General features: G+C 65.9%; 202 protein-coding genes and 1 riboswitch (2 of these 203 cut by a window edge). Of the genes, 95 read left to right on the forward strand and 107 right to left on the reverse strand.

What is annotated here, in order from left to right; translation table 11 throughout:
- The 12 genes from gshB to AC3ANW_RS20475 all read right to left on the reverse strand — a co-directional run.
- On the reverse strand, positions 1-881 hold the 5' portion of the coding sequence (gene gshB, locus AC3ANW_RS20420; RefSeq protein WP_488342654.1) for a glutathione synthase. It extends 70 nt beyond the left edge of the window; only the first 881 of its 951 coding nucleotides appear in the window; its start codon is at positions 879-881; its stop codon lies off the left edge, out of view.
- Positions 882-922: 41 nt separating this feature from the next.
- Positions 923-2,098 (reverse strand): benzoate/H(+) symporter BenE family transporter, encoded by a 1,176-nt coding sequence (locus AC3ANW_RS20425; RefSeq protein WP_488345473.1) that lies wholly within the window; start codon positions 2,096-2,098, stop codon positions 923-925.
- Between the two features lie 13 nt (positions 2,099-2,111).
- Positions 2,112-3,983, reverse strand: a complete 1,872-nt coding sequence (locus AC3ANW_RS20430; RefSeq protein ID WP_488342655.1) for a potassium transporter Kup — start codon at positions 3,981-3,983, stop codon at positions 2,112-2,114.
- 198 nt (positions 3,984-4,181) lie between these two features.
- Positions 4,182-5,474 carry a glutamate--cysteine ligase gene (gene gshA, locus AC3ANW_RS20435; RefSeq protein ID WP_488342656.1) on the reverse strand — a complete coding sequence of 431 codons (1,293 nt, stop codon included), beginning with the start codon at positions 5,472-5,474 and terminating at the stop codon, positions 4,182-4,184.
- 125 nt (positions 5,475-5,599) lie between these two features.
- Positions 5,600-6,880, reverse strand: a complete 1,281-nt coding sequence (locus AC3ANW_RS20440; RefSeq protein ID WP_488342657.1) for a glutamate-5-semialdehyde dehydrogenase — start codon at positions 6,878-6,880, stop codon at positions 5,600-5,602.
- A gap of 45 nt (positions 6,881-6,925) precedes the next feature.
- Complete coding sequence (holA, locus tag AC3ANW_RS20445; RefSeq protein WP_488342658.1) at positions 6,926-7,996, reverse strand: DNA polymerase III subunit delta; 1,071 nt, start codon at positions 7,994-7,996, stop codon at positions 6,926-6,928.
- Between the two features lie 5 nt (positions 7,997-8,001).
- Positions 8,002-8,511: an LPS-assembly lipoprotein LptE gene (locus AC3ANW_RS20450; RefSeq protein WP_488342659.1), complete on the reverse strand. Its 510-nt coding sequence runs from the start codon at positions 8,509-8,511 to the stop codon at positions 8,002-8,004.
- Between the two features lie 2 nt (positions 8,512-8,513).
- Positions 8,514-11,174, reverse strand: a complete 2,661-nt coding sequence (leuS, locus tag AC3ANW_RS20455; protein ID WP_488342660.1) for a leucine--tRNA ligase — start codon at positions 11,172-11,174, stop codon at positions 8,514-8,516.
- A gap of 67 nt (positions 11,175-11,241) precedes the next feature.
- Positions 11,242-11,676: an ExbD/TolR family protein gene (locus AC3ANW_RS20460; protein ID WP_488342661.1), complete on the reverse strand. Its 435-nt coding sequence runs from the start codon at positions 11,674-11,676 to the stop codon at positions 11,242-11,244.
- A gap of 13 nt (positions 11,677-11,689) precedes the next feature.
- On the reverse strand, positions 11,690-12,316 hold the full coding sequence (locus AC3ANW_RS20465; RefSeq protein WP_488342662.1) for a MotA/TolQ/ExbB proton channel family protein: 627 nt from the start codon (positions 12,314-12,316) through the stop codon (positions 11,690-11,692).
- 8 nt (positions 12,317-12,324) lie between these two features.
- On the reverse strand, positions 12,325-13,161 hold the full coding sequence (gene dapB / locus AC3ANW_RS20470; RefSeq protein WP_488342663.1) for a 4-hydroxy-tetrahydrodipicolinate reductase: 837 nt from the start codon (positions 13,159-13,161) through the stop codon (positions 12,325-12,327).
- Positions 13,162-13,246: 85 nt separating this feature from the next.
- Positions 13,247-13,807 (reverse strand): outer membrane protein assembly factor BamE, encoded by a 561-nt coding sequence (locus AC3ANW_RS20475; RefSeq protein ID WP_488342664.1) that lies wholly within the window; start codon positions 13,805-13,807, stop codon positions 13,247-13,249.
- Positions 13,808-13,901: 94 nt separating this feature from the next.
- Here AC3ANW_RS20475 and fur point away from each other — a divergent pair, with 94 nt between their 5' ends.
- The gene (gene fur / locus AC3ANW_RS20480) at positions 13,902-14,339 is read left to right on the forward strand and encodes a ferric iron uptake transcriptional regulator (RefSeq protein ID WP_488342665.1); all 438 of its coding nucleotides are present in this window, start codon (positions 13,902-13,904) and stop codon (positions 14,337-14,339) included.
- Positions 14,340-14,364: 25 nt separating this feature from the next.
- Here the strand turns inward: fur and hprK are convergent, their stop codons facing one another.
- The 3 genes from hprK to hpf all read right to left on the reverse strand — a co-directional run bounded on the left by hprK (position 14,365) and on the right by hpf (position 16,238).
- A complete protein-coding gene (gene hprK, locus AC3ANW_RS20485; RefSeq protein WP_488342666.1) occupies positions 14,365-15,318 on the reverse strand; it encodes an HPr(Ser) kinase/phosphatase in 954 nt (317 codons plus the stop codon).
- Positions 15,319-15,322: 4 nt separating this feature from the next.
- Complete coding sequence (locus AC3ANW_RS20490) at positions 15,323-15,790, reverse strand: PTS sugar transporter subunit IIA (protein ID WP_488342667.1); 468 nt, start codon at positions 15,788-15,790, stop codon at positions 15,323-15,325.
- A gap of 118 nt (positions 15,791-15,908) precedes the next feature.
- Positions 15,909-16,238 carry a ribosome hibernation-promoting factor, HPF/YfiA family gene (gene hpf, locus AC3ANW_RS20495; protein WP_488342668.1) on the reverse strand — a complete coding sequence of 110 codons (330 nt, stop codon included), beginning with the start codon at positions 16,236-16,238 and terminating at the stop codon, positions 15,909-15,911.
- Positions 16,239-16,694: 456 nt separating this feature from the next.
- On the opposite strand from hpf, the gene corA reads away from it, so the two are divergent.
- Positions 16,695-17,684 (forward strand): magnesium/cobalt transporter CorA, encoded by a 990-nt coding sequence (corA, locus tag AC3ANW_RS20500; protein WP_488342669.1) that lies wholly within the window; start codon positions 16,695-16,697, stop codon positions 17,682-17,684.
- Here the strand turns inward: corA and AC3ANW_RS20505 are convergent.
- The gene (locus tag AC3ANW_RS20505; RefSeq protein ID WP_488342670.1) at positions 17,641-18,441 is read right to left on the reverse strand and encodes a 5'-methylthioadenosine/adenosylhomocysteine nucleosidase; all 801 of its coding nucleotides are present in this window, start codon (positions 18,439-18,441) and stop codon (positions 17,641-17,643) included. The two genes, corA and AC3ANW_RS20505, sit on opposite strands and share 44 nt — an antisense overlap.
- 11 nt (positions 18,442-18,452) lie before the next feature.
- On the reverse strand, positions 18,453-20,135 hold the full coding sequence (locus AC3ANW_RS20510; protein WP_488342671.1) for a long-chain-fatty-acid--CoA ligase: 1,683 nt from the start codon (positions 20,133-20,135) through the stop codon (positions 18,453-18,455).
- Between the two features lie 83 nt (positions 20,136-20,218).
- Here AC3ANW_RS20510 and AC3ANW_RS20515 point away from each other — a divergent pair, with 83 nt between their 5' ends.
- Complete coding sequence (locus AC3ANW_RS20515) at positions 20,219-20,716, forward strand: NUDIX hydrolase (RefSeq protein WP_488342672.1); 498 nt, start codon at positions 20,219-20,221, stop codon at positions 20,714-20,716.
- A gap of 48 nt (positions 20,717-20,764) precedes the next feature.
- Here the strand turns inward: AC3ANW_RS20515 and secF are convergent, their stop codons facing one another.
- The 3 genes from secF to yajC all read right to left on the reverse strand — a co-directional run bounded on the left by secF (position 20,765) and on the right by yajC (position 24,073).
- Positions 20,765-21,718, reverse strand: coding sequence for a protein translocase subunit SecF (gene secF, locus AC3ANW_RS20520; protein ID WP_488342673.1), 954 nt, complete (start codon positions 21,716-21,718; stop codon positions 20,765-20,767).
- A 21-nt stretch (positions 21,719-21,739) separates the two neighbouring features.
- Positions 21,740-23,626: a protein translocase subunit SecD gene (secD, locus tag AC3ANW_RS20525; RefSeq protein WP_488342674.1), complete on the reverse strand. Its 1,887-nt coding sequence runs from the start codon at positions 23,624-23,626 to the stop codon at positions 21,740-21,742.
- A 111-nt stretch (positions 23,627-23,737) separates the two neighbouring features.
- Complete coding sequence (yajC, locus tag AC3ANW_RS20530; protein WP_488342675.1) at positions 23,738-24,073, reverse strand: preprotein translocase subunit YajC; 336 nt, start codon at positions 24,071-24,073, stop codon at positions 23,738-23,740.
- Between the two features lie 257 nt (positions 24,074-24,330).
- On the opposite strand from yajC, the gene AC3ANW_RS20535 reads away from it, so the two are divergent.
- A complete protein-coding gene (locus tag AC3ANW_RS20535) occupies positions 24,331-24,501 on the forward strand; it encodes a hypothetical protein (protein WP_488342676.1) in 171 nt (56 codons plus the stop codon).
- Positions 24,502-24,623: 122 nt separating this feature from the next.
- Positions 24,624-25,601 carry a Bug family tripartite tricarboxylate transporter substrate binding protein gene (locus tag AC3ANW_RS20540; RefSeq protein ID WP_488342677.1) on the forward strand — a complete coding sequence of 326 codons (978 nt, stop codon included), beginning with the start codon at positions 24,624-24,626 and terminating at the stop codon, positions 25,599-25,601.
- Between the two features lie 12 nt (positions 25,602-25,613).
- On the opposite strand, the gene AC3ANW_RS20545 is transcribed toward AC3ANW_RS20540, so the two are convergent.
- Entirely contained in the window at positions 25,614-27,128 is a 1,515-nt protein-coding gene (locus tag AC3ANW_RS20545) for a CoA-acylating methylmalonate-semialdehyde dehydrogenase (protein WP_488342678.1), read from the reverse strand.
- A gap of 108 nt (positions 27,129-27,236) precedes the next feature.
- Here AC3ANW_RS20545 and AC3ANW_RS20550 point away from each other — a divergent pair, with 108 nt between their 5' ends.
- Positions 27,237-28,172 (forward strand): LysR family transcriptional regulator, encoded by a 936-nt coding sequence (locus AC3ANW_RS20550; protein ID WP_488342679.1) that lies wholly within the window; start codon positions 27,237-27,239, stop codon positions 28,170-28,172.
- On the opposite strand, the gene uvrA is transcribed toward AC3ANW_RS20550, so the two are convergent.
- The gene (uvrA, locus tag AC3ANW_RS20555) at positions 28,169-31,156 is read right to left on the reverse strand and encodes an excinuclease ABC subunit UvrA (RefSeq protein ID WP_488345474.1); all 2,988 of its coding nucleotides are present in this window, start codon (positions 31,154-31,156) and stop codon (positions 28,169-28,171) included. The genes AC3ANW_RS20550 and uvrA overlap by 4 nt on opposite strands.
- A gap of 162 nt (positions 31,157-31,318) precedes the next feature.
- On the reverse strand, positions 31,319-32,659 hold the full coding sequence (locus tag AC3ANW_RS20560; RefSeq protein ID WP_488342680.1) for a diguanylate cyclase: 1,341 nt from the start codon (positions 32,657-32,659) through the stop codon (positions 31,319-31,321).
- A gap of 263 nt (positions 32,660-32,922) precedes the next feature.
- Here AC3ANW_RS20560 and AC3ANW_RS20565 point away from each other — a divergent pair, with 263 nt between their 5' ends.
- On the forward strand, positions 32,923-34,131 hold the full coding sequence (locus tag AC3ANW_RS20565) for an MFS transporter (protein ID WP_488345475.1): 1,209 nt from the start codon (positions 32,923-32,925) through the stop codon (positions 34,129-34,131).
- On the opposite strand, the gene AC3ANW_RS20570 is transcribed toward AC3ANW_RS20565, so the two are convergent.
- From AC3ANW_RS20570 to AC3ANW_RS20600, 7 genes are all read right to left on the reverse strand, one after another.
- A complete protein-coding gene (locus AC3ANW_RS20570; RefSeq protein ID WP_488342681.1) occupies positions 34,128-35,156 on the reverse strand; it encodes a D-2-hydroxyacid dehydrogenase in 1,029 nt (342 codons plus the stop codon). The genes AC3ANW_RS20565 and AC3ANW_RS20570 overlap by 4 nt on opposite strands.
- The gene (locus tag AC3ANW_RS20575) at positions 35,114-36,085 is read right to left on the reverse strand and encodes a Bug family tripartite tricarboxylate transporter substrate binding protein (RefSeq protein WP_488342682.1); all 972 of its coding nucleotides are present in this window, start codon (positions 36,083-36,085) and stop codon (positions 35,114-35,116) included. Before AC3ANW_RS20575 ends, AC3ANW_RS20570 begins: the two co-directional genes overlap by 43 nt.
- A gap of 28 nt (positions 36,086-36,113) precedes the next feature.
- Positions 36,114-36,893 carry a class II aldolase/adducin family protein gene (locus AC3ANW_RS20580; RefSeq protein ID WP_488342683.1) on the reverse strand — a complete coding sequence of 260 codons (780 nt, stop codon included), beginning with the start codon at positions 36,891-36,893 and terminating at the stop codon, positions 36,114-36,116.
- Between the two features lie 9 nt (positions 36,894-36,902).
- A complete protein-coding gene (locus tag AC3ANW_RS20585) occupies positions 36,903-37,865 on the reverse strand; it encodes a Bug family tripartite tricarboxylate transporter substrate binding protein (RefSeq protein ID WP_488342684.1) in 963 nt (320 codons plus the stop codon).
- A gap of 31 nt (positions 37,866-37,896) precedes the next feature.
- On the reverse strand, positions 37,897-39,099 hold the full coding sequence (gene tcuB / locus AC3ANW_RS20590; RefSeq protein WP_488342685.1) for a tricarballylate utilization 4Fe-4S protein TcuB: 1,203 nt from the start codon (positions 39,097-39,099) through the stop codon (positions 37,897-37,899).
- Positions 39,083-40,540, reverse strand: a complete 1,458-nt coding sequence (gene tcuA, locus AC3ANW_RS20595) for an FAD-dependent tricarballylate dehydrogenase TcuA (protein WP_488342686.1) — start codon at positions 40,538-40,540, stop codon at positions 39,083-39,085. The genes tcuB and tcuA overlap by 17 nt, the downstream gene beginning before the upstream one ends.
- A gap of 124 nt (positions 40,541-40,664) precedes the next feature.
- The gene (locus tag AC3ANW_RS20600; RefSeq protein ID WP_488342687.1) at positions 40,665-41,609 is read right to left on the reverse strand and encodes a LysR substrate-binding domain-containing protein; all 945 of its coding nucleotides are present in this window, start codon (positions 41,607-41,609) and stop codon (positions 40,665-40,667) included.
- A 74-nt stretch (positions 41,610-41,683) separates the two neighbouring features.
- Between AC3ANW_RS20600 and mnmA the strand changes: the two genes are divergently transcribed.
- Together mnmA and AC3ANW_RS20610 are read left to right on the forward strand one after the other, a co-directional pair.
- Positions 41,684-42,787 (forward strand): tRNA 2-thiouridine(34) synthase MnmA, encoded by a 1,104-nt coding sequence (gene mnmA, locus AC3ANW_RS20605; protein ID WP_488342688.1) that lies wholly within the window; start codon positions 41,684-41,686, stop codon positions 42,785-42,787.
- An 89-nt stretch (positions 42,788-42,876) separates the two neighbouring features.
- The gene (locus AC3ANW_RS20610; RefSeq protein ID WP_488342689.1) at positions 42,877-43,536 is read left to right on the forward strand and encodes a hypothetical protein; all 660 of its coding nucleotides are present in this window, start codon (positions 42,877-42,879) and stop codon (positions 43,534-43,536) included.
- Positions 43,537-43,560: 24 nt separating this feature from the next.
- Here AC3ANW_RS20610 and AC3ANW_RS20615 read toward each other — a convergent pair whose 3' ends face one another.
- The 5 genes from AC3ANW_RS20615 to ssb all read right to left on the reverse strand — a co-directional run bounded on the left by AC3ANW_RS20615 (position 43,561) and on the right by ssb (position 48,799).
- Positions 43,561-45,924, reverse strand: coding sequence for a putative bifunctional diguanylate cyclase/phosphodiesterase (locus AC3ANW_RS20615; protein WP_488342690.1), 2,364 nt, complete (start codon positions 45,922-45,924; stop codon positions 43,561-43,563).
- A gap of 7 nt (positions 45,925-45,931) precedes the next feature.
- Positions 45,932-46,570: a methylamine utilization protein gene (locus AC3ANW_RS20620; RefSeq protein ID WP_488342691.1), complete on the reverse strand. Its 639-nt coding sequence runs from the start codon at positions 46,568-46,570 to the stop codon at positions 45,932-45,934.
- On the reverse strand, positions 46,567-47,109 hold the full coding sequence (locus AC3ANW_RS20625; RefSeq protein ID WP_488342692.1) for a group I truncated hemoglobin: 543 nt from the start codon (positions 47,107-47,109) through the stop codon (positions 46,567-46,569). The genes AC3ANW_RS20620 and AC3ANW_RS20625 overlap by 4 nt, the downstream gene beginning before the upstream one ends.
- Positions 47,110-47,129: 20 nt before the next feature.
- On the reverse strand, positions 47,130-47,999 hold the full coding sequence (locus AC3ANW_RS20630) for a DUF3034 family protein (protein WP_488342693.1): 870 nt from the start codon (positions 47,997-47,999) through the stop codon (positions 47,130-47,132).
- Positions 48,000-48,235: 236 nt separating this feature from the next.
- Positions 48,236-48,799, reverse strand: a complete 564-nt coding sequence (gene ssb / locus AC3ANW_RS20635; RefSeq protein ID WP_488342694.1) for a single-stranded DNA-binding protein — start codon at positions 48,797-48,799, stop codon at positions 48,236-48,238.
- Between the two features lie 149 nt (positions 48,800-48,948).
- On the opposite strand from ssb, the gene AC3ANW_RS20640 reads away from it, so the two are divergent.
- The gene (locus AC3ANW_RS20640; protein WP_488342695.1) at positions 48,949-50,289 is read left to right on the forward strand and encodes a chloride channel protein; all 1,341 of its coding nucleotides are present in this window, start codon (positions 48,949-48,951) and stop codon (positions 50,287-50,289) included.
- Here the strand turns inward: AC3ANW_RS20640 and dprA are convergent.
- The gene (gene dprA, locus AC3ANW_RS20645; protein ID WP_488342696.1) at positions 50,286-51,410 is read right to left on the reverse strand and encodes a DNA-processing protein DprA; all 1,125 of its coding nucleotides are present in this window, start codon (positions 51,408-51,410) and stop codon (positions 50,286-50,288) included. The two genes, AC3ANW_RS20640 and dprA, sit on opposite strands and share 4 nt — an antisense overlap.
- A 14-nt stretch (positions 51,411-51,424) precedes the next feature.
- On the reverse strand, positions 51,425-52,642 hold the full coding sequence (locus tag AC3ANW_RS20650) for a LysM peptidoglycan-binding domain-containing protein (RefSeq protein WP_488342697.1): 1,218 nt from the start codon (positions 52,640-52,642) through the stop codon (positions 51,425-51,427).
- A 213-nt stretch (positions 52,643-52,855) separates the two neighbouring features.
- Here AC3ANW_RS20650 and def point away from each other — a divergent pair, with 213 nt between their 5' ends.
- From def to AC3ANW_RS20675, 5 genes are read left to right on the forward strand one after another with little or no spacing between them, the layout of a single operon-like run.
- Positions 52,856-53,365 carry a peptide deformylase gene (gene def / locus AC3ANW_RS20655; RefSeq protein WP_488342698.1) on the forward strand — a complete coding sequence of 170 codons (510 nt, stop codon included), beginning with the start codon at positions 52,856-52,858 and terminating at the stop codon, positions 53,363-53,365.
- A 16-nt stretch (positions 53,366-53,381) separates the two neighbouring features.
- On the forward strand, positions 53,382-53,906 hold the full coding sequence (locus AC3ANW_RS20660; RefSeq protein WP_488342699.1) for a hypothetical protein: 525 nt from the start codon (positions 53,382-53,384) through the stop codon (positions 53,904-53,906).
- Positions 53,907-53,918: 12 nt separating this feature from the next.
- On the forward strand, positions 53,919-54,878 hold the full coding sequence (fmt, locus tag AC3ANW_RS20665) for a methionyl-tRNA formyltransferase (protein WP_488342700.1): 960 nt from the start codon (positions 53,919-53,921) through the stop codon (positions 54,876-54,878).
- Positions 54,875-55,648: an AzlC family ABC transporter permease gene (locus AC3ANW_RS20670; protein ID WP_488342701.1), complete on the forward strand. Its 774-nt coding sequence runs from the start codon at positions 54,875-54,877 to the stop codon at positions 55,646-55,648. Before fmt ends, AC3ANW_RS20670 begins: the two co-directional genes overlap by 4 nt.
- A complete protein-coding gene (locus AC3ANW_RS20675; RefSeq protein ID WP_488342702.1) occupies positions 55,645-55,995 on the forward strand; it encodes an AzlD domain-containing protein in 351 nt (116 codons plus the stop codon). Before AC3ANW_RS20670 ends, AC3ANW_RS20675 begins: the two co-directional genes overlap by 4 nt.
- Positions 55,996-55,999: 4 nt before the next feature.
- Here the strand turns inward: AC3ANW_RS20675 and AC3ANW_RS20680 are convergent, their stop codons facing one another.
- Entirely contained in the window at positions 56,000-56,374 is a 375-nt protein-coding gene (locus tag AC3ANW_RS20680; protein ID WP_488342703.1) for a response regulator, read from the reverse strand.
- Positions 56,375-56,574: 200 nt separating this feature from the next.
- On the opposite strand from AC3ANW_RS20680, the gene AC3ANW_RS20685 reads away from it, so the two are divergent.
- From AC3ANW_RS20685 to AC3ANW_RS20700, 4 genes are all read left to right on the forward strand, one after another.
- On the forward strand, positions 56,575-57,768 hold the full coding sequence (locus AC3ANW_RS20685) for a phosphoglycerate kinase (RefSeq protein WP_488342704.1): 1,194 nt from the start codon (positions 56,575-56,577) through the stop codon (positions 57,766-57,768).
- A gap of 161 nt (positions 57,769-57,929) precedes the next feature.
- Positions 57,930-59,378, forward strand: a complete 1,449-nt coding sequence (gene pyk, locus AC3ANW_RS20690) for a pyruvate kinase (protein WP_488342705.1) — start codon at positions 57,930-57,932, stop codon at positions 59,376-59,378.
- 200 nt (positions 59,379-59,578) lie between these two features.
- Positions 59,579-60,289 (forward strand): DUF1120 domain-containing protein, encoded by a 711-nt coding sequence (locus AC3ANW_RS20695; RefSeq protein WP_488342706.1) that lies wholly within the window; start codon positions 59,579-59,581, stop codon positions 60,287-60,289.
- A gap of 528 nt (positions 60,290-60,817) precedes the next feature.
- Positions 60,818-61,534, forward strand: coding sequence for a DUF1120 domain-containing protein (locus AC3ANW_RS20700; protein WP_488342707.1), 717 nt, complete (start codon positions 60,818-60,820; stop codon positions 61,532-61,534).
- 42 nt (positions 61,535-61,576) lie between these two features.
- Here AC3ANW_RS20700 and AC3ANW_RS20705 read toward each other — a convergent pair whose 3' ends face one another.
- A complete protein-coding gene (locus AC3ANW_RS20705) occupies positions 61,577-61,861 on the reverse strand; it encodes a hypothetical protein (protein ID WP_488342708.1) in 285 nt (94 codons plus the stop codon).
- A gap of 39 nt (positions 61,862-61,900) precedes the next feature.
- On the opposite strand from AC3ANW_RS20705, the gene AC3ANW_RS20710 reads away from it, so the two are divergent.
- From AC3ANW_RS20710 to AC3ANW_RS20720, 3 genes are read left to right on the forward strand one after another with little or no spacing between them, the layout of a single operon-like run.
- On the forward strand, positions 61,901-62,644 hold the full coding sequence (locus AC3ANW_RS20710) for a fimbria/pilus chaperone family protein (protein ID WP_488342709.1): 744 nt from the start codon (positions 61,901-61,903) through the stop codon (positions 62,642-62,644).
- Between the two features lies 1 nt (position 62,645).
- Entirely contained in the window at positions 62,646-65,252 is a 2,607-nt protein-coding gene (locus AC3ANW_RS20715) for a fimbria/pilus outer membrane usher protein (RefSeq protein ID WP_488342710.1), read from the forward strand.
- An 8-nt stretch (positions 65,253-65,260) separates the two neighbouring features.
- Entirely contained in the window at positions 65,261-65,842 is a 582-nt protein-coding gene (locus tag AC3ANW_RS20720; RefSeq protein WP_488342711.1) for a hypothetical protein, read from the forward strand.
- Between the two features lie 12 nt (positions 65,843-65,854).
- Here the strand turns inward: AC3ANW_RS20720 and AC3ANW_RS20725 are convergent, their stop codons facing one another.
- The 3 genes from AC3ANW_RS20725 to mltA all read right to left on the reverse strand — a co-directional run bounded on the left by AC3ANW_RS20725 (position 65,855) and on the right by mltA (position 68,226).
- The gene (locus AC3ANW_RS20725; RefSeq protein WP_488342712.1) at positions 65,855-66,325 is read right to left on the reverse strand and encodes a LytTR family DNA-binding domain-containing protein; all 471 of its coding nucleotides are present in this window, start codon (positions 66,323-66,325) and stop codon (positions 65,855-65,857) included.
- A gap of 357 nt (positions 66,326-66,682) precedes the next feature.
- Positions 66,683-67,021: a hypothetical protein gene (locus AC3ANW_RS20730; protein ID WP_488342713.1), complete on the reverse strand. Its 339-nt coding sequence runs from the start codon at positions 67,019-67,021 to the stop codon at positions 66,683-66,685.
- Positions 67,018-68,226 (reverse strand): murein transglycosylase A, encoded by a 1,209-nt coding sequence (mltA, locus tag AC3ANW_RS20735; protein ID WP_488342714.1) that lies wholly within the window; start codon positions 68,224-68,226, stop codon positions 67,018-67,020. Before mltA ends, AC3ANW_RS20730 begins: the two co-directional genes overlap by 4 nt.
- Here mltA and AC3ANW_RS20740 point away from each other — a divergent pair.
- The 5 genes from AC3ANW_RS20740 to AC3ANW_RS20760 all read left to right on the forward strand — a co-directional run bounded on the left by AC3ANW_RS20740 (position 68,225) and on the right by AC3ANW_RS20760 (position 72,123).
- Positions 68,225-68,353, forward strand: coding sequence for a hypothetical protein (locus AC3ANW_RS20740; protein ID WP_488342715.1), 129 nt, complete (start codon positions 68,225-68,227; stop codon positions 68,351-68,353). The genes mltA and AC3ANW_RS20740 overlap by 2 nt on opposite strands.
- Before the next feature lie 97 nt (positions 68,354-68,450).
- Positions 68,451-69,107 carry a YiaD family glycine zipper/OmpA-like lipoprotein gene (locus tag AC3ANW_RS20745; RefSeq protein ID WP_488342716.1) on the forward strand — a complete coding sequence of 219 codons (657 nt, stop codon included), beginning with the start codon at positions 68,451-68,453 and terminating at the stop codon, positions 69,105-69,107.
- Between the two features lie 129 nt (positions 69,108-69,236).
- Positions 69,237-70,142 (forward strand): amino acid ABC transporter substrate-binding protein, encoded by a 906-nt coding sequence (locus tag AC3ANW_RS20750; RefSeq protein ID WP_488342717.1) that lies wholly within the window; start codon positions 69,237-69,239, stop codon positions 70,140-70,142.
- Entirely contained in the window at positions 70,139-70,861 is a 723-nt protein-coding gene (gene cuyB / locus AC3ANW_RS20755; protein ID WP_488342718.1) for a cysteate racemase, read from the forward strand. Before AC3ANW_RS20750 ends, cuyB begins: the two co-directional genes overlap by 4 nt.
- A complete protein-coding gene (locus AC3ANW_RS20760) occupies positions 70,861-72,123 on the forward strand; it encodes a D-amino acid dehydrogenase (RefSeq protein WP_488342719.1) in 1,263 nt (420 codons plus the stop codon). The genes cuyB and AC3ANW_RS20760 overlap by 1 nt, the downstream gene beginning before the upstream one ends.
- Positions 72,124-72,468: 345 nt before the next feature.
- Here AC3ANW_RS20760 and AC3ANW_RS20765 read toward each other — a convergent pair whose 3' ends face one another.
- Positions 72,469-73,392 carry a Bug family tripartite tricarboxylate transporter substrate binding protein gene (locus AC3ANW_RS20765; RefSeq protein WP_488342720.1) on the reverse strand — a complete coding sequence of 308 codons (924 nt, stop codon included), beginning with the start codon at positions 73,390-73,392 and terminating at the stop codon, positions 72,469-72,471.
- A 169-nt stretch (positions 73,393-73,561) separates the two neighbouring features.
- Between AC3ANW_RS20765 and AC3ANW_RS20770 the strand changes: the two genes are divergently transcribed.
- The 3 genes from AC3ANW_RS20770 to dinG are packed head-to-tail and all read left to right on the forward strand — an operon-like array spanning position 73,562 to position 76,946.
- A complete protein-coding gene (locus AC3ANW_RS20770; protein WP_488342721.1) occupies positions 73,562-73,744 on the forward strand; it encodes a hypothetical protein in 183 nt (60 codons plus the stop codon).
- 46 nt (positions 73,745-73,790) lie between these two features.
- Positions 73,791-74,690, forward strand: coding sequence for a LysR family transcriptional regulator (locus AC3ANW_RS20775; protein ID WP_488342722.1), 900 nt, complete (start codon positions 73,791-73,793; stop codon positions 74,688-74,690).
- A 12-nt stretch (positions 74,691-74,702) separates the two neighbouring features.
- Positions 74,703-76,946, forward strand: a complete 2,244-nt coding sequence (dinG, locus tag AC3ANW_RS20780; protein WP_488342723.1) for an ATP-dependent DNA helicase DinG — start codon at positions 74,703-74,705, stop codon at positions 76,944-76,946.
- Between the two features lie 12 nt (positions 76,947-76,958).
- Here dinG and AC3ANW_RS20785 read toward each other — a convergent pair whose 3' ends face one another.
- On the reverse strand, positions 76,959-78,050 hold the full coding sequence (locus tag AC3ANW_RS20785; protein ID WP_488342724.1) for a homocysteine S-methyltransferase family protein: 1,092 nt from the start codon (positions 78,048-78,050) through the stop codon (positions 76,959-76,961).
- 78 nt (positions 78,051-78,128) lie between these two features.
- On the opposite strand from AC3ANW_RS20785, the gene AC3ANW_RS20790 reads away from it, so the two are divergent.
- The 4 genes from AC3ANW_RS20790 (at position 78,129) to AC3ANW_RS20805 (ending at position 83,101) form a co-directional block, all read left to right on the forward strand.
- A complete protein-coding gene (locus tag AC3ANW_RS20790; protein WP_488342725.1) occupies positions 78,129-78,740 on the forward strand; it encodes a hypothetical protein in 612 nt (203 codons plus the stop codon).
- Between the two features lie 108 nt (positions 78,741-78,848).
- The gene (gene recQ / locus AC3ANW_RS20795) at positions 78,849-80,720 is read left to right on the forward strand and encodes a DNA helicase RecQ (RefSeq protein ID WP_488342726.1); all 1,872 of its coding nucleotides are present in this window, start codon (positions 78,849-78,851) and stop codon (positions 80,718-80,720) included.
- Positions 80,721-80,810: 90 nt separating this feature from the next.
- On the forward strand, positions 80,811-80,972 hold the full coding sequence (locus AC3ANW_RS20800; RefSeq protein ID WP_488342727.1) for a hypothetical protein: 162 nt from the start codon (positions 80,811-80,813) through the stop codon (positions 80,970-80,972).
- A 251-nt stretch (positions 80,973-81,223) separates the two neighbouring features.
- Positions 81,224-83,101, forward strand: a complete 1,878-nt coding sequence (locus tag AC3ANW_RS20805; RefSeq protein WP_488342728.1) for a phosphoenolpyruvate carboxykinase (GTP) — start codon at positions 81,224-81,226, stop codon at positions 83,099-83,101.
- A 90-nt stretch (positions 83,102-83,191) separates the two neighbouring features.
- On the opposite strand, the gene AC3ANW_RS20810 is transcribed toward AC3ANW_RS20805, so the two are convergent.
- A complete protein-coding gene (locus AC3ANW_RS20810; RefSeq protein WP_488342729.1) occupies positions 83,192-83,452 on the reverse strand; it encodes a hypothetical protein in 261 nt (86 codons plus the stop codon).
- 114 nt (positions 83,453-83,566) lie between these two features.
- Here AC3ANW_RS20810 and AC3ANW_RS20815 point away from each other — a divergent pair, with 114 nt between their 5' ends.
- The 3 genes from AC3ANW_RS20815 (at position 83,567) to AC3ANW_RS20825 (ending at position 85,953) form a co-directional block, all read left to right on the forward strand.
- Complete coding sequence (locus tag AC3ANW_RS20815) at positions 83,567-84,532, forward strand: LysR family transcriptional regulator (RefSeq protein ID WP_488342730.1); 966 nt, start codon at positions 83,567-83,569, stop codon at positions 84,530-84,532.
- A gap of 27 nt (positions 84,533-84,559) precedes the next feature.
- Positions 84,560-85,378 (forward strand): metallophosphoesterase, encoded by an 819-nt coding sequence (locus AC3ANW_RS20820; protein ID WP_488342731.1) that lies wholly within the window; start codon positions 84,560-84,562, stop codon positions 85,376-85,378.
- Positions 85,379-85,509: 131 nt separating this feature from the next.
- Positions 85,510-85,953: a flavin reductase family protein gene (locus AC3ANW_RS20825; protein WP_488345476.1), complete on the forward strand. Its 444-nt coding sequence runs from the start codon at positions 85,510-85,512 to the stop codon at positions 85,951-85,953.
- 7 nt (positions 85,954-85,960) lie between these two features.
- On the opposite strand, the gene AC3ANW_RS20830 is transcribed toward AC3ANW_RS20825, so the two are convergent.
- On the reverse strand, positions 85,961-86,575 hold the full coding sequence (locus AC3ANW_RS20830; RefSeq protein WP_488342732.1) for a cysteine dioxygenase family protein: 615 nt from the start codon (positions 86,573-86,575) through the stop codon (positions 85,961-85,963).
- Positions 86,576-86,702: 127 nt separating this feature from the next.
- On the opposite strand from AC3ANW_RS20830, the gene AC3ANW_RS20835 reads away from it, so the two are divergent.
- Positions 86,703-87,149: an acyl-CoA thioesterase gene (locus AC3ANW_RS20835; RefSeq protein WP_488342733.1), complete on the forward strand. Its 447-nt coding sequence runs from the start codon at positions 86,703-86,705 to the stop codon at positions 87,147-87,149.
- An 8-nt stretch (positions 87,150-87,157) separates the two neighbouring features.
- On the opposite strand, the gene AC3ANW_RS20840 is transcribed toward AC3ANW_RS20835, so the two are convergent.
- Genes AC3ANW_RS20840 through AC3ANW_RS20855 form a run of 4 tightly spaced genes read right to left on the reverse strand, consistent with a single transcriptional unit; the run spans position 87,158 to position 95,020 of the window.
- Positions 87,158-87,814: a response regulator transcription factor gene (locus tag AC3ANW_RS20840; protein WP_488342734.1), complete on the reverse strand. Its 657-nt coding sequence runs from the start codon at positions 87,812-87,814 to the stop codon at positions 87,158-87,160.
- Complete coding sequence (locus AC3ANW_RS20845; protein WP_488345477.1) at positions 87,798-89,876, reverse strand: two-component system sensor histidine kinase NtrB; 2,079 nt, start codon at positions 89,874-89,876, stop codon at positions 87,798-87,800. The genes AC3ANW_RS20840 and AC3ANW_RS20845 overlap by 17 nt, the downstream gene beginning before the upstream one ends.
- A gap of 37 nt (positions 89,877-89,913) precedes the next feature.
- A complete protein-coding gene (locus AC3ANW_RS20850; protein WP_488342735.1) occupies positions 89,914-90,735 on the reverse strand; it encodes a carbon-nitrogen hydrolase family protein in 822 nt (273 codons plus the stop codon).
- 43 nt (positions 90,736-90,778) lie between these two features.
- Positions 90,779-95,020: a YhdP family protein gene (locus tag AC3ANW_RS20855; RefSeq protein ID WP_488342736.1), complete on the reverse strand. Its 4,242-nt coding sequence runs from the start codon at positions 95,018-95,020 to the stop codon at positions 90,779-90,781.
- Positions 95,021-95,088: 68 nt separating this feature from the next.
- On the opposite strand from AC3ANW_RS20855, the gene glnE reads away from it, so the two are divergent.
- The 3 genes from glnE to AC3ANW_RS20870 all read left to right on the forward strand — a co-directional run bounded on the left by glnE (position 95,089) and on the right by AC3ANW_RS20870 (position 99,898).
- Complete coding sequence (gene glnE / locus AC3ANW_RS20860) at positions 95,089-97,881, forward strand: bifunctional [glutamate--ammonia ligase]-adenylyl-L-tyrosine phosphorylase/[glutamate--ammonia-ligase] adenylyltransferase (protein WP_488342737.1); 2,793 nt, start codon at positions 95,089-95,091, stop codon at positions 97,879-97,881.
- The gene (locus tag AC3ANW_RS20865) at positions 97,874-98,980 is read left to right on the forward strand and encodes a septal ring lytic transglycosylase RlpA family protein (RefSeq protein WP_488342738.1); all 1,107 of its coding nucleotides are present in this window, start codon (positions 97,874-97,876) and stop codon (positions 98,978-98,980) included. Before glnE ends, AC3ANW_RS20865 begins: the two co-directional genes overlap by 8 nt.
- Positions 98,981-99,124: 144 nt before the next feature.
- A complete protein-coding gene (locus tag AC3ANW_RS20870) occupies positions 99,125-99,898 on the forward strand; it encodes a ferredoxin--NADP reductase (protein WP_488342739.1) in 774 nt (257 codons plus the stop codon).
- A gap of 43 nt (positions 99,899-99,941) precedes the next feature.
- Here the strand turns inward: AC3ANW_RS20870 and AC3ANW_RS20875 are convergent, their stop codons facing one another.
- The 5 genes from AC3ANW_RS20875 to AC3ANW_RS20895 form a co-directional block, all read right to left on the reverse strand.
- The gene (locus AC3ANW_RS20875) at positions 99,942-100,880 is read right to left on the reverse strand and encodes a YihY/virulence factor BrkB family protein (protein WP_488342740.1); all 939 of its coding nucleotides are present in this window, start codon (positions 100,878-100,880) and stop codon (positions 99,942-99,944) included.
- A 58-nt stretch (positions 100,881-100,938) separates the two neighbouring features.
- The gene (locus AC3ANW_RS20880; protein ID WP_488342741.1) at positions 100,939-101,796 is read right to left on the reverse strand and encodes an outer membrane lipoprotein; all 858 of its coding nucleotides are present in this window, start codon (positions 101,794-101,796) and stop codon (positions 100,939-100,941) included.
- A gap of 370 nt (positions 101,797-102,166) precedes the next feature.
- A complete protein-coding gene (locus tag AC3ANW_RS20885) occupies positions 102,167-103,093 on the reverse strand; it encodes an HNH endonuclease family protein (RefSeq protein ID WP_488342742.1) in 927 nt (308 codons plus the stop codon).
- Positions 103,090-104,418, reverse strand: a complete 1,329-nt coding sequence (locus AC3ANW_RS20890) for an AAA family ATPase (RefSeq protein WP_488342743.1) — start codon at positions 104,416-104,418, stop codon at positions 103,090-103,092. Before AC3ANW_RS20890 ends, AC3ANW_RS20885 begins: the two co-directional genes overlap by 4 nt.
- 137 nt (positions 104,419-104,555) lie before the next feature.
- Positions 104,556-106,190: a sulfatase-like hydrolase/transferase gene (locus AC3ANW_RS20895; protein WP_488342744.1), complete on the reverse strand. Its 1,635-nt coding sequence runs from the start codon at positions 106,188-106,190 to the stop codon at positions 104,556-104,558.
- 57 nt (positions 106,191-106,247) lie between these two features.
- Between AC3ANW_RS20895 and AC3ANW_RS20900 the strand changes: the two genes are divergently transcribed.
- From AC3ANW_RS20900 to AC3ANW_RS20920, 5 genes are all read left to right on the forward strand, one after another.
- Positions 106,248-106,889 carry a glutathione S-transferase gene (locus AC3ANW_RS20900; RefSeq protein WP_488342745.1) on the forward strand — a complete coding sequence of 214 codons (642 nt, stop codon included), beginning with the start codon at positions 106,248-106,250 and terminating at the stop codon, positions 106,887-106,889.
- A gap of 25 nt (positions 106,890-106,914) precedes the next feature.
- Positions 106,915-107,739 carry an oxygen-dependent tRNA uridine(34) hydroxylase TrhO gene (gene trhO / locus AC3ANW_RS20905; protein ID WP_488342746.1) on the forward strand — a complete coding sequence of 275 codons (825 nt, stop codon included), beginning with the start codon at positions 106,915-106,917 and terminating at the stop codon, positions 107,737-107,739.
- A 12-nt stretch (positions 107,740-107,751) separates the two neighbouring features.
- A complete protein-coding gene (locus AC3ANW_RS20910; protein WP_488342747.1) occupies positions 107,752-108,687 on the forward strand; it encodes a pseudouridine synthase in 936 nt (311 codons plus the stop codon).
- Positions 108,688-108,751: 64 nt separating this feature from the next.
- Positions 108,752-109,753, forward strand: coding sequence for a Bug family tripartite tricarboxylate transporter substrate binding protein (locus tag AC3ANW_RS20915; protein ID WP_488342748.1), 1,002 nt, complete (start codon positions 108,752-108,754; stop codon positions 109,751-109,753).
- Positions 109,754-109,811: 58 nt separating this feature from the next.
- Positions 109,812-111,419, forward strand: coding sequence for a gamma-glutamyltransferase family protein (locus tag AC3ANW_RS20920; RefSeq protein ID WP_488342749.1), 1,608 nt, complete (start codon positions 109,812-109,814; stop codon positions 111,417-111,419).
- 25 nt (positions 111,420-111,444) lie between these two features.
- On the opposite strand, the gene AC3ANW_RS20925 is transcribed toward AC3ANW_RS20920, so the two are convergent.
- Positions 111,445-112,635: a hypothetical protein gene (locus AC3ANW_RS20925; protein WP_488342750.1), complete on the reverse strand. Its 1,191-nt coding sequence runs from the start codon at positions 112,633-112,635 to the stop codon at positions 111,445-111,447.
- 117 nt (positions 112,636-112,752) lie between these two features.
- Positions 112,753-113,889: an MFS transporter gene (locus AC3ANW_RS20930; RefSeq protein ID WP_488342751.1), complete on the reverse strand. Its 1,137-nt coding sequence runs from the start codon at positions 113,887-113,889 to the stop codon at positions 112,753-112,755.
- 77 nt (positions 113,890-113,966) lie between these two features.
- On the opposite strand from AC3ANW_RS20930, the gene AC3ANW_RS20935 reads away from it, so the two are divergent.
- Positions 113,967-114,893, forward strand: coding sequence for a LysR substrate-binding domain-containing protein (locus AC3ANW_RS20935; RefSeq protein WP_488342752.1), 927 nt, complete (start codon positions 113,967-113,969; stop codon positions 114,891-114,893).
- On the opposite strand, the gene AC3ANW_RS20940 is transcribed toward AC3ANW_RS20935, so the two are convergent.
- The 6 genes from AC3ANW_RS20940 to AC3ANW_RS20965 form a co-directional block, all read right to left on the reverse strand.
- Positions 114,890-115,219, reverse strand: coding sequence for a hypothetical protein (locus AC3ANW_RS20940; protein ID WP_488342753.1), 330 nt, complete (start codon positions 115,217-115,219; stop codon positions 114,890-114,892). The two genes, AC3ANW_RS20935 and AC3ANW_RS20940, sit on opposite strands and share 4 nt — an antisense overlap.
- 302 nt (positions 115,220-115,521) lie before the next feature.
- Positions 115,522-116,835: a type II toxin-antitoxin system HipA family toxin gene (locus AC3ANW_RS20945; protein ID WP_488342754.1), complete on the reverse strand. Its 1,314-nt coding sequence runs from the start codon at positions 116,833-116,835 to the stop codon at positions 115,522-115,524.
- Positions 116,832-117,140: a helix-turn-helix domain-containing protein gene (locus AC3ANW_RS20950; RefSeq protein ID WP_488342755.1), complete on the reverse strand. Its 309-nt coding sequence runs from the start codon at positions 117,138-117,140 to the stop codon at positions 116,832-116,834. The genes AC3ANW_RS20945 and AC3ANW_RS20950 overlap by 4 nt, the downstream gene beginning before the upstream one ends.
- Before the next feature lie 65 nt (positions 117,141-117,205).
- Positions 117,206-119,485 (reverse strand): xanthine dehydrogenase family protein molybdopterin-binding subunit, encoded by a 2,280-nt coding sequence (locus tag AC3ANW_RS20955; RefSeq protein ID WP_488342756.1) that lies wholly within the window; start codon positions 119,483-119,485, stop codon positions 117,206-117,208.
- A gap of 13 nt (positions 119,486-119,498) precedes the next feature.
- The gene (locus AC3ANW_RS20960; protein ID WP_488342757.1) at positions 119,499-120,149 is read right to left on the reverse strand and encodes an isochorismatase family protein; all 651 of its coding nucleotides are present in this window, start codon (positions 120,147-120,149) and stop codon (positions 119,499-119,501) included.
- Between the two features lie 13 nt (positions 120,150-120,162).
- Positions 120,163-121,239 carry a 2,5-dihydroxypyridine 5,6-dioxygenase NicX family protein gene (locus tag AC3ANW_RS20965; RefSeq protein WP_488342758.1) on the reverse strand — a complete coding sequence of 359 codons (1,077 nt, stop codon included), beginning with the start codon at positions 121,237-121,239 and terminating at the stop codon, positions 120,163-120,165.
- 266 nt (positions 121,240-121,505) lie between these two features.
- Here AC3ANW_RS20965 and AC3ANW_RS20970 point away from each other — a divergent pair, with 266 nt between their 5' ends.
- Genes AC3ANW_RS20970 through AC3ANW_RS20980 form a run of 3 tightly spaced genes read left to right on the forward strand, consistent with a single transcriptional unit; the run spans position 121,506 to position 126,009 of the window.
- Positions 121,506-122,660, forward strand: coding sequence for an FAD-dependent monooxygenase (locus AC3ANW_RS20970; RefSeq protein ID WP_488342759.1), 1,155 nt, complete (start codon positions 121,506-121,508; stop codon positions 122,658-122,660).
- Between the two features lie 23 nt (positions 122,661-122,683).
- Positions 122,684-123,202, forward strand: a complete 519-nt coding sequence (locus tag AC3ANW_RS20975) for a (2Fe-2S)-binding protein (protein WP_488342760.1) — start codon at positions 122,684-122,686, stop codon at positions 123,200-123,202.
- Entirely contained in the window at positions 123,199-126,009 is a 2,811-nt protein-coding gene (locus AC3ANW_RS20980; protein ID WP_488342761.1) for a c-type cytochrome, read from the forward strand. The genes AC3ANW_RS20975 and AC3ANW_RS20980 overlap by 4 nt, the downstream gene beginning before the upstream one ends.
- Before the next feature lie 19 nt (positions 126,010-126,028).
- On the opposite strand, the gene metH is transcribed toward AC3ANW_RS20980, so the two are convergent.
- On the reverse strand, positions 126,029-128,746 hold the full coding sequence (gene metH / locus AC3ANW_RS20985; protein ID WP_488345478.1) for a methionine synthase: 2,718 nt from the start codon (positions 128,744-128,746) through the stop codon (positions 126,029-126,031).
- A 64-nt stretch (positions 128,747-128,810) separates the two neighbouring features.
- A riboswitch (S-adenosyl-L-homocysteine riboswitch) is annotated at positions 128,811-128,897 on the reverse strand.
- Positions 128,898-129,004: 107 nt separating this feature from the next.
- Between metH and AC3ANW_RS20990 the strand changes: the two genes are divergently transcribed.
- On the forward strand, positions 129,005-130,066 hold the full coding sequence (locus AC3ANW_RS20990) for a pirin family protein (RefSeq protein ID WP_488342762.1): 1,062 nt from the start codon (positions 129,005-129,007) through the stop codon (positions 130,064-130,066).
- Between the two features lie 5 nt (positions 130,067-130,071).
- Here the strand turns inward: AC3ANW_RS20990 and yjjJ are convergent, their stop codons facing one another.
- Positions 130,072-131,376 carry a type II toxin-antitoxin system HipA family toxin YjjJ gene (gene yjjJ / locus AC3ANW_RS20995; protein ID WP_488342763.1) on the reverse strand — a complete coding sequence of 435 codons (1,305 nt, stop codon included), beginning with the start codon at positions 131,374-131,376 and terminating at the stop codon, positions 130,072-130,074.
- A gap of 187 nt (positions 131,377-131,563) precedes the next feature.
- Between yjjJ and AC3ANW_RS21000 the strand changes: the two genes are divergently transcribed.
- The 4 genes from AC3ANW_RS21000 (at position 131,564) to AC3ANW_RS21015 (ending at position 134,087) form a co-directional block, all read left to right on the forward strand.
- The gene (locus tag AC3ANW_RS21000) at positions 131,564-132,040 is read left to right on the forward strand and encodes an FKBP-type peptidyl-prolyl cis-trans isomerase (RefSeq protein WP_488342764.1); all 477 of its coding nucleotides are present in this window, start codon (positions 131,564-131,566) and stop codon (positions 132,038-132,040) included.
- Between the two features lie 24 nt (positions 132,041-132,064).
- Positions 132,065-132,415 carry a stress response translation initiation inhibitor YciH gene (locus AC3ANW_RS21005; protein ID WP_488342765.1) on the forward strand — a complete coding sequence of 117 codons (351 nt, stop codon included), beginning with the start codon at positions 132,065-132,067 and terminating at the stop codon, positions 132,413-132,415.
- Positions 132,412-132,570 (forward strand): hypothetical protein, encoded by a 159-nt coding sequence (locus AC3ANW_RS21010; protein ID WP_488342766.1) that lies wholly within the window; start codon positions 132,412-132,414, stop codon positions 132,568-132,570. Before AC3ANW_RS21005 ends, AC3ANW_RS21010 begins: the two co-directional genes overlap by 4 nt.
- A 170-nt stretch (positions 132,571-132,740) precedes the next feature.
- A complete protein-coding gene (locus AC3ANW_RS21015; protein WP_488342767.1) occupies positions 132,741-134,087 on the forward strand; it encodes a PAS domain-containing protein in 1,347 nt (448 codons plus the stop codon).
- Between the two features lie 5 nt (positions 134,088-134,092).
- Here AC3ANW_RS21015 and AC3ANW_RS21020 read toward each other — a convergent pair whose 3' ends face one another.
- From AC3ANW_RS21020 to AC3ANW_RS21030, 3 genes are read right to left on the reverse strand one after another with little or no spacing between them, the layout of a single operon-like run.
- On the reverse strand, positions 134,093-134,734 hold the full coding sequence (locus AC3ANW_RS21020; protein WP_488342768.1) for a general secretion pathway protein GspB: 642 nt from the start codon (positions 134,732-134,734) through the stop codon (positions 134,093-134,095).
- 7 nt (positions 134,735-134,741) lie between these two features.
- Complete coding sequence (locus AC3ANW_RS21025) at positions 134,742-136,307, reverse strand: ExeA family protein (protein WP_488342769.1); 1,566 nt, start codon at positions 136,305-136,307, stop codon at positions 134,742-134,744.
- Positions 136,308-136,333: 26 nt separating this feature from the next.
- A complete protein-coding gene (locus tag AC3ANW_RS21030) occupies positions 136,334-137,164 on the reverse strand; it encodes a hypothetical protein (protein ID WP_488342770.1) in 831 nt (276 codons plus the stop codon).
- A 133-nt stretch (positions 137,165-137,297) separates the two neighbouring features.
- Here AC3ANW_RS21030 and AC3ANW_RS21035 point away from each other — a divergent pair, with 133 nt between their 5' ends.
- The 3 genes from AC3ANW_RS21035 to AC3ANW_RS21045 all read left to right on the forward strand — a co-directional run bounded on the left by AC3ANW_RS21035 (position 137,298) and on the right by AC3ANW_RS21045 (position 139,999).
- Positions 137,298-138,203, forward strand: coding sequence for an MHFG family PEP-CTERM protein (locus AC3ANW_RS21035; RefSeq protein ID WP_488342771.1), 906 nt, complete (start codon positions 137,298-137,300; stop codon positions 138,201-138,203).
- 106 nt (positions 138,204-138,309) lie between these two features.
- Entirely contained in the window at positions 138,310-139,116 is an 807-nt protein-coding gene (locus AC3ANW_RS21040; RefSeq protein WP_488342772.1) for a transglutaminase domain-containing protein, read from the forward strand.
- 100 nt (positions 139,117-139,216) lie between these two features.
- On the forward strand, positions 139,217-139,999 hold the full coding sequence (locus AC3ANW_RS21045; RefSeq protein WP_488342773.1) for a DUF2076 family protein: 783 nt from the start codon (positions 139,217-139,219) through the stop codon (positions 139,997-139,999).
- A 68-nt stretch (positions 140,000-140,067) separates the two neighbouring features.
- Here AC3ANW_RS21045 and gap read toward each other — a convergent pair whose 3' ends face one another.
- From gap to AC3ANW_RS21065, 4 genes are all read right to left on the reverse strand, one after another.
- Positions 140,068-141,069 carry a type I glyceraldehyde-3-phosphate dehydrogenase gene (gap, locus tag AC3ANW_RS21050; RefSeq protein ID WP_488342774.1) on the reverse strand — a complete coding sequence of 334 codons (1,002 nt, stop codon included), beginning with the start codon at positions 141,067-141,069 and terminating at the stop codon, positions 140,068-140,070.
- Between the two features lie 16 nt (positions 141,070-141,085).
- Complete coding sequence (locus AC3ANW_RS21055) at positions 141,086-141,658, reverse strand: GNAT family N-acetyltransferase (protein ID WP_488342775.1); 573 nt, start codon at positions 141,656-141,658, stop codon at positions 141,086-141,088.
- A gap of 22 nt (positions 141,659-141,680) precedes the next feature.
- The gene (tkt, locus tag AC3ANW_RS21060) at positions 141,681-143,729 is read right to left on the reverse strand and encodes a transketolase (protein WP_488342776.1); all 2,049 of its coding nucleotides are present in this window, start codon (positions 143,727-143,729) and stop codon (positions 141,681-141,683) included.
- 103 nt (positions 143,730-143,832) lie between these two features.
- Complete coding sequence (locus AC3ANW_RS21065) at positions 143,833-145,131, reverse strand: cytochrome-c peroxidase (RefSeq protein ID WP_488342777.1); 1,299 nt, start codon at positions 145,129-145,131, stop codon at positions 143,833-143,835.
- Between the two features lie 143 nt (positions 145,132-145,274).
- Between AC3ANW_RS21065 and acpA the strand changes: the two genes are divergently transcribed.
- The 3 genes from acpA to AC3ANW_RS21080 all read left to right on the forward strand — a co-directional run bounded on the left by acpA (position 145,275) and on the right by AC3ANW_RS21080 (position 149,675).
- Entirely contained in the window at positions 145,275-147,431 is a 2,157-nt protein-coding gene (gene acpA / locus AC3ANW_RS21070) for an acid phosphatase (protein WP_488342778.1), read from the forward strand.
- 118 nt (positions 147,432-147,549) lie between these two features.
- Positions 147,550-148,263, forward strand: coding sequence for an N-acetylmuramate alpha-1-phosphate uridylyltransferase MurU (murU, locus tag AC3ANW_RS21075; RefSeq protein ID WP_488345479.1), 714 nt, complete (start codon positions 147,550-147,552; stop codon positions 148,261-148,263).
- Positions 148,260-149,675: an aminopeptidase P N-terminal domain-containing protein gene (locus tag AC3ANW_RS21080; RefSeq protein ID WP_488342779.1), complete on the forward strand. Its 1,416-nt coding sequence runs from the start codon at positions 148,260-148,262 to the stop codon at positions 149,673-149,675. The genes murU and AC3ANW_RS21080 overlap by 4 nt, the downstream gene beginning before the upstream one ends.
- Here AC3ANW_RS21080 and AC3ANW_RS21085 read toward each other — a convergent pair whose 3' ends face one another.
- On the reverse strand, positions 149,676-151,142 hold the full coding sequence (locus AC3ANW_RS21085; RefSeq protein ID WP_488342780.1) for a glycosyltransferase family 2 protein: 1,467 nt from the start codon (positions 151,140-151,142) through the stop codon (positions 149,676-149,678).
- Positions 151,143-151,248: 106 nt separating this feature from the next.
- Between AC3ANW_RS21085 and AC3ANW_RS21090 the strand changes: the two genes are divergently transcribed.
- A complete protein-coding gene (locus AC3ANW_RS21090; protein WP_488342781.1) occupies positions 151,249-151,815 on the forward strand; it encodes a cytochrome b in 567 nt (188 codons plus the stop codon).
- On the opposite strand, the gene AC3ANW_RS21095 is transcribed toward AC3ANW_RS21090, so the two are convergent.
- A complete protein-coding gene (locus AC3ANW_RS21095) occupies positions 151,802-153,127 on the reverse strand; it encodes an MFS transporter (protein ID WP_488342782.1) in 1,326 nt (441 codons plus the stop codon). The genes AC3ANW_RS21090 and AC3ANW_RS21095 overlap by 14 nt on opposite strands.
- Before the next feature lie 185 nt (positions 153,128-153,312).
- Here AC3ANW_RS21095 and AC3ANW_RS21100 point away from each other — a divergent pair, with 185 nt between their 5' ends.
- The 4 genes from AC3ANW_RS21100 to AC3ANW_RS21115 all read left to right on the forward strand — a co-directional run bounded on the left by AC3ANW_RS21100 (position 153,313) and on the right by AC3ANW_RS21115 (position 157,092).
- A complete protein-coding gene (locus AC3ANW_RS21100; RefSeq protein WP_488342783.1) occupies positions 153,313-155,631 on the forward strand; it encodes an NADP-dependent malic enzyme in 2,319 nt (772 codons plus the stop codon).
- A gap of 377 nt (positions 155,632-156,008) precedes the next feature.
- Positions 156,009-156,380, forward strand: a complete 372-nt coding sequence (locus AC3ANW_RS21105; RefSeq protein ID WP_488345480.1) for a guanyl-specific ribonuclease — start codon at positions 156,009-156,011, stop codon at positions 156,378-156,380.
- A 95-nt stretch (positions 156,381-156,475) separates the two neighbouring features.
- Positions 156,476-156,904 (forward strand): barstar family protein, encoded by a 429-nt coding sequence (locus AC3ANW_RS21110; protein WP_488345481.1) that lies wholly within the window; start codon positions 156,476-156,478, stop codon positions 156,902-156,904.
- A gap of 59 nt (positions 156,905-156,963) precedes the next feature.
- Positions 156,964-157,092 (forward strand): hypothetical protein, encoded by a 129-nt coding sequence (locus AC3ANW_RS21115; protein WP_488342784.1) that lies wholly within the window; start codon positions 156,964-156,966, stop codon positions 157,090-157,092.
- A gap of 48 nt (positions 157,093-157,140) precedes the next feature.
- Here the strand turns inward: AC3ANW_RS21115 and rsmA are convergent, their stop codons facing one another.
- The 3 genes from rsmA to AC3ANW_RS21130 form a co-directional block, all read right to left on the reverse strand.
- Positions 157,141-157,917, reverse strand: a complete 777-nt coding sequence (gene rsmA / locus AC3ANW_RS21120) for a 16S rRNA (adenine(1518)-N(6)/adenine(1519)-N(6))-dimethyltransferase RsmA (protein ID WP_488342785.1) — start codon at positions 157,915-157,917, stop codon at positions 157,141-157,143.
- Positions 157,914-159,323: a peptidylprolyl isomerase gene (locus AC3ANW_RS21125; RefSeq protein WP_488342786.1), complete on the reverse strand. Its 1,410-nt coding sequence runs from the start codon at positions 159,321-159,323 to the stop codon at positions 157,914-157,916. Before AC3ANW_RS21125 ends, rsmA begins: the two co-directional genes overlap by 4 nt.
- A gap of 77 nt (positions 159,324-159,400) precedes the next feature.
- Entirely contained in the window at positions 159,401-161,815 is a 2,415-nt protein-coding gene (locus AC3ANW_RS21130) for an LPS-assembly protein LptD (protein ID WP_488342787.1), read from the reverse strand.
- A gap of 129 nt (positions 161,816-161,944) precedes the next feature.
- Between AC3ANW_RS21130 and AC3ANW_RS21135 the strand changes: the two genes are divergently transcribed.
- From AC3ANW_RS21135 to AC3ANW_RS21145, 3 genes are all read left to right on the forward strand, one after another.
- Entirely contained in the window at positions 161,945-163,042 is a 1,098-nt protein-coding gene (locus AC3ANW_RS21135) for an aminoglycoside phosphotransferase family protein (RefSeq protein WP_488342788.1), read from the forward strand.
- Between the two features lie 14 nt (positions 163,043-163,056).
- Entirely contained in the window at positions 163,057-163,776 is a 720-nt protein-coding gene (locus tag AC3ANW_RS21140) for a 16S rRNA (uracil(1498)-N(3))-methyltransferase (protein WP_488342789.1), read from the forward strand.
- A gap of 184 nt (positions 163,777-163,960) precedes the next feature.
- A complete protein-coding gene (locus AC3ANW_RS21145; RefSeq protein WP_488342790.1) occupies positions 163,961-165,424 on the forward strand; it encodes an iron-containing redox enzyme family protein in 1,464 nt (487 codons plus the stop codon).
- 4 nt (positions 165,425-165,428) lie between these two features.
- Here AC3ANW_RS21145 and AC3ANW_RS21150 read toward each other — a convergent pair whose 3' ends face one another.
- A complete protein-coding gene (locus tag AC3ANW_RS21150; RefSeq protein ID WP_488342791.1) occupies positions 165,429-166,916 on the reverse strand; it encodes a M20/M25/M40 family metallo-hydrolase in 1,488 nt (495 codons plus the stop codon).
- 107 nt (positions 166,917-167,023) lie between these two features.
- Here AC3ANW_RS21150 and AC3ANW_RS21155 point away from each other — a divergent pair, with 107 nt between their 5' ends.
- On the forward strand, positions 167,024-167,788 hold the full coding sequence (locus AC3ANW_RS21155) for a DUF72 domain-containing protein (RefSeq protein WP_488342792.1): 765 nt from the start codon (positions 167,024-167,026) through the stop codon (positions 167,786-167,788).
- Here AC3ANW_RS21155 and AC3ANW_RS21160 read toward each other — a convergent pair whose 3' ends face one another.
- From AC3ANW_RS21160 to metX, 3 genes are all read right to left on the reverse strand, one after another.
- Positions 167,789-168,385 carry a bactofilin family protein gene (locus AC3ANW_RS21160; protein WP_488342793.1) on the reverse strand — a complete coding sequence of 199 codons (597 nt, stop codon included), beginning with the start codon at positions 168,383-168,385 and terminating at the stop codon, positions 167,789-167,791.
- Between the two features lie 185 nt (positions 168,386-168,570).
- A complete protein-coding gene (metW, locus tag AC3ANW_RS21165; RefSeq protein ID WP_488342794.1) occupies positions 168,571-169,161 on the reverse strand; it encodes a methionine biosynthesis protein MetW in 591 nt (196 codons plus the stop codon).
- Positions 169,158-170,294 (reverse strand): homoserine O-succinyltransferase MetX, encoded by a 1,137-nt coding sequence (gene metX / locus AC3ANW_RS21170; protein WP_488342795.1) that lies wholly within the window; start codon positions 170,292-170,294, stop codon positions 169,158-169,160. The genes metW and metX overlap by 4 nt, the downstream gene beginning before the upstream one ends.
- 675 nt (positions 170,295-170,969) lie before the next feature.
- On the opposite strand from metX, the gene rbp reads away from it, so the two are divergent.
- Positions 170,970-171,554: an RNA-binding regulator gene (gene rbp, locus AC3ANW_RS21175; RefSeq protein ID WP_488342796.1), complete on the forward strand. Its 585-nt coding sequence runs from the start codon at positions 170,970-170,972 to the stop codon at positions 171,552-171,554.
- A gap of 63 nt (positions 171,555-171,617) precedes the next feature.
- Here the strand turns inward: rbp and AC3ANW_RS21180 are convergent, their stop codons facing one another.
- The 4 genes from AC3ANW_RS21180 to AC3ANW_RS21195 all read right to left on the reverse strand — a co-directional run bounded on the left by AC3ANW_RS21180 (position 171,618) and on the right by AC3ANW_RS21195 (position 174,669).
- Positions 171,618-172,400 (reverse strand): SDR family oxidoreductase, encoded by a 783-nt coding sequence (locus AC3ANW_RS21180; protein WP_488342797.1) that lies wholly within the window; start codon positions 172,398-172,400, stop codon positions 171,618-171,620.
- Between the two features lie 15 nt (positions 172,401-172,415).
- Positions 172,416-172,970 (reverse strand): LPS export ABC transporter periplasmic protein LptC, encoded by a 555-nt coding sequence (lptC, locus tag AC3ANW_RS21185; RefSeq protein WP_488345482.1) that lies wholly within the window; start codon positions 172,968-172,970, stop codon positions 172,416-172,418.
- Between the two features lie 116 nt (positions 172,971-173,086).
- Positions 173,087-173,671 carry a KdsC family phosphatase gene (locus AC3ANW_RS21190; protein WP_488342798.1) on the reverse strand — a complete coding sequence of 195 codons (585 nt, stop codon included), beginning with the start codon at positions 173,669-173,671 and terminating at the stop codon, positions 173,087-173,089.
- Positions 173,668-174,669 (reverse strand): KpsF/GutQ family sugar-phosphate isomerase, encoded by a 1,002-nt coding sequence (locus tag AC3ANW_RS21195; protein WP_488342799.1) that lies wholly within the window; start codon positions 174,667-174,669, stop codon positions 173,668-173,670. The genes AC3ANW_RS21190 and AC3ANW_RS21195 overlap by 4 nt, the downstream gene beginning before the upstream one ends.
- A gap of 69 nt (positions 174,670-174,738) precedes the next feature.
- Here AC3ANW_RS21195 and AC3ANW_RS21200 point away from each other — a divergent pair, with 69 nt between their 5' ends.
- Complete coding sequence (locus AC3ANW_RS21200; protein ID WP_488342800.1) at positions 174,739-176,724, forward strand: monovalent cation:proton antiporter family protein; 1,986 nt, start codon at positions 174,739-174,741, stop codon at positions 176,722-176,724.
- Here AC3ANW_RS21200 and AC3ANW_RS21205 read toward each other — a convergent pair.
- From AC3ANW_RS21205 to rpmH, 6 genes are all read right to left on the reverse strand, one after another.
- Positions 176,710-179,343 (reverse strand): bifunctional diguanylate cyclase/phosphodiesterase, encoded by a 2,634-nt coding sequence (locus AC3ANW_RS21205; RefSeq protein WP_488342801.1) that lies wholly within the window; start codon positions 179,341-179,343, stop codon positions 176,710-176,712. The two genes, AC3ANW_RS21200 and AC3ANW_RS21205, sit on opposite strands and share 15 nt — an antisense overlap.
- Positions 179,344-179,461: 118 nt before the next feature.
- Positions 179,462-180,853 (reverse strand): tRNA uridine-5-carboxymethylaminomethyl(34) synthesis GTPase MnmE, encoded by a 1,392-nt coding sequence (gene mnmE / locus AC3ANW_RS21210; RefSeq protein ID WP_488342802.1) that lies wholly within the window; start codon positions 180,851-180,853, stop codon positions 179,462-179,464.
- A gap of 82 nt (positions 180,854-180,935) precedes the next feature.
- Positions 180,936-182,660 carry a membrane protein insertase YidC gene (yidC, locus tag AC3ANW_RS21215; RefSeq protein WP_488342803.1) on the reverse strand — a complete coding sequence of 575 codons (1,725 nt, stop codon included), beginning with the start codon at positions 182,658-182,660 and terminating at the stop codon, positions 180,936-180,938.
- A complete protein-coding gene (yidD, locus tag AC3ANW_RS21220) occupies positions 182,657-182,956 on the reverse strand; it encodes a membrane protein insertion efficiency factor YidD (RefSeq protein ID WP_488342804.1) in 300 nt (99 codons plus the stop codon). Before yidD ends, yidC begins: the two co-directional genes overlap by 4 nt.
- Positions 182,953-183,390, reverse strand: a complete 438-nt coding sequence (locus tag AC3ANW_RS21225) for a ribonuclease P protein component (RefSeq protein ID WP_488342805.1) — start codon at positions 183,388-183,390, stop codon at positions 182,953-182,955. Before AC3ANW_RS21225 ends, yidD begins: the two co-directional genes overlap by 4 nt.
- A gap of 172 nt (positions 183,391-183,562) precedes the next feature.
- Positions 183,563-183,697, reverse strand: a complete 135-nt coding sequence (gene rpmH, locus AC3ANW_RS21230; RefSeq protein WP_006299042.1) for a 50S ribosomal protein L34 — start codon at positions 183,695-183,697, stop codon at positions 183,563-183,565.
- Between the two features lie 375 nt (positions 183,698-184,072).
- Here rpmH and dnaA point away from each other — a divergent pair, with 375 nt between their 5' ends.
- The 4 genes from dnaA (at position 184,073) to AC3ANW_RS21250 (ending at position 190,517) form a co-directional block, all read left to right on the forward strand.
- Complete coding sequence (gene dnaA / locus AC3ANW_RS21235; RefSeq protein ID WP_488342806.1) at positions 184,073-185,518, forward strand: chromosomal replication initiator protein DnaA; 1,446 nt, start codon at positions 184,073-184,075, stop codon at positions 185,516-185,518.
- A 79-nt stretch (positions 185,519-185,597) separates the two neighbouring features.
- Positions 185,598-186,719 (forward strand): DNA polymerase III subunit beta, encoded by a 1,122-nt coding sequence (dnaN, locus tag AC3ANW_RS21240; protein WP_488342807.1) that lies wholly within the window; start codon positions 185,598-185,600, stop codon positions 186,717-186,719.
- 112 nt (positions 186,720-186,831) lie between these two features.
- Positions 186,832-189,444: a DNA topoisomerase (ATP-hydrolyzing) subunit B gene (gene gyrB / locus AC3ANW_RS21245; RefSeq protein ID WP_488342808.1), complete on the forward strand. Its 2,613-nt coding sequence runs from the start codon at positions 186,832-186,834 to the stop codon at positions 189,442-189,444.
- A 92-nt stretch (positions 189,445-189,536) separates the two neighbouring features.
- A complete protein-coding gene (locus AC3ANW_RS21250; RefSeq protein ID WP_488342809.1) occupies positions 189,537-190,517 on the forward strand; it encodes a Bug family tripartite tricarboxylate transporter substrate binding protein in 981 nt (326 codons plus the stop codon).
- A gap of 36 nt (positions 190,518-190,553) precedes the next feature.
- Here AC3ANW_RS21250 and AC3ANW_RS21255 read toward each other — a convergent pair whose 3' ends face one another.
- Positions 190,554-190,907: a DUF3892 domain-containing protein gene (locus tag AC3ANW_RS21255; RefSeq protein ID WP_488342810.1), complete on the reverse strand. Its 354-nt coding sequence runs from the start codon at positions 190,905-190,907 to the stop codon at positions 190,554-190,556.
- Positions 190,908-191,176: 269 nt separating this feature from the next.
- Between AC3ANW_RS21255 and AC3ANW_RS21260 the strand changes: the two genes are divergently transcribed.
- Positions 191,177-193,246: an NAD(+) synthase gene (locus AC3ANW_RS21260; protein ID WP_488342811.1), complete on the forward strand. Its 2,070-nt coding sequence runs from the start codon at positions 191,177-191,179 to the stop codon at positions 193,244-193,246.
- Between the two features lie 33 nt (positions 193,247-193,279).
- Here the strand turns inward: AC3ANW_RS21260 and AC3ANW_RS21265 are convergent, their stop codons facing one another.
- Both AC3ANW_RS21265 and AC3ANW_RS21270 read right to left on the reverse strand, forming a co-directional pair.
- The gene (locus AC3ANW_RS21265; protein WP_488342812.1) at positions 193,280-194,341 is read right to left on the reverse strand and encodes an NAD(P)-dependent alcohol dehydrogenase; all 1,062 of its coding nucleotides are present in this window, start codon (positions 194,339-194,341) and stop codon (positions 193,280-193,282) included.
- 65 nt (positions 194,342-194,406) lie between these two features.
- Entirely contained in the window at positions 194,407-195,657 is a 1,251-nt protein-coding gene (locus AC3ANW_RS21270) for a Gfo/Idh/MocA family protein (protein ID WP_488342813.1), read from the reverse strand.
- A gap of 154 nt (positions 195,658-195,811) precedes the next feature.
- On the opposite strand from AC3ANW_RS21270, the gene AC3ANW_RS21275 reads away from it, so the two are divergent.
- Positions 195,812-196,822, forward strand: coding sequence for a zinc-binding alcohol dehydrogenase family protein (locus AC3ANW_RS21275; RefSeq protein WP_488342814.1), 1,011 nt, complete (start codon positions 195,812-195,814; stop codon positions 196,820-196,822).
- Positions 196,823-196,852: 30 nt separating this feature from the next.
- Positions 196,853-197,764: a cation diffusion facilitator family transporter gene (locus AC3ANW_RS21280; RefSeq protein ID WP_488342815.1), complete on the forward strand. Its 912-nt coding sequence runs from the start codon at positions 196,853-196,855 to the stop codon at positions 197,762-197,764.
- A gap of 7 nt (positions 197,765-197,771) precedes the next feature.
- Here AC3ANW_RS21280 and AC3ANW_RS21285 read toward each other — a convergent pair whose 3' ends face one another.
- Both AC3ANW_RS21285 and pdxR read right to left on the reverse strand, forming a co-directional pair.
- Positions 197,772-198,548, reverse strand: a complete 777-nt coding sequence (locus AC3ANW_RS21285) for an IclR family transcriptional regulator (protein WP_488342816.1) — start codon at positions 198,546-198,548, stop codon at positions 197,772-197,774.
- Between the two features lie 39 nt (positions 198,549-198,587).
- A complete protein-coding gene (pdxR, locus tag AC3ANW_RS21290) occupies positions 198,588-200,078 on the reverse strand; it encodes a MocR-like pyridoxine biosynthesis transcription factor PdxR (RefSeq protein WP_488342817.1) in 1,491 nt (496 codons plus the stop codon).
- A 67-nt stretch (positions 200,079-200,145) separates the two neighbouring features.
- On the opposite strand from pdxR, the gene gabT reads away from it, so the two are divergent.
- Positions 200,146-201,447: a 4-aminobutyrate--2-oxoglutarate transaminase gene (gene gabT / locus AC3ANW_RS21295; RefSeq protein ID WP_488342818.1), complete on the forward strand. Its 1,302-nt coding sequence runs from the start codon at positions 200,146-200,148 to the stop codon at positions 201,445-201,447.
- A gap of 11 nt (positions 201,448-201,458) precedes the next feature.
- On the forward strand, positions 201,459-202,937 hold the full coding sequence (locus AC3ANW_RS21300; RefSeq protein WP_488342819.1) for an NAD-dependent succinate-semialdehyde dehydrogenase: 1,479 nt from the start codon (positions 201,459-201,461) through the stop codon (positions 202,935-202,937).
- Between the two features lie 11 nt (positions 202,938-202,948).
- On the opposite strand, the gene AC3ANW_RS21305 is transcribed toward AC3ANW_RS21300, so the two are convergent.
- From AC3ANW_RS21305 to AC3ANW_RS21325, 5 genes are all read right to left on the reverse strand, one after another.
- Positions 202,949-203,959: a lactonase family protein gene (locus AC3ANW_RS21305; RefSeq protein WP_488342820.1), complete on the reverse strand. Its 1,011-nt coding sequence runs from the start codon at positions 203,957-203,959 to the stop codon at positions 202,949-202,951.
- Positions 203,960-203,969: 10 nt separating this feature from the next.
- Positions 203,970-205,322 carry a TRAP transporter large permease gene (locus AC3ANW_RS21310; RefSeq protein ID WP_488342821.1) on the reverse strand — a complete coding sequence of 451 codons (1,353 nt, stop codon included), beginning with the start codon at positions 205,320-205,322 and terminating at the stop codon, positions 203,970-203,972.
- Positions 205,313-205,816 carry a TRAP transporter small permease gene (locus tag AC3ANW_RS21315; protein ID WP_488342822.1) on the reverse strand — a complete coding sequence of 168 codons (504 nt, stop codon included), beginning with the start codon at positions 205,814-205,816 and terminating at the stop codon, positions 205,313-205,315. Before AC3ANW_RS21315 ends, AC3ANW_RS21310 begins: the two co-directional genes overlap by 10 nt.
- 10 nt (positions 205,817-205,826) lie before the next feature.
- A complete protein-coding gene (locus AC3ANW_RS21320) occupies positions 205,827-206,819 on the reverse strand; it encodes a TRAP transporter substrate-binding protein (protein ID WP_488342823.1) in 993 nt (330 codons plus the stop codon).
- Positions 206,820-206,890: 71 nt separating this feature from the next.
- Positions 206,891-207,712 carry an NAD-dependent epimerase/dehydratase family protein gene (locus AC3ANW_RS21325; RefSeq protein WP_488342824.1) on the reverse strand — a complete coding sequence of 274 codons (822 nt, stop codon included), beginning with the start codon at positions 207,710-207,712 and terminating at the stop codon, positions 206,891-206,893.
- A 253-nt stretch (positions 207,713-207,965) separates the two neighbouring features.
- Between AC3ANW_RS21325 and AC3ANW_RS21330 the strand changes: the two genes are divergently transcribed.
- Together AC3ANW_RS21330 and cueR are read left to right on the forward strand one after the other, a co-directional pair.
- Positions 207,966-208,160, forward strand: coding sequence for a heavy-metal-associated domain-containing protein (locus AC3ANW_RS21330; protein WP_488342825.1), 195 nt, complete (start codon positions 207,966-207,968; stop codon positions 208,158-208,160).
- Positions 208,160-208,582 carry a Cu(I)-responsive transcriptional regulator gene (gene cueR, locus AC3ANW_RS21335; protein ID WP_488342826.1) on the forward strand — a complete coding sequence of 141 codons (423 nt, stop codon included), beginning with the start codon at positions 208,160-208,162 and terminating at the stop codon, positions 208,580-208,582. Before AC3ANW_RS21330 ends, cueR begins: the two co-directional genes overlap by 1 nt.
- A gap of 4 nt (positions 208,583-208,586) precedes the next feature.
- Here cueR and AC3ANW_RS21340 read toward each other — a convergent pair whose 3' ends face one another.
- Entirely contained in the window at positions 208,587-209,588 is a 1,002-nt protein-coding gene (locus AC3ANW_RS21340; protein ID WP_488342827.1) for a recombination-associated protein RdgC, read from the reverse strand.
- A gap of 187 nt (positions 209,589-209,775) precedes the next feature.
- Between AC3ANW_RS21340 and AC3ANW_RS21345 the strand changes: the two genes are divergently transcribed.
- A complete protein-coding gene (locus AC3ANW_RS21345; RefSeq protein ID WP_488342828.1) occupies positions 209,776-210,372 on the forward strand; it encodes a Spy/CpxP family protein refolding chaperone in 597 nt (198 codons plus the stop codon).
- Positions 210,373-210,436: 64 nt separating this feature from the next.
- Here AC3ANW_RS21345 and AC3ANW_RS21350 read toward each other — a convergent pair whose 3' ends face one another.
- Positions 210,437-210,838 (reverse strand): hypothetical protein, encoded by a 402-nt coding sequence (locus AC3ANW_RS21350; RefSeq protein WP_488342829.1) that lies wholly within the window; start codon positions 210,836-210,838, stop codon positions 210,437-210,439.
- A 281-nt stretch (positions 210,839-211,119) separates the two neighbouring features.
- On the opposite strand from AC3ANW_RS21350, the gene AC3ANW_RS21355 reads away from it, so the two are divergent.
- The 8 genes from AC3ANW_RS21355 (at position 211,120) to AC3ANW_RS21390 (ending at position 219,630) form a co-directional block, all read left to right on the forward strand.
- A complete protein-coding gene (locus AC3ANW_RS21355) occupies positions 211,120-211,677 on the forward strand; it encodes an acyloxyacyl hydrolase (RefSeq protein WP_488342830.1) in 558 nt (185 codons plus the stop codon).
- A gap of 140 nt (positions 211,678-211,817) precedes the next feature.
- Entirely contained in the window at positions 211,818-212,582 is a 765-nt protein-coding gene (locus AC3ANW_RS21360; protein WP_488342831.1) for an endonuclease/exonuclease/phosphatase family protein, read from the forward strand.
- A complete protein-coding gene (gene clsB / locus AC3ANW_RS21365; RefSeq protein WP_488342832.1) occupies positions 212,579-213,871 on the forward strand; it encodes a cardiolipin synthase ClsB in 1,293 nt (430 codons plus the stop codon). The genes AC3ANW_RS21360 and clsB overlap by 4 nt, the downstream gene beginning before the upstream one ends.
- A 2-nt stretch (positions 213,872-213,873) precedes the next feature.
- Positions 213,874-214,917, forward strand: a complete 1,044-nt coding sequence (locus tag AC3ANW_RS21370; protein ID WP_488342833.1) for a lysylphosphatidylglycerol synthase domain-containing protein — start codon at positions 213,874-213,876, stop codon at positions 214,915-214,917.
- A 39-nt stretch (positions 214,918-214,956) separates the two neighbouring features.
- Complete coding sequence (locus AC3ANW_RS21375; RefSeq protein ID WP_488342834.1) at positions 214,957-216,246, forward strand: putative DNA modification/repair radical SAM protein; 1,290 nt, start codon at positions 214,957-214,959, stop codon at positions 216,244-216,246.
- 12 nt (positions 216,247-216,258) lie between these two features.
- A complete protein-coding gene (locus AC3ANW_RS21380; RefSeq protein ID WP_488342835.1) occupies positions 216,259-217,749 on the forward strand; it encodes a UdgX family uracil-DNA binding protein in 1,491 nt (496 codons plus the stop codon).
- A gap of 321 nt (positions 217,750-218,070) precedes the next feature.
- The gene (locus AC3ANW_RS21385; RefSeq protein WP_488342836.1) at positions 218,071-218,805 is read left to right on the forward strand and encodes a TraB/GumN family protein; all 735 of its coding nucleotides are present in this window, start codon (positions 218,071-218,073) and stop codon (positions 218,803-218,805) included.
- Positions 218,806-219,270: 465 nt separating this feature from the next.
- Positions 219,271-219,630 carry a cupin domain-containing protein gene (locus AC3ANW_RS21390; RefSeq protein ID WP_488342837.1) on the forward strand — a complete coding sequence of 120 codons (360 nt, stop codon included), beginning with the start codon at positions 219,271-219,273 and terminating at the stop codon, positions 219,628-219,630.
- Between the two features lie 43 nt (positions 219,631-219,673).
- Here AC3ANW_RS21390 and AC3ANW_RS21395 read toward each other — a convergent pair whose 3' ends face one another.
- Genes AC3ANW_RS21395 through AC3ANW_RS21405 form a run of 3 tightly spaced genes read right to left on the reverse strand, consistent with a single transcriptional unit; the run spans position 219,674 to position 222,942 of the window.
- The gene (locus AC3ANW_RS21395; protein ID WP_488342838.1) at positions 219,674-220,675 is read right to left on the reverse strand and encodes a Bug family tripartite tricarboxylate transporter substrate binding protein; all 1,002 of its coding nucleotides are present in this window, start codon (positions 220,673-220,675) and stop codon (positions 219,674-219,676) included.
- 60 nt (positions 220,676-220,735) lie between these two features.
- Positions 220,736-221,734, reverse strand: coding sequence for a hydroxymethylglutaryl-CoA lyase (locus AC3ANW_RS21400; protein ID WP_488342839.1), 999 nt, complete (start codon positions 221,732-221,734; stop codon positions 220,736-220,738).
- A complete protein-coding gene (locus AC3ANW_RS21405) occupies positions 221,731-222,942 on the reverse strand; it encodes a CaiB/BaiF CoA transferase family protein (protein WP_488342840.1) in 1,212 nt (403 codons plus the stop codon). Before AC3ANW_RS21405 ends, AC3ANW_RS21400 begins: the two co-directional genes overlap by 4 nt.
- Positions 222,943-223,075: 133 nt before the next feature.
- Between AC3ANW_RS21405 and AC3ANW_RS21410 the strand changes: the two genes are divergently transcribed.
- Positions 223,076-223,984, forward strand: coding sequence for a LysR family transcriptional regulator (locus tag AC3ANW_RS21410; RefSeq protein ID WP_488342841.1), 909 nt, complete (start codon positions 223,076-223,078; stop codon positions 223,982-223,984).
- Positions 223,985-224,170: 186 nt separating this feature from the next.
- On the opposite strand, the gene AC3ANW_RS21415 is transcribed toward AC3ANW_RS21410, so the two are convergent.
- Entirely contained in the window at positions 224,171-225,331 is a 1,161-nt protein-coding gene (locus AC3ANW_RS21415; RefSeq protein WP_488342842.1) for a metallophosphoesterase, read from the reverse strand.
- Between the two features lie 175 nt (positions 225,332-225,506).
- On the opposite strand from AC3ANW_RS21415, the gene AC3ANW_RS21420 reads away from it, so the two are divergent.
- Together AC3ANW_RS21420 and AC3ANW_RS21425 are read left to right on the forward strand one after the other, a co-directional pair.
- Entirely contained in the window at positions 225,507-226,937 is a 1,431-nt protein-coding gene (locus AC3ANW_RS21420) for an MFS transporter (protein WP_488342843.1), read from the forward strand.
- A 113-nt stretch (positions 226,938-227,050) separates the two neighbouring features.
- Positions 227,051-227,615: the 5' portion of an HlyD family secretion protein gene (locus tag AC3ANW_RS21425; protein WP_488342844.1), read on the forward strand. Its footprint extends 716 nt past the window's final position; only the first 565 of its 1,281 coding nucleotides appear in the window; the start codon lies at positions 227,051-227,053; its stop codon lies off the right edge, out of view.

The raw sequence follows: 227,615 nt of genomic DNA on the forward strand, positions 1-227,615 counted from the left end.
ATCTCCTGGAAACATGTCGGGCTGGTCACGTTGATTTCGGTCACGCTCTCCCCGATGACATCCAGGCCCACCAATAAGAGGCCGCGTTTGAACAGAATGGGTGCGACGCTTTCGGCGATCTCTCTGTCACGCGCCGTCAAAGGCCGGGCAACACCCAGGCCGCCTGCCGCCAGGTTGCCACGAACCTCCCCGCCTTGCGGGATACGGGCCAGGCAATAAGGGGCCGGCTTGCCACCGATCAGAAGGATGCGTTTGTCACCTTCCGCAATGGCTGGCAAGAACTTCTGAACCATCACGGTATTGGTGCTGCCCTGATTGAGGGTTTCGATGATGGAACCCAGGTTCATCCCGTCGTCCCGCACCCGGAAGATGCCCATGCCGCCCATTCCATCGAGCGGCTTCAGGATGATGTCCCGGTGTTCTGCGTGAAAAGCTCGGATGGCTGCATCGCTGCGGGTCACGATGGTCGGCCCGATCAGTTCCGGAAACTCCAGGATCGCCAGCTTTTCAGGGTGATCGCGCAGTGCCCGGGGTTTGTTGAAAACACGAGCGCCTTCTCGTTCAGCCTGTTCCAGCAGATGCGTAGCGTAGAAAAATTCCGAATCGAATGGTGGGTCCTTGCGCATCAGGATCGCGTCGAAGCTGTTCAGCGCCTGGGCGCCTTCCGAGGTACTCGCTTCGAACCAGCGGCCCGCATCACCCGTCAGCCTCAGTTGCCGAACCACCGCGCTGACCTTGCCGCCCTTTTGCCACACCAGATCCTGAGGCTCGCAAGCCGCCAGGGTGTGGCCGCGGCGCTGCAACTCCCGCATCATGGAGAAGGTGGTGTCCTTGTAGATCTTGAAGGACTCAAGGGGATCGGCAACAAAAAGAATATGCATCGGGTGGCTGAGTTGGTCGGCAAAAAGCGCCGGCCTGTCCTTCAGGCCTGCGCACGAAATCGGTATTTTTGTACGAATAACGCAATCGTGCCGGCGACCACGCCCCAGAAGGCCGATCCGATGCCCGCGATGGCGACGCCGCTGAGCGTCACCAGGAAAGTGATGACGGCAGCCTCACGGTGGACCGGGTCTTCCACCGCTACGGCCAGGCCGTTGCCGATGGATCCCAGCAGCGCAAGGCCGGCGATGCAGGCAATGAGCGCCGGCGGAAAGGCGCTCAGCAGCGCGACAACGGTCGCACCTGCGATGCCGAGCAGGCAGTAGAAGAAACCGCAACCGACGGCCGCGGTGTAACGGCGAGCCGGATCGGGATGCGCCTCCGGACCCATGCAAATGGCCGCGGTGATGGCGCTCAGGTTCAATGCAAATGCTCCGAACGGCGCGAGCACCAGCGTTGCCAGCCCGGTCAGGCTGATGATTTTGGAGACCGGCAATGCATATCCTGCTGCTCGAATGGCAACGACGCCCGGCAGGTTCTGCGAAGCCATGGTGACAATGAACAAAGGCAAGGCCAGACCGATCGTCGCGGACCAGCTGAACGCGGGGGAGACGAAGACCGGCACGGCGAATGCCACGGGAACCGACGCAAACGAAAGCCCGCCCTGCCCTGCTGCGCAGGTAGTGCCTGCGGCCAGGCTGCACAGCACGGCGTAACGCGGCAACAGCCGACGCGCCAGCAAATAGGTGAGCAGCATCAGGAAGACCAGCAACAGCGACGAACCGGCAGCCGCGAAAGCCTGCATACCGAAGCGGGCAAGAACTCCCGCCAGCAATGCGGCCGCGATACCTGCCGGGATGCGGTCCATCACCCTTTCGAACCATCCGGTGGCTCCGACCAGGACGATCAGGGCAGCAGCCACCATGAAGACGCCGACGGCTTCCGCCATCGAATGGCCCGATCCAGCCAGTGCCAGCACCGCAGCGCCCGGCGTGCTCCATGCCACCATGACGGGCTTCCTCAACCACAGGGAAGGCAAGGCGGAACACAGTCCCATGCCCCATCCCAACGCCCACATCCAGGACGACACCATGGCGTCGTCGGCGCCGAACGCTCGTGCCGCCTGAAACACGATGGCGGCCGAACTGGTGAATCCCACCAGGACGGCAACCAGTCCGGCAGTTGCCGCCGATAGGCTCAGGTCACGGAAAAAACGCATGGATGCGGCGGTCTCAGATTTCGATTTTCGACCCCATCTCCACCACCGAATTGCTTGGCAGATTGAGGAAGTCGGCTGCGGCACCGGCATTGCGGTGCATCTGGGCAAAGAGCTTTTCGCGCCAGTCGGCCATGCCGCTGCCGATGGTCGGAATGACGGTATCGCGCGACAGGAAATAGCTGGTGGTCATGGGGTCGAGCCCGCAACCGCGTCCTCGCAGGTTCGCAAGTGCCTGCGGGATGTCGGGATCGTTCTTGAAGCCGTAGTGAATGACGACCTGCCAGCAGTTCCGGCCCAGCGGCTCGACCTCGAGGCGCTTGTCCATGCCAAGCCAAGGCACTTCATGCGAGCGCACGGTGACGAACAGGTTCTGCTCGTGCAGCACCTTGTTGTGCTTGAGATTGTGCAGCATGGCGTTGGGCACGCTGCCAGGCTCGCCGGTCAGAAAGACGGCCGTGCCTTCCACCCGGGTAGGCGGGCTGGTGAATACAGATTCCAGGAAGCTCGGCAGGTCGATGGCGTCGCTGCGCAGCTTTTCGTTCACCAGCGCGCGGCCATCCTTCCAGGTGATCATCAGCGTGAAAATGCCGCCGCCGATCATCAGAGGGAACCAGCCCCCATCGACCAGCTTCAGCAGGTTCGATGTGAAAAACGCCAGGTCGACGACAAAAAAAGCGCCGGTGGCTGCAAGGCAGAGCGCCAGCGGATAGTTCCAGCGATATCGAATGACAAAAAACGTGAGCACGGTGGTGATCAGCATGTCGAGGGTGACGGCGATACCGTAGGCACCGGCCAGGTTGCTCGACGACCTGAACATCACCACCGCCAGCACGATGGCGACGAACAGGCCCCAGTTCACGAACGGGATGTAGATCTGCCCGGCCTCGCGCACGCTGGTGTGCTGCACATTCAGGCGCGGCAGGTAGCCCAGCTGCACCACCTGCTTGGTGATGCTGAAGGCACCGGAGATCAAGGCCTGCGACGCGATGACGGTCGCCATGGTGGCCAGCAGCACCAGCGGCAGCAGCGCCCAGGGCGGCGCCATCATGAAGAAGGGGTTCTGCACCGCACCGGGTTCGGCCAGCAGCAACGCGCCCTGGCCGAAATAGTTCAAGGTGAGCGAGGGCATGACCACCAGGAACCAGGCCAGTCGGATCGGTTTCTTGCCGAAATGGCCCAGGTCGGCATAGAGCGCCTCGGCACCGGTCACGCACAGCACCATGGCACCCAGGATGATGAAGGTCACCAGCGGATGCAGCCAGATGAAACGCAGTGCGTAATAGGGGTTGAGGGCCTTCAAGATCTCCGGATGGCCGGAGATGTGCATGACACCCAGCGCCGCGATGGTGATGAACCACACCAGCGTGATGGGCCCGAAGAACTTGCCGATACCGCCGGTCCCGCGCTTCTGGACCAAAAACAGGCCGAACAGCACCACCAGCGTGATCGGGATCACATAGGTGCGGAAAGCCGGCGAAATGACCTCGAGCCCCTCGACGGACGACAGCACCGAGATGGCCGGCGTGATGACACCGTCGCCATAGAACAGCGAGGTGCCGAATATGCCAACCAGCAGCAGCACCTTGCGCAGCTTGGGCTTATCCTTTACCGCCTGCGAAGCCAGTGCGAGCATGGCGACCAGCCCACCCTCGCCGTTGTTGTCGGCGCGAAGGACCAGCACCACGTATTTCAGGGCCACGACGATGACCAGCGTCCAGAAGAACATCGACAGCACGCCGTAGACGTTCTCGGGCATGAACGGCACCCTGCCGGTGTGGAAGACTTCCTTGACGGCGTAGAGAACGCTGGTTCCGATGTCTCCGTAGACGACACCGATAGCGCCCAGGGTCAGGGCAGGAAGCGAGGTTTTATTGCTGTCGGACACGGGGTGCGCGGGGGCGTTTCGGCGTTGGCCCGAAGAGGCCCCGGCCGCTGGCAGCGACCGGTACGCCGGCACTGGGCCGTTGTGTTGGGGCCGCTATTGTGCGCCGGCCGCCCCGTCCGCCACGTGGTGCAAACGCCACCGGGAACCAGGAGCAGTCGAAGATGTTGCGGCGCAACAACCCGGTCGCCCGTTCAACGATCAGTCGTAGACCTCTGCCTCGGGGTTGGTCGCTTCCAGCTCATAGCTGGCGGCCAGCATCGCCAGGCGGCCGATCACGCCATACATGTAGAAACGGTTCGGCTCCTCGGCGGTACCCTTGCCGACCGGCTGTGTCATGCGGGCGCTGCCGTCGAAATCGAGGGGAACGACACCCGAGCCCGGTGTGTTGAGATTCTCGTCGATGCCTCGTTCGCCGTTGACCCGGTAGAAACCGCCGACGACGTAACGATCCATCATGTAGACCACCGGTTCGGCGGTGGCATTACCGACATGTTCATAGGTCGGCACACCTTCTTGCACGATCACCTCGTGCAGGGCGCGGCCGTCCTTCGAGGCGCTCATCTTCTGGCGTGTGCGGTCACTGAGCGATTGCAGGTCGCGCGGATCGTGCACCGTCATCACACCCTTGCCGCCGGTGCCGTTGTCGGTCTTGACGACGGCGAACGCCTTTTCATTGATGCCGTATTCCTTGTATTTTCGGCGCACCCGCGACAGCAGCATGTCGACGTTGTGGGTCAGTTCTTCCATGCCCACGCCGTTGTTGAAATCGACTTCTCCGCCCTGCCCGAACAGCGGATTGACCAGCCACGGATCGATACCCAGCATTTTGCCGAAGCGCTTGGAAACCTCTTCGTAGCTCTGAAAATGGCGGCTCTTGCGGCGTACCGACCAGCCGGCGTGCAGCGGCGGCAGCAGGTATTGCTCGTGCAGTTCCTCGAGGATGCCCGGCGCGCCTTGCGACAGATCGTTGTTCAGCAGGATGGTGCAGGGATCGAAGTGCCGTGTGGCAAGGCGGCCACCGTTGCGCACCACCGGCTCCAGGCGCAGTTCTTCGCCGTTGGCCAGCTTGAGGATGGTGACATCCTTGATGTCCGGATCGACCGAACCCACCCGCACGTTCAGCCCTGCTGCATGGAAGATGCGCGCCAACTGCGCCACGTTGACGAGGTAATCGGGGTCGCCGTGGTTTTCCGGGATCAACAACAGGTTGCGGGCTTCGGGGCAGATCTTCTCGATGGCCGCCATGGCGGCCTGCACCGCCAGCGGCAGCATCTGGCCCGTCAGGTGGTTCCAGCCGCCCGGGAACAGGTTGGTGTCGACGGGCGCCAGCTTGAAGCCGGCGTTGCGCAGATCGACCGAGCTGTAGAAAGGCGGCGTGTGCTCCATCCATTCCAGGCGAAACCAGCGCTCGATGGCTGGCGTGGAATCGAGGATGCGCTGCTCCAGTTCGTTGATCGGACCGGTGAGTGCCGTGATGAGATGCGGAACCATGCGGCCCTCTGTGACTGGCTGGCAAAAACAAGGCTCTGCGCTGGAAAGGCAGAGCCGGTCGTAGGGATATGGGGCGGCTGGAGCTTAGTGCAAGAGTGTGAAAGCAGCGAATTGACGCGACGCTGTCAGCCCCGGATTTCGCCCTGGCCCAGCACCACCCACTTGAGAGAGGTGAGGCCCTCCAGACCGACAGGGCCGCGCGCGTGGAACTTGTCGGTGCTGATGCCGATTTCGGCGCCCAGTCCGAATTCGAAGCCATCGGCGAAACGGGTGCTGGTGTTGACCATCACGCTCGCCGAGTCGACCTCGCGCAGGAAACGCTGTGCGTTCATGTGGTCGCGGGTGAGGATGGCGTCGGTGTGGTGCGACGAATAACGGTTGATGTGCGCGATGGCTTCGTCCACGCCCTCCACCAACTTCACGCTGATGATGGGCGCGAGGTATTCCTCGGACCAGTCCTGCTCGGTCGCTGCCGTCACATGCGCACCTGGCAGGTCGGCAAGAAGCGCCATGGCTTCCGCGTCGCAACGCATCTCGACGCCCTTGTCGGCGTAGATTTTTCCGATCAGCGGCAGGAAGGCTGCAGCCACTCCGCGCGCCACCAGCAAGCCTTCGGTGGCGTTGCAGGGGCTGTACTTGCTGGTCTTGGCGTTGTCGGCCACCCTGACCGCCATGGTGATGTCGCACGGGTCGTCGACATAAGTGTGGCAGTTGCCATCCAGATGCTTGATGACCGGCACCTTGGCTTCGCGGCTGATGCGCTCGATCAGGCTCTTGCCACCGCGCGGAATGATCACGTCGACGAATTCCGGCATGGCGATCAGCTGCCCGACGGCTTCGCGGTCGGTCGTGCCCACCAGCTGGACGGCCTCGGCGGGCAGGCCCGCCAGCCCGAGCGCCTGGCCGACCAGTGCGGCCAGCGCCTTGTTCGATTCGATGGCCTCCGAGCCGCCGCGCAGGATGCAGGCATTGCCGCTCTTGATCGACAGGCTGGCGGCTTCGATGGTCACATTGGGCCGGCTTTCATAGATCATGCCGAAGACACCGAGCGGCACCCGCATGCGTCCCACGCGGATGCCGCTGGGCTGCTGTTGCAGGCCGACGACGTCGCCGATCAGTTCGGGCATGGCGGCCAGCTGGTCACAGCCCTGCGCGACCGTCTCGATGACCTTGGGCGTGAGGCGCAGGCGGTCGACCATGGGTGCCGACAGGCCGGCCGCCTCGGCGCGGGCCAGGTCACGTGCGTTGGCTTCGGCGAGTGGTGCGGGGTTTTCGCGCAGCAACCTGGCCAGCGCACGCAGCGCGGCGTTCTTGGTGGCGGCATCGGCGCTGGCCATGCGGGCGGACGCAACCCGGGCCTGCAGCCCCAGGGTGTGCACGTATTCGGCGACGTTCAAGGCGTTCATGCCGCCATTTTCCCACGCGGCGGCAGCCCCGTGCGAGACGGGGATTCAGGCCGCGCGCGAAACCGGGACCGTGGCGCAGGCGCGGCAAAGCCGCAGCGCCAGCCGCATCAGTGCCTGCCAGCCATCACGTGGCCAGCCTTCCTGAGGCAGGCCCTTGACGATTCCGTCGACCTTGTGGGCGTCCTGCAACAAGGTCGACAACAGCGCCCCGTCGAGCCGCGGCAGCACCCGCTCGAACAGGCGTTCGCGCGGGCCCCAGACCCGCTGTTCGCGCAGCGCCATCGGCAGCGGCCGGCCCTGGTTCATGGCGTCCTTCACCCGCTTCAGGGCGCGGATGTCTTCGGACAGCGTGTAGTGCACCAGCACCTCGGCCTCGCCCTCGGCCTTAAGGCCTTCCAGCATGCGCTGTACCCGTCCGGCCTGGCCGGCCAGCACGGCCTCTGAAAGCTTGAAGACGTCATACCGGGCGACATTCAGGACCACCTTCTCGACCTGCTCCCATGACAGCGGCCCGGCCGGATACAGCAGTGCCAGTTTCTGGATTTCCTGGTGTGCGGCGAGCAGGTTGCCTTCGACCCGGTCGGCAAAGAACTGCAAGGTGCGCTGGCCCTCTTCGCCTTGCGCCACCTGCTGCCCCTGCACCTGGAGGCGCTGGGCGATCCATTGCGGCAACGCCCCGCGTTCGACGGGCTCGACCTGGATACCGACGCCGTGTTGCTCGAGTGCAGCGAACCACGCCCCGCTGCGGGTGGTCTTGTCGAGCCGCGGCAGCAGTACCAGCGTCAGGGTGTCCTCCTGGCTGGCCGCAATGGCGGCGATCTGCTGCAGTGCGGCGCTACCGTCCTTGCCCGGCTTGCCGGAAGGGATGCGGATCTCGACGATGCGCTTTTCGGCGAACAAGGACAGCGCACTGCCGTCGGCCAGTACGCCGCTCCAGTCGAAATGAGCGCCGGCCACCGTGTGCACCGTGCGCTCGGCCGCGCCCTGCCTGCGCGCGGCGGCGCGAATCGCGTCCGCCGCTTCCTGTACGAGCAACGGCTCGTCGCCGTGCACGGTATAGAGCGGGCGCAGAGTCTTCTGCAGATGGGCCGCGAGTTGTGCCGGGGCGAGCTGCATGCCTGTCAGATCTGCTTGACAGCCGCCAGGCGCCGCAGGATCTGCCGCACCACGTCGGTCTGCAGGTTTCGGTAGATGAGTTGTGCCTCTTGTTCCTTGGCCAGGGCCAGGGTTTCGTCGTAGCTCTGGTCTTGTTGCAGCAGCAGTTCGGTAGACGGCAGTATTTCGCGGTCGTCGGGTGTGTGCAGGGCAAAACGCACCCGTATCCGCAGCTGGAATTCGCGCACCTGGCCGCTGGAGTTGTAGCCCAGCACGATGCGTTCGCGCTGGTCCTGCAGGATGTCCAGCACCACATCGCTGGTGTCCCGCTGCGTCAGCTCACGGGTCACCACCAGGCCGGTTCCGGCTGCGAGGTTGCGTCGCAGCTCGGCCACGAAGGTCGAGTTGGGATTCCCGTTGATGTAGACCGACTTGAAGGCGAAACTGGGCGCCTCCCGCAGGTGGAAACCGCAACCCGCCAGAGGTGCGGCGACGGCGGCGGGCACAAGGCCCAGCAGGGCGCGACGGTTCAGCATGTTCAGACCACCAGGTTGACCAGGCGTCCAGGCACCACGATCACCTTCTTGGGCATCGCGCCGCCGGAGAACTTGGCAAAGTCTTCGCTGGCCAGTGCGGCCGCCTCGATGGCAGCCTTGTCGGCGCCGGCCGGCACGCGGACCGAGCCGCGCAGCTTGCCGTTCACCTGCAGCATGAGCTCGATCTCGTCCTGCACCAGCGCCGCCTCATCGACCACGGGCCAGGCCGCATCGAGCAGATCACCCAGCTCGGCCGCGTAACCCAGCTGTTTCCACAGCTGATCGGTGATATGCGGGGTCGCCGGGTACAGCACCCGCAGCAGGATGCTGAAGCCCTCGATGGCGGCCACTTCGGCGCCTTCGACACCCTCGCCCTTGAACGACTCCAGGGCATTGAGCAGCTTCATCGCGCCCGACACCACCGTGTTGTATTGCATGCGCTGGTAGTCGTAGTCGATCTGGCGCAGCACGTTGTGCACCTCGCGGCGCAGCGCCTTCGCCGGCGCACCGAACGTCACCTGCTGCAGTTTGTCGATACCGGCAATGCTGGCGTTGGCCGCCACGCTGTCCAGCGCAGACAACCTGACGCCGAAACCCCAGACACGTTTCATGAAACGGTAGCTGCCTTCGACGGCAGCGTCGTTCCATTCGAGCGTCGCCTCGGGAGGCGCGGTGAACATGGTGTACAGGCGCGCGGTGTCGGCGCCGTAGCGGCCGATCAGGTCCTGCGGATCGACACCGTTGTTCTTGCTCTTGCTCATGGTGCCGACGCCGCCGTATTCGATGGCCGAGCCATCAGACTTGAGCGTGGCGCCGATCACCTTGCCGGCCGCGTCGTGCACGTTCTCGACCTCGTGCGGCCAGAAATATTCGACCGCGCCCTTGGGCGTTTTACGTGAGTAGATGTGGTTGAGCACCATGCCCTGGGTCAGCAGCTTGGTGAAGGGCTCGTCGATCTTCACCAGACCCATGTCGCGCATGACCTTGGTCCAGAACCGTGCGTACAGCAGGTGAAGGATGGCGTGTTCGATGCCGCCGATGTACTGGTCCATCGGCATCCAGTACTGCGCGCCTTCACCGACCATCTGCCGGTCGTTCTTGGGGTCGCAATAACGCATGAAGTACCAGGACGAATCCACGAAGGTGTCCATGGTGTCGGTCTCGCGCCGCGCCGCCTTGCCGCACACCGGGCAGACCACACCGGCGTGGAAACCTTCGTGCTTGATCAGCGGATTGCCGGATCCGTCGGGGATGCAGTCCTGCGGCAGCACCACCGGCAGGTCTTTTTCAGGCACCGGCACGGCGCCGTGTTCCTCGCAATGGATGATGGGAATCGGCGTGCCCCAGTAACGCTGGCGGCTGACACCCCAGTCGCGCAGACGCCAGGTGGTCTTCTTGCCGCCCAGACCGCGTTCTTCGAGGGCATGCGCCACGGCGTCGACGGCTTCGCCATACGGCAGTCCGCTGAAGTAGTCGGAGTTGACCGTGACGCCCTCGCGCTTGTCGGCGTACCAGTCGTTCCAGTGGTGGTAGTCGTAGTGTTCGCCGTCGACCTGAACCACCTGGCGGATCGGAATGTCGTACTTCAGCGCAAAGCTGAAATCGCGCTCGTCATGCGCCGGCACGCCCATGACCGCGCCGTCGCCGTAGCTCATCAGCACGTAGTTGCCGACCCAGACTTCGACCGGGTCTTCCATGAACGGATGGGTGACGAACAGGCCGGTGCGGATGCCCTTCTTTTCCTGAGTGGCCAGTTCGGCCTCGGTGGTGCCACCGGCCTTGCAGTCGGCGATGAACGCGGCCACCGACGGGTCGAGCGATGCTGCGTGTGCGGCCAGGGGATGCTCCGGTGCCACAGCGCAGAACGTCACACCCATGATGGTGTCGGCCCGGGTGGTGAAGACATACATCTTGCCGTCGCCGATGAGCTGGCCGTCGGCGCCGCGGATGTCGTGCGGGAAGGCGAACCGCACGCCTTCGCTCTTGCCGATCCAGTTTTCCTGCATCAGCCGCACCCGCTCGGGCCAACCCGGCAACTGCGTCTGAACATGGCCCAGCAACTCTTCGGCATAGTCGGTGATCTTCAGGTAATAGCCCGGGATCTCGCGCTTTTCGACCACCGCGCCAGTGCGCCAGCCCTTGCCGTCGATGACCTGCTCGTTGGCCAGCACGGTCTGGTCGACGGGGTCCCAGTTGACCACCTGGGTCTTGCGGTAGGCGATACCCTTTTCGAGCATCTTCAGGAACAGCCACTGGTTCCACTTGTAGTACTCCGGCGAGCAGGTGGCGACCTCACGCGACCAGTCGATGGCCAAGCCCATCGCCTGCATCTGCTGCTTCATGTAGGCGATGTTGTCGTAGGTCCACTGCGCCGGCGGCACGCCGTTCTTCAGTGCGGCGTTTTCGGCGGGCAGGCCGAAAGCGTCCCAGCCCATCGGCATCAGCACGTTGTAGCCGCGCATGCGCAGCTGGCGCGCCAGCATGTCGTTGATGGTGTAGTTACGCACGTGGCCCATGTGCAGCTTGCCGCTGGGGTACGGCAGCATCGAACAGGCGTAGAACTTGGGCTTGCTCGTGTCTTCGGTGACCCGGTAGACGTCGCGGGCGGTCCAGTCGGACTGGGCGGCCTGTTCGACCTCTTGGTGAGTGTATTTGTCTTGCATGGAGAGAGAAAAAGCGCTGGTCGAGTGGGCGCCGACACGGCCGTGCGCCAGTGGGCAAGGCCCGATTTTAGGGTCGCCCGGCTGTTGCGGCCCGTGGAGTCGCCACGAAACCCACATGCGCCAGTCCGGCCTGCTGCGCCAGGCCCAGCAGGGCGACCACCCGGCCATAGGGCACTGTCGTATCGGCGCGCAGCTGCAGTTCGGTTTCAGGCGCTTCTGCGGCGACCTTCTCCAGCTGTGCGACGAGGGCTTCGTCGGTGAACGGGCGATCCTGCAGAAAGGCCTGACCACTGGCGTCGACCACCAGCAGCAGCCCTGCCTTGCCGGCCGGCGCAGGCGCCGCAGCGGCCTTGGGCAGGTCGAGTTTGATGCTGGTGGCCAGCAGGGGCGCCGTCAGCAGGAAGACAACCACAAGCACCAGCATCACGTCCACCAGCGGCGTGACGTTGATCTCGCTCATGGGTGCGCCTTCGGCACCGCGGGAGAGTCTTCCGAACGCCATCGTCCAGCGCCGCTCAGAGATCGCGCAAGTCTTGCGCAAAGCCTTCGAGTTCGGCCTCGATGCGGGCGATGCGTCGACCCAGCAGGTTGTAGGCCAGCACGGCAGGAATGGCCACGGCCAGGCCCGCGGCGGTCATCACCAGCGCCTCGCCCACCGGCCCGGCGATACGTTCGATGCTGATCTGGCCGGCACCCGCGATATCGACCAGCGCCCGGTGGATGCCCCAGACGGTGCCGAGCAAACCCACGAACGGTGCGATGGCACCGGTGCTGGCCAGCAGCACCTGGCCGAACTGGAGATGGGCCGATGCGCGGTGCAGCGCGTCACGCAGGACACGGGTACGGCGCTGGGCGACATCGCCGCCGGCCGCCATGCCGGTGCCGCCACCCACATCCAGGGCCTCGACGAAAGGCATCACCAGCCTTTGAGGATCAAAGGCCGGAACCCGCTGAAGGGCATCGGCCGTCGAGGCGGATTGCCAGAAAGCGCCGATGGCACGCCGGCAGTTGCGGGCAGCGGACCGCAGCAGCCAGATTTTCCAGAGGATGACGATCCAGCTCACCACCGACAGCAGCAGCAGTGCCGCGGCCACGGTGCGGGCCAGTGCGTCGCCGTCGAGGAAAAACTGCAGCGTGTCCATCCGGCCGCTCAGGCGCGCAGGCCGAGCACGTCGAACATGTCGAACAGGCCTGTCTTGCGGCCAGCCAGGAAATGCGCGGCCCTGAGGCTGCCTTGCGCATAGGTCGCACGGCTGGAGGATTTGTGGGTGATCTCGATCCGCTCGCCGATTCCGGCGAACAACACCGTGTGGTCGCCGACGATGTCGCCGCCGCGGATGGTGGCGAAACCGATGGTGGAAGGATCGCGCGCGCCGGTTTCGCCCTCGCGGGTGTACACAGCGCAATCTTCGAGCGACCGGCCCAGGGCCTCGGCCAGCACCTCGCCCATCTTCAACGCGGTGCCGGAGGGAGCATCCACCTTGTGACGGTGATGCGCCTCGATCACCTCGATGTCGTATCCGGTGGAAAGCGCCTTGGCGGCCATCTCGAGCAGCTTGAGGGTGACGTTGACGCCGACGCTCATGTTGGGCGCCATGACGATGGCTATCTCGCGCGATGCCGCTTCGATTTCAGCCTTTTGGGCAGCCGTGAAACCGGTCGTGCCGATAACCAGGTTGACGCCGTGTTCGCGGCACACCGCCAGGTGTTTGAGCGTGCCCTCCGGGCGCGTGAAATCTATCAGCACTTCGGCGGGCCGAATGCCGGCTGCCAGATCCGCAGTGATCGGCACGCCGCTGGCATAACCGAGAAAAGCGGAAGCGTCGGAAGCAATCGCCGGACTGTTCGCCTGGTCGAGTGCGCCGGCCAGCGTGCAGCCGGCATCCGCGCGGATCGCCTCGATCAGCATGCGGCCCATGCGGCCGGACGCACCTGCGATGGCGATCTTCTGGGGGCCAGCGGTCGGCGTGGAAGAGATGTCGTTCATGCGAAGACGGTCCTGCAGGTCAAGTGACTAATGACGTCGGCGATGTTGCCGACACCCGCGACGAGAGGCTGCGGGTTGGTGGCGGTCAGCGCGCGCCGGATTCCAGCGGCGGATAGTTCCGGCCGGAAGGCGCCTCGGCAGCGATGGCCTTGTCGGCCTGCGCGGCGTCTGCCTTGCTGCGCACCGGGAACTTGTCCAGCTGGGCGGGCGTGGCTTCAAGGGGCGGCACCTTGCCGATCTTGGTCCGGGTATCGAGGGCAGCCACGAACTCGGCTTCGGTGGGCATTTCGTCGCCTTCGAAACGTGCGAGAAGATCGTTCTCGAAATAGAGGCTGAGACGACGCGACTGCGGCTCGACGCCCGGGCGCTTGATGGTGAAGACGTAGTCCCAGCGATCGGCGCGGAATAGGTTGGCGATCAGCGGCGTGCCCAGCACTTCCTTCACCTGGATGCGGCTCATGCCTTTTTCGAGCGCGGCCACCTGCTCTTTCGAGACGAAGTTGCCCTGCACGATTTCGATCTTGTAGGGAGTGATGGCGCTCGCCAGGCGGTTGCTGGCGCTGTCGACCGTGCCGCAGCCCGTCAGCAGTGCCGCAAAGGCGGCAGCGACCGCGGGGACGAGGCAACGGCGGAAGTGATCGAACATGGTTGATTGCACAGGCGATATGATCCGACGATTGTAGCGGCAGGGTCCGCGGCGACCGCCCCGCGGGTACTGGCCGCCCTGCCAGGAAACCGCCATGCACAGCAACATCGACGATCTCAAGAACACCGGCCTAAAGGCCACCTTGCCGCGCCTGAAGATCCTCGAGATCTTCCAGACCGGCAAACAACGCCACATGACGGCCGAAGACGTTTTCCGAGTTCTGCTGGAAGAACGCTCCGATATCGGCCTGGCCACGGTGTACCGGGTGCTGACACAGTTCGAGCAGGCCGCCATCCTGAGCCGTCGCCACTTCGAAAGCGGCAAGGCCGTCTACGAATTGAACGAGGGTTCGCACCACGATCACTTCGTCTGCACGCACTGCGGCAAGGTAGAGGAATTCTTCGACGCTGAAATCGAGCAGCGCCAGCAAGCCGTTGCCAAGGCCAAGGGCTGGCAGGTGCACGACCACTCGATGGCACTCTACGGCCTGTGTGCCGAATGCGGCAAGGCGCCTGTCCGCCGCAACGGCTGATCAGCCCGGACCCTGCGGCCGGCCGTCAGCGCTGGCCGGTTTCCATGGCGCGCTGGTGGCGCTCGACGAATTCCTGATAGGTGTCGATACCGCGCAGTTGCAGGATGGTATTGCGCACCGCGGCCTCGACCAGCACGGCAATGTTGCGGCCTGCCACCACCTGAATCACGGCCTTGCGCACCGGCACACCCAGCACGTCCTGAGTGAGGGGTTCATAGGGAAGCCGCTCATATTCGCGTTCCATCGTTTCCTTGCGCACCAGGTGAACGATCAGCTTGAGCCTCATCTTTCGGCGTACCGCCGTTTCACCGAAGATCGCGCGGATGTCCAGCAAGCCGATGCCGCGAACCTCGAGCAGGTTCTGCAGCAGTTCGGGGCAACGCCCCTCGATGGATGCCTGGTTGATGCGGTACAGGTCCACTGCATCGTCGGCAACCAGCCCGTTGCCGCGCGAGATGAGTTCCAGCCCCAGTTCGCTTTTGCCCAGTCCCGATTCGCCGGTGATCATCACACCCAGGCCCAGGATGTCCATGAACACGCCATGCATCGTCGTGCGGTCGGCAAAGTGCTTGGACAGGTAGGCACGCAGCACGTCGATCACGAAGGCCGACGACTCGTAGGTGGAAAACAGCGGAATCTGTGCCCGCTCGCACATCGACACCAAGGCTTCGGGCGCAGTCTGCGCATCGGCCAGCACCAGCACCGGCGGCTCGAGCGTCACGATGCGGGCAATACGGCGGGCACAATCTTCCGGTGTGGCGTTACTGAGATAGGCAACCTCACGTTCGCCCAATATCTGCACACGGTAGGGATGGATGTAATTCAGATAGCCGACCAGATCGGCACCGGATCGGGCTGCACGGACCACGATCTCGTCGAAACGACGTTCGGATGCGCCAAGGCCGGCGATCCACTCCCAGCGAAGCGAACCGCGGAATTCCTCGAATAGCGCGTCTGCGCTGACGACGGTGGGTTTCACCCGGTCAGGCCGGCTGGGTCGATTGCCACTGGGCAATGGTCTGATGCAACTCGTCCGCGTCGGTACTGGTCTTGATCTTCTCGCGAAGCGGGGCATCGCTGAGAAGCTCGGCGATCTCCGAAAGAATTTCGAGATGCTTTTGAGTCGCCGCCTCGGGCACCAGCAGAAAGATCAGCAACGCGACCGGACGTTCGTCGGGCGCATCGAATCCGATGGGTTGCGCAAGTTGGAAGACAGCCGCCATCGGCGCCTTCAGACCCTTGATGCGGCCGTGCGGAATGGCGACGCCATGTCCCAGTCCGGTCGACCCCAGCCGTTCGCGGGCGAACAAACTGTCAGTCACGAGCGCTCGGCTCAGGCCGTGGAGGCTTTCGAACAACAGGCCGGCTTCTTCGAACGCCCGCTTTTTACTCGTGGCATCGAGGCTCACGAGGACCTGTTCGGCGGGCAGGATGGCAGCTAGACGATTCATGGCGGTGGAGGCGCATTATGCGCCCCCGCCCTGGGAAAGCACCTAGCATGCAAAAAGGGATGGCGCGCAGACGCAACACATGTTTGCACCTGACACGCCAAGAGACCAAGCGTCTCTTTCACATCATGCGTTTCGGCGCTGAATGATGGTGGTTTTGCACCCGGTCCTTGTGGCGGACTACTTGACGGTCCAGTTTGTCCATCAACTCGTCGACTGCCGCATATAGGTCTGCATGCGCGCTCTCAGCAAACATCTCGCTACCTTTGACATGGATGCTGCATTCGGCCTTCTGCCTCAGCTGTTTCTCCTTGATGCTCTCCACGGTCAGGATCACATTCACGTCCACGAGGTCGTCGTAATGGCGGGTAAGGCGTTGAAGTTTGGTGGTCACGTAGCCGCGCAGCGCGGGTGTGACTTCGAGATGATGGCCGCTGATCGTCAGGTTCATGGAAGTTCCTCCAACTTTAGGAAACACCGTTTGAAAAACCATCCGTTGGTATCGGACGGTACGAACTGGGGATCTGTTGAGCGCTCGAATTCACTATGCGCCCGGTCTGTCGTGAATGCAATGCGGTCCCTGCACCTGAGTCGCAAAGGAATGCAAGCGACTTTGCGAAATCGACGCCAACTATCTGATGCATATCGATTTTTTTTGATACGACTAATCGACGAAATCGGCATGAACCGGGGAAACCGCAATCGCAGCAGGGCCGTAACAATTGGGCTTTTCAGCACCAGACTGGGGATGTTGCAGTGCCATAATCCGCGCTCTTATCGCAAGGAGAAAAGCGCCATGGAAACCTACCCGAGTCGGTAGCTTTCTGCTCCCGGGCCCACATCGGGGGTGGAAAGCGTGCCTCACCACCTACCCCGTTCGATGTAATCCACAGCCAGGGAGCGCGCCATGCTCAACATCTTCACGCTCGCCAACGGCCGTCTCTTCCAGGAAGAGATCGAGTCGTTGGAAGAGCTCGCCCGATTCACACCCATCTGGGTCGACCTGGAATCTCCCACGGTCGAAGAAAAAAGGTGGATCAAGCAACATTACGCGGTTTCCATCCCCGAGGACGCGACCGAAGAGGACATCGAAGAATCCGCCCGCTTCTATGAAGAGGACAACGGCGACCTGCACGTACGCAGCGACTTCCTGATCGCCGACGAGGAAGAACCCCGCTCGGTACGGGTGGCGTTCATCCTCAACCAGCACGACTCCGGCAAGAAAAGCCGGGGGGTCCTGTTCTCCATCCACGATGAAGACGTTCCGGTGTTCCGGCTGCTGCGCCTGCGGGCCCGGCGTGCGCCCGGCCTGATCGACGACGCCAAGGATGTGCTTCTGAAGCTGTTCGACGTCGACGCCGAATATTCGGCAGACACGCTGGAGAACATCTACGACGAACTCGAGAAGACCAGCAAGCTGGTGTTGTCCGAGAACGTGACCGACGCGGTAGCCGGCGAAGTGCTGGGCGCCATTGCCCGCCAGGAAGACTTGAACGGTCGCATCCGTCGAAACGTGATGGACACCCGCCGCGCCGTCAGTTTCATGATGCGAAGCCGCATGCTCAATGCCGAGCAGTTCGAGGAAGCCCGGCAAATCCTGCGCGACATCGAGTCACTGGACAACCACACCGCCTTCCTGTTCGACAAGATCAACTTCCTGATGGATGCGACCGTCGGTTTCATCAACATCAACCAGAACAAGATCATCAAGATCTTCTCGGTGGCCAGCGTGGCGCTGCTGCCGCCGACACTGATCGCGAGCATCTACGGCATGAACCTGCAGTTTCCTGAACTCGCAGCGCTGGGCAAGGCTGCGTACCCGTACGTCATCACCCTCATGGTGAGCAGCGCGGTCATTCCGATGCTGTATTTCCGCCGCCGTGGCTGGTTGAAGTAAGCGTCGCCAGCGCCCGGACGATGGCCTGCGCATAACGGCTGGCCACCGCCTCGACGAAGGCCGGAAAGTCCACATGGGCGCTGTTGTCCGCCCGGTCCGATACGGTGCGTACCGCCGCGAACGGCACGTCGTAGTCATGGCAGACCTGCGCGACGGCTGCGCTTTCCATATCGACCGCCAGGGCCAGCGGCAATTCCGCACGCAGTTCTGCGGCTTCGGTCAGGGTGCTGACAAAACGGTCGCCGCTGATGAGCAGCCCGTGATGAACCGCCATCAGGTGCAGGCCGAACCGCGCCAGGTCGGCCGGATCGCACAGGTTCTCGCGATCTGCCAATGCAATCCGTGCCGCCTGCAACAAGCGGCTGGAAAGAACCGGGTCGGAAGTGAATCGTGCCTGCCCATAAAGCGGCACCTCGTGGCGCGGGAACAGTGGCGAAGCATCCATGTCGTGCTGCATGAAACCGTCCGCAACCACCACGTCACCCACCCGCACGCCTGGCGCGAGACCACCGGCAACGCCGGTGAAGAGCATTTGCCGCGCGCCGAAACGTTCGATCAGAACAGTGGCGGTAGTGGCCGCCGCAACCTTTCCGATACCGCAAAGCGCCAGCACGACCGGGTGCCCGGCCAGGCGGCCCCGGACAAACTGGCGCCCCGCATGCGGCCGGGGCGGCTGGGTCTGCTCCAGCATGGCGACCAAGCCGTGTTGTTCTTCCGGCAGGGCACTCAGGATGCCCAGGCATGGTTCCGCTTCCATCGACAAGGACATCAATTCTTTTCGGGTTCGCCGCGCAACTCGCGTCGCAGGATCTTGCCTACCGGCGTCTTCGGCATTTCGTTGCGAAATTCGACGACACGTGGCCGTTTGTAGCCGGTGAGATGTTCACGGCAGTAAGCCTTGACGTTTTCTTCGGACAGCGCCGGGTCGCGGCGCACGATGACCAGCTTGACCGCCTCGCCGCTGTTTTCGTCCGGCACACCGATGGCGGCGCATTCGGCCACGCCGGGCATGCTGGCCACCACGTTTTCGATCTCGTTGGGATAGACATTGAATCCGCTGACCAGAATCATGTCTTTCTTGCGGTCGACGATGCGGAAAAAGCCTCTTTCGTCCACGGTGCCGATGTCGCCGGTCCGCATGAAACCGTCGGCCGTCATCACCTGCGCCGTCTCTTCCGGCCGCTGCCAGTAGCCGGCCATCACCTGCGGGCCACGGATGGCGATTTCGCCCGGCTCGCCCTGCGCGACCTCGCAGCCCTGGTCATCGATCAGCATGATCTCGGTCGACGGCAACGGCAGGCCGATGCTGCCCTGCACGGTTTCGCCCGCAGTCGGATTGCACGCTACCGATGGCGATGTCTCGGACAGGCCGTAGCCTTCACGCAAGGGCGAACCCGTCTTTTCCTTCCAGAGTTCCGCGACAGCAGAAGAAACGGAAGATCCACCCCCCACGCTCAGGCATAGGTGACGCCAGTCGACCGTTCCGAAATCGGGGTGATGGGCCAAACCCGCGAACAGGGTGTTGACCGCCGGAAACACATGGAAGCGCTCATGGGACAGCGCCTTGAGCATGGCCTTCAAATCGCGCGGATTGGGGATCAGGATCGCCTTGGCTCCAATCCGCAAGGCGAGCAGCATGATCACGGTGAACGCGAAGATGTGATACAGCGGCAACGCGCAGATGAAGGTGGGCTGTTCCCCCTGCGGCACCTTAGCCACGGCAGGCGCGTGCCAGGCCTCCGACTGCAGCGTGTTGGCCAATACATTGCGCTGCAGCAGCACCGCCCCCTTGGCAACACCCGTCGTGCCGCCCGTGTATTGCAGGAGCGCCATGTCGTCGGGCCCGAGCAGCGGCGGTTTCCACGCGATGCGGCCACCCTGGGACAGCACCTCGTTGAAACGCACCGTATTCGACAGGTGAAAGGCCGGCACCATCTTCCTGCGGTGTCGCACCACCCAGTTGACCAGCCCGCCCTTGAGCCAGCCGAGCCGGTCGCCCGTGGCGCACAGCACCACATGCTGCAGTGCGGTCGAAGCGACACATTTTTCCAGCGTGTTGGCGAAATTCTCCAGGATGAAGATGGCCTTGGCACCCGAGTCGCGAAGCTGATGCTCCAGCTCGCGCGGGGTATAGAGCGGGTTGACGTTGACCACCACCATGCCGGCACGTATCACCGCCATCGCTGCCGCCGGATACTGCGGCACGTTGGGCATCATCAGCGCCACCCGGTCACCCTTGACCAGGCCGACGCTCTGCAGCCAGGCGGCGACACGGCGGCTGTCTTCGTCCGTTTCCGAAAACCGGATGTCACGCCCCATGAACGAATACGCGACCTTGTCGGCGTGCCGAGACAGGCTTTCCTCCACCAGCGCCGCCAATGACGGATATGCCGAGGCGTCTATCTCTGCAGCCACGTTCGGCGGGTAAGCCTTCAGCCAGGTTTTTTCCATGTCGCCTCGTCTCACTGTTGTTTTGGAGTCGCGCGCAGCTTAACGTCAAGCTGCGGTGGTTCAGCCTCTGGATAATGCCGGGCATGACGCAAAAGGCCCCTCTTCGCTGGAAGCCCAATGTCACCGTTGCGGCGGTGATAGAACGTAACGGCAGTTTCCTTTTGGTCGAGGAAGAGACCGCGGACGGTTTGAAACTCAACAATCCGGCCGGCCACCTCGACCCTGGCGAAACGCCCGAGCAGGGCTGCGCCCGCGAAGCGCTCGAAGAGTCTGCCCATGAGTTCACGCCGACCGCGCTGGTCGGCGTCTATATCTCGCGATTCACCCGTAGCCGCGACAACGAAGACATCACCTATCTTCGCTTTGCCTTTGCCGGCAAGGTCGGCAAACACCACGAGGGGCAGCCGTTGGACGAAGGTATCGTCCGCGCCATCTGGATGACCGCGGACGAGATCCGGGCCTGCCCCGAACGCCATCGCAGCCCGCTCTTGCTGCGCTGCCTGGAAGATTACCTGGCGGGCCAGCGTTTCCCCCTTTCGGCGGTGTACAGCGACCCCAGCGTAACCGGCGCAACAACCTGAATCACCAATGAAAAACGGGCGCTATGTGCGCCCGTTTGATCGGAATGATCAGACCTGAGCCCCGTTGTTGGGGTCCTTGCCGTCGCCCTTCGCAGGCAGCGGCTTCACCAGGTCTTCGCGTTTCACGCCCAGCCACATCGCAATCGCGGCGGCCACGAAACACGACGAGTAGATGCCGAACAAAATGCCGATGGTCAGCGCCAGCGAGAAGTAATGCAGCGTGGCACCACCGAAAAAGAACATCGACAGCACCATCATCTGAGTGGAACCGTGGGTGATGATGGTCCGGCTGATGGTCGAGGTGATGGCATGGTTGATGACCGCCTCGGTGTCCATCTTGCGCTGGCGCCGGAATGTCTCTCGCACCCGGTCGAAGATCACCACCGATTCGTTCACCGAATAACCCAGCACCGCCAGCACCGCCGCCAGCACCGCCAATGAAAATTCCCACTGGAAGAAGGCGAAGAAGCCCAGGATGATGACCACGTCGTGCAGGTTGGCCAGCACGGTTGCCACGGCGAACTTCCATTCGAAGCGGAAGGCCAGGTAGATCATGATGCCGGCGACCACCACGGCCAGCGCCTTCAGGCCGTCGGTCGCGAGTTCTTCGCCGACCTGCGGGCCGACGAACTCGACGCGGCGCAAGGTCACGCCGGCGCTCTTGTCTGCCTGCAACGAAGCCATCACCTTTTCACTCTGCTGGGCCGAGCTGACGCCCTTCTGGGCCGGCAGCCGGATCATGACGTCGCGGGCGGTGCCGAAGTTCTGCACCTGCACGTCCTGGAAACCCAGACCGGCGACCGATTTGCGGACCGCCTCCAGATCAGGCGACTGGGTGTAGTTGACCTCCATCACCGTGCCGCCGGTGAATTCCACCGACAGGTGCAGCCCGCGGTGCAGCAGGAAAAACACGGCGGCCAGGAAGGTGATGATGGAAACCGCGTTCAGGATCAGCGCGTGGCGCATGAACGGGATGTCGCGGCGGATGCGGAAAAATTCCATGATTGATATTTCCTGATTCGCTTATTTCGCGACGGCGGTGGAAGCCGAATCGGCTTCGGGACGCCAGACGGTGCCGATGGCGACGCTCTTCAGCTTCTTGCGGCGGCCGTACAGCAGGTTGACCAGCCCGCGCGAGAAGAACACGGCCGAGAACATGCTGGTCAGGATGCCGATGCAATGCACCACCGCAAAACCACGCACCGGGCCCGAGCCGAAAGCCAGCAGGGCCAGGCCGGCGATCAGGGTAGTGACGTTGGAGTCCAGGATGGTCGCCCACGCCCGGTCGTAGCCGGTGGCGATGGCCGCCTGCGGCGATGCGCCGTTGCGGAGTTCTTCGCGGATGCGTTCGTTGATCAGCACGTTGGAGTCGATGGCGACGCCCAGCGCCAGCGCCATGGCGGCGATGCCGGGCAGCGTCAGCGTGGCCTGCAGCATCGACAGGATGGCGACCAGCAGCATCACGTTGACCACCAGCGCGATGCTGGAGATGACACCGAACATCGCGTAGTAGAAACACATGAACACCGCGATGGCGGCCAGGCCCCAGGCCACGCTGTGGAAGCCGCGCGAGATGTTCTCGGCGCCCAGGCTCGGGCCGATGGTGCGTTCCTCGATGATTTCCATCGGTGCGGCCAGCGAACCGGCACGCAGCAACAGCGCGGTGTCGTTGGCTTCGACGGTGCTCATGCTGCCGGAGATCTGCACCCGGCCGCCCGAGATTTCGGAACGGATCACCGGCGCGGTCACGACCTCGCCCTTGCCCTTTTCGAACAGCACGATGGCCATGCGTTTGCCGATGTTGTCGCGGGTGATGTCGCGGAAGATGCGTGAACCCTTGGCATCCAGCGTCAGATTGACGGTAGGTTGCTGGGTCTGGTTGTCGAAGCCGGGCTGGGCGTCGGTCAGGTTCTCGCCGGTCAGCACGACCTGTTTTTTGACCACCACCGCCTGGCCGGCACGGTCGCTGTACTTCTCGTCGCCGAAGGGCACTGCCCCGCTGTTGCGTTCGGCCGCGCGGGCTTCGCTGCTCTCATCGACCATGCGCACTTCCAGGGTCGCGGTGCGGCCCAGGATGTCCTTGGCCTTGGCGGTGTCCTGCACGCCGGGCAGTTGCACCACGATGCGGTCGGCGCCCTGCTGCTGGATCACCGGCTCGGCCACGCCGAGCTCGTTGATCCGGTTGTGCAGGGTGGTGATGTTCTGCTTGAGCGCCTGGTCCTGCACCTTGCGCACCGCTTCAGGCTTGATGCGGGCCACGACACGTGCGCTTTCGCCTTCGCCGGCATCGCTGCTGACCAGATCGGGGAACTGGTCGGAAATGGCATTCTTGACCGCCGTCACGGTGGCGGCGTCGCGGGCGCGGATCTCGATGGCCTGGCCGTCGCGCGACACACCGCCGTGGCGGATGTTCTTGTCACGCAGGCTGCTGCGCAGGTCGCCCGCATAGGATTCGACCTTCTTGTCGAGCGCCGCAGCCATGTCGACCTGCAACATGAAATGCACGCCGCCGCGCAAGTCCAGGCCCAGGTACATGGGCACCGCGCCCAGCTTGGTCAGCCAGGCCGGTGAACGCGACAGCAGGTTGAGCGCCACCACGTAAGAGGGATCGTTGGCGTCGGGCACCAGCGCGCGCTGGACGGCGTCACGGGCCTTCAGCTGGTCGTCGGTGGACTCGAAGCGGGCACGCACCGAGGTGCCGTCGAGAGAAATCCCCGAAACGGGCAGGTTGGCAGCCTTGAGCGCCTCTTCGACCCGAGTCAGCGTAGTGGTGTCCACCTTGACGGCCGACTTGGCCGCCGAGACCTGCACGGCCGGGGCTTCACCGAAGAAATTGGGCAGCGTATAGAGCACGCCCACCAGCAGCACGATCACCAGGATCGTGTACTTCCAGACCGGATAACGGTTCATGATCGCGCTTTGTGCGGCGGGGCCGCTGGGGGGATCGCGGGACGGGCCGGCGCGATCCGGATGACAGACAAAACACAGGCGGTGCCGGCAGGCCGGCGCCTTGGCGCCTGCTTACTTCAGGGTGCCCTTGGGCAGCACCTGGGCGATGGCGCTGCGCTGCAGCTGCACTTCGACGCCGGGCGAGACTTCCATCGAGACGCTGCCTTCGGACAGCTTGGTGATGCGGCCGATGATGCCGCCCGCGGTGGCGATCTCGTCGCCCTTGGCGACCGCCTCGATCATCAGGCGATGCTCTTTCTGCTTCTTCATCTGAGGGCGGATCATGATGAAGTACAGCACCACGAACATCAGCACCAGCGGCAGCATGCCGGTGAGCGAGGACATCATGCCGCCGCCGGTGGCGGATGCGGCGGGCGCGGTCTGGGCAAAAGCGGAAGAGATGAACACGTTGTCGGCTCCACGGCCGGAGGGCCGTCGGGTATTGAGGAAAAGGGCGATTCGCACACAGCCGCTTGCCGGTCGGGCAGCAGGCGGGCGAACCTCGAATTGTATGCGGGCACTATTTGCCCTTCACCTGCAGACCCCTGGCCCTCACGGTTATGGCTGTAGGAGCGTGCCCACGGCCAAGTGACGACAGGCGCGTACGCCGCACACGGCCTCTTTCGGAGCAGATTCCGGCATCACTCAATCAGATGGAGCTAGCCGTGTCCTTTGCCCTTTACATGATCGGTTTCCTCATTTTTCTCGGTGGCCTCATCTGGGGCGCCGTGGCGGCACATGTACCGAACACCTATATCGCCATCGGCGCACTGATCGTGCTCGGCATCGGGATTTTCAGCGCGGTGGGCCGCACGCGCAGCAAGGATCCGTCCTGACCGGCGGTTTCCCCAGTCTCCGCCGCGGCTGACTTGCGGCACACTTGCCGCCTCGCGCGCCCGGCGCCGGGGCCGCAGAGTCCCGAACGGGCCGTTGTACAGCCCATCCGGAGACTCTTCCCATGATTCGCAAAGCCCTGTCGTTCGCCCTGCTCGCCGTGGCATGCGCCACCGGTGTGCAGGCGCAGGCACCGTCCACCTACCCCAACAAGCCCATCCGGCTGATCGTGCCCTTCCCGCCAGGCGGCGGCACCGACATCCTGTCGCGCCTGGTCGCACAGAAGATCACCGAAGCCACCAGGTGGACCGTGGTTCCCGACAACCGGGCCGGCGCGGGCGGCACCATCGGAATCGCCGAAGCTGCCAAGGCCCAACCCACCGGCTACGACATCGTGATGGGCCAGAAGGACAACATGGTCGTGGCGCCCTGGCTCTACAAGAACGTGGGTTATGACCCGACACGCGATCTGGTGGCGGTGGCCGATGTGGCCTACACACCCATCATCATCGTGACCTCGGCCACCAACCCACGCTTCAAGACGCTGGGTGACGTCGTCACTGCCGCCAAGGCGCAACCCGACACCATCACCTTCGGCTCGCCCGGCAACGGCACCACCATCCACCTGGCGGGCGAAATCTTCAAGCAGGCCGCCGGCATCCAGATCCGCCATGTCCCCTACAAGGGATCGAACCCGGCGCTCATGGACGTGCTGTCCGGCAATATCGACCTGATGGTTTCGTCGGTGCCGTCGGCCATGGCACAGATCAAGGCCGGCAAGTTGCGGCCGCTGGCGGTGACCTCCATCAAGCGCAGCAGTTCGCTGCCCGACGTGCCCACCGTGGCCGAACTGGGCTACAAGGACTTCGACGTCAGCACCTGGTATGGACTGTTCGCGCCGGCCGGCACGCCGCAGGCGGTGGTCACCCAGCTCAACCGCGAGGTCAACAAGCTGCTGGCGACCAAGGAAATGCAGGCCGCCATCCACGACCAGGGCGCGGAGCCGCAGTCGATGACACCCGAAGCCTTCGGCGCCGTCGTCAAGAGCGACTACCAGAAGTGGAAGGGCATCGTGCACGCTTCCGGCGCCACGATCGAATAAGCCCCCGGCGGCTTACTTTGCCGTAGGCATCACGAACTCTGCGCCCTTGGCCGTGTTCTCCGGCCAGCGCTGCATGACGCTTTTCTGCTTGGTATAGAAACGCACGCCTTCCTCGCCGTAGGCATGCATGTCGCCGAACAGGCTCTTCTTCCAGCCTCCGAAACCGTGCCAGGCCATGGGTACCGGGATCGGCACGTTGATGCCGACCATTCCGACCTGGATTCGACGTGCGAATTCCCGGGCGACATGGCCGTCGCGCGTGTAGCAGGCCACGCCGTTGCCGAACTCGTGGTCGTTGACCAGCTCCACCGCCTCGGCGAAGTCGGCGACCCGCACGCAGGCCAGCACCGGGCCGAAGATCTCTTCCTTGTAGATCCGCATCTCCGGCGTGACCCTGTCGAACAGCGTGCCGCCGGTGAAGAAGCCATCTTCATGGCCGGGCACCTTGAGACCGCGGCCGTCCACCACCAGTTCGGCGCCCTCTTCGACGCCGATGGCGATGTAACCCTCGATGCGCTCCAGCGCCTGTTTCGTCACGATCGGGCCCATCTCGGCGTCGGGTTCCATGCCGTTCTTCACGATGAGTGCCCGGGCACGTTCCGCCAGTTTCGGAATGATCCTGTCGGCCACGTCTCCCACCAGCACCGCCACCGAAATCGCCATGCAGCGCTCGCCGGCCGAGCCGTAACCCGCACCGACCAATGCATCGATGGCCTGGTCGAGGTCGGCATCGGGCATCACCACCATGTGGTTCTTGGCACCGCCCAGAGCCTGCACCCGTTTGCCGTGGTGCGCGCCGGTTTCGTAGATGTAATTGGCGATGGGCGTGGAGCCGACGAAACTGATCGCCTTGACGTCGGGGTGTTCCAGCAGGGTATCGACCGCCAGCTTGTCGCCCTGCACCACGTTGAAGACGCCGTCCGGCAGGCCGGCCTGCTTCAGCAGCCTGGCCATCAGCAGTGACGCCGACGGATCGCGTTCGCTCGGCTTCAGGATGAAGCAGTTGCCGGCCGCCAGCGCCACCGGGAACATCCAGCACGGCACCATCACCGGAAAGTTGAAGGGCGTGATGCCGGCCACCACACCCAGCGGCTGGCGCAGGGTCCAGTTGTCGATGCCGGTGGACACCTGGTCGGTGAAGTCGCCCTTCAGCAGCTGCGGAATGCCGCAGGCGAATTCGATGATGTCGATGCCGCGCGAAACCTCGCCCTGTGCGTCGGTGAACACCTTGCCGTGTTCGGCGGTGATGATCGCAGCGAGCTCGTCCTTGTGCTGGTTGACCAGTTCCAGGAACTTCAGCATGACCCGTGCACGGCGGATCGGCGGTGTGTCCGCCCAGGCCGGAAACGCCTTCTTGGCGCTGGCGATGGCGGCCTCGACATCGGGCTTTGCCGCCAGCCTCACCCGCCGTGCTTCCTTGCCCAACGCCGGGTTGAACACCGCCTGGCTGCGGTCGCCGGAACCCGGGAAAAGCTGGCCGTCGATGAAATGGACAATGTCGACAGAGTCGGTGAAGGCGGTGGTCATGGCGGGCTGTCCCTGGCGAATTGGAAGACTGGCAGTCTAGGAATCCCGCCCGGTGCTGCCTAGCCCTGCCGACTGAATTGATTGTTCGGAATGCTGAACAATCAGGCCATGAAATCCGAAAATATCGACGCCTTGTGGGCTCACCTGCACTGGCTGACCGTGCTGCACCAGCAAGGCAGTTTCACCGCGGCCGCTGCACGGCTGGGTGTCAGCAAGGCGGCCATGAGCCAGCGCATCGCCGAACTGGAACGGTCGGCCGGAGTGCCCCTGGTGCAGCGCACCACCCGCAGCGTTCGGCTCACCGAAGCGGGCGAACGGCTGGTCGACGGCACCCTCGGCGCCTTCGAACAGATACGCCACAGTTTCGCCGGCGTGCGTGACCTGGCGACCGAAGCGCAGGGCCTGCTGCGGGTCACCGCGCCGGTCGCCTTTGCCCGGCAGCAGCTGGTCCCGCTGCTGGGCGATTTCCTGAAGGCACATCCCCGGGTGCGGCTGGAGCTGGACATGTCGGACCGGCTGCGTTCCCTGGCCATGGAAGGCTTCGACCTGGCAGTGCGCCACACGGCGAGCCTGCCGGAAACCCATGTGGCCTGGCGCCTGGCGTCCACCCGGTCGGTGCTGGTCGCCAGCCGTGCCTATCTGCGGCGGCGCGGCACACCGGGCGTGCCAGGCGACCTGGCCGACCATGACTGCCTGTTCTATCCCCGTGCGCAGGACGCGGCCGCCTGGGCCTTCGTGCGCGACGGCGAGCGGATCACCGTGCCGGTGTCGGGTCCGTTTTCAGCCAACAACAGCGAGGCGCTGCGCGACGCTGCCTCGGCCGGCGTCGGCATCGCCCTGCTGCCCGACTTCAGCGCGCAATCCGCATTGGCGGCGGGCAAGCTGGTCGAGGTATTGCCGCAGTGGGCCAATGTGGATGCCTTCGGCGAATCGCTGTTCGCGGTGCGGCCGTATTCGGCGCACGTGCCGCGTGCCGTATCGGCCTTTGTCGACCACCTGAAAACCGCCTTTGCCGGCGGCTTTTCGGCCGCGCCACCCGCCTAGGCGGCTGCGCTTTCGAGGTAGCGTTTCAGGTAGCGGCCGGTATGGCTGGCCGGGTTGCCGGCCACCTGTTCGGGTGTGCCCTGCGCCACCACGGTGCCGCCGCCGGCACCGCCTTCGGGGCCCATGTCGATCACCCAGTCTGCCGTCTTGATGACGTCCAGGTTGTGTTCGATCACCACGATGGTGTTGCCCGCGTCGCGCAGTTGGTGCAGCACCTTCAGCAGCAGGTCGATGTCTGCGAAATGCAGGCCGGTGGTGGGCTCGTCCAGCACGTAAAGCGTGCGGCCGGTGTCGCGTTTGGAAAGCTCCAGCGCCAGCTTCACCCGCTGCGCCTCGCCACCCGAAAGTGTGGTCGCCGCTTGCCCCAGGGTCAGGTACGACAGGCCCACATCGAGCAGTGTCTGCAGCTTGCGGGCGATGGTCGGCACCGCGGTGAAGAAGCCATGCGCCTCTTCGACCGTCATCGCCAGCACCTGCGCGATGTTGCGGCCCTTCCACTGCACTTCCAGCGTCTCGCGGTTGTAGCGTGCGCCGCGGCAGACATCGCAGGGCACGTACACGTCCGGCAGGAAGTGCATCTCCACCTTCACCATGCCGTCGCCCTGGCAGGCCTCGCATCTCCCACCGGCGATGTTGAACGAGAAACGGCCCGGGCCGTAGCCCCGTTCCTTGGCGGTGTTGGTCTCCGCCATCAGCTCGCGGATCGGTGTGAACAGGCCGGTGTAGGTGGCCGGGTTGCTGCGCGGCGTGCGGCCGATGGGCGACTGGTCGACATTGATGACCTTGTCGAAATATTCCAGGCCCTCGATGGTTTCGTGTTCGGCCGGTTCGTCGTGGGCGCGGTGGATCAGGTGCGCGGCGGCGGTGTACAACGTGTCGTTGACCAGCGTGCTCTTGCCCGAGCCCGAAACGCCGGTCACGCAGGTGAAAAGTCCCACCGGGAAATCGACCGTCACGCCCTTCAGGCTGTGGCCGGTGGCGCCCACCACCCGCAGCGATTGCAGGCCGTCGCGTCCGGTGGTCGGCATGGCCTTGCGGAAGCGTGCCGGAGCGGCGTCTGCGCGTTCGACCTGCACCTCGGCACCCACCGGCAACCATGCGGTACGACGGGCCGGCACTGCGATGCTGCGGCGGCCTGAAAGGTAGTCGCCGGTCAATGAATCCGGATTGGCCGACACCTCGGCATAAGTGCCCTGCGCCATCACCTGGCCGCCGTGCACACCGGCGCCCGGGCCCATGTCGACCACATGGTCGGCGGCGCGGATCATGTCTTCGTCGTGCTCGACCACGATCACGCTGTTGCCGATGTCGCGCAGGTGGCGCAGCGTCTCGATCAGGCGGTCGTTGTCGCGCTGGTGCAGGCCGATGCTGGGCTCGTCCAGCACGTACATCACACCGGTCAGGCCGGAGCCGATCTGCGACGCCAGACGGATGCGCTGGGCCTCGCCGCCCGACAGCGTTTCGGCGCTGCGGTCCAGGCTGAGATAACTCAGGCCGACGTCGTTCAGGAACTGCAGCCGCAGGCCGATCTCTCGCACGATCTTCTGGGCGATCTCGCCCTTGGAACCCGCCAGCGTCAGCGTGCCGCACCAGGCCTGGCTGTCGCGCAGGGTCATGCGGCTGACGTCCTGGATGGCCAGCGCGCCCTCGCCTTCGCCCATGCGCACATGGCGGGATTCGATGCGCAGCCGCGCGCCGCCGCACGACGGGCACGACTGCGTACCCCGATAGCGCGAAAGCTCTTCCCGAACCGCCGGCGAATCGGTTTCGCGCCAGCGCCGCTGCATGTTCGGGATGATCCCCTCGAAGGGATGCTTGCGGCTCATCTTGCGGCCGCTGGCGCTGCCCTCGAGCGTGTAGCCGAACTTGATGTCCTCGGTGCCCGAGCCGTGCAGCACCACCCCGCGGACATGCTCGGAAAGCTCTTCGAACGGCGTATCGATGGCGAAGCGGTAATGCGAAGCCAGGCTTTCGATCATCGTGAAATAGAAGGCGTTGCGGCGGTCCCAGCCCTTTACTGCGCCCGCTGCCAGGCTCAGGCTGGGGAAGGCCACCACACGGTCTTCCTCGAACACCTCCAGCACACCCAGGCCGTCGCAGGACGGGCAGGCGCCGACCGGCGAATTGAACGAGAACAGGCGCGGTTCCAGTTCGCTGATCGACCAGGCGCAGATGGGGCACGCAAAACGGGTGTTGAACATGTGTTCGACCCCGGTGTCCATCTCCAGCACGATGATGCGGCCCGCCCCTTCCACGCCACCCACCCGCAGGGCGGCCTCGAAGCTTTCGGCCAGTCGCTGGCGGAATTCGGTACGCGCCTTGGGGTCGGCATCGGGCCGTACCCGCAGGCGGTCGATCACCACGTCGATGTCGTGTTTCTCGGTCTTCTTGAGCGGGTTCAGGTTTTCATGTTCGACCACCGTGCCGTCGATCCGGAAACGCACATAACCCTGCGATTGCATCTCGGCGAATACGTCGGTGAACTCGCCCTTGCGGTCGCGTGCGACGGGCGCCAGGATCATCAGCCGGGTGTCGTCGGGCAGCGCCAGCACCGCATCGACCATCTGGCTGACCGTCTGCGAGGTGAGCGGCACGCCGTGTTCGGGGCAGTGCGGCGTACCGGCGCGGGCATAGAGCAGACGCAGGTAGTCGTGGATTTCGGTCACCGTGCCGACGGTGGAACGCGGGTTGTGGCTGGTGGCCTTCTGCTCGATGCTGATGGCGGGCGACAGGCCCTCGATCAGGTCGACGTCGGGCTTGTCCATCAGCTGCAGGAACTGCCGTGCATAGGCCGACAGGCTTTCCACATAACGCCGCTGTCCCTCCGCATACAGCGTGTCGAAGGCCAGGCTCGACTTGCCCGAACCCGACAGGCCGGTGATCACCACCAGCGCATTGCGCGGCAGGTCGAGATCGATGTTCTTGAGGTTGTGGGTGCGCGCGCCGCGGATGCTGATGCGCTGCTCACGCAGCACCTTGCCCAGATAGGCAGGCGCCGGGGCGGCGGCGTCGGGCGTGCCGTTCGGATGGTCTTCGGGTCGGCGGGGCTGGCTCAAGGTGGGCGCGCTGGGGTGGGCGTAAGTAACCGACCATGATAGCCGGCCACACCCCGGCGGGCCGTGTCGGTTTTCGTGTGTCCCTTATCTCTATGGGCGAGCCGATCGGTCAACCACCACGCGGTTCCGCCCGGTCCGTTTCGCTTCGTACAAGGCCTCGTCCGCCCGCCCCATGAGCGTGGCCAGGGTGCTGTTGGGCGGCGCATGCGCGATGCCGCCGCTGAAGGTCGCGACGAACCGGTTGCCCGACAACCCGTGCGTGACCTGCGAGAAGCTCTCGCGCAGGTCTTCGACGAGTTGCAGCGCCTGCTCCGGCCCGCAGTCGAAAAGCACCACCGCGAACTCCTCGCCCCCGTAACGGCCCACCACATCGGTGCCGCGCACCCTCTGCCGCAGGTGGCGGGCCAGGGTCATGATGACCCGGTCGCCCATGCCGTGGCCGTGGGTGTCGTTGATGCGCTTGAAGTGGTCGATGTCCAGCAGCGCATAGGCCATGGGCTTGCCCTGGCGACCGGCCTGCTGCAGGTAGTGCTGCAGCAGCGCCTTGGTCTTGCCGTGGTTGTACAGCCCGGTCATGCTGTCTTCCTCCATCAGCCGGCGCAGGCCACGGTAGCGCCTGGCCTTCTGCGTGACCACGTTGTAGAGCAGCTCGGTCGCCACCGGCTTCAGCAGCAGGTCGTCGGCGCCCAGGCGCATGGCGTCGTTCTGGGCCTTGGGGTCGGTCTCGCCGGTCAGGAAGACGATCGGCACCGACTCGAAATCCTTGTGCTGGCGGATGATCTGCGCCACTTCCAGGCCGGTGCAGCCCTGCATGTGGATGTCGAGCAGCAGCACGTCGGGCACAAAGAAACGCAGCACCTCCAGCACCTTGTGGGGCTGGCTCAGGATGCCCAGCTGGATGTCCGCGAAGGGCTCCATCGCCCGGCGGATACCGGCTAGAACAGTGCGTGAATCGTCCAGTATCAGCAGCCGATAAGGCGGCTCTTCCACCGGAAACGCCAGCGGGTCTATCACCTGCACCAGCGCCTCCATGGTGAGAGGGGAAGTAAAGAAAAAACAGGCGCCGCGCCGCAGGGCCTGAAGGCGCAGCGCGTAGTCGCCTTGGCCCGCCACCGCGCACCAGGCGATGCGGTGCCGGCTCAGTTCGAGCACCGCGGCGTTGGTCTCGGCGCTGAAACCCGCCTCGACATCCACCAGCACCGCCACCGCCGTGCCCTGGATGGCTGCGGCCACCGCCAACATCGCGTCGGCATGGCGCTCCAGGCGCAAACCGTATTGCTCCATGTAAGGACCGATGCCGCGTTCCAGCATTTCATCGGCGCTGAGCATGACGATCAGCGGCAGTTCGCCCTCACGTCGCTTGCCGGGCAATCGCGCCAGCGGATGGCTGTCGTCGGGTGGGGCCTGCAGCGCGATATCGAAGTCGGCCATCAGGAACCGGGGCGCGATGGAGAAGAGACCTGCATCGAAAAATTACAGCACGGAGCGCCGGCTTTTGAAAGTCAAAAAGTAACGATCCGGCCACCTGTTTTCCCGCTCGGACATACCGCCCGCGGCAGCGGCTGGGGCCGATCACCGACAATCCGCATTTGCGCCGCCATCCCGTCCTGCCCGTGACCTCCGCGACCCCCGTGTCTTCCCCCACCTCCCCTGCTTCCGACGCCCCGCCGGCAGGTGCGGCCAGCGCCCACCGCATGACATCCGTCGAACGCCGCGCCAGCTTTTCGCTGGCTTCGCTGTTCGGGTTGCGGCTGCTCGGCCTGTTCCTGGTGCTGCCGGTATTCGCGCTGGAAGCACGGCGTTATCCGGGTGGCGACGACCCCGCGCTGGTCGGGCTGGCCATGGGCATTTACGGGTTGACGCAGGCGTTCCTGCAGATGCCTTTCGGTTTTGCATCCGACCGTTTCGGCCGCAAACGCATCATCGCCATCGGCCTGCTGGTGTTTGCGCTCGGCAGTTTCATCGCCGCCTTCGCCGACAGCCTGCACGGCCTCCTGATCGGCCGGGCGATCCAGGGCGCGGGCGCCGTCTCGGCCGCCATCACGGCCCTGCTGGCCGATCTCACGCGCGACTCGGTGCGCACCAAGGCGATGGCGCTGGTCGGCGGCAGCATCGGGCTGATGTTCGCGGTGGCCCTGGTGGCGGCACCGCCGCTGTCGGCGCACATCGGCCTGTCGGGCCTGTTCGCGCTCACGGGTGTGCTGGCGCTGGCCGGACTGGCGGCCACCATCTGGTGGGTGCCGCCGGAGCCGGTGCACGGCGCGGGCGCACCGCGGGCGCCGCTGTCGGCGCTGTGGGGCCAACGCGACCTGCTGCGGCTCAATTTCGGCGTGTTTGCGCTGCACACCATCCAGCTGTCGATGTGGGTGGCGGTGCCGGCCCTGTTGGTGCACGCGGGTTTGGCAAAGGAACGCCACTGGTGGGTCTATCTGCCGGCCGTGCTGCTGTCCTTCGTGGTGATGGGCGCCGCACTTTTTCCGCTGGAAAGAAAAGGCCATCTGCGGGCGGCGCTTCGCGGTTCGGTCGGGCTGATCGTGCTGGTGCAGGCAGGGCTGCTCGGGCTGTCGCTGGCCGGCGGGCAGGTGGCCGATTGGGGCGTGGCTCCGCTGGCGGTGCTGCTGCTGGTTTTCTTCTGCGGCTTCAACGCCCTCGAGGCCAGCCAGCCCAGTCTGGTGTCGCGGCTGGCACCGGGCGCGCTGCGCGGTTCGGCGCTGGGCGCTTACAACACGCTGCAGTCGCTCGGCCTGTTCGCCGGAGGCGCGATGGGCGGAACCCTCATCAAGGAAGCCGGCCCGATCGGACTGTTCTCGGCCACGCTGCTGCTGTCCCTGGCCTGGCTGGCCGTGACCTGGGGACTGAACCCGCCGGCACCGCCTGCCGGCGGTTCGTCGCTGGACCGCTAGGCACTCAGGCGCAGCAGCGGTTCGCCCCGATTCCAGCGGGCCAGGTTTTCAAGAAACATCGCCGCCACCCGCGCTGCATTGCCGTCGGAAAAACCGGCGCTGTGGGGGGTGGCGATCACGTTGGGCAAATCCCAAAGCGGCGATTCGGCGGCCAGAGGCTCATGCGCGAAGACATCCAGGTAGGCACCCGCCAGCCGACCGGAGCGCAGGCTTTCGATCAACGCCGGCTCATCCACGATCTCGCCGCGGGCCACGTTCAGCAGATGGGCGCCGGCCGGCAATTTCGCCAGTACAGCGGCACCGACCAGCCCGCGTGTGCGTTTGCTCAGGGGGCAGGCCAGCAGCAGCCAGTCGGTGGTGGGCAGCAGGTCGTCCAGCTGCTCGAAGGCCACCGTCGGAATGTCGGCCGACACGGGCTGCGCGCTCGACCGCACCACCGCCACCTTCAGGCCCAGCACCGCCAGCACACGGGCGGCCTGCTGGCCGATGGGACCCCAGCCGACGATGGTGACCTGCTGCCCCGCCAGTTCGCGTGGCAGGGCGCTGCCCATCAGCGATGCCCAGCGGTGTTCGCGTTGCGCCGCCATCAGTTGCGGAAACCGCCGAGCCAGTGCCAGAAGCCCGGCCACCGCGGTCTGCGCCACCACCTCGGCGTTGGCACCCGACGCGGTGGCGACGGCCACGCCGCGCTCACGCAATTGTTCGAAGACGGGGCGGTCGGCGCCCGCCGAATGCACCTGCACCCAACGCAGCGACGGGGCGGCCAGCAGCGCGTCGTAGAAAATCCGGGTGTGCGGCAGCACCTGATGTTTGGTCGACAGCCCGGTCACCTCGCGCGAGATGAAAGCCAGGTCGGCATCCGGCGTGTCCTCCGGAAACACCAATTCGTGAGCGCGGCCCTGCAAGGTGGCCGCAATGGCGTCGCCATGCCTCGCTGCGGCCAGCCTGGACAACAGGATGCGCAGCGACGCGCCGCCCGGTGTCATTCCGCCGTCGCCCCCGAGGCCTTGACGATCGCCGCCCATTTCTCGAACTCCTTCTGGGTGAACCGGCCGAACTGCTCGGGCGATCCGCCGACCGGGTCCGCGCCCTCACGCACCATCTGTTCTTCCAGCGAGGGCAGGATTTCGTTGACCGTCTTGTTGAGCAGGGCGATGACCGGTGCGGGTGTCCCCCTGGGCGCGAAGAAACCAAACCAGGAACCCGCCTCGAAACCCGGAAAGCCCTTCTCGGCCACCGTCGGCACGTCCGGCAGAGAACGCGACGGCTTGCTGCTGGACACCGCCAGCGCCCGCAGCTTGCCGGCCTTGATGTGCTGGATCACCGACGGAATGGTGGCGAACATGAACTGCAGCCGGCCGGCCAGCAGGTCGTTGAGTGCGCCCGAACCCTTGTAGGGCACATGCAGGGTGTCGGCACCGATGCGCTGGCTGAGCATGTAGCTCGACAGGTGCGACGAGGTGCCGACACCGGTCGAGCCGTAGCTCAGCTTGCCGGGGTTGGCCTTGGCGTAGGCGATGAAGGCCTCCAGCGTCTTCGCCGGCACGTCGTTGTTGACCACCAGCACGTTGGGCACGTCGGCCAGCTGCACCACCGGCACCAGGTCCTTCAGCGGGTCGTACGACAGGTTCTTGTAGAGCGTCTGGTTGACCGCCATCGGGCCGACCGAATTGACGATGAGGGTGTAGCCGTCGGCCGGCGCACGTACCGCCATTTCGGTGCCGATGTTGCCTCCGCCGCCCGGCTTGTTGTCGATCACGAAGGGCTGGCCCAGCTTGTCGGTCATCTTCTGGGTGACCGCACGCGCCAGGATGTCGGTGGTGCCGCCTGCGGTGAAGGCGACCAGCACCCTGACCGGCTTGCTGGGATAGGCGGCCTGGGCCTGCACGTGGGGCGCGCAGCCTGCGGCCACCGCCAGGGCCATCGTTCGGCCCAGCAGTTGTCTGCGAATCATTTTTTGTCTCCTGTCTTGCTGTCGAAAATCAGGTCGCGTAGCTCGGGTCCATGCGGTCCAGCTTGCGCAGCAGCGCCGGCCACTCCATCACGCCGTAGGGACGCCGGGTGCCGGGCTGGTAGTTGTTCCAGGTCTCTTCGAGCACCGGCGCCGGCACTGCGCGCAGCGGGGTGTTGCATGCCATGGCGGCGAGCTGCGAACGGCAGGCCAGCTCCAGCCGGTGCATCCAGTTGAAGGCCTCGCCGACGGTGCGGCCGACCGTCAGCACACCGTGGTTGCGCAGGATGAGCGCCTCGCCCTGACCCAGGTCGGCCACCAGGGATTCCTGCTCGGCGGTATCCAGCACCACGCCCTGGTAGTCGTGATAGCCGATCTTCAGGAAACGCATGGCCGTCTGGGTGAGCGGCAGCAGGCCGCAGTCCAGCGAAGACACCGCCATCGACGCCCAGCTGTGGGTGTGGATCACGCAGTCCACCTCGGGCCGTGCGTGGTGCACCGCGCTGTGGATGACGTAACCCGCCTTGTTGACGCCGTAGTTGAGCGCACCGAAGTCGGGTTTGGCCAGCACCGTGCCGTCGTGATCGACCTTGATCAGGCTGGACGCGGTGATCTCCTCGTACATCATTCCGTAGGCGTTGATCAGGAAGGCGCCGTCCTCGCCCGGCACCCGTGACGAGATGTGGTTGGCCATCATGTCGGCCATGCCGAAATGTTCGATCAAGCGGTAGCAGGCGGCTAGGTCGACACGCGCCTGCCATTCGGCCGGGCTGCATTTGTCCTTCATCGATTCGATCTGGATATCGGCCATGGCGGCTCCTTATTCGGCGGTGATTTTTCGGTCGCGCACCACCTTGCCCCACTTGTCGGATTCGGCATGCATGAAGGCGGTCAGTTCGGCGCGGCTGGTGGGTTGCGGGGTCAGGCCGTGCTTGTTCAGCGCCTCCTTCACGCCGGGATCGTCGAGCACCTTGACGATCTCGACATTCCAGCGGTCCAGCACCTGTGCCGGAGTCTTGCCGGGTGCCACGAAGGCGTACCAGTTCAAGGCCTCGAAGCCGGGGTAGCCCGCTTCGGCGACGGTCGGAATGCTGGGCATGTAGGCCGGGCGGGTGGGACCGGTGGTGGCCAGCGGAATCAGCTTGCCGGCCTCGATCTGCGGCAGCGCGGTCGGCGGCGCTGCGAAGTAGGAGGCGACGCGCCCACCCAGCAGGTCCTGCAGCGCGGGCGCCCCGCCCTTGTAGGGCACGTGGGTCATGTCGATGCCGGCGCGCTGGTTGAACAGCTCACCGGCCAGGTGGGATGCCGAGCCGGCACCGGTGGAGGCGAAATCGACGCTGCCGGGTTTTTTCTTCGACAGCTCCACGAACTGCGCCAGCGTGGTCACACCGACCGCCTTGTTGACCACCAGCACGTTGGGGAAATTGACTCCGCCCGACACCGCCGCCAGGTCCTTGAACGGGTCGTAGGGCAGCTTCATCAGGTGCGGCGCGATCGTCAGCGGGCCGACCGATCCGAACAGCAGCATCGAACCGTCCGCCGCGGCATTGGAGACGTACTGGTGGGCGATGTTGCCGCCCGCGCCGCCGCGGTTGTCGACCACCACGCTCTGGCCGATGTTCTCGGCGAGCTTCCTGGCGATCAGCCGGGCGGCCGCGTCGGCGGCACCGCCGGGCGCGAAACCGACCACCAGGGTGACGGGTTTCCTGGGCGGAAAGTCCTGGGCGTGGACACCGAAAGCCGCCAGGGTCAGCGCGGCGGCGAGCAATCGTCGGGTGAACATCTTTTTGTCTCCATCGTGGTTTTCATGAATCTCAGTCGCTGCCCAGCTGCAGTCGGTTGGGCAGCCGTTTTTCAATCGAAAACCTGAGCAGCGCGGCACTGCGGAAAATGCCGTGCGCGAACTTGCCGTAGGGCAGCGTAAGGAACAGCGCCATCACCACGCCCAGGTGCACCGCCAGCAACAGGCCCATGGCGGCGGTGTCGCGCCAGGCCATCAGCGCCAGGCCGGTGGCGCTGGTCAGCAGCAGCAGTGCGATGAAACCCCGGTCCATCGGTTTTTGCGCCGCGTCGCCGTGTTTCGGATCGCGCCGCAGGTTGAGCCACAGCAGGCCGGTCGGACCAATCAGCAGCCCGACGCCGCCCAGCGTGCCCAGTACCACCGGAACGCTGGTCAGCGGGTAAGGCGCGTGCAGGTCGAGCAGGTAGTGGTATAGCGTCGCCACGCAGGTAGCGGCGAAACACAGCATGAAACCGTAGAAGGTGAAGTGATGGAAACGCCTGCGCCAGAGAGTGAACCTGTCGTCGGCATCGTTGCAACCCTGGCCGTGCCCGCCGCCCAGGTATTTCAGTCGCAGGGCGTCGTGCGCGGCCTCGGCGGCGGCCGCGCCCGGCACACCGGCGGCGGGTGTCACCTCACGCCAGAAACGCCGCACGCCGAGGCCCAGTGCCAGCACCACGAACAGCGACACGAAACCGAACGCCGCCGCCAGAAAGTTGTGCGGAAAGATGGCGTAGAAGTTGCCCGCCAGCGGCTGATGCAGCAGCGGGCCGGCCATCGCCAGACCCAGTACCAGGAACAAGGCCAGGCCGCCGGCCAGGGCCAGCGCCACCGTCAGCCCGGCGCGCTGGTACAGCCGGCCCATGCCCGGCGGCCAGGCGTAGTCGTGATACGTCTGCAGCCTCACCTGGGCCATGGCCTGCGGCACGTTGACCGCGAATTCGTGCGGCGGTGCGTACTGGCAGGCGTGCAGGCAGGCGCCGCAGTTGTGGCAGAGATTGGCCAGGTAGTGGGTATCGGCCTTGCCGAACTCCAGTCGCCGGGTCATGGCGGGGAACACCGCGCAGAAACCTTCGCAGTAACGGCAGGCGTTGCAGATCTGCAGGATTCGGGCGACCTCCGCCTCGCTGGCGGAAAGCGGCAACGCCGCCGCATGGATCGGGATCACCCGTCTCGCTGCAGGCACGGCAGCGTTTTCCGACTGCACCTGGGCGACCAGTTCAGTGAGCTGCCGCATGGCGGGCTCCCTTCATTTCTTTGTCGAAATCGGGATGCTCGAAACCGCAGTAGCGCGCCGCGCCCACTCCTGCGATGCGGCCGAAGGCGGTGCCGATGCTCATGCCGACGCCGGCGGTATAGCCCTTGCCCAGCACGTTGCCGGCCATCATCTCGCCGGCCACGAACAGGTTGTCGCTCGGTCGGTCGTCGAACCGCACGGCTGTGCTGTCGTCCACCTTCAGGCCCAGGTAGGTGAAGGTGATGCCGGGGCGGAGCGGATAGCCGTAGAAGGGAGCCGTGTCCAGCGGCCGGGCCCAGTGGGTCTTGGCGGGGCTCAGTCCTTCGGTGTGGCAGTCGTCCAGGGTGGTGTGGTCGAAAGTGCCGATACGGCAGGCAGCGTTGTAGTCGTCGACGGTTTTCATGAAGGCGGGAACGTCCAGGCACAGCTGTCGCGCCAGGTCTTCGAGGGTGTCGGCTTTAGTGCCGTCGAACACCGGCGGCATGAAACGGCCGATGGCTTTCCGGTCGATCACCGAATACGCGATCTGTCCAGGCTGCTGGGCCACCAGGCGACCCCAGATGGCGTAGCGTTTGGGCCAGAAATCCTCCCCCTCGTCGTAGAAACGTTGCGCGTCCCGGTTGACCACCAGGCCCAGCGACACACAGTCGATGCGGGTGCAGATGCCGCCGTCGTAAAGCGGAGCACGGGCGTCGATGGCCACGCAATGCGCCTGGGTCGGGTCGCCGATGCTGTCGACGCCGGCATCCAGCATGAACTTCAGCAGCACGCCCTGGTTGAAACGTGTGCCGCGCACCAGGAAGTTCTCGGCCGGCCATTCGCCACGTTCGTTCTGCCCCCAGGCGTCGCGCTGCCAGGCCAGGTTGGATTCGAAACCGCCGCACGCCATGACACAGCTGCGGGCCTCGATGCGTTCGCCGGTGTCGGTGACCGCCGCCACGAAACGGCCGCCGTCCAGTTCGAGTTTTTCGACCGTGGTGTCGTAGCGCACCTGCACGCCCAGGTCCTGCGCGCTGCGGTAATAGGCATTGATCAGGGCCTTGCCGCCGCCCATGAAAAACGCGTTGGTGCGAGCCACGTGCAGGGCACCCGAAAGCGGTGGCTGGAAGTGCACGCCGTGGCGCCGCATCCACGGCCGGCAGCCGGAAGAATGGCGGATCACGAGGCGGGCCAGATGTTCGTTCGTCAGGCCGCCGGTGACCTTCAGCAGATCCTGCCAGTACTCCTCCTCGGAATAGGCCTCGATCAGCACGTCCTGCGGTTCGTCGTGCATGCAGCGCAGGTTGCGCACATGCATCGAGTTGCCGCCGCGCCATTCGCGCGGGGCCGATTCGACCAGCAGCACCGAGGCGCCGGCCTCGCGCGCCATGAGGGCGGCGCACAGCGCGGCGTTGCCGCCGCCGATCACCAATACGTCGGGTGGTGGGTTGCCTTCTGGCATGTTCTCTCGTCTCGTGGGGTCACCGGGAAAGCCGCGACTGTAGGCAGGCGCGGCGCCACGAGAAAGGCCGGTTTCTGCATGAGGCCATCACGTTTCGTGATGACCCGCCGCAGGAGGCGGCGGCTCAGTCCGGCCGCACCAGCACCGCACCCGGCCATTGCCGGGAGTCGACCAGGCCGCGCGCCACTTCCGCCATGACCACCCGGACCGCCAGAGCGGCGGGTGACAGTTCGTCGTCCGACAGGCTGCAGATGGCGTTGCGACGGCTGGCCTGGCGGTCGGCCAGCGGCGCAAGGTGGAACCGCTCGGCGGCATCGGGGTAACGACCCACCGCAGCACCGGGCTGCACCGTGCTGCCGAAGCCCGCGTCCACCGCTTCCATCAGCATGGCGAGCGAGTCAATTTCGGCCACCAGCCGCAGGCTGACCCTGGCGCGCAGGGCGGCGGCCTCGATGGCGGCGCGCAGGCCGTGGCCGCCGGTGGGCAATATCAGCGGCTGCTCGACCAGCGCCCGCATCGACACCGGCCGGGTGCTGGCCGAGGCGTCGGCCGGCATGTGGCGGCGCGCGCGCACCAGCAGCAGCTTTTCATCCAGCAGCGGCATCACGCTCCAGCGCCGCGCCGCCTGGGTGGAGAACAGAACCGCCAGGTCGAGCTGGCGGGCGTTGAGCATGCCGGTCAGGTGGCCGGACAGGCTTTCGACCATGTGCAGCCGCACATCCGGATAACGCTCCCGCATGGCCCGCATGAGCGGCACGCCCAGGACGGCCGCGGTGGTGGGCGCCAGGCCGACACTGACGGTGCCGGTCAGCCGCGCCGAGCGGGCCGCGCGTTGCGCCTGTTCGGCATGGCGCAGGGTGAGCTGGGCTTCGCGGAAGAAGGCGGCGCCGGCGTCGGTGGGCAGCACGCCACGGGCGCTGCGCTGCAGCAGCCGGGTGGCGAGTTCACCTTCGAGCCGGCTGATCTGCTGGCTGAGCGCGGACTGCACCACACCCAGGTCGAGCGCTGCCCGGCCCATGCTGCCGAGCTCGACGGTGCGGACGAAATAACGGAGCTGGCGCAGTTCCATCGGTGGGCACGAGTGGGATGGTTCAAGACCCGGTGCGGGCAGGGCCACGGCGGGGCCGGGATAATCGCACACCTATGTGTGCACAACGGGTCATCGTGGGGCTGAGCGGCGGAGTCGATTCCGCTGTCACGGCCCATCTTCTCAAGCAGCAGGGCCACGAGGTGGTCGGCATCTTCATGAAGAACTGGGAGGACGACGACGACAGCGAATACTGCTCGTCGAACATCGACTTCGTGGATGCAGCCGCCGTCGCCGACGTGCTGGGCATCGAGATCGAACACGTCAATTTCGCGGCCGAATACAAGGACCGTGTGTTTGCCGAGTTCCTGCGCGAATACCAGGCCGGCCGCACGCCCAACCCCGACGTGCTGTGCAATGCCGAGATCAAGTTCAAGGCTTTCCTGGACCATGCCATGCGGCTGGGCGCCGAGAAGATCGCCACCGGCCACTACGCCCGCGTACGTGAACGCGCGGGCCGTTTCGAGCTGCTGAAGGGTCTCGACCCGTCCAAGGACCAGAGCTATTTCCTGCACCGGCTGAGCCAGGCGCAACTGAGCAAGACACTGTTTCCGGTGGGCGAACTGCACAAGACCGAGGTGCGCCGCATCGCGGAAGAAATCGGCCTGCCCAATGCGCGCAAGAAAGACTCGACCGGCATCTGCTTCATCGGCGAACGGCCTTTCCGCGAATTCCTCAACCGCTATATCTCGCACGCGCCGGGGCCCATCCAGGACGACCGCGGCCGTACGCTGGGCCAGCACCAGGGCCTGTCGTTCTATACGCTGGGCCAGCGCCAGGGCCTGGGCATCGGCGGCATCAAGGAGAGAGGTGCGCAGCGCGGCCAGGGTGAACACGAACCCTGGTTCGTGGCGCGCAAGGACCTGGACCGCAACGTGTTGCGGGTGGTGCAGGGGCACGACCATCCCTGGCTGCTGTCGCAGGCGCTGGAGGCCGGCGACAGCAGCTGGGTGGCCGGCGTACCGCCAGTGCCCGGGCGGTACGCCGCCAAGACGCGCTATCGCCAGGCCGACACCGGCTGCGAACTTTCGGCGCGCGGCGACGACGGTTTCGGGCTGGCCTTCACCGAAGCGCAATGGGCCGTCACGCCCGGTCAGTCGGCAGTGCTGTACGACGGCGAGGTATGCCTCGGCGGCGGTGTGATCGACGGCTTTTCCTGACGTTCGGCTGAGGCGCACCGGCTTCGGCAACCGGGCGGCGGTGCGGCGGGCGGCACAACAACATCGCGGTTTTTTCGGGGACCTTGTTCATGCAGATGCCTCCCATCACCTTCCTGCCGTCGCGCCGCACGGCAGCGCGTTTCATCGATCCGATCCCACTGCCTGTGCAGCACGTCGAAACCGAACAGCCGCTCAAGGTAGCGGTCTATTGCTGGCGGCAGGCACCCGGCTGCTTCGGCGTGCCGGCCGCCGAACCTGTCGAATCCCTGCGCGACCAGGCACGCAGGACGCTGGCCGACAGGCTGCGCGACGATTTCACCGCCTGCCTGAACGTGGTGGCGGCGCGGCAGGGAGCGTCACCGGCCGAACGCTCGGCGGCGTTCATGCGCTCCATGGCCACAGCCTATCTGCTGGGCCTGCCGGTTTCCAGGACTGTGGCCCGCAACCTGAGCCAGGTCGAAGAATGGACACCGCAGCAGGTGTTCGGGCGTTCGGCCGGCGATCTCGCGGCGCTGCTGAAGCGGCTCCGGGCCGAGGCGCTGACCGAGCTCGGTGTGAAACATATCCCGCCCGGGGAGGTATACGACGAGATGGTGCTGGCCGCCGGCGACTTCTGGGAATATGTCGACGAATGCATCGACAACCTCGGCGAGATGCTGCGGGCCGACGGCTACTGCCGGCCGCGGCTGTCGCCCGCCACGCCGGCACCGGTCCACCGCATCGTGTTCGCCGGCAACCAGGACAGTTGACGCGCCCGACCCGCTGCAGGCGCGTCAGGTTTCGGCCTTGGCGCGCCAGGCCAGCAGCCATTCCTCGAGCTTCTTGGCAGGTAGCGGACGCGACAGCAGGTAACCCTGGGCCATGTCGCAGCTCCACTCGCGCAGCTTTGCCAAGATCTCTTCGTTCTCGACGCCTTCGGCCACCACCTTCAGGCCCATGTTGTGGCCCAGGTCGATGGTCGAACGCACGATCACTTCGTCGTCGCGGTCCTGTGTCATGCCCATCACGAATGACTTGTCGATCTTGATTTCGTCGACCGGCATGCGTTTCAGGTAGGCGAGAGACGAATAGCCGGTGCCGAAGTCGTCGATCGACAGGCGCAGGCCCATGGCGTGCAGTTTTTCGAGGGTCGACAAGGCATGCGCCGGATCGTCCATCACCGCGCTTTCGGTGATCTCGATCCAGATCATCGAAGGGTCGACCGCGAATTCCGCCAGCAGGTCCCTGAAGTAATCCGGCAGCTCGGTGCCCAGCAGGTCACGCGCCGAAACGTTGATCGACACCTGCAGTTCGATGCCCTGCGCCAGCCATGCGGCGCTCTGGGCCACCACCGTGCGCGCCACCCAGCGGGTGATGGCCTTGATATAGCCGGTCTGCTCGGCAAACGGGATGAAACGGTCGGGCGCCACGAAACCGCGGGTGGCGTGGTCCCAGCGCACCAGGGCTTCGGCGTGGCGCACCTGGCCGGTGGCGAGGTCCATCTTCGGCTGGTAGTACACCGTGAGGTTGTCGTGTTCGACCGCATCGCGCAGCTCGCCCATCAGCGACAGGCGCTCGGGCGTCTGGATGTCGTGGCGCACGTCGTACAGCAGGCAGCCGGCACCCGAGCGTTTGGCCGCGTACATGGCGATATCGGCGCGCCGCATCAACGTGTTGGCGTCGTCGCCGTGCAGCGGGCAGCAGACGATGCCGATGCTGGCACCGACGTCGACCACCTGGCCTTCGAGCAGCATCGGCCGCTCGAGCACCACCAGCAGGTTGTGGGCGACCTGCACGGCGCCCTCCTCGTTGCCGTCGATCAGCAGCACCGCGAATTCGTCACCGCCCAGCCGCGCCACGGTGGCGGTCTGCTGGCCCAGCGCGGCATGCAGGCGCTGGCCGACCTCGACCAGCAACTGGTCGCCGATGGTGTGGCCGAGGGTGTCGTTGACATACTTGAAGCGGTCCAGGTCCATCACCATGACGGCCAGCATGGCGCCCGACTTGGCGGCCACGCCGATGGCCTGGTCGAGCCGGTCGCGGAACAGCGCCCGGTTGGGCAGGCCCGTCAGGCCGTCCTGATAGGCCAGGCCGCTGATGCGGCGCTCGCGTTCGTCGAGCGCCTCGCGCATGTCGTTGAAGGTGTGGGCGAGTGCGCCCAGTTCATCCTCGCGCGCCAGGGCGATCGGCGGCGGGTTGCTGCCCTCCCCGATGCTGCGCGCGAACCGGGTGAGCATCGCCACCGGTCGGGTCACGCCCCGCGCGATCAGCAGGCTGACCAGGATGGATACCAGCAGGCCGACGATCGACAGCACCAGCAGCGCCGACTGGATGCGCAGGAAAGGCGCGGCGGCTTCGGCGATGGAGCGCTGCAGCACGGCCTGCACCGCGCTGTCGCCGCTGTGCAGCATCACCGCGCGAGCGCCATATTCCTCGTCCTGGAGCTTCATGCGGACCGCCTGGCCATAGACCATGTTGCCCATGTTGGCGGACGCGATCAGGTTGGAAGCGGTGGCCGACGGCAGGGAACTGGCCAGCACCGTCCAGCCGCCCGAAACCGCCTGGCCGAGAAAGGACACGTCCAGCGCCATGGTGGATGTCAGCAGGCCGATGAAACGCGAGTCGATCTCGAAACCCATGGCCACCCAGCCGATGGTGACCGGCGCCTTCACCGGCACCACCACCAGTTCGTACAGGCGGCCGTCGAGCTGGATGATGTTGGAAGCGGTGCCGTTGCGGCGGGCCTGGGCGATCAGGTCAGGATAGGGGAACAGCGCACCGTCATCCTCGCTGATGCGGGTGTCGGCCACAGTGCGCGAATCGAGGTCGAGCAGCATGACCAGGTCGGCCTTGATGCGTTCGCCGGTGTTGCGCAGGGCCGAGACGATGGTGCCCTGGTTGCGGGTGGCCACAGCCTCTCGGAAGCCGAAATCGGCCGCTACCACCGCCGCCGCCTGCGACAGCTGGTCGCGGTGCGACTGCACGATCTGGTTGAAGACCTTTTCGGCCTGCTGCAGTTCGGTGTCCGTGTTCTCCCGCGCCGCGTGGGTGATGGTCTCGCGTGCGGCGAAGTAGCCGAGCATCTGCACCACCAGCAGCAGGGCGGTGAAGGTCAGCGCGATGCGGGTTCGCAGGCTCCGGATGCGCAGCTTCGGCAAAACGGCCTCAGTTCGTTTCGGTAGTCAGCGTGAATTTCAGCGGCGGCGCGTTGGCACCGCCCGCAGGAACTTCGCTGGTCTGTGTGGTGGTCGCGTTGGGATCGCGCTGTTGCGGATGCCACGCGACGATCCGGTAGCTTCCAGCCGGCAGGTTGTCGATGCTGGCGCGGCCGGCCTTGTCGGTCTTGGCGAAATAGGGCGTGTCCACCACCAGGACATAGGCCACCATCGAGTCGTGGATATTGCAGCCCAGGGTCACCATGCCGGGTTTGTCGAACACCACCGGGCGGGCAGGGACGCCCGAATACAGCTTGATTTCGAACCGCTTCGGCGGCGAGAACGAATACACCGCGTGTTCGACGTCGTCCTTGTTGGGAAAACTCACCGCGGTGCCGGTCTGGATGACCGAAACCAGGGGCACGAACTCGCGGTCGATCTGGTCGATGATGGCGCGTTTGTTGGGTTCCAGCGCCGGTGCCTTGCCGTTGACCGGAATCGCATAGACCACGGCGTTCATGAGCGGCGTGCCACGCGGGCTGACAGCCTGCACCTGCACGCTGGCCGCATGTGCGACGAATGAAGCCAGGCCCAGCGCGAGCGCGGCGACGCTGCGGAAGGCCGGATGAGAAAAGGCGCTTGGTTTCATGGGGCGACGGTCGGCGGGCTGACGGTGTTCGATGGGTCGGCGACAGGGCTGTCGTCTGGCGACGGCAGGCCCATCGAAGGCGACGACGGTGCATCGCGCGGGGACTCGATGTCCCGATGCAGCGGAGCCAGCGCCGCCAGCAACTTGTTCTGCGCCCGGAAGGGCACCTTGTTCTTGTCCATGGCGTTCTGCAGGTCTTCGACCACCGCATTGAAGGCGGCGCGGTCGATATGCAGCGGACCATGGATATTCTTCATCGAACTGCCCTTGTATTCGCAAGGGCCGCCGACCGACGAGCAGAAATGCGACGCCAGCTGCACCCGCAGCCGCTTGACCGAGGCCTTGGCGAAATAGGGGGCGGTGCGTGGGTCGGCGAAGACGTTGGTGATGAAGTCGTCGGCGATGCGCTGCATGCCTTCTTCGCCACCGAACTCCTGGTAGAGCGCTTCGTCGGCCAGGGCGGTGACGGGTGCCAGTGCGAAGCCGGCCGCCAGGGAAACCACGGCGGCGGCGGCGAGACGGGTAAGTTTGGATTTCATGGCCTGGGGCTTCCCGGACATCAGAAGCCGGCCTGGCCGGAAAGGTACCAGCCGTGCTGGTTGCGGAAGGTTGCGATGTCACCCAGATCGACATAGGCGCCGGTCAGCGACAGGTTCTTGGTGGGCGCCCACGCGATGAAGATGTCCTTGGCCGCCTGTTCGCGGGCGAAGGCCAGGTTGCTGGGCTTGTGGCGATATTCGGCACCGACGGCCACGCTCCGGCTCAGCAGGTAGGCAGCCGACAGTTCGGCCTGGGGTTTGTACGAATTCGAATTGGGGCCGCCGAAACCGAGCAGGCCGAACTGGTTGGCCCTGGTCATGCGCAGCGTGCCGTTGAGCAGCAGGCCCTGGCCCAGGAAAAGCTTGGTCGCGGACACGTAGAAGTCGGTGCCCGAATCCTTCATGGCACCCACCGCACGGACGATGTCGCCCTGTTCGTTCTGCTTGTACTGCACACCGACCGAAATCTGCGGCATCCAGGTGTCGGAATCCAGCACCGCGTCGCCCATCACCCGCACCTTGGCGCCGACGATGTTCTGCTTGAACTTGAAGTCCTGGCCCAGGCCCAGCGTGGCGCCGGCACCCTTGGTGTCGAAGATCTGCCGCGCGAGTGTCAGCTCGAGCCGGTCGTTCACGCCGACCGCGACGCCGTAGGTGTCCAGGCCGAAAGCCTGGGTCTCGACGCGGGTGGCGTGCACGTTGGCGCTCCACTGGCCGCCGGTGTTGTAGCCGCCGATCACGGCCCAGGGCACCAGACCGCCGCCGGCCGCACCCTCGACCTGCGAGACACCGCCGGTCAACAGCAGCTTGCCGCTACCCATGCGGTTGGTCTCTGGCGGTACGAACTGTGCATGCGCTACATGGGCCATCACGGCCGCTGCGAATGCCACAGCACGACGCCGACCCTTCGGCCTGTAACGAATGTGCGATAGGTAATTTTTCACGCCTGAGGCTCCACCGGGTGTCCGTCCGTCAACTGTAAGCAAATGCCTATGTTTCACATTAAAGGCAAAAGATACGCCAAGCAAGACCTTTCTAACGCACAAAAAGACCCGAACGTTGCGGGAATATACGTACGAAGGGACACGTGTCCGTTGGAGCTCCCTCTGGCGGACAGGTCAGGCGATCAAAACGGGATGTCGTCGTCCATGTCGTCAAAACCCGACGATGGGCGGCTGGGAGCCGGTGCGGGCGGGCGCGGGGCCGATGCGGCGGGCGGACGCGGTGCTGCCATCGGCGGCGCGGCCCGGCGGGCCGGTGCGGCTGGCGGCGGTGCGGAGTCGTAACCTCCGTCGTCGTAACCGTCGCTGGAACCACCGCCGCCGCCGCCGCCCTGCGGTGCACCGCCGCCGCCCTGGCGGCTACCCAGCATCTGCATCTGGTCGGCGCGGATTTCGGTGGTGTATTTCTCGACGCCGTCCTGGCCGGTCCATTTGCGGGTGCGCAAGGAACCTTCGACGTAGATCTGCGAGCCTTTGCGCAAATACTGGCCGGCGATTTCGGCCAGCTTGCCGTTGAACACGATGCGGTGCCATTCGGTGGCTTCGCGCATTTCGCCGCTGGTCTTGTCGCGCCAGCGGTCGGTGGTGGCCACGGTCACGTTCGCCACCTGGTCGCCGCTCGGGAAGGAGCGCATTTCGGGATCGCGGCCGAGGTTGCCGACGACGATGACTTTGTTGACGGATGCCATTGTTTACGTGCCTGTAGTGGGTGGTTTCAGGGGGTGAGACGGGGCGGCGATTGAACTGGCAGCGCCGGCCCGCGAGAGGGCAGCATTGTGCCGTATCCGCCCCTCCGCCCGACCGGGTTCCGAATCCCGGATGCCACAATGCGGCCCACATGTCGTCGCCTGATCCTCACTCGGCAGAGCCCCATTTCCTGCAGAACCTGCGCCGCGAACTGCGCGACGGCCGCCAGTGGCTCGACCGCGTCGTCGTGCTGGCCTACGCGGCGGCGGCCGGCCTGGCGGTGGTGGGTTTCACGCTGCTGGCAGAACAGGCATTCGGCCTGTTCGAACGCATCCATGAATTCAGCCGCTGGACGGTGCTGGTGTGGACACCGCTGTGCACCGCCGCGATCGTCTGGCTGACACGCCGTCTGGCGCCGGGCGCCGCGGGTTCCGGCATTCCGCAGGTGATCGCCGCGCTCGACCCGGCCATGCCGCCCGCGGGACGCAGCCGCCTCGTCTCGCTGCGGGTGTCGGCGGCCAAGATCGTGTTGTCGTCCGCCGGGCTGCTGGCGGGGCTTTCGGTGGGGCGCGAAGGCCCTTCGGTGCAGGTCGCCGCCGGAGTGATGCAGCATGCGCGCCGCTGGCTGGGGCCCGACCGCCTGCCGGTGCATGCGCTGCTGGTCGCTGGCGGAGCGGCCGGCATCGCGGCGGCCTTCAATGCGCCGCTGGCAGGCATCGTGTTCGCCATCGAAGAACTGTCGCGCAAGCTGGAGTCGCGCAGCAGCGGCCTGATCATCGCGGCCATCGTGCTGGCGGGCCTGATGGCGGTTTCCACCTTCGGCAACCTGAGCTATTTCGGCGTGATTCACGTGCCGCACCTGACATGGCGGGCGATTGCGCCGGGCCTGCTGGCGATCCTGGTGGCCGGCATCCTGGGCGGGCTTTTCGCCAGGTTGCTCGCGGCGTCGCTGACCGGCGGCATCGGACGGCTGGGTGCCCTGCGGGCCGCCTTTCCGGTGCGATTCGCGGCCGGCTGCGGGCTGGCGGTGGCGGTGCTGGGCCTGCTGTCGGGCGGCGCCAGCTTCGGCGCGGGTTCGGATGCGGTCAAACACATGCTGGCCGGCGAGTCGGAGGTGCCCACCTTCTATGTGCTGCTGAAATTCGCCGCCACCTGGCTGACCGCCTGGAGCGGCGTTCCGGGCGGCATCTTCGCGCCCTCGCTGTCGATCGGCGCGGGCATCGGCCACGACGTGGCGCAACTGGCCGGCAATGCCGAACTGGCACCGGCACTCATCGCGATGGGCATGGCGGCGTTTCTGGCCGCCGTCACGCAGGCACCGCTCACGTCCTTCATCATCGTGATGGAAATGGTGGACGGCCACGCCATGGTGCTCAGCCTGATGGTGGCGGCCATGCTGGCCAGCCTGCTGTCTCGCCTGATGGTCCGGCCGCTGTACGAAACCCTGGCCGAACACATGGTGGCGGCGGCCCGCCAGGCGCCAAGCTCCTAGCCGGCGCTGATCCGCTGCAGCAGCCCGCCGGTGAGCCGCCCGACCCGGCCGTCGAGTTCGAGTTGCAGCAACCGCACCTGCAGCGTGGCGGCGTCGATGCCGGTGCGGGCCACCAGCGCATCGACATTCACCGGCGCGTGACCCATGGCCTGCAGCAGGTCGTCCTCGCCGTCTTCAGGAGCGTCCTCTGCTGCCGGCAACGACGGTCCAGCCGGCAGGCGCAACTCTTCCAGCACATCCTGCACGGTCTCGACCAGCTTGGCGCCCTGGCGGATGAGCGCATGGCAACCGCGCGACTGCCCGGAGTGGATGGACCCGGGAATCGCGAACACTTCCTTGCCCTGCTCGGATGCCAGCCGTGCGGTGATCAGCGAACCAGAGGGCTGTGCCGCCTCCACCACCAGGGTGCCCAGCGAAAAGCCGGCGATCAGGCGGTTGCGACGGGGAAAATTGTTCGGCAGCGGCGGTGTGCCCAGGCTGTATTCACTCGCCAGGCAGCCGCCTGCGGCGATGCGGTGCGCCAGCGCACGGTGCCGGGCCGGATACACACGGTCGAGCCCGGTGCCGACAAAAGCGACCGTGCTGCAGGGATTGGACGCCACGGCCCCGTCCAGCGCGCCTTCGTGGGCCGCGCCGTCGATACCCTCCGCCAGGCCCGACACCACGGTCAGGCCGCTTTCAGCAAATCGCCGACCGAAAGCCAGCGCATCCAGGCGGCCCTGCGGCGTCGGTTTGCGGCTGCCGACCATGGCGATGCAGCCCACCTCCGGCCCGGGCAACGGCGCGCCCAGCAGATAGAGCATCAGCGGCGGATCGACCATGGCCAGCAAGCTGGACGGATAGTCGGCGTCGCCCAGCGTGACGATGCGCCGGCCGCCGCCGCCGGGCTCGGCTTCGTTCAACCAGCGCCAGGTGGTATCGAGCAGGTCGGGAAAGCCGGCAGGCACGGTACGCAGCGCCTGGGCGAGGCTGCTGCCGACCACCTGGGAAAGCGCCGCCTCGCCGGCCTCGAAAACCGGCTGCGGCGTAGCGAACGCAGCCAGCAGGCGGCGCGCATGTTCGTTGCCCACGCCTGGGGTTTCGCCCAGGCGCAGCCAGGCGGCGAGATCTTGGTGGAGCATCGCTTGCGGCGCGCTTACTCGGGCGACACCAGGCGGTCGCCGATCTTCACGCCGGTGCGAATCTGCAGGATCAGGCCGTAGGACACCCGGTCGAAAGTGCGGAACACCATCAGCAGGCCGTTGCGTTCGTCGGGCAGCTTGATGCCGACCTTTTCGCCGTCGGTCCTGTCCAGCACCCGTTCGCCTTCGGACAGGATGGCCAGCACGTAGCCGGGCATCACGCCGTCACGGCTGCCCTTGTTGATGGTGACGACCTGGTTCTGCGCGGCGTCGTATACCGCGCTGCCGTAGATCGACATCACGCGGGCGCCGGCCAGCGGCTGTTCGGGTGCGCGTGGCACATACAGGTTGGTGGCGGTGGGTGGCTCCGGCAGCAGGCGATCACCGATGCGGATTTCTTCCTTGGTGACCGTGATGTCGAAGGTGGCCGGCACCAATTCCTGCAACTGCTTGCCGTCGCGGATGTTGTTTTCTACCGATTCGCCGCGAACCAGGTCCGCCCGACCGAGGTACTGCGCCTCGTAACCCAGCACTTCACCGGTCGACGGATCGCGCAACGGCACCGCGTCGCGGAACACGCGATAGCCGCGTCTGGCGCCGGGCACCACGGTCACCGGCTGCCCGGCCGGACCGCGGACATAGGCCCGGTCGCCCTTGGCCAGCATCACCCGGTCTTCCTGCGTGGCGACGAAACGCGCCGAATTGGCCAGCGTGGGAGCATCGATCACCAGCGGTTCGGCCAGGAAGGGCTCGATCGCCGAAGGCCGCAGGGCCGGCAGCGGGTTGCGCCCGAGTTCGTCGTAACGGGTACGTGGCTGCACCCGGACCAGATCGCCGTTGCCGCCGGTTGAGACAGGGTTGCCGGCGCGCAGCCGGGCCATGCCGCCGCTGCGCTCCAGGTACAGCTGCTGGCCAGGAAAGATCAGGTGCGGATTGCGGATCTGGTCGAGGTTCATGCCCCACAGCTCCGGCCAGCGCCAGGGCCGCATCAGATACAGGCCGGAAATGGCCCACAGCGTGTCGCCAGACTTGACGGTGTAGATGTCGGGGGCGTTGGGCGCCAGCTCGCTTTCGGGTACGCCCGTCTGCGCGGCGGCCTGCGCGACGGCACGCTGGGTGCCGGTGACCGGATAGTTCTGCGCGGCCGCCGGCTGGGCGACTGCCATCAGGCAGGCAGCGGTGGCTGCAGCCGCGGCGGCGCACCGGGGCAGGCGCGAAAAACTGACTGGCATCGAAAAACGCTCCCTCGGGACGCATGCTTCCAGCCCGGCGCACTGGCCGGCCGGACCACGCGGTTCGGTTACAAAATCTCCGGCCGATTCTCTACGCTTTGGCCTTCGCCCGACAACGTTTATTGGTGCGCACTGCCAGGCCAGATGGCGAATTTGGCGAAAATAGCGACATCGCGCTCCGCACAACACCCCTCGAACTTCCTTTTTCGCGCCATGGCATTGCTACCCATCCTCAGCTTCCCGGACGCCCGGCTGCACACCGTTGCCCAACCGGTGAAGGCCGTGGACGACCGCATCAGGACCCTCGTGGCCGACATGCTGGAAACCATGTACGACGCCAACGGCATCGGGCTGGCCGCGACGCAGGTCAATGTGCACGAACGCCTGGTGGTGATCGACGTTTCCGAAGACCGCGACAAGCCGCTGATCCTGGTCAACCCCGAAATCACCTGGTACGGTCCCGAGCGTGAAGTGGGTGAAGAAGGCTGCCTGTCGGTGCCGGGCATCTATGACGGTGTCGAACGTTCGACCTCCATTCGTTTCAAGGCCCAGGACCTCGAAGGGCAGGCCATCGAACTGGAAGCCGAAGGCATGCTGGCCATCTGCGTCCAGCACGAGCTGGACCACCTGCTGGGCAAGGTGTTCGTCGAATACCTTTCGCCACTCAAGCGGAACCGCATCCGCACCAAGCTGCTCAAGCAGCAAAAGGAAGACCGGGACTGACCGGACAGGAACGCGCATGAAAAACCACCCAGAGACAAAGACTTCCCTCCATCTGCGCCGCCTGCTGGCGGTCGGCGGGCTCGCCGCCGCCGCGTTGCTGGCCGCCTGCGCCAGCCCGACCAGCCTGCCTGCCGGCAGTACGCCGCAATCGACCATCGCCAGGCTGGGCCAGCCGACCGCCCAGTACCCGCGGCCCGACGGCGGCCAGCGGCTGCAATATTCCCAGGCGCCCGCCGGCCAGCATGTCTGGAACGCCGATTTCGACGCCGGCGGCCGGTTGCTGGGTGTTGACGACGGCCTGCGCTACGGCAACTTCGAGCGCCTGGTGATGGGCCAGTCGACCCGCAACGACGTGCTGTTCATGCTCGGCCAGCCGGGGCGCATCGAATACGTCTACAGCTTCAAGGGTCCCATCTGGACCTACCGCTTCAACGACATGAACAACCCTCGCCTGGTCAGCATCCACATCGACCCGGCCGGCGTGGTGCAGCGCATCGTCTACACCGACGAATTCAATGCGCGCGATCGAACCGACCGATAAGGCCTGGCCCGCGTGAAACTTGTTTTTGCGGGTACGCCCGCTTTCGCCGCGTCGGCGCTCGAATACCTGCACCGGGACGGTTTCGAGATCGTGCTGGTGCTCACCCAGCCCGACCGGCCTGCCGGTCGCGGCATGCAGCTTCAGGCCTCCGCCGTCAAGCAATACGCGCTCGCCCACGGGCTGCCGGTGGCCCAGCCACGGGGTTTGCGTCTCGATGGCCGATATGCCGATGACGCAGCCGCCGCGCAGGCGCAACTGGCGGCGCTCGGCGCCGACGCCATGGTGGTCGCCGCCTACGGCCTGATCCTCCCCCAGTGGGTGCTCGACCAGCCTCGCCTGGGCTGTTTCAACATCCACGCCAGCCTGCTGCCACGGTGGCGCGGCGCGGCGCCCATCCACCGCGCCATCGAGGCCGGCGACACCCGGACCGGCAACACCATCATGCAAATGGATGCCGGCCTGGACACCGGCGACATGCTGTGCATCGAGCCCGTCGCCATCGCCGACGACGACACCACCGCCAGCCTGCACGACAAGCTCGCCGAACGTGGCGGCCCGCTCATGGCCGAAGTGCTGCGCCAGGCCGAATCGGGCAAGCTGCAGCCGCAGAGACAGCCCGCCGACGGCGTCACCTACGCCTCCAAGATCGACAAGGCCGAGTCCGCCATCGACTGGTCGCAACACGCCGCGCAGATCGCCCGCCGGGTGCGCGCATTCGACCCCTTCCCCGGCGCTTCCTGCAGCCTCGACGGCGCCACGTTCAAGATCTGGGCCGCCACTGCGGAAGCCGTGCCGGAAGGCGCTGGCGATGTCGCCGGCACCGTGCTGGCAGCGGGCACCGACGGCGTGGTGGTCCGCTGCGGACAGGGCGTCCTGCGCGCCACCGTGCTGCAACGTGCCGGCGGCAAACGCCTGGCCGCCGACGGTTTCCTGCGCGGCTGCCCGATCACCGTCGGCGCCGTGCTGGCATGACCAAGGCCGCTCCGGTGCCGGCAGGGCCGATGCGCTGGAGCGAAATGGTGCGCGACCCGGAATTCCGGCGGGGCATGGTCGACATCAGCGGCACATCGATCGGTGTCGCCGCCTGGGCGCTGGTCACCGGCATCGCCATGGCCAAGTCCGGCCTGGGCACGCTGCTGGCCCTGCTGATGAGCATCAGCGTCTACGCGGGCAGTGCGCAACTGGCGGTGCTTCCGCTGCTGGCCAGCGGCTCGCCGACCTGGGTGATCTGGCTGACGGCCACCTGCGTCAATTTGCGTTTTGTCATCTTCAGCAGCATGTGGCGCAACTACTTCGGCCACCTGCCGCGCAGGCGGCGTTGCGCCTTGGGTTACTTCAGCGGCGACGTGGTGTTCGTGATCTTCCTCAAGCGTTTTCCAGTGCAGCAGCCCGGCCCGGGCCAGGAAGCGTATTTCTGGGGCGCCGCCACTTTCAACTGGCTGGCATGGCAGCTGCCCTGCCTGGCGGGGCTGTTCTTCTCGGACATGGTGCCGGTGCATTGGGGCCTGGGTTTTGCGGGTGTGCTGGCCTTGCTGGCGGTCGCCGGCTCGATGCTGACCGACCGGCTGACAGCGCTGTCGGCCGGCGTGGCGGCCTGCGGTGCGGTCGCGGCTTTCGCCCTGCCGCTCAAGCTGAACATATTGGTGGGCATCGCCGCCGCCGTGGCGGTGGGTCTGGTCAGCGAGGCGCTTTTTGCGCCCCACAGCCGCATCGTGCAGCGCATCGGCAAGGGCAAATCATGATGCTGCCGGACGATTGGTCGGAATTTGCCGAAGGTGTCATCGCCATCGCCGGACTGGCCGTCATCACCCTGATCACCCGCAGTTTCTTCATGCTGCCGGAGCGCGAATGGCGTCAACCGGAATGGCTCAAGCGTGGTCTGCGTTATGCGCCGCTGGCCGCGCTGGCGGCTGTCGTCGCACCCGAACTGCTGATGCGCAACGGCCATTTCGTCACCACCCTGGCGGATGCGCGGCTGCCGGCGGCAGTCGTCGCGTTGGCATTCTTCGGTTGGAAACGCAGCATCCTGGGCACCATCGTGGTTGGCATGGCGGTCTACCTGCCGCTGCACATCGGCCTGGGCTGGTAAGCCTTCAGGACTCCGCCTGGGCCAGTTGGTCGCAGTACTGCGCCAGCGCCTCGATTTCCGACGACTTGTCGAACACCGCGTCGGCGCCCAGCGCGGTGCAGCGAGCGCGGATATCGGCGGTGGCGTAGTTGGTCACCACCACCACCCGCTGCATGGCCTTGCGTTGCTGCAGTGCGCGCAGCACACCCAGGCCGTTGCCGTCTTCGAGGAACAGATCGACGATGGCCAGCTGCCATTCGTCAGGGCCGGTGAGCCAGCGCAGCGCTTCACGCTCGCCGGCTGCCCAGCCGACCATCTGTACAGGCGTCAGTTCGGCCAGGGTGGCTGTCAGGTTTTCGCGGATCAGCGGGTTGTCTTCGACAAGGAAGGCGGCAAGCATGGAACGGGACGTGGGGGCGTGATTCGGTGTCAAACAACAGGGTGTGAGTAGGCCCGCAGACCCGCCGTCCCGTTGTAGGACGAAAGCGGCTTTGCGGCCTCTCGTTCAGCTTTGATTCAGGTGCGGGGATCCCCCCGGACTGTTTCTACAATCCGGCGGTCCATTCGCAAACACAGTTACCTGTTCGAGAACACCACCGCATGAACATCCTTCGCTTTTCCGACCTGTGCTCCCGCGGCGATGCCGCCGGCAAACGTGTCTTCATTCGCGCCGACCTGAACGTGCCGCAGGACGACACCGGCCGCATCACCGAAGACACCCGCATCCGCGCGTCGGTGCCCTGCATCGAGATGGCCCTGAAGGCCGGCGCCGCCGTGATGGTCACCTCGCACCTGGGTCGCCCGACCGAGGGCGAATTCAAGCCCGCCGACAGCCTCGCACCCGTGGCCGCCCGCCTGTCCGAATTGCTGGGCCGCGAAGTGCCGCTGGTCGCCGACTGGGTCGATGGCGTGGAAGTCGCCCCGGGCAGCGTGGTGCTGCTGGAAAACTGCCGCCTGAACAAGGGCGAAAAGAAGAACGACCCGGCACTGGCGAAAAAGCTGGCCGCCCTGTGCGACATCTTCGTGCACGACGCCTTCGGCACCGCCCACCGCGCCGAAGCCTCCACCTACGGCATCGCGCAGTTCGCGCCGGTGGCCTGCGCCGGCCCGCTGCTGTCGGCCGAGATCGACGCCATCGGCAAGGCACTGGCCGCACCGAAGCGCCCGCTGGCAGCCATCGTCGCCGGCTCCAAGGTGTCCACCAAACTGACCATCCTGATGGCGCTGGCCGGCAAGGTCGACCAGTTGATCGTCGGCGGCGGAATCGCCAATACGTTCATGCTCGCAGCCGGCCTGCCCATCGGCAAGTCGCTGGCCGAACCCGACCTGCTCGACCAGGCGCGTGCCGTCATCGAGACCATGCGCGCCCGCGGCGCCGCGGTGCCGATCCCGACCGACGTGGTGGTCGCCAAGGAGTTCAAGGCCACCGCCACCGCCACCGTCAAGCGCGCCGAAGACGTCGCCGAAGACGACCTGATCCTGGACATCGGACCGGAAACCGCCAAGGCCCTGGCTGCGCAGCTGGAAGCCGCCGGCACCATCGTCTGGAACGGCCCGGTCGGCGTGTTCGAGTTCGACGCCTTCGCCCACGGCACCGAGACCATCGCCCGCGCCATCGCGTCCAGCAAGGCCTTCAGCATCGCCGGCGGCGGCGACACCCTGGCCGCCATCGCCAAGTACGGCATCGAGAAAGACGTCGGCTACATCAGCACCGGCGGCGGTGCGTTCCTTGAAATCCTCGAGGGCAAAACCCTGCCGGCATTCGAGATCCTCGAAAAACGCGCAGCCGGCTGAGCCGCGTCGACCGCTCGCCCCGAACCCCGCGGCGCCGCAAGGCCCCACGGGGTTTTTTAATGGGGTTGCCGTCATGGGCCTGCCGTCGGGGCGGTAGCAGAATGCTCAGCTTCGATCCGATGGAGACTATCTTGCCCTTTGCCATTCCTGCCGCCGCCCAGATGACCGCTTCGAACCGCCCGCGCCGCGCGACCAAGATCGTCGCCACCCTCGGCCCGGCGTCCAACACCCCGGAAATGCTCGAAGCCATGATCCGTGCCGGCGTCAACGTGGTGCGGCTCAACTTCAGCCACGGCCGCGCGCAGGACCACATCGAACGGGCCCGCATGGTGCGCGAAGCCGGCACCCGCGCCGGCCGCGAAGTCGCCATCATGGCCGACCTGCAGGGCCCCAAGATCCGCGTCGGCAAGTTCGCCGAAGGCCGGGTGATGCTGGAGCAGGGCGCCACCTTCGTGCTCGACGCATCACGCACCGAACCGGGCGACCTGGCCGGCGTGGGACTCGACTACAAGGAGCTCCCGCGTGACGTGAAGGCCGGCGACATCCTGCTGCTGAACGACGGCCTCATCGTGCTGAAGGTCGACACGGTGCGCGGCGAAGAAGTGCACACCACCGTGCGCATCGGCGGTGAACTGTCGAACAACAAGGGCATCAACAAACAAGGCGGCGGCCTGACCGCGCCGGCACTGACCGGCAAGGACATGGAGGACATCAAGACCGCCATGAGTTTCCAGGCCGACTACATCGCGGTGAGTTTTCCGAAGACGGCCACCGACATGGAAATGGCCCGCCAGCTGTGCAACGTGGCCGGCGCCGAATACAAACACAAGCCCGGCCTCATCGCCAAGATCGAGCGGGCCGAGGCCCTGCCCCACCTGGACGAGATCCTGCGGGTCTCCGACGGCATCATGGTCGCGCGCGGCGACCTGGCGGTCGAAGTCGGCCACGCCGCCGTGCCCGCCCTGCAGAAACGCATGATCAAGCTGGCCCGCGAGTCCGACAAGATCGTCATCACCGCCACCCAGATGATGGAAAGCATGATCACCAACCCGGTGCCCACCCGCGCCGAAGTGAGCGACGTCGCCAACGCCGTGCTGGACGGCACCGACGCGGTGATGCTCTCCGGCGAAACCGCCGCCGGCCGCTACCCGCTGGAAACCGTGCAGGAAATGGCCGCCATCTGTTCGGCGGTCGAGGCCTCCGAAGAATTCGAACTGGATTCCGACTTCACCGGCCAGACCTTCAAACGCATCGACCAGTCCATCGCCATGGGCGCGCTCTTCACCGCCCACCACCTGGGCGCCAAGGCCATCGTCGCATTGACCGACAGCGGATCCACCGCCCTGTGGATGAGCCGCCACCGCACCGCCGTGCCCATCTACGCCCTCACCCCCAAGGTTGCCACCCAGCGCCGCATGGCTCTCTACCGCAACGTGCGCCCTCTGTTGATGGACAGCAGCGCCGAACGCGACATGGCACTGGGCCAGGCCGAGCAATACCTGAAGGACCGCGGGATCATGCAGAGCGGCGACGTCTATGCCATCACCTGCGGCGAACCCATGGGTGCCCCGGGCGGCACCAACATGCTGAAGATCTGCCGAGCGGTCTGAACCGCTTGAGAAACCGCCGCCACGGCATTGCTGAAGGGGAGGCGGCCCGAACAGTTCGGCAGTGCCGCTCATGACATCTGCGCTGCGCTTCGGTTTCGAAACCAGGCGGTCCGTGTAATTTCATCGAGACGTAGTGACGACCAACTTCTAATTACCGTTCCGCTTGGCCCCCGTCAGGCTCTATCTTCGAGAGGCTTGTCATGTTCAAGAAATCGATAATGGCTGCAACAGTGATGGCAGCCGCGGCGGGCGCTCAGGCGCAATCCTCCCCGCAGGCTAATTTCAAGGTCATCGGGACCATTGTTTCTTCCCCTTGCTCGTTGACACTGAATGGCGGCGATACCGCCGATTACGGTGTAATGAGTAACTCTGCTATCCACGGCTTGCCGACCAACCAAAGTCCCGCGCGTTACGTCTCCGGATTTTTGGCACAGAATAAGCCGGTCTCTTTTTCTGCCGTATGCCCGTTTGCCACCAGGATGGTGGTTTCTTTTTCCGATAACCGTTCCGCCACTACCGACCCGTTTTTCGGAAATGCACCACGCTTCGGTCTAGGCACCTACAACCCGCCGGAAGCCGGTTCCACGCCCGCCCCTATTGGCAGCTATTACATTTATCCGACTTTTCTTGTGAGAGCTTCCGCATCGACTCCTCTGATAGCGCCTGCATCTTCATTCACCACCACCGGAGCCGCTACGGCTCAAAGCGCGTGGACCAAGGGCACACTCCTTTATCTGGCACCGGGCTCTGTCGGTTTCAGTACGCAAAGCGCATCGGTTAGTCCGGCAGAAGTGGCTGAAATCAATGGTACCCTGGCGATCAACCTGGAAATTCTCAAGGACACGGTCGATAAAGCCACGACCGACATCAATCTGGATGGTTCAGGCACCATCACGCTGATCATTCTTTAAGCGAAGACCAGTCACCACACCCACCGTCCGGTGCGGTTGTGGTGGCGCTCAGTCACCGAAAACCAAGGCCGGAATTCTTTCAGGGCTGGAAATCTGCGTAAATCTCCAATCGAAGCCTGGTGACATTGGGTCCGGGCCGTTGGCGTCGCACAAAACCCGTCCCGGTATACAAAACGGTTTTCTGTCGCAGAACGGCCTGTGATCAATCCGTATGAACCAAATCCTCGCAAAGTCTCGGCGAGGATTGCTTATTAGTCCGAATTAACCAATCCAGTTAATTGACGACGCTGAGACCACCGTGATAGCGCAGCTCGTGCGAAACGAACGCGAATGTTTTTGCATATTCCGCGCCTGCTGAACAGATTTGCAGATTGTTAGCGCGTGACGATGAAGTTCGTGGCTTCAATAAACGCTTTCGGTGTTCTTCATCCGCAACTCATATCCTTTTTCGAGTGGTCACTCACATCCGATGCCCAATCGTAGCCCGGTCTGGCATTTCGCCGGGCTGTATCTTCCAAAGGTCTTGATATGTTCAACAAGGTTTTAATGGCTTCACTTGTGCTGGCATCGGCCGTCGGCGCGCAAGCACAAACAACAGCCCCGTCAGCTGATTTCCGGGTCATAGGTTCTGTAGTGCCATCCCCTTGTACCTTGACGCTGGGCGCCACAAGCGTCGTCGACTACGGCGTGACCAGCAACTCGGCAATACATGCGCTGCCCGTGGCAGCGGGTCCCTTGCGTTATTACGGTGGGCCGCTGACACAGAACAAGCCGCTGACCGTTTTGGCGTCATGCCCTTACGCGACCGTCATGGCACTGTCTTTTGTGGATAACCGTGCAAGCACCACGGAACCATTTATTCAAACGACTCCGCGATTCGGCCTGGGCACCTACAACCCACCCGGCGCGGCCGAGACGCCAATGCCAATCGGCAGCTTTTACATTTATCCGACGTTCCTGATCAAGCCCACGCCGACCGCGGCGGCGATCGCACCGCTGACCACGTTCAGCATGGCCGGCATCGCATCGGCCACCAATAACACCTGGACGGCCGGCAACTTGCGATTCCTGGCACCGGGTTCGATCGGATTCAGTGCGGGTGCGGGCGCCGCTGCTCCTACGGCCTTGGCAGAAATCAGCGCGACACTGAATGTCAATCTTGAGCTGCTTCAATCAACAATGGACAAAGCGACCACCGATGTGACGTTCGACGGCGCCGGTACCGTGACCCTGATCATTCTGTAATTCGTCTGCCGGCATTTGAATCACAAAACAGGCCCACTTGGATCACACCACGGCGATTGATTTTTTTTGAATTCTTGCCCTCCGTGTTGGGTTTGAAAACAAAAGGCCCTCTTGAAGACTCTCGAGGGCCTTTTTATTTCGGTAAAAAACCAAGACCTCGCTGCTCACACCGGGCATATACCCGTTCAGGCGTGCTGGAATGAACTTCGTGTCGATGGATGGCCGGACGCTCGCGGATGCGTTTGAATATCGCAGTGCCTCGGATTCCTTATAACGGGCACCACAATCAAAGACCTCAGCCGGCAGAACCGCAAAGACGATATTCACCTGCGGTCGCTGCTACGCTCCTCTTTTAATTGGTTACGCATGAACAAGCAGACTTTTCCCGCTCTCGTTTTTTTGATTGTATTTGTATCGGGGCATTTACATCCCGCCATGGCACAAGTCAAAAATCCCGCACTCAGCACGTCAGGTGTTGTCCCGGACACGCAGGTACTGCAGATTTCCGAATCGGATTACCAGGCGCAGATCAGCGTTAAAAATACCGACGCGAGCCCGCAGTTGCTCCACACCAAATTCTACGACGTCGAAAACGACAACGAACTGCGTTTATTCGCCTTGCCCCCGGTCACGCGCATCGAACCCGGCAAAAATCAGGTGGTGCGTTTCATTCTCGAAAAACCTGCCACACCACTTAAGGTGCAACATTACAAACGCATCACCTTCGAAGGATTTCCGGCCGGGGATGGCAACTATGAGCGATCCAAGATCACGCTCAACGTGCGGTATGACTTTCCCGTCATTATTTCTCCCAAGGGGCTGGCACGCAACGATTCACCGTGGGCGCTGCTGGAATGGCAGCTGAAGGGCAAAAACATGATCATTCGTAACCCCAGCGCTTATGTCGTTCGTTTGTCGCGCGAGGTCACGCTACTGCCCGCCATGCAGCGTTTTACTGCTTTCCCACGCACTTATGTATTACCGGGGGAGACCGTCGAAGTAGAAGTTCCGCAAACAGCCGGGATAGAACCGTTCACCGCTGCACGCATCTATCCTTCCACCATATATGGATTTGCGGCCGCCGATTACGACGCTCCACTGAAGCCGTGATATGCAGGCGAGCAGGCAACAGTCAGACGACCGGCAGATCTGCAATGCATTCAAAAAATCTGGGTCGCCGGTTCGCGGCGCCGTAGCGATATCTTGTGCCTTGGCATGCATCGCCACTGCTCACGCGCAGGATTTGCCCGAAAGCAAAAAGGCACCGGCCGCTGCCGGTTACCGGGCACAAAACTCGCCGTTCGATTTGCAATTGCTGAGGGACCGGGGTTTGAACCCCGCCATTGCCGATTATTTCAGTGTGCCACGCGGCTTTTCCGAAGGCCGCCAGATTGTCCAGGTCTCGTTGAACGGAAGCTCCGCAGGCAAGAAGTCGGCGTTCTTCGGTGCCGACGGCCGCCTGTGTTTTTCACCGGAATTCGTCCAATCCGTCGGCCTGTTCCCGATGGACGGCTCCATGGGTCCCGGAAGTGCCGCAGGGGCGGAAACCAGACCTTTTACCTCCACCGACACCTGCCCGGATTACCGTACCTTTTCACCACGTACGCTGGTCGATCTGCAGCCCGGCTCGCTGACCGTAGAGATCACCGTACCGGTCGAATACGTGCAGACGGTTATCAAGCCTGTTCGTACCGAATCCGGCGGCGTCGGTGCCATGTTCAATTACCGAGGTTATGGACTCGACTCACGTGCGTCCGGCGCGGCCGGGTCGGATTACCGCTACCGTTATCTGGACACCGCACTGGGATTCAACGCAGCTGACTGGCTGTTCCGTTCGCGCCAGGATTTCAGCGCCAGCGGCGGCGTCAAGGGCAATGTCAACCTGCGCTCGGCTTACGCGCAAAAGACTATCGAGTCGCGGAAACAGGTGCTGCAGCTGGGTCGCATCACTACCCAGGATCCGCTTTTTGGCGGCATTCCCATCACCGGTGCCCAATCGTTTCCGGAACGCGCTTTATATGGCGTGCAACTGAGTTTTCCGGTTACCGGTGTCGCAGCCACCCGAGCGCGCGTGCAGATCCTGCAAAACAATGTCCTCTTGCTTAACACGACAGTTCCCCCGGGGCCGTTCTCCCTATCCGATTACATCCTTCAAAATCGAAATGCCGACCTCGAAGTGCGTGTAACCGAGGAGAACGGCGCGGAACAGCGTTTTACGGTTCCGTCGTCCGCATTGCTGAGCGCATCGAACGGCGCCCAATACCAGGGCTGGAACGTTTCTGCCGGAACTTACTGGGACCAGACCCGGCAAAACGTCTTTTATGAATCACCCCTGGTGTCTGCGTCCAGTGGCTGGGAACACGGCATTTTCTCCGGGACCGGCGGTTTGCTGGTCAGCCGCAATTACATGGGCGCGGGTTTGGCGGTGAATGCCAGTCTGATCGACCGGACGACCAATGTGTTTGGCCAGGTGTTGGCGTCGCGTGACGCGGATCGTGGTTTTTCCGGCTTATTGGCCAGCATCGCAGGTGGTCGGCAACTGGGGACTGCCGCGCGAATCGGCGTTTCTGCCAACTTGCGCAGTTCGCACTATCGAAGCCTGCCCGAGGCATTGGCGATCGTACAACCGTCATCGTGGGTCGCCGCTGGCTATCGGTCACAGGTAGGTGGCACTTTCACCTGGGCGACAGGCATGCTGGGTGGCTTCGCCCTGGGCTTGACCCGTGAGGACTATTTTTATGGCAAGCCGGGGCACATCGCGACGCTTTCTTGGAACATGTCCTGGAACAACACCACCAGCCTGAACGTCGGCGTGGCGCACCGTACCGCTCGGCAGTCGCCGATCGATGTACTGAACGCTGCAGCCGGCGACACGCGCATCGCGGGCAGCAATTACGTCTATGTGAACCTGATGATGTCCATGGGCGCAGGCGTGACGTCCCGATCGTTTGCCCAGCGCACCGACAACACCGACCGTGCCGGCACCAGCATCGACCATAGGATCACGCCACAACTGGGTTACCGTGCGACGGTCGAGGAAGTTTCAAGCGAAGGCGGCAGCCGCAGCCGCGGTACGGCCCTGTCGGTCTATGGCACGCCGTACTACACCAGCCTGAGCGCCGGATTGAGCCGTGTGCGCAACTATGAAAGCACCTATGCCGAGACCAGCGGCGCAGTGCTGGCGACCAGTGACGGGGTGGCGTTTTCTCCCTACCCCGTCCAGGACAGCTTCGGCACCCTTCGGACAGGCAACCTGAGCGGGGTCCGCATTGAGACCCCGCAGGGTTCGGTCTGGTCCGGGCTCGGGGGACTGGCGGCGCTGTCCTATCTGCCTCCATATCAGGAGTCCAGGCTTGAACTGGGCGGCAGTTCCATACCGCTCGACATCGAGGTGAGCAATGGCCTGCAGGTGGTGGAGGCGAGCCGGGGCGCGGTGCTGACGCTCAATATGAAGATGCAGCGTGTCAGTCGACTGCTGCTGGAGGTGAAACGACCGGACGGTTCCCCATTACCCGAAGGCTCAATCATCTTGCGCGGCGGAACCGAGTTCTTTGCCTCGTCGACAGACGGCGGCCGCGTTTTTATCTCGGACATGGATCCAGGTGATGTCTTCTACGCCGAACTGGCCGATGGGAAGCGTTGCGCCATCGAAGAGATAAAGAGCCAGCCGCGCAAGGACGATGACCTGTTCGACAAGGCATCTGCAGTTTGCAGATAGGAAAAGCCGTGAAAATCAAAATCCGCCCGTTGCGTACTCTGAAAATCCGGCAAGCCATGACATGGGTCTGGCTGGGGTTTGGCTTGCTGTTACCGCATGGGACCCATGCGGCCTGCGCAGTCAATATGCCGGCCGCTACTGTCGATTTTGGCCGGACGCTGTATTCGGCTGGGGCAGACTTCGAAGTTTCCGGTTACCGGGTCTTGGGCAGCCCGATGATGATCCTGGTGTCCGTGACTTGCGACGCCGACCGTGACGCCGTCAATTTCGGCATTACCAACGTCATGACTCTTGAACGTGGGTTGCTGCGCTGGGATTCAGGAAGGACCGGTGGCGCCATCCGCTTACGCGCCATCCGTGCCACCGCAGATGGTGTTCAGGTGAATTTCTTGACCAGCAACGGCGACAAACGTGCGGTGCTCGATGTTGTAAAAGACGGCGACCTGGTGGGTCTGGACCTTTCGAGCGTACGCAACCGTGGCCGCAACTTCATCGTCGAATGGCAAGTGACCGGCCTGGTGGATAAATCGTTTATTCCCAATGCCAACACCACCTTCAGCATATCCCCGCGTCTATCACTGCTGCCCTGACGAATTCAGGGCCTAGAAAATCCCAGCCCTGAAAAGATGTTCGTGTGGCCTTGAAATATTGAGCTGTTCATTGCGGCCATGAATGGTCAGCATCATTCGCCCGAATTCGTCACGTTTGATCAGATGGATCCGACTGACGTTGACAATATGGCTTCGGTGAATTCTGATGAACCGGTCGCCCGGTAGTTTCGCTTCTACCGCCTGCATGCTCATTTGAAGCAGTCCATCTGTGTCTTTCAGGACCACGCGGGTATATTTTCCATGCGCTTCGAAGTAACTGACCTCGAGCAGAGGGCACAGGATGATGTCCCGCCCCTTCATCATCCGGACCGTTTGCAGCTCTTTGGTGGAAGACGGTTCTCGCACCGGTGAGGGCAGATTATCCTTCATGGGCTCGTCTGGCTCGAATGTGGAATTCAGCATATTGTCGACGGCGCTTTTAGTGGCTAACCCGAACATGGTGGAACCATTTGCCTGGATCATGAGAAGCCTCGGTGGTTTTTGCTCTGAGCTAATGGGAGCGGCCATACACTCTCAATGAGATTATGCCGCCAGCCCCCACGTTGCCCCAGTGTGTGTTTCAGAATATAACCACCGAATGGTTTGACGCCGTTTTTCTGAATCAAAGCGATAAATCAAAAAACTCGCACAAAGTTTATGTTTTGGTGCTTAAATGGCAGCTGGTGTATGCAGGCGTTTCAGAAATCAGGCGAATCCGGTGATCAATTGAATTATTGCCGAGTACCGTCCCGTTCTGCGGGTGGTTTCATAATCTAACCATCGACATGATTAAGCGCACGTAACCCAAATCGAATCAATTCGGCAGTGCCAGGCAGCGCTCTAGAACCCCAACATCCGCCCCGTGCTGCAGCGGGCCCTGCCATTCGGAACCATGCCTTCCAGTTCTGCGCCACGCCCGTCGGGCGGCAGGCCGGTCGAAAAACGCACCTGCGGGTTGCTGTAGACCTTCTGATCCGGTCCGACGCCGCCGGCATCACGCAGCAGGCGCTCGCTGCCTCGGCCGGTCTGGATGGTGGCACTGCCGTCGTCACGCACAGCGACGGTGACGCCGTTGTCGCACTGGTAGGGACTGCCGGCGAAGTACGGCGCCAGGGGGTGGGTGCCGCAGGCGGCCAGCAGGCTGACGGACGCCATGGCGGCGACGGTGATGAATTTCATGGCAAGGCTCCAGGGGTTCCACGCGGCCACAGGGCCCAAAGACGCAGGCTCTGCTTGAGGCGGCCTGCGGTTTCACCGGCATCCGCGCCCCAGCCGGTAAAGAAATCGGCCCGCACGGCCCCGACGATGGCACTTCCGGTGTCTTGCGCCATGACCAAACGTTGCAGCGCGGCGGTGGGGCCGGGCGAGGCCAGCCAGACCGGGGTGCCGTAGGGGATGCTGGTGCGGTCGACCGCGATGGAGCGGCCGGGGGTGAGCGCCACGCCTTGTGCGCCGCGCGGGCCGAAAGAGGCTTCGAGCGCATCCAGCGGTTCTTCGCGGAAGAACACATATCGCGGATTGGTCCACATGAGTTCGTTCACCCGCTGCGGGTTCTGCGCGAGCCAGGCGCGGATGCCGGGCCAGGTGGCGTCGCGTACCTGGCCGGTCTGCAGCAGCCAGGTGCCGATGCTGCGATAGGGCTGGTCATTGGTGCCGGCGTAGGCCAGCCGCACCAGGCGCACGCTGCCGTCGGGCTCGCTGATGCGCAGCCGGCCCGAGCCCTGGATGTGAAGCACCATGGATTCGACCGGATCCGCCAGCCAGGCGATGGCCCGGCCCTGCAGTGCGGCGCGGGCTTCGGGCAGGGTATCGATCTGCTGGCGGGTGTACCAGGGCTTGCGCTGGCCGAGGCCGGCCGGCGCGGCGTACAGCGGCACGTTGAAACCCGGGACCTGCACACGGCTGGCCGGCACGATCGGTTCGTAATAGGCGGTCAGCAGGCCGTCGGGGTTGCCGTCGGCGGATTCGACCCGGTAGGGTTGGAGCTTGGCGACCATCCAGGCGCGTTGTTCATCCGGTGTGGCGATGGTCAGCCGGCGTACGTCGCCGCACAGGCCGGCGAATGCGGGGCCGGGCCGTTCGCAGCTCTTGGTCCAGGCGTTCCAGGCCTCGAACAGGTCGTCGTTGGCAAAACCCGGCAGTTCGGACCACTCCACCGGCACCCAGCGGCCCTTGCCGGCGACAGGTGCGGCGGGCACCGGATAGATCGATCCGCCGATGCCGTCGGGCACGGTTGCCGGAACCGGCAGCATGCTGCCACCACTACTGACGGAAGGGGGCAGGCTCGGAGACGCGCAGGCCACGAGCAGCCAGGCGGCGACCGCACCCAGCATTCCTAGAATGGCCCTGTCCATCGAACGCCGCTGCGGGAGTCTTGTTGTCATGGGTCTGATTTTGCTCGAAGCCTTGCTGGCGCTCGGCGTGCTGGTGCTGATCGTCTGGTGGACCATGTTTTCCGGGCGGAACAAGGGCGAACCTCCGCAGCCCGACGACAACGACAGCCCCCGCTGAAGCGCAATTACATGGAGAAACTGGCCGGGTGACAGGCCTTCGAATAATGTGCCTTTCGGTCTTCGTATCGAAACCAACACAAGAAGGAACTCTCGCCATGCGCAAACTCATCCTCGCAGGAACCGCAGCCGCCGTATTGCTGGTCACCGGCTGTGCCGACATGAACATGAGCGACACCCAGCGCCGCACCGCCGTCGGGGCCGGCGCAGGTGCCGCAGGTGGCGCCGTGCTGGGCGCGCTGGTCGGCGGCGGCAACGCTGGCAAGGGCGCGCTGATCGGCGCGGGTGTCGGTGCCCTGGGCACCTACATCTGGTCGAACAACATGGAAAAGCAGAAGCGCGAAATGGAAGCCGCCACGCAGGGCACCGGCATCTCGGTCTCGCAGACTTCCGACAATCTGCTGAAGCTGGACATCCCGAGCGATGTTTCCTTCGACACCGGCCGGGCCAACGTGAAGAGCAACTTCGCGCCGGTGCTGGACCGCTTCGCCGCCAGCCTGCAGAGCAACCCGGCCAGCACGGTGCGGATCGTGGGCCACACCGACAGCACCGGCAGCGATGCGGTCAACGACCCGCTGTCCGTCGACCGCGCTGCCGCCACCCGCGATTACGTGGTGATGCGCGGTGTGGATGCGCGCCGTTTCGCCATCGAGGGCCGTGGATCGAAGCAGCCGGTGGCGTCCAACGACACCAATGCCGGCCGCGCGCAGAACCGCCGCGTCGAGATCTTCGTGGGCGAGCAGGGCCGATCCTGATCGAACGGGCCGGACCTGATCAGGCCGACCCATTAGCTGGCCTTATCAACTGCCGCAAAAAAACGATGACCGCTGCGTGACGGTGCTGCCTAGGATGGGCGCTTCCCACTCATTGGAAAGCGCACTTCCATGGCACATCTGCCGGTTTCCCAGGTTTTCGTCGCATCCGTTCTGGCGTGTTCGTTCCTGAGCACAACGGCGCAGGCGCAGACCGCTTCCACCCTCGACAAGGTCAAGACCGCCGGGTTTATCACGGTCGCCTATCGCGAGGCCTCGATTCCCTTTTCCTATCTTGCCGACGGCCAGAACCCGACCGGTTTCGCCTGGGAGATATGCGGACGGATCGTCGACGAAGTGAAAAAGGCCACCGGCCGTGCGGATCTGCAGGTGAAGACCCAGGCCGTGACATCGGCCAACCGCGTGCCCTTGCTGCAGAACGGCACCATCGACATCGAATGCGGCTCGACCACCAACAATTCCGAGCGTGGCAAGCAGGTGCAGTTCGCCACCAACTATTTCTACACCGGCACCCGTTTCCTGGTGAAGGCAAGCTCTCCCTTCAAGTCCCTGGCGGACCTGAAGGGCAAGAAGGTGGTGTCCACCACCGGCACCACCAACATCCTGGTGATGCGCAATGTGAACAAGGAAAAGAACCTGGACCTGGACATCATGTCGGCCAAGGACCATGCCGAATCCGCGTTGCTGGTAGAGAGCGGGCGGGCCGATGCGTTTGCCATGGACGACATCCTGCTGTACGGCATCAAGGCCAATTCGGTGAACCCGTCTTCGCTGGCCGTGGTGGGCGAGGCGCTGCAGGTCGAGCCCTACGCCATCATGCTGCGCCGCGACGACCCGGCCTTCAAGACGCTGGTGGACGGCACGCTGGCCACCCTCATCAAGAGCGGCGATTTCCAGAAGCTCTATACCAAGTGGTTCCAGTCGCCGATTCCGCCCAAGGGCGTGAATCTCAACGCGCCGATGAGCGACGAGCTGAAGGCCAACCTGACCGCACTTTCGGACAAGCCAGCGCTGTGAACGATTCCGGCATCCTGGGGGTGCTGGGCGGCATGGGGCCGCTCGCCACCCTGGACTTTCTTCGCAAGGTGCTGGACGCCACGCCGGCCCGGGTCGACCAGGACCATGTGCCGGTCGTCACCAGTTCCATCCCCCAGGTGCCGGACCGCACCACGGCCTTCCGCGGGCAGGGCGAGTCGCCGCTGCCCGCTCTCGTCGCCAGCGGCGAAAGGTTGAAACGCGCCGGCGCCGGGCTGATCGTCATCCCGTGCAACACCGCGCATCTCTGGTTCGAGCCGCTGCAGAAGGCGCTCGGCCTGCCGATGCTGCACCTGATCGATGCGGCACTGGATGAAACCGACGCCCTGGTCCCGGCCGGAGGCAAGGTCGGCCTGCTGGGCACCGCCGCCACCATCGAGTCGCGCCTGTATCTCGACCGGCGCAACGACGGCCGCCCGTGGCTGCTGCCCACAGAAGCCGAGATGGACACCTGGGTGATGCCCGGCATCGAGGCCGTGAAGGCCGGCGACAAGTCCGGCGGAGCCGCCTTGCTGGTGATGGCCGCACAAGCCCTGGCCGACCGTGGCGCCGAGGCGCTGCTGCTGGGCTGCACCGAGATTCCCCTGGTGCTCGACAACGGCAACGCGCCGCGCCCGGTGGTCGACGCCACGGCTGCCCTTGCACGTAGAAGCGTGGCCTGGGCGCTGGCGCAACGAGCCGAACACGAACAGGCGGGCTGATGTCGGCCGGCCAACGTGTCTGCGTGCTGGGCGCCGGCATCGTCGGCAGCGCCACCGCATATGCCCTGGCCCGGGAAGGCTGGCAGGTCACCCTGGTCGATGCCCACGCCCGTGCCGGCCAGGGCGCCAGCAAGGCCAACGGCGGCCAGTTGAGCTACAGCTATGTCGAGCCACTGGCCACGCCCACTGCCTTGCGCTCGCTGCCGCGCTGGCTGATGTCGGCCGACAGTCCGCTGCGCTGGCGGCCGCGCGCCGAGGCCGCGCATGTGCGCTGGCTGCTCCAGTTCATCGCGGCCTGCCGCTGGCCGCAAGTGCAGGCCACCACCGACGCACTGCTGGGTCTGTCGTTCCTGAGCCGCGACGTGCTGCACCGCTGGCTGGACGAAGTGCCCGGCCTGCGCGAATCCGCGCGCCATGCACAACCCGGGAAACTGGTGATTTTTCGTGACCCGGGCTACCGGGCCGCGGCACAACGGCAGATCGACTGGCAGAGCGCCCATGGTTGCCGGCAACGCATCGTGGATGCGGCCGAATGCCTGGCGCTGGAACCTGCGCTGGCAGCCACCGGCGGCGGCGCCATCGCCTTCGGCGTGTGGACTGCCGACGAGGAAGTTGCCGACGCCGCACGGCTCGCCGAAGGCCTGGCCGAGGCGTCCGGCGCGGTGATGCGGCCAGGTCAAAAGGCGTTGGCGCTGGAGCTGCGCGCCGGCCGCGTCGTCGCCCTCCGGTGCGATAACGAAACCATCGAAGCCGACCATTTCGTGCTGGCCGGAGGCCCGGCGTCTTCAGGCCTGCTGAAGCCGCTCGGCATGGCCTTGCCGATAGAACCGATCAGGGGCTACAGCGTTACGCTGCCCATCGTCGATGCGGCAGCCGCGCCACAGGTCAGCATCACCGACAACGGCCGCAAACTGGTGCATGCCCGGCTGGGCGACCGGCTGCGGGTGGCGGGTTTCGCCGAGCTGTGCGGGCCGCATCCGGTGGTCGACCAGCGCCGCATCGAAGCGCTGTGCGCTGCGGTGGAACAGACTTTCCCGGGCGCCTGCGATTACCGTGACCCGACACCTTGGGCCGGCCTGCGTCCGGCCACGCCGAGCGGTCGGCCGATGGTGGGCGCCACACGTGTCGCCAATTTGTGGATCAACGCCGGCCAGGGCGCGCTGGGCCTGACGCTGGCGAGTGGCAGCGCCGAACAGCTGGCCGCATCGATGGCCGGCCGCAAGCCGCCGTTGCCGACCGGCAACTTCCGGGTGCCCGCATAGGAATCAGGCGCCGCAACCACCGTCGATGCCGGCATCCGGTCCCACCATGCGTGGGTCTCGGCCGCGCCTGCCTGGCTATCCAGCCGTGGTGACCGGCTGGCATGGCGCCGCGCTAACCAGGCGGGGTGGCCGTGGCGACAGTCGCCGACCCACCCGCGCCACATGGCGGAACCGGTGCGACTGGACGGCATGGTGCGGCGGACCGATTTCGCTGTACGTCGCCCGCAGGAAACTGCTGCCGGCACGCACCCTTGCGTCGGTCGATTTCGTGGTGGAGCGGGCCGAGGCCCCTGGCTTTGCACGGCTGGTCCGGGCAGGCCGACCGACCGGCTGCGGTGGCCGGCGTCACTCGAGGCTGAGGTTGGCGTTTTTGATCACCGCGGCCCAGAACTTCTGTTCCTGGCGCACGAAGTCGGTGAACTCACCGGTTCCCATCGGCATGGGCTGGATGCCCAGGGCTTGCAGTTCCACCTGGTTTTCGTCGGTGCGCAGGGCGGCCACCAACTCACGGCTGAGCCGGCGCACCACGCCTTCGGGCATGTTGGCGGGCCCGACCAGACCTTGCCATGCGTAGGCCTCGAAACCCGGTACGCCAGATTCGGCCATGGTCGGCACGTCCGGCAGGATGGGCAGGCGCTGTGCGGTGGCCACGGCCAGCACCCGCACCTTGCCTGAACGGATGGCGGCCAGGCTGGGCGGCAGGTCGATGAACATGGAGTTGGCCTCGCCGCTGATGACGTCCTGCAGCGCCGGTGCCGAGCCCTTGTAGGCGACATGCTGGATACGGGTGCGGGTGCGCTGCTCGAACATTTCCAGCGCCACGTGCAGCGGTGAGCCGGGCCCTGACGATGCCGACGTCACGCCGTCCGGCGTGCGGCGCGCGAGAACCAGGTATTCCTGCACCGTGCGGGCCGTGAACTTCGGGTTGACCACCAGCACCAGCGGCATTCGCCCCAGGCCGCCGATCAGGCTGAAGTCGTTGCGGGCGTCGTAGCTGAGCGTTGCATACAAGGCCGGGTTGAACGCCAGCGTGCCCGAGTCGGCGGTGCCGACGGTATAGCCGTCCGCCGGCGAACGGGCGATGAAGGTAGCGCCCAGGATGCTCGCCGCCCCCGGCTTGTTGTCGACCACGATTTCCTGGCCGAGGTTGCGACCCATGCGGGTCGAAATCTTTCGGGCGATCTGGTCGGTGGTGCCGCCGGTGGCGTAGGGAACGATCCAGCGGATCGGCTTGCGCGGGTAAATGGGAGCCTGCGCACGGGCAGGCATGCCGATGACTGGAAAAGAGCTGGCCGCAATCATCTGAAGTGTGCGGCGCTTGGATGAACACGCGATCATTTGTGCATGATAAATGGTTCAATAGATTCGAACTGCATCACAAGTAACTTTTATCTGACTCAAGGCAAGATAGCGGCCTTTTCCGGTCGTTTTGTCTTTCATGCTTGCCATCATCCTCACCGTCTTCTTCCTGCTCGACATCCTGTTGGCGGTGCTGTCGGCACGCGCCGAACCCGGGGCGGTGATCCGCAAGGTGGCGATCGTGTTCTTTGCGCTTCAACTGCTGTTCGGCGTCGGCGGTGGTGCGATCGCGGTGTTCAGGACGCTGACGCTGCAGCCCTGAGCGTGAAGGCCCGGCCGGCACGCTTCGTGCACCCCACCGCGCAGCCATGAGACTCAAACACATCGAGGTTTTCAATGCGGTAATGCTCACCGGCACGGTGGGAGCAGCTGCGCGGCTGCTGCACGTCACCCAGCCCGCCGTCACCCAGGCCCTGAGGCTGGCCGAACTGCAGCTGGGTTATGACCTGTTCACCCGGCAGCGCCAGCGGCTGGTGCCGACCAAGGAAGCGCAGGCGCTGTACCCGGAAGTGCAGCAGCTGATGTCGCAGCTGGAGGCGGTGCGGCGCATCGCCGGAGCGCTGGGCAACGACGAGGCGACCGATCTGCGCATCCTCATCGTGCCTTCGCTGGCGGTGCGGGCGCTGCCCGACGCGCTGCAGCTGTTCCGCAAGAAATATCCGGCCATGAACGTGTCGGTGCGGGTACAGCATTCGCGCGAGATCGCCCAGGCGGTGGCCCTGCAGGAAGGTGACGTGGGGATCGTGTACGGCAGCAAGGCGCATCCGGCGGTGGATGAACAGCTGATCGCCACCGGTCGGCTGGTGTGTGTGTCGCGCAGCGAATCCGCCAGGGCCGACAAACGCAGCACGGTGACGCTCGACGAGGTGATGCGTGCGCCCTACATCCGCATCGACGACCGCGACCCCATCGGCACCATGCTGGCCGAGCAGTGGTCGCGCCTGGGCAGCGCACCGCAGGGCGGCATCACCGTGCAGACGCACCACATCGCGATGGTGTTGGCCGAGGAAGGCTTCGGTCCCGCCATCGTCGATTCGTTCACCGCCATGGCGGTGCGCAGCGACCGCCTGCATGTGCGCACCGTGCTGCCCGAAGTGGCGGTCGAAGTGCGAGCGCTGATGCCGCAAGGTGTGCGTTCGCCCAAGGCGGTGGGGGTGTTCATCGACGCATTACGCCAGGTGACCGGCGGCGCGGTGCCGCCGGCCTGAGACACTCGGGGCATGTCTTCGTTGGATTCCCAGAACGCCCCCGCCTCCCCAGCCCCCCTCAGCCCGACCGACGCCGCTGCGTTGGGCCTGGGAGCTTTCGACGAGGCGGTCGCCGCCAGCAACGGCTTTCGCAGCCGCGCCGGCCAGCGCGGCATGGCCGAGAAAGTCGCGCAGACACTGGGTTCCGCCACCCTGGGCAAGATCGAGGAAGGCGATGAGCCGGTGCGCGCCATCGCGGTCATCCAGGCCGGCACGGGCGTCGGCAAGTCGCTGGCCTATTGCGCACCGGCCATCGCCATCGCGCTGTCCCGCGGCACCCGGGTCATCATTTCCACCGCCACCGTCGCCCTGCAGGAGCAACTGGTCGCCAAGGACCTGCCGGCACTGGCCGCGCTGCTGCCCTCGCCCTTCCGATTCGCGCTGGCCAAGGGCCGCGGCCGGTATGTCTGCCGCCTGAAACTGGAGCGCCTGGGCGGCCTGACCGAACCCGAGATCGACGAGGACGACCCGGAAGACGACCTGTTCGCCGACGACAAGGCCGCCGCCCAGCGCAGCGCCCGCGAGATACGGCCGGCCCACGAGGTCGAGGCCCGGGTGAAGTTCTATGCCGGCGTGGCACAGGCGCTCAGCAGCGGCGCCTGGGACGGCGACCGGGATTCGCTGGAGACACCGCCCGCACCCGACGCCTGGATACCCATGGCCGCCGAAGCTGCTTCATGCACCGGCAAACACTGCCCGTCGTTCGGGCAATGCGCCTATTACGAGCGCCGCAAGACGCTGGTCGGCGCGCAGGTGATCGTGGTCAACCACGACCTTCTGCTGTCTTCCCTAGGCAACCGGCTGCTGCCGGAACTGGACAACAGCCTGCTGATCCTCGACGAGGCGCATCACCTGCCCGGCACTGCGCTGGCGCAGTTCGCCTGCCGCATGGACCTGGGACGGCACGGATGGATCGAGAAACTGGCGCGAAAGGCGGTGCGTTTCGGCTCTCAGCTCGGCGTCACCGAGGTGTCGGACATTCCGGGTCATGCCAAATACCTGCGCGAGGCCTTGCAGGACGTGGAACGGCTGGTGCTCGACCTGCACGGCGAAACCCTGCGCGCGGCACTGGCCGGCCCGGCTCGCGGCATGGCGCGCGCACGGCTGCCGCGCGGCGAGATCCACGAAGCGCTGGTCGAGCCGCTGGGCCAGGTGGCGCACCACACCGAGGGTTACCTGACCGCACTGCGCTGCATCGCCAAGGCGCTGCGGGCGGAGATCAAGGAATACCCGGAACAGGGCCGGCGCCTGTCCACCCAATATGCCCAGCTGGGCGCCGTGGCGCCCCGGCTGGAGGCGGTGCTGGAAACCGCCCAGCTGTTGCTGCGCGACACCGAACCCGGCGCCGTGCCGGCCGCCAAGTGGTTCACCCTCGAAATAGACGGCGACATCCCGGTGGTGCAAGCCCATGCCAGCCCCCTGCTGCCCGGCGCCACGCTGCGCAACCGGCTGTGGGGCACGGTGCGCGGCGCGGTGCTGACATCGGCCACGCTGACCAGTTGCGGCAAGTTCGATTTCTTCCTGCGCGAGTCCGGCCTGTTCGACGACGACGCGGCCAGCACACTCGAAGTGCCCAGCCCCTTCGACTACGCCGCCCAGGGCCGGCTCATCGCTGCCGAAACCCGCGCCGACCCGCGCAACGCCGCCAGCTATACCGAAGAGATGGTCCAGGCGCTGATCCGCGACCTGATGACGGTGAAGTACGGCGCGCTGGTGCTGTTCACCTCACGCGACCAGCTTCGCCAGGCGGTTGCCGCGCTGCCGCCGGTGCTGGTGCCGAGGGTGCTGGTGCAGACCGCCCTGCCCCGTGCGCAGTTGCTGGCCACCCACCGCATCCGGGTGGCCGACGGCGCGCCGTCGATCATCTTCGGCATGCAGTCCTTCGGTGAAGGGCTGGACCTGCCGGGTCGGCTGTGCGAGTCGGTCTTCATCACCAAGCTGCCCTTCGCACCGCCCGACGACCCGGTAGGCGAAGCACGTGCCGAATGGCTGCGTGGTGCGGGCCGCGACCCGTTCGTGGAACTGGTGGTGCCAGCCACCGCCATCCGTCTGGCGCAATGGGTGGGCCGCGCCATCCGCACCGAGGAAGACCGCGCCAGCGTGTATTGCTACGACAAGCGCCTGGTGTCGACGTCTTACGGCCAGCGGCTGCTGAACGGCCTGCCGGCCTTCACGCTGGTGCGACCGGGCGTGGGCAGCCCGGCGGCCCACGCCTGAAGTTTCGGAGCTTCAGGCCTCGGCGGCCACCAAGGCGCTGAAATGCGCGCCGTTCACCAGGCGTGCCTTCATGGGCCGCACCGCATCCTGGATGGCGCCGATGTGGTCGGGCGTGGTGCCGCAGCAGCCGCCGACGATGTTGACCAGACCTTCGGCCGCGAACTCGTGCAGCAGGCGGGCGGTCACGTCCGGCGTTTCGTCGAAACCGGTGTCGCTCATCGGGTTGGGCAGGCCGGCGTTGGGGTAGCAGCAGATGAAGGTGTCCGGCGCCGCCTTGTTCAACTCCTGGATGTAGGGCCGCATCAGGGTGGCGCCCAGCGCGCAGTTGAGGCCGATGGCGAGGGGCTGCGCGTGGCGCACGCTGTGCCAGAAGGCGGTCACCGTCTGGCCCGACAGGATGCGGCCCGAAGCATCGGTCACCGTGCCGCTGATGATCAGCGGCAGGCGTTCACCGCTGTTCTCGAACCATTCCTCGATGGCGAACAGCGCGGCCTTGGCATTGAGGGTGTCGAAGATGGTCTCGACCAGGAACAGGTCGCAGCCGCCCCGGGCAAGGTCTTCGGCCTGCTCGTAATAGGCCCTGCGCAGCGACTCGAAGTCGACGTTGCGGGCGCCCGGATCGTTCACGTCCGGGCTGATGCTGGCGGTCTTGGGCGTGGGACCGAAGGCGCCGGCCACGAAACGCGGCTTGTCGGGCGTGCTGAACTTGTCGCAGGCGGCGCGGGCCAGCCTGGCGGACGCCACGTTCATCTCGCGCGCCAGGGCGGCCATGTCGTAGTCTTCCTGCGCGATGGTGGTGGCGCCGAAGGTGTTGGTCTCGATCATGTCGGCGCCGGCCGCCAGGTAGCCTTCGTGGATGTCGCGGATGACGTCGGGCCGGGTCAGCGACAGCAGTTCGTTGTTGCCCTTCACGTCGCGGTGGAAATCTTTGAAGCGGTCGCCCGATCCGTCGGTGCCGCTGTAGCCCTCGCCCCGGTACTGCGCCTCGCCCAGCTTGAAGCGCTGGATCATGGTGCCCATCGCGCCGTCGAGGATGGCGATGCGTTCGGCGAGGATGGCCGGCAGAGCGGCTGCACGGGTGTAGCGAAGGGTTCGGGAAGACATGCAGCATTGTAGAAAAAGACGCTTTCCCCGTCTTCCTCCGCCACCACGCTGGTGCCTTTCCAATCCCGAGGAGTTCCCATGTTTCCCAACAACACCCGTTACGAGTCCGTCAACACGGCCTCGTGCCTGCCGAGAACGTCGAGGACACCGAGCCACCTGCAGCAACTGACCTTTGTGACCCGCGCCAAGGCCGACGCGGTGCTGATGGGCCTGACCTATGGGCAGAAACCCGTGGTCAGTCTCCCTGACATGAGGTGCATCCGCGACATGACGGCCGACCGCACGCTGTTCGACATCGAGATCGAACAGCGCGTCGACGGCAAGGCCGTGGTGAAGAAGATCCCCGTGTCCCAATACGCCTACGCCACGTCCTACTGCCTGTTTCTCGAAGGTCGCCCCGAGCATTACCTGAGGCTCGCGACATATTCGCAGCACCTGATGCGGGGAACCCCCGTCCAGGGGGCTTACCAGGCGCTCGAGGCGCTTGAATTCGTGACCAGCACCTTTCCCCTGACGGAGCCGCCTTCGTCGGCGGAGACAACGAATCCCGTGCTCGGACAATTGCAGGCGAGCGCTTCTTCCGGACCGTCCGTGGCGGCGGATTTCAGGCCGCCGTCCGTGGACCTGGAGCCACCGCCGGGAACGCCGGTCAACCGGCGCCAGCGGCGACGGCCTTTGCAACGCTCCTGACCGAGAGACAGCGGATTTCCAGGGTCAACGCAGTCCGCGAGACAATCGGCGGTTTTCCGACCTTCGTCCACTGCGGCCGCACCTTGCGTGAGCCGCCACTGCGCCTGCATGGCAACCCACATCACCGCTACCGCTTCCCCAGACCCGCAGGACATCCTCCAGGACGTCTTCGGCTACGACCACTTTCGTGGTGAGCAGCAGGACATCGTCGAGCACGTGTGTTCAGGCGGCGACGCACTGGTGCTGATGCCCACGGGTGGCGGCAAGTCGTTGTGCTATCAGATCCCGGCGATCGCCCGGCAACGTGCCGGCTTCGGCATTTCCATCGTGGTGTCGCCCCTGATCGCACTGATGCACGACCAGGTCGGCGCGCTGCACGAAGCCGGGGTGTCGGCCGAATACCTCAATTCGACCCTCGACTGGAACCAGACGCTCGACATCGAGCGCCGCATGCAGCGCGGCGAGATCACCATGATCTATGCCGCGCCGGAGCGGCTGACCACACCGCGTTTCCTGGAACTGCTCGACGCCCTGAACGCGAGCGGAAAGCTGTCGCTGTTCGCCATCGACGAAGCGCATTGCGTGAGCCAGTGGGGCCACGATTTCCGCCCGGAATACCGCAGCCTGTCGATCCTTCACGAACGGTACGGCGATGTGCCGCGCATCGCGCTGACCGCCACCGCAGACGACCTGACCCGCGCCGACATCGTCGAGCGGCTCAAGCTGCAGGACGCGCGCCAGTTCGTCAGCAGTTTCGACCGGCCGAACATCCGTTATTCCATCGTCGAGAAGAAGGAACCCACCCAGCAGCTCCTGCGTTTCATCGAGCGTGAACATGCGGACGAAGCGGGTGTCGTCTATTGCCAGTCGCGCAAGCGGGTCGAGGAGCTGGCCCAGGCGCTGAACGACGCCGGCATGAACGCACTGCCCTACCACGCCGGCCTGAGCGCCGATGTGCGCCAGCGCCACCAGGACCGGTTCCTGCGCGAGGACGGTATCGTGATGTGCGCCACCATCGCCTTCGGCATGGGCATCGACAAACCCGACGTGCGGTTCGTCGCCCACGTCGACATGCCCAAGAACATCGAGGGCTACTACCAGGAAACCGGCCGCGCCGGCCGCGACGGCCAGCCAGCCGACGCCTGGATGGCCTACGGCCTGCAGGATGTGGTGAACCAGCGCCGCATGATCGACGAAAGCCCGGCCGGAGAGGAATTCAAGCAGGTGATGCGCGGCAAGCTCGACGCCCTGCTGGCGCTGGCAGAAGCCACCGATTGCCGGCGGGTGCGGCTGCTGGGTTACTTCGGCGAGCCGAGCAAACCCTGCGGCAACTGCGACAACTGCCTGAACCCGCCCGACATCTGGGAAGGCACCGACACGGCCCGCAAGCTGCTGTCGACCGTCTACTGGATCCGCAAGAACTACGGCATGGGTTTCGGCGCCGGCCACATCATGGACATCGTGCGAGGCAAACCGACCGAGAAGGTGATCCAGAAGGGCCACGAAAAACTTTCGACCTTCGGCCTGTGCGCGGATGTGTCCGAGGCCCAGCTGCGCGGCGTGCTGCGCCAGCTGATCGCGACCGGCGCGCTGGAAGTCGATGCCAACGCCTACAACACCCTGGTGCTGACCGACCTGTCGCGTGCGGTGCTGAAGGGCGAGGTGCCGGTGCGCCTGCGTCTGTCGCTCAACCCGCCGAGCAGCCGCGCACCACGCCGTGCATCCGGCAAGACCGCCGCTGTCGCAGCCACCCTGGACCACGCCGGCCAGCAACGTTTCGCCGCCCTCAAGGCCTGGCGGGCGGAGGTGGCGCGCGAGCACAACCTGCCGGCCTACGTGATCTTCCACGACGCGACGCTGGCCGCCATCGCCGAGCGCGATCCGTCGTCGCTGGACGACCTGCAGGGCATCACCGGCATCGGCGGCAAGAAACTCGAGGCGTACGGCTCCGAAGTGCTGCGGGTGACGGCTGCTGCCTGAGACCGGCAGGCTCTCATCGCAAACCCCAGGAAGCGGTTTCAAGGTGGTACCCGTCGATAGAATCTTCGGCATACCCGCCTGGAACCGCCCATGAACACGCCTGTCGACGCCTCCGACCCGAAGCCCGTGCCCGAATACGCCCAGCCGAACGACCCGATCGAGCAGGTGGTGCACCTGGTGCCCATCGTCCTGCCCATCGTCGGCGGCGTCCTCATGTTCCTGCTGGCGTTCATCGCCGTCTACATGGCCTGACCACCCTCCCGGAAGCCAGCCGAAAGCCCTGCCGGCGCTACGCGCGGCAGGGCTTTTTTTCGTTCGGAACGCTTGCATGTTTTGCACATAATTCAATGCAATTTATGCATGAAACAAAGCCGAAACTTCGTGCGCAAAAAAGGCAGCGTTCATAGAATTGTCATCTCGGGCCGTCGGAGCCCCCGTCCAAGTCGTCTTATCCCAGGCCGAAGCGCCTGCGACAAGACGATTTTTAACTTTGGAGACTCGCGATGAACGCTCCCGTCATGCACGGCCTGAACCTCAATGCGCCCGCGTACGTGCGCAATGCCAAACTGATCGCCTGGGTGGCCGACATGGTTGCCCTCTGCAAGCCGAAAGACATCTACTGGTGCGACGGCAGCGACGAGGAATACGCCCGCCTCTGCCAGCAGCTGGTCGATGCCGGCACCTTCCAGAAACTCAACCCCGCCAAGCGCCCCAACAGTTTCCTGGCGCTGTCCGACCCGTCGGACGTGGCCCGTGTCGAAGACCGCACCTACATCTGCTCCAAGGAAAAGGCCGACGCCGGCGCTACCAACAACTGGATGGAACCGTCCGAAATGCGCGCCACGCTGCAGCCGCTGTTCGACGGTTGCATGGCCGGCCGCACCATGTACGTGGTGCCTTTCTCGATGGGTCCGCTGGGTTCGCCTATCGCCCACATCGGCGTCGAACTGTCCGACAGCCCTTATGTCGCCGTCAGCATGCGCACCATGACCCGCATGGGCAAGGGCGTGTACGACGTGCTGGGCGTGGAAGGTGAATTCGTTCCCTGCCTGCACACCGTCGGCGCACCGCTGGCAGAAGGCCAGGCCGACGTGAAGTGGCCCTGCAACAAGACCAAGTACATCGTTCATTACCCTGAGACCCGCGAAATCTGGTCCTACGGTTCGGGCTACGGCGGCAACGCGCTGCTGGGCAAGAAGTGCTTCGCACTGCGCATCGCCTCGACCATGGGCCGCGACGAAGGCTGGCTGGCCGAACACATGCTGATCCTGGGCGTGACCTCGCCCGAAGGCAAGAAATACCACGTCGCTGCCGCCTTCCCGTCGGCCTGCGGCAAGACCAACTTCTCCATGCTGGTGCCGCCGGAAGGCTTCAACGGCTGGAAGGTCACCACCATCGGCGACGACATTGCCTGGATCAAGCCATCGGCCGACGGCAAGCTGTACGCCATCAACCCGGAAGCGGGTTATTTCGGCGTGGCGCCCGGCACCAACATGCTGACCAACCCGAACTGCATGCGCAGCCTCGACAAGGACGTCGTCTTCACCAATGTCGCGCTGACCGACGACGGCGACATCTGGTGGGAAGGCATGGAATACGACGCACCGGGCAAGGCACTGCCGGAACACCTGATCGACTGGCAAGGCAAGGACTGGACGCCTGAAATCGCCCGCAACACCGGCGCAAAGGCAGCCCACCCGAACTCGCGTTTCACCGTCGCCGCGACCAACAACCCGGCGCTCGACGAAGCCTGGAACGACCCGGCCGGCGTGCCGATCGACGCCTTCATCTTCGGCGGCCGCCGCTCGACCACCGTGCCGCTGGTGACCGAAGCCCGCGACTGGCTGGAAGGCGTCTACATGGCTGCCACCATGGGCTCGGAAACCACCGCCGCCGCCGCCGGCCAGCAGGGCGTGGTGCGCCGCGACCCGTTCGCCATGCTGCCATTCGCCGGCTACAACATGGGCGACTATTTCAACCACTGGATCAAGCTCGGCCAGAAGCTGGAAGCCTCCGGTGCCAAGCTGCCCAAGATCTACCAGACCAACTGGTTCCGCAAGGGTCCGGACGGCAAGTTCGTGTGGCCTGGCTACGGCGAGAACATGCGTGTCCTGGCCTGGATGATCGATCGGCTGGAAGGCAAGGAAGGTTCGCCGACCGAACACCTGACCGGCATGAGCCCGAGCTACGGCGACCTGAACTGGGAAGGCCTGGAATTCAGCCAGGACCATTTCGACATGGTCAGCCGCAGCGACGCGGCTTCGTGGAAGGAAGAACTGGCGCTGCACGAAGCCCTGTTCGAACAGATCGGCGAGCGCCTTCCGCAAGCCATGCGCGACACCAAGGCCGCGCTGGAAGCACGCCTGGCCAAGGCAGCCTGATTTACGCGCCGGAGCCCGCAAGGGCTTCCGGTGCGGGCACAAAAAAACCGCCTCGAAAGGCGGTTTTTCTCTTTCTGGCTGACTCCCTGGTCAGTAGAAGGCGACCTTGTTGGGTGCGCCCTGTTTCATCGCACGGCTGATATCGGCCATGACGCGGGCATCGGCCAGTGCCATTTCCCACAGCTGGTGGTCTTCCGAAGCGGTACGGCTGTGCTCCAGGTAGGCGGCGACACGTTGTGACAGCCGGCGCAGCGGTGCGGCAACCACGGCCTGGATGTTTTGCGCGACGTTGGCGGCACGGACGGCACCGACGTGTTGCATGGAAAAGGTGGGGTGAACAAAGGCAGTCATGGTGAACTCTCGGTAGTTACCGGACAACTCCGTCCGGCGGGATAGGGGTAATACTAGGGTTAACCCCCGTGCCACTCAACTTTATTTGGGTGATTGATATCATTCACAGCAGTGATGACCACACTCAATTTCCGCAGTCTCGACCTCAATCTCCTGCGTGTCTTCGACGAGGTGATGGCCGAACGCAGCCTCACCCGAGCCGCGCATAACCTCAACCTGACCCAGCCGGCGGTCAGCAACGCACTGCGGCGTTTACGCGACACCCTGGGCGACGAACTGGTGCGCAGGCAGGGCCAGGGCATGGAACCGACGCCCCGCGCGCTGGCCATCTGGCCGGATGTGCGTGACGCGCTCCGACAGCTTCAGCGCTCGCTGGCGCCGGAAACCTTCGACCCAGCCACGGCCGAGATGTCCTTCGTGATGGCCATGGCCGACGCCACCGCCACGGTGCTGATGCCGGGCCTGGTCAACATCCTCGAATCCGAGGCGCCCGGCATCCAGCTGCGCGCACTGCCCCTGGCGACGCGCGACCCACGCAAGCTGCTGGCCGACGAGGCGGCCGATCTGGCGGTGGGCTATTTTCCGGCCGTGCTTTCCGACCTCACCGCCCGCAGCCAGGCCGGCGAAGACCAGAGCTTCGCCTACCAGCGCCTGTATCACGGCGAATACGTCTGCGTGATGCGGCGCGGACATCCGCTGTCCGAACTGCTGGCGGAGGAATTCACCACCGAGCGTTTCTGCGCGGCCCGCCACATGCTGGTGAGTTTTTCCGGCCGGCCCTACGGTTTCATCGACGAGGCGCTGGCGCTGCTGGGCCGTCAGCGGCGGGTCACCGTCACGGTGAACCAGTTCTTCACCGCCGGCCGGGTGGTGGCGCAGTCCGACCTGCTGACCGTGCTGCCGCGCCATTTCGTCGGCGCCACCGGCCTGGCCGACCGCATCGTGTGGCGCCCCCTGCCCTTTGCCGTGCCCACGGTCCACGTCGATGCGCTGTGGCACAAACGCCAGCAGAACGCCGTCGCGCAGGAATGGCTGCGCCAGGCCGTGGTGCGGGCGGCGGAACAAGCCGGGCCGATGTAGCTCCAAAAAGCAGCCCAAGAGACCAAGATGAAACTGCAACTGCTGTCCGACCTGCACCTGGAAGTCCAACCCGACCGTGTCTTCGAACCCCTGGCAGACTCCGACCTGCTGGTGCTGGCGGGTGATGTCGGTGCCGACAAACAAGGCTCGCTGCTGCCGGCCGGCGACTTCGGCCTGACCCGCTTTTCTCCCTTGCCCCAATACGGCGCCTGGCCCAGGCCGGTGGTTTTCGTGCCGGGCAACCACGAATACGACGGCCAGGATTTCGACGCAGCCCACGACCGCCTGCGCCGCCTGTGCGACCGGCTCGGCATCGCCTGGCTGGAACGCCAGTCGTTGGTCATCGACGGCGTGCGTTTTGCCGGCACCACGCTGTGGACCGACTTCGACGCCCTGACGCCGCCCCGTGCATCGCCGGCGCAGGCCGACCAGGCACGGGGCAAGGCGCTGCGTGCGGCCGACTTCTACCTCGCCAAGACCGGCACCAGCCGCCAGGGCCAGCCGTGGCTGGGCGCCAGCGTGCGCAACCAGGCGCTGGTCTGCCAGCAGTGGCTGCGCAGCACCCTCGAACAATCGTTCGGCGGCCCCACGGTGGTGGTCACCCATTTCGCGCCCAGCCTGCGCAGCGCCGACCCGCGCTACGGCCTGGTGCCGGGCACGGCCGGTTTCTGCAACCGGCTCGACCACCTGCTGCCGCTGGCCGACGTCTGGCTGCACGGCCATCTGCACTGCCCCAGCGACTACCTGGAACAGGGTTGCCGGGTGGTGGCCAACCCGCTGGGTTATGCACACAAGGACGAGCAGAAAGGCTTCAGGCCCGATCTGCGGATCGAACTGGCCAACTGACGGTGGCACGATAATCCGGTTTTTCCCTGACTGCCGCAGCCGCGGCACCCAACGTGACAGCACCCGCAACGCCTGTGATCCTGGCCCGCGACCCGTCGTTTTCGACGCCGGAATTCCGTAGCGCCCTGGGCATGTTCGCCACCGGCGTCACCATCGTCACCGCGCGCACTGCGCAAGGCACGCTGGTGGGGCTGACCGCCAATTCATTCAACTCCGTATCGCTGGAACCGCCGCTGGTGTTGTGGAGCCTGTCGCACACCTCCAGCGCGATGACCGCCATGGCCGACGGAACGCACTACGCCATCAACGTGCTGGCAGCCGACCAGCAGGCGCTGGCCATGCAGTTCGCATCACGCGGCACCGACCGCTGGGCCGGTGTGCAGTTCACCGAAGGTGTCAGCGGTGCGCCGGTGCTGGCCGGCGCAGTGGCCACCTTCGAATGTTTCAGCCGCAGCCGTTATGTGGAAGGCGACCACACCATCTTCGTCGGTCAGGTCGAGGCCTGCCGCTACCGGGCCGGCGCCAACCCGCTGCTGTACCACGGCGGCCGGTTCTATACCGAACTGCCGCTCTGACCGACCGTCAACCGCGACCCGCCACATTCGTCGGATACGACGGATTCAACGGATTCGAATAACCGGAGACAAACACCTTGGCCGCACCGGTCGCCGCGTCATAGACATGGCGGTGCTGCCGGCCGATGTCCGCTCCGTAGGCGTGGACGCTGATCGACACCCGGTCGTCGAAGGCGTTGCGCACCACATGCAGGTCGCCGACGGTGGGCGAAACCACCGCGGTGTCGCCAGGCGCCAGTTGCACCTCCGGGCCGTCGGACACGCATGCGCCGGTTGCCAGGCGGTAATGCTGGCCGATCTCGGCGCCACGCAACATGCCGATCACGCCCCAGGTGCAATGGTCGTGGATGGGCGTCTTCTGGCCCGGTCCCCAGACGAAACTCACGACGCTGAAACGTCCGGCCGGATCGGCATGCAGCAGGTACTGCTGGTAATACTGCGGATGCGGTTTCGTGAAAGCGACGTCGAGCCAGTCGTCCTGCGCCACCAGTTGCCGCATGGCGGCGACCACGCCTTCGAGCACGTCGGCCTCGGGCGCTTCGGGCGGTGTGGTGAGACGGTCGAGTACACCGACAAAACGGGCCAGCGGCACGGGCAGTTCAGGGGCGGGAATTCCGGGCATTTCGGCTTGTCTCCAGGGTGAGGCTCGGGCCGCAAGTCTAGGCAAGACGGGGCGATGCCGCTGGAAGCTTCGGTAATATCGAACGCCCAGCCGCGCCACAGCGGCGCCCCCACGGAGTTCCAGTTTCATGTCCAGCATCACCCTGCGTTTTCTCGCGGAGCCGAGTACCGTCAACTTCGGTGGCAAGGTCCACGGCGGCACTGTCATGAAATGGATCGACGAAGCCGGTTACGCCTGCGCCACCAGCTGGTCCAAACGCTATTGCGTGACGGTGTTCCTGGGCAGCATCCGTTTCCATCGGCCGATCATGATCGGCGACCTGGTCGAGGTCGAAGCCCGCATCGCCTTCACCGGCAAGACCAGCATGAACATCTCGGTCGAAGTGCGCAGCGGCGACATGAAGAGCGGCACGATGGAAAAGACCACCGAATGCCTGATCGTCTTCGTGTCGGTCGACTCGCACGGGCGGCCGATTCCAGCGCCGGTGTTCACACCGTCCACGCCTGAAGAGGTCACGCTGGCGCAAGGGGCCAAGGCGCATCTCGATGCCTCGCGGGCGGCCCAGCAGGCCTGACGCAGTTTTCAGCCGGCTGCGTCGCGCAGCAGGTTGGCCAGCTCGACCGCCGACCGCACGTTCATCTTGTCGAACACCCGGGCGCGGTGCACTTCCACCGTCCGCACGCTGATGTCGAGCTGGTCGGCGATGAGTTTGTTGGGCAGGCCCTCGACCACCAGCCGCATCACGTCGCGTTCGCGGTCGGTCAGTTCGGTCAGCTGTTTCTGGATGCCCTGCGCCTGCTGACGCCGCGAAAGCACGGCGGCCGAATGCTCCAGCGCCTTTTCGATCCGGTCTACCAGCGCGTTGTCCGAAAACGGTTTTTCGCAGAAGTCGAAGGCACCGCGACGCACCGCATCGACCGCTGTCGGCACATCGCCGTGGCCTGTCAGGAAGATCACCGGCATGACGGTGTGCAGGCCACGCGCCACCAGGGTGTCGAACAGCGCCAGGCCGCTCATGCCGGGCATGCGCACATCCAGCAGCAGGCAGCACGGATGCGACAGCGGAGACACCGAAGCGCCGCCGTTGCCGCCGGCCTGCTGCAGCATCTGCTCGAAAGCCTCGGCACTGGCAAACGTGTCGCTCAGCAGCCGGCGTGAGCGCAGCAGCCAGGCCAGGGCGTCTCGCACCCCGGCATCGTCGTCCACGATGAAGACGGTCGCATCAAGTGCGGAAACCACGTTCGCTGTCCTTCTTGCCTTGCGGCAGGGTAAAGAAAAAGATGGTGCCTGCGCCGGGCTGCGGCGCGTGGCTCAACTGGCCGCCGTGCTGTTCGATCACGGTGCGGCACAAACTCAGGCCCAGGCCCATGCCTTCGCTCTTGGTGGTGAAGAAAGGCGTGAACAGCTGGGCGTCGACCTCGGGGGAAATGCCCGGGCCACGATCGCACACGCGAAATTCGAGCCAGTCGCCGCGGGCATCGGACGGCGCTGCCTTGGCGGCGATCTCCAGCACCCGCTGCGAAATCGCGATCTGCCCCATGGCCTGCATGCCGTTGCGCGCCAGGTTCAGCAGCACCTGTTCGACCATGGTGCGGTCGCACAGCACCGGCCGCAGCCCGGCGTCGATGCGGATGCGCACCTCCACATTGAGCTTGCGGGCCTGCAGGCCGATCAGCGGCATCACCGCATCGACCAGCGCCCGAGCCGGAATGGCCTCGCGTGCCTGGTCGCGCCGGCGCACGAAGTCGTTCACGCTGCGGATCACCCGGCCGGCGCGTTCGGCCTGTTCGCCGATGCGGGCGATGGCCGTCGAGATGTCGCGCAGCGTGCCGGCGTCCGGTGCGGCCTGGGCCTGTTCGCGCTGGTGGCCCAGCAGGTTCAGCGAACCGGTGGCATAGCTGGAGATCGCGGCCAGCGGCTGGTTGAGTTCATGACTCAGCATCGACGCCATTTCGCCGACCGTGGCCAGCCGTGCGGTGGCCTGCAGGCGTTCGGCGCTGGCGCGTGAAAGTTCTTCCACCCGCCGCTGTTCGCTCAGGTCGAGGAAGGCGCCCATCCAGCCGGTATGCAGGCCCTGCGCATTGATCAACGGGGCTTCGATGATGAGCACCGGGAACCGGGTGCCGTCGCGTTTCATGAAGATCGATTCGACACCTTCCTGCGGCGGCGGCGGTGCATCGCCCGAGATGCGGTGCGCCTGCCGGCGACGGTTCTCGTCGGCGCGTTCGGGCGGCCAGTAGGGCAGGTCGCCGTCCAGGCCCAGCAGCTCTTCGGCCTGGAAGCCCACCATCTTGCAGAACGCCGGGTTCACATAGGTGATGTGGCCCTGCAGGTCGCGCGCCCGCAGTCCGGTGACCAGCGAGTCTTCCATCGCCTTGCGGAACGCCAGCGCCTCGGCGAGGTCGTGCTCGGCCTGCAGGCGGCGCCGGTTGTCCTTGGACAGCAGCACCATCACCGACACCAGCGCGATCGACATGAAGGTGACCAGCGCGGTCAGCACGTTGGGGAACACGCTGGGAGCGCCGTGCCAGCTTTCCATGCGCAGCACCAGCGCCGCGCCGGGCAGGTCGAGCAGCTGGTGCGCCGCGAACAGCCGGGTGCCGCGCCGGGCCGAGCCGTGCAGTGCCGCCAGCCGGGTGCCGTCGGCTTCGGTGAACGAGATGTCCTGGTGGCGGATGATCTGCTGGCCGATCAGGTCGGACAGGATCTCCTGCAGCGCATAGGTCGCCACCATGTAGCCGGTGGCCTGGACACCGCGCTGCACCGGCACGCAGAGGTCGATCACTTCGAAACCCAGGCCGTCCTGCCGGCGCAGGAAGTAGCTGGGCGAATACATCGGCGTGCCGGTGCGGCGCGCGGTGGCGCAGGTCAGCGATTCCTCGGTGGTGCTGATGCGGTCGGGTTCATGCATGAGCGGCAGCGGCCGATAAGGCGTGTCGACCTCCGACACCAGCTTCAGGGCGCGGTCGCGCAACTCGACGCGGATGAGTTCGCGGCGTTCGCGCAGCAACTGCCGGGCCGCGTCGTTCCAGCTCTGCGGCTCCAGGCCGGATGCAGGTGGCGACAGGGCCTGCAGGCTCTGCAGGTCGCGCGCCAGACCCACACGGATGTCGGCCACCGCATCGCCCACGTCGCGCTCGATGCGGCTCTGCACCTGGCTGGCCTCGTAACGCCCGGCCAGCCAGACCAGGGTGATGAGCATCACCACCACCAGCGCGATCAGCACCGGCCACAACGACCATCGGCTCCAGGCGAAGGGACGCCGTGCCGGAAAGAAGACGCCCGGCTGAACGCGGGGCAATGGAAGGGTAGGCAGCTTCACGGATGCAGCCGCAATGTCACAGTCGGCGGTGCTGAAGTGCCGGCAGGCGTCCGCGAGCCGCCTTCAGTTCGGCGATGTCCAGCTCGGCGACTGCCACGCCGGCACCGTCCTGCGAACGTTCGGCCAGCGTGCTGCCCCAGGGGCCGATCAGCATCGAATGGCCCCAGGTGCGACGGCCGTTGCGGTGTTCTCCGCCCTGCGCCGCAGCGGCCACGAAGGTCAGGTTTTCGACCGCACGGGCGCGCAGCAGCAGCTCCCAGTGCGCCTGGCCGGTGACATGGGTGAAGGCCGAAGGCACCAGCAGCAGATCGCAGCCGGCGGCCGAATAGCGGCGGTACAGCTCCGGGAACCGCAGGTCGTAGCAGATCGACAGGCCCACCCGCCAGGTGTGGCCGTCACGCGAGGGCAGGTCGAACCAGGCGGGCTCGGCACCCGGGGCCAGAGTGCGGGCTTCGTCGTAGGTCTTGTCACCGTCGTCGAATCGGAACAGGTGCATCTTGTCGTAGCGCGCCACCGGCCGGCCTTCCGGGTCGTAGACCGGCAGGGCGTTCATCACCCGGGCACGGTCCCCGGTCGCGACCGGGAAGGTGCCGCCTGCGATCCAGAGGCCCAGGTCACGCGCTGCCTCGGAAAGGAAGGACTGGATGGGACCCGGCTCGGCCCAGCGCTCTTGGTGGGCCAGCTTGTCGGTGTCCTTGTGGCCGAACAGGCAGAAATACTCGGGCAGCACCGCGAGTTCGGCGCCGGCCCGGGCGGCTTCTTCCAGAAGGGTTCGGGCGGTGGTCAGGTTTTCCGCCAGGTCGGGGGCGGAGACCATCTGGAGGGTGGCTGCTTTCATGTGCGGGATTGTGCCTTCCGGCTGTTTCCCTACGAAGCAGGAACTACCGCGCCTGCTCCCGCTCGGCTCCCGTCAACGTCTCGATATGCGGATCCGTCCACCGCCCGGTGATACGGAACTCGCGGGTCGTGGCCTTGATGAGAGGTCCCCGCAACAAACCCTGCGCCAGGAAGGTGCTCAAGCCCACTACCGGGTTGACGATGGTCGCCAGCAGGGAAGCCGTGCCGACGTTGATCTCCGGCACCACCACCACCCGAAGGTTCTGCGTTTCCCGACGGATGTCGGCGTCGCCGTCCATCCGCACTTCGGCCGCAACGCCCTTCATTTCGAGGTTGTCGGTACGGGCGATGCCGTCGTCCACCCTCAGGTCGCCGCGCACATGGTCGAAGGCGAAACCCTCGCTGAAGACGTCCCGGAAATCCAGCGTCAGCCGGCGCGGCAGCGACTGCAGCGACAGCACTCCCAGCAGCTTGGCCAGGCCGGGGTCGGCCTTCAGGAACTGGCCGGTCGCCACGTCCAGGTTCAAGGCGCCGTCCATCGAGCCGTAGTCGGGGCTGAAGGGCGAACCCAGCCAGTCGACCTGGCCCTTCATGCGGCCGACGCCGCCCTGGATGACACCCTTCATGCCCAGCCGCCCCAGCAGCGCTCCCGAATCCCGCAGGTCCAGCCGGAAGTCGAGCCGGGTACGGCGTGCGGAACCCGGTGTGGGACGACCCCATCGGCCGCTGGCGGCGAAGGTAGCCTCGGGCAGGGTGAGCTGCAGTTTGTCGAGGCGCCATTCACTGTCGTGGTTGAACGCCTGGACCTCCAGCCGGCCCAGTCGCCGGTCCTTGAGCTGAAAGTCGTCGACCACGATGTCCAGCGCCGGCATCGGGCTGGCGGCCGCAGGCTCGGCAGGCGTGCCATGGCTGGCGCCGTCGGTGAGTTTCTCGACGTCCTGGCCGGCCGTGGCGGGTACCTGCAGCCGTGCCAGCCGGGCGTACACACGTGCCGGCGTTGCGCCCACCGACTGGCGGTATTCGACATGGCCGCCCAGTTCCTGCGCGTCGACATCGGCCTTCCAGAGGCCGCTCTTGTGCGATCCGTCCATCACCACCTTGTGCAGCGTTCGGCCGCTGGCGACCACGCGGTCGGCTTGCAGGGCCAGGGTGTCGGGCAGGTAGTCGGCCGATTCGGAACGCTGCGGTGCGGCGGATGCGGGTGTACCGGCCGGAGCCGGAGCGGCCTCGGCGATTTTGGTCAGCACCGAACGCCAGGCATCCACATCCAGCTCCTCTAGCCGCACCCCGGCGGTCACGCCGTCGTCCGGCAGCGGCGACGTTTCGGTGGCGCCGGCACCCACGTCCAGCCGGCCAGCCACCACACGCGGCGAGGCGCCCCCCAGGTCCCGCAGGAAACGCACCGCCACCACCTTGCCGATCGTCAGGTCGAGCTGATCCTGCAGGGCGGTCTCGGGTTTGCGGGGCAGCAGGCGGGTCTGGAATTCGAGCGGCAGGCTGGTCTCGGCGGCTTTGCCCAGAGGCGCCGGAAAGTCGATGCCCAGGCCCTGCAGGTTGCTGCTGACCTGCACTTCCGGATGGCCGTCGGCGACGTTGATCGCCACGCTGTAGCTGGTGCCGCCGCTGGCGGCTTCCGCCAGGCGCGCGGCGGCACCGATCTCGGGCGACTGGCGCAGGCCTTCGGCGGTGAGCGTGCCCTGCGCCTTGAGGTTGAGCACATGGCCGGCCGGGGCCGTGGCGCCGGCGGCCGCGACGGCGGGTTTCAACCCGCCTTCCACCCGGATTTCACCGCCCAGCATGCGTGCCTGGGTGCCGTTGAGCGAAAAACCGGATTCGGTGAAGGCCACGGTGCCGCGCGCCTGGCCCAGCAGCGGCGTCGCGGGCGTGATGCGCAGGTCGTTGCCCGAAAGCGTCACGCCGCCGCGCACCGTGCTCTTGTGAAGTTCGGCCAGCGGCAGCGAAAGCCCCAGTTGCAGGTCGGCCGAACCGTTGGCGGTGGCCTTGGCCAGCACATGGTTGGTCAGGCCGGCGAGCGGCGCGGCGTCGACGATGCCCAGCATTTCGCCCAGCGGCCCGCGTGCCCTCGCCTGCACCTCGACCACCGCATGCGCGAGGTTGGCGATACGGGCATCGGCTCGCAGCACCTGCACTTCACCGGCCCGCAGCGGCGGCGTGGCGGCGGTGCGCGGCGCAGGCGCATCGACGCCGCGTGCGCCGGTCTCGTGCATCGAGTCGGGTGATTCCAGCAGGCCGCGGGCATTGCGGATCTCCATGCCGCGGCCCTCGAACAGCAACTCGCCGTCGAGCCTGACCAGCGCCGGCCAGGGCAAGGCGCCGACCGGCTCGACTTCCGGCGGCGCATAGGCGTAGGTGACGCCCCGCAACTGGGCGCCGATGTGGAAGCGGCCCTGTTTCGGATCTTCAAAAGGCATGTGGCGCAGATCGCCGCGCACCTCGAACTGCGCCGATGTGGCGACACCCGCGCTGATGGCGTCACGCACGTAATGCCGGACCTCGGGGCCGATGCTCTGCGGCAGGTAGCGGAACACCCGCGTGCCGTCGGCACGGGTCAGGTTGCCGCCCAGGTCGAGCACGCCGGGCAGGCGCAGGTTGGCGTCGCCTTCCTCGTGGGTATGCCAGTCGGCGTGCACCTGGCCGGCGGCATCGCGGTTGGCGAACGTGGCCCTGGGCACCTGAACGGCCAGCCGGCCGTCGGTGCCGACCTGCCAGCGCACGTCGGCCTGCAGGGTGTCGACCGGTATCACCGGTTCCTCGAAGACGCCGGGGAAGTCGAGCGCGCCGTCGGCCATCGCCAGTTTCGCGGTGCCGCCGCCTTCGCTGAGATCGAAGTCGACGTCGGCGCCCCGCACACCCGGCCGGCCGAGCGGCGGATGCACATGGCGATGACCCTTGGGATCCTGCGCCCGCATCGCCGCCTCGACCGCAGCCGCCGCGGCCAGCCGGCTGGCGTCCGGCTGCTTGGATGCGACCGTCAGGCCGGTGACACGGCCCCGCGCCCGGTAGCGCGGCGCGGTGCCGGGCGCGGCATCGTCCCATTGGGCGGTCACGGATTCGACCAGGCCTTGCGGCGCCCGCTCTACCAGCGTGCGCTGCAGGCTGTCGGGCAGTGGCAAGCCGCGCCCCAGGGCGGCCAGTGCGCCCAGGTCGAGCTTGTCGGCCTTCAATTCATTGCGGGCGGGCTGCTCCCCGGCGGCGTTGCGATGGCGCAGCGAAAGATTGCCGCCCGGCCAGACGAAACCGTCGTCCCGGGTGAAGGCCAGGTTCTGCGTGGCGACATCGAAACCGTTGTCGTCCCGATGACCGGTGAGGCGGACGCCGAACTGCTTCAGCGCCAGGCCGTCTGGCGCCCGGGCAAAACGCAGGTCGAGCTCGGACAGCGCCAGATCGACGGTGGCCGCCGCGATGGAACCGTTGGCCAGGTCGCCCCAGGCCCGCATGCGTCCGAAGCCGTCGGCGTGTTCCAGGCCGTGTTCTCCCGGTTCGCCGACCAGCGCCAGCAGCGGCGCGAAGGCCACTCGCGGCAGGTCGGCATACAGCGGGCCGCTCCAGTCGCGCCACTGGCCGGGCCGCAGCGACAGCAGCGGCTGGCTGAACTGCCCGATGGCGGTGACACGTTCGCCGCGCCCGGTCGGCGGCGTTGCCTGCAGGCGCATCGCGTGGCGCCACGGTCCGTTGCGCAGCAGCAGGTCGACGTCGGTCAGGACCACCGGGTCGGCGGAGGCCTGTTCGTCGGTCCATCGCACGGTGGCGTTGTTGACGACCAGCTCGGGCTGGGCGAACAGCCAGTCCGCACCCCGGCTGCCGTCGTGGCCGGTGGCCCGCAACCACTGGCCGGCCACGAACAGCCGGCCGTCGGCCGCGCGGCGGACATCCAGCTCGGGCGCTTCGAGGTACAGCTGCTCGAAACCCAGGTGCAGCAACGACCGGGGCGACAACGCGGCCACCACCAGCGGCAGACGCAATGCGGTGCGGCCTTCGGCATCGGACAGGGTGACGTCGGACAGGGCGATGGTCGGCACCCAGCCACCGGAACGCGCCTGGATGCTGCCGATGTGCACCGGCGCCCCCAGCGCTCGCGTGGCTTCCGCCTCGATGCGGGGACGGAAATCGGCGATTCGCGGCACAATCCAGCCGTGCAGCGCGCCCCAGGCGGCCGCCAGACACAGCCAGGCGGCCAATAACGACCAGAAGAACCCGCTCGCCACGGCAGCAGTTGCCTTCAAGGCCCGCGAGGGATTCTTCTTATTCGTTTTCGGTTCGGTCATGTTGGGGGCAAACGCTCTGCATGTCAGAACCGGTTTTTGGACACATTCGTCGTCAAAAAGTGCATGGCATGTCCGCAGGAATTATGACCGCCACACCCGGAGCCCCTGGTTCGCCGGAACATGCTGTTTCGCCTGCGCCGGGTGACCTGGCCGGCCACTCCCGTTTTGTGCAGCGTCTGCGGCGACGTTATGCCGACCAACTGCCCCTGCTGCCGGCCGGCCCGCCGATGCGCGCAGGCATGGCCGAAGCCCTGACCGCCCTGCGTGCCCAGGGCCTGGACACTGGCGCCGCCCTGCGGGTGTTGCGCCAGCTGGTGATGGAACGCCTGGCCACGCTGGACTGCGACCAGCAGGCGCCGCTGGCAGTGGTCACCCGCGGTGTGACCGAACTCGCCGAACTGGCGCTCGACGAAGCCTGCAGGGACGCCTTCGCAACCCTGGACGAACGCCACGGCATCCCCACCAACCCGGACGGCAGCCGCTGCGAGTTCTGGGTGGTCGGCATGGGCAAGCTCGGCGGGCGTGAGCTCAATGTGTCGAGCGACATCGACCTGATCTACCTTTACGAGGCGGACGGCGAGACTTCCGGCAACGCCGACGGGCGCGGCCGCACCTCGCATCACGAATACTTTTCGGCGGTGGTGCGCACCGTGTCGCAACTGGTCGGCGACGTCACCGAACACGGTTTCGTGTTCCGTATCGACCTGATGCTGCGGCCCAACGGCAACTCCGGCCCGGCGGCGGTTTCGCTCGCCGCGCTCGAGGAATATTTCGTGGTGCAGGGCCGCGAGTGGGAACGTTTCGCCTGGCTCAAGAGCCGTGTGGTGGCGCCCCACAGCACCCTGGCCGGCAGCGCCGTGCTGGGACTGCGATCGGTGGTACTGCCTTTCGTCTTCAGGCGTTATCTCGACTACAGCGTGTTCGACGCGCTGCGCAGCCTGCACCGCCAGATCCGCGAACACGCCACCCGCCGCAGCGCCGGCAAACCCGAACGCGCCAACGACGTCAAGCTGTCGCGCGGCGGCATCCGCGAGATCGAATTCACCGTGCAGCTGCTGCAGGTGGTGCGCGGCGGCCAGTTCCCGGAACTGCGCCACCGCAGCACGCTCGAAGCCCTGCACCGCCTGACCCACGCCGGACTGATGGCGGAGGAAACCGCCGCCGCCCTGGCCGAGGCCTACACCTTCCTGCGCCGCGTCGAACACCGCATCCAGTACCTGGACGACCAGCAGACCCATGCCATGCCGACGGCCGACGGCGACCAGGAATGGATCGCCGCCAGCATGGGTTATCCGGCGTTGTGCCCTTTCCTGCACGACCTCGACTCGCACCGCGAACGGGTGGCCCAGGAGTTCGACACGCTGCTCGGCGGCAATGCGGGCGGTGGCGGATGCAACGGCAAGGGCAGCTGCGGCCGCGCCGCCAACACGCCGCCGGACTTCGATACGCTGGTTGAGCGCCTGCCCGATCAGCTGCGTGCGCGGGTGCTCGAATGGCGTGACCACCCGCGCCTGAACGCACTTCGCGACGAAGACCGCAACCGGCTGCTGCGCCTGTTGCAGCGCACCGCGCAATGGTTGTCCGAAGGCTCGGTGACCGAGGCTTCGGCCGTGCTGATGGTCACCTGGATCGAACCGCTGCTGCGCCGCCAGAACTACCTCGCGCTGCTGATCGAGCGACCCGCGGTGCACCGCAGGCTGCTGCAGCTGCTGGGTGCGGCCAGGTGGCCGGCGCGTTATCTCACGCAGCACCCGGGTGTCATCGACGAACTGGCCGGGCCTTCGTTGCTGGCGGAGCGTTTCAGCGCCGTCGAATACGAGGACGAGCTCGAGCGCCGCCTGGCCTCGGTCAGCCGCACGGCTGAAGACGACGACGAGACCCTGCTCAACCTGCTGCGCCGCGCCCACCACGCCGAAGTGTTCCGCACCCTGGCGCGCGACATCGAGGGGGTGATCGGCGTCGAACAGGTGGCCGACGACCTGAGCGCGCTGGCCGATGCCACCCTGCGCATCACTGCGCGCTGGTGCTGGCAGCGCCTGAAGGGCCGGCACCGGGACGCCGCCGAACCGCCCTTCGCCATCATCGGCTACGGCAAGCTGGGCGGCAAGGAGCTCGGCTACGGCAGCGATCTGGACATCGTGTTCGTCTACGAAGACGAGGACGAGCGCGCTCCCGAGGTGTATGCCGCCTTCGTGCGCAAGCTGATCAACTGGCTGACGGTGAAGACCGGCGAAGGCGACATCTACGAGATCGACACCGCCCTGCGGCCCAACGGAAGTTCGGGCCTGCTGGTGACCAGCTTCGACGCCTATGCCAAATACCAGGAACGGCGCGGCAGCAATACCGCCTGGACCTGGGAACACCAGGCCATGACCCGCGCACGCTGCGTGCTGGCGCCGCGGGCCGCTGAAGGGGGCGTCGACCTGCGGGCACGGTTCGACGCGGTTCGCGAAGCCGTCATCACCGCGCCGCGCGATGCCGCCGCCCTGCGCGCCGAGATCGTCGCCATGCGCGAGAAGGTGCGCACCGCCCACCCGATCAAACCCGACCGCTTCGACGTAAAACACAGTCGCGGCGGCATGGTCGACGCGGAATTCGCGGTGCAGTACCTGGTACTTTCGGCGTCCGGCCAGTACCCCGGCTTGTGCGCCAACGTCGGCAACATCGCCCTGCTGCAACGAGCCGAAGCGGTGGGCCTGCTGCCCGAAGGTGTGGGCCGCCGCGCCGCCGATGCCTACCGCGACCTGCGCCGCGAACAGCACCGCGCCCGGCTCAACGAAGAAACCACGCAGATCGCCATGGACGCGATGGCGGCCGACCGCGACGCCATCGAGGCGCTGTGGAGCGCGGTCTTTGGCTGAACATCCGTCGCGTGTGCTGATGGTCGTCCTGGCGACCGTCGCCGCGCTGCTGGGCGGTTGCGCCAGCGGCCCCAAGGGCGGCGGCATCCTGGCCCGCCCCGGCCGCGACGGCGCCGATGCCAACCCTCCCGCCAACCTGGCGCAGGTGCCGGACGCAGAACCGCGCAACGAGACCATCCGCAGCGGCGGCCCCAACAAGCCCTATGCCGTGCTGGGCCGCAGCTACACACCGATGGACGCGTCCGCCAGCTACAGCGAAAGCGGGCTGGCTTCCTGGTACGGCCGCAAGTTCCACGGCGCCTCGACCTCCAGCGGCGAGCCGTACGACATGTACGCGATGACCGCCGCACATCCCACGCTGCCGATCCCCAGTTACGTGCGGGTGCGCAATCCGGCCAACGGCCGAGAGGTGATCCTGCGGGTGAACGACCGCGGCCCCTTCCATGACGGCCGCATCATCGACCTGAGCTACACCGCCGCCTTCAAGCTCGACCTGCTGCGCGGCGTCGCGCCGGTCGAGGTGGAACGCATCACGCCGATGCAGATCGCCTCCGGCCAATGGCGGCGCGGCAACACGGCGCCGGACGCGACGGGGATCGCACAGGCGGCGCCGCTCGTGCAGGTGCCCGCCGCAGCGGTTTCGATGACGGTCTACACACCGGCGGCCGCCATGCCTTCGGCCGAGCCTGCCGTGCCCGAATACGCGGCCGTTCCGCTGAACGTGCGCCAGCGCAGTGCCGACCAGGACCGGGCCGAACCACCGCCGCGCAGTGTCGTCGTCACCACCCTGCCCGCGCTACCGCCGCTGGCACCGCCGACGCCTGCGACTCCGGCCGTTGCCGACATGGCGACGCCTGCAGCGGCTGCCGCGGGCGGCTTCTGGGTGCAGCTCGGTGCCTTCGGCCGTCCCGAAGGCGCTGCCGCATTGCAGCGCCGGGCCGCCGGCGCCGCCGCCGAAATCCAGGTGACCGTGTTGCAGGACGGCAGCCTCGCCCGCGTGCAGGCCGGCCCCTTTGCCAGCCGCGACGCCGCCCGTGAAGCCGCCCAGCGCCTGGGCGACAGCCTGCAGCTTTCGCCGGTGGTGGTCGAACGCCGTTGAGAATCGGTCGCAACCATGATTGCGGCGGGGCCATAAACATATGGGTGATGACCCGAATGTGACGGGCTAACATCGGCGGTTTCGCCGCGCCTTCCTGCGGCACCTGTCCTTCACCTCCCAGCACGCCGCCGAGCCCGACCGAACATGAGCGCTTTCAACGAGGAAACCGTCCTCTCCGTCCACCACTGGACCGACCGACTCTTCACCTTCACCACCACCCGCGACACCTCGCTGCGGTTCTCCAACGGTCACTTCACGATGATCGGCCTGCGGGTGAACGACAAGCCGCTGCTGCGTGCGTACAGCATCGCCAGCGCAAACTACGAAGAACATCTCGAATTCCTGAGCATCAAGGTCGACGACGGCCCGCTGACCTCGCGCCTGCAGCACATCAAGGTGGGCGACCCCATCATCGTCGGCCGCAAGCCCACCGGCACCCTGCTGTGCGACTACCTGCTGCCGGGCAAGCGCCTGTACCTGCTGGGCACCGGCACCGGCCTGGCGCCCTTCCTGTCGATCATCCGCGACCCCGAGACCTACGAACGTTTCGAGCAGGTGGTGCTGGTGCACGGCGTGCGCCAGGTCGACGAACTCGCCTATCACGACATGGTCACCGAGCATTTGCCGAACCATGAGTTCCTGGGCGAGATGGTGCAGAAGCAGTTGCTCTACTACCCCACCGTCACCCGCGAGAGCTACCGCAACATGGGACGCATCACCGAGTTGATGGAAAGCGGAAAGATCTACGCCGACCTGGGCGTGCCCGCGCTGAACGTCGCCGAAGACCGCGTGATGATGTGCGGCAGCCCGGCCATGCTGGTCGACCTGAAACACATGCTGGAAGCGCGTGGATTCAAGGAAGGCAACACTTCCACACCGGGCGATTTCGTCGTCGAACGGGCTTTTGCCGAAAAGTAGGGCGCCTCGGCTTCTCGGGCCGCGGCGCGGCCGGCTTCCTGTCTCAAACCTGGTGCTCTGCCTGCTCGGACAAGGCCTGGGCGCAGCCGGCGGAATACAGCAGGACCGCCGACGAGAAATAGATCCACATCAGCACCACCACCAGCGAGCCGGCGGCGCCGTAGGCCGACACCACGGCCGCGGTGGACAGGTAATACGCCATCACGTGTTTGCCCACGGCGAACAGGGCCGCGCCCACGCAGGCGCCAACCACCAGGTACCGCAGCCGCGGTTTCGCGCCGCCAGAAAGCCGCATCAGGCCGGTGAACAGCAGCACCGAAAAAACCACCGACACCGCCTCGTTGCCCACTCGCAGCAGCGGTGCCAGCAGATGCCATTGCGAGGCCCAGGTCTCGACCGCGCGAAAGACCGTGGTGACCACCAGCGAAGCCAGCAGCAATACCCCCAGCGCCAGGATGTAGACGACACCGCGCAGCCGCCGCCAGCCGGTGCGCCACCAGGCCGAAGGAGGCGGGGTGCGGCCTTGCATCCAGATGCTTTCGAAGGCCGATTCGAGCTCGGCGAACACACCCGTCGCACCGGACAGCAGCAAGCCGGCCGCGAAGGCCGAGGCCCAGGCGCCGCTGGTCGGCTGGCGGGCGCTTTCCATGGCCTGGCGTATCACTTCAGCGCCCTTCTCGCCGACGACGTCCTGCGCCTGCGCGACCAGCGTGCTTTCCAGCAGGGAACGGTCCAGCCACCAGCCCAGGCCGGCGACGATCAGCACCAGCAGCGGTGCCAGGCTCAGCATGCCGTAGAACGACATGGCAGCGCTCATGCGCAGGCCTTCTGCATCGATCCACAGCATGGCCGCGCGCCACAGCGGCAACACCACCGCACGCACCGGCCACCAGAGGATGCGCACCAGCAGAAACGCCCGCTCGGCAAAACCGGGCGGGCGTGAGGGAAGCGGTGGTTTGTGGGGCGTGGACACGTCGGACATGCCGCATGGTGTCACGCCCGGAGGTCGCACCCCGTTGCGGGATGAAACCCGCGCGAGATCAGTAGCGGCTGGACGAGTACGTGCCTTGCGGTTCGGACACCGGCCGGTAGTACGGATCGTGTGCTGCCACGGTCGAATAGGTGGCTGCCTGGCCCAGGCGGAATCCGCTGCCTTCGGTGGTGACACGTTCCCCCACCGGCACCGCCTGTGTGTGGTTGTAGGTGCGCACCGAGCCGTCGTCCATGCGCACGCGGATCTGGTAAGTGGTCGTCGTGCGGGTGCGTTTCTCGACCGTGTTGCCCAGGTAGGCACCGCCGCCGGCACCCAGCAGGGTAGCTGCGGTGCGGCCGCCGCCATGGCCGACCTGATTGCCCAGCACGGCGCCCAGCACACCGCCGGCGACGGCACCCAGGCCGCTGGCCGGAGCGGCTTCCTGGATCGGAGTCACCGACTCGACCCGGCCGCAATTGCCGCAGACCGGTGCACGTGCCACGGCATGGCTGGGCTGCCCGCTGCCGTAGCTGCCGGTGTAGCCGTTCGAAGCCGGCTTCGCCGCCGTCACGACCGGCTTGGAAACTACTTTGGGTGCCACCGGGGCCGTCACGACCGGAGCCGTCGGAACGGCCGATGCGGCGGTGGTCGTGGTCGTCTTTTCGGACAGCACGTCCTCGCGCGTGAGCGCCTGAACCTGTCCGGTGGAAGCGCCGGCAAGGGCCTGCGGTGCGGCGCCGTCGTTGCCATGCACGTTCTGCCAGAGCAACGTGCCGCCCAATGCGGCGACCGCCACACCCAGCACACCGACCGCCGCCCATAGCGGACGATTGGCAGGCGTGGAACCAGTGGTGCCCGGAGGCGGCGCGCCGACGGGAGCATGGGCGTTTTTCTGGCCGGGGGAGTTGTCGAAGACGGGGTCCATGGGAGTTGTCCTTTCAGTCGGAAGCGCTATGCCTGAAAACACAACGCAGCGATGAAGGCAACGGTACACAGCGCGAACAAAGTCGCTGTATAGATTTTGTAAGTCCAGGTAATCCCTGTCAGGCGATTTTTGATGCAGCAACGCGGCCTTCCGGCACCGACACGCGGTGAACGCGTTCGGATATGCGCTGCCTCCACGGCGACGGCAATGCGGGATGCAGACCCTGCCTGCCACCGATGTGAAAAGATCGCGTCCCGGGTCGCGCCGCTGGAAGAGAGGGAAGTCTTCCCGGCCTTGCTGCAATTGCTGGCGCGCACCGGACGGTGCACAGGTCGTGCCACCTGAAAAGCCGCCCTTTAGGACGGCAGCTTCAAGACCGCGCGACCGGCCTGGCCCGACCAGCCGATCGGCGGACAACGGCGGCAGATCCAGTACCAGCCACCAGGCCGGAGACGTCGGGCTCCAGCAATCCCCAGGCGCGCATGAAGAACCGGCGCATGCCCGCGAACGGGCGGTCGCTGCCGGCGTGGCGGCGCAGGCGGGTCAGCAACTTGAGTTTGTCGGCATCGCTGAACCGGCCTTCCTGCAGCGCCAGCGCCAGGGTTTCCAGCTCGTCGTAGTCGTTCCAGCGCAGGCGGAGCAATTCGGTGCGGTTCAGGCCCAGCACGGATTCGGCCGCCTTCACCGCACGCCGGGCCCGCATGGAACTGCCACGGGCGACCAGCCAGACCTCCTGGGTTTCGCCGATCACCTTCCAGGCAAAAAGCCGTTCGGGTTCGTCCAGGTAGGGGTCGGGCAGATCGGCCCGCTCGGCCGCCAGCCAGCGCACCAGCGCTGCCTCGTTCGAGGTGGCCGGGTCGGGACAGAGCGCCGCGGCCAGCCGGGCGCGTTCGCCGGGTTCGCCCGGCAGCGTTGCCGGCAGCGGCGGCGACACCAGCTTGCAGCCGGCCAGACCGAAGGTGTCGCCCTTGTAGACCTGGTTGCACACCTGGCAGCTGAAGGTGTAGTTGTCGTAGCAATAGGCCAGCCACCAATAGCCGCTCTTGGGGCGGAAATGCTCCACATCACCATGCGCCACCACCGCGGTGTCGGCTTCGCAATAGGCGCACTTGCCGGACGATTCGACCTTCAGCTGCGCCTTGGCTCGCGGCCAAAGCTGGCGGGCCTTGGGTTTGAAATCGACCGTGCCGGCGCCTTCGTACCAATAGGCCATCAACCGTTGCAGCTTGGCCTGCAGCGCCGGGCCGGTGAACCCGTCCAGCTGCTGCGGCAGGCGGGTGCGGACCAGCCGGATCATTCGGCCGCTCCCAGCCGCCGTGCGGTCGCCCGGAGCTTGCGGGCCGACACCGCCGGCGCCGGGCCCGCCTGGTCCATCGCCTGGCGGATGGATGCCAGCAACGCGGTCTGTTCCCTGGCGTAGTGCGGCACCGCATCCCAGCGCGGCGTGGCCTTCAGCAGTTGCCGGCCGGCGCGCAAGCGCTTCTGTTCGGCCGGATCGAGCGTGGACTTGCGGTCCAGCAGTTCACGCACCTCGTCACGCGCCTGTTCGGTTTCCACCGAGTCCATCGAGGCCAGCCCGAACATCGGACTCATCAGCAACTGGTGCAGCATCATTTTGCGGGGCTCGCCGACGAAGGCCTGCAGCGCCGGCCGGCCTTTCTCGCCTTGCCGCCGCAGCACGAACACCTCGCCCACGCCGCTTTGCTGGGCCGTCAGCGCCGAATGGGTGGTGGCGATGAACTGGAAATTCGGCAAGGTGGCCGACAGGAATTCCACCAGCCGGCGCCGCCACACCGGATGCAGGTGCAGGTCGAGTTCGTCGACCAGCAGGACACCCCGCGTGGCCAGGGGGTCGCGGCGGTCCGGAAACGCCTCGGTGATGCGGTACAGCAGGTCGCCGCACCAGGCCGCCATGCTCTGGTAACCCTCCGACAGGCCGGCCAGCGGCACCTCGCCGTCGACCGTGGAGAAGACCATCTGCCGCGTCTGGCGGTCGACCCGAAGGAAAGCCACACCGGGCAGCAGCAGATCCAGCGCCTTGCGCATCGCCGCCAGGGCGGTTTCGCCGCGGCGCCAGTCCAGGTCGATCGCCCATTGCTCCAGCGAGATCAGCGGCGCGGTGGTGGAAAACATGCTGGCCATGCCCTGCGCGCGTGCCGAGCGCACCCGCGGGTCGCGGAAGGCGGCCTGCGCGCCGCCACCCGGCAGGCGCCGGGAGGCACCGTAGCCCAGGGTGAAATATTGCCGGTCTGCGTGGGCGATGGCGGCATCCAGCGCGGCCAGCGACACCCGGTTGCGGTCGAACAGCTGGCGGATGCCTTCACCGCGATGGATGACCAGCACGATGTCGCGTGTCTCGCCACTGGCCGTCACCAGAGTGCCCTGGATGATGCATTGCGCGGCGCCGTTGCGTATCCAGGCGTCGGGTTCGCCCAGCAGGTCCGGCAGCGCCTCGCTGCCGGCCAGCAACAACGCGATGGACCGCAGAACCGAACTCTTGCCGCAGCCGTTCTCGCCCAGCAGCAGCGTCCAGCGCCGCGCTGCGCCGTCGGCCGCGGTGAAGTCCAGGGCCAGTGTTTCCACCGAGCGGACGTTGTGCAATGCGATGCGCCGGAGAAACATGGGAGGCCTGTGGGTGGTGGACAACCGGCCAATGTGCCTGCGGGAGCGGCCCCCGGCCGGCGTTTGATCCGGTTTGCGCCATACCGTATTCAGATTGCTCAGTCTGCAAACGAGCTATCGACCACCAGTCCGGCGTCTCAGTCCTCGAACGACTCCACCTTCACCGGCAACTCCGGCGCCACCCAGCGGTAGCCTTTTCCCAGGGCATTGCGGTCGGTGGTGTCGCCGGTCCAGCGGATGTTGAGCAGGTCGGCCATGGCCCACGCCGCCCAGTCGGCGCGGAAAGGCCGCTGGCCGGTGCCTGCCGGATAGGGCTCGGCGGGGCTGTTGCGCCAGATCAGCGCGGGGATGCGATAACCCGACGCGGTGCTGGGACTGTGGCCGGCATGGTTGCCGCCGTGGCCCACTTCCTGGCCGTGGTCGGACAGGTACATCCAGGCCCGGTAATCCTGCGGACGGCCGATCTGCCGGGTCAGCCGCAGCGTCTCGGCCACCACCGAGTCGTGGTACAGCAGGGCCGCGTCGTATTCCTGCCGGAACTTGCGCACCCAGGCCGACCGGCCCTGTTGCTGCAGGTTCGCCTCCACGCCGTCCGGCTGGTCGTCGAAGGGGTTGGCGTCCACCGGAAACCGCAGGCTGTAGTGCGGATGGGCGCCCATCAGGTGCACCACGATCAGCTTGCGTTCGGCCGGCTCTTCCAGGGCTTCCTGGATGCAGTCCAGCAGCTCGCCGTCCAGCGACATGCCGGAGCGCCCGGGCACGCGGTTGATCATCTCCACCACGTCGGCCATCTGCGCATGCTGCTGCTCGATGGCGACGTCGTCGTGGTTGCTCATCCACCAGGTCTTGTAGCCCGCTGCCCGCGCCAGGGCCAGCAGGTGCTGCGCACGGCCTGAATCCGGCTCGCCGAAGGCGAACATGTTGCGCAGCGACGGCAGGGTGCTGGCGTCCACCGACCAGGCGTTGCGCAACACCAGCAGGTCGTCGCCCAGTTGTGCACGGTGCGCCACCAGCTGGGGTGTGGTGGCGCGCTGGTAGCCGTACAGGCTCATGTTGTCGCGGTTGACGCTGTCGGTGATGACCAGCACCAGTGTCGAAGGCCCGTCCTGGGTGATGAGCGGATGCACCGCGCGTGCACGTTCCATCGCGGCACTGCGCTGCAACTGCTGGTCGGCCCAGCCAGCGCGCAGGGTGTCGATCTGGCGGCTCCAGCCCGACCAGAAGATCGCCGGATGCAGCCGCCGCGCCGACTTGCTGACATAGGCCACGCTGCTCAGCAGCATCAGTACGCACAGTGCCGCCACCCACCCGCGCGACCAGGCAGCCGGCTGCCGCGCGCCCCGTGCCGCGAATCGCGCCGCCATCGCGCCGGCACCCACCACGGCGGCCAGCCAGAGCAATACCACCCGCCAGTGCATCGACAGGTATTCGGTACTTTCGCGCGGATTGGTATTGGCCGTGGCCGACATCACCAGCGAGCTGTCGGGTGCGGCCTGATAGGCGTCCAGCAGATAGGCGCGGGCGGCCCCGTCGACCACGAAGGCCATCGACCACAGCCACACCGTCACCGTGCGCAGCCGGTGCACGCCGGCGCTGCGCACCGGCCAGGCCAGCCAGGCCAGCGGCGGCAGGGCCAGGGCCATCAGTTGGACGATGCGCCGGCCGTCGTGGCCGAGGGCGACCAGCGTCAGCACCGAGGCGGCGACAGCGGCGCAGGCCAGCAAGGTCCTGCGCTGCGGGCCGGGCGGCAGAAATTGGAGTCGATGGTTCATGGGCGGCCGGATTCTGGCAGGACGGCGATTGACCCCATGGTTCAAAATCCGGCCCCGATGAACCCGCTACCCGTTCTGTATTCCTTCCGCCGCTGCCCCTATGCCATGCGGGCGCGGCTGGCCGTCAGGGCATCGGGCGTCGCGGTCGCACTGCGCGAGGTGGTGCTGCGCGACAAGCCCGCAGAACTGATCGCCGTATCACCCAAGGCCACCGTGCCGGTGCTGCAGCTGCCGGACGGCGCGGTGCTGGAACAAAGCATCGACATCATGCGTTGGGCCCTTGCGCTGCACGATCCGCAGGGCTGGTGTCGCGACGACGAACAGGCCGAAGTGCAGGCGCTGATCGATCTCAACGACGGTCCTTTCAAGCAGTCGCTCGACCGCTACAAATACGCCTCCCGCCATCCCGAAAAAACCGCCGAGGCGTGGCGCGACCAGGCCGTCGAACAACTGTTGTCGCAGCTCGAAACCCGGCTGTCGCGCAGGCGTTTCCTGCTGCGCGACACACCCTCGCTGGCCGACATGGCGCTGCTGCCCTTCGTGCGCCAGTTCGCCGGCGTGGACGAAGCCTGGTTCGACCGCTGCGCGCTGCCCCGGCTGCGCGACTGGAAACACCAGCTCACCGCCACGCCGCTGTTCGATTCGGTCATGCACAAGTACGACGCCTGGCAGGCCGGCGACTCCGAACTGGTCTTCTGACCGGTCAGCGGCGAAAATCCCGGCGATGCAGCAACACAGCTCCTTCTATCGTTTCGTGCCGCTGGCCGACCCGACCGCCGCGGCCGACACCCTGCGCGCCCTGGCCCGCGGCCTGCGCGGCAGCATCGTGGTCGCACACGAAGGCGTCAGCGGCACGGTGGCGGGCGATGCCGCGGCGGTGGATGTGTTCCAGGCCGCCCTGCAGACCGACGCGGTGCTGGGCGGCGCCCTGCGCGGCATGGCCTTCAAACGCAGCGCCTGCATCACCGAACCCTTCGGCCGGCTGAAGGTGGGCGTCAAACCCGAGATCGTGGCGCTGGGCTTTCCCGGCGACGCCGAGGCCGGCCCGCCGGACGAACACGACGCCAGCCATCTTTCGCCGCAAGCCTGGCGCGAACTGCTGGCGCGGCAGGACGTGGTGCTGCTCGACAACCGCAACCATTTCGAATATCGCCTCGGCCATTTCAAGGGTGCGGTCGACCCCGGCGTACACAACTTCCGGGACTTCGTCGCCTATGTGCAGGAGCAGGCACCCGCCTGGCGTGAGGCCGGCCGGCCGGTGGCCATGTATTGCACCGGAGGCATCCGCTGCGACAAGACCGCGCCGTGGCTGCGCAGCCTGGGGCTGGACGTGAAGCAGCTCGAGGGCGGCATCCTCAACTACTTCCAGAGCCTGCCCGACGCCGGGCTTGAATGGTCCGGGGAGTGTTTCGTGTTCGACAACCGCATCGCCCTCGACACGCAATTGCAGGAAACGCCCACCACCGCCGAACAGGTCTACGACCCGGCCCATCCCGACGAAGCCTGGCGCCTGCAACGCGCCCGCCGGCTCGAGGATTCCGGCACCTGAAGGCGGCGCACCGTGGCCCGCCCCGCAGCTGCGTGGACCCCTCCCCTGCGCGAAGGCGTCAGCGCCAGCCGGGTGTCGGTGCAGGCCGGCCCCTTCCCCACCGTGCTGCCGTTTCTGCTGGCGCGATTTCCGCATATCCACGACTGGCCAGCACGGCTGGCGGCCGGCGAAGTGCACGACACCCACGGCCACACGGTGCAGGCCGACACCGCCTGCGCGCAGGGCATGGTGCTCTGGTACTGGCGCAACCCGCCGCCCGAAACCCGGGTGCCGTTCGAGGTCGAACTGCTGCACCAGGACGAACACCTGGTGGTGGTCGACAAGCCGCACTTTCTTTCGACCCAGCCCGGTGGCCGCCACCTGCATGAAACCGTGCTGGTGCGCCTCAAACAACAACTGCGCATCGACACCCTGGTGCCGATGCACAGGCTGGACCGCGACACCGCCGGCGTGCTGGCCTTCGTGGTGCGACCTGCCGACCGCCATGCCTACCATTCGCTGCTGCGCGACCGGCAGGTCCACAAGGTGTACGAAGCGATCGCGCCGTGGTCTGCCGACCTGGCATTGCCGACGGTCTACCGCAGCCGCCTCGAAGAGCCGGCCGGCCACAACTTCATGCAGATGCAGGCGGTGCCGGGCGAGCCCAACGCCGAGACCCGCATCGACCTGATCGGCAGGATCGGCACGGCGGATGCCGACCTGGCCCATTACCGGCTCACGCCGCTGACCGGCCGCAAGCACCAGCTGCGCGCCCACATGAGCGCCCTGGGCGTGCCCATCGTCGGCGACCGGGTATATCCGCGGCTGCAGCCCGAGCCGGCACCGGGTGCACCGCCCGACTATTCGCAGCCGCTGCAGCTGCTGTCGCGCGAATTCGGATTCGTCGATCCGCTGAACGGGCGGCACAGGCTTTTCGTCAGCCAACGCCGCCTGTCGCTGCCGCCCTGACCAGGCACCGCTGGCACGCTTCTCGCACCGCTTCCCGGGTTCTGCATTCTTTCGAAGGCCCCCCGTGATCCGCACCCTGAACCCGACCCGCCGCCAGACCCTCGCCGCAGCCCTTTTCGGCGGCACCGGCCTGAGCCTTTCCCTCACCGGCCACAGCGCCTTCGCCCAGGCCTACCCCGCGCATCCCATCAAGATCACCGTCGGCTACCCGCCGGCCGGCGCCACCGACATCCTGGCGCGGCTCATCGGCCAGAAACTTTCCGACAGGCTCGGCCAGACGGTCGTCATCGACAACCGCCCCGGCGCCGGCAGCACCCTGGGCCTGGAAGTGGCCGCCCGGGCCGCACCGGACGGCTACAACGCGCTCATCAGCGCCGTCACCACCCAGGCCATCGCCAGCACCCTGTACCCCAACGCCAAAGCCGACCTGGCCCGCGACTTCGTTCCGGTCAGCCTGATCAGCAACGCGCCGCACATGCTGATCGTCAACAACGATGTGCCGGCGAAAACGATGCCCGAATTCGTCGCCTGGCTGAAGGCGAAAAGCGGCGACGTCAACTTCGCGTCGCAGGGCACCGGCACGCTGTCGCACCTCGAATCCGAACTGCTGTGCAACAACCTGGGCGTGAAGGCCACCCACATCGCCTACAAGGGCAGCTCGCTGGCCGTCACCGACCTGCTGTCGGGCGCGGTGTCCTTCATGTTCGACAGCGTGGCCGCATCGACCCCGCTGGTGCGCGCCGGCAAGGTGCGGGCACTGGCCGTGGCATCGTCGAGCCGGGTGCCGTCCCTGCCCGACCTGCCCACCGTGGGCCAGGCCGGCATGCCCGGTTACGAGGCCGACAACTGGTTCGGCCTGTACATGCCCAAGGGCACGCCGCCCGAAGCCGTCGCGCTGCTGGCCCGCACCGTCGCCGAGATCCTGAAAGACCCGGCCACCGTCGAAAGCCTGGTGCAGAAGGGCTACATCGTCACCCCCGGCGACGGCGCCAGGCTGGCCCCGCTGGTGGCGTCCGACAAGGCCCGCTGGGACAAGGTCATCAAGGCCGCCGGCGTCACGCTGTGATGCCACGCAGGCCCCTAAGATCCGGACCTGCAAAAAATAGCCGCGAAGAGACACAGACATGCACTGGAACCTGCCCTACCCCTCCGGCCGTCAGCCGGTGCTGGCCCGCAACCTGGTATCGACCTCGCAACCGCTGGCATCGCAGGCCGGTGCCGCAGCGTTCGCCAGGGGCGGCAACGCCATCGACGCAGCGCTGGCCGCGGCCATCTGCCTGACGGTGGTCGAACCCACCATGAACGGCATCGGCGGCGACGCCTTCGCGCTGGTGTGGGACGGAGACGAACTGCACGGCCTCAACGCCTCCGGCCGCGCGCCGAAAGCCTGGGGCGAAGACAGCTTCACCCGCAAGTTCGCCGGTCTGCACCAGATGCCGCGCAACGGCTGGGACACCGTCACCACACCCGGCGGCGTGGCCGCCTGGCTGGCGCTGTCGGAACGCTTCGGCGCGCTGCCTTTCGAAGACCTTTTCACCGATGCCATCCGCCATGCGCGCGACGGTTTCCCGGTCAGCCCGGTCATCGCGCGGCAGTGGCGACTGGCGGCCGTCGAGCTGGGCAGCCACCCCGGTTTCAGCGCTTTCATGCCCAGGGGCCGCGCACCCACCGTCGGCGAAACCTGGCGTTTCGGCGACCAGGCCGACACCCTGCAGGACATCGCCCGCAGCCGCACCGATTCGTTCTACAAGGGCCGGCTGGCGCAGTCCATGGCCGACTTCGCCGAGGCCCACGGCGCCGGCCTGTCGCTGGAAGACCTGGCCGCCCACCAGGTCGAATGGGTCGAACCCATCTCGATGGATTTCGGCGACCGCACGGTGCACGAGATCCCGCCCAACGGCCAGGGCCTGGCCGCCTTGATGGCGCTCGGCCTGCTGGAAAACCTGCCGTATCGCGAAGCCAAACCGGGCTCTGCCGCACGCATGCACCTGGAAATCGAAGCCATGCGGATGGCTTTCTCCGACCTGTATGCCCACGTGGCCGACCCCGCGCACATGCAGGTGACCGCGGCCCAGCTGCTCGACAAGGCCTACCTGCGCGAACGCGCCCGCGGAATCGACCCCACAAGACCCGGCGCCTATCCCGCGGGCCAGCCGGCCAGCGGCGGCACCGTCTACCTGTGCGCGGCCGATGCGCAGGGCCGCATGGTGTCGTTCATCCAGAGCAACTTCAAGGGTTTCGGATCGGGTGTGGTGGTGCCCGGCACCGGCATCGCGCTGCACAACCGCGGCATGGGTTTCGTCACCACCGCCGGCCATCCCAACCAGGTGGCGGGCGGCAAACGGCCGATGCACAGCATCATCCCGGCCTTCATGACCCGCAATGGCAAACCGCACATGGCCTTCGGTGTGATGGGCGGCAACATGCAGGCGCAAGGGCATCTGCAGATGACGGTGCGCGAGTCGGTCGACGACCTCAACCCGCAGGCCTGTTCCGACGCGCCGCGCTGGCGCATCAACGACGTCGGTGCGCTGACGCTGGAACACACGGTGCCGGCCGCCGTGGTCGAAGGCCTGCGCGCCATGGGCCACCAGCCCGAGATCGCGCCGACCGACAGCCTGGACTTCGGCAGCGCCCAGCTGATCCGCCGGCTGGACCGGGCCGAAGGCGAACCGGTCAGCTACGTGGCCGGTTCGGACCACCGGCGGGACGGGCAGGCGGTGGGCTGCTGAATTCCGCCGCCGGCCTTGCGCCAGGTCAGCCGGCCGCGCCGAACCTCGCCGCCAGGGTCAGCGGCCCGGCGGTCATCGCGAAGTAGTCGTAGGCCTGCGGCAGCGGGCTGGCCCACAGGTATTGCTGGTGGATCTGGTGCAGGTTCATGCGAGGCACCTGGCGCGGGCCTGGCGCCATCATGGCGGCGAAACCGGGGCTGCGCATCTGCGGATGGCCGGCCCGGGGAACCGTCAGGCCGGCGGCGTCGAAGGGGTCGACACCCGGGAATGCGTAGTCGTCCAGCGGATCGGAAAAGTCCACCCAGCACAGCCCTTCGCACTGCGCCAGCGCCGCCAGTTCGTCGCGGAACCCCCGGGCCGACGGCAGGTTGGACATCAGCGGCAGGCAATGGCCCAGCGTCAGCAGGCCCAGCGCCGGCCCGTGCTGCGCCAGTTGCGGGTCCAGCCGCAGGGCGCGGGCCAGCACCGACGCCGCCATGATGGTGCCCAGGCTGTGGCCGACCACCAGCACCTCGTCGTCGCGGTTCTGCTGCACCCGGCGTACCAGGCTGGCTGCCATGGCATCGAGCCGGGCTTCCAGCTCCGGTACTGGGCTGCGGCCCATGCGCCCGACGAACGCATAACTGCGCAGCACCCACTGGGTGTGCCAGTAACGCCGCGCCCAATAGGCCCAGACCAGTGCCGCGACCGTCAGCAGCGCGGTGGTCGCCACGGGCAGTACCAGCGGGCTGCCGGAGCGCCAGGCCTGCACCGATGCGCCGACCGCCGCCAGCAACGCAGCCGCGCCGGGCAGCATCAGCACCAGCAACATGAAAGGCGCGAACAGGGTGATGAAGGGCGCCCAGCCCTGGCCGTAGATCTTGCGGAAGGCGCCGCTGACCAGGTACTGCCACGACGTCGCCAAGAGGTCCTTTATCTGCAGCCAGTGGCCCGGCCACCAATAGGCGCGAATGATGGCGTCCCAGCGGGGGAAGGCGTAGTCGGTCTGGACCGGTTCGCCGGCATGCGGCGCCGGCCGGTAGTCGACCTTCCAGGCCATGGTCTCGGGATCGCCCTGGACCCGTTTGCGCGGCCCGACGTCGACCGAAGCGTCGCCCCAGGCCGACTGCTGCCGTGCGCCGTCCACGTACAACCGGTGATACCTCGACGGCCCGTTGGGGTCGAAACCACTGACGTAGAAGACGTGCCGGCGACGCACGGTGCCCGATGAAACCAAGGGAAGGATCGCTTTCCTGGGACAGTCACAAGATGCTGGAGCAGGCATCTTAAGGCGACACACACAGGCGACAAAAAGCCCGGCCCGGCGCGGGGGTCAAGCGCTGGACACGCGTCCTTATTTCGACTCTGCGTGGACCAGCCGTGCCTCGCGCCCGCAGGCCAGCGCCGCCAGCCCCAGCAGCAGCGCCGCCACGCCGTAGAGCCAGGCCGAAGACAGCACCGGCAAGGCGACACCCGCCACCAGCGGCCCGGTGCCCGCGCCGATGTCGCGCCAGATCGACCGCGCCGCCAGCGCCTGAACCCGCGCCGGCCCGGGGTATCGCCGCGCCACGATGGGCGGCACCAGCGGCAACTGCAGCGCCCGCAGCACCACGATGCAGACGGCGCAACTCCACAGCAGCCCCGCACCGAAACCCAGCAGCGCCACCGATGTCAGCAGCGACATCCACACCAGCAACCGCTCCGCCCCGAAACGGTCGGCCATGTGGCCGCCCACCGGGCTCAGCACGATTTCGGCGCCGTAGCGCAGGGCCAGCAGCAGGCCGGCGGCCAGCACCGCGCCGCCCGGCATCAGGTCCTTGCCGAGGTAGGTCAGGCCGATGATGAACAACCCGTCGAGCGTGAAACCCTCGAGGAACGACCAGGTGTCCAGCGCGCCCGGCAGGCGCAGCCGGCGCCGCGCGGCAGGCGGCGCCGCTTCCACCGTGCGCGGCAGCCGGCGCGCTGCCGCCAGTCCGCTCAAGGCCACGACCACCAGCACCCAGAAAATGGCCCGCGGCCCCCACAGCTGCGCCAGCAAGGCGCCCGCCGGCAAGGCCAGCAGCGGCCCGGCGGCGATGTAGGCGCGTGACCGCCCCGCCCTTGCCGCCGCGCCCTGGGGCAGCGAAGTCGACAGCGCCTGCGTCACCAGGTTGAGCGCCGCAAAACACAAACCCCACAGCAGCCGCAAGGGCAGCAGCGCCCAGAAACCGGACAGCGTGGCGTAACCCAGCGCACAGACCGCCGAAGCCGCCACCGCCAGCAGGCAGGTCGCCCGGTCGCCGTGCCGGCCGTAGAAACGCACCACCCAGCCGTAGCCGGCGATGCGCACCAGCCGGTTGGCGGCCAGCAGCAGGCCGACCTGCGGCAGCGTCACACCGAAGTCGTCGCTGAACATCGGCAGCAACAAATACAGCACGACGTCGCAGGGCAGCGTGGTGCCGAGTGACAGGGCGGCATTGCGGGAATCGCGGTCGGCGGTGGCAAGAGACATCCGGCCGATGGTGCGCCGCCACCGACCCGCCTGACAAACGACATTAACCACCGCCCACGCGTGCAAAAATCGCACACATGCCCGTGAGTCCAGATCAAGCCGGAACCGGCCCGGCCGACGCTTCCGCCCCGGCGGACCGCCTGCCGCCGCTCAACGCCGTGCGTGCATTCGTGGCCGCCGCCCGGCACCAGAGCTTCACCCGTGCGGCCATCGAACTGCACGTCACCCACAGCGCCATCAGCCGGCAGGTGAAAAGCCTGGAAACCCACCTGGGCCAGGCGCTGTTCGAACGCCGTGTCCGCCAAGTGACGCTGACGCCCGCCGGCCAGGCTTTTTTCAGCGAAGCCGCCGCCGCGCTGGCGCAGATCGCGAACGCCGCCGCATCGCTGAAACAGGCCACCGCCCCGCGTGCGGTGCGCATCAACGTGCGCCCGTCGTTCGCGGTGCGCTGGCTGATACCGCGCCTGCCGGACTTCGTGGCGCAGCACCCCGGCATCGAACCGAGGGTGGAAACCAGCACCGCCCAGCCCGCCAACGCCGTCGACAGCTTCGACATCGCCATTCGGCGCGGCCTGCAGGGCTGGCCGCCGTCCATCCAGGTGCAGCCCTTCATGACCGACGAAGCCCTGCTGGTCGGCGCACCGGCCCTGCTGGCCGAACACCCGGTGACGACACCCCGTGCGCTGACAAGCCATGTGCTGATGTCGGCCCGCACGCGGAACGGCGACTGGGACGACTGGCAACGCCAGGCCGGCGTGGCGCGGCTGAAACCCGCGGGGCGGCTGATGTTCGACCACCACCATCTGGTGCTGCAGGCGGCGGTCGACGGGCTGGGGCTGGTGGTCGCGCCCGTATCGCTGGTGCGGCACGACCTGGCGTCCGGCCGGCTGGCGGCCGTGCTGCCGGAGATCCGGGTGCCGCTGGACGGCAACTACTACGGACTGGCGCCGGGGGCGGGCGCGGAGGCGCTGGTGTTTGCGGAGTGGCTGGTGCGGCAGGGTTAGGCAGCGGCACGGGACACGGCGGCATCCGCCAGCAACCAGTCTTCGGCGCGGGCGAAGGAGCTGGGTTCGCCCAGTTCGCGCAGGCCCACGTCGGCCACCCAGCCGATGCGGTCGAGCAGGCGCTGGAGCAGGTTGACGCGGGTCTGCAGGTCTTCGGTTTCCTGGTCGGCGGGGAGCAGCTGGCGGGAGACGTCCAAGGCGAGTGCGGCGAGGGAGCCGACCTCGCGCAACAGGCCGCAGGCGTGGGCGACGTTGGCGGCGGTGAGGCCAGGGAGAGAGGCGATATCCAGTGCGGGGAAAGCCTTGACGGGGCGCTGCTTTTTCATGCCGGTCTCCTGATCGTTCGACGGGTTCCGAGAGGGAAGACCGCCGTCACTTCTAAGGGGGAAGTGGCGGCGGCTCGAACGGGTTGGCGTACCGTGTGTCTTGCGAGTTCCGGCAGGGCGCGAGCCCTCCCATCCGAGCCGCCTAAAACGGTTCGAACAGGAAAAAGCCGCAACCCAACGGTCATCGGTGTGCGGCTTTCACCGCAAAACACAACGGGACGCCAATCCCGGTCGCGCTGGTGGGCGCGACGGGGGAAATGTAGTTCAGAGGAGTTGGACGGGCAAATGCGTCTTCAGACGCCTCAGCCCGCGGAGACAGTAGTCAGCGCCACACCACCACGCAATCGCTCCACAACAGTTGCCCTCATGCGTTCAGGAACTGATTCCAGCAGCGCAGGCCATTCCGCCCGCGCTTGTTTGACCAAGGACTTGGCGGCTCTTAAATGATTAGGGATGCGCGCCACGTTTGCCTTTGCCAGCAGCGATTCCAAATCGGGCCAGCCAAAAGCGCGCAGACGCTGGTCGATTGCCCGATTGATCCCGTAATCCGCCGGCCCTACGTCGTCGAACAAAGCGGTCACACAAACCGGGTCATACAAGGGCGCCAGCACAGGATGTCTTCCATCCGGATACATCAACGCCCAGTTCTTCAAATGCGCGTCGGTATTCCCCATCAGGATGAATGCCACAAACCGTCCGATGAATTCCCGCACATCCGCCACCCGGTTGGCCGACAGAACATCTATCGCCTGCAGCATCCGGGCGTAGTCGTTCATCAGGTCACGGCCGTATTTGTGGCGCGATTCATAGCCCAGCACCTGGGCAAACTCTTCCATGTGAATCCGTTGCCCATCCGGCCCGCGATCAAACCGCTGCACGGCCAATATCTCCTCGAACGGCACGGCCTCGGGTAACTCGGCATCGGCCCGGCTGATGATCCGGGCCTTGGCGCAGTTCAGGCCCAGCGCCTCGCAGAGCCGATAACCGGTGTATTCATTGGCGACGAGATCGGGATGCCGTGCGGTGGGAAGTTTGAGGATGAACGAGCCGGCCGCGCCATGCTTCTTCACTACATAACGCCGGCCGTTATAAACAGCCGAGAACTTGGTGACGACGCCCGGCAGCGATGCCGCGTCTTCCACCGGGAACTCCACAAACCCTGGTTCCAGCACATCCAGCCCGAGGGCGGTGTGCCAATGGCGAACCGCGTCGGGTATGCCTTCCTGCGGAGGCACCGGCTCGACCTCCAGCGCACCCATCAGGTCGTGCCCCGCTGCGGCCAGCAACTCGAATTCGTCGCCGGGGCTGCAATGGCGTTGCGCGGCCAGGCGGTCGCGGTTGTGGCCTTCGGGCAGCAGGTTCTCGAAGTACACCGGCCAGCGCCCATCGGTGCGCACCAGGCGCTGATCCCGGGTCGACTGCAGGATGGCGCGGGTGTCTGCTTCGTTCGCGCCTCGATAGTTCAGCGACAACGTGGGTCGCTGTTCGTCCTGGATGTAGTCGGCGTCGAACGAGGCGCGGAGGATGTCGCCGTATTGGGACAGGTAACCGATGGCGCGCCGGCTGCGGTCCGGCAGGTGCAGATAGAGGCGCAGGTACTTGATGGAGGTGCTCACCGGCTGGACCGTGAGGACAAGGTATCGACGATGGAAAGCGGGGCGGAGACTCCGGGCGGCTGGCCCAGTACCCGGCCACCGGCTTGCAGGAAAGCCGCCACTTCGGCCTGGAGTGAACTAGGCACCAGCATCAACTCCATGCCGAGTGCGCGCGCCATTTCTACGACGCTGGACAGCTTGGGGTCGACGATGCCGGCTTCGGCGCGATTCACCGACATGCGGGTGAGTCCGGCGGCTTGCGCCAAGTCTTCCTGTGTACGTTGGGCGGCTTTGCGAACCTGCGTTAGCTCTTCGATGATGCTCATTGAAGTGCTCTTTTTAAGTTAAATGATTAATGAGAGTATCAAAAATCATGCTTTCCGCAAGCTGCTCAGCCGTTTGCGATGGTTTGCCGCACCCGCTCCCTCAAAAACGGCGCCTCATAAAACCTTCTCCCCACCGCATCGAACAACGCATTCGCAATAGCCGCAGGCCCCGGCACCGAAGCCGACTCCCCGCCCCCCATCGGCGCACAGTCCTGCCGGTCCATCAGCAGCACCTCGATCTCCGGCACATCCCCGAACTTGGCAATCGGATACCCGCCCCACTCCCGGCTCGTAACCCCCTGGCTATCGAACCCGACCCGCTCCATCAGCGTGCGGCTCAGCGTCTGGATGACGTTGCCGTGGATCTGGTGCCGCACGCCGTCCGGGTTGACGACCATTCCCGTGTCCTGCCCTACCACGATGCGGTCGATGCGGATGCGTCCGCTGACGGCCTCCACGCTCAGGTCGACCACCCAGCAGGCCCAGGCCGCGCCGAAACCAGGGAACCGGCTGTGCACATAACGGGCGTAGCCGATGCCCCGGCCGCGCAGCATTCCGTCCGCGCCGACCCGGCCCCGGCTGCCGGGGGTGGATGGCTTCCAGCCCGCTTTTGCCGCGGTGGCCTGGATGAGGTCGATGGCCCGCTGGTCGTCCAGATGCCGCACGCGGAACTCCACCGCATCGGCCCCGGCCGCATGGGCCAGTTCATCGACCATGCAGTCGTGTGCGAACGAGTTGGGCAGGGCCGACACGCCGCGCAGCCACGACGACCGCACCAGGGGCGCCATGTCGTGGCAGACGACTCGCTGATGCGGGTAGCGATAAGGCGGCGCGGCGGTGCGGTCGCCCATCTCTAGCGTGCGGGGCTGGTTGCTGGCTCTTCCCGTGAGCAATGACGCCAGCAGCGGCGCGTCGTTGGACGGGTATCGCACGGCGAAGTCGTAGGCCAGCAGGTTGCCGCCCGCATCCGTCGCGGCCTGCACGTCGACCAGCTGGCCGGTGCCCTTGGGTTCCCACTGGTGTTCCTGTTCGCGGGTCAGCTGCAGCCGCACCGGCGCGCCTGTCGCCATGGCCAGCAGGGCGGCGTCGGCGCAGACGTCGTCGGCGCAGTTGCGGCCGTAGCAGCCGGCGGCCTCCAGGCGGACGATCTCGATGTTGGCCTCGCCGATCTGCAGCAGTTTGTCGAGGTCGGTGCGCAGCATGTGCGGGTTCTGGGTGCCGGCCCATACCGTCAGTCGGCCGTCGTCGAAACGGGCGACGGCACACGACGGGCCGATGGACGCATGCATCTGGTACGGCCACACATAACTGCGTTTCAGGTGGTGGGCGGCCTGGGGCCAGGCGGCCGTGGTGTCGCCCTGGTCGATGAGCAGGCGCTGGGTGGACGGCTGCTGGCGGATGGCCTGTTCGATATCGCCCAGGTCGGGGCCGGGGGGCACGGATTTCCAGCGGACCTTCAGGGCGCGCATGGCGGCGATGGCCTGCTCTTCGCGGTCGGCCACCACACCGATGAAGTCGCCCTGCTGCACCACCGCCACGTTGCCGGGCAGGTGGGCGACGGACTGGCGATCCACCTCGATCAGGCAATGGCCGATGAAGTCGCCGCCGTCACGGCCCGGGTGCGGCGGGCGGACGACCCGGCCGTGGCGCATGCCGGGCATTCGCACGTCGTGCACGAAGGTCAGCCGGCCAGTGGCCTTGGCGGGGATGTCGACACGTGCGGCACCCTGGCCGACGACCCGATAGGCGGATGCGGGTTTGAGGGCCACGTCCTGGTCGGACAGGGCCAGCGGCAATTGCACGCTGACGCCGCGCAGCAGTTCGCCGTAATGCAGGCGGCGGGTGTCGGCAGGGTTCTTGAAGACCACCTCGCCATCCCGCGCCAGCAGCCCGGAAGCCGGCACCGACCAGCGTTGCGCTGCCAGCCCCAGCAGATGCTCGCGCGCCTGGGCGGCGGCACGGCGCAGGGGCACGGCCGATATCTGGATGCTGGCGCTGGCGATGGTCGGGCCCTGGTTGGGCGCGGACCCGGTGTGGCCCAGCACCATCTGCAGCCTTGCCAGCGGCACCTCCAGTTCTTCCGCGACGATCTGCGCCAGGGCGGTGCGGATGCCGGTGCCCAGGTCCACATGGCCGTTGAAGGCGGTGGCCGACCAGCCGGGGGGTGCGTCCGTCGCCGAGACGGCGATGAAGATCTCCGGCGTGGCCTGCGCGTAGTCGGTGGCCGTGCCGGGTTGGCCGGGTGCGGGCCTGGGCGGCGCGGCTGCGGGGCGCACCACCAGCAAGGTGTCCGGCTGCGCCAGCAACTGCCGGTGCAGGGCTTGCGGCAGCGGCTGCGACGTCATGGGTCGGCCCGTGTCAGGCGGCGGCTTGGTGAGCGGTGATGTCCGCGATGGCCTGGTCCAGCGGCAAAACGGATGCGTACTTCTGCGCCATGTCGAACAGGTTGGCTTCATGCGGCCCGATGGCCCGGTCGCCGCAGCAGTCGGACACCACCAGCGGGCGGAAACCGGCCTGCATGGCGTCGACCACACTCGCCCGCACGCAGCCGCTGGTGACGCAGCCGGCGACCGCCAGGGTCTGCACGCCACGCTGGGCCAGCCAGGCGGCCAGCATGGTGCCGAAGAAGGCCGAAGGTGTGCTCTTTCGGACGACGTATTCGCCCTTTGCCGGGGCCAGCTCGGGGACGATGGCGCTGTTGTGGCTGTCTTCCTTCAGCGTCAGCATGCCGGGCACCTTGATGCAGAAGATGTTGCTGTCGGCGTCGTCGTCGGAAAACACGATGCGGCTGTGGGCCACCGGCCAGCCTTGTGCGCGGGCGTGGGCCAGCAGCTTTTCCGTCCGGGCGATGGCTTGCGGAATGTTGCCGCCGCCGAAGACGGCCGGGTCCTTGAAGCCGTTGACGAAGTCGACGATGAGCAGGCCGAACGGGGCCTTGAGCGGCAGCGGTGTGCCGAAACCCTGGCGGGCATAGGCGGAGATGTCGCCCGGGGCGGTGGTCTGGGTCATGGGTTTGTCTCGCTCAGCTTCCGAGGATCTTGCGGCGCGCCGCGTGGGCCAGGCCGGCCGCGTCCTGCACCACGCCGTCGATGACGGTCGGTTCGCCGTCCAGCGACACGCTGCAGCGACGCAGCGGCATGTCGATGTGGCAGGCGGTGGTGCGGCTGCCGCCGGCTTCGTTGTTGGGGCCCATGGACCAGAGGAAGTTGCCTTCGAAGGCGCGGGCGTCCATGCCGATGTGCGACTCCTTGTCGTACTGGCCCAGCATCGCCCAGCTGGCGCGCGGCTGCAGGCCCCAGCCCAGGTGCGACACGGCATAGGCCTCCGGGTCTTCGTAGGTGGCCATGTATTCCTTCAGGATGTCCGCCTGCAGGCCACCGTCGATGCGGCGCACGTAGCCGTCGCGGATGGTGAAGCGGATGGCGTCGGTGACGTATTCCTTCATGGGCAGGATGATGTCGCCGCGGTCGAGCACGACGGTGCCGTTGCTCCTGCCTTCGTCCGGCCAGGTGAGCACGAAACCGCTGGGCCAGTGGTCCCAGCGGCCGGGCTGGTCGACAAAACCGTATTCGCGGATGGCCGGGAAGGTGCCCAGCGAAGCGCGCAGGTCGGTGCCGGCGGCGGAGGTGATGTGCATCTCCTTCGATGCCTCGATGCGCCTGGACGCGGCGGTGACACGGGCCTGGTCTTCTTCGGTGGGGGTGAGGCGCACCAGCACTTCGGGCGGCTCCACGGCCAGCAATATCTTCGTGCCGCCGGCGAGGATTTCATGCTGCTCGGGAGAGAACAGCAGGGTCATCAGGTCCAGCACCAGGTCGCTGGCTTTCAGGGCGGCTATGGCCGCCGGGTTGCCGGTCAGCGGCGTGGTGCCCAGGTAGGCCAGCGAGTCGCGGCTGAGCGACTTTTCTCCGTTCACCGGCAGCAGGTCTAGCCGGTTCAGGCGGGCCCCCATGTCGGCGCAGGCGGTGATGGCGCAGCGCAGGGTCTGCGGATGCGTGTCGGCGCCGGTAAGGATGGTCACCACCTGGCCGGGCTGCAGCTTCGACAGCTGCAGCACTCGTTTCCAGGCATGGATCAAATCATGATCGCTGACGGACATGGCGGTTCCCGTTGAGTGTGTGCGCTGCATTCTTGCAACAAGCGGGCCAGCTGGCAAAGCGGGGGGATCAGCGTTTACCCCAAAGTCGTGCATTTAGTGCTCGCCTCTGTCGCGCATTGCCGGATGTAATGCACGCCAGTGGTGCCGGCCAAGCCCGTGGGCAACGGAATTAATAGAGCGTATGCACTCGATACCTGTGTTTTTGACGTCGGCACGGAACCTGCGACGGCTTTCTGCATTTCAATCATTCGCGCCAGGAGAGACCCGTGTCCAATTCCCCACGTATCGCCGTCGTCGGCGCCGGCCTTGGCGGCGCGGCGGCTGCATCCTTGTTGCTCCAGCAGGGTTTCAACGTCCGGGTGTACGAGCAGTCGGCGTCGTTCTCGCGCATCGGTGCGGGTATCCACGTGGGGCCGAACGTGATGAAGATCCTGCGCCGCATCGGCATCGAGGACGCGCTGAACGAACAGGGATCGCACCCGGACTACTGGTACAGCCGCCACTGGCGCACTGGCGATGTGATGGCGCAGATTCCGCTGGGCGATCACGCGGTGAAAACCTACGGCGCCAGCTACCTCACGGTGCACCGTGGCGACTTCCATGCCCTGCTGATCAAGGCCCTGCCCGACAGCGTGATGGCCTATGGCAAACACCTGACGCGGGTCGAAGACCGGGGAGAGGTGGTGCTGCTGCACTTTGCCGACGGCACCAGTGAAGAGGCCGACATCGTGATCGGCGCGGACGGCGTCGATTCGCGCATCCGCGAGGCGCTGCTCGGGCCGGAGCTGCCGAAGTACGCGGGTTATCTGGCGCACCGCGCGGTGTTCCCCACGCCCGAGGTCAAGGCCGGCATGCTGCCCTTCGATGCCTGCGTCAAGTGGTGGGGCGAAGACCGCCACCTGATGACTTATTTCGTCACCAGCAAGCAGGACGAGCTGTATTACGTGACCGGTGTGCCGGTCGAGAAGTGGGACCTGAAGGACCGCTGGCTGCCGAGCAGCAGGGAAGAGATGCGCGAGACCTTCGCCGGCTGGCATCCGACCATTCAATCGCTGATCGACCACACGGTCGAGGTCACCAAGTGGTCGCTGCTGGAACGCGACCCGCTGCCGCTGTGGAGCCGCGGCCGGCTGGTGCTGCTCGGCGATGCCTGCCACCCCATGAAACCCCACATGGCGCAGGGCGCCGCCATGGCGATAGAAGACGGCGCCATGCTGGCCCGCTGCCTGAAACAGGTCGGTGCAGAGAACCACGAGCTGGCATTCGCGCTGTACGAGGCCAACCGCGCCGAGCGGGCAAGCAAGGTGCAGAAGATCTCGCACGACAACACCTGGCTGATGACCGACGAAGACCCGTCCTGGTGTTTCGGTTACGACGTCTTCAACGTGCCCTTGAAGGAACCCAAGGTGACGGTCGCATAGGTCGGATAAGTCAGACTGGCTCCATGGACAACCGCAGCACCACGCCGACAGCCCTGCCCTTGCGGGTGAACGGCGCTGCGTGCGAGGTGACCGTGGCGTCGCAGACGGCGCTGCTGCATGTGCTGCGGAACGACCTGGAACTGAACAGCCCCAAGTACGGCTGCGGGCTGGGCGAATGCGGTGCCTGCACGGTGCTGATCGACGGGGTGGCGGCGCGTTCCTGTGTGATCCCCGTGGCCGCAGCCGCGGGCCGGCAGGTGACGACCCTGGAGGGGCTGGGCACGCTGCAGTCTCCCGGGCCGACACAGCAGGCTTTCATCGACTGCCAGGCGGCCCAGTGCGGCTACTGCCTGAACGGAATGATCATGACGGTGGAGGCCCTGCTGCGCCGGCATCCGCATGCGACGGAGCAAGAGTTGCGCAGCGAGTTGCAGCACAACCTCTGCCGTTGCGGAACCCATGTGGAGATCATGCAGGCGGCCTTGCGGGCGGCTGAATTGCACCGCATGCGGGCCGTCGAACAGGCCAGGGCGCGGGCATGAACCTGCCGGTGCCGGTCGCCCTGCCCGACGGCCTGCTGTGGGGCCGCACGGTGCGGCCGCCGCAGCCGGGCTGGGACGGGCGGCGCTACGTGGGGCCGACGCTGGCAAGCTCGCGGCGGGCGGCCGTGGATGCCCAGGCCGGTGTGGTGGCAGTGGTGCAGAAAGGGCAGTTCCTGGGAGTCGTTGCCATGTCGGCGCTGTATGCGCGGCAGGCGGCGGCGGACCTGTCGCCGGAGTGGCTGGCGGGTGGCGAGAAACGTCTGCCGCACGGGACGGACGCGGGGCCTTCGGACTACCGCTGGGATCTGCCGCAAGCGTCGACCGGCACGGCAGCGCAGGTCGCCGTGTGGTGCCTTCAAGGACATGTCAGCGTGTGGATTCCCGCGTGTTCGGCAGACGTGCGGGCGGGCTTGCGGCTGGAGCTTTCCCAGCTGCTGTCGGTAGCGCCGCAGAACATTCAATACGCCGAATTGGCAGGTGCGTCGGCCGGGCCTGGACTGGACCTGATGGACACGGTGGCGGATGCGGCCCTGCTGTCGTCGGCGGTCGGGCGGCCAGTGGCGATGGCGCTGCCGGCCCATGCGGCCGAGGGCACGGCGCTGGTGTTGCGAGCCTTGCCGGCCCCTGCACGGACCGCCGTCGCCGAGCGCGCCGCCGCGCCGCCGGGTTTGCCCACGCTGCACTCCGATTCGCCCTGGTCCGTGCGGCCGAGCATCGCCCGGCTCCTGAGCCAGCCGGCCGCTGTCGCGCTTTCGTTCGCTTCCGCGGTGGCGGACGGGCTGATCCTGGGCGGCGGCTCGAACCTGGCGCTGACCGGTGCGGATGTCGAAACACTCGACTCCGCACAGGTCTTCGCACAAGAGAGCCTGTGGTTCGAACAGGCAGTGGCGCGTGGCGAAGACCCGCTGGCCTGGCGGCTGCGCCACCTGCCCGCGGGCACCGGCGCAGCGCTTGCCCGGCGGGTGAACGACAGCGCCGCCGAGCCATTGCCTCCCGCCGTGGACGGCAGCCTGCGCGGGCGCGGTTTTGCCACCGCCCGCACCGAACACACCACCGAGGACGGCCGACCCGAAATCCGCTGGAGCGCCTGGGTGGCGGAGGTCGCGGTGCATCCGTCCACCGGCCAGGTCGATGTGCTGCGGGTGGTCGCCGGCCAGGACAGCGAAAACCTGCGGCCCGCCCGGCCTGCGGATGTCGCCCGGCAGATCGTGGCAGAGAACCCGCTGCTGCTGGCCGACACCCGCCACCTGTTCGCCAGCGCGGATGCCTTCGACGAATGGAAGAGCCCGGCCGGGGCAAACGGGCCGGTGGGCGACATCACCACACACACTGCGCAGACCGCCGTCGCCCACGGCCAGCTGCGCGCCGACGGCGTTCTGACCCTGCCCGCCGCGGCGGCCATCGCCAACGCGATCCACGACGCGACCGGCGTGCGGCTGCGGCAGGTGCCCTTCGACCGCGAGCAACTGCGGCTGCAACTGGCGGGTACCCGGACTGAAAAATCCGCCGGTTTGCCGGGCCGTGCTTCGACCTGGCTGGCCATCGGCGCGGCGGGCATCGCCGGCATGATCGGCACCGCATGGCCGGCCAAATCCGCCCTGCCGTTGACCTCCGGCCCCGACGTTTCCCTGTATTCGACCCAAGCCGTCGAACGCGGCCGGCTGGTGGCTGCGGCGGGCGATTGCGTGGTCTGCCACACGGCGCCCGGCGGCAAGGCCAATGCGGGCGGGCTTGGACTGGAAACGCCGTTCGGCACGGTGTATTCGACCAACATCACACCCGACCCGGAGACCGGCATCGGCCGCTGGTCTTACGCTGCCTTCGAACGCGCCATGCGCCACGGCATCCACCAGGACGGGCGTCAGCTGTATCCGGCTTTCCCGTACACCGCATTCGCGAAGATGAGCGACGGCGATATCCAGTCGCTGTACGCCTACCTGATGTCGCAGCCCGCGACGGCAATGAAGGCACCCGAAACCAGGCTGTCCTTCCCCTACAACCTGCGCCCTGCGATGGCCGGATGGAACCTGCTGTTCCATGACGCCACGCCTTTCAAGGCCGACCCGGCACGCACCGCCGAATGGAACCGGGGTGCCTACCTGGTCGAAGGCGCTGGCCACTGTTCGGCCTGCCATTCGCCGCGAAACGCCCTCGGCGCGGAGAAGACAGACCTGAATAACCACCTGGGCGGTGGCGAGGTGGAGGGCTGGAACGCACCGCCACTGAACGATCTGGCCGGCGGCAGGACGCCGTGGAGCCGCGACACGCTGCAGCAATACCTGCGCACCGGTTTTTCACCGAAACACGGCGTGGCGGCGGGCCCGATGGCGCCTGTCGTCCAGGGCCTGGCCGAACTTCCGGAGAGCGATATCGGCGCCATGGCGACCTATCTGCTGAACCTGCCGGGGACTGCCCGGCCCTTGCCAATCGTGGCCACCGCACCGGACACCACCAGCGCTCCCACCGCCCTGCGCCACCTGAACGGCGAACGCATTTACCAGAACGCCTGCGCGGTCTGCCACGAAGCCGGCAGCGGCCCCACCCTGTTCGGCATCAAACCCGACCTGGCGGCCAACACCAACCTGCAATCCGCGACGCCGGACAACCTGGTCCAGACCATCCTCCACGGCATCCAGAACCCGGCCAACGGCGATCTGGGCTACATGCCGGGTTTCAAGGACAGCCTGGACGACGGCCAGATCGACGACCTGGTGGCCTATCTGCGCCAGCGGTTCGCGCCGGATGAAAAACCCTGGCCGGATGCCGTGAAGAACATCCGCGGCATCCGGGCGCAGGCGCACCGCTGAAGGCCGCGCCGGCCTTCGCTCAACCCAGGTTCGGCGCCAGCATCCGCGCCACGTCGGCCTCTTCCAGCCCGCGCCGCTCGGCCATGTCGAAGACCTGGTCCTCGCCGATCTTGCCGACGTTGAAGTACTGGCTGTCGGGGTGCGCCAGGTAGAAACCGCTGACGCTGGCGGCCGGTGTCATGGCCAGGGATTCGGTCAGGCCCATGCCGATTTCCTCGCAGCGCAGCACCTCGAACATGGCGGCCTTGACGCTGTGGTCCGGGCAGGCCGGGTAACCGGGCGCGGGACGGATGCCGCGGTAGTCTTCCTTCACCAGTTCTTCCACCGACAGGGCCTCGTCGGGCGCATAGCCCCACAGGTCCTTGCGCACCCGCTCGTGCAGGTATTCGGCAAAGGCTTCGGCCAGGCGGTCGGCCAGGGCCTTCAGCATGATGGCGCTGTAGTCGTCCAGGTCGTCGGTGAAGAACTTCTCCTTCTTCTCGACGCCCAGCCCGGCAGTGACGGCGAACATGCCGACGTAGTCCTGCCGGCCGCTGCCCTTCGGTGCGACGAAATCGCTCAGGCAGCGGCTGGGGCGCATCACGCCTTCGACGGCGTGTTTCTCGGTCTGCTGGCGCATGCCGTACCAGGTCAGCGCGGCCTCGCTCCGCGTCTCGTCGGTGTACAGCACGATGTCGTCTTCATGCTCGGTATTGGCGGGCCAGAAACCCATCACCGCGCTGGCCTGCAGCCAGCGGCCTTCGATCAGTCGCTTGAGCATGCGCTGGCCATCGGCATAGACCCGCACGGCTTCGGTGCCGACGACTTCGTCCTTCAGGATCTGCGGGAACGGGCCGGCCAGGTCCCAGGTCTGGAAGAACGGACCCCAGTCGATGTACTTCGCCAGCTCGGTCAGGTCGAAATTCTTGAAGACCCGGCGGCCGATGAACTTGGGTTTCGGCGGCGTGTAAACCGCCCAGTCGACCGGAGTCCTGTTGGCGCGAGCCTTGCTCAGCGGCCACATCGGCGTCTGCTTGCGGTTGGCGTGCTGCAGGCGCACCTTGTCGTAGTCCGCGTTGATCTCGGCGATGTATTGCGTGGCCTGGTCGGACAGCAGGCTCTGCGCCACGCTCACGCTGCGCGAGGCGTCGGGCACGTAGACGACGGGGCCTTCGTAGTGCGGCGCGATCTTCACCGCCGTATGCACCCGGCTGGTGGTGGCGCCGCCGATCAGCAGCGGGATGCGGGCCGTGCGGAAATGCGGGTCCTTCTGCATTTCGCCGGCGACGTATTGCATCTCTTCCAGGCTTGGCGTGATGAGGCCACTGAGGCCGACGATGTCCGCGCCCTCGGCCTTGGCACGCGCCAGGATCTCGTGGCAGGGCACCATCACGCCCATGTTCACCACCTCGAAGTTGTTGCACTGCAAGACCACGGTGACGATGTTCTTGCCGATGTCGTGCACATCGCCCTTCACCGTGGCGATGATGATCTTGCCCTTGCTGCGCACGTCGCGGCCGGCGGCTTCGTCCAGGCGCTTTTCTTCCTCGATGTAGGGCAGCAGGTGGGCCACGGCGGACTTCATCACCCGGGCCGACTTGACCACCTGGGGCAGGAACATCTTGCCGGCGCCGAACAGGTCGCCGACCACGTTCATGCCGTCCATCAGCGGACCTTCGATGACATGCAGCGGACGGCCGCCCTTGGCCAGGATCGCGCGGTAGGCGACTTCGGTGTCTTCGACGATGAAGTCGGTGATGCCGTGCACCAACGCATGGGTCAGGCGCTGTTCGACTGTCGTCGGGTTGTCCGCGGTGCCGCGCCATTCGAGCTTCCGGCTCTCGTCCTTGGCGCCGCTCTTCGCGGTTTCCGCCACTTCGACCAGGCGCTCGCCGGCATCGGGCCGGCGGTTGAGCACCACGTCCTCGACCCGCTCGCGCAGGACGGGTTCGAGGTCGTCGTACACACCCACCATGCCGGCGTTGACGATGCCCATGTCCATGCCCGCCTGGATGGCGTGGTACAGGAAGACGGTGTGGATCGCCTCGCGGACCGGGTCGTTGCCGCGGAAGCTGAAGCTGACGTTCGAAACACCGCCCGACACCTTGGCGCCGGGCAGGTTGGCCTTGATCCAGCGCACCGATTCGATGAAATCGACGGCGTAGTTGTTGTGTTCCTCGATGCCGGTGGCGACGGCGAAGATGTTGGGGTCGAAGATGATGTCCTCGGGTGGGAAACCCACCTCGTCGACCAGGATGCGGTAGGCCCTTTCGCAGATCTCGACCTTGCGTTCGTAGGTGTCCGCCTGGCCTTTTTCGTCGAAGGCCATCACCACCGCGGCGGCGCCGTAGCGGCGCACCAGCTTGGCCTGGTGGCGGAACGCGTCTTCGCCTTCCTTCATGCTGATCGAGTTGACGATGCCCTTGCCCTGCACGCAGCGCAGGCCGGCCTCGATGACGTCCCACTTGCTGCTGTCGACCATGATCGGCACACGCGCGATGTCGGGCTCGGAAGCGATCAGGTTCAAGAACCGGACCATCGCCGCCTTGCTGTCCAGCATGGCTTCGTCCATGTTGACGTCGATCACCTGTGCGCCGTTCTCGACCTGCTGGCGGGCCACCGCCAGGGCCTGTTCGAACTCGCCGTTCAGGATCATGCGGGCGAAGGCCTTGGAGCCGGTGACGTTGGTGCGCTCGCCCACGTTGACGAACAGCGAACCCTCGCCGATCAGCACCGGCTCCAGGCCGGAGAGTTTCATCGAGGGAACGGGAAGGGCAGCGGGATGGGCGGAGGACGACATGGGGCTCACCTGGTTTGCGCAGTGCAGGTGAGCGTCGTTGCCTGTGGGGGAACGGTTGTCCGAGCCTGACGGGGGCTGAAAGGCCGCCGCTGCAACGCTCCTCGGAAACAGCGGGGATTTTAACGGCCCTGACGGCCAAGGCTTCGGCGATGCGGTTGAATTCAGGGCTTACACGCCACAACTGGTGGCTTGCCGAAGCAGAAAGCCGAGAACCCCATGTCCACCATCGAACCGTCCACCGACACAGCCAATGCCGTACGCGCCGTGCGCCCGCTCGGTGCCCCGCCGTGGGAAACCGCAGACCCGTTCCTGTTCTGCGTCCACCATGACGACGAATATCCGCGTGCCAACGGCAGCATGGGGCCGGACGCATCGCTGGCCGGCCGTGCCATCGGCCAGGACTTCAGTCGCAAGGATGGCTGGAGCATGTACCACGGGCAGAAGGTGCCGGGCTTTCCGGCACATCCGCACCGGGGTTTCGAAACCGTGACCATCGTGCGGCGCGGGCTGATCGACCATGCCGATTCGCTGGGCGCCGCAGCACGTTTCGGCCGGGGCGATACGCAGTGGCTGACGGCGGGCGACGGTGTGGTGCATTCGGAGATGTTTCCGCTGCTGGACGATGCCCAGCCGAATCCGCTTGAACTGTTCCAGATCTGGCTCAACCTGCCGGGCAGCAGCAAACGATCGCCGGCCCACTTCACCATGCTGTGGGGCCCGGACATCCCCAGCCTGTTCGCCGCCGACGACGCCGGCCGCAAGACCGAGGTTTCGGTGATCGCCGGTGCGCTGGCAGGCGCGGCCGCACCGCTGTCGCCGCCGCCCGATTCGTGGGCTTCGCAGCCCGAGGCGGATGTCGCCATCTGGACCATCCGCATGGAACCCGGCGCGCGCTGGACGCTGCCTGCCGCGGCCAGCGCCGCGACGGATCGGCGCCTGTATTTCTTCGCCGGCAAGGGCCTGCAGGTCGCCGGCCGGCTGCTCCAGGGCAGTTCGGTGGCGGAATTGCGCGGCGAGCTTTCCGCTGAACTGGTCAACACCGGCAACGAGGTCGTCGAATGCCTGCTGCTGCAGGGCAGACCGATCGGCGAGAAGGTGGTGCAGTACGGCCCCTTCGTGATGAACAGCGAGGCCGAGATCCACGAAACGCTGGCCGACTACCGCCGCACCCAGTTCGGTGGCTGGCCCTGGCCCGATGAATCGCCCACCCACGGGCGCGACCCGGCGCGTTTCGCGCGGCATGTGGACGGGCGGCGCGAAACGCCCGCCGCCAACTGACCCGCCTAGGCGATCACTTCGCAATTGGCCGCCGCAATGGCCCGGAAGCCGGGCGATATGCGCTCGTCGGCCGCGGCGGCGTCCCAGAAATTACGGGCCAGTTCCAGCGCCCTCGGCCACTGTTCCAGGGTGTCGACGGTCGGCCTGGGTCGTCGAGCGGCGAAATCCTGCGGCACCAGTTCGCCGCCGATGGGCGCATAGAGCATGGGCAGCATGTCGTAGGTGGGCGACAGCGCCCAGTCGTCGCCTTCGATCAGCAGCGAGATGTTGCCGTAGTGGCGATCGGTGTTGCCGATGAGCATGCCGTAGGCCTCGAGCAGCCGCAGATGGTCGGCATCGCCGGGGCGCAGCAGGCGGCGGCTGTCCATGCGCTGGGCCGTGGCGGCCCAGTTGTCGATGTTGCCGATGTATTCGGAGTCGTAAGCCAGAAGCGACACCATGCCGATGCGGCCGGCCGCCGTGCGGTCGAACCGCTCGGATTCGAGGAACACCCGGCCGGCACGCACCACGATGCGGGTGACGGCTGCCGGCAGGCCGCCGGCGCTGAGATTGGCCAGCGCCAGGTGTTCGCAGACCAGCAGGTCGCGCACCCGCTGGTCGACCGGTGAATCGGTGGCCGGCGAGAACTTCACCAGCACGTCGCGGCCGGCCAGCCGGACACAGAACTTGGGTTGTTCTCCACCCGCCGACGAACCCGGCAATGTGCCGGACATGGCGCGTTCGGCCAGCGCCGGATATTCGTCTTCGGACGCGGCGCGAACGACCCTTTCGTCCAGCGAATGGAAACGCTGGAAGGCCGGGTCGCCGACGATGAGGTTGCCCGGCAGGTCGTCGCCGAACAGCACCAGCGCGCGCAACACGTCGTCGTCGTTCCATTGGCGCGGGTCGTTGCCCTGGCCGAGGTCCGGGTGCGCATTGGCGAAGGTGCGGCCGAGGAAGCCTTGCGGACGCATGTCGGACAGGAACCAGGGCAGGCCGTCGTGGCGCTGGTGCACGCCGGCGGCTTCGTCGACCCAGGTGGCGCCGCCTTCCAGCGGGATCATCTGCGCGAACGGGTGGGCGATGCCGTGTTCGTCGATGCGCACCACCGGCACCTGGTCGCCGACATCCTTCACCCGGCGCGGCAGCAGGTAACGCTGGCTGCGGGCCGCGCCCACCTTTCGCACCCTGCCGGCCGCCACCAGTGGCTGTAGCGCGCGCGAAATGGTCGGCTGGCTGGCGCGCAACTGCTTCTGCAGGTCGGCGCTTGACAGCACTCCGCCGCCCTGGCGCAGCGCCTGAAAGATCTGGTCGGCAAGTACGGAAGCCATATTCTTGAATGCTATCTTGAATAGATAAATATAGTTAATTATTCTTATAAATCAACAAGTCACGACTGTAATTGCCGGCAATACTGAATAGATATTTTTTCCGCTTCCAGGCTTTGCACCCGCGGGCTTTTCGATGACCGGGGGTTTGGCGGGACAATTGCAGCATCCAATCCTGATACCTGAACTCATGAAAATCGCCAAAGACACGGTCGTCACCCTTCGTTTCACCGTCGCCGACGCCACCGGCAAACAGCTCGACAAGAGCAGCGAACCCATGGCCTACCTGCACGGCGGCTACGGCAACACCTTCGAGAAGATCGAAGCCGCCCTGGAAGGCCAGGAAGCCGGGTTTGCCACCACCCTGGCGCTGGAGCCGGCGGACGCCTTCGGCGAGCGCGACGAATCCCTGGTCCGCACCATCCCGAAGAGCGATTTCCCGCCAGGCGTGAAAGTGGGCGGCCAGCTGCGCGGTGTCGGAGAAGACGGCGAAGAAGCGGTGTTTCGTGTGGTCAAGATCAAGGGCGCCGAAGTGCTGCTCGACGGCAACCATGTCTATGCCGGCAAACCGCTGCGTTTCTCGCTGAAGGTCGAAAGCGTGCGTGCCGCCAGCGCCGAAGAACTGTCCCACGGCCATGTGCACGGCGAACACGGCCACCATCACTGATCCCTTGCGCTGAAAGCTGAACGGATGGCACTCGTCTATTCGACCGAAACCGGGCGCACCTGCCCCGACTGCCGCCAGCCTCTGGCCTCGTGCAGTTGCCGTGCGCAGGCGGCGGCTGCAGCACAGCGCGGTAGCGGCACGGTGCGGCTGTCGTATGAAACCAAGGGCCGCGCCGGCAAGGGCGTGACGGTGGTCAAGGGCCTGGCCCTGGAAGCCGAAGCGCTGGCGCAACTGGGCAAGACCCTGCGTACCGCTTGCGGTGCCGGAGGCGCGGTGAAAGAAGGCGGCACGCTCGAAGTCCAGGGCGACCACCGCGACACCGCCGCCAAACTGCTCGAAAAGCACGGCATAGCCTTCAAGCGGGCGGGTGGATGAAACGCGCCATCCTCCTGTCCGTGCCGCTGCTGCTGGCCGGCCTGCTGGCGGGCTGCGCGGCGAAGGAATATCCGGTGCGCGACGACCACGATCACACACCCGGCCCGGCTCTTATGCCCCTGAGTCCGCCGCAGTCCGACACCGACGGCGGCTGACGCGCATCTGACCCGGCCATCGATTGCGTGATGGATTTGCGGTTCGACTCAATGCGTTGCGTCGAAGCAGCGGCTTATGGACGCGATTGTTTTTTTCTACCCCTTTTGAGGGATAGACCGGTAATGTCACGAGTCGGCACAAATTGTTGCCGCTATTGGTCACACCTCCCATGAAGCAGTCAAAAGCAAAATCGCAGGGCGTACTGGGCTCCCTGCTGAACGCGCGGGCCATGCGCCGTCAACTCGACGCCCTGTATCACAACCAGGCCGTGATCGAGTTCAGCCCTTCCGGCGAGATCCTGGCGGCCAACGAGAATTTCGAGCGAACCATCGGCTATTCGCTGGCGCAGCTCAAGGGCAGGCACCACCGCATGCTGATGGACCCGGATGACGCGCAGCAACCCGAATACCAGCGCTTCTGGGCCCGATTGCAGGCCGGCGAGGCTTTTGTGGGCCGCTGCCGGCGCATCAAGGGCAATGGCGACGACATCTGGCTGCAAGCCAACTACAGCCCGGTGAAGCGGGCGGACGGGAGCGTCGAACGCATCGTCAAGTACGCCATGGACATCACCGCCCAGGCACTGAGCGATGCCGAGGCGCAGAGCCAGCTGCTGGCCATCAGCCGTGCGCAGGCGGTGATCGAGTTCACACTGGACGGCACCATCCTGCGGGCCAACCGCAATTTCCTCGACGCCATGGGTTATGCCGACGAGAAAGAAATCATCGGCAGGCACCACGGCATCTTCGTGCAGCCGGAAGAACGCCAGTCGGCGGGTTATGCAGCGTTCTGGCGCGACCTCGCGTCCGGCAAGTTCCACCACGGCCAATTCTGCCGACGCGGCCGTGCCGGCAACGAGGTGTGGATCGAGGCCAGCTACAACCCGGTGATGGACGAAACCGGCCGGCCATTCAAGGTCGTGAAGTACGCGACGGACATCACCAAACGATTCGAGGCCACCCGCACGCTGCAGGCCGCTTTCGAGCAGCTGACGTCGCTGGTCGCCCAGAGCGCCAGCCAGGCGCATAACGCCCACGAACAGACGCGGCTGGTACTGGCGGCAGCGCTCGAAGGGACCGTTGCGACCGCACGTGCGGTGGCGACCATGGGCGAAATTCGTGGCGATTCGCAGCGCATCGCCGAGATCGTCGGGCTGATCGACGGGATCGCCTTCCAGACCAATCTGCTGGCGCTGAATGCCGCGGTGGAGGCGGCGCGGGCCGGTGAGCAGGGCCGCGGGTTCGCCGTGGTGGCAGGGGAGGTTCGGACGCTGTCCCAGCGCAGCGCCGGGGCGGCGCAGGAGATCAAGGCCCTGATCGCGGCTTCATCGCAGCGGGTGCAGGAAGGAGACCGGCATGTTCAGGCCAGCGGGAAGGTGATGCAGGGCATCGAGGCTTCGGTCACCGAAGTCTCGAACATCATGGAAGGGATCGTCGATGCCGCGCAGACGCAGCATGCGCGGATGGGCGTGGTGCATCAGGCGATGGGGCTGCTCGAGGCGGCTGTCGTGCGCAGCTGACTGGTTCAATACCCCTGGGCCCACCGCTGTCCCATCCCCTTGAAAACCACCTGCCGGGGCGCGATCGACTCCAGCACGATACCGTGGGCCGCCTCATCCCCCTCATGCAGGACCTGCCCGTTGACGATCACCATCCGATAAGCAGGATCCGCCGAATAACTGGCCCCCGACACGGCAAGCGAAGGCAGTTGCTGCCGTACCGCAGGCGGCAGTTCCTGCAGCGCCTGCACCCTCGTCGGGTCTGTTGAAGCTACCGGTATGGCCGGAGCCGGAGCAGCCGGCGGTGGCGCAGGAGGCAGCTTGACGACCTCCACCTTCCTGGGCGCCACAACAGCCGCCGGCGCAACCGGCTCGACTGCCGGGGCAGGCGCGGGCGCGGGCACAGGTGCAGGAGAAAGCGCAGGTACGGGCGCAGCAGGCACCACAGCCATCACCGCAGGCACATCCGCCTGCGGCCAATGCCACCAGGCAGCGACACCGCCAGCGAAGGCCGCCCCGGCCAGCACGGACAACAGGATCACCGGTGTACGCGACCCACCCGCCGGCATGGCAGCAGGCACCATCGCCTGCGGCGTATGGAGGCCAGGCACATTGCCACGTTCACGCTCGGCGTCGGCCCGCCGCAGGGCATCAAGAATCAGGGACATGGGAACCTCAGGGATGCAGCAGGCGCGGTTCGTCCAGGCCGCTGGCCCGGTTGAGTCGCATGGCGGTCAGCGGGCCGGCGCGGCCGTCGGGCGGCAGGCCTTGCGCCACCTGGAAGCGGGCGATGCGCTCACTGCGCGAAAGGCCGGCGGGCAGGCCGGGCAGCACACGGGCAAGGCGGGCGTCGGTCGCCTCGGCGGTGGTGTCGGGGTCGCGCCAGAAGGTCACCAGGTCTCCACGCCATCCCACGGCCAGCGTGCCGATGGCGATCCGCCGAGGTTTGCCGTCGATCTCCAGCGTGGCATGGGTGGCGTCCAGGCCGCGCAGCACCGCATAGGCCGGACGGCCGGCAATGTTCAGCACCAGCACCGCCGGACGGTCGAGCTGGCGCAGTAGGTCGAGTCCTGCGCCGCGGGCGCGGAAGCAGGGCAGGTCTTGCCGGGCCGTGGTAGCGCAGACAGCCGCGTTTTCCGGCACCTGCACACCCCAGGCCGGGGCCAGCAGGCGCAGTGCGGCGTCTTCGCTGCGGGGCAGTTGCGGCAGGACGTCCGACAGGTCGGTCGCCGTAACTGCGGCCGACAGGTCGCCGCCGGCCTTCAGGGCGTTGCCGACCACCGGCTCCCGCGCAGGCGATGCCGGCGGGGCGGCAGCGACGGTCGCGGGCGGCAGGTTCTGCCAGACCGCGAAAGCCGCCACCGCCAGCAACACCGCGGCCACGGCCGCCACGCCCGTCCTGCGACGCGGCCGGGCTGCCGGACCGGTGTCGAAAACCTCGCGGGCCGCCCGCTCGACCGTCCGGGCATCGACCTGCCGCACACCGGCCGCATAAGCGCCCAGCAACGCCCGGTCGCACAGCAGGTTGATGCGGCGCGGCACGCCGCCGGTCAGGGCCTGGATGCGTTTCAAGGCACGGCGGTCGAAGGGCGGCGGGCCGTTCCAGCCGGCCACCGCCAGCCGATGGCCGACATAGGCACCGGTTTCCTGAGGCGACAGTGCGTCGAGGTGAAAACGCGCCACCACCCTCTGTGCCAGCTGCTCCAGCGAGGGCTGCGCCAGCAAGGTGCGCAACTCGGGCTGGCCGATCAGCACGATCTGCAGCAGCTTGCGTTCGGATGTTTCCAGGTTGGTCAGCAGGCGCAGCTGTTCCAGCACGTCGGCCGACAGGTTCTGCGCCTCGTCGACCACCAGCACCGCATGCCGGCCGGCGGCGTGCGATGCCAGCAGGAAAGCGTTCAGCGGGTCGATGCAGTCCTTGACCGTCTCGACCGGGCCGGCTGCCGCATGGGGCACGCCGAATTCGTCGTTGATGGTGCGCAGCAGTTCCAGTGCGCTCTGTTTGGGGTTGAACACATAGGCGACATCGCAGTCGGCCGGCATCTGCTCCAGGAAGGCCCGGCAGATGGTGGTCTTGCCGGTGCCGATCTCGCCGGTCAGCAGCACGAACCCGCCGCCGGCGCGCAAGCCGTAGAGCAGATGGGCGAGCGCCTCGCGATGGCGCTCGCTCATGAAGAGGTAACGCGGATCGGGAGCGATGGAAAACGGCGCGTGCTGCAGGCCGAAGGCTGATGCGTACATGGAGGCGGCGAGCATAACCAGGCGACTCAGCGCATACCGGCGGCCGGGCCGGTCAACGCCTTCAGCGTGCGCCACAGGCCCCAGAAGAACAGCAGCGGCAGCACCAGCACCTGCAATACGAAAACCGCGAGCAGGCGCAGCAGATGGTCGATGACCATATTCGCCTGTTCCTGCATCTGCTGAATGCCGTTGCGAGCCTCGTCCACGGCGGTCCTGCCACGTTCGACGAGGTCTTTCATCTTGGCCCAGAAGCCCTTGGGCCGCGTGGCCGCCTCATCTGCCGACATGTCGGCCGGCAGGGCGATCCCGCCTTTCGCCTGGGTATATTCATCCTGCAGGAGCAACCTGAACACCGCCTCGTTGCCCATGGCCATCAGCGGCACCGAGAACCGTAGCAGCAGCAGGAAGACGACGACCGGCGCGAGCCGCCGGCTGAGATTCGACGGCGTGTCGCCAGGCTCACGAAAATGCAGCAGCACCCATGCCCCGACCGCTACGCTGACCGCCACCGAAACCAGCACATTGGCGCCGATCTTCAGCATCAGCAACTGCACCCCCAGCGCGATGCAGGCGCCGAGCATGAGGGTGGAAAACTGTTCGAGCATCTCGGTCACCGGCTTGAGCGCCTGGCCCGGTGCGAACACCGCGCCAAGCCCGCCGGGCTCGACGGCGATCTGCGTGCCCTGCGCCACCGAAAGCGCCGCGTGCAGCACACGGGCCGTGGCGAAGGTGGCGACGGCGCGGTCGAGACCGACCTGCGTCTGTTCCCTCGCAAAGGCATCGGGCTTGAAAACCCAGGCGCCCAGCAGCACGGCGACCAGGATGAAAACGGGGATGGCGAGACGTAGACGTTGCATGCCACAAGGATACGGCTCACACGTGTCATAACAGATTGCCGGCCGAGCGCCGCGGGACGGACCGGAATGTCAGTAGTCACTACTGCTCAGCCGCCCATGCCCACGAAGGCTCCGCCAACCCCTACAAGGATTGATGCATTCACGCTGCCTGTGCCTTTTCATCGTCGCCCTGTGCTTCGGCATGTCTCCGGCCATGGCTGCGCAGGGAAAAAGTTGCGAATGGGACAAGCCGGGCCACGACCCCTACATGGGCGACATACCCAGCGCCGCCGACCATTACACCGACATCCCCGTCGCCACCCGCAACCGCCTGAAGGACCGCATGCGGCGCCTGGCCTACGACGACATGGCCACCATCCGCAGCGACCGCATCGAAGGCCGCCAGTTCTACGAACCCGCGATCCGTGACATGCATTTCGGCGAGGGCCGCACCTGCCACGAGGTAACCCGCCGCACCTGGCCGGTCGACCATGCCGAGCGCGGTCTGGTGTATTGCGAGGACGGCTTCTGCGTGCTGGTCCCGTTCGTGTGCCGCAACGTGAGCCGTGTCTGGCGGCGGCCGATGGCAGCGGCGCCTCCGGCCGTGCTGGCTGCCGCGCCTGGCATGCCCGCCGCCGTGCCGGCGCCGGCCGCCATGGTGCTGGCACCGCCACCGCCGCCTGCGTGGCCGCCTGCCGAAGCACCGCCGGGCTCTGCGATGGTGCTGTCGCCCTTGCTGCTGCCGTCATCGGGCCCGGGCTTTCCGTCGCGGATCTATTTTCCGGATGAGCCGGCGATCGCCTTCTATCCGCCTTCGGGCATGCCGCCCGCGCCGCCGACGCCCCTGCCGCCCACGGTGGCGCCCCCTGCCGCACCACCGACCCCCGGCACGCCGCCCGTGCCCCCGCTGCCGCCCCTGCCTCCACCTCCGTCGTTACCGCCGGAACCGCCGTTCCCACCCCTGCTGCCGCCCATTCCGGTATCCCCCATCCCAGAACCCGCCACCGGGATACTGATGGGCATGGGGCTGCTGCTGCTGCTGGCCCGCGCGCGCCGATAAAGCGCTACAGCGACACGCCGCTGCGGCGTTCTCCGACGGATCGCACCGGCCGCCGCCGCAACATTGGCCGTCCACGGCTTTTTCCCGCCGGCAACCCGTCTTTCCCATGCAACTCCAAGCCCGCTGCGCCCTCACCCTCCATGTGCAGGCCGACACCCCCGTCGTCGCCATCCTGCGGCCCCGCAGCGGACTCGCCCAATGGCTGGCGGCAGAGCGCTACACACTCGACCCCTGGGTGCCGACCACCGAATTCGTCGACGCCTATGGCAACCTCTGCCAGCGATTCACCGTACCGGCCGGTGGCATGTGTGTGGCGGTCGACATGACGGTGATGACTGCCGACGACATCGCGGTCGAACCGCAGGCGCCGCACACGCCGGTCGCCGCCCTGCCCGACGACGCCCTGCATTACCTGCTGCCCAGCCGTTATTGCCCGTCGGACACCATGGCGGCCGACGCCTTGCGCATCGTCGGCGACGCCGCGCCCGGTTATGCCCAGGTGGAAGCCATCCGCGCCTGGATCCACGCCAACATCACTTACCGCTACGGCGAAAGCGATTCCAGCACCGACGGCGCCGACACGCTGGCCCATGGCGCCGGTGTGTGTCGCGACTTCTCGCACCTGGGCGTCAGCCTGTGCCGGGCGTTGCAGATCCCCGCGCGCCTGGTGGTGGGTTATCTGTGGAAACTCGACCCGATGGACATGCACGCCTGGTTCGAGGCGTTCGTAGGTGGCCGCTGGTACACCTTCGATGCCACCCAGGCGGTGCCGCGCGGCGGGCGCATCGTGCTGGCCTACGGCCGTGACGCGGCCGATGTCGCGTTCATTTCCGACTACGGCCCGCTGCCGCTGCAGGTGAAGGAAATGAAGGTGGACGTCACCCGGCTGGACGACGAAGGATCGAACACTTAAGCCAGCCTTAAACACCCTTCCGCCGACATCCAGAAGCGCGCTTGCATTGGTCGAACGGCGTTATCTTCGCCACCGCTCATTTCCTTTTGAGGAGCCATTCATGACACCGCAAGAACACACGCTGCTCGACGACTTCCTGGCCCGCCTGCAGGCCGCCGGCCCGGTGAACAAGGATCCGGGAGCCAATGCCCTGATCCACGAACGCCTCGACGGCCAACCCGATGCCGTCTACCTGCTGGTGCAGCGCAGCCTGCTGATGGACCGGGCGCTGGCCGAGGCCAACCATCAGATCACCGCGCTGCGCCAGCAGTTGGCGTCGGCCGCGGCGACCGGTGGCGGCGGGAGTTTTCTGGGCGGCTCCGCGGCATTGCCCGAAGGTTTCGGCCGCGCACCGTCTCAAGCCTATTCACCCGACACACGTTACGAACAACGTCCGGAACCACGTTACGACCCGCGCTACGGACAGCAGGCTGCCCAGCAGCCGGAACCGCAGGGCTGGCGCAACCGCTGGTTCGGCGGCGGCGCCCAGCAGCCGCAAGGCCAGTCCGCGCCGGCCGCCGCCGGACCCAGCTTCCTGGGCCAGGCCGCCACCACCGCAGCCGGCGTGGCGGGCGGCATGTTCCTGTTCAACGGCATCGAACACCTGATCGGCGGCCACAACAGCGCCGGCAGCAACACCGGCAACAGCCTGTTCGGCAACAACAGCGGCAACGACGGCGGTTCGCTGAGCGGCCCCATGACCGAGAACATCACCGAGAACGTGTTCGTGCAGGACCGCGGTTCGAGCCAGGACCGCCAGGGTTTCCTGGACGACGACGACGGCAACAACGACAGCTGGGCGAGCGGCGACGACTACTCGGACGGCGGCGACGACCAGGCCTGACCAGATCCTCCAGCCCATAAAAAAACGCGCTCACCAGGAGCGCGTTTTTCATGGGGCGAGTCAGCCGATCACTTGGCGGCGACGACGCGGACCATTTCGAGGCACTTGTTCGAGTAGCCCCATTCGTTGTCGTACCAGGACACCAGCTTGACGAAGGTGCTGTCGAGCGCGATGGAAGCGTCCGCGTCGAAGATCGAGGTGCGGGTGTCACCGCGGAAGTCGGTGGCGACGACCTTGTCTTCGGTGTAGCCCAGGATGCCCTTCAGGGCGCCTTCGGACTGCACCTTGATCTCGGCCTTGATTTCTTCCATGGTCGCCGGGCTGTTCAGCTCGGCGGTCAGGTCGACCACCGACACGTCGGACGTCGGCACGCGGAACGACATGCCGGTCAGCTTCTTGTTCAGCTCGGGGATCACCACACCCACCGCCTTGGCAGCGCCGGTGGACGAAGGAATGATGTTCTCGAGAATGCCGCGACCGCCGCGCCAGTCCTTGTTGGACGGGCCGTCCACCGTCTTTTGCGTGGCGGTGGTGGCATGCACCGTGGTCATCAGGCCGCGCTTGATGCCCCACTTGTCGTGGATCACCTTGGCCAGCGGAGCCAGGCAGTTGGTGGTGCACGAGGCGTTGGAGATGATGTCCTGGCCGGCGTAGGTGCCGCAGTTCACGCCGCGCACGAACATCGGGGTGTCGTCCTTCGACGGGGCCGAGATGATGACCTTCTTGGCGCCTGCGGCCAGGTGCTTGCCGGCGCCCGTCTTGTCGAGGAACAGGCCGGTGGCTTCCAGCACGATGTCCGCGCCGATCTCGTTCCATTTCAGGGCCGCGGGATCGCGTTCCTGGGTCAGGCGGATCTTCTTGCCGTTGACGATCAGGGTGTTGCCCTCGACCGAGACGTCGCCCTTGAACCGGCCGTGCACGCTGTCGTACTGCAGCATGTAGGCCAGGTAGTCGGGTTCGAGCAGGTCGTTGATGCCGACGATTTCGATGTCGGAAAAATTCTGCACAGCCGAGCGCAGCACGTTGCGGCCGATGCGGCCGAAGCCGTTGATACCGATCTTGATGGTCATGGGAAGAGTCCGTCCTTCAGGGATGATGAGAAACGAAAGTCGCCGAAATGAAATCCGGCTTGATCAACGCCAGCTGCAGAAGGTCTTGCGCCTGGTCTTGCCAGACGATGGCCTGCCGCAGCGTGCCTTCCACCTCGAAACCCAGGCCGCGCGCCAGGCGCAGCGAGGGTTCGTTGGTGGGATGAATCTCCGCGCCGATGCGGTTGAGCTGCATCGGCCCTAACAACCAGCCGATGAGCCCCACCAGCGCTTCGCGCATGTAACCCAGGCCGAAAGCGAAACTGGCCAGCGCATAACCGATGGAACAACGCTGCCAGGCCGGCACCAGTTCGTACATGCCGCAGGTGCCGACGAAGGCACCGTCGGACTTCCGTTCGATGCCCCAGCGCAGGGCCGGCATGGCCGCATGGCGTTCCGCCACGAAGCGGCCGATCCACTGGTGCGATTCTTCCAGGTCGCGCATCGGCTCGCAGAACATGTAGCGCATGGCCGTGCTGTCGCCGTGGATGCCCAGCAGTGCGGGTGCGTCGGCATGCACGATCTCCCGCAGCACCAGACGCTCGGTCTGAATGACGGGGAAATCGCTCATGAATGCTGGCCGCTTTCTGGCTTTAGCGCTTGATGCCCAGCACCTTGCGCACCGTGGCTGCCACGTTCTCGGCGGTGAAACCGAACAGCGGGAACAGCACGTTGGCAGGTGCGGACTCACCGTAGCGGTCCAGGCCGATGACGGCGTCGCAGCCGTATTTCCACCAGCCGTCGGTGACGCCGGCCTCGACCGCGATGCGCGGGATGCCAGCCGGCAAAACCGACTTCTTGTAAACGACGTCCTGGCGGTCGAAGGTGGTGGTGCTGGGCACCGACACCACGCGCACCGCGATCTTCGCGCGGGCCAGTTGTTCCTGCGCCTTGAGGGCCAGCTGCACTTCGGAGCCGGTGGCCACGATGACGGCCTGCGCCTTGCGATTCAGGCCGACATCCTTGGGTTCGGACAGCACGTAGGCGCCGCGGCTGATGTCGCCGAGGTCGCGCTTCGGGCTATAGGGCAGGTTCTGGCGCGACAGCAGGAGCGCGGTCGGGCGTTTGGCGTTCTGCAGGGCCACGGCCCAGGCCACGGCGGTTTCGGCCGTGTCGCCCGGACGCCAGACGTCCAGGTTGGGGATCAGGCGAAGGCTGGCGGCATGTTCCACCGACTGGTGGGTGGGGCCGTCTTCGCCCAGGCCGATGGAATCGTGGGTGAACACGTGGATGACCCGTTGCTGCATCAGCGCGGCCATGCGGATGGCATTGCGGCTGTAGTCGCTGAAGGTCAGGAAGGTGCCGCCGTAGGGGATGTAGCCGCCGTGCAGGGCCACGCCGTTCATGATCGCGGCCATGCCGAATTCACGCACGCCATAGTTGATGTGGCGGCCGATGGCAGGCAGGCCGGTGGCGCCGGCGGTCATGGCGACCGAGCCGTCTTCGGCGATGCGCAGCGCCGGGGTGCTGGTGGTGTTGGTGAGGTTCGAGCCGGTCAGGTCGGCGCTGCCGCCTAGCATCTCGGGCAGGGCCGCGGTGAAGGCTTCCAGCACGATCTGGCTGGCCTTGCGGCTGGCGACGTTCTCTGCCTTGGTGTGGGCGGCCACGGCGGCATCGACGGCGGTCTGCGCGAAGTGTTTCGGCAGTTCGCCCTTCATGCGGCGGGTGAACTCGGCCGCCAGTTCCGGGTAGGCCTTGGCGTAGGCGTCGAAGGCCTTCTGCCAGGCGGCTTCGGCCTTGGCTCCGGCGGCCCTGGCATCCCAGGCGGACACGATGTCGGCCGGGATGTCGAAAGGCACCGAGGTCCATTCCAGGGCGGCGCGGGTCAGTTCGATCTCGGCTGCGCCAAGCGGTTCGCCGTGGGCCTTGGCGGTGCCGGCGCGGTTGGGCGAACCCTTGCCGATGGCGGTCTTGCAGATCACCAGGGTGGGTTGGGTGGCGGAGGTCTTGGCGCTGGCGATCGCGGCGGCGATGGCGTCAGCGTCGTGGCCGTCGACCGGGCCGATGACGTTCCAGTCGTAGGCGCGGAAACGGGCGGCGGTGTCGTCCACGAACCAGGGCTTGACCGGGCCGTCGATGGAGATGCCGTTGTCGTCGTACAGGGCGATCAGCTTGTTGAGTTTCCAGGCGCCGGCCAGGGCTGCGGCCTCGTGGCTGATGCCTTCCATCAGGCAACCGTCGCCCAGGAAGGCGTAGGTGTGGTGGTCGACGATGGCGTGGTCCTTGCGGTTGAACTCGGCGGCCAGCAGTTTTTCTGCCAGCGCGAAGCCCACCGCATTGGTGATGCCCTGGCCCAGCGGGCCGGTGGTGGTTTCGACGCCCGGGGTGTAGCCGATTTCAGGGTGGCCGGGGGTCTTGCTGTGCAGCTGGCGGAAGGCCTTCAGCTGGTCGATGGGCAGGTCGTATCCGGTCAGGTGCAGCACCGCGTACAGCAGCATCGAAGCATGGCCGTTGGACAGCACGAATCGGTCGCGGTCGAACCACTCCGGGTTGGTCGGGTTGTGCTTGAGGTGGCGGGTCCACAGCGCGGTGGCCATGTCGGCCATGCCCATGGGGGCGCCGGGGTGGCCCGAATTTGCCTGCTGGACAGCGTCCATGGCCAATGCACGGATTGCGTTGCCGAGTTGCGGGGAAGTGACCATAGGAAGGTGCCGCCTGGGGAGGTGAGTCGTCGAAAGGCGCGGATTTTAACGTCCGCGCCGGGGCGACCCCATGCCCCGTGCGCCTTCCGGCCGGATGCGCCGCCTAGTGCGGCGTGTACCAGCCATCGTTCAGCGTCTTCAGGAACACCACGACGTCGCGGATGTCGGACTCGCTCCAGACCGGCCGTTGGCCGGGTTGGCGGTCGAAGGGTGCGTCGTGGTTCAGGTTGTCGTGGTACTGCGCCGGCAGGTCGTCGAACTTCGCCACGCCGCCGCCGGGCTTGCGCGGGTAGAAGCGCTCCGGATGCGTGTCGCGCTGCACATAGAACCGCATGACTTCCTCCAGAGAATGGAACACGCCGTTGTGCATGAAGGCCTGGCGCGTGGCGACGTTGCGCAGCGACGGGGTGCGGAACAGGCCGCAATACTCGGCATGTTTTGTCAGGTCGGTGCGCAGCGGGCCGCACAGGCCTAGGTCGAAATACGCCGGGTCGGCATTGGCCGGAATGGCCGGGTTGCGGGGTACGCCGATGGCGATCAGGCCGAAGTCCGAGAACAGCGGGAAACCGCCGTCGGAGGTGGTGGTGCTGATGTGGCACGAAGCGCAGTTGCCTTTCTTTTCGTCGTTGAACAGGGCCTGGCCGCGCAGCTCCTGCGGCGTGAACCTGGCCTGCTTGCGCAGCACCGCATCGAACTTGCTGTCGAAGGGATAGAACTCGGCCGGGGTTTCCTGGAAAACCTCCAGCGCCATCGACGCCCAGCGGAACGCCTTGGTGTCGTCGTCGAAGATGTCCTGGCCGAAGGTGGCGCGAAACTGGTCGGCGTAGGCGGATCGGCGCAGCTTGCCGACCACTTCGGCCGGCGAATCGTTGGCCATCTCGAAGGGCGACAGCAGCGGCACCGCGGCCTGCGCGTGGGTCGAGTCCGAACGGCCGTCCCAGGTGTGGCCGCCGGTCGGGCCCATGTCGATGCTGTCGTCGCCGTCGTTGTCGAAATGGTGTTCGGTGAAGGCCGCCACCGTGTTGAGGTACCGCAGCGAGGGAACCGCACGCACGCCCGCCTGCCTGCCGTCGCGCCCGCCCATCTGCACCGAGAGATCGTTGGGCGGGCCGTAGGCATGTTCCGGGCTGTGGCAGGTGGCACAGGACATCTTGCCGGACGCCGACAGGCCGGGGTCGAAGAACATGGCCTTGCCCACCGCGCCGATCTCGGCCGGGCTGGGCTGGCGGGCCAGTGTCAGCGCATAGGTCGCGTCGGCACCCGCCGGGCGAGGGGCCCGGGCCGCCGGTCCGGCCGCGGCAGAAGCTGGTTCGGGGGGCGGCGCAGGTCGGTCGCAGCCCTGCAGGAGCAGGGCGAGCAGAACAGCGGAAAGAGTGGGTGCGGCGAGACGTCGGATGGGCATGGCGGGCCCGAGGCTATGACCGTTTCATGGCAGTTCCATGACCGTTGCGGGACACCAAACGGATACAAAGCGCCACGGGTTTGTCATCGACGGCGCAGAGCATCCGACCCCGGCCAGACATACGAACTCCAGAGGTCCAACCCATGATTTTTTCTCCTCCCTCGCGCCTGCTGCCACTGGCGGCATTGGCGGCAATGGTCACCGCCGGCCTCTCGGCCTGCGGTGGCAGCAGCAACAGCCCCATCGTCACCAGCACCACCAGCGGTGTCGTCACCGGCAGCTACTACCAGAACGCCCTGGTCTGCATCGACACCAACCTCAACGGCCGTTGCGACACCGGTGAAACCAGCGCCCGCACCGACGCCAACGGTGCGTACAGCCTGACCCAGGTCGGCAGCGGTTCGGTGGTGGCCGAGATCGGCACCGATGCCAAACGCTACGACCCCGACACCAAGGCCACCACCGCCGTGACATCGGCCCTGGTTTTCCGGGCACCGGCCGACGCCAACGGCGTGGTCAGCGCGTTGTCGACCGAGCTGATGGCGCTGATGGATCGCGGCATGACTTTCGACGCGGCCCGCACCACGCTGGCCACCCGTCTGGGTGTCGGCGCAAACGTGCTGCTGACCAACCACAACACGATTTCGGACAGCGTCGCCAAGGGCATGATCAAGGGCGAAATCGACCAGATGACGACCCGCATCGCGACCACCGTTGCCGCTGCCGGCACCGGCGACCGCGTGGCCGCCCTGAAGAAGAGCCTGGCGCTCGACGTGGACCTGGCCAACGTGCAGACCGTGGTCGTGATCTATGCGGAAAACCGCGGTTTCGACAACCTGTACGGGCTGTTCCCCGGTGCCAACGGCGTGCCGGGCGTCAACCCGACATCGGACGGCGTGATCAACGCCCAGAAGGACGTCGACGGCTCCACCCTCGCCAGCCTGCCGCCGACCTGGAGCGGTTTCACCGCCTCCGGCCAGACGGTGACCATTCCGCAGTCGAGCACCGTCGGCTGGGCCAACAAGCCCTTCCAGATCGACGCCGCCACGGGCGTGCAGAACACCGGCGTGAAGGTCGACCAGTCGGTCGTCACCCGCGACCTGGTGCACCGCTTCTTCAACAACCAGATGCAGATCAACGGCGGCCTGAACGACAAGTTCGCGGCCTATACCGACGCAGGCGGCATCACCATGGGCTACTACGACGGCAGTTCGATGGCCCTGTGGAAACTGGCCCAGCAATACACGCTGGCGGACAACTTCTTCATGGGTGCATTCGGCGGTTCCTTCCTGAACCACCAGTACCTGATCTGCGCCTGCGCGCCGGAATATCCGAACGCCGACACCGCCACCGCCAAGCCCTCGATCTCGGCCGTGGACCTGGACGCCAACGGCAACTTCCTGCGCCTGACGCCCGCTGCCAGCACACCCACCAGCGTGCTGAACGGCGCGCCGGTCTACAGCGCCGACGGCACCATCACGCCGAAGGATTCGGCCGGTCGGTTCTACGCGGTCAACACCATGCAGCCGCCCTACCAGCCGAGCAGCAACGCACCGGCCGCGACCGACACCACCCGGCTGTTCGCGACCACCACCAGCGCCACCACGCTGCCGCCGCAGACCGCCACCAACATCGGCGACCTGCTGACCGCCAAGGGCGTGAACTGGGCCTGGTACGCCGGCGCCTGGAACAGCACGCTGGCCAACGCCACATCGGCCGGCCGCACCTCGTTCGCCAGCCCGCCGAACTTCCAGTTCCACCACCAGCCGTTCAACTACTTCGCCGACCTGGACCCGAGCACCCACGCCGCCGACCGCACCGCCCACCTGCGCGACTTCGACAGCCAGTTCCTGGCCGACGCCGCCGCCGGCACGCTGCCTGCCGTCACCTTCTACAAGCCCCAGGGCAACCTGAACCAGCATGCCGGTTATGCCAACGTGGCCGACGGCGATGCCCACATCGCGTCGGTGATCGCCAAGCTGCAGGCCAGCCCGCAGTGGAAGAACATGGTCGTGGTCGTGACCTACGATGAAAACGGCGGTTTCTACGATCACGCCAAGGTGCCGAAGGCGGACCGCTGGGGCCCGGGCACCCGCATCCCGGCGCTCATCGTGTCGCCGTATGCCCGCAAAGGTTTCGTCGACAAGACCCAGTACGACACCGCGTCGATCCTGCGCCTGATCACCCGGCGTTTCGGCCTGACCAAACTCGCCGGCATCACGCAGCGCGACAGCGGACTGATCTCCAACGGCTATGCGCCGATGGGCGACCTGACCGGCGCGCTGGACTTCTCGCAGTAATCGGAGACAAAAGAGGCTCCCGGTCGGAGCGTGATTCAGGCCCGCCGTCCGGCGGGCCTTTTTTTGTGCCCGGATAATCCGCCGGGTGCCTTCCAACACCGCCCCACAAGTCCCCGCCATGCTGCTGGCCGCCGGCCGCGGTTCCCGCATGCGGCCTCTCACCGACCACTGCCCCAAACCGCTGCTCGCGCTGAACGGCAAGCCGTTGATGCAATGGACGCTGGAAGCCCTGGCGCGCGACGGCGTGCCGCGTGTGGTGGTCAACACCGGCTGGCTGGGCGACCAGATTCCGGCACGCCTCGGCGACGGCTCCGCATTCGGTGTGGACATCGCCTATTCGCACGAAACCCGCGACTTCGGCGATGCGCTGGAAACCGCCGGCGGCATCGCCCGCGCACTGCCCCTGCTGGGCGACATCTTCTGGGTGGCGGCCGGTGATGTGTACGCACCCGACTTGGTTTTCAGTGCCGGAAGCGTGGCCCGTTTTGCTGCCGGCAATGCCCTTGCCCACCTGTGGCTGGTGCCCAATCCGCCGCAGCATCCGAAGGGCGATTTCCATCTGCGGGACGACGGTTCCGCCACTTCGCCGGCCGCCGACGACCCGTCACCGCGACTCACCTATTCGACTATCGGCCTGTACCGCGCCGCACTGTTCGCGACGCCCTGGTGCGACATTCCGGCCGGCAACCCGGCCGGCATCGCGGCACCGCTGGCACCGCTGCTGCGCGCGGCCATGGCGCAGGGACGTGTCACCGCCGAACGCCACGACGGCCGCTGGGCCGACGTCGGCACCCCCGAGCGACTCCAACAACTCCAGGACAGCACCCCATGACGGCATCCTTCGATCCCTACGCATCTTTCGACGCCTCGGTGTATGCCGGCCGGCGCGCCCGCCTGGCCGCCCGGCTGGGCGCCGACGGCATCGCCATCGTGCCGACCGCAACCGAAAAGCAGCGCAACCGCGACAGCGACTTCCTGTTCCGCCACGACAGCTATTTCTATTACCTCACCGGTTTCACCGAACCCAACGCCTGGCTGGTGCTGGCGGGCGACGGCAACTGCACGCTGTTCTGCCAGCCGAAGGATGTGGAACGCGAGATCTGGGACGGCATCCGCCTCGGCCCGGATGCGGCCGTCGGCACGCTGGGCGTGACCGAAGCCGTGTCGGTCGCCGAACTCGACACCCGCCTGCCGCGCCTGCTTGAGAACCGCGACGCGGTGTGGTTTCCGTTCGCAACCCACACCGGCCTCGAAACCAAAGTCGACGGCTGGCTGTCGAAGGTGCGGGCCCGCGTACGGATGGGCGCGCTGGCCCCCGAAACCCAGCGTGACCTGTGCGGCCCGCTGGACGAGATGCGGCTGTTCAAGGACAGCCACGAAATCGACCTGATGCGCCGCGCCTCGGCCATCAGCGCCGACGCCCACATCCGCGCCATGCAGGCCAGCGCACGGCTGCTGCGGCAGGGCACGGACCTGCGTGAATACCACCTGGACGCCGAACTGCTGCACGCCTTTCGCATGGGCGGTTCGCAGTACCCGGCCTACAGCTCCATCGTGGCCGCCGGAGCCAACGCCTGCGTGCTGCACTACCGTGCCGATGCGGCCCCGGTACGCGACGGCGAACTGGTGCTGATCGACGCCGGCTGCGAGCTCGACGGTTATGCCAGCGATATCACACGCACCTTCCCGGCCAACGGCCGGTTCAGCGGTCCGCAGCGCGCGCTGTACGACCTGGTGCTGCAGAGCCAGTACGCCGCCGTCGCGGCGACCCGGCCCGGCGCCCGCTTCAACGATCCGCACGAGGCCACGGTGAAAGTGCTGGCGCAGGGACTGCTCGACCTGAAGCTGCTCGACGCCGACAAGGTGGGCAGCGTGCAGGACGTGATCGAGAAACGCGCCTATTTCCGCTATTACATGCACCGCACCGGCCACTGGCTGGGCATGGACGTGCACGACGTCGGCAGCTACGTGGAGCCCACCGAGGCGCAGACGTTGATCGAACGCAAGGATCCGCTGTCGGGCGAGACGGTGAAGAGCCGGCCGAGCCGCATCCTGCGGCCCGGCATGGTGACCACCATCGAGCCGGGCCTGTATGTGCGGCCGGGCGACGATGTGCCGGAAGCCTTCTGGAACATCGGCATCCGTATCGAGGACGACGCGGTGATCACCGAGTCCGGCAACGAGCTCATCACCCGCGGCGTGCCGGTGGATGGCGATGAAATCGAAAAGCTGATGCGCGACTGATCAGCCGGCACCGGGTCCGTCCCCGAGACCGGCGTTGCGGTGCTGGCGACCCCAGCCGCCGCGGCCGGTGACGAACATCACCCACCCCAGTGCGGCTCCGGTGTGGCGCAGCAGCTGGAAGGTGAAGGGCTCGGCCAGCGCGGCCAGCAGGCCGCGGCCGAAATGGATGCGGTGGCTGGCGCCCGCCCAGCGGCGGTACAGGTGGATCGACCACATGTGGAACATCAGGTCAATGGCCAGCTTGATGCCGATCACCGCGCCGGCCGCCGCCAGCAGGCTGATGCGGCCGCTGGCCACGTCCCACACCAGCAGGCCGAAGGCGGTCAGGCCGTACAGGGGCTGCAGGGTGTCGATGGCCTTGACCGGCAGCATCAGCGTGCCGAGCCGGCCGTAGCGCCGGTCGCCGACCATCTCCCGATAGCGGTACTGGGTCTGCAGGAAACCGCCGAACCAGCGCCGGCGCTGCCGCAGGAAGGCGCCCAGCGTGGCCGGCGCATCGGTGCGGGCCCGCGCGCCGCCCAGCACCCGCACACGCCAGTCCAGCCCGTGCACGACGGCATGGCGGCGCATGCGATGGGTGAGTTCGTAATCCTCGACCAGGCTGGCCGCATCGAAACCGCCGACCTGCATGAGCTCGGCACGGCGATAGGCGGCGAAGGCACCCGACACCAGCAGCAGGCTGTCCATCCGCATCCACGCATAACGCGACAGGAAATTGCGAAGGTATTCATAGGTCTGGAACCACTGGAACAGCCGGCCCTGCAGCGTGGGCCGGCAGACCGGGGTGATGACACCGGTCGCGATCATCAGTTGGGGCTCGGCCGCGAAGGCCTGGCGCACGGCGGCGATGGCGCCGGGTTCGAGCAGGGTGTCCCCGTCCACCGTCAGCAGGATGTCGCAGTCGACCAGCGGCAAGGCGGCGTTGAGCGCCATCGCCTTGCCGCCGTGCGGTAGCCGCAACCAGCGCAGGGACGGGTAACGGATGCCGGCTTCGCTGGCGTGGCCGATGGCGGTGGCGGGCACGCCGTAGCGGCCGGTCAGCAGCGCGCCGGTTTCGTCGGTGGAACCGTCGTCCACCACCACGATGCGGTCGGGCGCATCCCGCTGGGCCAGCAGGGCGGCGATGGTCACCGGCAGCACCGCCGCCTCGTTGTGGGCCGCGACCAACACCGCCAGGCTTGCGCCGCCGGTCGCCCTGATCGCCGCTGGCGGGGCCGGGTTGTCGGGCAGGCGGCGTAGCAGCCAGGTTTGCCAGGCCACGAAAACCAGCAGCAGGGTGTCGTAACCGACATAGGCCACGCCCACCGACCAGGCCAGCACGCCGCCCGACGAAAAAGCCATCGCGAACAACACGATCCACACCGCAAACGCCATGCCGTGGATAGCCACGCTGCGCCAGGGTGTGGCGCCGAAGCCGGCCGGCGGCTGGGCCAGCAGACGAGCCTTGCGAAGCGGATCGAGGGTCATGGCGATGGATTTGGCGAGGGAAGGACCGACACCTTACGCGGGGAATCCGTAAGCGGATGCCGCGAGGCCACTACAGTTCGAGGCAATACCCACGGCCGGAGCCTCCATGACCTCGACTTCCTATACCCGCCCGGCCATCGTGCTGCACTGGCTGGTCGCCCTGGCGATGGTGGCCAACGTGGCGCTGATCCTGTCGGTCGAACACATTCCCGAGGACTGGGTTAGGCCCTTCATCGACACCCACAAGTCGCTGGGCATCACCGTCCTGGGCCTGGCGCTGCTGCGGCTGCTGTGGCGTATCGGTCACCGCCCGCCGGCGCTGCCGGGCGAATACGCACGCTGGGAAACCTGGTCGGCCCATGCGGTGCACCTGGCGCTGTATGCGGTGATGTTCTGGATGCCGCTGTCGGGCTGGCTGCACGACTCGGCCTGGAGCGAGGCAGCCACCCACCCGATGAAACTCTTCGGCACCATCGGCTGGCCGCGTGTGAGTTTCGTCCAGGACCTGCCGGCGGACCTGAAAGAGCGGATGCACACGCTGTTGGGCCTGCTGCATCGCTGGGGCGCCTACGTGCTGTACGGCCTGGTGTTCCTGCACGTGGCCGGCGCGCTCAAGCATCAGTTGCTGGACAGCGAGCCGGTACTGCGTCGCATGTGGTTCAGGCGGGGTTGACTGAAGCGGGCCGCGCTTCTGAGACCGCCCAGCGCAGCAGCGCCAGGACACAGACCGAGCCGCCCACCATGCACACGCCGGCCCAGTCGGCGAACGAATAGGCCCAGGCGCCGAGAGCAGACCCCGCCGCACCGCCCAGGAAGTAGGAAGACATGTAGCCGGTGGTCAGCCGGCTGCGGGCCGCCGGGTCCAGCGCATAGATGGCGCTCTGGTTGGAAATGTGGGTGCCCTGCACCCCCAGGTCGAGCAGCACGATGCCGGCGATGAGCGCCGCCTGTGAATCCCCTCCCAGGTACAGCAGGCCCCAGCCCAGCACACCGAACAGGATGAAACCGCCGGTCGCCTGCCGGTTGTAGCCCGCATCCGCCAGCCGGCCCGCCACCTGGGCGCACAGCGCGCCGGCCGCGCCGATGAGCCCGAACAGCCCGATGGCGGCCTCGCCGTAGCCGTAACGTGCCTTCAGCAGGAAAGCCAGCGTGGTCCACAGCGCGGCGAAGGCCGCAAAGTTGAGTCCGCCGATCAGCGCACGGCGGCGCAGCACCGGTTGCTGTCCGAACAGCCGCGCCACCGACGCCAGCAGTGCGCCATAACTGCCGCCCGATGTGGGCGTGATGGCCGGCAACATGCGCCAGCACAGCGCGGCGAAGATCACCATCAGCGCAGAGGCCAGCAGGAACACCGCCCGCCATCCCGCAGCGTCGGCAATGACACCCGCAAAAGTGCGCGCCAGCAGGATGCCCATCAGCAGCCCGCTCATCACCAGGCTGACGGTGCGGCCGCGCCGCTCGGGGCTGGCCAGGTGGGCGGCCAGCGGCACCAGGATCTGCGCGGTAACGCTGGTGAAACCCACACACACCGCTGCCGCGAGCATCCAGGGGAAACCGGGTGACAGGCCCATGCCCAGCAAGCCGGCCGCCGTCAGCAGCGAGGTAACGGTGATCAGCTTGCGGCGCTCGAGCCGGTCACCCAGCGGCACCAGGAAGATCAGCCCGCAGATGTAGCCGACCTGCGAGCAGGTGACCAGCAGTCCGGCATGGCCGATGCTGATGTGGAACACCTGCACGAACAGCGCCAGTAAGGGCTGCGTGTAGTAATTGCTGGCGACGGAAATGCCGCTGCCCACGGCCATCAGGGCGGTGAGCGCGGGGGTCATGCGGGGGGTGGCGGAAACGGTCATGGACTGGACCATATCGCCATTCACGCCGCTCAGCCGGGCGATGACGGTCTTGCCGTCGTCATGGTTGCCCAGGATGAAGGCGTCGAAGCAGACGGTGTTCGTCAGCGCCGCATCGGCCACGCCGGCCACCGGCATTCCTTTCGTTGCGCCCCCGTGCAATGCCCGGCAGGGCCGGGGAAGTTGCGATGACAAGGGTCCATGGCTGACCGCGGCGCTGGGGTGCTCCGGCACCCGACCTACAATCGTCTTCCCCTGGAGCGAGCGGCCGCCGGCCTCGCCGAACAGGGTGAAACCGAGCCGCGCACCAGGAGACGGACCGCATGCCCAACACGCCGAATACGCCCACCAGCACCATCGAAGAACGCCGCGCAGAGTTGCGCCGCGCAGCCCTTGACTACCACGAGTTTCCGAAGCCCGGAAAGATCGCCATCGCGGCGACCAAACAACTGGTCAACCAGCGCGACCTTGCTCTGGCCTACTCACCCGGCGTAGCCGCTCCTTGCGAAGAAATCGTCAAGGACCCCAACAACGCATTCAAGTACACGGCCCGCGGCAACTTGGTGGCCGTCATCTCCAACGGCACCGCCGTGCTGGGCCTAGGCGACATCGGCCCGCTGGCTTCCAAACCGGTGATGGAAGGCAAGGGCGTCCTGTTCAAGAAGTTTGCCGGCGTCGATGTTTTCGACATCGAGATCGACCAGAAAGACCCGGTCAAGCTGGTCGAGGTCATCGCCGCGCTCGAACCCACCTTCGGCGCCATCAACCTCGAGGACATCAAGGCCCCGGACTGCTTCTATGTGGAGCGCGAACTGCGCAAGCGCATGAAGATCCCGGTTTTCCACGACGACCAGCACGGCACCGCCATCACCGTGGCCGCCGCCATGCTGAACGGCCTGAAGGTGGTCGGCAAGGACATCGGCCAGATCAAGCTGGTGGCATCCGGCGCAGGCGCGGCGTCACTGGCCTGCCTGACGCTGCTGCTGAAAGTCGGCCTGAAGCGCGAAAACGTGTTTGTCACCGACCTGGCCGGCGTGGTCTACGAAGGCCGCACCGAACTGATGGACGAGGACAAGATCCTCTGGTCGCAGAAGACCGAACTCCGCACGCTCGGCGAGGTCATCGAAGGCGCCGACGTCTTCCTGGGACTGTCCGCCGGCGGAGTGCTCAAGCCCGCCATGGTCGCCAAGATGGCGGCCGACCCGGTGATCTTCGCGCTGGCCAATCCCAACCCTGAAATCTCGCCGGACGACGCCCATGCGGTGCGCGGCGACGTGGTGATGGCCACCGGCCGCAGCGACTATCCGAACCAGGTCAACAACGTCCTGTGTTTCCCGTACATCTTCCGCGGCGCACTGGATGCCGGCGCGACCACCATCACCGACGAGATGGAAATCGCGGCGGTCCACGCCATCGCCGAACTGGCGCAGGCCGAGCAGAGCGAAGTCGTGGCCGCCGCCTACGTGGGCGAGCCGCTGGTGTTCGGCAAGGAATACCTGATTCCGAAACCGTTCGACCCCCGCCTGATGATCAAGATCGCGCCGGCGGTTGCGCAGGCCGCGGCCGACAGCGGCGTGGCACTGCGCCCCATCCAGGACATGGACGCCTATCGCGACACGCTGCAAAGCTTCGTGTACGCCTCGGGCACGACCATGAAGCCGATCTTCCAGGCAGCAAAGGCAGCCACCAAGAAACGCGTGGCCTATGCCGAAGGCGAAGAAGAACGCATCCTGCGGGCCGCGCAGATCGTGGTGGACGAAGGACTGGCCCGCCCGACGCTGATCGGCCGCCCGGCCATCATCGCCAAACGCATCGAGCAGTTCGGCCTGCGCCTGGCCGAAGGCCGTGACTACGACGTCGTGAACGTCGAACATGACGAGCGTTACCGCGACTTCTGGCAGACCTACCACCGCATGACGGAACGCAAGGGCGTCACGGTGCAGATCGCCAAGATCGAGATGCGCCGCCGCCTGTCCCTCATCGGCGCGATGCTGCTGCACAAGGGCGAAGTCGACGGCATGATCTGCGGCACCTGGGGCGGCACCCACATGCATCTGCAGTACATCGACCAGGTGATCGGCAAACGTGCCGGTGCCAACGTCTACGCCTGCATGAACGGCCTGCTGCTGCCCGAGCGCCAGGTCTTCCTGGTCGACACCCACGTCAATTACGACCCGACTGCCGAGCAGCTGGCCGAGATCACCGTCATGGCGGCCGAAGAGATGCTGCGTTTCGGTTTCAAGCCGAAAGCCGCGCTGCTTTCCCACAGCAACTTCGGCAGCAGCAACGAACCCAGCGCCATCAAGATGCGCAAGACGCTCGAGCTGCTGCGTATCACCGCACCGTGGCTGGAAGTGGACGGCGAGATGCACGGCGATGTGGCCCTGGACGGCGCACAGCGCATGCAGGTCATGCCGCACAGCGCCCTCACCGGTGACGCCAACCTGCTGGTGCTGCCGAACATCGATGCCGCCAACATCTCGTACAACCTGCTGAAGACGGCGGCCGGCGGGAACATCGCCATCGGCCCGGTGCTGCTTGGCGCGGCCCAGCCGCTGCATATCCTGACCGCCAGCGCGACCGTGCGGCGCATCGTCAACATGACGGCCCTGACAGTTGCAGACGCGAACGCGACGCGTTGATACACATCCGCACTAAAACGGCGCAATCGCGATAAAAAGCGCGATTCGTCGTAGAAAACGCGGATTTTGGTCAAATTACAGCCCCGATTCGGCGCTTTTGCGCACCGGACAGGGGCTGTTGGCCGTCCTGAGACTTGCGCCCGCCTGCTCTTTCCGTCACACTAGCGGATTGAAATTTTGGGGGTTAACCCGCGTTAAAAGCAGGTTAATGTCGGCCCGCGTAGTTGCGGGCCGATGGCATTCAAGCCTGACCAGAATTTCCGAAAGGTGCTTGCATGTTGCGAAAGTTGGCGCGGGGTGCGCTGGATACGTGGAGTCAGGTTCACGATTCGCTCCCCACGGCAAAAAAGGCCGGACGCACCGGCTTCGCCGCGCTGATGCTGCTGGCAACGTTCGCTACCACCGGCATGTCCGCCGTATCGGCCAAGACGCCTGCCTTCCGGGCACCGTCCGCCACTGCGGAGACAACACTTTCCGTCTCCGATCTTCCGCCCCAAGGGCGTGAGACCTACGGGTTGATCCACTCAGGTGGTCCCTTCCCGTTCGAAAAGGACGGCGTCGTGTTCGGAAACCGTGAACGACTTCTGCCACAACGAGACCGCGGCTATTACCGTGAATACACGGTCGCAACGCCACAAGCACGCAACCGTGGGGCGCGCCGCATCATTTGTGGCGGCGCACCGCGCACGCCCGAACGCTGTTATTACACCGCCGATCATTACGCAAGTTTCAAGGAGATCGTCCCATGAATCTCCTGACCCAAGACACGATGCAGACCACCGTTATCGCCACGGCTTTCGCACACCAGGATTCTGGCCCCTTGAAAAAAGAAAGAGCAGCGGAGATGGACACGCCACTTCGTACCAAAGAAAGCGAAACGCCCTTACGCGGCGTGCGCAGCAATATCGTGCAGTCGATCCGCGCCCATCGTGTGATCGACCTGCAGGAAGCTGCTCAGTCGATGGGCCAGCATTTCCTGTATGCCAATCTGGCGGATGCACAGTCCAAGCAGGACGTACTCGACATGATTGCCGCGCAGTTCACTTTCCCGTCGCACTTCGGCAAGAACTTCGATGCGCTGTATGACTGCATGACCGACCCGCTGCACAAGTCGGGGCCGCAGCCAGGCTTCATCGTGGTGCTGGAACAGATTCCGGCACACGCCAAGTTCGACAAGGAAGCGCGCGAACAGTTGCTCGACATCTTCCGCGACGCCTCTGACTACTGGGGCGACCGCAAGGTGGCCTTCCGCTGCTTCTATTCTTTTCTGTAGCCCGTTCTGCATCCACCAGCCAAGCAGAACGGGCGAACGAGGCCCCGGCAGCCGACAGCGTGAGCGGTATCACGGTCGATGTCGAACCCGCTGAGAAGATGCCGACCGACAAGCTCGTGGACGTCTCGCCGATGGCCCTGCGCATGAGCAGCCCGTTCAATTCGGGTTACTGGTTGACGGCTGCCTGAACTGCAGCCCTTCACGAGCCAAGAGAAAACCCGCCGCGGCGGGTTTTTTTACGTCGGTGCGATGTGGGAAACACTCTGCGCCACTGCCACGAACTCGGCCACAGGCACTTCCTCTGCCCGCCGAGAGACGTTGAAATCACCGCTGTAGCCCTTTGCCTCGAGCCATTTGCCCAGCGTATGCCGCATCAGCTTGCGACGTTGGCTGAAGGCCACCTGCACCAGTTCTTCCAGCAGGCGCACATTCACCGGCTCCGGCGCCCGGCGCGGCACCATGCGCACCACGGCGCTGTCCACCCGCGGCGGCGGATCGAAGCTTTCTGGCGGCACGAACAACACGTCCTCCATGGCATAACGCCACTGCAGCATGACCGACAGCCGGCCGTATGCGGCGGTGGACGGCAACGCTACCATGCGGTCGATGACTTCCTTCTGCAGCATGAAATGCTGGTCTTCCACCACATCGACATGCTCGAGCAGGTGGAAAAGGATGGGTGTCGAGATGTTGTAGGGCAGGTTGCCCACCACACGCAGCCGGGCGACGTCCATGCGCTGCGCCAGCGCGGTGAAGTCGACCCGCAGCACGTCGGACTCGATGACATCGAGATGTCCGTGCGATCGAAGCCGCGCGGCGAGGTCGCGGTCGAGTTCGATGACCGTCATCTTGCCGAGGCGCTCGACCAGCGGCTGCGTCAACGCCGCCAGTCCCGGCCCGATCTCGACGACCGGCTGGCCCGGTTTGGGGTCGATGGCATCGACGATGCTCTCGATGATGCCGCCGTCGGACAGGAAATGCTGGCCGAACCGCTTGCGCGCGATGTGCTTCATTGAGGTACTTCGCGCAGCTCTACATAGGCCCGGCCGCGGACTTCCTGCGCCCAGGTGGTGTAGGCCTCCTCGATCTTCTTTTCGCGCACTGCGGCACGCACCATATCGCGTTGCTCGCGCTGGTTGAGCGTGTGTTCACGGCGCTCGATTAGCTGAATCAGGTGGATGCCGAAACGGCTGCTGATGGGGTCGCTGACCTGGCCGGGCTTCAGGGCCTCGATGGCTTCCTCGAATTCGGGCACGAACTGGCCGGGGTTCGCCCAGCCCAGGTCGCCGCCCTGCTTGGCGCTGCCGTCGACCGAGAATTCCTTGGCCAGATCCTCGAACTTGGCCTGGCCCGAGACCACGCGGCGTTTGTAGTCTGCAAGGCGGGCGATGACATCGGCTTCGCTCATCTGCGACGTGGGGCGCAGCAGGATGTGGCGCGCATGGTTCTGCGTGACCACGGTCGGCACGCCGCTGCCCTGCACCCGCTCGGCCACCTTCAGGATGTGGAAACCGGCCGGCGAACGCACCGGGCCGACGATGCCGCCGACCGGAAGGTTCTGCGTCGAGTCCAGGAACAGCTGCGGATAACGGTCTGCCGGGCGCAGGCCGAGCAGGCCGCCGCCACGGCCTTCGGGTGCGTCGGAGTTCTGGCGGGCCAGTTCGGCGAAGTCGGCGCCCGATTTGGCCCGGTCCGCGATGCCTTGTGCACGCGCCTGCAGTGTGGCGATCTGCTGCGGCGTGGCGCCTTCGGGCACCAGCACCAGCACATGTTGCAGATTGAGCTGGGTGCCCTGGGCTTCGTCGCTGTTCTGCTGTTCGCGGATGAACTGGTCGATGTCCTGGTCGCTGATCTTCACGCGGGATTCGACGTCGCGTTCGCGCAGGCGCAGCAGCGTCAGCTGGTTGCGCAGGTCGAAGCGGAAACGTTCCAGCGTCACGCCGTCGGCGGCCATCCTGCGATGCAGGCCGGCGCGGTCGGTGTTGTTCTGCCGCGCGACGTTGTCCTCGGCCTGGTCGATGGTGCTTTCGTCGATCTTGATGCCGGCTTCGGCGGCCGTCTGCAACTGGGCCTTTTCATTGATCAACCTCGACAGCACCTGGCGCAACAGCACGTCGCGCGGAGGTTGGGCGGCACCTTGCTGGGCGATCTGCTGGGCCGCACGGTCGGCACGCAGGTTGACTTCGCTGTTGGTGATGGGCTCGGAGTTGACGATGGCCACGATGTAGTCGGCCTGCTGCGAGGACGCGTTCGCGGGCGCGGCGGCAACGGCACCGAGTGCGCCGGCGTTCGGTCCGTTCGAATTGCCCAGGTTGTTGGACAGACGCAAGCCCTGCGCGGCGGCACCGGTCGCCAGCAGGGCACACAGGGTGCCGGCGGCCAGGGACAGGGTCAGGGAACAGGCGGTGAATTTCTTCATGGTGATGGACGTTCGTCCGTGACGAAAAGTTGGTGGGCGGCCGCAATGCCGCCGGGACGGCGGGACGCGGCGCGGGCCTAGTCGTAATTGCTGAACCGGCTGGGTGTCGCCACCTGTTCATTGAGGAACTGGTAACGCGGGATGTTCCGCCGCAGGACTTCAAGGGGGCTGGTGCCCACCCGGGAGAAGCCGAAGAATTCGACTTGGAACAGGACGCGTTTGGTGGCGGTCGTGGTGCTGTTCTGCAGCCTCTCGAAGACCACCCGGCCGACCCAGCAGTCGCCCTCGTATTCGAGGCCGGCGACCATGTCGTTGATCTTGCTGTCGAACATACTGTAATTGACTCGGCCGACGGTGTAGAACCGGCCGGGGCCTTGCCCCCTGCCCTTGCCCAGGTCCTGGCCGCGGTCGCCCCACAGGTCGTTGATCGGCCATTGCCAGCCGACATCGATCATTTCGCTGGTGCCGCGCTGCAGGCGGTAGGCCGCGCTGATCAGGCGGTAGTTGCTGGGGTTGTAGCGGCCCCCGATGCTGGAGGTGACCGAACGGTCGGTCTTGGGGTTGTACTGCACGGTCGAGTCGAAGCCCCATTGCTGGGTCCAGTTGACCGACGCACCGAGCATGATGTCGCTCAGGCGGTCCGTCACCGTGGTTTCGGTCGGCAGCACCACCCGCTGATCCTGGAACCGCAGGCGCTGGGCGACACCGAACTTGGCGAGTTCGGCGCCGGTGTTCGAGTCGAGCATGCGGGTCGTCATGCCAAGGGTCAGCAGGTTGTTGTCAGCAATGCGGTCGTTGCCGACAAAGGCGTTCTCGGTATAGATGGACGCGAAGTTGAAGTCGCTGCGAGCCGTGTCGTAGTTGGGCAGCGCGCTCTGGTTGCGATAGGGCGTGCGCACATAGAAGGCGCGCGGCTCCAGCGTCTGGATCACGGACCGGCCGAAGAAATTGGTGTCGCGTTCATAGACCAGGCCGCTGTCCAGGCTGAAGGTGGGCACGGTGACATCGGCGGTGGTCTGGTTGTTGGCCGCCAGCGCGTAGTCGAAGTCGTAGTGCCGCGCATGCAGTTGCAGCTTGGGCGTGACGAACCAGCCCGGCGCCAGCCAGGGCCGGCTGATCTGCGCCAGCATGTATTGCCGGCGTGCGTTGGGTTGGTTGGTCAGTGCCGAGTTCGATTCGAACTGGGTGTAGTCGCCTTCCACCGAATAGTCGAATCCGCCGCTGTCGATCTTGCTGTAGCGCGCCACCAGTTGCGGCAGGCGGTCGTACGGTGGCGTGATCGGCGAAGCGACGTCCTGCAGCACCTGCCACTTGAGCGCACGGGCGTTGACGTAGAAGTCGTTCTTGGCCCAGCTGAAGTTCAGGTCGGTAGGCAGCAGCCGCTGGGTCAGCGACGGGCTGGTACGAGGGAAATCGCGCCAGTAGTTGTCGTCGCTGGCGCGATTGATGTTGGCGCTGTAGCCCACCCCGCCGATCGCCGAAACGCCGGTGTCGATCGAACCGGTCTGGAGGGCGGCGATGCCCCAGCGGTTGGCGCCGTCACGCAGCTTGTCGTCGGGCATGAAGTTGCCGCGGATCTGGCCCTTGTAGTTGCTTTCCAGATAACGGAATTCGCCGGCCAGATCGACACCGCGCTTGGACTGCAGCGTCGGGAAGAATGTCGCATCCCGGTTGGGTGCGATGTTCCAGTAATACGGAATGATGGCTTCGACGCCGCTGGTGCTGTTGACCGCCAGCACCGGCGGCAGCAGGCCCGACTGCCGGGCATCGGTCAGCGGAAAACCCAGCGACGGGATGTTCGGGCTGCGCAAGCCCTTGAACTGCACGACCGCGTCGCGCGCCTCGCCCTGGCCGCTGCCCTGATCCACCACGATGGAGCGGGCGCTGATCATCCAGTCGGGCATCCAGCTCGGCCCGGGTCGGCGCTGGCAGGTGGTGTAGGTGACATCGTGGATGACCATGTGCTGGTCGTCGATGAAGTCGATGCGCGAGCCGTCGCCGTAAGCGTTGTTGGCCAGGAACCGATAGCTGGGCCGGTTGAAGAATCCCTGCATGGCGTCGACCTGCAGCTCGAGCTGCGGGCCGGTGAAGACGTCGCCCGCGCGGTTGATGTAGACGTTGCCGAGTGCCTTGGCCAGGTCGTCGGGCTGCGTGTAGTCGAGCTTGTCGGCGCGGATCACGATGTCGGCGCGCCGCAATTCGGCGTTGCCGACCACCGAGGTACGGTAGTCGGTCTGGCCCTCGGTGCGGTCGCCGGTGATGAAAGTCGGCATGCCGGGACGCTGGGCCTGCGGGATCGCGTCGCGCAACAGCGGCGTGCGGCGCAGCGACAGCGGCGCATCGGCGAGGTCGGAGGTCTGCGACCAGCCGACCGTGCCCTGCAGCAGGGAAACAGCCACCAGGGTGCGGGCTGCGCCGGCAACCGGCACCAGTCGGAAGAGACCACGGCCCGCGCGCGACCATGGCGACGGACGGGAAAACAATGCGGGCATCGGTCGGGACATCGGGCGGCGGAGCCGTGGGAGGTCAGTCGTACAAGAAAGTGGCAGAAAAATCAGACGCGAAAAGCAATTCGCACGACAAAACCGCCCTCGCGGGCGGCTTTGTAGAATCGATTATCCATGAGCCCACCTGAAACCCCGCTGGCGACATCCGCCGAGATCGCCTGGGCAGACCCCGCCCGCGCCGAGTCATTCGACCGCTGGCTAGCCGCCATCGCTGCGACGCACCGCCTTCTGCCCGCGACATTGCGACCCGCGTCGGCCGATGCGAGCTTCCGCCGCTATTTCCGCATCGACCTCCAGGACGGTGGCAGTGCCATCGTGATGGACGCGCCGCCGGACAAGGAAGACAGCCGTCCCTTCGTGCAGGTCGCCGCGCTGATGGCCGGGGCCGGGCTGCACGTGCCGCGCATCCTCGAGTGGCAGGCCGAACTGGGTTTCATGCTGCTGAGCGACCTCGGCGCGCGCACCCTGCTGCAGGTGGTCGACCCTGCGCTGGGAGCCGCCGCCGAAGACCCGCTGCCGCGCTTCAAGCAGGCGATCGACAGCCTGATCGCCTGGCAGCTGTCGTCCCGGCCGGCGGTGCTGCCGGTATACGACGAGGCGCTGCTGCGCCGCGAACTGGCCTTGTTTCCCGAGTGGTACCTGGGCCGCCATCGCGGCGTGACGCTGGAGGGCAGCGATGCCGCCACCTTCGCTTCCGCCTTCGACCAGATCGTGAAACGCAACCTGTCGTCGCCGCAGGTATTCGTACACCGCGACTTCATGCCGCGCAACCTGATGGTCGACGACCGCGATGCGAAGGCGCCGCTGGGCGTGCTCGACTTCCAGGACGCCGTCTATGGCCCCATCACCTACGACATCGCCAGCTTGCTGCGTGACGCCTTCGTGAGCTGGAACGAAGACCTGATCATCGACGTGACCGTGCGCTATTGGCAGGCCGCTCGCAAGGCAGGGCTGCCCGTCGGCGACGATTTCGGCGCCTTCTATGCCGACGTCGAATGGATGGGCCTGCAGCGGCACCTGAAGGTTGCCGGCATCTTCGCCCGCATCACGCTGCGCGACGGCAAACCGAAATATCTGGCCGACACACCGCGTTTCATCCACTACATCCGCAGCACCTGTGACCGCTACCGCGCACTCGGGCCGATGCTCAAGGTGCTGGACCGCATCGAGGGCATCGAGGCCGCGGAGAGCTACGCCTTCGGGCGGGTCTGAGGCGCGGCCGGCCGATGCCACGCATTTTTTGCCCCGAACCGCTGGCCAGCGGGCTCGAACTCGATCTGCCCGCGGGCGCGGCGCGCCATGTGCAGGTGCTGCGCCTGCAGCCGGGCGACGAACTCACCTTGTTCGACGGCCGTGGCGGCGAGTTCGTCGCCAAGGTCACCCGCATGGGCCGCAGCGACGTCGGCGTGGCTATCGGCGCGCACGACCCGGTCGAGCGCGAGGGCGCGGTCCAGGTCCATCTGGCGCTCGGCATGCCGGCCAACGAACGGATGGACTGGCTGGTCGAGAAGGCCGCCGAACTGGGCGCGGCCAGCATCCAGCCGTTGATGAGTGCCCGCACCGTGCTGCGGCTGTCCGGCGACCGGGCCGACAAGAAGGTGGCGCACTGGCAGGCGGTGGCCGTTGCGGCATGCGAACAATGCGGCCGCAACCGGGTTCCGAAAGTGCACGCCATGGTCACGCTGACCGACTGGTTGCGCCAGCAGGAACCGGTCGTCGGCGAGCCGCGTTACCTGCTTTCGCTGACCGACGGAGCGTCCGCCCTGGCGGCAGGGACAACAGGCGAGGCCGGCGCAACGCATTTCCTGTCAGGCCCCGAAGGCGGCCTGACGCCGCAGGAAGAAGCCGCGGCGCTGGCGGCCGGTTTTACGCCGGTCCGGCTGGGGCCGCAGATCCTTCGCGCCGAAACCGCGCCGCTCGCCGCGCTGATGCGACTGCTGGGTTGACGGTCCGCGGCCTGCCGTCCTGCACACGGTAGGAGGTCTCCCACCGCTGCTCCGGCCCTGGGCCGATACATCGCGGGTGGGGGCGCAGGGACATTGGGCCTCCTTCCGCAAAGAGACAAAGGCGCCATTGCGCCGAGCAAGGCCCAAGATGTCCGCCCTTCCCCGATTCCCTGCGTTCCCAACCTTGCCGACGTTTGCAACGTTTGCCGCTACGCCATCGACGGTGGCGAATGAACACTCATCCGCCAACGAAGCGGTAACCCACCAGGCGCTGTACCGTTCGCTGTTCGACGACTTCGGCGATGCCGAGACGGCAGCGATGTCGCGCGACTGGCTGCAGTCGCGCCTCGCCGAAGCCGAAACGCTGCCTTGCTCCCTGCCAGACAGCCCGAACGGCCTCCTGGCCTGGATGCACGAAGGATCGGCGCGGGCGAGCGAGCAATACCGGCAGTACGTGGCGGAACGCAAAGGCGGTGCGCCGCGCCGGTTCTTCGGAAACCGCAGCCACGCGCTGGCTTTCCTGCGGGGCGTAGCCCCTACCAAGCTGGTGGACGGCAGCTGGCTGCACGGCGTGTTGCGGCACTGGAGCAACCCGCGCCATGCCGAACTGGTGCGCACCTATCTCGAGGAACTGGGCGACGGCCGACCGGACCGCAACCATGTGCTGCTGTACCGCCAGCTGCTGGCTCGACACGGCATCGAAGCGTCACCTGTCGACCTGCCGGACGATCGGTACACCCAGGGCGCGATCCAGCTGGCCCTGGCCCGGCACACGGAAGACCTGCTGCCGGAGGTGATCGGTTTCAACCTGGGCTACGAACAGCTGCCGCTGCATCTGCCGATCACCGCCTACGAACTGAATGAGCTCGGCATAGACCCCTATTACTTCACCCTCCATGTGACGGTGGACAACCACGACACAGGCCATGCGCATCGCGCAGTGGCAGCGGTGCTGGACACCCTTCCCCGGTTCGCCGACGCGACCGAATTCTGGCGGCGGGTGCGCAACGGATTTCGGCTGAACGATCTGGGCGCCGGAACCAACGATGTCATCAGGCAGTTCGACCAGCAACAGGAGGTGGAACGCATATTCCAGCGCAAGAGCGAGGCCGGACGCAGCGCACATGCCGATTACTGCAAGGTGGCGGGCCGCAGCGTCAACGACTGGCTGGCCAGTCCGGCGCAAGTGCCGGGTTTCCTGAAGGCCCTGGAATCAGCAGGGTGGATCGTGCGCAACGCCGCTCCGGAACAGAGCCGCTTCTGGAAGCTGCTCGATGGAGACCATGCAGAAATGTTCGGTGTGTTCAGCCCTTATGAACTGCAGGCGATCCAGGACTGGCTGCGAGGCGATTTCTCGCTGGACGGTGCCGCTGTCCCGGACACCACGACTGGCGCAGGCATTCAACGGCCGCGCAGCTTCCGCGCCCAGCAACGGCTGGCGGCGGCGCGGCTTCCGGAAGCAGGTTTGACTAAGGGCGCCGAAGCCAGCCTCGACCCCGATGTGGAAGCACTCGAGGCGAGCATGGCACAGGCACCGGACGTCGCCGCCCTCGGTGCCCTGCTGGTCGATGCCATGGCGCCGTCGCGGCACTGGATGCCGGCCGGCCTGCTGGCCACCCGGCGTTTCATCCAGCTGACCGGCGCCTGAAGCGTCAAGGCATGCGGGCAATGACCTCGGCCACGGCCGCGGTCAAACGCTTGGCATAGGGAACATGCAGGAATTCGTTCGGACCGTGCGCATTGCTGCGCGGGCCGAGCACCCCGCAGACCATCATCTGGGCCGTCGGGAAACCCTGACTCAGGAGGTTCATCAGCGGGATGGTGCCGCCCTGGCCGATGTGACCGCAAGGCGCGCCGAAATGCGCGAGCGACGCTGCATCCAGAGCCTGCTCGAACCAGGGCGAGGCGGACGGCGCGTTCCAGCCGGTAGTGCCGCCGCCTTCGAAAGTGACCTTTGCCTGGTAAGGCGCGTTGTCCTCCAGCAGCTTTTTCAGTTCCTGCACGGCGCCGCCAGCTTCCACCAGCGGCGGCAGGCGCAAGCTGAGCTTAAACGCTGTAAATGGGCGCAGCACGTTGCCGGCGTCCTTCATCGCCGGGAAACCCTCGGCACCGGTCACGGAAAGCGTGGGGCGCCAGGTGCGGTTGAGCAGCGCCTCGACCGGGTCGCCGGTGGTCGGCAGCACCTGCAGGGTGGAACCGCCGCAGTCGTAATGCGCCCACGGAAACCGCTTGGTGACCTCTTCGCCGAGGATCGCCGCGGTGGCCCGTGTCTGTGCCAGCCGGTCGGCCGGCACTTCGCAGTGGAAACTGGCGGGCAGCAGCCGGCCGGTGGCGCTGTCTTCCAGGCGGTCGAGCAGGTGCCGAAGGATGCGGAACGAAGAAGGCACGAGGCCCGACGCATCGCCGGAATGGACGCCTTCGGTCAGCACCTCGACCCGCAGCGTGCCGCCGGCCATGCCGCGCAGGCTGTTGGTGAGCCAAAGCTGGTCGTAGTTGCCGGCGCCCGAATCCAGGCACACCACCAGGCCCACGTCGCCGAGCCGGGGCCGCAATACATCGACATAGGGCAGCAGGTCGTAGGAACCCGATTCCTCGCAGGTCTCGATGATGCCGACGATGCGCGGATGCGCCGCGCCCTGGCGCTTGAGCGCCTGCACCGCCGCGATGGAAGCGTAGATGGCGTAACCGTCGTCGGCACCGCCTCGGCCGTAAAGCTTGCCGTCCTCGTACTTGGGAGTCCACGGGCCGAGGTCGCTGCGCCAGCCGGTGAACTCAGGTTGTTTGTCCAGGTGACCGTACATCAGCACGGTCTGGGTGCCGGTGCGTGCGATGCCGGCGTCGCCGGTGGAGGCCGCCACCTCGAAGAACAGCACCGGCGTGCGGCCCGGCAGCTTCATGATTTCGAGTTTCAGGCCGTCGACTCTCTGCTGCTCGACCCACTCGGCCGCGTCGCGCACGACCCGGTCCAGGTAACCCAGCGCGGCCCAGTCCTTCTCGAAGCCGGGCGATTTGGCGGGCACGGCGATGTAGTCGGTGATGCGGCGCACCAGGTCGCCGTCCCACTGGTCGGCGATTTCGGTCTGGAGGCGGGCGGAGTCGAGCTGGCCAGCGGGCATTTCTCGGTGCAGGGGTGCGTTCATGGGGCTTTCCTGTTCTGGACGATCACAAGACTTTACGCCCGCCGACGGGCCTCTTGCCACAATGGGGTTACCGTTTTCAGGCTGGTTCGAACCTCATGGAGCACCGTATGGAACACCGAATTCGCACCGGCATCGGCGGCTGGACCTTCGAGCCCTGGCGCGGCGGCAACTTCTTTCCCGAAGGCCTGCCGCACAAGCAGGAACTGGCCTGGGCCAGCCGGCAACTGCCCGCCATCGAGATCAACGGGACTTTCTACCGCAACCAGAAGCCCGCCACCTTCGCAAAATGGCGTGACGAAACACCCGGCGGATTCATGTTCTCGGTCAAGGCGTCGCAGTACTGCACCCATCGCAAGGTGCTTGCCGGAAGCGGTGAATCGGTTGCGCGCTTCATCGCCAGCGGCATCACCGAACTAGGCGACAAACTGGGACCGATCGTGTGGCAGTTCATGGCTTCAAAGGTCTTCGACGCCGAGGATTTGGGTGCCTTCCTGGACCTGCTGCCCCGGAGACAGGACGGCATCGCACTGCGCCACGTGCTGGATGTCCGCCATGAATCCTTCAACCAGCCGGCATTTTTCGACATGGCACGAAAACACCGTTGCGCCATCGTCTTCACGGATTCGGACAAGTTTCCGACCATCGACCAGCAGACTGCCGACTTCAGCTACGCCAGGCTGATGATGGCGTCCGCCGAAGAACCGACCGGCTACGACGCCGCCGCGCTCGACCACTGGGCGGAAAAAGCCCGGCAGTGGTCCGGCGACCACCTGCGCGATGTCTTCGTCTATTTCATCAACGGCGCCAAGGAACGTGCACCGGCCGCAGCCGGCGCCCTGCTCGGCCGACTTGGCATGGCTCCGCTGGCCTGATCAGGCCGCCGCAACCACACGCTCGACGCGGTTCGCATTGCTGCCGGCGATGACGGCCGGCACGCTGGTCGCGCCGAACTGCACTTCACCGCCGAGCTGGCCGCCTTCCTCGATCACCACGCTGCCGTAACGCACGTTGCCGGTGACCTTGCCGGTCGAACGGATCACCAGACGGGTGCGGGCGTTCAGCGAGCCCTCGAAGCGGCCGCGGATTTCGGCGAAATCGACCTGTGCCGAACCCTTGAACGCACCCTGCTCCTCCACCTGCATCACCCGCGAATCCATGGTCGCCTCCACCAGACCTTCGACCACCAGCGTGTCGCAGTCGGTAATCTCGACGCCCTTGAGCTTGATGTTCGGCCCGACCGTCAGCTTGGCCGGGTTGTCGGCCTGGACGGCATCGTCGGCCGCCTTGGCAACCGGTGCTGCATTTGCCTCGCGCGGAAAACCGCCTGGCAAGGTGGTCGCGCCCGAATGGACATTGTTCGTGCTGGAAGAAGGCAGGGTCACGGACGCGGCACCGACCGGAGTGTTGGTGCGGGCCATCGGGGTTTCGGCGTCGCGTTTGCTGCCGAAGAAGTTGGATTGAAGCGCCATGGGTTCTCCGTAAAAAGGAGACCCGATGCTAGGGAGCGCTCACCCGCAAATCTCCATGCAATTTAGCAAGATAAGTAACGTCATTTATCCGGCAGATACATGCTTAATTGAAACCGATGGTCGGTAGATGCTAGCTTTCCCCGTCGTTTTGCCGTATGGCAAACGTATCTTGCCGAAGCATTCGATTACCGCGCGAGGCTCTCGAAGCGGAAGACCGCTGTTCCCGCGCGTGCGTTGGGCATCCAGCGGACCTCACGGCCGTTCTGCAGGCCAAACGCGTCGAGCACCTGCAGATGGTTGCGGCGCGCCAGCGCGTCGAAGTCGTGGAAGGTGCCGACGCGGATGTTGGGTGTGTCGTACCACTGGTATGGCAAGCGGCGCGTGACCGGCATGCGCCCCCGCAGCACCGACAGCCGGTTCGGCCAATGCGCGAAATTCGGAAAGGCGACGATGCCCGTGTGCCCGACCCGCGCGGTTTCGCGCAGCATGGTTTCGGCATTGCGCAGGTGTTGCAGCGTGTCGAGCTGCAGCACCACGTCGAATGCCTTGTCGTCGAACAGGTCGAGGCCTTCTTCCAGATTGCGCTGGATGACATTGACGCCGCGCCGTGCGCAGGCCAGCACGTTGCTGTCGTCGAGTTCGATGCCGTAGCCGGTGCAGCCGCGTTCGCGGGCCAGCAGGTCAAGCATGGTGCCGTCGCCGCAGCCCAGGTCGAGCACCCGCGCGCCGCGCGGCACCATCTGCGACAGGAGGCGATAGGTGGAGATGTCGGTCATGACGTGGGTGCCTGTTCTGCGGCAATGCGCTCGAAATAGGCCCGGACCAGGGCCAGGTAGCGGGCGTCCTCGAGCAGGAAGGCGTCGTGGCCGTGGGGCGCGTCGATTTCGGCGTAAGTGACGTCGAGCCGGTTGTCCAGCAGCGCCCGCACGATCTCGCGGCTGCGTGCCGGCGCAAAACGCCAGTCGGTGGTGAAGCTGGCCAGCAAGAACTTCGCGCGGCAGACCTCCAGCGCCCGCGCCAGCTGGCCGTCATAGGCACGGGCCGGATCGAAGTAGTCGAGCGCCCGGGTGATCAGCAGATAGGTATTGGCGTCGAAGTACTCGCTGAACTTGTCGCCCTGGTGGCGCAGGTAGCTTTCGATCTGGAACTCGACATCCTGCGTCGTATATCTGTAAGTCACCGCGTCGCGCAGTTCACGACCGAAGCGGGTGTTCATCACATCGTCGCTGAGATAGGTGATGTGGCCGATCATCCGGGCGATGCGCAGGCCGCGCTTGGGCACCGTGTCGTGGTCGTAGAAGTGACCGCCGAAGAAATCCGGATCGGTGACGATGGCACGGCGGGCGACCTCGTTGAAGGCGATGTTCTCGGCGTTGAGGTTGGGTGCGCTGGCGATCACCACCGCATGGCGCATGCGACCCGGATACTGGATGGTCCAGGACAGCGCCTGCATCCCGCCGAGGCTGCCGCCCATGACCGCCGCCAGTTGGGTGATGCCGAGCCGGTCGAGCAGCAGCGCCTGGGCATCGACCCAGTCTTCCACCGTGACCACCGGGAAATCGGCACCCCGTGCCCGGCCGGTGGCGGGGTCGATGTCGCGGGGGCCGGTGGATCCGAAACACGAGCCGAGGTTGTTGATGCCGATGACAAAGAACCGGTCGGTGTCCACCGGTTTGCCCGGGCCGACCATGGTGTCCCACCAGCCCTCGGAACCCGGCTGGCCCTCGTAGACGCCGGCGACATGGTGCGAGGCGTTGAGCGCGTGGCAGACCAGCACCGCATTGGAGCGGGCGGCGTTCAGCTGACCATAGGTTTCATAAGCCAGCGTGTAGCCGGCAATGCTGCTGCCGCTGCGCAGCGACAGGGCCGCCTCGAAGAGCATGGCTTGGGACTGGACGACGAGCGACATGGCGGCGACAGGTGGGAGTCTGCTGGTGGGCGGATCGGATGGACACAAAAAAACCCGGCTTCGCTGAAAAACGAGGCCGGGTTGGCAGGTGATCTGACACCGGTTCGTCTTTAGCTGCATTTGTAAAGCGCCCGCAAGCTGGAGCAAATCGGCGCGTCGGGCAAGTATAGCGGCGTGCCGGCAGGCAGCTGCAGCGCGGTCGCCGTGGCGCCGGCCGGCAGCATCGCGGCCGATGCATGGGCAGGTAATCGACATAACGAGCCCGGAGTGACAGAGGCCGCCACCTTCATTGTGTTTATATATTCATGCGGTATCCATTTGGACTATGGATCCACATCGACATGCGTTCAGGCACCATCATCGAGATGGAGTATGCAGACCGTGCACCATCAGTGAAGACAGTACTCCAATACGGTGCATATGCGGCAGTCCCGTCGAGTGAAGCGGAGCCGCGCCGGCCTTTGCAGGACTTTGTAGGAGGTAATCGCCGAATGGCCTAGCCCCAGGGAAAACCGGGTAATAACTGCTTGCGTTTTCAGGGAACCTATGGACCATAATGCGCTCACGGGCAGTGGTGCCCGTTTTCGCGGTGTTTCGTTTGGTTCGTGGTCGTTTGCTGATTGCGTTGCTGACTCCATCGCTTTTTTATCTCATGTGTTTTTAGGAGTCCCTTCAATGGGCAACAAACTCTACGTCGGCAACCTGCCGTACTCGGTTCGTGACGAAGACCTGCAACAGGCATTCAGCGAATTCGGTTCCGTGACCAGTGCAAAGGTCATGATTGAACGCGATACCGGCCGCTCCAAGGGCTTCGGCTTTGTGGAAATGGGCAGCGACGAAGAAGCGCAGTCGGCCATCAATGGCATGAATGGCCAGCCCTTGGGCGGCCGCAGCGTCGTGGTCAACGAAGCACGCCCCATGGAAGCCCGCCCGCCCCGTAGCGGTGGCGGCGGCGGTGGTTACGGCGGCGGTGGCGGCGGCTACGGCGGTGGTGGTGGCGGTTACGGCGGCGGCGGCAACAGCGGTGGTGGCTACGGCGGCGGCGGTGGCTACGGCGGTGGCGGCGGTGGCCGTTCCGGTGGCGGAGGCTACGGTGGCGGCGGCGGCGGTCGTTCCGGCGGTGGCGGCGGTGGTGGCGACGGCGGTTTCCGCAGCCCCTACGGCTCGGGCCCGCGCGGCGGTGGCGGCGGTGGCCGTTCTGGCGGCGGCGGCGGTTACGGCGGCGGCGGTGGTGGTTACGGCGGCGGCGGCGGCTACTGATCAGCCCTCGCGCGGCTTTCACCTGCCAAAAGACAAAAGGCCCTTCGGGGCCTTTTTTGTTGCTCAGCTTCTTTCGCCCTGCCGGTGTTTCCGCGGCCGGCCGGCCAGCAGGCGATCGAACAGCCACGCTGGCAACAGGCGCAGCACACGTGCCACGATACCCATCTGCCAGGGAATGACGCGCAATGCCGCCCCGGCCTGGATGGCCGATGCCGCCTTTGCTGCGAAGTCATCCGGCTGCATCAGGAAGGGCATGCCGTAGCGGTTCTCGCGAGTGAGCGGGGTATCGACGTAACCCGGGCACAGGGTCACCACCCGCACCCCGCTGCCCCGCATCTCCCCGCGCAGGCTTTCGCAATATGCGATGGCCGCGGCCTTGCTGCCGCAGTAGGCGCCGTGGCCTGGCAGACCCCGGATGCCCGCCACGCTGGCGATGCCCACCAGCGTACCGCTACCGCGTTTGCGCATGGGTTGGATGAAGGCGTGGAAAGTGGCCGCGATGCCGACCGTGTTGACCGCGAAGCTCTGCGCCAGCACTTCGAGGTCGGCCCGGTCGGCGGTGTCGATGCCGATGCTGATGCCGGCGTTGGCGATCACCAGGTCGGGCAGGCCCTGCGCCACCTGGCATTCCCGGGCCACGGCGACGATGCTGTCGATCACTGCCACGTCGGCGTGATAACGCGCCCATCGCCCGGCGTCCAGGCCCTGTTCGGTGGCCCAGGCGTCGATGACATCGCCCCGCCGCGCCACCAGCGCCAGCCGCCAGCCTGCCCGGTAGTAATGCAGGGCCATCGCCTGGCCGATGCCGCTGGAGGCACCGGTGATGAAGACGAGCGGTGCGGTCATGCGGCGATGCCTTTTTCAGCGTTTGCGGGGCTGCAGCGTACCGTGGACCCGGCCGCGCAGCTGCATGACCTGGCTCATGTTGTCGTAATCCATGGCGTCGCCGACGAAGGTGTCGTCGCCGCGGGTCAGGGTGACCGGCTGGTCGGAACGCACGCGTTCGGTGTTCGTATAGGCATGCAGGAACTCGCCACGGAACTGCATCCGGGGAACCTGCTGGCCGGAGCGGCCGACCATGGGTTCACGGGTGACCACCGCATTGCCGATCAACTGGACTTCGGAGCCGTCGCTGTTGGACAGGCCGCGCTCGGCGGTCGACACGGTGACGGCGCCGGTTTCGCTGATGGCACGGATGCGCGGCTTGTCGATCTCCAGGGTGTCGGTGTCGGGATAGTGGCGGCCCTCGACACCGAAGATTTCACGCTGCAGCCGGCCGGTGGCATCGAAGGTGCGGACTGCGAAGTTGCGCATGAAATAGTCAGGCTCGTGGCGCAATTCCTCGATCGGCTTGGGCGCCTCGACGGTCGGCGTGTTGCGCACCAGCCAGTAGCTGCCCAGCGCCAGCATACCCATCAGAAACACCGGCAGGTAGATGGAAAGCCGGTCGAGGGTCGCGCGCAGAAGGGCCCTGCAGCCCAGACGCGTGCGCCGGGCCTGGGTCGGCAGTACGGCTGCGCCGCCGGTTGTTTTCATCCGGCGAAGGCCTGCAGCAGGCGGCTGTAGTGGCCGCTGGCCGCGACCAGCATGTCGCAGCATTCGCGCACCGCACCGTGTCCGGCGGCCGCCGCGGTGACGTGATGCGCGACCGCGAGCACCTCGGCATGGGCGGTGGCCGGTGCGAAGGCGAAGGCGGCGCGGCGCATCACCGGAAGGTCGGGCCAGTCGTCGCCCATGGCGGCCGCCTGGTGCCAGCCCAGGCCCAGGGTGGCCAGGGTCGCTTCGGCGGCGGGTCGTTTGTCTTCTGTGCCGAAATGCACATGCTGGATGCCGAGCGCGGTCAGCCGCGCGCGCAGCGGCCGAGAGTCACGCCCGGTGACCACCGCGGGCGTGATGCCGGCATGCTGCAAGAGCTTCAGGCCATGACCGTCCAGGGTGTTGAATCGCTTGATCTGCTCGCCGCCGACCCGCGGGTCGTCTTCCGGGTACTCGGCAAAATACAGGCCGCCGTCGGTCAGCACACCGTCGACATCGAAGAACGCGACCTTGATGTCCTGGGCGCGCAGCAGCAGTTCGGGGTCCCAGCGCCGGGCGGGAATAAGGGGCGGCAGGGTCATACAACTTTCGAGCGCATGAGTTCGCCAATGTGGACGACGCCCAGCAGCGGGCCGTCCGGTTCGGCCACCAGCAGGGCCGTGATGCGGTTGAGTTCCATGCTTTCGGCTGCGTCTGCTGCCAGGGCGCCGGGGGAAATGCGGCGCGGGTTCGGTTTCATCACGTCGGCGGCATTCAGGGGCCGCAGGTCGGCACCGGTCTCGACCAGGCGGCGCAGGTCGCCGTCGGTGAAGACGCCCAGCAGTCGGGCGTTTTCGCCGACGATCGCGGCCAGGCCCAGTCCCTTACGGCTCATCTCGCGCATGAGTTCGCCGAAGGTGGCTTCGGCCCGCACCGTCGGCACCGCGTCGCCGCTGACCATCACGTCCGAAACATGGGTCAGCAGGCGCCGGCCGAGCGAACCGCCGGGATGCGAGCGGGCGAAGTCTTCGGCCGCGAATCCGCGCGCATCGAGCAGCGCGACGGCAAGGGCGTCTCCCAGTGCCATCTGCGCGGTGGTGCTGGCGGTGGGTGCCAGTTGCAGCGGGCAGGCTTCCTGTGCGACGCCGCTGTCCAGCACGATGTCGGCATGGCGCGCCAGCGAAGACGTCTGGCCACCGGTCATGGCGATCAGCGGGGCGCCGATGCGGCGCACCAGCGGCAGCAGCACGGTCAGTTCGGCCACTTCGCCGCTGTTGGACAAGGCCAGCACAACGTCGAGTGAAGTGATCATGCCCAGGTCGCCGTGGCTGGCCTCGGCCGGATGTACGAACATGGCGGGAGTGCCGGTCGATGCCAGGGTGGCGGCAATCTTGCGGGCGACGTGCCCGCTCTTGCCCATGCCCATCACCACGGTGCGGCCGCGGCAGTCCAGGATGGTCTTCACGGCCCGGGCAAAACGCTCGTCGAGCCGTGACTTGAGCCCCAGCACGCCCGCAGCCTCGATATCGAGGGTCTGGTGCGCCAGGCGCAGGGCCTCGTCGGCGTCGAAGCGGGTGGAAGCGGTGTAGGGCGCGGTCATCCGGCCGATTTTATCGGTTGGCAAGGGGCAGGACGGGCCTGGGGCCTTCACGCTTGCTAGCATGGACACATGTCCTCACTCGCATTGACGCTGCTTTACCTGCTCGCCGCCGTGATGGGGGTGCTGGCCTGCCGCAGCCTGAAGCTGCCGCCGATGCTGGGTTACCTGGCAGCCGGCGTGCTGATCGGGCCGCACGCGTTTGCCCTTGCACAGGATTCCGAAGGTGTGCGCCACCTCGGCGAATTCGGCGTGGTGTTCCTGATGTTCGTCATCGGACTCGAATTCAGCCTGCCCAAACTGCGCGCCATGCGCAAACATGTATTCGGCCTGGGCCTGGCGCAGGTGGCACTGACGATGGCCGTAGCCACCGCCGGCGGTCTGGTGGCGGGTCACTACCTTTCGGCTTTCACCGGCCTGGACTGGCGGGCCGCGCTGGCGCTGTCCGGCGCACTGGCCATGAGCAGCACGGCCATCGTGGTGAAGCTGATGGCCGAACGCATCGAACTTGAAAGCGAACACGGCAAACGCGTGATGGGCGTACTGCTGTTCCAGGATCTGGCGGTGGTGCCGCTACTGGTGCTGGTGCCCGCGCTGGCCGCCGCGCCCGACCGCCTGTTGCCGGCGCTGGGCATCGCCGTGGTGAAGGCGGCGGTGCTGGTCACCATCCTGCTCGCCGGCGGGCAGAAGGTGATGCGCTGGTGGCTGACGCTGGTCACGCGCCTTCGCAGCGAAGAGCTGTTCATGCTCAACCTGCTGCTGATCGCACTGGGGCTGGCCTGGCTGACCGAAGCGGCCGGACTGAGCCTCGCATTGGGTGCCTTCATCGCCGGCATGCTGGTATCCGAGACCGAATTCAAACACCAGGTCGAAACCGACATACGCCCTTTCCACGACGTGCTGCTGGGCCTGTTCTTCATCACCGTCGGCATGATGCTCGACTGGCACATCCTGGTCGACCAGTGGGCGCTGGTGCTGGTGCTGCTGGTCGTGCCGCTGGCGCTCAAGCTGTGCCTGGTGATGGCGCTGGCCAGATGGTTCGGCGGCACCACCGGTGTGTCGTTGCGAACCGCGCTGTACCTGGCGCAGGCCGGCGAATTCGGCTTCGTGCTGCTGCAGCTCACCGAGCAGAACAAGCTGATGCCGGCCGAACTGCTCAACCCGGTGCTGGCAGCGATGGTGCTGTCGATGCTGGCCGCGCCCTTCATCATCCTGTCGTCGAACCGCATCGTGATGAAGCTGGTGGCGAGCGACTGGCTGCAGCAGTCGCTGCAGATGACCAGCATCGCCCGCAAGTCGATCAACGCCAACCGCCACGTGATCATCTGCGGCTACGGGCGCTGCGGCCAGAACCTGGCGCGCATGCTGGAGCGCGAAGGCATCGCCTATATCGCACTCGACCTGGACCCCGACCGGGTGCGGCAGGCCGCCGCGGCGGGGGATTCGGTGGTGTTCGGCGATGCGGCCCGGCTGCAGGCGCTGATGGCCGCCGGCCTGGCACGTGCCAGCGCCATGGTCATCACCTACCTGGATGTGCCGTCTGCGCTGAAGGTGCTGGACCATTCCCGCTCGCACGCGGCCCAGGTGCCGGTGATCGTGCGCACGCAGGACGACCGCGACCTGGAGCGCCTGCAGAAAGCCGGCGCCACCGAAGTCGTGCCCGAGGCCATCGAAGGCTCGCTGATGCTGGCCAGCCATGCACTGGCGCTGGTCGGCGTGCCGATGCGCCGCGTGATCCGGGTGGTGCAGGACCAGCGCGACGCCCGTTACGACCTGCTGCGCGGCTACTTCCACGGTGCCGACGACGACGCACCGCAGGACGGCGACACCGAGCGCCTGGCCCCTTTCGCCCTGCCCGCCGACTCCATTGCCGACGGCCGGACCATCGACGCCCTGGCGCTGCACACGGTCGGCGTGCGCGTCGTCAGCCTGCGCCGCGCGGACGGTCACCAGGGAGAACATCGGCAGGACACCATCGTGAGGGCGGGCGACACGCTGGTGCTGTCGGGCCGCGCATCGGCCCTGGCGATGGCCGAAGAACTGTTATCTCGCCGGTAGGTCGCCAACCGGCACCGCGCGGCCGAACAGGTAGCCCTGGAACAACTCGCAGCCGTTGGCCAGCAGGTATTGCCGCTGGCCTTCGGTCTCGACCCCTTCGGCCACCACCGTCAGCCCGAAACTGCGGGCCAGCTGGATGATGGTGCATGCCACCGCCGCATCGTGCGGATCGGTCAGCACACCACGCACGAAAGACTGGTCGATCTTCAGCTGGTCGAAAGGCAGGCGCTTGAGATAGCTGAGCGACGAATAACCGGTGCCGAAATCGTCCAGCGACAGCGCGACGCCGTAGCTGCGCAGTTCGGCCATCTTGGCGATGGTGTCCTGCAGGTCGTGCAACAGCAGGCTCTCGGTGATCTCGAGCTTGAGCAGGCGCGGATTGGTGCCTTCCTTTTCCAGCGCCGCCAGCACCAGGCCGACGAACTGCGGATGGCGGAATTCGCGGGCGCTGACGTTGACCGAAATCGTCAAACCGGAGCGCACCGGAACCTGCGCCCAGGCCGCCAGCTGACGGCAGGCCGTGGCCAGCACCTGCCGGCCCAGCGGCACGATCAGGCCGGTGCGTTCGGCCACCGGAATGAAGTCGGCCGGCGACACCATGCCGCGCTGCGGATGCGGCCAGCGCACCAGCGCCTCGACGCCGGACATCAGCCCGTCGCGGCCCACCACCGGCTGGTAATACACATGCAGCTCCTGGCGTGCCAGGACCTGGCGCAGATCGTTTTCGAGCCGCATGCGGGCCAGCGCTGCCTCCTGCATCGGCGGATCGAAAAAACAGAAGGTGTTGCGGCCGGCGGCCTTGGCCTCGTACATGGCGAGGTCGGCGCGTTTGATGAGCTCGTGCGCCGGCAGCACATGGTCGGCGAACACCACCAGGCCGATGCTGGGCGTGCTGACCACATCGCCGTCGTCCACCGGATAGGGCTGGCCCAGTGTGTGCAGGATGGCCTGCGACAAGGCCTCTACCTGCGACGATGCCGCCCCGGGGTCGGACGGCAGGCCCTGCAGCAGCACCATGAATTCGTCGCCGCCGAAACGCGCCACGGTGTCGTGCGGCCGCACGCAGCCGCGCAGGCGGCTGGCGACCTGCACCAGCAGCCGGTCACCACCGGCCGGGCCGAGCGTGTCGTTGGCATCCTTGAAGTTGTCCAGGTCGAGCAGCAGCAGGGCGCCGCATCGGCCCAGGCGCGTGCTGTCGCTCAGCGCCTGCTCGAGCCGGTCGAGCAGCAGGCGGCGGTTGGGCAGGCCGGTCAGGTCGTCTACAAAGGCCAGCCATTCGACCCGCGCCTCGGCATGCTTGCGGGCGCTGATATCGCGGCCCACGCCGCGATAGCCACGGAAGACGCCGTTGTCCATCATCGGCCGGCCGCTGATGCTCACCCAGTGGCTGTCACCGCCCTCTACCCGCAATTCGAGTTCGAGGTCATGGAACTGCTGGCGCGATTCGAGCAGCTTGCGGTGCGAGCGCCAGTGCATGTCGTTGAAGTTGAGCGCGTCCAGTTCCCAGGGATGCATGCCGACCTGCAGCTGGTCGAAAGCACCCGGGTTCTCGCGGTCGTTGCCTTCCACCCGCACGATGCGCAGGTCGGTATCGGTCTCCCAGTACCAGCCCGACGACAGCGTGGTGAGGTCGCGCCAGCGTGCCTCGCTGTCGCTCAGGTGCTGCAAGGCGGCGCTGCGCTCGACCACCGTGCGGCTGGCCAGCACCAGCTGAGCCACCGTGCTGACCAGGGGCGCAAGCAATTCCACCAGATGTGCGCTGTAGCCGCCCGGCCGGTTGGCCAGCCCGACATAGGCCACCACACGGCCGGCAGCACGTACCGGCAGGCCGACGAAGGACTCCACCGGCGGATGCCCCGGCGGAAGGCCGAGCACGTCACCGCTCTGGCCCGGCTGGTTGATCACCAGGGGCTGGTCACCCTGCCCGTTCGCCCGTTTCAGGCGCTGGAGGTCGGCGAACACCAGGCCCTCTTCGACCTCGGCGGAATGATGGGAACGGGTGGCGTTGTCCCAGCGGACATCGGCCACCGCGTGGCAGCGCAGCGCGGTGGAGCCGTCATGGTCGGTCAGCGCTTCTGCGAGGAAACCATAGGCGCTGTGGCTCAGGGCCATGAAGTTGCCGAGCAGGCGATCAAAGGCCAGCGGTTGCGAAGGGGCCGACAGAAATACCGCATGCGCCTGCGATATGTACTGCAACAACCGGTTCTGCGTCGCCAGCCGGGCGTTGGCCGAATTGCGCTGCTCTTCCTGGCGGCGATGCAGCGCCGCCCTGGCCATCCGGGTCGGCAGCGCCAGCGCGAAATGATTTTCGGCGTCGTACACCCAGTAGTCCGCGAAGCCCAGGCGGATGGCACGCAGGCCGACGACCTCCTGGCCGGCCTCGACACCGATCAACAGGGCCGCATCGCCGGCCGAACGCCGCAATTCGAAAGCGGTGCCGTCGGGAAGTCGATGCCGGATGGCGACCACGTCGAACTGCTCATGCTTGAGACGCGATCGGGCTTCGGCGACCGTGCTGGCCACACTCAGTCGCCAGTGCTGGCGCTGGCGCTCGGCGGTGTCCAGGACACGCTGTGTCTGCGCCGCTTCGGAGTCGACCAGGAGAACGGAATAAGGCATTGCGGGGCTTGTAAGGGCCGGGCCACAAGTGCCGGTTTTTCCCTATGGCCTGCCATTATGCGTTGATGCACCGCGTCCATGGCCGCGTGACCATCGCGACAAACCCGCCCGTTTGCCGCTACTTTCCGATGCAGAAGCGAGAAAAGATCACGCCGAGCAGTTCGTCGGCCCCGAATTCGCCGGTGATGGCATTCAGTGCGTTCTGCGCCAGCCGCAGTTCTTCGGCCAGCAGATCCAGCGATGCATTGCCCAGCGCCAGGTGGCGGTCGGCGCCGGCCAGGTGTTCGCCCACATGGCGCAGGGCCTGCAGATGGCGTTCGCGGGCCAGGTACAGACCTTCCGGCGCGGACTGCCAGCCGGCAATCTCCAGCAGCTTGCGCCGCAGCGAATCGAGGCCCTCGCCGGTCAGTGCCGACAAGGCGATGCCATCGGCCACGCTGCCGGCGGCGGCATCGTGTTTGTTCCAGACATGCACCACCGGCAGGCTGCGGCCGCCGAACCGTGCAGCCATCGTTTCTGCAATGGCGGCATCACCAGCGTCGTATTCGGACTGGCCGACACGTGTCAGGTCATGCAGGAACAACACCGCGTCGGCACCGGCGATCTCGTCCCAGGCGCGGGCAATGCCGATGCTTTCCACCGCATCGTCGCTGTCGCGCAAGCCGGCGGTGTCGACCACATGCAGGGGCACGCCCTCGATCTGGATGGTCTGGGCGACCTTGTCGCGGGTGGTGCCCGCGATGGGTGTGACGATGGCCAGTTCGGCGCCGGCCAACGCGTTCAGCAACGACGATTTCCCGGCATTCGGCTGGCCGGCGATCACCACGGTGATGCCCTCGCGCAGCAGCGCGCCCTGGCGGGCGCGCTGGCGCACGGTTTCGAGCCGGGCGCTCAACCGGTCGAGCTGGCCCCGGGCGTCGGCCTGTTGCAGGAAATCGATCTCTTCTTCCGGAAAATCCAGGGTCGCCTCGACCAGCATGCGCAGGTGCACCAACGCTTCGCGCAGGCTGGTAATTTCCGCCGAGAAAGCGCCCGACAAGGAACGCACCGCGCTGCGGGCCGCCGCCTCGGTGCTGGCGTCGATCAGGTCGGCCACGGCCTCGGCCTGCGCCAGGTCGATCTTGTCGTTCAGGAAGGCCCGTTCGGTGAACTCGCCGGGCCGGGCCAGCCGAAGGCGAGGCAACACACCGTCCACAGCGGCCGCCTCCAGGCACCGGGCCAGCAGCAACTGCAGCACCACCGGCCCACCGTGGCCCTGGAGTTCCAGCACATGCTCGCCGGTGTAGGAGTGCGGGGCCGCGAATCGCAGTGCCAGCCCGTGGTCGATCGGCTGGCCGGAGCCGTCACGAAACGGCACATAACAGGCTTCGCGCGCCGGTAGCGCGCGGCCGCACAACATCAGGGCCAGCGGCGCCAGGTCGACCGGACTGCTGATGCGCACGATGCCCACGCCTCCGCGTCCGGGTGCGGTGGCGATGGCGGCGATAGGGTCGTTTCGGTCGGCGGACATGGTCGGGATTGTGTCGTTTTACGGCGTCTAAATAAAAAAGCCGCCGGACGGGTCCGGCGGCTTTTCGAGAAGGCGATGAGGCTTACCTGGTCACGCCAAGGCGTTTGTTGATCACGTATTGCTGGCTGATCGACAGGATGTTGTTGGTCAGCCAGTACAGCACCAGGCCGGCCGGGAAGAAGAAGAACATCACGCTGAAGGCCAGCGGCATGATCCACATCAGCTTGGCCTGGACCGGGTCCGGCGGCGTCGGGTTCAGCAACGTCTGCAGCAGCGAGGTCGCGGTCATCAGCAGCGGCAGGATGAAGAACGGATCGGGCGTGGAAAGGTCGTGGATCCACAGGATCCAGGGTGCACCGCGCATTTCGACGCTGGACAGCAGCACCCAGTACAGCGAGATGAACACCGGGATCTGGATCACGATGGGGAAACAACCACCCATCGGATTGACCTTTTCCTCGCGGTAGATCCGCATCATTTCCTTCTGCATCTCTTGCGGCTTGTCCTTCAGCCGCTCGCGCATGGCCATCACCTTGGGGTTGATGGCTTTCATCTTGGCCATGCTGGCGTAGGCCTTGGCGTTCAGCCAGAAGAAGGCCGCCTTCAGCAGAACGACCAGCGCCACGATGGACCAGCCCCAGTTGTGCAGGAAGCCGTGCAGCTTGTCGAGCAGCCAGTAGAGCGGTTTGGCGAGGATGGTCAGCCAGCCGTAGTCCTTGACCAGTTCCAGGCCGGGGGTCAGGGCTTCGAGCTTCTTTTCTTCCTGGGGGCCGGCGAACAGCGTCGCATCGACGGTCTTGGATGCGCCCGGTGCCAGCTCGCCCAGCGAGGTGATCATGCCGACGGCATACAGGTTGGTATCGACCTTGCGCATGAACAGGTCGCGCTGGATGCCGTCGCCCAGCAGCCAGGCGGTCGCAAAATAATGCTGCACCATGGCGACGTAGCCGGTGCTGGACTGCTTCTCGATGTCGACCTTGTTTTCCTCGATCTTCTTGAATTCGACCTTCTGGTATTTCTTCTCGGCCGTGTAGATGGCGGGGCCGGTGAAGGTCGAATAGAAGGAAGGCATGTGGTCCATGCCGAAGAACTTCAGGGCAGCAGGTGCCGGAATGCGTTCGCCTTCGGTATTGCCGTCACGCACCAGTTGCAGATACAGCTGCGGGTTCACCGGCGCGGTGCCGACGTTGGCGACTTCGTTCTTCACGTCGATGGCATAACTGCCGCGCGTCAGCGTGTAGGTCTTGACCAGCTTCACTCCGCCGACGTCGGCAGACTCGAAACGCACCTGCAGCGTGTTCTGGCCGTCGGCCAGCGTCCGCGGGCCGGGCACCAGGGTCATGGCCGTCTTGTGGGTCGGGAAGGCCCCGCCGATCAGGCCGGTCTGCGCCACATAGACCCGGGTCGGGCTGTCTTCGAGCAGCTGGAATTTCTGCTGGCGGTTTTCGATGTCGCCATGGGCAAGCAATTCGCCCCGCACCAGCGTGCCGCCGGCGGAGTCGAAGGTCAGGCGGTATACGTCGGTGGTCACCTCGGTGCGCTGCGACGGCACGGTGGTGACGGCGGGCGGCAGCACCGTGCCGCCGGCGGTCACCGCAGCGCCGGAGCCTGCCGGCGTAGAAGCCACGGTGGGCACCGAAGACGCGCCTTCCTGCTTCCTGGCATCGGGGCTGGGTGCGGTCGCAACGGGAGTGGTCGACGGGAAGAACGTAGGCGCGTGGCCGTTGTAAATCTGCCATTTGTCCCACAGCAGGACCATGGAAAAGCCAAAGATCACCCACAGGATGGTGCGGCGGATGTCGGTCATGAGGTTTTCTTTGCGGGAGAGATAGTGGCGCCGAGCCAGCTGAACAGACGCGGCGGCGTGTCGGGAACCGGGTCGCAGCCGCCTGCGCACCAGGGTTGGCAGCGCGCGATACGCACTGCCGCGAGATAACTGCCGGCGGCCGCCCCGTGGCGCTCCAGCGCCTGCAGCGCATAAACGGAACAGGTCGGCTCGAACCGGCACTGGTTACCCAGCGAGGGTGACAACAAGAGCCGGTAGCCGCGTACCGCGACCATGGCCGCACGGCGCGGCCAAAGGGCTATGGCAGACAGATTCATGGCAGGCCGGCCTTGCCCAGCCGGTCGAGCAGTCGGTGGAGTTCCAGGCGCACGGCCAATTTCAGCTCGTCGGATGTCGCGCTGATGAATTCCTTGCGATCGAACCCGCTTTTCAGGCGCACCACGTATGCGGCCTGCGGAAGACGCTCGCCATCGGCGGCACCGGTGACCGTGTAGATCTGGCGTTTGATGGCGTTGCGGGTGACCGCACGTTTGGCCCAGCGTTTCGGCACCATCGCGCCCATCCAGGTCTGATCGACGTGGCTGAACAGCAGCTTGGCCGTGACGGGTCTGGAGCCGTCGGCAGCAGCATCGGAAACGGCAGCGCCGGCGGGTTCGAGAACCAGCCGGTGAAGTGCGAAGTGCGAAGTACGCGCCACGATGCCACCCGAAAGCACGGCCTGGAACTGAGGCCGGGTCTTCAGCCGATGCATAAGGCCGTCACGCTATTGCGACACCCGAAAATCAGCTTCGTCATGGCACAAGAAGGGTTGTGAGGACCAGGGCGAGCGCTTCGGGTTCGCAACGAGAAACACAGCCGTACTCTTGTACGGCGAGCGTCTCGGTTGCCAAATCGGGGCGCGCAGCCAGGTCGGCACGCCCTTCTTAGACGGCCAGGCGCTTGCGGCCCTTGGCGCGGCGTGCGTTGATGACGGCACGGCCGCCACGGGTTTTCATACGGACCAGAAAACCGTGGGTGCGAGCGCGACGGATCTTGGAAGGCTGGTAGGTGCGCTTCATGGCGAAATTTCCTAGGCAAAAATGAGTTCAGGCAACCGCAAAAATGATGATCTGCGGATGTGTCCCCCGACCGCTTCTGCAGAAAACTGCCAGAAACAGCGACAAAAGCCTCACCGTCGGGGGGTGGCCAGAGCACTTATTGCGCCTTGAAAAGTGCAGTGTGTTCGAGCCGGGGGGCTTGGTCTCTCTGAGTGACTCCGCAAAAGAGTTTCAGGGAAACCCGAAATTATCGTCCTAAAACGATTCATCTGGCAAGTGAGCCGACCACTGCAGCCAGTCGGGCCATGCCCCCGAAACATGTGGACAAGGTCTTGATAATCTAGAATCCGGGGGTTTGGCACCTCGTGCCTGTCCACAGCGCACGCACATCGAACAATGATTCCGGGACTACCCGCCGGCACACCGCCGGCCGCCGCAGACGACGCGGGCCACAGCCTCTGGGTCGCCTGCATCGAACAACTTGCCCAGGAACTGCCCGAGCAGCAGTTCAACACCTGGATCAAACCCCTCGTGGCTGTCGTCGCCGAGGATTTCTCCAAGGTCACCCTCTACGTTGCCAACCGCTTCAAGCTGGACTGGATCCGCGCGCAGTATTCAGGGCGCATCGCCCAGTTGCTGGAGCACATCTACGGCAACTCGGTGGCACTCGAACTGGCCTTGCTGGCCCGTGAAGCACCAGCGCGCATGGCCGCCCCGGTGCCACCGCAACAGCAGCCCCAGGCCGACGTGCCGGCAGCGCCCGAACCGGCCGCCCTGGGCCAGAGCGCCGAGATCGGCGACAACGGCGTGGCCGGTGGTTTCCGCAGCCGGCTCAACCCCACGCTGACGTTCGACACGCTGGTGGAAGGCACGGCCAACCGAATGGCGCGCGCCGCCGCCATGCATGTGGCCGGCATGCCGGGCCACCTGTACAACCCCCTGTTCATCTACGGCGGCGTCGGCCTGGGCAAGACCCACCTGGTGCACGCTGTCGGCAACAAGCTTCTGGCTGACAAGCCCGATTCGAAAGTTCTCTACATCCACGCCGAACAGTTCGTGTCGGATGTGGTCAAGGCCTACCAGCGCAAGACTTTCGACGAGTTCAAGGAGCGGTACCACTCGCTCGACCTGCTGCTCATCGACGATGTGCAGTTCTTCGCCAACAAGGACCGCACACAGGAAGAATTCTTCAACGCCTTCGAGGCGCTGCTGGCCAAGAAGTCGCACATCGTGATGACCTCGGACACCTACCCGAAGGGCCTGGCCGACATCCACGAACGCCTGGTGTCGCGCTTCGACTCCGGCCTGACCGTCGCGATCGAGCCGCCCGAGCTCGAAATGCGGGTCGCCATCCTGATCAACAAGGCCCGCTCCGAGCAGGCCGAGATGCCCGAAGAGGTGGCGTTTTTCGTCGCCAAGAACGTGCGTTCGAACGTGCGTGAACTCGAAGGCGCGCTGCGCAAGATCCTGGCCTATTCGCGTTTCAACCAGAAGGAAGTCTCCATCCAGCTGGCCCGCGAGGCGCTGCGTGACCTGCTGTCCATCCAGAACCGCCAGATCGGTGTGGAAAACATCCAGAAGACGGTCGCCGACTATTACAAGATCAAGGTCGCCGACATGTACTCGAAGAAGCGGCCGGCCAGCATCGCGCGGCCGCGGCAGATCGCGATGTATCTGGCCAAGGAACTCACCCAGAAGAGCCTGCCCGAGATCGGTGAATTGTTCGGTGGTCGCGATCACACCACGGTGCTGCACGCGGTTCGAAAGATCGCTGCCGAGCGCCAGCAGATCACCGAGCTGAACCAGCAGCTGCACGTGCTGGAACAGACCTTAAAGGGTTGACCTGAAACAGGTCAAAATGCGGTGTTTGCCCGCAAGGCAAGAAACATAAAAGTCAGTCCGTACCGGAGAAGAGGTTGTCATGATCGTTTGGAAGGCCCCGCAAGAAAAACTGCTGTCCGCACTGCAGTCGGTGGCAGGCATCGTGGAGCGTCGTCACACGCTGCCGATCCTGGCCAACGTGCTCGTGCGCAAGACCGGCCCCCAGCTGCAACTCACCACGAGCGACCTGGAAATCCAGATCCGCACCGATGCCGAGCTCGGCGGCGACGAAGGCAACTTCACCACCACCGTGGGCGCGCGCAAGCTGATCGACATCCTGCGCACCCTGCCTTCAGACCAGACGGTGTCGCTCGAATCCTCCGGCGGCAAACTCATCCTCAAAGGCGGCAAGAGCCGCTTCACCCTGCAATCCCTGCCGGCAGAAGACTTCCCGCTGGTGCAGGAAGCCGCCAACTTCGGCCCGTCCTTCAGCGTGCCGCAGAAGACCCTGAAGGCGCTGCTCGGGCAGGTGTCGTTCTCGATGGCGGTGCATGACATCCGCTACTACCTCAACGGCATCCTGTTCGTCGCCGAAGGCAAACAGCTGGCGCTGGTCGCCACCGACGGCCACCGCCTGGCCTACGCCTCGGCCACGCTGGATGTGGAAGTGCCCAAACAGGAAGTCATCCTGCCGCGCAAGACCGTGCTCGAGTTGCAGCGCCTGCTGTCCGACGGTGGCGATGCCGAGAACCCGCCGCGCATCACCATGCAGTTCGCCAACAACCAGGCGAAATTCAGCTTCGATGGCATGGAGTTCGTCACCAAGCTGGTCGAAGGCAAGTTCCCCGACTACAACCGCGTGATTCCCAAGAATCACAAGAACAGCATCACCCTCGGCCGCGCGCCGCTGATGTCGACCCTGCAGCGCACCGCCATCCTGACAAGCGAGAAGTTCAAGGGCGTACGACTGAACCTGGAGCCCGGCACGCTGCGGGTGGCCAGCAACAACGCCGAGCAGGAAGAAGCGGTCGACGAACTCGACATTGACTACGGCGGCGACTCGATCGAGATCGGCTTCAACGTCGGTTACCTCATCGACGTGCTGGCCAACATGTCGCAGGACATGGTGACCTTCGAGTTGTCCGATTCCAACAGCTCGGCGCTGATCACCATTCCCGGCAACGAAGACTTCAAGTACGTGGTCATGCCGATGCGGATCTGAGCCGCCCGCACATCACTCCAGCACCCGACCCGCGCGCCCCGCGGGTTTGGCGCTTCTAAGACACCCGAGAAATGCCGCTCTTGAAGCGGCAAGACATCACCGGAAGCCCGATATGAGCGCAGAAAACAGCAACCCGCCACACACCGAACCCGTGTATGAGGCCGAGATCGACAACGCGATCCCGGTCGAAATCGCACCCGACGGCAGCTATGGCGAAGGCGCCATCACCATCCTCGAAGGCCTCGAGGCGGTGCGCAAGCGCCCTGGCATGTACATCGGCGACACCAGCGACGGCACCGGCCTGCACCACCTCGTGTTCGAGGTGGTCGACAACTCCATCGACGAAGCGCTGGCGGGCCATTGCGACGACATCGTGGTGACCATCCACACCGACAACTCGGTCAGCGTGACCGACAACGGCCGCGGCATCCCGACCGGCATCAAGTTCGACGACAAGCACGAACCCAAACGCAGCGCCTCCGAAATCGCGCTGACCGAGCTGCACGCCGGCGGCAAGTTCAACCAGAACAGCTACAAGGTTTCCGGCGGCCTGCACGGCGTGGGTGTGAGCTGCGTCAACGCGCTCAGCAAGATGCTGCGCCTGACGGTGCGCCGCGAAGGCAAGGTGCATCTGCTCGAATTCAGCCGCGGTTTCGTGCAGAACCGCCTGCTCGAGCAGCAGCAGGGCGTCGAGGTGTCGCCCATGAAGATCATCGGCGACACCGACAAACGCGGCACCGAAGTGCACTTTCTGCCGGACACGGAAATCTTCAAGGAAAACAACGATTTCCATTACGAGATCCTGGCCAAGCGTCTGCGTGAACTGAGCTTCCTGAACAACGGCGTGCGCATCCGCCTGAAGGACGAACGCACCGGCAAGGAAGACGACTTCTCCGGTGCCGGCGGTGTGCGTGGATTCGTGGAGTTCATCAACAAGGGCAAGACCGTCCTGCACCCCACGTCGTTCTACGCGGCGGGCGAAAAACCGGCTGAAACCTACGGCGGCATCCCGGGCACCCACATCGGCGTGGAAGTGGCGATGCAGTGGAACAGCAGCTACTCCGAGCAGGTGCTCTGCTTCACCAACAACATCCCGCAGCGCGACGGCGGTACCCACCTGACCGGCCTGCGCGCCGCCATGACCCGGGTCATCAACAAGTACATCGAAGAACACGAATTCGCCAAGAAGGCGAAGGTTGAGGTGACCGGCGACGACATGCGCGAAGGCCTGTGCTGCGTGCTGAGCGTGAAGGTGCCCGAACCCAAGTTCAGCAGCCAGACCAAGGACAAGCTGGTGTCCAGCGAAGTGCGGGCGCCGGTCGAAGACATCGTCGGCCGCCTGCTCACCGACTACCTGCAGGAACGCCCGAACGACGCCAAGATCATCTGCGGCAAGATCGTAGAGGCCGCCCGCGCCCGTGAAGCCGCCCGCAAGGCACGCGACATGACCCGCCGCAAGGGCGTGCTGGACGGCATGGGCCTGCCCGGCAAACTGGCCGACTGCCAGGAAAAAGACCCGGCCGGCTGCGAGATCTACCTGGTCGAGGGCGACTCCGCAGGTGGCAGCGCCAAGCAAGGGCGCGACCGCAAGTTCCAGGCGATCCTGCCCCTGCGCGGCAAGATCCTGAACGTGGAGAAGGCGCGCTACGAAAAGCTGCTGACCTCCAACGAAATCCTGACGCTGATCACCGCGCTGGGCACCGGCATCGGCAAGGCGACGGGCGTTGGCGGCACGGCTGGCGTGGACGACTTCAACGTCGCCAAGCTGCGTTACCACCGCATCATCATCATGACCGACGCCGACGTCGACGGCGCTCACATCCGCACCCTGCTGCTGACCTTCTTCTACCGCCAGATGCCCGAGCTGGTCGAGCGCGGCCACATCTACATCGCGCAACCGCCGCTGTACAAGGTCAAGGTCGGCAAGGAAGAGCAATACCTGAAGGACGCCAGCGAGCTGGACAGCTTCCTGCTGCGGGTCGCCATGAAGGACGCCAGCGTCAACACCGGTGGCACGGACTCACGCAAGCTGGACGGCGAAACCCTGGCCGAACTGGCGCGCAAGCACCAGGTCGCCGAAGGTGTCATCGCCCGCCTGGGCGGCTTCATGGACATCGAGGCGCTGCGTGCCATCGCCGACGGCGTGGCGCTCGACCTGGACACGGTCGAATCGGCCGAGCAGAGCGCAGTCAGGCTGCAGGAATACCTGCGTGAACTCCAGACCACCGGCGTGCCGGCGGAAGTGGCGGGCGAATTCGACGCTCGCACCGACAAACCCATCCTGCGCATCAGCCGCCGCCATCACGGCAACGTGAAGAGCAGTGTCATCACCCAGGACTTCGTGCACGGTGCCGACTACGAAGCGCTGGCCCTGGCCGCCGCCACCTTCACCGACCTGCTGGGCGAAGGCGCCACCGTCAAGCGCGGCGAAGGCGAACGGGCCAAGGAAGAAAAGGTGGGCGATTTCCGCTCCGCCATGCGCTGGCTGATTTCCGAAGCCGAACGGGCCACCGCCCGCCAGCGTTACAAGGGCCTGGGCGAAATGAACCCCGAGCAGTTGTGGGAAACCACCATGGACCCTAACGTGCGCCGCCTGCTGAAGGTGCAGATCGACGATGCCATCGAGGCAGACCGGGTGTTCACCATGCTGATGGGCGATGAAGTCGAGCCGCGCCGGGACTTCATCGAGGCGAATGCGCTGCGGGCTTCGAACATTGATGTCTGATTCTTAGAATCTTCCCCAAAACGCCCGGCCCATCCGGGCGTTTTGCTTGATGAATCCATCACTGCAGTTCACCACAAAGAAGAGGCAAAACCATGAAAAGAAGAAGCATCCTGGCACTGGCCGCCCTCGCCTGCCTGTCAACCGTCGCCGGCCACGTTATGGCACAAGCAGCCTGGCCGACCGCCAGGCCGATCCGCCTCATCGTTGGCTACCCACCTGGCGGTGGCATCGACTTCGCGGCGCGCACCATCCAGCAGCCCCTGCAGGACGCACTCAAGCAACAGGTGGTGATCGACTACAAACCCGGCGCCAGCGGCATGATCGCCGCGTCCGAACTCACCCACGCACCGGCCGACGGCTACACGCTGCTGCTGGCCAACACCGGCCCTTTCGCCATCGCGCCGCACCTGCAGGCCAAGCCGCCCTACGACCCGGTCAAACAATTCACCTACATCGCCCAGGTCAGTGAAGGCAGTTATGTGGTGGCCACCCGCGCCGACCATCCCGCCAGGGACCTCAAGGAATTCATTGCCTGGGCCAAGGCTCGGCCAGGCAAGGTGAACTTCGCCTCGGGCGGTTCCGGCACGTCGACCCATCTCAATGGCGAACTGGTGAACCAGGTCGCGGGTCTGGACATGACCCATGTCCCCTACAAGGGAAGCGCACCGGCGGTGCAGGACCTGATGGGCGGCCAGACGCAGTTGCTGGTCGATGCCGGAACCGTGCTCACGCCGCAGGTGAAAAGCGGAAAACTCAAGGCGCTGGCGGTGACCGGACCGCGTCGCGACGCCGCGCTGCCGGATGTCCCGACCGTTCGTGAGCAAGGCCTGCCAGGCATCGAAGCGGTGGGTTTCCAGGGACTGGTGGGACCGGCGGGAATGCCCAAGGAACTGGTAGATCGCCTTGCGGCCGAAGTCGAGAAGGTCGTCAACAGCGCGGCGGTGAAAGAGAAACTCCAGAGCGCCGGCAGCGAGCCGCGTTACCGCGGGCCGGCCGAGTTTTCCGGTTTCGTCAAGGCCGAGAACGAGAAGTGGACGAAACTGATCCGCGACCGCAAGCTGCACGCCGACTGAACGCCCGACTGCCGACGATGCCGTGTCGGCCTTGGCCTAGCGCGACGCCAGAAAACGCACGTTCAGCCGCGTGCCAGTGTTCTCGCCATCACGGATCACCCGGAACGAAGGCCGGGTTTCGGGGAGCATCAGCAGATGGTCGGTCCACTCGCCCTCGATGTGGGCCTGGAGGTAGGGGCAGCGCCCCGGCTCGCGCCTTACGCCGATATAGACGCGGCTCTGGGTGGCCGGATCCACCGTGTAGAAGAGGTTCTGCTTGCCGCGCACCTGGACGATGGCCAGGGCGACGGGGATGCGGCAGGCATACCCCAGGTGTCCCAGGTGCGTGATGACGTGATGCGTCGGCAGCGGTTTGGACCTTTGGATGCAGTTGACTTCCAGTTCGTTCATTTCCCTTTTCCCATCGCCGCCCCAACAAGGAGTAAGCACACGCTAATTTGTGAAGGCTCCGTATCCTAGTTAGGGCGTTTTAGGGTGGCAAGGGAAAACACTCGGTGCTTCGTTTGCGGAATATTTCTTATTTTTCCCCGCGCTTTTATGGGTTTTCAGTTGCCTAAAACCGCAGGCAACGTCCAGACAGATGGCGCGGTCTGGCTGCGGCATGTCTTGGGACAACGTAAAGTGCGCCGCATCGCAACGCCTCCTACGAAAGACTTTCGGTGACCATTTCTGCGCTGCCTTTCCAGAATCCCTATCGCCATGGCTTTGCCCGCCTGGCCGTGGCGGTGCCCCGCAACCGGGTGGCCGACCCGGTGTTCAACGCGGCAGAGACGATTCGCCTGTGGCGTGAGGCATCGGACCAGGGCGCGGCCGTGGTGGCCTTCCCCGAACTGGGGCTGTCGGCCTATACCTGCGAAGACCTGTTCCACCAGCGCGCGCTGCTGGATGCATGCGAAACCGCGCTGCAGGCAGTCGTCGATGCCTCGCGTGATATCAATGCGGTGGCCATCGTCGGCCTCCCCTTGCGTGTCGATCACCGGCTGTTCAACTGCGCGGCGGTGGTGGCAGGCGGCCGTCTGCTGGGCGTGCAGCCCAAGACCTACCTGCCCAACTACGGCGAGTTCTACGAAGGCCGGCAGTTCAATGGCGCCGACATGGCGCTGGCCACCGAAATCCACCTGTGCGGCGGCACCGTGCCCTTCGGCAGCGACCTGCTGTTCCAGGCGCGCCAGTTGCCGCTGCTCAAGCTGCATGTGGAGATCTGCGAGGACGTCTGGGTGCCGATTCCACCCAGCAGCTATGCCGCGCTGGCCGGCGCCACCGTGCTGGTGAACCTGTCGGCTTCCAACATCACCATCGGCAAGTCGGCCTATCGTCACCAACTGGTCAGCCTGCAGTCGGCGCGCTGCCAGGCGGCCTACCTGTATTCGTCGGCCGGCATCGGCGAGTCGACCACCGACCTGGCCTGGGACGGCCAGGCGCTGATCTACGAAGCCGGCGAGATGCTGGCCGAGAGCGAACGTTTCTCCAATCGCTCGCACCTCATCCTGGCGGACACCGACCTGGAGCGGTTGTCGCGCGAACGCATGCGGCAGAACAGCTTCGGCACCTCGGTGCAGAAGCATCGCGAACAGCTGTCGGGCTGGCGCACGGTGGTGTTCGACCTGGCCCTGCCGCAGTCGGTGCCCGGTGGCCTGCTGCGCACGGTCGAACGGTTTCCCTACGTGCCCGCCAACGCCGCCGTTAGGGACGAGCGCTGCCACGAGACCTTCAACATCCAGGTGCAATCGCTGGTGCAGCGGCTGGAGGCCAGCAGGATCGACAAGGTGGTGATCGGGGTTTCCGGCGGCCTGGATTCAACCCATGCGCTGCTGGTGCTGGCCCAGGCCATGGACCGGCTGGGCCTGCCGCGCCGCAACATCCTGGGTTTCACCATGCCGGGTTTCGCCACCAGCGAGCGCACCCTGCAACAGGCGCACCAGCTGATGGGTGCCATCGGTTGCACCGCTCGGGAAATCGACATCCGGCCGAGCTGCATCCAGATGCTGGCCGACCTGGGGCATCCGTTCCACAACGGCGAACCGGTCTACGACATCACTTTCGAAAACGTGCAGGCGGGCGAACGCACCAGCCATTTGTTCCGTCTGGCCAACTTCCACGGAGCCATCGTGGCCGGCACCGGCGACCTGAGCGAGCTGGCGCTGGGCTGGTGCACCTACGGTGTAGGCGACCACATGTCGCACTACAACGTCAACGCCTCGGTGCCCAAGACCCTCGTCAAGCACCTGGTCGACTGGGTGGCCGGCACCGGCCTGCTGGGCGATGCCGGCAGTGACGTGCTGCGCGCCATCCTGGCTACGGAGATCAGCCCTGAACTGATTCCCGCCGATGCGGCGGCGCAAGGGGTGCAGCCCGCACAGAAGACCGAAGACACCATCGGCCCCTACGAACTACAGGACTTCCACCTCTATTACACGCTGCGCTACGGTTTCAAGCCCAGCAAGGTGGCCTACCTGGCACATGTCGCATGGCACGACCGCGAACAGGGCGCGTGGCCGGAGGCGCTTTCGGAAACCCACAACCAGTACACGCTGGCCGAGATCCGCAAGGTGCTGGGCATCTTCGTTTGGCGCTTCTTCCAGACCAGCCAGTTCAAGCGTTCGTGTGTGCCCAACGGGCCGAAGGTGGGCTCGGGTGGCTCGCTGTCACCGCGTGGCGACTGGCGAGCCCCGAGCGACTCGGAGTCGGCGGTGTGGATGGCCGACCTCGAGAACATCCCGGCCGAATAAGCCGCACGAAAAAGGCGGCCGCACCGCCTGTGATCAGGCAGCTTCGGCGAGGGTGGCCATGTCCACCACGAAGCGGTATTTCACGTCGCTCTTCAGCATGCGTTCGTAGGACCCGTTGATCTCGTCCATGCGGATCATCTCGATGTCCGACACGATGTTGTGCCGGGCGCAGAAGTCCAGCATTTCCTGCGTTTCGCGGATGCCGCCGATCAGCGAGCCGGCCAGGCGGCGGCGCTTCAAGATCAGGCTGAACACGTTGGGCGACGGGTGCGGCGAATCGGGCGCGCCGACCAGCGTCATGGTGCCGTCGAGCGTCAGCAGGTTCAGGAAGGCGTCCAGGTTGTGCGGTGCCGCCACGGTGTTCAGGATGAAATCCAGCTTGCCGGCCTGGGCCGCCATTTCGGCTTCGTTCCTGGACACCACGACCTCGTGCGCGCCGAGGCGTTTCGCGTCTTCGCGCTTGTTTTCGGAAGTGGTGAACAGCACCACGTGCGCGCCCATGGCGGCGGCGATCTTCACGCCCATGTGGCCGAGGCCGCCCAGGCCGACGATGCCGACCTTGTGGCCGGGGCCCACGTTCCACTGCTTCAGCGGCGAATAGGTGGTGATGCCGGCACACAGCAGCGGCGCCACGGCGGCCAGCGAGGACTCGTCGTGCGATACCTTCAGCACGAAGGATTCACGCACCACCATGTGGTCGGAATATCCGCCGTAGGTGTTCTCGCCGCCACCGAACATCGGGCCGTTGTAGGTGCCGGTGAAGCCGTTTTCGCAGTACTGCTCGATGCCGTCGGCGCAGGGCTTGCAATGCTGGCAGCTATCGACCATGCAGCCCACGCCGACGATGTCGCCGACCTTGAACTTGCTGACCAGCGAGCCGACCGCGGTGACACGGCCGACGATCTCGTGGCCCGGCACCGACGGGTAGATGGTGTTGCCCCATTCGCCGCGGGCGGTGTGCAGGTCGGAATGGCAGACGCCGCAGAACAGCACGTCCAGCGCCACATCGAGTTCACCAGGTGTACGGCGCTCGAACTTGTGAGGAGCCAGCGGGGTGGTGGCGGATTGGGCTGCGTAACCAAAGGCTTGGGTCATGGTGGTTTTTCCTGAGGGGGGACAAATTGCCCGCCACCATAACGGTTTAGGACCGACCCGGTATGTCAGGCGAGTTTTACGGGCAGTCCGGTGGCTGCGGATCTGTAGATGGCTTCCATCAGCACCTGGTCGCGCAGGCCTTCCTCGCCTGGGGTACGAGGCGTGCCGCCCCGGGTGATGCACTCCGCCAGATGGTCGAGCTCGGCCGTGAACTGGTTCTTGGGCGGCAGCACCAGTTCGTTCTGAACCTTGGTGTCGGCCTGGCGCTGGCCGATCACCAGACGCTGGCCCTGGTATTCATAGGCGCTGGGCATGTCGATGCTGGCAGTCTCCAGTTCCAGCCGCTGCCACTTGTCTTCCCGGGCACCGTAGCTGCACAGGCACTGCGCCACCAGGCCGGACGGAAATTTCAGGGTGAAGTTGACCGTTTCCTCCACCTCCGCATAACGCCCGTCGCCGGGTGGGCTGAAGCTGTGGGCGTAGACCTCCACCGGCTCCTGGCCGGTGATGAAACGAGCGGTGTTCAGGCAATAAAGCCCGATGTCCGGCAACGCGCCACCGCCCGCCAGGGCCTTCTTGTGGCGCCACTGCTGCGCGGCCGTGGGATGGGTGGTCTGGACATTGGCTGCGGTGAACCCGACCAGCCTGCCGAACGTCTTTTCCTGGATGAACTTGCGCACCCGCAGGTTGTGCGGCTGGTACTGGATGCGGTAGGCGACCATCAGCTTCACACCGGCCTTCGCGCAGGCCGAGATCATCGAGCGGGCCTCTGTGGAACTGACTGCAAACGGCTTTTCGCATAAAACATGTTTGCCGGCCGCCGCAGCGCGCTCGACGAATTCAAGGTGCAGACCGTTTGGCAGAACCACATAGACCGCCTGCACCGCCTTGTTGTCGCGGATGCGGTCGAAGTCGGCGTAGCTGTAGCAGGACTCCGGCGCAATGCCGTACTGCTTCGCCACGGCCGCCATCTTCTCGGGTGACCCCGATACCAGGGCGACCGGCCGAGCCTGGCCGCTCTCGACGAATGCGGGCAGGATTTCCTCCAGCGCCAGCCGGCCCAGGCCGATGATGGCAAAACCCACACGCTGCTCAGGCGGCAACGGTGCCGGCGTGGGGCTCGACGGTGCGTCGGCCTCGCCACGCCAGGGCGGAAAAACCACCTTGCCGTCGACCACCGCTCCCGAGTCGATAGCACTCGGGCCAGGCAGGCGCTGCGCAGAAGCGGCGGCGGACAGGGCCAGGCCGGTGGTGCCGGCACCGATGGATTTCAGCAGGGAGCGGCGACCCAGGGAGGAAGTGGTGGTGTCATTCATCCCGCTACCATGCCGCGCCCCGTGGCGCCGCGTTTGCAGGACGAAGCCGACATGATTGCCGGTCATCGCCGCATCCGGCGAAACGCCAGCGCCCGGCATCCTAGAGTGCTGACCCATTGCCATCGCAACAACACTGCATCCAAAAAGGAACGCCATGAAAGCCATCGGTTTCAACCGTCCCCAACCCATCGACCAAGCCGGTGCCCTGCAGGACATCGAACTGCCCACACCCACCCCGGGGTCGCGCGATCTGCTGGTGCGGGTGAAGGCCATATCGGTCAACCCGGTCGATACCAAGGTACGCGGCAAGGCCCAACCCGATGCCGGGCAGTTCCGGGTGCTGGGCTGGGATGCGGTCGGCACGGTGGAAGCCATCGGCGACGAGGTGACCCTCTTCAGGCAAGGCGACCGGGTGTACTACGCCGGCGCCATCAACCGCCCCGGCACCAACAGCGAGCTGCATGCGGTCGATGAACGCATCGTGGCGTTGGCGCCGAAGTCGCTGAGCGACACCGAGGCGGCAGCCCTGCCGCTGACCGCCATCACCGCCTACGAACTGTTGTTCGACCGGCTCGGCGTGGCGCACGGCGGCGGCGCAGGGCAGACACTGCTGATCGTCGGCGGCGCAGGCGGCGTGGGTTCCATCCTGATCCAGCTGGCACGGCAACTGACCCAGCTGCGAGTGGTCGCCACCGCGTCGCGCGCGGAAACCCGCCAGTGGTGCCTGGACCTGGGCGCCCATGTCGTCATCGACCACCGCCAGCCGCTGGCCGCCGCGCTGCGCGAGCAAGGCATCGAAGGCGTGGACATGGCGGCCGGCCTCACCCATACCGACAAGCACTACGAGCAGTTGATCGAGTCGATCCTGCCGCAGGGCAAGCTGGCGCTGATCGACGACCCGGAAGTGCTGAATGCGACGCCGCTGAAGACCAAGGCCATCTCGCTGCACTGGGAGCTGATGTTCACCCGCTCGCTCTTCACCACGCCCGACCTGCAGCGCCAGGGCGAGCTGCTCGCCGAAGTCGCCGACCTGGTCGATGCGGGCCGCATCCGCACCACGCTGGGCCAGACCTTCGGCACCATCAACGCGGCCAACCTCACCCGCGCACACGCCTTCATCGAAAGCGGCAAGGCGCAGGGCAAGGTGGTGCTCGAAGGGTTCTGAAGGCGGCCCATCGCGCAGACAATCGCGGGCATGCCCATCTTCCAGCGCGGCCCCGATGCCGACACCCCCACCGCCGACGTTTCCGGCATGCCCGAGGGAACCCGCAGCACCTGGGTCAGCGTGGGGGTCAACCTGGCGCTGTCCACGCTGCAGTTCGTCATCGGCGTCTTTTCGCATTCGCAGGGCCTGATCGCCGACGGCCTGCATTCGCTGACCGACCTGGTGAGCGACGCCATCGTGCTGGTGGCCGGCCCCCAGGCCCGCAAGGCGGCCGACGAAGGGCATCCGTACGGCCACCACCGCTTCGAGACCGCCGCCACGCTGGTGCTGGGCCTGCTCATGATGGGCGTCGGCCTGGGCATGGCAGGCACGGCGGTGGTGCGGCTGGAGAACCCCGAGTCGATTCCCGAGGTCCACGGCGTGGCGCTGGTGGTGGCGGTGGTCGCGCTGCTGGCCAAGGAAGGCCTGTTCCGCTACATGCTGGCCATCGCCCAGCGGCTGCGTTCCACGCTGCTGGTGGCCAATGCCTGGCATGCGCGTTCGGACGCTGCTTCGTCGCTGGTGGTGGGCATCGGCATCGTCGGCAACCTGGCCGGTTATCCGCTGTTGGATCCGGTCGCCGCGCTGATCGTCGGCGGCATGGTCGCCCACATGGGTTTCAAGTTCGGCTGGGGTGCGCTGCAGGACCTGATGGACCGGGGCGCCGATGCCGACGAGGTGGCCGCCATCCTGGCCACGCTATCCGCGACCCCTGGCGTGCGGGGCGTGCACGACCTGCGCACACGGCGCCTGGGCGACCTACTGGCGGTGGATGCCCACCTGGAAGTCGACGGCCAGCTGACGGTGGAGGCAGCCCACGCCATCACCGTCGATGCGCGGGACCGCGTGATGGCCAGCCATCCGGTGCTGAGTGTGATGACCCACCTGGATCCGGTCGGCTGACCCCGCCTCAGGACAACCCGGGCTTGCCGCTCAGCGCCCTGGTGGCGCTCATCAGCAGGGGCGCGAACCGGCGGGCGAATTCCTCCTTGGTCCACTCGGCCAGCGAGCCCGAGATGTCGATCGCGGCGATGGGCCGGCCTTCGTGGTCGAGCACCGCGCTGGCCAGCGTCACCTCGCCCAGCATGCTTTCTTCGGAGGCCATGGCGAACCCGTCGCCGCGCGCCTGGTTCACCAGTGCCCGGATTTCGGCCGGGTCGGTCACCGCCTTGCCGGTCAGCGGCCTGGAGTCGGTGCGCGCCAGGATGTCGGAGACCTGTTCGTCATCCAGGTGGGCCATGATCGAACGGCCGCTGGCGGTGTAGATGGTCGCCAGGCGGCGGCCGATCAGGGTGGTGGTGTAGGTCTGGCGCTTGGTCTGCCGACGCAGGGCGAAGATGATGGTCAGGTCGTCGAACAGGCTCAGTTCGACCCGTTCGCCGGACTCGCGCTGCAGGTCGACGATGAGCGGCGTGGCGCGCTCCAGCAGGGGCACGCTGCGCAGGTAGTCGAAGGTGCGCTCCAGGATCTTCTTTCCCAGCACATAACCCTTGCCGTTGATGCCGCGCTCCAGGTAGCCCAGGGCGACGAAGGTGTAGGCCAGGCGCTGCACAGCGCTGCGGTCCATGCCGCTGCGGGTGACCAGTTCGTTCAGGCTCAGGGGCTGGGCGAGTTCGGAGAAACACTCCAGCAGACGCATGCCCTTGGCGATCGAGTTGATGAACAGCGAATCGGTGCGTTCGGTCATGGTTTCAGGCTTCACTCGGCAATATTGACATGCAATATTTTAGGTAGGTATGGCGATGCCGACGACCGCTTTCCGGATGCACCGGACGACCACTTCGAAAGGCGGCAGCATCTGTTCCTGGGGCACACTGGCGAAGCCCAGCAGCAGACCGCTGCTGCGTTTTTTCCCCAGGTAATAACGCGACAGCGGACGCACCAGCACACCCTCGGCGCCAATGGTTTCGGTCAGCGCCACGTCGTCGCAGCCATCGGGCAGCGAAAGCACCAGGTGCAGGCCGGCACCGGTGTCGTATTCATGAATCCATCCCGGTCCCAGCCACTGCTGCACCAGCCCGATCAGGAAGGCCCGACGTGCCGCATACACCAGCCGCATCTTGCGGATGTGGGCGGCATAGAGGCCGGTGTCGATGAACTCGGCCAGCGCCGCATGCATGAGCATGTGGCCTCCACGGTAGAGCTCCGACTGCGCCGTGCGAAACGCCGTCGCCACCGACGGCGGCACCACCATGTAGGCGATGCGCAGGCCCGGGTACAGCGTCTTGCTGAAGGTGCCGACATAGATCACCGGCGCATCGGGCAGCAGTCCCTGCAACGACGGTATGGGCTGGCCGGCGAAACGGAATTCGCTGTCGTAGTCGTCCTCCACCACCCAGGTGCCGTCGCCGGTGGCATGGCCCAGCAGGTCCAGCCGCCGCGCCATGCTCATCACCGCGCCCAGCGGGTACTGGTGCGAGGGAGTGACGAAAGCAAAACGCGGCGAGGTGCCGCTGGCGCGCATGCCCTCGGCGTCCACCGGCATGGGTTTCAGGCGGATGCCGTTGATCGTCAGCACGCTGCGGGTGCCCCAGTAACCCGGCTCCTCCACCCAGGCGGTGTCGCCGGGATCTCCCAGCACCCGGGTGATGAGGTCGATGGCTTGGTGAACGCCTTCTGTCACCACGATCTGTTCCGGCTCGCACACTACCGACCGCGCCTGCCTCAAGTACACCGCCAGGCTCTGGTGCAACGCCGGATGGCCGCCGCCCGCCGCGTAGCTCAGCGTCGCCGGCGGCAGGCTGCGCTCCAGCCGGGCGGTGATCTGCGCCAGCTTGCGGTGCGGCACCTGAGTGATGTCGGGCACACCCGGCATGAACGCGCCCCACTGGCGGGTCTGCGCCAATGCGTCCTGCACCACCTTGCGGCCGCGTTTCGACAGCCGCGCGGCAACGCCGCCCTTGTGCGGCCGGACAGATGACGGCAGCACCGGAAGCTCCGGAATCCGCTCGGCGACATACGTGCCGCTGCCGGTCAGGCCGCGCGCATAACCCTCTGCCATCAGCTGCTCGTAGGCATGCATCACCGTGTTGCGCGACAGGGCCAGCTGCGCGGCCAGGTCGCGTGACGGCGGCAGGCGGGTGGCCGCCGGCAGGCTGCCGTCGTGGATGGCGGCGCGCAGGCATTCGTAGAGCAGGCGGTTGAGCGGCGCTTCCGGCCGCGCCAGGCGCTCCGCGGACAGCTTCTGTTCCAGCAGGTCGGCGCTGATCGAGCGCAATTGGCACCATCCGATTTGGCAAAGTGGAACTGGATTGTAGGGCCGCTTGGGCGCGTAATCGCTCTCCATGAACAACCAGCAAATCGACCAACGCCGCACCGCGGCCGCTCCGCGCGGCGTGGGTGTCATGTGCAACTTCTACGCAGACCGCGCCGAGAACGCGACCATCTGGGACGTCGAGGGCCGCGCCTTCACCGACTTCGCCGCCGGCATCGCGGTTCTCAATACCGGCCACCGCCACCCCAAGGTGATCGCCGCCATCCAGGCGCAGCTGGAGCGTTTCACCCACACCTCGTACCAGATCGTTCCCTACGAAAGCGGCGTCGCCCTGATGGAGCGCATCAACGCCCTGGCACCCATCGCCGGCCCTAAGAAGACCGCCCTGTTCAGCACCGGTGCGGAAGCGGTGGAGAACGCCATCAAGATCGCCCGCGCCCACACCGGCCGCTCGGGGGTCATCGCGTTCGGCGGCGGTTTCCACGGCCGCACCATGATGACCCTGGCCCTCACCGGCAAGGTCGCTCCGTACAAGATCGGTTTCGGCCCATTCCCGGCCGAGGTCTACCACCTGCCTTTCCCGAACGAAGTGCACGGCGTGTCGGTGCAGGACAGCCTGGACGCGCTGACCCAGCTCTTCAAATGCGACGTCGAGGCGCGCCGCGTGGCCGCCATCATCATCGAGCCGGTGCAGGGCGAAGGCGGCTTCAATGTCGCCCCGGCCGAGCTGATGGTGAAGCTGCGCGAGGTGTGTGATGCCAACGGCATCCTGCTGATCGCCGACGAGGTGCAGACCGGTTTCGGCCGCACCGGAAAGATGTTCGCGATGGAACACCACACCGTCAAACCCGACCTGATCACCATGGCCAAGAGCCTGGCGGGCGGCATGCCTTTGTCGGCCGTCTGCGGTCGCGCCGAGGTGATGGATGCGCCGGCCCCCGGCGGCCTGGGCGGCACCTATGCCGGCAACCCGCTGGCAGTGGCCGCGTCGCATGCGGTGATCGACGCACTGGTCGACGAGAAGCTGCTCGAGCGCTCGGTGCAACTGGGTGCACGCATGCAGGAATTTTTGACCGAATGGCGTGAACGCTGCCCGGCCATCCGCGACGTGCGCGGCCTGGGCTCGATGGTCGCCGCCGAGTTCTACGGCGCCGATGGCCAGCCCAGCCCGACGCTGGTCGCCAGGGTGCAGAAGGAAGCGCTCGACCGCGGCCTGCTGCTGCTGAGTTGCGGTGTGTACGGCAACGTGATCCGTTTCCTGTATCCGCTGACCATTCCCGAAGCGCAGTTCGAAGCCGCGCTGGCGACGCTGGGTGAAGCCCTGACCGCAGCGACGCAAGCCGACGCCGCAGTCACCGCAGTCGCTGCCTGAGGATTTCGCGCATGGACATGAAGACCTCCCCCCTCGCCCTGCTGAACGACCCCAGCCTGCTCAAGACCGACGCGTTGATCGACGGCCGCTGGGTCGCCGGCAGCGCCCGCTTCGACGTGAACGACCCGGCCACCGGCCTCAAGCTGGCCGACGTGCCCAACCTGGGTGCCGCCGATGCCGAAGCCGCCATCGCCGCCGCCGATAAGGCCTGGCCCGCCTGGCGCGCCAAGACCGGCAAGCAGCGCCACGCCATCCTTTTGAAGTGGTTCGACCTGTTGATGGCCAACCAGGAAGACCTCGGCCGCATCATGACCGCCGAGCAGGGCAAGCCCTTCGCCGAAGCCAAGGGCGAAGTCGCCTACGCCGCCAGCTTTGTCGAATGGTTCGCCGAAGAAGCCAAACGCGTCAACGGCGAGACCCTGCCGCAGTTCGACAACAACCGCCGCCTGCTGGTGATGAAGCAAGCGGTCGGTGTCTGCGCCGCCATCACGCCGTGGAACTTCCCGCTGGCGATGATCACCCGCAAGGTCGCGCCCGCCCTGGCCGCCGGCTGCCCGGTGGTCATCAAGCCGGCCGAACTCACCCCGCTGACCGCGCTGGCCGCCGCCGAACTGGCCGTGCGCGCAGGCATTCCGGCCGGTGTGCTGAACCTGCTGACCGCCGACAGCGACAACTCGATCGCCGTCGGCAAGGTGCTGTGCGCCAGCGACGTGGTGCGCCACATCAGCTTCACCGGCTCCACCGAAGTCGGCCGCATCCTGATGGCGCAGAGCGCGCCGACGGTCAAGAAGATGAGCCTGGAGCTGGGCGGCAACGCGCCCTTCATCGTGTTCGACGACGCCGACATCGACTCGGCCGTCGAGGGCGCCATGGCCAGCAAGTACCGCAACGCCGGCCAGACCTGCGTCTGCGCCAACCGCATCTATGTGCAGGAAGGTGTCTACGACCAGTTCGTCGAGAAGTTCGCCGTCGCGGTGAAGGCGCTGAAGGTCGGCAACGGTTTCGACGCCGGTGTGGTGCAGGGCCCGCTGATCGAGCCGGCAGCCGTCGCCAAGGTGCAGAAGCACCTGGAAGACGCGCTGGCCAAGGGCGGCCGTGTGATGGCGGGCGGCCAGAAGATGGAAGGCCAGTTCTTCCAGCCGACGGTGGTGGCGGACGCCACGGCCGACATGCTGTGCGCCCGCGAAGAGACCTTCGGCCCGTTCGCGCCGGTGTTCAGGTTCGAGACCGAACAGGAAGCCATCGATGCGGCCAACAACACCGAGTTCGGCCTGGCGAGCTATTTCTACAGCCGCGATGTCGGCCGCATCTTCCGGGTGGCCGAGGCGCTGGAATACGGCATGGTGGGCATCAACGCCGGTGTCATCGCCACCGAGCACGTGCCTTTCGGCGGGGTCAAGCAGTCGGGCCTGGGGCGCGAGGGTTCGCATCACGGCATCGAAGATTACCTCGAACTGAAGTACCTCTGCCTGGGCGATATCCAGAAGTAGGAAAGCCCGGGTCAGTCCTGCAGCAACAACGGACTGATCCAGCTGGGGCTCTGGCCGGTCGCCCTGCGGCTGGTCAGTTCCAGCCCACCGGTTTCGCCATCGATGCGATAGACCGACAGGTGGTGCGAGGTTTCGCCCGCGACGATCAGGAAACCGCCGTCCGGCGTGATCGCGAAACCGCGCGGCTGCGTCTCGGTCGGCACATGGCCGCGCAAGGCGAGACGGCCGTTGCCGGCATCGACCTCGAAGATCGACAACAGGTTGGACCGTCGCTCGCTGCTGTACAGGAACCGGCCGTCGGGCCGCAGATGCAGGTCCGATGCCCACGGGTTTTCGGTCGCGCCAGCGGGCAGGCTGGCGATGGTCTGGACGGTCCGCAAGGTGCCGCTTTGGGCATCGAAAGCCAGCACATCGACCGCCGCGTCGAGTTCATTCAGCAGGTAGACGAACCGGGCTTGCGGGCCGAATACCAGGTGGCGCGGGCTGGCACCGGCATGCGGCTCCATCATCGGCACCGCGTTGGGCCAGAGCCGGCCGGTGGCCGCATCGAACTGGTACTGCATCACCACACCGCCGCCCATGCAGGTGGCCAGCACGAAATGGTTGCCCGGGTCCGCCACCACGCAATGGGCGTTGGCACGGGTCGGCAGCACCTGCAGTGCCTGGCCGACCACGCCGTCCTCGCCGATTGGGCTGACCGCCACCTGGTCACCGCCGAACGAGGCGCTGAACAGGAAACGGCCGGTCGCATCGGTGGCCAGGTTGGCCATGCTGTGGGGTAGCGGGCCTTCGCCGACAGGCGACAACTCGCCGCTTTTCGGGTCGATGACAAACGTCAGGGCCTGCAGCGGATCGTTGCGCCGGGCAACGTACAGGCGTTGCCGGTCGGGGCTGAACGCCATCGGCATCAGCTTGCCACCCGGCTGCAACACCTGCGCCGGCAGCAGCGTGCCCGAGGTGGTGTCGAGTCGGTAGGCGAGCAGTTCGCCGCTGTCGTAGCAGGAGACGTAGATCAGGATCATCGTGATGGTTCTACAGCACCGGATGGCCCGTGATCAGCGTCGGCAGCCAGGTCGAGAAGGCAGGGACATAGGTCACCAGCGTGATGGCGACGAAGATCGCCAGGTAATAGGGCCATGCGGTGCGGGTTGCCTCGCCAATGGAAATTTTACCGATGGCACAGCCGATGAACTGCACCGTGCCGACCGGCGGATGCACCAGCCCCAGCGCGCAGTTGAGCAGCAGCATCATGCCGAACTGCACCGGGCCGACACCCATCTGGATGGCCAGCGGCAGGAACAGCGGCGTCGTGATGAGGATGTGCGCCGCCATGTCCAGGAAGATGCCCAGGAAGATCTGGATGATGTTGATGTACAGCAGCATCAGCCACGGCGAAGTGGTCGCGGCCAGCAACGCGGCTTCGATGGTGTCCGGGATTTCCAGGTAGGCCATCTGGTAGCGCAGCATGTTCGACACGCCGATCAGCAGCAGGATCACGCCGGTGGTCTTCGATGCCTTGGCCAGCGACTTCAGCAGCTTGGCCCTGGTCATGGTGCGGTACACCGCCACCGTCAGGATCAAGGAATAGGTGACCGCGATGGCCGCCGCCTCGGTCGCGGTGGTCACGCCTTCCATTACGCAGACCAGGATGATCAGGATCACCGCCAGGCCGGGAACGGCGGCGATGCCGGTGCGCAGCACCGTGCCCCAGCCAGGGAAACGTTCCAGCATGGTCGAGCCGTCGGCACGACGGGGGAAACCGTACTTGCGCGCCTGCCAGTAGGCGGTGAACAGCATGCACACCATGATGCAGAACACCGGCACCAGGCCCGCGAACATCAGGTCGCCGATCGACACGCCCTTGATGATGTGGCCGCCGATCTCGCCCACCGCCGCCTGCGCCGCGAAGGCATAGATGATCATGTTGTGCGAGGTGGGCATCAGCGCACCCGACAGCGATGCATGGGTGGTGACGTTGACCGCGTAGTCGGCGCTGTAGCCCTCGCGTTTCATGATGGGAATCATGACGCCGCCCATCGCCGAGGTATCCGCCACCGGCGAGCCCGACACACCGCCGAACAGCGTGGACGCGACCACGTTGGCCAGGCCCAGGCCGCCACGCCAGTGGCCGACCAGGCTGCGGGCGAAGGCGACGATCTTGTCCGCGATCCCGCCGTGCAGCATCAGTTCGCCGGAGAAGATGAAGAACGGGATCGCCAGGAACGAGAAAACGTTCATGCCCGACACCATCATCTGGATGGCGGTCTCGAAGGGCAGGCCTTCATAACCGAAGGTCAGCAGGCAGCTCAGGCCGATGGCGAAAGCCACCGGCATGCCGAGCAGCAGGAAGACGACGAAGCTGAGGGAAAGAAGCGTCAGTGCCATGATGCGACGACCTCCGCGCGATAGAAATGCGCGGCCAGGTGTTCCAGCGAAAACAGGGTGATGAGCACACCGGCGGCCAGCACCGGCAGGTACCGGTAGGACTCCGAGATGCCCAGGGTGGGAATGGAATCGCTATGGGTGGATACGGCCATTTCGGCGCCGCCCCAGAACAAGGCCAACGCGAACAGGATGACCAGCAGGTAGACGATCACCTTGCACCAGAACTGGCCCGCCGGCGGCAGCTTGGCCACCAGTGAATCCAGCCCGATGTGGCCGGCATCACGCACGCCGGCGGAGGCGCCGAACATGGCGACCGAAATCACCAGCAGCAAGGCGACCTGCTCGACGTAGGGCGGGGCGTGGTTGAACACATAACGCATCACCACGCCGTACACGACCACCGCCAGCAGGCCGATCAGGCACACGCAGGCGAGGTACATCGTCCAGCGACACAGCAGGGCGTTGACCCTGGAAAATCTCGATAGAAACGCCATGGCGGCCCGCTTACTTGGTGTTGACGATGTCCTGCACCAGCGCCTTCAGCGCGGGTGTGGTGGCGAACTTGTCGTACACCGGCTTTTCGACGGCGACGAAACCTGCGCGGTCGATCTCGGCAGCCGGAACGATCTTCGCGCCACCCTTCACCACGGCGGCCTTGGCGGCCTGTTCACGCGGCTCCCACAGCTTGACGTAGTAGGGGATGGAATCCTTGGCGGCCTTGCGGATGGCGACCTGCTCTTCCTTGGACAGCGTGTCCCAGACCTTCTTGGAGAACACCAGCACTTCGGGTGTCATGACGTGCATGGTTTCCGAGAAGACCGGTGCGGCCTCGAAGTGCTTGGCTTCGTCGTACGACGGGTAGTTGTTCTCGGCGGCGTCGACCAGGCCGGTCTTCAGGCCGGTGTAGACCTCGGCGGTGGGCATGGGCGTGGGCGATGCGCCGACCGCGGCGAACATGCTCACCATCAGGTCCGAAGGCTGCACCCGGATCTTCAGGCCCTTCATGTCGGCGATGCTCTTGACCGGCTTCTTGGCATAGACCGAACGGGCGCCGCTTTCATACAGCGCGAGGCCGATGAAACCGGCCTTCTCGAAAGCTGCCAGCACCTGGTCGCCCTGCGGGCCGTACATGGTCTTGCGGAAATGCTCGATGTCGCGGAACAGGAAGGGCAGCGACGGGATGACCGACTCCGGCACGATGCCGTGGAACGATGCGCTGCTGACACGCACCATGTCGAGCGCGCCGATCTTGACCTGCTCGACCGTGTCCTTTTCGGAGCCCAGCGCGCTGTCCGAGAAGATCTTGATGCTGTCCTTGCCGCCGGTGGCCTTGGACAGTTCGCCGCCCATGAACATCACCGCCTGGTTGGTCGGGAAGTCCTTGGCATGCACTTCCGCCGAACGGAAGGTGCGGGCTTCGGCCTGCAGTGCCGACATCGACAGGACGGCGACGGCGACCAGGCTCAGTGCGCCGCGGAGGGTGGTGTGCTTTTTCATGTGTTGTCTCTGAGTTATTGAAAAGAAAGCGGTGGAGGAAAGTTGATGTGTGCGGGTCGGGCGGCAGGCCGTCAGGCGAACGGGCCCTGGGCGGTGAACGCGCCGCCCTGGAAGATGGCGTTGGGATCGTTGGCCGCGACCGGCGGCTGGGCCTCGACCTTGGCGCGGAAGGGCTCGGAGCTGTCCTTCGGCACATAACCCAGCCTGGCCGCGCCCTGGTTGTCCCACCACAGGTCGCGGTTGGCCGATACGCCGTAGACGATGGTGTGGCCCACTTCGGGCGTGAACAGCGACTTGCCGACCAGCGCGGTCAGGTCGTCGAAGCTGAGCCAGGTGCTCATCATCCGGCGGTTGGCGGGCTCCGGGAACGAAGATCCGATGCGGATGCTGACCGTCTCGATGCCGTAGCGGTCGAAGTAGAACTGCGCCATGTCCTCGCCGAAGGACTTTGACAGGCCGTAATAGCCGTCCGGGCGACGCGGAGAGGTGTGGTCCAGGTGTTCGGTCTGCTTGTGGAAGCCCACCACATGGTTGGAACTGGCGAACACCACACGTTTCACGCCATGGCGGCGGGCCGCTTCGTAGATGTGGAAGATGCCGCGGATGTTGGCGTCCAGGATCTCTTCGAATGGACGCTCCACCGATACACCGCCCAGGTGGACGATGGCATCGCAGCCGGCGATCAGTGCATCGACTGCCTGTTTGTCGCCCAGATCGCACGACACGACTTCTTCGGACGGGCCGGTGGACGGCGACATGGCGCCGATGTCGGACAGCCGCAGGACATCCGCGAAAGGCTTGAGTCTTTCACGCAGTACCTTGCCGAGGCCGCCGGCGGCGCCGGTCAACAACAAACGGGCGAGCCGGGGATTTGATGCAGGGAAATGAGGCATCTTCTTTGACGGTTTCCTGTTGAACCGCTGTCTGCGGTTTTAGTGATGTGTTGTCGTACAACAGAAGCTTAATTCTGAGCGGGAAAACGTTTAACCTCATCCGGGTATTCCCGGAATCCGACTTTCGGCTGGGTCAGGCCCGGGTCAGTTGTCTGATGACTCGAAAGTTCTCCCCGAAGGCTCGGCGGTTATCCGGGCTGCCCGAAAATGGAGGGCCGCCCGACCGGCGACGACCGTATTTCCAGGAGTCCGTATGCAAGAACAATTCAAGGTGCAAGGCATGACTTGTCAGCACTGCGTCCGCAACGTCAGGGAAGCCATCGAGGACCTCGACCCGGCAGCGGAAATCTCCGTCGATCTGGCCAGCGGCCGAGTCGATGTGACGACGGAGACGCCGCGCGCGGACATCCGCCAGGCCATCGTCGACGCCGGCTACAAGGCCGAGTGATGTCGCCCGTCGCGCCACCTTTCGCCATCGGTGAGGCGGCCCGGCTGTCGGGTGTCTCGCAGCGCATGGTGCGGCATTACGAAACGCTGGGATTGCTGACGCCGGTGGCGCGCACGGAAGCCGGTTACCGGCAATACCGGCAGGTCGACGTGGACACGCTGCGGTTCATCAAACGTTCGCGTGACCTGGGATTTTCGATGGCCGACATCGGCCAGCTGGTCAGCCTCTGGCAGGACGGTCGCCGCAGCAGCGCAAGCGTGAAACGCATCGCGCAGGACCATGTCGACGAACTCGCACGGCGCATCGGGGCGATGCGCGAGATGCAGGCCGGCTTGCAGCAGTTGCTGACCTGCTGCCACGGTGATGCCCGGCCGGACTGCCCGATCCTGGACAGCCTGGCCGAACCGGTGATGCGGCCTTAGAACTTCAGAAAGGCGCGTCGTCGTCTTCGGCAGTGCCGGCCGTTTCGGCGGGTTTCACGGCCGCAGAGGTGACAGCCGCCACCGGTGCGGCGCCGGGCACCGAAGGCATCCCGCCTTCGGGCATCTCGCCGCCCAGGGCTTCGATCAGGTCGGGCATCAACTGGCCGAGTTCACCGGTGGAGATGGCGGCATCGGCATCGAAACCGTCTTCCTTCTGGTTGCCGCCGCCTTCGAACACACCTTCCAGGAAGGTAATCTTCTTGAGTTGCAGGCCTTCGGTCAGCACGAAGGAGACCCGGTCCTGCCAGGTCAGGGCCAGGCGGGTGGGCAGCTTGCCCTGTTCGATGTGGGTGCGTATCTCATCGATGTCGAGCGGATGGCGTGCATAACGCACCACCGCCTTGGATTCGTCCGAAGCCTTGAGCTCGCATTCGCGGTCGACGCTGAAACCGGTCGGCGGATCCTGGCTCACCAGCCAGTCGGACATCGAGGATGTGGCGCTTTGCTGGGTGTAGAGCGGCACCACGGTGACGCCGGGCAATGCGTCGACCAGCGCGGTGACGATCTCGTCGGCACGGGCCGTGGCCGACGAACCGATCACCAGCCAGCCTGCCTGCGGATCGACCCAGACCGGTGTGGCGCCCTGACGGGTGAAGGCCATCGGCAGAAGCTGCATCAACACGTCTTCCTTGAGTTCCTTGGCTTCCTTGCGACCAGGCTTGCGGCCGGTTTCCTTCTCGATCTGGGCGATGCGTTCCTCTAGCTTGCGACGCACCACCGTGCCGGGCACGACCTTGGCTTCGACCATGAACTTCATGATCCATTGGCCGCCGATGGACTCGACCAGCGGCGCATGGGCTTCGCCACGTGGCTCGACCCATCCGGCCGACCGCTCCTGGCTGGCACCGCAGGCCACGAAACGCGCCTTGTCCAGGCCTTCCTCGAGCTTCAACAAGGCATCGCCCTCTTGCGGGGCGATGCGGTAGACGATGACGTTCTTGAACACTTTTCGGGACTCGCTGACTTCGTTGGAACACGGCCGGACGCGGCCGCAACCGGGCTATTGTCGTACCGAAGGAAAGGAAGGTTTACACAAGCCTCACGCTCGTACGGTGCTGGCATTACACGCGGACCGGACACTGACTTCCAACCTGACGCCAAGTGGCAACAGGGGTCTTCGAAAGGAAACTCTCATGCGTCCCGAATTCCGCACCATCGTTCTCACCGGCCTGCTGACCACCGCCGGCATCGGCTCCGCCTTCGCCCAGACATCGCCCGCACCGGCACCCCAGGCGGCCCCTGCCGCGGCACCCCATGCCGGACCGCGCGGCCCGGGCGGTCCGGAAGGTCGTTTCGACCCGTCCAAACGCGAAGCCCTCATGCAAAAACACTTCGCCGAAATGAAGGCCAAGCTGCGCATCACACCCGAACAGGAAGGGAACTGGAACACCTTCGTCACCACGATGCGTCCTCCAGAAGGTGGCATGCGCGGCCAGCGTCCCGATCGTGCCGAATTCGCCAGGCTGACCACGCCGCAGCGCATCGACAGGATGCGTGAAATGCGTGCCCGCCATCAGGCGGAAGCCGACCGCCGCGGCGATTCGATCAAGGCCTTCTATGCCACGCTGACACCGGCGCAACAGCAAACTTTCGATGCGCTGCCACCGCCTCACTTCGGCCATCACGGTCCAGAGGGCCACGGACCGCTGGGCGGCCCGGGCGGCAAGGGCGGACCGCGCGGCCCCGGCGGTGCTCCCATGGGCGGCGAAGGCCCGCCGCCGGCACGCTGATCAACTGCTGGAAGACCATAAGAAAAGGGACCTCGCGGTCCCTTTTTTCTTGGCAAGCCAGAGCTTACGGACGGGGGGTCTTTTCGCCGGTGGCAATGCCTGCGGGCGTGCGGACGGCAGCACGTGCGGAAGGCACGGTCGCATCCTTCACCGGATTGCCCATGCCGCTGACCGCGGGGTTCTCAGCAGCGGGACGGCCATTGGGTTGGCCGTTGGGGCCGGTCGTGCTGGCTTCACCCGATGCCACTGTCTTGTTGTTCTTTTGCTTGGCAGCCATGCGGGCTTCGCTCTTGACTTCGGCGCGGGTGGTGTCGCTCGTCATGGGCGACTTGTCGACCGGGTTGATCTGGCCGCCAACCTTGGTGGTGGCTGCGCCGCCAGCGGTGGTGGTCGGCACTTGGGCCGAGGCGAAACCGGCAACGGTCATCAGGCTGGCAATCAGCAGGGTGGATTTGATCTTGTTCATGGCGAGTTCCTTCGATTTATCAGGCATGCAAATAAAGCTGAAAACGGGGGCCGGAAAGCCCGCCGCACTTGTTGCAAGTCCCACATCCGTAAAGGTGTTTGAGGACTTGTATTGACCTTACGTAGCGTCTCGCCCACAAACTGCGGGACCGTGCGCCCGCGACCTGTAGGACGCTGACGCGATAGAACCGTGGCACTTTGGTAGGTCATGGATTGCCTCCTACACTTCGTTTCACCAAACCGTTTTCTTTCCCACTTCCTGCGCCGGCTTCGGGGCAAACCATGAACAAACTGTCCATCTCTCTCGCTTCCGTCCTTTGCCTGCTGGCAGCCGCCCCGGTGGTGCACGCCGACCCGTCGGTGTCCAACGGCATCTACCTGCAATACGGCGCCGCCGGCAGCAAGAGCGACACCAACGCCTACACGCTGGGCGTCACCAAACCCATGGATTTCAAGCGCTCCGTCTGGGGCACCGAAGCCACCGCCTACTGGGACCTGTACGGCACCTACCACGTGGCCGACAACACCCGCGGAAACGACTACCAGACCTGGCTGATCGGCCTGACCCCCACATTCCGTCTGCGTTTCGACGAAGGCCGCTCGAACTGGTTCGTCGATGGCGGCGTCGGTGTTTCGTATACCGATGTGCTGTATCGCAGCGACGTGAAGTACTTCAGCACCCGATTCAACTTCGGCAGCCACCTGGCATTGGGTTACACCTTCGGCGCGCAACGCGAGCATGAAGTTTCGGTCCGGGTGTTGCACTACTCCAATGCCAGCATCAAGAAACCGAATCCGGGCGAGAACTACGTCCAACTGCGTTACGCCCACTCCTTTTAAGCATCTAAGCCAACTTGAAGGAAACGGCGGGCCAAACCGGCCCGCCGGGCAAATCGGGTCTCGTCCTACGGTCTGGTCCAAAGCAGGCCCGGACAATGCTTCGTAACAGAGCGGAACTGCCCGCAGCGACGAAAGCATCCATGAGCGCCGACCCACAACCGTTCACCTTCAAGGTGCTGACGGTCAACATCCACAAGGGCTTCACCTCGTTCAATCGCCGGTTCATGCTGCATGAACTGCGCGATGCAGTGCGTGCCGTCTCGGCCGACGTGGTGTTTCTGCAGGAGGTGCTCGGCACCCATGCCAAACACCCCGACCGCCACGCCAACTTTCCGCAGAACCCGCACTACGAATTCCTGGCGGACGAGATCTGGCAGCAGTTCGCCTACGGCCGCAACGCGGTGTACGACAACGGCCACCACGGCAATGCACTGCTGAGCAAGTTCCCGATAGTCCACTACCAGAACCACGATGTGTCCATCGCCGGACCGGAACGGCGCGGTGTTCTGCATTGCGTGCTGCGGATCCCCGGTCGCGAGGTCGACGTCCACACCATCTGCGTGCACCTCGGTCTGGCTGAAAACCACCGCCGCCAGCAATTGCTGAAGATCTGCGAAATGGTGCGCAAGGACATACCGGCCGGAGCGCCGGTAGTGCTGGCCGGCGACTTCAACGACTGGCGCGGCCGGGCGCACGACATCCTCGAGCAAGGCTCCGGCCTGCGGGAAGTCTTCGTGCAGGCCAACGGCGAGGCAGCCCGCACCTTTCCTTCGAAGATGCCGGTGCTGCGCCTGGACCGGATCTATGTGCGCGACGCCACGGTGCATTCGCCGATCGTGCTGCCACGCAAACCCTGGTCGACCCTTTCCGACCACGCGCCGCTGGCTGCGGAGCTGACGATATGACGGCGAACGCGAACGCCGATACGGCGGTCGATTCCGGACGGGGCGGACGCAAGCTTCGCTGGATTGCAGGCAACGACTTCAAGCTGCTTGAAAACGGCGAAGAGTTCTTTCCCCGGGTCTTCGAATGCATCGCCAACGCACAACGCGAAGTAGTGCTCGAAACCTTTATTCTTTTCGAAGACAAGGTGGGCCTCGCGCTCCGGGACGCGTTGCTGAAGGCGGCCCGGCGCGGGGTCAAGGTCGATGTGATGGTCGACGGTTTCGGCTCTCCCGACCTGTCGCACGACTTCCTGCATTCCCTCACTTCGGCCGGCGTGCGTTTCCGGGTCTACGACCCCGGGCACCGGGTGATGGGATTCCGGTACGGCTGGCTGCGCCGCATGCACCGCAAGATCGTGGTGATCGATGGCGAACGCGCCTTCGTCGGCGGCATCAACTATTCGGCCGATCACCTGGCTACCTTCGGCCCGGAAGCCAAGCAGGATTATTCGGTGGAGATCACCGGACCCCTGGTCGCACACATCCATCGGTTTGCATTGCATGCCATTGCGGTCGGCGGTCAGGGCCGGCACTGGTTACGCCGCAGGGTCGCGGCCATTCCGGCCGAAACATCACCGCCCACCGGAAAGGCCGATGCGTTTTTTGTCACCCGCGACAACAACCGCCATACCAACGACATCGAGCGCCAGTATCGGGCGGCGATCCGTTCGGCCAGGCAGAGGGTGGTGATCGCCAACGCTTATTTTTTTCCGGGTTATCGCCTGATCAAGGAAATGCGCCGCGCCGCCAAACGTGGCGTACAGGTCGACCTCATCCTGCAGGGACAGCCGGACATGCCGATCGTGAAGATCGCGGCCAGCCTGCTTTACCACCACCTGCTGCATGCGGGCGTTCGCATCTACGAATACTGCGACCGGCCGCTGCACGGCAAGGTGGCGGTGATGGACGACAACTGGTCTACCGTGGGTTCCAGCAACCTCGACCCGCTGAGCCTGTCGCTCAACCTCGAAGCCAATGTCGTCATCCGGGACCGGGATTTCAACAACAGGCTCTACGACAAGCTGGCGCATCTCATACGGCACAGCTGCAAACGCATCCAGACCGAAAATCTGGAAACCGAATGGAGCGGCTGGCGTCTGGTGCGCAGCTTCTTTGTCTTCCACTTCTTGCGCTGGTACCCGATTGCCGCGACCTGGCTGCCCAACCCGCGTAAACGTGCGCTGCCGGTGGAGCTGCCGACCAGCGGCGAAACGGCCACCCAGGGTGCCACGCGCACGGATGCCGCTTGACGATGCAGAACGATCCGGAAGCCATTCATGCGTTTCGCTGGAACCAGCCACGCAGCTGGCAAGCACAGCGCTGGTGGCCCTGGACCAAACGTGGCGTCAGCTTGGGTTTTTTCCTGCTGGTCGCATGGCTGGTCGTAAGCCAGGCGCGCACCATCGAATGGGGCAGCGTATGGACATCATTGAAGGAAATTCCCCACGCCGTGCTGGGGCTGGCCGGCCTGCTCACCCTGCTGACCTATTCGGTCTATTGCAGCTTCGACCTGATCGGGCGTTACTACTCGCGCCACAAACTATCGCACCGGCTGGTGCTATTCGTCACCTTCATCAGCTACGCCTTCAACCTCAACCTCGGCACCATCATCGGCGGCGTGGCTTTCCGCTATCGGCTTTACGGCCACTACGGGTTGCACGGTGGACAGATCGCCCACGTCACCGCCCTGAGCATGGTGACCAACTGGATCGGCTATTGCATGCTGGCCGGGCTGGTGTTTCTGCTGTGGCCACTTCCCCTGCCACCGCAGTGGGGCATGGGCACCGGCGACATGCGCTGGCTGGGTGCGGTGGCCCTGGGCATCGCCCTGGCCTACCTGGCGCTTTGCGCCTGGCGTGGTGGCCGTGACGGCCGCAACCTGGTGATTCGCGGCAAGTCCATCCCCATGCCGGGCTGGCGGCTGGCGATATTGCAGCAGTGCCTGTCGTCCGCGCACTGGATGTTGATGGCGTCCATCATCTTCGTGCTGCTGCAGGGCAAGGCGCCCTATTCCACCGTGTTGGCCACCCTGCTGGTGGCGGCCATCGCCGGGGTCATCGCCCACGTGCCGGCCGGGCTCGGCGTGACCGAAGCGGTTTTTGTCGCGCTGATGGGCCATCAGGTCGAACATGGACCGCTGCTGGCGGCGTTGCTGGGATATCGCGGCATCTATTACATCGGCCCGCTGATGATCGCAGCCGTGTCGTACCTGATGGTCGAACTGCAACGGCGGCGCAATGAGGAAGAAGATGAAACCGCACCTTCCACGGCGGAAACCCTGACAAAAGGCGGGTAATCGCTGTTTTGCACCGGATAACTGTATATTTGTACAGTCATGCAAGACACGCCTACCCACCCGCTGACCCGAAAACTCGCCATCCTGGCCGATGCTGCCAAGTACGACGCTTCGTGCGCTTCCAGTGGGACCAACAAACGCAATTCGGTGGGTGGCCAGGGCATGGGATCGACCGAAGGCTCGGGCATCTGCCACAGCTATGCGCCCGACGGCCGGTGCATTTCGCTGCTGAAAATTTTGCTGACCAATTTCTGCCAGTACGACTGCCTGTATTGCGTCAACCGTGTCAGCAGCAACGTGGCCCGTGCGCGTTTCAGCGTGCAGGAAGTCGTCGACCTGACGCTTGATTTCTATCGCCGCAACTGCATCGAAGGCCTGTTCCTTTCGAGCGGCATCATCCAGAACCCCGACTACACGATGGAACAGGTGGTCGAGGTGGCGCGGGTGCTGCGCGAGGAGCACGACTTCCGCGGATACATCCACCTCAAGACCATTCCGGATGCCTCGCCCGAACTGCTGCAGCGGGCCGGCCGATATGCCGACCGGCTCAGCATCAACGTCGAACTACCGACCGATGCCGGCCTTGCCGAACTGGCGCCTGAAAAAGACGGACCGGCCATCCGCCGGTCGATGGCGCGGCTGCGCATCCACATCGACGACGCCAAGGATGCCGTGCGGGAAGCCAAGGCTTCATCCATCGTCAGCCTGCCGACCGGCAGTCCGCGCCGTGCGGTGGCGCCACGTTTTGCGCCGGCCGGCCAGAGCACCCAGATGATTGTCGGCGCCGATGCGGCGGACGACGGCGCCATCCTCGCCACCAGCGCCCGGCTCTACGGAAGTTACCGGTTGCGGCGGGTCTATTACTCGGCCTTCAGTCCCATTCCGGACGCATCCCGGGACCTCCCGCTTTCGGCGCCGCCACTGATCCGTGAACACCGGCTCTACCAGGCCGACTGGCTGATGCGGTTCTACGGATTCGCGCATGACGAAATCATCCGGCCCGATGCCAACGGACGTTCATTGCTGGCGCTCGACGTCGATCCAAAGACCGCTTGGGCGCTGGCCCACCGCGAACGTTTTCCGGTCGACCTGAACCTGGCCCCTCGTGAAATGCTGCTGCGGGTACCCGGGCTCGGTGTGAAAGCCGTCGAACGGCTGCTGGCGGCACGCCGGGTGCGGCGTCTTCGTGCGGCGGACCTTTCGAGACTGCATGTGCCGCTGGCACGGGTGCTGCCATTCGTGCTGGCCGACGACCACCGTCCCAGCCGGCAGATGGAAGCCATGCCGGTGCGCCGTGCGCCCGTGGCGGTGCAGGCCAGCCTGTTCTGAACCTGACTTGCGATGGACCTTTTCGGAAGACATCGCATCCAGTTGCCGGGAGAAACGGATTTCGAGGCCTTTCGCCAGAACGCCCGCCGTCTGGTCGCAGCGGGAATCCCGCCGGAAGACGTCGAATGGCAGGTAGCCGGCACCGCCGAGAACGATCTTTTCGCCGCAGACCAAACGCCGCTTCCTCCTCCGATCCCCGGCGGAAATTCGCTGACGGTCCCCGCAAGCTTTTTGCCCCTTTGCAAAAGCGTGCTGCTGCATTCCGATCCGGGCCGTTTCGGCCTGCTCTACCGGCTCTTGTGGCGGCTTGCCCATGAACCCGGCCTGCGCCACGACCCGCTCGACGCCGATGTGCTGACCGCCGAACGGCTGGCCAAGGCGGTGCGACGCGACCAGCACAAGATGACCGCATTCGTACGGTTTCGAACGGTGGCCGCCAGCGAACCCGGCCAGCCCGAACTGCAGGTCGCCTGGTTCGAGCCCGACCACCACATCGTCGAAGCCACCGCGCCGTTTTTTGCGCGACGGTTTCCCAACATGCACTGGGCGATCCTGTCGCCGCGCCGCAGTGTCGAATGGTTTCCCGCCGATGGCGATATTCCCGGCCGGCTGCAACTGGCGCCCGGTGCACGGCGCGACCAGGCGCCACCGGCCGACGCCGGCGAAGCGCTCTGGCTCACCTACTACGCCAGCATCTTCAACCCGGCCCGGCTCAAGCTCGCGATGATGCAAAAGGAAATGCCGCGGCGTTACTGGCACAACCTGCCGGAGGCAAGGCTGATCGGCGAGTTGTCGGCCCAGGCCATGGCCCGCAGCGGCGGAATGATCGAACAGGCGCCCACCGTGGCTGCCCGTCGCATCCGGCCACTGCAGCAGGGCATCGTGCAACCCCTGCGGGATATGCCGGTGCCTTCCGTTATCCAGGACATCCGCCAGCTCAAGGCCGCGACCGACCGGTGCCGAGAATGTCCGATCGGCGAATTCGCCACCCAGTCGGTGGCGGGCGTCGGCCCGCTGCACGCCGGGCTGATGGTCGTAGGTGAACAACCGGGCGACCAGGAAGACCTGCGTGGCGAACCCTTCGTCGGCCCGGCCGGAAAACTGTTCGACCGCGCCCTGGCCGAACTCGGCTGGCAACGCGACCGGCTGTACATCACCAATGCGGTGAAGCATTTCAAGTTCGAGATGCGCGGCAAACGCCGGCTCCACAAGACGCCCGGACAGCTGGAAATGGAAGCCTGCCGGCATTGGCTGGACGACGAGCTTCGGCTGGTGCAGCCCCGCGCCATCCTGGCTCTGGGCGGCACGGCCGCACGTTCGGTGATGGGCCGGCCGGTCGCCGTCATGAAGGAACGCGGCCAGTGGATGGAAGGTCCGCAAGGACAGCCTGTGCTGGTCACGCTGCATCCGTCCGCCCTGTTGCGGGCCGATCCGGAACATGGCGCGGAAAACTTCGCCCGGTGGCTGGCCGACCTGGGCATGGCGTCCGCCCACGCCGTTTGACCAAGATGGCGGCCGGCTTTCGCCGCTTGCCGGAAACCCTGTGGAAAAAACCCTGGTAACCCGTCACTTATCCACAGGGGTGGCACCGAACCGCCAAACCATCCACAGCGCCAAAAAATTCCCTCTGCGACCACCCACATACTTCTGGGCGTTGCAAGTCCTTGTCGCAAAAGGGAAAAATTACCTTGTCCCCAGAGACCTGCCCTCCTTACTACTACTACTATTCTTATAAAACCAAATAGACAAGAACTTGCCCGAACTTCCACGCGGCAGAAGCACAGCCTGTACAAACGCTGTTTCCGCGCTCCCGGACCTCAAAAAATGCTTTATGAACTCAGCGGAACCCGGCTTCGGATCCTCGGTACGCTGCACCTGCTGCCGCCGGATGCCAAGTTGCCCGAATGGCTGGCCGAGGCCTACGACTGGAGCGAGGCTGTTTTCGTCGAACATTCGCCGACGGATTTCCTCCAGCTGGCCCGCCAGAACAGCGCGCCGCTGGATACGCTGGTGTCGCCCGCCTTCTGGCAGTTGCTGAACGGACTTGCGGCGCATGCCGTTCTTCCCTGGTCGCTGGCGGAATTCCAGCGCGGTGCCGCTGTCGTCATGGCGCTGGCCTGCCGCATCCAGGGCATTCCCGGCGCCGACCAGGCGCTGCACGACTGGAGTCGTCGCGACGGCAAGACCTTCGGTTATGTCGAACAGCCGGCGGCGGTGCTCGAAAAACTGAACGCGATCGCCGAAGCCGACTGGACTGCCGGCATCGAGGCCGAACTGGCGCGGCCGGAGACCGCCGCCCGCCAGCTTCGCCGTTTCCACGAGGCCTGGTGTCAGGGGCGTGTCGACGAGATCGTGCCAAGTACCCGGGAAGGCCTGTTTTCGGTGGGTGCCATCCGCGCGGTGCTGCTGACCGGACGCAATCGAAGCTGGGCCGCGGCCTATCGCGATCCACCACGACGTTCACTGATGGCCGTAGGAGCCGCGCATCTTGTGGGAAAAGACAATTTCCTGGACCTGCTGGCCTCGGTCTCCGGCCGCACCGTCGTTCGCCTGGTTTGACTTGCAGCTTGTTGTTCGGTGTTGCGGGTCGCCACCAATACGCCTGGACGCCCTTTCAAGGCCTGCATTGCTCGAGCGACAGGGTGGACCGTGCACTTGCGTTCCCAGGCCGCCAAATCTGCCAATTTTCAGAAAGCCGTTCCGCACGCGAAAAACCGGCGTCTTGCAAACCTTGTGGAAAACTTTCGAACAAGCGGTCGCTTATCCACAGGACGGGTGGCATGAGCCCAATCCATCCACAGCGCCAAAAAGACATCGGCGGATCCGCACACACGGTTGCTGGCGACGCAAGCCGTTGTTTTTAAAAGCTATTGTTCTGTTGTCCCCAGAATTGGGCGCTGCTTACTACTACTACTATCCTTATATAAAGAAATAAAGGAGAAGTCAGGAGACAAAACAGCCGGCGATCCGGGCGACCGGATTTTCACCTTCACATCGTTTTTCACCGACCGCAGCAAGTTTCCGATGAGCCTTCGAGATATCACCGTCCTGTCCCAAACCGCCACCGTCACGGGCCTGTTGCCGGACGGCCCGGTCGCCCGGCCCCTGAGCCAGCCGGCCAGCCAGACCTGGAGCCTCGATGTGAACCTCGAAGGCGCAGGAACCAACCTCACCGGCATCTGGGAATGCCAACCCGGCAGTTTCGAACGTCACCTGAAGGCTGCGGAAGTCATGCACATCCTGTGCGGCCGGGGCCGTTTCACGCCCACGGGCGGCCAGCCCCGCGCATTCGCCGCCGGCGATACGCTGTTTTTCCCTTCGGACACCGTGGGTGTCTGGGAAATCGAGGAAACCGTGCGAAAGGTTTACGTCGTGATGGCCTGAAGCTCGGCGCAGGCTTCACGCATTACCGGTCTGCCGAGGGCGGTCAGTCGGCCTCGATATGCGCCGCCTTCACCACTTCCTGCCAGGCCGCTGTCTCCTGCTTCACCTTGGCGTCCATCTGGCGCGGATTCAGGTAGTCGGCGGTCGCGCCCTGTTCCTGGGCTTTTTGCTGGAAGGCGGGAGATGCAACGACCGTGGCGATCTGCGCCGACAGCTTTTCGATGACCGCCTTGGGCGTCGCGGCCGGTGCGTAGACACCGAACCAGGAAGTCGCGTCGAGCTTGGGCAGACCGGCTTCTGCCGTGGTCGGAACATCCGGCAGGCTGGACAGCCGTGTCTTGCCGGTGGTCGCCAGCACCCGCAGTTTTCCGGACTGGATATGCGGAATGAAAGGCGGCGCGGTGCCGAAGGTGACTTCCACCTGGCCGCCCAGCAGATCCTGCAGCGCTGGACCGGTGCCCTTGTACGGAACGTGGGTCATCCTGATGCCGGCCTGCTGTTCCAGCATGGCGCCGGTGGCGTGCTGCAGCGAGCCGTTGCCGGACGAGGCGTAATTGAGTTTTCCCGGGTTTCCCTTGGCATAGGCGACCAGTTCCGCGAGCGTCTTGAAGGGAAGATCGGCACGGATCACGACGATCTGCGGGGCCGAGATCACGTTGGCCACCGCCGCCAGGTCCTCGGCCTTCCAGCCGGGTGCCTGTTTGCTGACCAGGGGGGTGATGACGTGGTAACCCGAGTACTGCATCAGCAGCGTGTAGCCGTCGGCTTCGGCGCGTTTGACGGCAGATGCCGCAATGCCGCCGTTGGCTCCACCCCGGTTGTCCACCACGACCGTCTGGCCGAGGGCAGCGCCGAGTGGTGTCGCCAGCATGCGGGCCGAGATGTCGGTGGTGCCGCCGGCCGCGGTGGGCACCAGCATCGTGATGGTGTGGTTGGGGTAGCCGCCGGGTTGGGCCTGGGCGATACCGGCGATGCCGGCAAGCGCCAGCGATGCGGCCACTACGACCGCGCTGCGGCGAGTCCACGAGTGGGGAATGGGGTTCATTTTCTGTCTCCGTTCTTTTGTTGAAGTCTTCGTTGCAGTCCAGGAATCACGAATAAGGAATCAGGCGTCGCGGGCCAGTGCCCGGTCACGCCATTGGCTGAAATCCGCCGGCGGCGCATGCAGTGCCAGCCGCGGGCCCGCTTTCAGCAACTGGCTAGGCACCTCGTGTCCGACCAGGGCGGGCAACTGGCCGGCGGACTGCAACAGCAGATCGAGGTCGCAGCCGGTGTCGTAGTCCATCAGTTCGAGGGCATGGACGATTTCTTCGGTGCAGACGTTGCCGCTGGCGCCGGGCGCATAGGGGCAGCCGCCCAATCCGCCGAGCGATGCATCGAAACGGTCGGCACCGGCTGAAATCGACGCCAGCACGTTGGCCAGCCCCATGCCGCGGGTGTTGTGGAAATGCAGGGTGAGGCCGGCCTGAGGAAAACGCCGGCGAAACGCGTTCACCAGCGATCCGGCCTGGCTGGGGTAGGCCATTCCGGTCGTGTCGCACAAGGTGATGCCGGTGGCGCCGAGCGACAGAAAACGTCCGGCCCATGCCAGCACGACTTCCGCCGGCACGTCTCCCTCCATCGGGCAACCGAAGGCGCACGACAGGGAGACATTCACCGGTACACCGGCCGCCAGCGACATGGAGACCACACCCGACAAGGCCGCGAACGACTGTTCGCGGGTCATCCGCAGGTTGGCGATGTTGTGGGTTTCGCTGGTCGAGATGACCAGGTTCAGTTCGTCGGCGCGGGCTTCGATTGCGCGTTCGGCACCGCGCTGGTTGGGCACCAGGCAGGTGTAGACGACGCCCGGTTCGCGGTGGATTTCACGCAGCACGATTTCGGCGTCCCGTAACGCCGGTATGGCTTGAGGAGAAACGAAAGCAGTGGCCTCGATCTTGGCCAGCCCGGCGGTGGACAGGCGGTCGATCAGCGCAATCTTGTCGGCCGTGGGAATGAACACCGATTCCATCTGGAACCCGTCGCGTGTACCGACTTCCTGGAGGTACAGCCGACGACGGCCACCGGCCCAGGCGTCGATCTTTTCTTCGATGGATCCGGTCATGCCACCACTCCCCTGGCGCGCAGCAGCGCCACTTGTTCATCCGTGAGTCCGGCCTCGCGCAATACCGCGTCGGTATCGCCTCCCAGATGCGGCGCGGGTGTCCGCAGCCCGCCGGGTGTCGCCGACAATTTCGGGCAGATGCCCGGCACCGCCAGCGAATGGCCGTCGCGGGTGACCTGGGTGAGCACCATCTCGCGCGCCTGGTAATGCGGGTCTTCGGCGATGTCGCGGGCGGTGTAGACCTTGCCGGCCGGCACATGCGCATCTGCCAGCAACTGCATCACGTCGGCGATGCTTCGCTGCAAGGTCCAGCGGCCGATGGCATCGTCGATCTCGTCGATGCGAGTCACCCGGCCGGCGTTGTTCTGCAGGTCGGGTGCGGCACCCAGGTCGGGCCGGCCGATGGTGTCCATCAGGCGGCGAAAAATACTGTCGCCGTTGCCGGCGACCAGCACATAACCGTCGCTGCACCTGTATGCGTTCGACGGCGCGATGCCCGGCAGGGCGCTGCCGGCGGCTTCACGCACCGCACCGAAAGCGCTGTACTCGGGCAGCAGGCTTTCCATGCAGTTGAAGACCGCTTCGTGCAGGGCGACGTCGATCACCTGGCCGCCCGAGCGTTCGTCGCCCCGGGCCTTGCGGTGGTAAAGCGCCATCAGCACACCGATGGTTCCGTGCAGCGCGGCGAGGGTGTCGCCGATGGAGACTCCGACCCGCACCGGCACCCGTCCCGGCTCTGCGGTCAGGTGGCGTAATCCGCCCATGGCTTCGCCGATGACGCCGAAACCGGGTTTGTCGCGGTACGGACCGGTCTGGCCGTAACCCGAGATCCGCAGCATCACCAGGCCCGGGTTGAGTGTGTGAAGCGTCTCCCAGTCCATGCCCCAGCTTTCGAGTGTGCCGGGACGGAAGTTCTCGATCAGCACGTCGGCTTCGGCGATCAGCCGACGGGCCACTTCCTGGCCTTCGGGGTTGCGCAGGTCGATGGCGATCGAGCGTTTGTTGCGCGACTGCACTTGCCACCAGACCGATGTGCCGTCCTGCAGCAGGCGCCAGTTGCGCAGCGGATCGCCGGCGCCGGGCGGCTCGATCTTGATGACATCGGCGCCGAAGTCGGCGAGGGTCTTGGCGCAGAAAGGGCCGGCGATGAGCTGGCCCATCTCGACCACCTTCAGCCCGGCCAGCGGGCCGGCTTTGAAATCCGTCATGGGGAAAAGTCTCCTGTTGCAGACATCTTTTGCCGATCGGCCCACAGGCGTAAACCGATCTTTGGCGAAGTCGCCATCGCACTCGGCGATGGCGGGGAATCGGGGCACATCAGGCGGTGCTCTAATCCGCGACATGCGCATCGACCCTGTTTCGCTCCGACTGTTCGTGGCGGTGATGGAAGAAGGCACCATCGCCGCTGCCGCCCAACGTGAACACATCGCGCCAGCGGCGGTCAGCCGGCGGATTTCGGAGCTCGAATCAAGCCTGGGTACCGCGCTTTTCGAACGCAGCAACAAGGGAACGCTGGCGACGCCGGCCGCACATGTGCTGCTGGGCCTGGCGCGCGACGTGCTTCACGGGCTCGACGACCTAAGCGAACAGATGGCCGGTTTCGCCAGTGGAGTGCGTGGCCATGTGCGGGTGTCGGCCAACATCTCGGCCATCACCCAGTTCCTGCCGCAACACCTGCGGAGTTTCATGGCGCTGGCACCTGCGGTTCAGGTGCATCTGCAGGAACGCATCTCCACCCAGGTGGCGCGGGCGGTGGCCGACAGCACGGCCGACATCGGCATCCTCAACGCAGGTCATTACGGTGAAGGTGAAACGCTGGTGCAGTTGCCGTATCGGCAGGACGAACTGGTGGTGGTGGTGCCGCGCGGCCACGCGCTGGCACGGCGCCGGGCGGTGTCTTACCGCGAGGCACTGGCTTTCGATTTCGTCGGGCTGCATCCCGGCAGCGCCATCAACGATCTGCTGCACCGCCGTGCTGCCGAAACCGGCCTGCCCCTGCGACTGCGCATGCAGGTCACCAGCTATGACGCCCTGTGCCTGATGGTCGATGCCGGCCTGGGCATCGGTGTGTTGCCGCGCGGCAGTGCGCGCTTGTATCTGCCGGCGCTGAAGGTGCGGGCCGTCACCCTGCAGGAATCCTGGGCGCTGCGGCAACTGGTGCTGGCGGTGCGTTCGCTGGAAGCGTTGTCGCCTGCAGCACGGATGCTGGTGGGCCACCTGCAGTCTCAGGACTCCGCACGAAGCCTGTGAACAACCGGCCCGAGCGGCTGGACCTTTAGCGCGACCGACAGTTGGCGGGCTACCGCACGACACGTTTCCGGCAGCCCTGGCGCAGGCCATCGAAGCACTGAACCCCGTTTTTTCCGACGACGAAGGTGCTGGCCGAATGCCTGCAGGAACACGTGTTGTCGACCACCTGCCGGATGGAGGCGCGTTTCAGCCAGCCTTCACCAGGCGCAAAAGTGTGATCTCCGACGGCGCGCCCAGGCGTTTCGGCGGCCCCCAGTAACCGGTGCCGCGGCTGACATAGACCCACATGCGGCCGAGTTTGTGAAGACCGGCGACATAGGGCTGCTGGAATCGCACGAAATGATTCCAAGGCCAGAACTGCCCGCCGTGGGTATGGCCCGACAACTGCAGGTCGAAACCCACCGGCTCGGCCGCGCCGGCACTGCGTGGCTGGTGCGCCAGCAGCACGCGGGCGGCGGCATCGGTCGGACTGCCCGCCATGGCACGCACGGCATCGCTCTGATGGCGCACGTCGAAATGGCCCGCGCCGTAGTCAGACACACCCGCCAGCACCAGCGGTGCGCCGCCGGCATCGCGGCTGGCGATGGTGACGTGGCTGTTCAGCAGCACCTCGATGCCGATGCGGCGCAACTCGGCGATCCAGGCATCGGCGCCCGCGTAGTACTCGTGGTTGCCGGTGACAAAAAAGCTGCCGTGCCGGCTTTTCAGAGAAGCCAGCGGCGCGACATGTTTCTGCAGGGCCGGCACGCTGCCATCCACCAGGTCGCCGGTGATGGCCACCAAGTCGGCGTTCAGGGCGTTGACCCGGTCGACCAGCGCCTGCACATAAGGCCCGCGGATGGTCGGGCCGACATGCACATCCGACAGCTGCGCGATGGTGAAACCCTCGAAGGCCGGCGGCAGGCCGGCGATGGGCACGTCGATCCGCTTCACCTGTGCGGTGCGGCGCGCGTTGAAGGCCCCGAACAGCGTGCCGGCCATCGCCGCCAGCGGAATCAGCCGGGCCGACCAGAGCCGGAAGGTTTCCAGGACTTCCTGCGATCCGCTCATCACGAAACTGACCGCGGTGCCCACCGCCAGCACCATGTCACGCAGGAAGGTCAGCACCATCAGGGACGAAAACAGGCCCATCGCGACCAGGCCGCCGACCTTCAGCCAGGTGCCGACCTTGCCGCCTCGTGCCCAGAGGGGTGCCCGCAACGACAGCGGCAGCAACAGCGCGGAGATCACCAGCCAGACGGTCAGCAATCCGCTGGCCAGCGGCGTCGTATGCGCCAGTGCCGGCAGCAGCCGCCAGCCCACGTAAAGGTGGACCAGCAACGAAAGAAGAGGCAGGGGCAAACGCATGGAGGGCAATCGGAAGTGAGGTGGACGCAGCCGCAGACGGGGCGGAAGCCTGCCCGGCATGTACGTACATCCGGTCGGGTTTCAAGGCGATGCGGTGCAGCCGCAGCAGCAGCGGCCGACAATCGCGGATTCCGGGAGGGCATCGGGGCCTCCCTCATAGAGACAAACAAGAAACATGCCGCCATCCGCAAACGCAACCACCGTCCCGGTCAACGGTCTTCCCGACGGCCTCCCCCTTCACGAGCGCCGCAAGGCCATGCTGGTCATGGTGCTCGGCATCATGCTGGCGGTGCTGGACGGCACCATCGTCAACCTGGCACTGCCGGCCATCGCCCGCGACCTGAACGCTTCCGCCGCTCATGCGGTCTGGGTGGTCAACGCGTACCAGGTCGCCTTGCTGGCCCTGCTGCTGCCCTGCGCCACGCTGGGGGATTTGATCGGCTACAAGAAGGTCTACCTGACGGGACTGACGGTGTTCACCGCCGCATCGCTGGTGTGCGCGACCTCCGGTTCGCTTCTCACGCTGGCGCTGGCGCGCGGCTTGCAGGGATTGGGCGCAGCCGGGCTGATGGGTGTCAACGCGGCCCTGGTGCGGCGCATCTATCCGCGTTCGATGCTGGGGCGCGGCGTGGCGCTCAATTCGGTGGTGGTGGCAACCGCCTCGGTGGCCGGTCCCACGGTGGCGGCCGCCATCCTGTCGGTGGCCAACTGGCCCTGGCTGTTCGCCCTCAACCTGCCGCTCGGCATCCTCGTGATCACCCTGGGTCTGCGGTCGCTGCCCGAAAACGCCGGTCCGCCAACCGTGGGCGCACGCCTGTCGGGACTGGATGTCGGGCTCAACGCCGCGATGTTCGCGCTGGTGGTGATGGGCGCCGATGCATTGGGTGTCGGTGTCGGCGGCGACCGCGGCAAACTGCTCAACGGCGCCTTGCTGCTGGCCGCGGGCCTGGCGGTAGGAGTCTTCTACGTGTTGCGCCAGCGTCGGCAAGCGGTGCCGCTGCTGCCGGTCGACCTGCTGCGGATCCCGATTTTCCGGCTTTCGATGTGCAGTTCGGTCTGTGCCTTCTCGGCGCAGATGCTGGCCTTCGTCTCGCTGCCCTTCCTGATCCTCGACGGCTTAGGCCGCAGCGCCGGCCAGACCGGCCTGCTGATGAGCTGCTGGCCGCTGGCGACGGTGGTCGCCGCACCGCTGGCCGGCCGCCTGATCGGCAGGGTGTCCGACGGCCTGCTGGGCGGCATCGGCATGGCCTGCATGGCGCTCGGGCTGGCGGCGCTGACATTGCTGCCGGTCCATCCTCAGAGCATCGATATCGCGTGGCGACTGGCCATGTGCGGATTCGGTTTCGGCTTGTTCCAGTCACCCAACAACCACACCATAGTGACCTCGGCGCCGCAGCACCGGTCCGGCGGCGCCAGCGGCATGCTGGGCACTGCACGGCTCACCGGGCAGACGATGGGTGTGGTGCTGCTGGCCGGGGTCTTCAGCCTTTTCGATGCGCACAACGGCCACGGCCCGACGGTCGGGCTCGTGATGGCCGCCGGTTTTGCGGCGGTCGCGGCGGTGTTCAGCTCGATGCGGTTGCGGCATGCCGGCGCGGAGCATTAACCGCCCGGATACGCACGAAGCGGGCGTCCTACATCGGATGTCGGAAAGACGGCGACAGACAGGCAGCGAGCTCTCCGGCATCTTCTGCGGCTTCCCCGTTAAAGGCCATCGACATGCCCGAGCAGGACGCTCCCCCAGCCGAATCCAACCACGACAAGAACGGCAGACAGGCGAAGCAGGAAGACGGTAAACAAGAGGACGGCAAGGACGAGGACAAGAAGGAAAAAAAGCCTTCGCCCCTCAAGAATCCCAAGGTCCGCATCGGGCTGGTCGTCGCCGGCCTGGTTGTCCTGGTTGCAGGCGCCATCTGGTTCGTGCATTACTGGCGCCACGGCCGGTTCGTGCAGAAGACCAACGACGCCTACCTGCAGGCCGACCAGGTGGCCATTTCGTCCAAGGTGCCGGGTTACGTCGAAGAGGTCTATGTCACCGACAACCAGACGGTCGCGGTCGGCGATCCGCTGGTCCGTATCGATGCACGCGACACCCGTGCACGCGCCGAGCAGGCCAAGGCGCAGGTCGATCAGGGACTGGCGTCGATTGCACAGGTCGATGCGCAACTGGCGCAGCAGCAGTCGCAGGTGGCACTGGCCGATGCCCAGCTGCAGGGTTCCATCCAGACGCTGAAACACTCGCAGGAAGAAGTCGATCGCTACACGCCGCTGGTGGCGCAGGGCG

Source organism: Xylophilus sp. PBN-3R (genome assembly GCF_057747805.1).

Bases quoted from the DNA above. Each gene is read 5' to 3' on its own strand.
- AC3ANW_RS20900 (WP_488342745.1), top strand. From the start codon at position 106,248: ATGAACCCGCTACCCGTTCTGTATTCCTTCCGCCGCTGCCCCTATGCC.
- AC3ANW_RS21325 (WP_488342824.1), bottom strand. From the start codon at position 207,712: ATGCCTCATTTCCCTGCATCAAATCCCCGGCTCGCCCGTTTGTTGTTG.
- AC3ANW_RS21085 (WP_488342780.1), bottom strand. From the start codon at position 151,142: ATGACCCTCGATCCGCTTCGCAAGGCTCGTCTGCTGGCCCAGCCGCCG.
- AC3ANW_RS20560 (WP_488342680.1), bottom strand. From the start codon at position 32,659: ATGGCCGACTTCGATATCGCGCTGCAGGCCCCACCCGACGACAGCCAT.
- dnaA (WP_488342806.1), top strand. From the start codon at position 184,073: ATGATTCCGGGACTACCCGCCGGCACACCGCCGGCCGCCGCAGACGAC.
- dnaN (WP_488342807.1), top strand. From the start codon at position 185,598: ATGATCGTTTGGAAGGCCCCGCAAGAAAAACTGCTGTCCGCACTGCAG.
- AC3ANW_RS20955 (WP_488342756.1), bottom strand. From the start codon at position 119,485: ATGACGTCGCAGCCGCTGCCGCAAGCCCTGCACCGGCAGTTGCTGGCG.
- recQ (WP_488342726.1), top strand. From the start codon at position 78,849: ATGGCAACCCACATCACCGCTACCGCTTCCCCAGACCCGCAGGACATC.
- clsB (WP_488342832.1), top strand. From the start codon at position 212,579: ATGACGGCGAACGCGAACGCCGATACGGCGGTCGATTCCGGACGGGGC.
- AC3ANW_RS20570 (WP_488342681.1), bottom strand. From the start codon at position 35,156: ATGGGCGGCGATCGTCAAGGCCTCGGGGGCGACGGCGGAATGACACCG.
- AC3ANW_RS20775 (WP_488342722.1), top strand. From the start codon at position 73,791: ATGAGACTCAAACACATCGAGGTTTTCAATGCGGTAATGCTCACCGGC.
- dapB (WP_488342663.1), bottom strand. From the start codon at position 13,161: ATGAACGACATCTCTTCCACGCCGACCGCTGGCCCCCAGAAGATCGCC.
- AC3ANW_RS21350 (WP_488342829.1), bottom strand. From the start codon at position 210,838: ATGAACAAGATCAAATCCACCCTGCTGATTGCCAGCCTGATGACCGTT.
- AC3ANW_RS21195 (WP_488342799.1), bottom strand. From the start codon at position 174,669: ATGACCGCGCCCTACACCGCTTCCACCCGCTTCGACGCCGACGAGGCC.
- AC3ANW_RS21305 (WP_488342820.1), bottom strand. From the start codon at position 203,959: ATGATCCTGATCTACGTCTCCTGCTACGACAGCGGCGAACTGCTCGCC.
- AC3ANW_RS20740 (WP_488342715.1), top strand. From the start codon at position 68,225: ATGGGTCTGATTTTGCTCGAAGCCTTGCTGGCGCTCGGCGTGCTGGTG.
- AC3ANW_RS21330 (WP_488342825.1), top strand. From the start codon at position 207,966: ATGCAAGAACAATTCAAGGTGCAAGGCATGACTTGTCAGCACTGCGTC.
- AC3ANW_RS20790 (WP_488342725.1), top strand. From the start codon at position 78,129: ATGTTTCCCAACAACACCCGTTACGAGTCCGTCAACACGGCCTCGTGC.
- AC3ANW_RS20610 (WP_488342689.1), top strand. From the start codon at position 42,877: ATGCAGATGCCTCCCATCACCTTCCTGCCGTCGCGCCGCACGGCAGCG.
- rsmA (WP_488342785.1), bottom strand. From the start codon at position 157,917: ATGAAGCACATCGCGCGCAAGCGGTTCGGCCAGCATTTCCTGTCCGAC.
- AC3ANW_RS20770 (WP_488342721.1), top strand. From the start codon at position 73,562: ATGCTTGCCATCATCCTCACCGTCTTCTTCCTGCTCGACATCCTGTTG.
- AC3ANW_RS20870 (WP_488342739.1), top strand. From the start codon at position 99,125: ATGAGCGCTTTCAACGAGGAAACCGTCCTCTCCGTCCACCACTGGACC.
- mnmA (WP_488342688.1), top strand. From the start codon at position 41,684: ATGTGTGCACAACGGGTCATCGTGGGGCTGAGCGGCGGAGTCGATTCC.
- AC3ANW_RS20510 (WP_488342671.1), bottom strand. From the start codon at position 20,135: ATGGAAAAAACCTGGCTGAAGGCTTACCCGCCGAACGTGGCTGCAGAG.
- tkt (WP_488342776.1), bottom strand. From the start codon at position 143,729: ATGGTCACTTCCCCGCAACTCGGCAACGCAATCCGTGCATTGGCCATG.
- AC3ANW_RS20515 (WP_488342672.1), top strand. From the start codon at position 20,219: ATGACGCAAAAGGCCCCTCTTCGCTGGAAGCCCAATGTCACCGTTGCG.
- AC3ANW_RS21275 (WP_488342814.1), top strand. From the start codon at position 195,812: ATGAAAGCCATCGGTTTCAACCGTCCCCAACCCATCGACCAAGCCGGT.
- AC3ANW_RS21100 (WP_488342783.1), top strand. From the start codon at position 153,313: ATGCCCAACACGCCGAATACGCCCACCAGCACCATCGAAGAACGCCGC.
- AC3ANW_RS20875 (WP_488342740.1), bottom strand. From the start codon at position 100,880: ATGTCCGACGTGTCCACGCCCCACAAACCACCGCTTCCCTCACGCCCG.
- AC3ANW_RS21345 (WP_488342828.1), top strand. From the start codon at position 209,776: ATGCGTCCCGAATTCCGCACCATCGTTCTCACCGGCCTGCTGACCACC.
- AC3ANW_RS20800 (WP_488342727.1), top strand. From the start codon at position 80,811: ATGAACACGCCTGTCGACGCCTCCGACCCGAAGCCCGTGCCCGAATAC.
- dinG (WP_488342723.1), top strand. From the start codon at position 74,703: ATGTCTTCGTTGGATTCCCAGAACGCCCCCGCCTCCCCAGCCCCCCTC.
- AC3ANW_RS20730 (WP_488342713.1), bottom strand. From the start codon at position 67,021: ATGAAATTCATCACCGTCGCCGCCATGGCGTCCGTCAGCCTGCTGGCC.
- AC3ANW_RS20580 (WP_488342683.1), bottom strand. From the start codon at position 36,893: ATGGCCGATATCCAGATCGAATCGATGAAGGACAAATGCAGCCCGGCC.
- AC3ANW_RS21280 (WP_488342815.1), top strand. From the start codon at position 196,853: ATGCCCATCTTCCAGCGCGGCCCCGATGCCGACACCCCCACCGCCGAC.
- AC3ANW_RS21400 (WP_488342839.1), bottom strand. From the start codon at position 221,734: ATGACCGGATCCATCGAAGAAAAGATCGACGCCTGGGCCGGTGGCCGT.
- AC3ANW_RS21180 (WP_488342797.1), bottom strand. From the start codon at position 172,400: ATGACCGCACCGCTCGTCTTCATCACCGGTGCCTCCAGCGGCATCGGC.
- AC3ANW_RS21105 (WP_488345480.1), top strand. From the start codon at position 156,009: ATGCTGCTGGCAACGTTCGCTACCACCGGCATGTCCGCCGTATCGGCC.
- hpf (WP_488342668.1), bottom strand. From the start codon at position 16,238: ATGAACCTGACGATCAGCGGCCATCATCTCGAAGTCACACCCGCGCTG.
- AC3ANW_RS20475 (WP_488342664.1), bottom strand. From the start codon at position 13,807: ATGTTCGATCACTTCCGCCGTTGCCTCGTCCCCGCGGTCGCTGCCGCC.
- rpmH (WP_006299042.1), bottom strand. From the start codon at position 183,697: ATGAAGCGCACCTACCAGCCTTCCAAGATCCGTCGCGCTCGCACCCAC.
- AC3ANW_RS21420 (WP_488342843.1), top strand. From the start codon at position 225,507: ATGCCGCCATCCGCAAACGCAACCACCGTCCCGGTCAACGGTCTTCCC.
- AC3ANW_RS20890 (WP_488342743.1), bottom strand. From the start codon at position 104,418: ATGTTTCTCCGGCGCATCGCATTGCACAACGTCCGCTCGGTGGAAACA.
- AC3ANW_RS21285 (WP_488342816.1), bottom strand. From the start codon at position 198,548: ATGACCGAACGCACCGATTCGCTGTTCATCAACTCGATCGCCAAGGGC.
- AC3ANW_RS20620 (WP_488342691.1), bottom strand. From the start codon at position 46,570: ATGAAACCAAGCGCCTTTTCTCATCCGGCCTTCCGCAGCGTCGCCGCG.
- AC3ANW_RS21380 (WP_488342835.1), top strand. From the start codon at position 216,259: ATGGACCTTTTCGGAAGACATCGCATCCAGTTGCCGGGAGAAACGGAT.
- AC3ANW_RS21135 (WP_488342788.1), top strand. From the start codon at position 161,945: ATGAGCCCACCTGAAACCCCGCTGGCGACATCCGCCGAGATCGCCTGG.
- AC3ANW_RS21035 (WP_488342771.1), top strand. From the start codon at position 137,298: ATGCATTCACGCTGCCTGTGCCTTTTCATCGTCGCCCTGTGCTTCGGC.
- pyk (WP_488342705.1), top strand. From the start codon at position 57,930: ATGACCGCTTCGAACCGCCCGCGCCGCGCGACCAAGATCGTCGCCACC.
- AC3ANW_RS21110 (WP_488345481.1), top strand. From the start codon at position 156,476: ATGGACACGCCACTTCGTACCAAAGAAAGCGAAACGCCCTTACGCGGC.
- AC3ANW_RS21265 (WP_488342812.1), bottom strand. From the start codon at position 194,341: ATGACCCAAGCCTTTGGTTACGCAGCCCAATCCGCCACCACCCCGCTG.
- AC3ANW_RS20460 (WP_488342661.1), bottom strand. From the start codon at position 11,676: ATGGCGTTCGGAAGACTCTCCCGCGGTGCCGAAGGCGCACCCATGAGC.
- AC3ANW_RS20545 (WP_488342678.1), bottom strand. From the start codon at position 27,128: ATGACCACCGCCTTCACCGACTCTGTCGACATTGTCCATTTCATCGAC.
- AC3ANW_RS20820 (WP_488342731.1), top strand. From the start codon at position 84,560: ATGAAACTGCAACTGCTGTCCGACCTGCACCTGGAAGTCCAACCCGAC.
- AC3ANW_RS21415 (WP_488342842.1), bottom strand. From the start codon at position 225,331: ATGCGTTTGCCCCTGCCTCTTCTTTCGTTGCTGGTCCACCTTTACGTG.
- AC3ANW_RS21055 (WP_488342775.1), bottom strand. From the start codon at position 141,658: ATGAGCGATTTCCCCGTCATTCAGACCGAGCGTCTGGTGCTGCGGGAG.
- AC3ANW_RS20670 (WP_488342701.1), top strand. From the start codon at position 54,875: ATGACCAAGGCCGCTCCGGTGCCGGCAGGGCCGATGCGCTGGAGCGAA.
- AC3ANW_RS21300 (WP_488342819.1), top strand. From the start codon at position 201,459: ATGGACATGAAGACCTCCCCCCTCGCCCTGCTGAACGACCCCAGCCTG.
- AC3ANW_RS21095 (WP_488342782.1), bottom strand. From the start codon at position 153,127: ATGCCGGTGGCCGGCGTGGCCGATGCGGCGCTGACGAACACCGTCTGC.
- AC3ANW_RS21005 (WP_488342765.1), top strand. From the start codon at position 132,065: ATGGCACTCGTCTATTCGACCGAAACCGGGCGCACCTGCCCCGACTGC.
- AC3ANW_RS20675 (WP_488342702.1), top strand. From the start codon at position 55,645: ATGATGCTGCCGGACGATTGGTCGGAATTTGCCGAAGGTGTCATCGCC.
- AC3ANW_RS20660 (WP_488342699.1), top strand. From the start codon at position 53,382: ATGAAAAACCACCCAGAGACAAAGACTTCCCTCCATCTGCGCCGCCTG.
- AC3ANW_RS21370 (WP_488342833.1), top strand. From the start codon at position 213,874: ATGCAGAACGATCCGGAAGCCATTCATGCGTTTCGCTGGAACCAGCCA.
- AC3ANW_RS20975 (WP_488342760.1), top strand. From the start codon at position 122,684: ATGGACAACCGCAGCACCACGCCGACAGCCCTGCCCTTGCGGGTGAAC.
- AC3ANW_RS21040 (WP_488342772.1), top strand. From the start codon at position 138,310: ATGCAACTCCAAGCCCGCTGCGCCCTCACCCTCCATGTGCAGGCCGAC.
- AC3ANW_RS21160 (WP_488342793.1), bottom strand. From the start codon at position 168,385: ATGGCGCTTCAATCCAACTTCTTCGGCAGCAAACGCGACGCCGAAACC.
- AC3ANW_RS20700 (WP_488342707.1), top strand. From the start codon at position 60,818: ATGTTCAACAAGGTTTTAATGGCTTCACTTGTGCTGGCATCGGCCGTC.
- AC3ANW_RS20765 (WP_488342720.1), bottom strand. From the start codon at position 73,392: ATGCCTGCCCGTGCGCAGGCTCCCATTTACCCGCGCAAGCCGATCCGC.
- AC3ANW_RS20880 (WP_488342741.1), bottom strand. From the start codon at position 101,796: ATGGACCCCGTCTTCGACAACTCCCCCGGCCAGAAAAACGCCCATGCT.
- AC3ANW_RS20600 (WP_488342687.1), bottom strand. From the start codon at position 41,609: ATGGAACTGCGCCAGCTCCGTTATTTCGTCCGCACCGTCGAGCTCGGC.
- AC3ANW_RS20725 (WP_488342712.1), bottom strand. From the start codon at position 66,325: ATGATCCAGGCAAATGGTTCCACCATGTTCGGGTTAGCCACTAAAAGC.
- AC3ANW_RS20960 (WP_488342757.1), bottom strand. From the start codon at position 120,149: ATGACCCAGACCACCGCCCCGGGCGACATCTCCGCCTATGCCCGCCAG.
- gap (WP_488342774.1), bottom strand. From the start codon at position 141,069: ATGACCATCAAGATCGGTATCAACGGCTTCGGCCGCATCGGCCGCAAC.
- AC3ANW_RS21410 (WP_488342841.1), top strand. From the start codon at position 223,076: ATGCGCATCGACCCTGTTTCGCTCCGACTGTTCGTGGCGGTGATGGAA.
- AC3ANW_RS21155 (WP_488342792.1), top strand. From the start codon at position 167,024: ATGGAACACCGAATTCGCACCGGCATCGGCGGCTGGACCTTCGAGCCC.
- AC3ANW_RS20745 (WP_488342716.1), top strand. From the start codon at position 68,451: ATGCGCAAACTCATCCTCGCAGGAACCGCAGCCGCCGTATTGCTGGTC.
- trhO (WP_488342746.1), top strand. From the start codon at position 106,915: ATGCAGCAACACAGCTCCTTCTATCGTTTCGTGCCGCTGGCCGACCCG.
- AC3ANW_RS21190 (WP_488342798.1), bottom strand. From the start codon at position 173,671: ATGACCCTGCCGCCCCTTATTCCCGCCCGGCGCTGGGACCCCGAACTG.
- AC3ANW_RS20815 (WP_488342730.1), top strand. From the start codon at position 83,567: ATGACCACACTCAATTTCCGCAGTCTCGACCTCAATCTCCTGCGTGTC.
- AC3ANW_RS21140 (WP_488342789.1), top strand. From the start codon at position 163,057: ATGCCACGCATTTTTTGCCCCGAACCGCTGGCCAGCGGGCTCGAACTC.
- AC3ANW_RS20695 (WP_488342706.1), top strand. From the start codon at position 59,579: ATGTTCAAGAAATCGATAATGGCTGCAACAGTGATGGCAGCCGCGGCG.
- AC3ANW_RS20835 (WP_488342733.1), top strand. From the start codon at position 86,703: ATGTCCAGCATCACCCTGCGTTTTCTCGCGGAGCCGAGTACCGTCAAC.
- AC3ANW_RS20750 (WP_488342717.1), top strand. From the start codon at position 69,237: ATGGCACATCTGCCGGTTTCCCAGGTTTTCGTCGCATCCGTTCTGGCG.
- AC3ANW_RS21125 (WP_488342786.1), bottom strand. From the start codon at position 159,323: ATGAAGAAATTCACCGCCTGTTCCCTGACCCTGTCCCTGGCCGCCGGC.
- AC3ANW_RS20575 (WP_488342682.1), bottom strand. From the start codon at position 36,085: ATGATTCGCAGACAACTGCTGGGCCGAACGATGGCCCTGGCGGTGGCC.
- AC3ANW_RS20895 (WP_488342744.1), bottom strand. From the start codon at position 106,190: ATGAACCATCGACTCCAATTTCTGCCGCCCGGCCCGCAGCGCAGGACC.
- AC3ANW_RS21015 (WP_488342767.1), top strand. From the start codon at position 132,741: ATGAAGCAGTCAAAAGCAAAATCGCAGGGCGTACTGGGCTCCCTGCTG.
- ssb (WP_488342694.1), bottom strand. From the start codon at position 48,799: ATGGCATCCGTCAACAAAGTCATCGTCGTCGGCAACCTCGGCCGCGAT.
- AC3ANW_RS21065 (WP_488342777.1), bottom strand. From the start codon at position 145,131: ATGCCCATCCGACGTCTCGCCGCACCCACTCTTTCCGCTGTTCTGCTC.
- AC3ANW_RS20685 (WP_488342704.1), top strand. From the start codon at position 56,575: ATGAACATCCTTCGCTTTTCCGACCTGTGCTCCCGCGGCGATGCCGCC.
- AC3ANW_RS20680 (WP_488342703.1), bottom strand. From the start codon at position 56,374: ATGCTTGCCGCCTTCCTTGTCGAAGACAACCCGCTGATCCGCGAAAAC.
- AC3ANW_RS20965 (WP_488342758.1), bottom strand. From the start codon at position 121,239: ATGTCCGTCAGCGATCATGATTTGATCCATGCCTGGAAACGAGTGCTG.
- AC3ANW_RS20930 (WP_488342751.1), bottom strand. From the start codon at position 113,889: ATGTCTCTTGCCACCGCCGACCGCGATTCCCGCAATGCCGCCCTGTCA.
- murU (WP_488345479.1), top strand. From the start codon at position 147,550: ATGCTGCTGGCCGCCGGCCGCGGTTCCCGCATGCGGCCTCTCACCGAC.
- AC3ANW_RS21000 (WP_488342764.1), top strand. From the start codon at position 131,564: ATGAAAATCGCCAAAGACACGGTCGTCACCCTTCGTTTCACCGTCGCC.
- AC3ANW_RS21225 (WP_488342805.1), bottom strand. From the start codon at position 183,390: ATGCATCGGCTGAAGACCCGGCCTCAGTTCCAGGCCGTGCTTTCGGGT.
- AC3ANW_RS21030 (WP_488342770.1), bottom strand. From the start codon at position 137,164: ATGCAACGTCTACGTCTCGCCATCCCCGTTTTCATCCTGGTCGCCGTG.
- AC3ANW_RS21010 (WP_488342766.1), top strand. From the start codon at position 132,412: ATGAAACGCGCCATCCTCCTGTCCGTGCCGCTGCTGCTGGCCGGCCTG.
- gabT (WP_488342818.1), top strand. From the start codon at position 200,146: ATGAACAACCAGCAAATCGACCAACGCCGCACCGCGGCCGCTCCGCGC.
- AC3ANW_RS21255 (WP_488342810.1), bottom strand. From the start codon at position 190,907: ATGAACGAACTGGAAGTCAACTGCATCCAAAGGTCCAAACCGCTGCCG.
- AC3ANW_RS21080 (WP_488342779.1), top strand. From the start codon at position 148,260: ATGACGGCATCCTTCGATCCCTACGCATCTTTCGACGCCTCGGTGTAT.
- AC3ANW_RS20425 (WP_488345473.1), bottom strand. From the start codon at position 2,098: ATGCGTTTTTTCCGTGACCTGAGCCTATCGGCGGCAACTGCCGGACTG.
- AC3ANW_RS20625 (WP_488342692.1), bottom strand. From the start codon at position 47,109: ATGAAATCCAAACTTACCCGTCTCGCCGCCGCCGCCGTGGTTTCCCTG.
- tcuB (WP_488342685.1), bottom strand. From the start codon at position 39,099: ATGCGGCAGCTCACTGAACTGGTCGCCCAGGTGCAGTCGGAAAACGCT.
- AC3ANW_RS20950 (WP_488342755.1), bottom strand. From the start codon at position 117,140: ATGAGCATCATCGAAGAGCTAACGCAGGTTCGCAAAGCCGCCCAACGT.
- AC3ANW_RS20505 (WP_488342670.1), bottom strand. From the start codon at position 18,441: ATGGAAGCGGAACCATGCCTGGGCATCCTGAGTGCCCTGCCGGAAGAA.
- AC3ANW_RS20830 (WP_488342732.1), bottom strand. From the start codon at position 86,575: ATGCCCGGAATTCCCGCCCCTGAACTGCCCGTGCCGCTGGCCCGTTTT.
- AC3ANW_RS20585 (WP_488342684.1), bottom strand. From the start codon at position 37,865: ATGTTCACCCGACGATTGCTCGCCGCCGCGCTGACCCTGGCGGCTTTC.
- AC3ANW_RS20785 (WP_488342724.1), bottom strand. From the start codon at position 78,050: ATGTCTTCCCGAACCCTTCGCTACACCCGTGCAGCCGCTCTGCCGGCC.
- metH (WP_488345478.1), bottom strand. From the start codon at position 128,746: ATGAAACTCTCCGGCCTGGAGCCGGTGCTGATCGGCGAGGGTTCGCTG.
- AC3ANW_RS21205 (WP_488342801.1), bottom strand. From the start codon at position 179,343: ATGCCTTATTCCGTTCTCCTGGTCGACTCCGAAGCGGCGCAGACACAG.
- gshA (WP_488342656.1), bottom strand. From the start codon at position 5,474: ATGGTTCCGCATCTCATCACGGCACTCACCGGTCCGATCAACGAACTG.
- AC3ANW_RS20850 (WP_488342735.1), bottom strand. From the start codon at position 90,735: ATGAAAGCAGCCACCCTCCAGATGGTCTCCGCCCCCGACCTGGCGGAA.
- secF (WP_488342673.1), bottom strand. From the start codon at position 21,718: ATGGAATTTTTCCGCATCCGCCGCGACATCCCGTTCATGCGCCACGCG.
- AC3ANW_RS21360 (WP_488342831.1), top strand. From the start codon at position 211,818: ATGAGCGCCGACCCACAACCGTTCACCTTCAAGGTGCTGACGGTCAAC.
- mltA (WP_488342714.1), bottom strand. From the start codon at position 68,226: ATGACAACAAGACTCCCGCAGCGGCGTTCGATGGACAGGGCCATTCTA.
- lptC (WP_488345482.1), bottom strand. From the start codon at position 172,970: ATGGGTATGCTGGCGCTGGGCAGCTACTGGCTGGTGCGCAACACGCCG.
- AC3ANW_RS20935 (WP_488342752.1), top strand. From the start codon at position 113,967: ATGCCCGTGAGTCCAGATCAAGCCGGAACCGGCCCGGCCGACGCTTCC.
- AC3ANW_RS20885 (WP_488342742.1), bottom strand. From the start codon at position 103,093: ATGATCCGGCTGGTCCGCACCCGCCTGCCGCAGCAGCTGGACGGGTTC.
- AC3ANW_RS20715 (WP_488342710.1), top strand. From the start codon at position 62,646: ATGCAGGCGAGCAGGCAACAGTCAGACGACCGGCAGATCTGCAATGCA.
- tcuA (WP_488342686.1), bottom strand. From the start codon at position 40,540: ATGCCAGAAGGCAACCCACCACCCGACGTATTGGTGATCGGCGGCGGC.
- holA (WP_488342658.1), bottom strand. From the start codon at position 7,996: ATGCAGCTCGCCCCGGCACAACTCGCGGCCCATCTGCAGAAGACTCTG.
- AC3ANW_RS20980 (WP_488342761.1), top strand. From the start codon at position 123,199: ATGAACCTGCCGGTGCCGGTCGCCCTGCCCGACGGCCTGCTGTGGGGC.
- AC3ANW_RS21045 (WP_488342773.1), top strand. From the start codon at position 139,217: ATGACACCGCAAGAACACACGCTGCTCGACGACTTCCTGGCCCGCCTG.
- AC3ANW_RS20920 (WP_488342749.1), top strand. From the start codon at position 109,812: ATGCACTGGAACCTGCCCTACCCCTCCGGCCGTCAGCCGGTGCTGGCC.
- AC3ANW_RS20760 (WP_488342719.1), top strand. From the start codon at position 70,861: ATGTCGGCCGGCCAACGTGTCTGCGTGCTGGGCGCCGGCATCGTCGGC.
- AC3ANW_RS21385 (WP_488342836.1), top strand. From the start codon at position 218,071: ATGCTTTATGAACTCAGCGGAACCCGGCTTCGGATCCTCGGTACGCTG.
- AC3ANW_RS20550 (WP_488342679.1), top strand. From the start codon at position 27,237: ATGAAATCCGAAAATATCGACGCCTTGTGGGCTCACCTGCACTGGCTG.
- glnE (WP_488342737.1), top strand. From the start codon at position 95,089: ATGTCCGCAGGAATTATGACCGCCACACCCGGAGCCCCTGGTTCGCCG.
- yjjJ (WP_488342763.1), bottom strand. From the start codon at position 131,376: ATGGCTTCCGTACTTGCCGACCAGATCTTTCAGGCGCTGCGCCAGGGC.
- AC3ANW_RS21355 (WP_488342830.1), top strand. From the start codon at position 211,120: ATGAACAAACTGTCCATCTCTCTCGCTTCCGTCCTTTGCCTGCTGGCA.
- dprA (WP_488342696.1), bottom strand. From the start codon at position 51,410: ATGCTCCACCAAGATCTCGCCGCCTGGCTGCGCCTGGGCGAAACCCCA.
- AC3ANW_RS21025 (WP_488342769.1), bottom strand. From the start codon at position 136,307: ATGTACGCATCAGCCTTCGGCCTGCAGCACGCGCCGTTTTCCATCGCT.
- yidC (WP_488342803.1), bottom strand. From the start codon at position 182,660: ATGACCGACATCCGCCGCACCATCCTGTGGGTGATCTTTGGCTTTTCC.
- AC3ANW_RS20540 (WP_488342677.1), top strand. From the start codon at position 24,624: ATGATTCGCAAAGCCCTGTCGTTCGCCCTGCTCGCCGTGGCATGCGCC.
- yidD (WP_488342804.1), bottom strand. From the start codon at position 182,956: ATGAATCTGTCTGCCATAGCCCTTTGGCCGCGCCGTGCGGCCATGGTC.
- AC3ANW_RS21130 (WP_488342787.1), bottom strand. From the start codon at position 161,815: ATGCCCGCATTGTTTTCCCGTCCGTCGCCATGGTCGCGCGCGGGCCGT.
- AC3ANW_RS20805 (WP_488342728.1), top strand. From the start codon at position 81,224: ATGAACGCTCCCGTCATGCACGGCCTGAACCTCAATGCGCCCGCGTAC.
- acpA (WP_488342778.1), top strand. From the start codon at position 145,275: ATGATTTTTTCTCCTCCCTCGCGCCTGCTGCCACTGGCGGCATTGGCG.
- cueR (WP_488342826.1), top strand. From the start codon at position 208,160: ATGTCGCCCGTCGCGCCACCTTTCGCCATCGGTGAGGCGGCCCGGCTG.
- metX (WP_488342795.1), bottom strand. From the start codon at position 170,294: ATGTCGCTCGTCGTCCAGTCCCAAGCCATGCTCTTCGAGGCGGCCCTG.
- AC3ANW_RS21200 (WP_488342800.1), top strand. From the start codon at position 174,739: ATGTCCTCACTCGCATTGACGCTGCTTTACCTGCTCGCCGCCGTGATG.
- AC3ANW_RS20565 (WP_488345475.1), top strand. From the start codon at position 32,923: ATGACATCCGTCGAACGCCGCGCCAGCTTTTCGCTGGCTTCGCTGTTC.
- AC3ANW_RS20940 (WP_488342753.1), bottom strand. From the start codon at position 115,219: ATGAAAAAGCAGCGCCCCGTCAAGGCTTTCCCCGCACTGGATATCGCC.
- corA (WP_488342669.1), top strand. From the start codon at position 16,695: ATGCTCAACATCTTCACGCTCGCCAACGGCCGTCTCTTCCAGGAAGAG.
- AC3ANW_RS21395 (WP_488342838.1), bottom strand. From the start codon at position 220,675: ATGAACCCCATTCCCCACTCGTGGACTCGCCGCAGCGCGGTCGTAGTG.
- AC3ANW_RS20650 (WP_488342697.1), bottom strand. From the start codon at position 52,642: ATGCCAGTCAGTTTTTCGCGCCTGCCCCGGTGCGCCGCCGCGGCTGCA.
- AC3ANW_RS21270 (WP_488342813.1), bottom strand. From the start codon at position 195,657: ATGAATGACACCACCACTTCCTCCCTGGGTCGCCGCTCCCTGCTGAAA.
- rbp (WP_488342796.1), top strand. From the start codon at position 170,970: ATGGGCAACAAACTCTACGTCGGCAACCTGCCGTACTCGGTTCGTGAC.
- AC3ANW_RS21020 (WP_488342768.1), bottom strand. From the start codon at position 134,734: ATGTCCCTGATTCTTGATGCCCTGCGGCGGGCCGACGCCGAGCGTGAA.
- AC3ANW_RS20855 (WP_488342736.1), bottom strand. From the start codon at position 95,020: ATGACCGAACCGAAAACGAATAAGAAGAATCCCTCGCGGGCCTTGAAG.
- AC3ANW_RS20450 (WP_488342659.1), bottom strand. From the start codon at position 8,511: ATGCTGAACCGTCGCGCCCTGCTGGGCCTTGTGCCCGCCGCCGTCGCC.
- fur (WP_488342665.1), top strand. From the start codon at position 13,902: ATGCACAGCAACATCGACGATCTCAAGAACACCGGCCTAAAGGCCACC.
- secD (WP_488342674.1), bottom strand. From the start codon at position 23,626: ATGAACCGTTATCCGGTCTGGAAGTACACGATCCTGGTGATCGTGCTG.
- AC3ANW_RS20640 (WP_488342695.1), top strand. From the start codon at position 48,949: ATGTCGTCGCCTGATCCTCACTCGGCAGAGCCCCATTTCCTGCAGAAC.
- AC3ANW_RS20490 (WP_488342667.1), bottom strand. From the start codon at position 15,790: ATGAATCGTCTAGCTGCCATCCTGCCCGCCGAACAGGTCCTCGTGAGC.
- AC3ANW_RS20440 (WP_488342657.1), bottom strand. From the start codon at position 6,880: ATGAACGCCTTGAACGTCGCCGAATACGTGCACACCCTGGGGCTGCAG.
- AC3ANW_RS20810 (WP_488342729.1), bottom strand. From the start codon at position 83,452: ATGACTGCCTTTGTTCACCCCACCTTTTCCATGCAACACGTCGGTGCC.
- AC3ANW_RS21090 (WP_488342781.1), top strand. From the start codon at position 151,249: ATGACCTCGACTTCCTATACCCGCCCGGCCATCGTGCTGCACTGGCTG.
- AC3ANW_RS21320 (WP_488342823.1), bottom strand. From the start codon at position 206,819: ATGAAAAAGCACACCACCCTCCGCGGCGCACTGAGCCTGGTCGCCGTC.
- AC3ANW_RS20710 (WP_488342709.1), top strand. From the start codon at position 61,901: ATGAACAAGCAGACTTTTCCCGCTCTCGTTTTTTTGATTGTATTTGTA.
- AC3ANW_RS21315 (WP_488342822.1), bottom strand. From the start codon at position 205,816: ATGGCGTTTCTATCGAGATTTTCCAGGGTCAACGCCCTGCTGTGTCGC.
- AC3ANW_RS21390 (WP_488342837.1), top strand. From the start codon at position 219,271: ATGAGCCTTCGAGATATCACCGTCCTGTCCCAAACCGCCACCGTCACG.
- AC3ANW_RS21250 (WP_488342809.1), top strand. From the start codon at position 189,537: ATGAAAAGAAGAAGCATCCTGGCACTGGCCGCCCTCGCCTGCCTGTCA.
- gyrB (WP_488342808.1), top strand. From the start codon at position 186,832: ATGAGCGCAGAAAACAGCAACCCGCCACACACCGAACCCGTGTATGAG.
- AC3ANW_RS20465 (WP_488342662.1), bottom strand. From the start codon at position 12,316: ATGGACACGCTGCAGTTTTTCCTCGACGGCGACGCACTGGCCCGCACC.
- leuS (WP_488342660.1), bottom strand. From the start codon at position 11,174: ATGCAAGACAAATACACTCACCAAGAGGTCGAACAGGCCGCCCAGTCC.
- def (WP_488342698.1), top strand. From the start codon at position 52,856: ATGGCATTGCTACCCATCCTCAGCTTCCCGGACGCCCGGCTGCACACC.
- AC3ANW_RS21405 (WP_488342840.1), bottom strand. From the start codon at position 222,942: ATGACGGATTTCAAAGCCGGCCCGCTGGCCGGGCTGAAGGTGGTCGAG.
- AC3ANW_RS21150 (WP_488342791.1), bottom strand. From the start codon at position 166,916: ATGAACGCACCCCTGCACCGAGAAATGCCCGCTGGCCAGCTCGACTCC.
- metW (WP_488342794.1), bottom strand. From the start codon at position 169,161: ATGACCGACATCTCCACCTATCGCCTCCTGTCGCAGATGGTGCCGCGC.
- AC3ANW_RS20990 (WP_488342762.1), top strand. From the start codon at position 129,005: ATGTCCACCATCGAACCGTCCACCGACACAGCCAATGCCGTACGCGCC.
- mnmE (WP_488342802.1), bottom strand. From the start codon at position 180,853: ATGTCCGCCGACCGAAACGACCCTATCGCCGCCATCGCCACCGCACCC.
- AC3ANW_RS21310 (WP_488342821.1), bottom strand. From the start codon at position 205,322: ATGGCACTGACGCTTCTTTCCCTCAGCTTCGTCGTCTTCCTGCTGCTC.
- AC3ANW_RS21375 (WP_488342834.1), top strand. From the start codon at position 214,957: ATGCAAGACACGCCTACCCACCCGCTGACCCGAAAACTCGCCATCCTG.
- AC3ANW_RS20825 (WP_488345476.1), top strand. From the start codon at position 85,510: ATGTTCGCCACCGGCGTCACCATCGTCACCGCGCGCACTGCGCAAGGC.